Source organism: Leptospira montravelensis (assembly GCF_004770045.1).
GTDB classification, from domain to species: domain Bacteria; phylum Spirochaetota; class Leptospiria; order Leptospirales; family Leptospiraceae; genus Leptospira_A; species Leptospira_A montravelensis.
Genome location: NZ_RQFO01000004.1, coordinates 400,324 through 631,009 on the forward strand (window position 1 = coordinate 400,324; position 230,686 = coordinate 631,009).

The 230,686-nt window shown below is 38.2% G+C and carries 223 protein-coding genes and 3 tRNA genes (2 of these 226 running past the window's edge); 76 read left to right on the forward strand and 150 right to left on the reverse strand.

Going from position 1 to position 230,686, the window contains the following annotated elements:
• A protein-coding gene (locus tag EHQ31_RS02780; protein ID WP_135569367.1) for a 6-bladed beta-propeller crosses the window boundary here: on the reverse strand, nt 1-361 show its 5' portion. It extends 1,673 nt beyond the left edge of the window; only the first 361 of its 2,034 coding nucleotides appear in the window; its start codon is at nt 359-361; its stop codon lies off the left edge, out of view.
• A 128-nt stretch (nt 362-489) separates the two neighbouring features.
• Here EHQ31_RS02780 and EHQ31_RS02785 point away from each other — a divergent pair, with 128 nt between their 5' ends.
• Nucleotides 490-2,079, forward strand: a complete 1,590-nt coding sequence (locus EHQ31_RS02785; protein ID WP_135569369.1) for a peptide chain release factor 3 — start codon at nt 490-492, stop codon at nt 2,077-2,079.
• 1 nt (nt 2,080) lies between these two features.
• On the opposite strand, the gene EHQ31_RS02790 is transcribed toward EHQ31_RS02785, so the two are convergent.
• Genes EHQ31_RS02790 through EHQ31_RS02805 form a run of 4 tightly spaced genes read right to left on the reverse strand, consistent with a single transcriptional unit; the run spans nt 2,081 to nt 7,961 of the window.
• Nucleotides 2,081-3,994 (reverse strand): PP2C family protein-serine/threonine phosphatase, encoded by a 1,914-nt coding sequence (locus EHQ31_RS02790; protein ID WP_135569371.1) that lies wholly within the window; start codon nt 3,992-3,994, stop codon nt 2,081-2,083.
• A 3-nt stretch (nt 3,995-3,997) separates the two neighbouring features.
• On the reverse strand, nt 3,998-4,942 hold the full coding sequence (locus EHQ31_RS02795) for an LBF_2017 N-terminal domain-containing protein (protein WP_135569373.1): 945 nt from the start codon (nt 4,940-4,942) through the stop codon (nt 3,998-4,000).
• Complete coding sequence (locus tag EHQ31_RS02800) at nt 4,939-5,835, reverse strand: FecR family protein (RefSeq protein ID WP_135569375.1); 897 nt, start codon at nt 5,833-5,835, stop codon at nt 4,939-4,941. Before EHQ31_RS02800 ends, EHQ31_RS02795 begins: the two co-directional genes overlap by 4 nt.
• A 23-nt stretch (nt 5,836-5,858) precedes the next feature.
• On the reverse strand, nt 5,859-7,961 hold the full coding sequence (locus EHQ31_RS02805) for a (Fe-S)-binding protein (protein WP_135569377.1): 2,103 nt from the start codon (nt 7,959-7,961) through the stop codon (nt 5,859-5,861).
• 123 nt (nt 7,962-8,084) lie between these two features.
• Here EHQ31_RS02805 and mqnC point away from each other — a divergent pair, with 123 nt between their 5' ends.
• Nucleotides 8,085-9,194, forward strand: coding sequence for a cyclic dehypoxanthinyl futalosine synthase (gene mqnC / locus EHQ31_RS02810; RefSeq protein WP_135569379.1), 1,110 nt, complete (start codon nt 8,085-8,087; stop codon nt 9,192-9,194).
• A 121-nt stretch (nt 9,195-9,315) separates the two neighbouring features.
• On the opposite strand, the gene EHQ31_RS02815 is transcribed toward mqnC, so the two are convergent.
• From EHQ31_RS02815 to EHQ31_RS02825, 3 genes are all read right to left on the reverse strand, one after another.
• Nucleotides 9,316-10,464 carry a GGDEF domain-containing protein gene (locus EHQ31_RS02815; RefSeq protein ID WP_244247241.1) on the reverse strand — a complete coding sequence of 383 codons (1,149 nt, stop codon included), beginning with the start codon at nt 10,462-10,464 and terminating at the stop codon, nt 9,316-9,318.
• Between the two features lie 100 nt (nt 10,465-10,564).
• Nucleotides 10,565-11,383: a GerMN domain-containing protein gene (locus tag EHQ31_RS02820; RefSeq protein ID WP_135569383.1), complete on the reverse strand. Its 819-nt coding sequence runs from the start codon at nt 11,381-11,383 to the stop codon at nt 10,565-10,567.
• Between the two features lie 34 nt (nt 11,384-11,417).
• Entirely contained in the window at nt 11,418-12,062 is a 645-nt protein-coding gene (locus EHQ31_RS02825; protein WP_244247242.1) for an HAD family hydrolase, read from the reverse strand.
• Nucleotides 12,063-12,144: 82 nt separating this feature from the next.
• Between EHQ31_RS02825 and EHQ31_RS02830 the strand changes: the two genes are divergently transcribed.
• From EHQ31_RS02830 to EHQ31_RS02840, 3 genes are read left to right on the forward strand one after another with little or no spacing between them, the layout of a single operon-like run.
• The gene (locus tag EHQ31_RS02830) at nt 12,145-13,350 is read left to right on the forward strand and encodes a KamA family radical SAM protein (protein ID WP_135569387.1); all 1,206 of its coding nucleotides are present in this window, start codon (nt 12,145-12,147) and stop codon (nt 13,348-13,350) included.
• A complete protein-coding gene (locus EHQ31_RS02835; protein WP_135569389.1) occupies nt 13,347-14,342 on the forward strand; it encodes a D-alanine--D-alanine ligase family protein in 996 nt (331 codons plus the stop codon). Before EHQ31_RS02830 ends, EHQ31_RS02835 begins: the two co-directional genes overlap by 4 nt.
• Nucleotides 14,339-15,016, forward strand: a complete 678-nt coding sequence (locus tag EHQ31_RS02840) for an iron-containing redox enzyme family protein (protein WP_135569391.1) — start codon at nt 14,339-14,341, stop codon at nt 15,014-15,016. Before EHQ31_RS02835 ends, EHQ31_RS02840 begins: the two co-directional genes overlap by 4 nt.
• On the opposite strand, the gene EHQ31_RS02845 is transcribed toward EHQ31_RS02840, so the two are convergent.
• From EHQ31_RS02845 to bfr, 4 genes are read right to left on the reverse strand one after another with little or no spacing between them, the layout of a single operon-like run.
• Entirely contained in the window at nt 15,003-15,356 is a 354-nt protein-coding gene (locus EHQ31_RS02845; protein WP_135569393.1) for a DCC1-like thiol-disulfide oxidoreductase family protein, read from the reverse strand. The genes EHQ31_RS02840 and EHQ31_RS02845 overlap by 14 nt on opposite strands.
• 10 nt (nt 15,357-15,366) lie before the next feature.
• Nucleotides 15,367-16,512, reverse strand: coding sequence for an acetylglutamate kinase (locus tag EHQ31_RS02850; protein WP_135569395.1), 1,146 nt, complete (start codon nt 16,510-16,512; stop codon nt 15,367-15,369).
• Nucleotides 16,509-17,657: a THUMP domain-containing class I SAM-dependent RNA methyltransferase gene (locus tag EHQ31_RS02855; RefSeq protein WP_420844105.1), complete on the reverse strand. Its 1,149-nt coding sequence runs from the start codon at nt 17,655-17,657 to the stop codon at nt 16,509-16,511. The genes EHQ31_RS02850 and EHQ31_RS02855 overlap by 4 nt, the downstream gene beginning before the upstream one ends.
• On the reverse strand, nt 17,639-18,115 hold the full coding sequence (gene bfr / locus EHQ31_RS02860) for a bacterioferritin (protein WP_135569399.1): 477 nt from the start codon (nt 18,113-18,115) through the stop codon (nt 17,639-17,641). Before bfr ends, EHQ31_RS02855 begins: the two co-directional genes overlap by 19 nt.
• 78 nt (nt 18,116-18,193) lie before the next feature.
• Here bfr and EHQ31_RS02865 point away from each other — a divergent pair, with 78 nt between their 5' ends.
• The 4 genes from EHQ31_RS02865 to EHQ31_RS02880 are packed head-to-tail and all read left to right on the forward strand — an operon-like array spanning nt 18,194 to nt 22,164.
• Nucleotides 18,194-19,294, forward strand: a complete 1,101-nt coding sequence (locus EHQ31_RS02865; protein ID WP_135569401.1) for a thiolase family protein — start codon at nt 18,194-18,196, stop codon at nt 19,292-19,294.
• Entirely contained in the window at nt 19,294-20,355 is a 1,062-nt protein-coding gene (gene waaF / locus EHQ31_RS02870) for a lipopolysaccharide heptosyltransferase II (RefSeq protein ID WP_135569403.1), read from the forward strand. Before EHQ31_RS02865 ends, waaF begins: the two co-directional genes overlap by 1 nt.
• Nucleotides 20,352-21,671: an aminopeptidase P N-terminal domain-containing protein gene (locus EHQ31_RS02875; RefSeq protein ID WP_135569405.1), complete on the forward strand. Its 1,320-nt coding sequence runs from the start codon at nt 20,352-20,354 to the stop codon at nt 21,669-21,671. The genes waaF and EHQ31_RS02875 overlap by 4 nt, the downstream gene beginning before the upstream one ends.
• Nucleotides 21,672-21,705: 34 nt before the next feature.
• Nucleotides 21,706-22,164 carry a MarR family winged helix-turn-helix transcriptional regulator gene (locus tag EHQ31_RS02880; RefSeq protein WP_135569407.1) on the forward strand — a complete coding sequence of 153 codons (459 nt, stop codon included), beginning with the start codon at nt 21,706-21,708 and terminating at the stop codon, nt 22,162-22,164.
• A gap of 23 nt (nt 22,165-22,187) precedes the next feature.
• Here the strand turns inward: EHQ31_RS02880 and EHQ31_RS02885 are convergent, their stop codons facing one another.
• The 3 genes from EHQ31_RS02885 to EHQ31_RS02895 all read right to left on the reverse strand — a co-directional run bounded on the left by EHQ31_RS02885 (nt 22,188) and on the right by EHQ31_RS02895 (nt 25,758).
• Nucleotides 22,188-22,946 (reverse strand): enoyl-CoA hydratase/isomerase family protein, encoded by a 759-nt coding sequence (locus EHQ31_RS02885; protein WP_135569409.1) that lies wholly within the window; start codon nt 22,944-22,946, stop codon nt 22,188-22,190.
• Between the two features lie 74 nt (nt 22,947-23,020).
• Complete coding sequence (locus EHQ31_RS02890; RefSeq protein ID WP_135569411.1) at nt 23,021-24,199, reverse strand: M20 metallopeptidase family protein; 1,179 nt, start codon at nt 24,197-24,199, stop codon at nt 23,021-23,023.
• Nucleotides 24,196-25,758 carry a TolC family protein gene (locus tag EHQ31_RS02895; protein ID WP_135569413.1) on the reverse strand — a complete coding sequence of 521 codons (1,563 nt, stop codon included), beginning with the start codon at nt 25,756-25,758 and terminating at the stop codon, nt 24,196-24,198. Before EHQ31_RS02895 ends, EHQ31_RS02890 begins: the two co-directional genes overlap by 4 nt.
• 241 nt (nt 25,759-25,999) lie before the next feature.
• On the opposite strand from EHQ31_RS02895, the gene EHQ31_RS02900 reads away from it, so the two are divergent.
• Nucleotides 26,000-28,069 (forward strand): thioredoxin domain-containing protein, encoded by a 2,070-nt coding sequence (locus EHQ31_RS02900; RefSeq protein ID WP_135569414.1) that lies wholly within the window; start codon nt 26,000-26,002, stop codon nt 28,067-28,069.
• Here EHQ31_RS02900 and rsfS read toward each other — a convergent pair.
• The 10 genes from rsfS to rplU form a co-directional block, all read right to left on the reverse strand.
• A complete protein-coding gene (gene rsfS / locus EHQ31_RS02905; RefSeq protein WP_135569416.1) occupies nt 28,056-28,421 on the reverse strand; it encodes a ribosome silencing factor in 366 nt (121 codons plus the stop codon). The genes EHQ31_RS02900 and rsfS overlap by 14 nt on opposite strands.
• A 1-nt stretch (nt 28,422) precedes the next feature.
• Nucleotides 28,423-29,580 carry a LytR C-terminal domain-containing protein gene (locus EHQ31_RS02910; RefSeq protein WP_135569418.1) on the reverse strand — a complete coding sequence of 386 codons (1,158 nt, stop codon included), beginning with the start codon at nt 29,578-29,580 and terminating at the stop codon, nt 28,423-28,425.
• Entirely contained in the window at nt 29,570-30,193 is a 624-nt protein-coding gene (gene yqeK, locus EHQ31_RS02915; protein WP_135569420.1) for a bis(5'-nucleosyl)-tetraphosphatase (symmetrical) YqeK, read from the reverse strand. The genes EHQ31_RS02910 and yqeK overlap by 11 nt, the downstream gene beginning before the upstream one ends.
• Nucleotides 30,190-30,801, reverse strand: coding sequence for a nicotinate-nicotinamide nucleotide adenylyltransferase (locus tag EHQ31_RS02920; protein ID WP_135569422.1), 612 nt, complete (start codon nt 30,799-30,801; stop codon nt 30,190-30,192). The genes yqeK and EHQ31_RS02920 overlap by 4 nt, the downstream gene beginning before the upstream one ends.
• A 2-nt stretch (nt 30,802-30,803) precedes the next feature.
• Nucleotides 30,804-32,069: a glutamate-5-semialdehyde dehydrogenase gene (locus EHQ31_RS02925; protein WP_135569424.1), complete on the reverse strand. Its 1,266-nt coding sequence runs from the start codon at nt 32,067-32,069 to the stop codon at nt 30,804-30,806.
• Nucleotides 32,070-32,072: 3 nt separating this feature from the next.
• Nucleotides 32,073-32,939 carry a glutamate 5-kinase gene (proB, locus tag EHQ31_RS02930; protein ID WP_135569426.1) on the reverse strand — a complete coding sequence of 289 codons (867 nt, stop codon included), beginning with the start codon at nt 32,937-32,939 and terminating at the stop codon, nt 32,073-32,075.
• Nucleotides 32,926-33,951, reverse strand: coding sequence for a GTPase ObgE (gene obgE / locus EHQ31_RS02935; RefSeq protein WP_135569428.1), 1,026 nt, complete (start codon nt 33,949-33,951; stop codon nt 32,926-32,928). The genes proB and obgE overlap by 14 nt, the downstream gene beginning before the upstream one ends.
• Nucleotides 33,952-34,030: 79 nt before the next feature.
• Nucleotides 34,031-34,288 (reverse strand): 50S ribosomal protein L27, encoded by a 258-nt coding sequence (gene rpmA / locus EHQ31_RS02940; RefSeq protein ID WP_135569430.1) that lies wholly within the window; start codon nt 34,286-34,288, stop codon nt 34,031-34,033.
• 3 nt (nt 34,289-34,291) lie between these two features.
• Nucleotides 34,292-34,621, reverse strand: a complete 330-nt coding sequence (locus EHQ31_RS02945; protein ID WP_135569432.1) for a ribosomal-processing cysteine protease Prp — start codon at nt 34,619-34,621, stop codon at nt 34,292-34,294.
• A complete protein-coding gene (gene rplU, locus EHQ31_RS02950) occupies nt 34,622-34,930 on the reverse strand; it encodes a 50S ribosomal protein L21 (RefSeq protein WP_135569434.1) in 309 nt (102 codons plus the stop codon).
• A gap of 118 nt (nt 34,931-35,048) precedes the next feature.
• Here rplU and typA point away from each other — a divergent pair, with 118 nt between their 5' ends.
• Nucleotides 35,049-36,857, forward strand: coding sequence for a translational GTPase TypA (typA, locus tag EHQ31_RS02955; protein ID WP_135570921.1), 1,809 nt, complete (start codon nt 35,049-35,051; stop codon nt 36,855-36,857).
• Between the two features lie 113 nt (nt 36,858-36,970).
• Here the strand turns inward: typA and EHQ31_RS02960 are convergent, their stop codons facing one another.
• Together EHQ31_RS02960 and EHQ31_RS02965 are read right to left on the reverse strand one after the other, a co-directional pair.
• The gene (locus EHQ31_RS02960; protein ID WP_135569436.1) at nt 36,971-38,419 is read right to left on the reverse strand and encodes a DUF748 domain-containing protein; all 1,449 of its coding nucleotides are present in this window, start codon (nt 38,417-38,419) and stop codon (nt 36,971-36,973) included.
• 82 nt (nt 38,420-38,501) lie between these two features.
• On the reverse strand, nt 38,502-38,930 hold the full coding sequence (locus EHQ31_RS02965) for a hypothetical protein (RefSeq protein ID WP_135569438.1): 429 nt from the start codon (nt 38,928-38,930) through the stop codon (nt 38,502-38,504).
• Nucleotides 38,931-38,977: 47 nt separating this feature from the next.
• Here EHQ31_RS02965 and EHQ31_RS02970 point away from each other — a divergent pair, with 47 nt between their 5' ends.
• The 4 genes from EHQ31_RS02970 (at nt 38,978) to EHQ31_RS02985 (ending at nt 44,088) form a co-directional block, all read left to right on the forward strand.
• Entirely contained in the window at nt 38,978-39,985 is a 1,008-nt protein-coding gene (locus tag EHQ31_RS02970; protein WP_135569440.1) for a hypothetical protein, read from the forward strand.
• Between the two features lie 171 nt (nt 39,986-40,156).
• Nucleotides 40,157-41,977, forward strand: coding sequence for a GAF domain-containing SpoIIE family protein phosphatase (locus EHQ31_RS02975; protein ID WP_135569442.1), 1,821 nt, complete (start codon nt 40,157-40,159; stop codon nt 41,975-41,977).
• Nucleotides 41,978-41,986: 9 nt separating this feature from the next.
• Nucleotides 41,987-43,411, forward strand: coding sequence for an ammonium transporter (locus EHQ31_RS02980; protein ID WP_135569444.1), 1,425 nt, complete (start codon nt 41,987-41,989; stop codon nt 43,409-43,411).
• Nucleotides 43,412-43,449: 38 nt separating this feature from the next.
• Complete coding sequence (locus tag EHQ31_RS02985; protein WP_135569446.1) at nt 43,450-44,088, forward strand: LIC11874 family lipoprotein; 639 nt, start codon at nt 43,450-43,452, stop codon at nt 44,086-44,088.
• Here the strand turns inward: EHQ31_RS02985 and EHQ31_RS02990 are convergent.
• A complete protein-coding gene (locus EHQ31_RS02990) occupies nt 44,085-44,831 on the reverse strand; it encodes a menaquinone biosynthetic enzyme MqnA/MqnD family protein (protein ID WP_135582921.1) in 747 nt (248 codons plus the stop codon). The genes EHQ31_RS02985 and EHQ31_RS02990 overlap by 4 nt on opposite strands.
• Nucleotides 44,832-44,902: 71 nt before the next feature.
• On the opposite strand from EHQ31_RS02990, the gene EHQ31_RS02995 reads away from it, so the two are divergent.
• Nucleotides 44,903-45,760 carry a CheR family methyltransferase gene (locus EHQ31_RS02995; protein ID WP_135569450.1) on the forward strand — a complete coding sequence of 286 codons (858 nt, stop codon included), beginning with the start codon at nt 44,903-44,905 and terminating at the stop codon, nt 45,758-45,760.
• A gap of 5 nt (nt 45,761-45,765) precedes the next feature.
• Here the strand turns inward: EHQ31_RS02995 and EHQ31_RS03000 are convergent, their stop codons facing one another.
• Nucleotides 45,766-46,278, reverse strand: a complete 513-nt coding sequence (locus tag EHQ31_RS03000) for an HIT family protein (protein ID WP_135569452.1) — start codon at nt 46,276-46,278, stop codon at nt 45,766-45,768.
• A 72-nt stretch (nt 46,279-46,350) separates the two neighbouring features.
• Between EHQ31_RS03000 and rsmH the strand changes: the two genes are divergently transcribed.
• From rsmH to murC, 7 genes are read left to right on the forward strand one after another with little or no spacing between them, the layout of a single operon-like run.
• Nucleotides 46,351-47,295: a 16S rRNA (cytosine(1402)-N(4))-methyltransferase RsmH gene (gene rsmH, locus EHQ31_RS03005; protein ID WP_135569454.1), complete on the forward strand. Its 945-nt coding sequence runs from the start codon at nt 46,351-46,353 to the stop codon at nt 47,293-47,295.
• Nucleotides 47,283-47,639, forward strand: coding sequence for a hypothetical protein (locus EHQ31_RS03010; protein ID WP_135569456.1), 357 nt, complete (start codon nt 47,283-47,285; stop codon nt 47,637-47,639). The genes rsmH and EHQ31_RS03010 overlap by 13 nt, the downstream gene beginning before the upstream one ends.
• Complete coding sequence (locus EHQ31_RS03015) at nt 47,636-49,162, forward strand: UDP-N-acetylmuramoyl-L-alanyl-D-glutamate--2,6-diaminopimelate ligase (RefSeq protein WP_135569458.1); 1,527 nt, start codon at nt 47,636-47,638, stop codon at nt 49,160-49,162. The genes EHQ31_RS03010 and EHQ31_RS03015 overlap by 4 nt, the downstream gene beginning before the upstream one ends.
• Before the next feature lie 10 nt (nt 49,163-49,172).
• Nucleotides 49,173-50,285 (forward strand): phospho-N-acetylmuramoyl-pentapeptide-transferase, encoded by a 1,113-nt coding sequence (gene mraY / locus EHQ31_RS03020; protein WP_135569460.1) that lies wholly within the window; start codon nt 49,173-49,175, stop codon nt 50,283-50,285.
• Nucleotides 50,286-50,307: 22 nt separating this feature from the next.
• On the forward strand, nt 50,308-51,456 hold the full coding sequence (locus EHQ31_RS03025; protein WP_135569462.1) for an FtsW/RodA/SpoVE family cell cycle protein: 1,149 nt from the start codon (nt 50,308-50,310) through the stop codon (nt 51,454-51,456).
• Nucleotides 51,453-52,529, forward strand: coding sequence for a UDP-N-acetylglucosamine--N-acetylmuramyl-(pentapeptide) pyrophosphoryl-undecaprenol N-acetylglucosamine transferase (locus EHQ31_RS03030; protein ID WP_135569464.1), 1,077 nt, complete (start codon nt 51,453-51,455; stop codon nt 52,527-52,529). The genes EHQ31_RS03025 and EHQ31_RS03030 overlap by 4 nt, the downstream gene beginning before the upstream one ends.
• Before the next feature lie 21 nt (nt 52,530-52,550).
• On the forward strand, nt 52,551-53,972 hold the full coding sequence (gene murC, locus EHQ31_RS03035) for a UDP-N-acetylmuramate--L-alanine ligase (RefSeq protein ID WP_135569466.1): 1,422 nt from the start codon (nt 52,551-52,553) through the stop codon (nt 53,970-53,972).
• Here murC and EHQ31_RS03040 read toward each other — a convergent pair whose 3' ends face one another.
• Genes EHQ31_RS03040 through EHQ31_RS03050 form a run of 3 tightly spaced genes read right to left on the reverse strand, consistent with a single transcriptional unit; the run spans nt 53,973 to nt 56,994 of the window.
• Nucleotides 53,973-55,103 (reverse strand): 5-(carboxyamino)imidazole ribonucleotide synthase, encoded by a 1,131-nt coding sequence (locus EHQ31_RS03040; protein WP_135569468.1) that lies wholly within the window; start codon nt 55,101-55,103, stop codon nt 53,973-53,975.
• The gene (purE, locus tag EHQ31_RS03045) at nt 55,087-55,584 is read right to left on the reverse strand and encodes a 5-(carboxyamino)imidazole ribonucleotide mutase (RefSeq protein ID WP_135569470.1); all 498 of its coding nucleotides are present in this window, start codon (nt 55,582-55,584) and stop codon (nt 55,087-55,089) included. The genes EHQ31_RS03040 and purE overlap by 17 nt, the downstream gene beginning before the upstream one ends.
• Nucleotides 55,585-55,614: 30 nt before the next feature.
• Nucleotides 55,615-56,994: a UDP-N-acetylmuramoyl-tripeptide--D-alanyl-D-alanine ligase gene (locus EHQ31_RS03050; protein ID WP_135569472.1), complete on the reverse strand. Its 1,380-nt coding sequence runs from the start codon at nt 56,992-56,994 to the stop codon at nt 55,615-55,617.
• A gap of 51 nt (nt 56,995-57,045) precedes the next feature.
• Here EHQ31_RS03050 and EHQ31_RS03055 point away from each other — a divergent pair, with 51 nt between their 5' ends.
• The 3 genes from EHQ31_RS03055 to EHQ31_RS03065 are packed head-to-tail and all read left to right on the forward strand — an operon-like array spanning nt 57,046 to nt 60,296.
• Nucleotides 57,046-58,086, forward strand: coding sequence for a Gfo/Idh/MocA family protein (locus EHQ31_RS03055; RefSeq protein WP_135569474.1), 1,041 nt, complete (start codon nt 57,046-57,048; stop codon nt 58,084-58,086).
• Nucleotides 58,083-59,717 (forward strand): ABC1 kinase family protein, encoded by a 1,635-nt coding sequence (locus tag EHQ31_RS03060; RefSeq protein WP_135569476.1) that lies wholly within the window; start codon nt 58,083-58,085, stop codon nt 59,715-59,717. Before EHQ31_RS03055 ends, EHQ31_RS03060 begins: the two co-directional genes overlap by 4 nt.
• A gap of 18 nt (nt 59,718-59,735) precedes the next feature.
• Nucleotides 59,736-60,296, forward strand: coding sequence for a lipoprotein signal peptidase (locus tag EHQ31_RS03065; protein ID WP_135569478.1), 561 nt, complete (start codon nt 59,736-59,738; stop codon nt 60,294-60,296).
• Between the two features lie 65 nt (nt 60,297-60,361).
• Here EHQ31_RS03065 and EHQ31_RS03070 read toward each other — a convergent pair whose 3' ends face one another.
• Nucleotides 60,362-61,072 carry a carbon-nitrogen hydrolase family protein gene (locus EHQ31_RS03070; RefSeq protein WP_135569480.1) on the reverse strand — a complete coding sequence of 237 codons (711 nt, stop codon included), beginning with the start codon at nt 61,070-61,072 and terminating at the stop codon, nt 60,362-60,364.
• Nucleotides 61,072-63,000 (reverse strand): hypothetical protein, encoded by a 1,929-nt coding sequence (locus EHQ31_RS03075; protein ID WP_135569482.1) that lies wholly within the window; start codon nt 62,998-63,000, stop codon nt 61,072-61,074. The genes EHQ31_RS03070 and EHQ31_RS03075 overlap by 1 nt, the downstream gene beginning before the upstream one ends.
• 113 nt (nt 63,001-63,113) lie before the next feature.
• Between EHQ31_RS03075 and EHQ31_RS03080 the strand changes: the two genes are divergently transcribed.
• From EHQ31_RS03080 to EHQ31_RS03090, 3 genes are all read left to right on the forward strand, one after another.
• Nucleotides 63,114-63,902, forward strand: a complete 789-nt coding sequence (locus tag EHQ31_RS03080; protein ID WP_135569484.1) for an AAA family ATPase — start codon at nt 63,114-63,116, stop codon at nt 63,900-63,902.
• A gap of 1 nt (nt 63,903) precedes the next feature.
• Nucleotides 63,904-65,106 carry a VWA domain-containing protein gene (locus tag EHQ31_RS03085; protein WP_135569486.1) on the forward strand — a complete coding sequence of 401 codons (1,203 nt, stop codon included), beginning with the start codon at nt 63,904-63,906 and terminating at the stop codon, nt 65,104-65,106.
• A gap of 61 nt (nt 65,107-65,167) precedes the next feature.
• Nucleotides 65,168-66,514, forward strand: coding sequence for a PrsW family intramembrane metalloprotease (locus EHQ31_RS03090; protein ID WP_135569488.1), 1,347 nt, complete (start codon nt 65,168-65,170; stop codon nt 66,512-66,514).
• 5 nt (nt 66,515-66,519) lie between these two features.
• Here EHQ31_RS03090 and EHQ31_RS03095 read toward each other — a convergent pair whose 3' ends face one another.
• The gene (locus tag EHQ31_RS03095; RefSeq protein WP_409996892.1) at nt 66,520-67,584 is read right to left on the reverse strand and encodes an LB_137 family protein; all 1,065 of its coding nucleotides are present in this window, start codon (nt 67,582-67,584) and stop codon (nt 66,520-66,522) included.
• 63 nt (nt 67,585-67,647) lie between these two features.
• Between EHQ31_RS03095 and EHQ31_RS03100 the strand changes: the two genes are divergently transcribed.
• Both EHQ31_RS03100 and EHQ31_RS03105 read left to right on the forward strand, forming a co-directional pair.
• Nucleotides 67,648-69,165 carry a PP2C family protein-serine/threonine phosphatase gene (locus tag EHQ31_RS03100; RefSeq protein ID WP_135569490.1) on the forward strand — a complete coding sequence of 506 codons (1,518 nt, stop codon included), beginning with the start codon at nt 67,648-67,650 and terminating at the stop codon, nt 69,163-69,165.
• Nucleotides 69,162-70,712, forward strand: coding sequence for a tetratricopeptide repeat protein (locus EHQ31_RS03105; RefSeq protein WP_135569492.1), 1,551 nt, complete (start codon nt 69,162-69,164; stop codon nt 70,710-70,712). Before EHQ31_RS03100 ends, EHQ31_RS03105 begins: the two co-directional genes overlap by 4 nt.
• A gap of 15 nt (nt 70,713-70,727) precedes the next feature.
• Here the strand turns inward: EHQ31_RS03105 and EHQ31_RS03110 are convergent, their stop codons facing one another.
• Nucleotides 70,728-71,051, reverse strand: coding sequence for an STAS domain-containing protein (locus EHQ31_RS03110; RefSeq protein WP_135569493.1), 324 nt, complete (start codon nt 71,049-71,051; stop codon nt 70,728-70,730).
• 109 nt (nt 71,052-71,160) lie between these two features.
• The gene (locus tag EHQ31_RS03115; protein ID WP_135569495.1) at nt 71,161-71,340 is read right to left on the reverse strand and encodes a hypothetical protein; all 180 of its coding nucleotides are present in this window, start codon (nt 71,338-71,340) and stop codon (nt 71,161-71,163) included.
• Nucleotides 71,341-71,447: 107 nt separating this feature from the next.
• On the opposite strand from EHQ31_RS03115, the gene EHQ31_RS03120 reads away from it, so the two are divergent.
• Both EHQ31_RS03120 and EHQ31_RS03125 read left to right on the forward strand, forming a co-directional pair.
• The gene (locus tag EHQ31_RS03120; RefSeq protein ID WP_135569498.1) at nt 71,448-73,559 is read left to right on the forward strand and encodes an EAL domain-containing protein; all 2,112 of its coding nucleotides are present in this window, start codon (nt 71,448-71,450) and stop codon (nt 73,557-73,559) included.
• On the forward strand, nt 73,556-74,332 hold the full coding sequence (locus EHQ31_RS03125) for a M48 family metallopeptidase (RefSeq protein ID WP_135569499.1): 777 nt from the start codon (nt 73,556-73,558) through the stop codon (nt 74,330-74,332). Before EHQ31_RS03120 ends, EHQ31_RS03125 begins: the two co-directional genes overlap by 4 nt.
• An 8-nt stretch (nt 74,333-74,340) precedes the next feature.
• Here the strand turns inward: EHQ31_RS03125 and EHQ31_RS03130 are convergent, their stop codons facing one another.
• Nucleotides 74,341-74,886: an MORN repeat-containing protein gene (locus EHQ31_RS03130; RefSeq protein WP_135569501.1), complete on the reverse strand. Its 546-nt coding sequence runs from the start codon at nt 74,884-74,886 to the stop codon at nt 74,341-74,343.
• Nucleotides 74,887-74,933: 47 nt separating this feature from the next.
• Entirely contained in the window at nt 74,934-76,928 is a 1,995-nt protein-coding gene (locus EHQ31_RS03135; RefSeq protein WP_135569503.1) for an ATP-dependent helicase, read from the reverse strand.
• Between the two features lie 79 nt (nt 76,929-77,007).
• On the opposite strand from EHQ31_RS03135, the gene EHQ31_RS03140 reads away from it, so the two are divergent.
• On the forward strand, nt 77,008-78,099 hold the full coding sequence (locus EHQ31_RS03140) for a response regulator (protein ID WP_135569505.1): 1,092 nt from the start codon (nt 77,008-77,010) through the stop codon (nt 78,097-78,099).
• Nucleotides 78,100-78,105: 6 nt separating this feature from the next.
• Here EHQ31_RS03140 and EHQ31_RS03145 read toward each other — a convergent pair whose 3' ends face one another.
• Nucleotides 78,106-78,456 carry a hypothetical protein gene (locus EHQ31_RS03145; protein ID WP_135569507.1) on the reverse strand — a complete coding sequence of 117 codons (351 nt, stop codon included), beginning with the start codon at nt 78,454-78,456 and terminating at the stop codon, nt 78,106-78,108.
• A gap of 224 nt (nt 78,457-78,680) precedes the next feature.
• Between EHQ31_RS03145 and EHQ31_RS03150 the strand changes: the two genes are divergently transcribed.
• The 6 genes from EHQ31_RS03150 to EHQ31_RS03175 are packed head-to-tail and all read left to right on the forward strand — an operon-like array spanning nt 78,681 to nt 87,258.
• Nucleotides 78,681-81,587: an LPS-assembly protein LptD gene (locus EHQ31_RS03150; RefSeq protein ID WP_135570925.1), complete on the forward strand. Its 2,907-nt coding sequence runs from the start codon at nt 78,681-78,683 to the stop codon at nt 81,585-81,587.
• Between the two features lie 11 nt (nt 81,588-81,598).
• Entirely contained in the window at nt 81,599-82,999 is a 1,401-nt protein-coding gene (locus EHQ31_RS03155; RefSeq protein ID WP_135569510.1) for an undecaprenyl-phosphate glucose phosphotransferase, read from the forward strand.
• 9 nt (nt 83,000-83,008) lie between these two features.
• On the forward strand, nt 83,009-83,293 hold the full coding sequence (gene gatC / locus EHQ31_RS03160; RefSeq protein WP_135569512.1) for an Asp-tRNA(Asn)/Glu-tRNA(Gln) amidotransferase subunit GatC: 285 nt from the start codon (nt 83,009-83,011) through the stop codon (nt 83,291-83,293).
• Nucleotides 83,290-84,756 carry an Asp-tRNA(Asn)/Glu-tRNA(Gln) amidotransferase subunit GatA gene (gatA, locus tag EHQ31_RS03165; RefSeq protein WP_135569514.1) on the forward strand — a complete coding sequence of 489 codons (1,467 nt, stop codon included), beginning with the start codon at nt 83,290-83,292 and terminating at the stop codon, nt 84,754-84,756. Before gatC ends, gatA begins: the two co-directional genes overlap by 4 nt.
• A gap of 1 nt (nt 84,757) precedes the next feature.
• Entirely contained in the window at nt 84,758-85,525 is a 768-nt protein-coding gene (hisF, locus tag EHQ31_RS03170; protein ID WP_135569516.1) for an imidazole glycerol phosphate synthase subunit HisF, read from the forward strand.
• Complete coding sequence (locus tag EHQ31_RS03175; protein ID WP_135569518.1) at nt 85,522-87,258, forward strand: sodium:solute symporter family protein; 1,737 nt, start codon at nt 85,522-85,524, stop codon at nt 87,256-87,258. Before hisF ends, EHQ31_RS03175 begins: the two co-directional genes overlap by 4 nt.
• Nucleotides 87,259-87,267: 9 nt before the next feature.
• Here the strand turns inward: EHQ31_RS03175 and EHQ31_RS03180 are convergent, their stop codons facing one another.
• The 5 genes from EHQ31_RS03180 to folD are packed head-to-tail and all read right to left on the reverse strand — an operon-like array spanning nt 87,268 to nt 92,394.
• The gene (locus EHQ31_RS03180; RefSeq protein WP_135569520.1) at nt 87,268-88,371 is read right to left on the reverse strand and encodes a lipase family alpha/beta hydrolase; all 1,104 of its coding nucleotides are present in this window, start codon (nt 88,369-88,371) and stop codon (nt 87,268-87,270) included.
• Nucleotides 88,358-89,131 carry a 23S rRNA (guanosine(2251)-2'-O)-methyltransferase RlmB gene (rlmB, locus tag EHQ31_RS03185; RefSeq protein WP_135569522.1) on the reverse strand — a complete coding sequence of 258 codons (774 nt, stop codon included), beginning with the start codon at nt 89,129-89,131 and terminating at the stop codon, nt 88,358-88,360. The genes EHQ31_RS03180 and rlmB overlap by 14 nt, the downstream gene beginning before the upstream one ends.
• The gene (gene cysS / locus EHQ31_RS03190; RefSeq protein WP_135569524.1) at nt 89,113-90,570 is read right to left on the reverse strand and encodes a cysteine--tRNA ligase; all 1,458 of its coding nucleotides are present in this window, start codon (nt 90,568-90,570) and stop codon (nt 89,113-89,115) included. Before cysS ends, rlmB begins: the two co-directional genes overlap by 19 nt.
• Nucleotides 90,567-91,535, reverse strand: coding sequence for an acetylxylan esterase (locus EHQ31_RS03195; RefSeq protein ID WP_135569526.1), 969 nt, complete (start codon nt 91,533-91,535; stop codon nt 90,567-90,569). The genes cysS and EHQ31_RS03195 overlap by 4 nt, the downstream gene beginning before the upstream one ends.
• The gene (gene folD, locus EHQ31_RS03200; protein ID WP_135569528.1) at nt 91,519-92,394 is read right to left on the reverse strand and encodes a bifunctional methylenetetrahydrofolate dehydrogenase/methenyltetrahydrofolate cyclohydrolase FolD; all 876 of its coding nucleotides are present in this window, start codon (nt 92,392-92,394) and stop codon (nt 91,519-91,521) included. Before folD ends, EHQ31_RS03195 begins: the two co-directional genes overlap by 17 nt.
• 55 nt (nt 92,395-92,449) lie before the next feature.
• On the opposite strand from folD, the gene asnS reads away from it, so the two are divergent.
• Together asnS and EHQ31_RS03210 are read left to right on the forward strand one after the other, a co-directional pair.
• Nucleotides 92,450-93,751: an asparagine--tRNA ligase gene (gene asnS / locus EHQ31_RS03205; RefSeq protein WP_135569530.1), complete on the forward strand. Its 1,302-nt coding sequence runs from the start codon at nt 92,450-92,452 to the stop codon at nt 93,749-93,751.
• A gap of 59 nt (nt 93,752-93,810) precedes the next feature.
• A complete protein-coding gene (locus EHQ31_RS03210) occupies nt 93,811-94,614 on the forward strand; it encodes a hypothetical protein (protein ID WP_135569532.1) in 804 nt (267 codons plus the stop codon).
• Here EHQ31_RS03210 and EHQ31_RS03215 read toward each other — a convergent pair.
• The 6 genes from EHQ31_RS03215 to EHQ31_RS03240 form a co-directional block, all read right to left on the reverse strand.
• Complete coding sequence (locus tag EHQ31_RS03215) at nt 94,577-95,434, reverse strand: hypothetical protein (protein WP_135569534.1); 858 nt, start codon at nt 95,432-95,434, stop codon at nt 94,577-94,579. The two genes, EHQ31_RS03210 and EHQ31_RS03215, sit on opposite strands and share 38 nt — an antisense overlap.
• Nucleotides 95,435-95,436: 2 nt before the next feature.
• Nucleotides 95,437-97,425, reverse strand: a complete 1,989-nt coding sequence (locus EHQ31_RS03220) for an ATP-dependent DNA helicase (protein WP_135569535.1) — start codon at nt 97,423-97,425, stop codon at nt 95,437-95,439.
• A gap of 116 nt (nt 97,426-97,541) precedes the next feature.
• On the reverse strand, nt 97,542-99,128 hold the full coding sequence (locus EHQ31_RS03225) for a sodium-dependent transporter (protein WP_135569537.1): 1,587 nt from the start codon (nt 99,126-99,128) through the stop codon (nt 97,542-97,544).
• A 99-nt stretch (nt 99,129-99,227) separates the two neighbouring features.
• The gene (locus EHQ31_RS03230; protein WP_015678327.1) at nt 99,228-99,623 is read right to left on the reverse strand and encodes a helix-turn-helix domain-containing protein; all 396 of its coding nucleotides are present in this window, start codon (nt 99,621-99,623) and stop codon (nt 99,228-99,230) included.
• Between the two features lie 108 nt (nt 99,624-99,731).
• On the reverse strand, nt 99,732-101,249 hold the full coding sequence (locus EHQ31_RS03235; RefSeq protein ID WP_135569539.1) for an LIC12015 family putative lipoprotein: 1,518 nt from the start codon (nt 101,247-101,249) through the stop codon (nt 99,732-99,734).
• Between the two features lie 29 nt (nt 101,250-101,278).
• Nucleotides 101,279-101,578 (reverse strand): hypothetical protein, encoded by a 300-nt coding sequence (locus EHQ31_RS03240; RefSeq protein ID WP_135569541.1) that lies wholly within the window; start codon nt 101,576-101,578, stop codon nt 101,279-101,281.
• A 73-nt stretch (nt 101,579-101,651) separates the two neighbouring features.
• On the opposite strand from EHQ31_RS03240, the gene EHQ31_RS03245 reads away from it, so the two are divergent.
• Together EHQ31_RS03245 and EHQ31_RS03250 are read left to right on the forward strand one after the other, a co-directional pair.
• Nucleotides 101,652-102,008, forward strand: coding sequence for an STAS domain-containing protein (locus EHQ31_RS03245; protein WP_100742913.1), 357 nt, complete (start codon nt 101,652-101,654; stop codon nt 102,006-102,008).
• A 3-nt stretch (nt 102,009-102,011) separates the two neighbouring features.
• Nucleotides 102,012-102,761 (forward strand): diacylglycerol/polyprenol kinase family protein, encoded by a 750-nt coding sequence (locus EHQ31_RS03250; protein WP_135569543.1) that lies wholly within the window; start codon nt 102,012-102,014, stop codon nt 102,759-102,761.
• Nucleotides 102,762-102,767: 6 nt separating this feature from the next.
• On the opposite strand, the gene EHQ31_RS03255 is transcribed toward EHQ31_RS03250, so the two are convergent.
• From EHQ31_RS03255 to eno, 8 genes are read right to left on the reverse strand one after another with little or no spacing between them, the layout of a single operon-like run.
• Entirely contained in the window at nt 102,768-103,451 is a 684-nt protein-coding gene (locus EHQ31_RS03255; protein WP_244247245.1) for a hypothetical protein, read from the reverse strand.
• On the reverse strand, nt 103,426-103,959 hold the full coding sequence (locus EHQ31_RS03260) for a DUF4416 family protein (protein WP_135569545.1): 534 nt from the start codon (nt 103,957-103,959) through the stop codon (nt 103,426-103,428). The genes EHQ31_RS03255 and EHQ31_RS03260 overlap by 26 nt, the downstream gene beginning before the upstream one ends.
• 3 nt (nt 103,960-103,962) lie before the next feature.
• Nucleotides 103,963-105,342, reverse strand: a complete 1,380-nt coding sequence (locus EHQ31_RS03265; RefSeq protein ID WP_135569547.1) for a TldD/PmbA family protein — start codon at nt 105,340-105,342, stop codon at nt 103,963-103,965.
• The gene (locus EHQ31_RS03270; RefSeq protein ID WP_135569549.1) at nt 105,342-106,727 is read right to left on the reverse strand and encodes a TldD/PmbA family protein; all 1,386 of its coding nucleotides are present in this window, start codon (nt 106,725-106,727) and stop codon (nt 105,342-105,344) included. Before EHQ31_RS03270 ends, EHQ31_RS03265 begins: the two co-directional genes overlap by 1 nt.
• A 34-nt stretch (nt 106,728-106,761) precedes the next feature.
• On the reverse strand, nt 106,762-107,775 hold the full coding sequence (locus tag EHQ31_RS03275) for a YheT family hydrolase (protein ID WP_135569551.1): 1,014 nt from the start codon (nt 107,773-107,775) through the stop codon (nt 106,762-106,764).
• A complete protein-coding gene (locus tag EHQ31_RS03280) occupies nt 107,762-108,370 on the reverse strand; it encodes a ClpP family protease (protein ID WP_100742907.1) in 609 nt (202 codons plus the stop codon). The genes EHQ31_RS03275 and EHQ31_RS03280 overlap by 14 nt, the downstream gene beginning before the upstream one ends.
• Nucleotide 108,371: 1 nt before the next feature.
• Complete coding sequence (locus EHQ31_RS03285; RefSeq protein ID WP_135569552.1) at nt 108,372-108,839, reverse strand: FtsB family cell division protein; 468 nt, start codon at nt 108,837-108,839, stop codon at nt 108,372-108,374.
• Nucleotide 108,840: 1 nt separating this feature from the next.
• Nucleotides 108,841-110,142, reverse strand: a complete 1,302-nt coding sequence (eno, locus tag EHQ31_RS03290; protein ID WP_135569555.1) for a phosphopyruvate hydratase — start codon at nt 110,140-110,142, stop codon at nt 108,841-108,843.
• Between the two features lie 122 nt (nt 110,143-110,264).
• On the opposite strand from eno, the gene lepA reads away from it, so the two are divergent.
• The 3 genes from lepA (at nt 110,265) to EHQ31_RS03305 (ending at nt 114,300) form a co-directional block, all read left to right on the forward strand.
• Nucleotides 110,265-112,070 carry a translation elongation factor 4 gene (lepA, locus tag EHQ31_RS03295; protein WP_135569557.1) on the forward strand — a complete coding sequence of 602 codons (1,806 nt, stop codon included), beginning with the start codon at nt 110,265-110,267 and terminating at the stop codon, nt 112,068-112,070.
• Nucleotides 112,071-112,174: 104 nt separating this feature from the next.
• Complete coding sequence (locus EHQ31_RS03300) at nt 112,175-113,350, forward strand: hypothetical protein (protein ID WP_135569559.1); 1,176 nt, start codon at nt 112,175-112,177, stop codon at nt 113,348-113,350.
• Nucleotides 113,347-114,300: a glycosyltransferase family 2 protein gene (locus EHQ31_RS03305; RefSeq protein ID WP_135569560.1), complete on the forward strand. Its 954-nt coding sequence runs from the start codon at nt 113,347-113,349 to the stop codon at nt 114,298-114,300. The genes EHQ31_RS03300 and EHQ31_RS03305 overlap by 4 nt, the downstream gene beginning before the upstream one ends.
• Before the next feature lie 316 nt (nt 114,301-114,616).
• Here the strand turns inward: EHQ31_RS03305 and EHQ31_RS03310 are convergent, their stop codons facing one another.
• Genes EHQ31_RS03310 through EHQ31_RS03320 form a run of 3 tightly spaced genes read right to left on the reverse strand, consistent with a single transcriptional unit; the run spans nt 114,617 to nt 117,990 of the window.
• Entirely contained in the window at nt 114,617-115,348 is a 732-nt protein-coding gene (locus EHQ31_RS03310) for a succinate dehydrogenase/fumarate reductase iron-sulfur subunit (protein ID WP_135569562.1), read from the reverse strand.
• 8 nt (nt 115,349-115,356) lie between these two features.
• Nucleotides 115,357-117,282 carry a fumarate reductase/succinate dehydrogenase flavoprotein subunit gene (locus EHQ31_RS03315; RefSeq protein WP_135569564.1) on the reverse strand — a complete coding sequence of 642 codons (1,926 nt, stop codon included), beginning with the start codon at nt 117,280-117,282 and terminating at the stop codon, nt 115,357-115,359.
• An 18-nt stretch (nt 117,283-117,300) separates the two neighbouring features.
• The gene (locus EHQ31_RS03320; protein ID WP_135569566.1) at nt 117,301-117,990 is read right to left on the reverse strand and encodes a succinate dehydrogenase cytochrome b subunit; all 690 of its coding nucleotides are present in this window, start codon (nt 117,988-117,990) and stop codon (nt 117,301-117,303) included.
• 185 nt (nt 117,991-118,175) lie between these two features.
• Here EHQ31_RS03320 and EHQ31_RS03325 point away from each other — a divergent pair, with 185 nt between their 5' ends.
• Nucleotides 118,176-118,682: a hypothetical protein gene (locus tag EHQ31_RS03325; protein WP_135569568.1), complete on the forward strand. Its 507-nt coding sequence runs from the start codon at nt 118,176-118,178 to the stop codon at nt 118,680-118,682.
• 109 nt (nt 118,683-118,791) lie between these two features.
• Nucleotides 118,792-120,969, forward strand: a complete 2,178-nt coding sequence (locus EHQ31_RS03330) for a SulP family inorganic anion transporter (RefSeq protein WP_135569569.1) — start codon at nt 118,792-118,794, stop codon at nt 120,967-120,969.
• A gap of 100 nt (nt 120,970-121,069) precedes the next feature.
• Here EHQ31_RS03330 and EHQ31_RS03335 read toward each other — a convergent pair whose 3' ends face one another.
• Nucleotides 121,070-121,453: a DoxX family protein gene (locus EHQ31_RS03335; protein ID WP_135570929.1), complete on the reverse strand. Its 384-nt coding sequence runs from the start codon at nt 121,451-121,453 to the stop codon at nt 121,070-121,072.
• A 214-nt stretch (nt 121,454-121,667) separates the two neighbouring features.
• Here EHQ31_RS03335 and EHQ31_RS03340 point away from each other — a divergent pair, with 214 nt between their 5' ends.
• A complete protein-coding gene (locus EHQ31_RS03340) occupies nt 121,668-122,258 on the forward strand; it encodes a hypothetical protein (RefSeq protein ID WP_135570932.1) in 591 nt (196 codons plus the stop codon).
• A 548-nt stretch (nt 122,259-122,806) separates the two neighbouring features.
• On the opposite strand, the gene EHQ31_RS03350 is transcribed toward EHQ31_RS03340, so the two are convergent.
• The 3 genes from EHQ31_RS03350 to EHQ31_RS03360 are packed head-to-tail and all read right to left on the reverse strand — an operon-like array spanning nt 122,807 to nt 124,222.
• Nucleotides 122,807-123,412 (reverse strand): SRPBCC family protein, encoded by a 606-nt coding sequence (locus EHQ31_RS03350; RefSeq protein WP_135569571.1) that lies wholly within the window; start codon nt 123,410-123,412, stop codon nt 122,807-122,809.
• Nucleotides 123,413-123,423: 11 nt separating this feature from the next.
• Nucleotides 123,424-123,906 (reverse strand): SRPBCC family protein, encoded by a 483-nt coding sequence (locus EHQ31_RS03355; RefSeq protein WP_135569573.1) that lies wholly within the window; start codon nt 123,904-123,906, stop codon nt 123,424-123,426.
• Nucleotides 123,893-124,222, reverse strand: a complete 330-nt coding sequence (locus tag EHQ31_RS03360) for an ArsR/SmtB family transcription factor (RefSeq protein WP_135569575.1) — start codon at nt 124,220-124,222, stop codon at nt 123,893-123,895. The genes EHQ31_RS03355 and EHQ31_RS03360 overlap by 14 nt, the downstream gene beginning before the upstream one ends.
• Before the next feature lie 369 nt (nt 124,223-124,591).
• Between EHQ31_RS03360 and EHQ31_RS03365 the strand changes: the two genes are divergently transcribed.
• On the forward strand, nt 124,592-126,058 hold the full coding sequence (locus EHQ31_RS03365; protein WP_135569577.1) for a flavin-containing monooxygenase: 1,467 nt from the start codon (nt 124,592-124,594) through the stop codon (nt 126,056-126,058).
• Between the two features lie 142 nt (nt 126,059-126,200).
• Here the strand turns inward: EHQ31_RS03365 and EHQ31_RS03370 are convergent, their stop codons facing one another.
• Together EHQ31_RS03370 and EHQ31_RS03375 are read right to left on the reverse strand one after the other, a co-directional pair.
• Nucleotides 126,201-126,842: a L,D-transpeptidase family protein gene (locus tag EHQ31_RS03370; RefSeq protein ID WP_244247246.1), complete on the reverse strand. Its 642-nt coding sequence runs from the start codon at nt 126,840-126,842 to the stop codon at nt 126,201-126,203.
• Nucleotides 126,843-126,959: 117 nt separating this feature from the next.
• Nucleotides 126,960-127,032: transfer RNA gene (locus tag EHQ31_RS03375), tRNA-Asn, on the reverse strand.
• Between the two features lie 220 nt (nt 127,033-127,252).
• On the opposite strand from EHQ31_RS03375, the gene EHQ31_RS03380 reads away from it, so the two are divergent.
• Together EHQ31_RS03380 and EHQ31_RS03385 are read left to right on the forward strand one after the other, a co-directional pair.
• Entirely contained in the window at nt 127,253-130,867 is a 3,615-nt protein-coding gene (locus EHQ31_RS03380) for a vitamin B12-dependent ribonucleotide reductase (RefSeq protein ID WP_135569581.1), read from the forward strand.
• Between the two features lie 177 nt (nt 130,868-131,044).
• Entirely contained in the window at nt 131,045-131,965 is a 921-nt protein-coding gene (locus EHQ31_RS03385; protein WP_135569583.1) for a hypothetical protein, read from the forward strand.
• Between the two features lie 55 nt (nt 131,966-132,020).
• Here EHQ31_RS03385 and gspN read toward each other — a convergent pair whose 3' ends face one another.
• From gspN to EHQ31_RS03455, 14 genes are read right to left on the reverse strand one after another with little or no spacing between them, the layout of a single operon-like run.
• Complete coding sequence (gspN, locus tag EHQ31_RS03390) at nt 132,021-132,983, reverse strand: type II secretion system protein GspN (RefSeq protein WP_135569585.1); 963 nt, start codon at nt 132,981-132,983, stop codon at nt 132,021-132,023.
• Nucleotide 132,984: 1 nt separating this feature from the next.
• Nucleotides 132,985-133,509, reverse strand: a complete 525-nt coding sequence (locus EHQ31_RS03395; protein ID WP_135569587.1) for a hypothetical protein — start codon at nt 133,507-133,509, stop codon at nt 132,985-132,987.
• The gene (locus tag EHQ31_RS03400; RefSeq protein ID WP_135569589.1) at nt 133,509-135,131 is read right to left on the reverse strand and encodes a cell division protein FtsA; all 1,623 of its coding nucleotides are present in this window, start codon (nt 135,129-135,131) and stop codon (nt 133,509-133,511) included. Before EHQ31_RS03400 ends, EHQ31_RS03395 begins: the two co-directional genes overlap by 1 nt.
• A gap of 2 nt (nt 135,132-135,133) precedes the next feature.
• Nucleotides 135,134-136,234 carry a type II secretion system minor pseudopilin gene (locus EHQ31_RS03405; RefSeq protein ID WP_261636242.1) on the reverse strand — a complete coding sequence of 367 codons (1,101 nt, stop codon included), beginning with the start codon at nt 136,232-136,234 and terminating at the stop codon, nt 135,134-135,136.
• Nucleotides 136,197-136,841, reverse strand: coding sequence for a type II secretion system protein GspJ (locus EHQ31_RS03410; protein WP_135569593.1), 645 nt, complete (start codon nt 136,839-136,841; stop codon nt 136,197-136,199). Before EHQ31_RS03410 ends, EHQ31_RS03405 begins: the two co-directional genes overlap by 38 nt.
• On the reverse strand, nt 136,841-137,368 hold the full coding sequence (locus EHQ31_RS03415) for a prepilin-type N-terminal cleavage/methylation domain-containing protein (protein WP_135569595.1): 528 nt from the start codon (nt 137,366-137,368) through the stop codon (nt 136,841-136,843). Before EHQ31_RS03415 ends, EHQ31_RS03410 begins: the two co-directional genes overlap by 1 nt.
• On the reverse strand, nt 137,346-137,978 hold the full coding sequence (locus EHQ31_RS03420) for a type II secretion system protein (protein WP_409996893.1): 633 nt from the start codon (nt 137,976-137,978) through the stop codon (nt 137,346-137,348). The genes EHQ31_RS03415 and EHQ31_RS03420 overlap by 23 nt, the downstream gene beginning before the upstream one ends.
• Nucleotides 137,953-138,414: a type II secretion system protein GspG gene (locus EHQ31_RS03425; protein ID WP_135569597.1), complete on the reverse strand. Its 462-nt coding sequence runs from the start codon at nt 138,412-138,414 to the stop codon at nt 137,953-137,955. The genes EHQ31_RS03420 and EHQ31_RS03425 overlap by 26 nt, the downstream gene beginning before the upstream one ends.
• Nucleotides 138,415-138,419: 5 nt before the next feature.
• Nucleotides 138,420-139,646 carry a type II secretion system F family protein gene (locus EHQ31_RS03430; protein ID WP_135569599.1) on the reverse strand — a complete coding sequence of 409 codons (1,227 nt, stop codon included), beginning with the start codon at nt 139,644-139,646 and terminating at the stop codon, nt 138,420-138,422.
• Nucleotides 139,647-139,651: 5 nt separating this feature from the next.
• The gene (gene gspE / locus EHQ31_RS03435; protein ID WP_135569601.1) at nt 139,652-141,328 is read right to left on the reverse strand and encodes a type II secretion system ATPase GspE; all 1,677 of its coding nucleotides are present in this window, start codon (nt 141,326-141,328) and stop codon (nt 139,652-139,654) included.
• Nucleotides 141,325-143,094, reverse strand: a complete 1,770-nt coding sequence (gene gspD / locus EHQ31_RS03440) for a type II secretion system secretin GspD (RefSeq protein WP_135569603.1) — start codon at nt 143,092-143,094, stop codon at nt 141,325-141,327. The genes gspE and gspD overlap by 4 nt, the downstream gene beginning before the upstream one ends.
• 1 nt (nt 143,095) lies before the next feature.
• Entirely contained in the window at nt 143,096-144,007 is a 912-nt protein-coding gene (locus EHQ31_RS03445; protein ID WP_135569605.1) for a general secretion pathway protein GspC, read from the reverse strand.
• Between the two features lie 29 nt (nt 144,008-144,036).
• Nucleotides 144,037-145,035 (reverse strand): peptidoglycan DD-metalloendopeptidase family protein, encoded by a 999-nt coding sequence (locus tag EHQ31_RS03450; RefSeq protein ID WP_135570938.1) that lies wholly within the window; start codon nt 145,033-145,035, stop codon nt 144,037-144,039.
• Nucleotides 145,036-145,054: 19 nt separating this feature from the next.
• Entirely contained in the window at nt 145,055-145,423 is a 369-nt protein-coding gene (locus tag EHQ31_RS03455) for a type II secretion system-associated lipoprotein (RefSeq protein ID WP_135570936.1), read from the reverse strand.
• Between the two features lie 120 nt (nt 145,424-145,543).
• On the opposite strand from EHQ31_RS03455, the gene EHQ31_RS03460 reads away from it, so the two are divergent.
• Nucleotides 145,544-146,989: an ATP-binding protein gene (locus tag EHQ31_RS03460; protein ID WP_135569607.1), complete on the forward strand. Its 1,446-nt coding sequence runs from the start codon at nt 145,544-145,546 to the stop codon at nt 146,987-146,989.
• On the opposite strand, the gene EHQ31_RS03465 is transcribed toward EHQ31_RS03460, so the two are convergent.
• From EHQ31_RS03465 to rfaE1, 28 genes are all read right to left on the reverse strand, one after another.
• Entirely contained in the window at nt 146,990-147,190 is a 201-nt protein-coding gene (locus tag EHQ31_RS03465) for a hypothetical protein (RefSeq protein ID WP_135569609.1), read from the reverse strand.
• 104 nt (nt 147,191-147,294) lie between these two features.
• Entirely contained in the window at nt 147,295-147,642 is a 348-nt protein-coding gene (locus EHQ31_RS03470) for a YraN family protein (RefSeq protein ID WP_135569611.1), read from the reverse strand.
• Between the two features lie 26 nt (nt 147,643-147,668).
• On the reverse strand, nt 147,669-148,856 hold the full coding sequence (locus tag EHQ31_RS03475; RefSeq protein WP_135569613.1) for a cyclic di-GMP phosphodiesterase: 1,188 nt from the start codon (nt 148,854-148,856) through the stop codon (nt 147,669-147,671).
• Nucleotides 148,857-148,890: 34 nt separating this feature from the next.
• Entirely contained in the window at nt 148,891-149,151 is a 261-nt protein-coding gene (locus EHQ31_RS03480) for an EscU/YscU/HrcU family type III secretion system export apparatus switch protein (protein WP_135569615.1), read from the reverse strand.
• Complete coding sequence (locus EHQ31_RS03485) at nt 149,148-149,810, reverse strand: hypothetical protein (protein ID WP_135569616.1); 663 nt, start codon at nt 149,808-149,810, stop codon at nt 149,148-149,150. The genes EHQ31_RS03480 and EHQ31_RS03485 overlap by 4 nt, the downstream gene beginning before the upstream one ends.
• On the reverse strand, nt 149,791-150,441 hold the full coding sequence (locus EHQ31_RS03490) for a ribonuclease HII (protein ID WP_244247249.1): 651 nt from the start codon (nt 150,439-150,441) through the stop codon (nt 149,791-149,793). Before EHQ31_RS03490 ends, EHQ31_RS03485 begins: the two co-directional genes overlap by 20 nt.
• A gap of 113 nt (nt 150,442-150,554) precedes the next feature.
• A complete protein-coding gene (gene rplS, locus EHQ31_RS03495; RefSeq protein WP_167481627.1) occupies nt 150,555-150,992 on the reverse strand; it encodes a 50S ribosomal protein L19 in 438 nt (145 codons plus the stop codon).
• Between the two features lie 8 nt (nt 150,993-151,000).
• Nucleotides 151,001-151,654 (reverse strand): tRNA (guanosine(37)-N1)-methyltransferase TrmD, encoded by a 654-nt coding sequence (gene trmD / locus EHQ31_RS03500; protein WP_135569621.1) that lies wholly within the window; start codon nt 151,652-151,654, stop codon nt 151,001-151,003.
• Nucleotides 151,644-152,180: a ribosome maturation factor RimM gene (gene rimM / locus EHQ31_RS03505; RefSeq protein WP_135569623.1), complete on the reverse strand. Its 537-nt coding sequence runs from the start codon at nt 152,178-152,180 to the stop codon at nt 151,644-151,646. Before rimM ends, trmD begins: the two co-directional genes overlap by 11 nt.
• The gene (locus EHQ31_RS03510) at nt 152,170-152,400 is read right to left on the reverse strand and encodes a KH domain-containing protein (protein ID WP_002974362.1); all 231 of its coding nucleotides are present in this window, start codon (nt 152,398-152,400) and stop codon (nt 152,170-152,172) included. Before EHQ31_RS03510 ends, rimM begins: the two co-directional genes overlap by 11 nt.
• Before the next feature lie 7 nt (nt 152,401-152,407).
• A complete protein-coding gene (rpsP, locus tag EHQ31_RS03515) occupies nt 152,408-152,665 on the reverse strand; it encodes a 30S ribosomal protein S16 (RefSeq protein ID WP_002973959.1) in 258 nt (85 codons plus the stop codon).
• A 47-nt stretch (nt 152,666-152,712) separates the two neighbouring features.
• Nucleotides 152,713-153,375 (reverse strand): ribulose-phosphate 3-epimerase, encoded by a 663-nt coding sequence (gene rpe, locus EHQ31_RS03520; protein ID WP_135569625.1) that lies wholly within the window; start codon nt 153,373-153,375, stop codon nt 152,713-152,715.
• A 1-nt stretch (nt 153,376) separates the two neighbouring features.
• Nucleotides 153,377-154,396, reverse strand: coding sequence for a PASTA domain-containing protein (locus EHQ31_RS03525; RefSeq protein WP_135569627.1), 1,020 nt, complete (start codon nt 154,394-154,396; stop codon nt 153,377-153,379).
• The gene (fmt, locus tag EHQ31_RS03530; RefSeq protein ID WP_135570940.1) at nt 154,393-155,361 is read right to left on the reverse strand and encodes a methionyl-tRNA formyltransferase; all 969 of its coding nucleotides are present in this window, start codon (nt 155,359-155,361) and stop codon (nt 154,393-154,395) included. The genes EHQ31_RS03525 and fmt overlap by 4 nt, the downstream gene beginning before the upstream one ends.
• Nucleotides 155,362-155,372: 11 nt before the next feature.
• The gene (gene priA / locus EHQ31_RS03535; RefSeq protein ID WP_135569629.1) at nt 155,373-157,325 is read right to left on the reverse strand and encodes a replication restart helicase PriA; all 1,953 of its coding nucleotides are present in this window, start codon (nt 157,323-157,325) and stop codon (nt 155,373-155,375) included.
• A gap of 1 nt (nt 157,326) precedes the next feature.
• The gene (locus tag EHQ31_RS03540) at nt 157,327-158,145 is read right to left on the reverse strand and encodes a hypothetical protein (protein ID WP_135569631.1); all 819 of its coding nucleotides are present in this window, start codon (nt 158,143-158,145) and stop codon (nt 157,327-157,329) included.
• A 1-nt stretch (nt 158,146) separates the two neighbouring features.
• A complete protein-coding gene (locus EHQ31_RS03545) occupies nt 158,147-159,499 on the reverse strand; it encodes a sigma-54-dependent transcriptional regulator (RefSeq protein WP_135569633.1) in 1,353 nt (450 codons plus the stop codon).
• Nucleotides 159,499-161,322: an LIC_11548 family sensor histidine kinase gene (locus tag EHQ31_RS03550; RefSeq protein WP_135569635.1), complete on the reverse strand. Its 1,824-nt coding sequence runs from the start codon at nt 161,320-161,322 to the stop codon at nt 159,499-159,501. The genes EHQ31_RS03545 and EHQ31_RS03550 overlap by 1 nt, the downstream gene beginning before the upstream one ends.
• Nucleotides 161,312-161,587 carry an HPr family phosphocarrier protein gene (locus tag EHQ31_RS03555; RefSeq protein ID WP_135569636.1) on the reverse strand — a complete coding sequence of 92 codons (276 nt, stop codon included), beginning with the start codon at nt 161,585-161,587 and terminating at the stop codon, nt 161,312-161,314. Before EHQ31_RS03555 ends, EHQ31_RS03550 begins: the two co-directional genes overlap by 11 nt.
• The gene (hprK, locus tag EHQ31_RS03560) at nt 161,562-162,530 is read right to left on the reverse strand and encodes an HPr(Ser) kinase/phosphatase (protein WP_135569638.1); all 969 of its coding nucleotides are present in this window, start codon (nt 162,528-162,530) and stop codon (nt 161,562-161,564) included. The genes EHQ31_RS03555 and hprK overlap by 26 nt, the downstream gene beginning before the upstream one ends.
• Before the next feature lie 4 nt (nt 162,531-162,534).
• Entirely contained in the window at nt 162,535-163,956 is a 1,422-nt protein-coding gene (gene rpoN / locus EHQ31_RS03565; protein WP_135569640.1) for an RNA polymerase factor sigma-54, read from the reverse strand.
• Nucleotides 163,957-164,664, reverse strand: a complete 708-nt coding sequence (gene lptB, locus EHQ31_RS03570; protein WP_100717123.1) for an LPS export ABC transporter ATP-binding protein — start codon at nt 164,662-164,664, stop codon at nt 163,957-163,959.
• Nucleotides 164,665-164,713: 49 nt separating this feature from the next.
• Entirely contained in the window at nt 164,714-166,051 is a 1,338-nt protein-coding gene (locus tag EHQ31_RS03575; protein ID WP_135569642.1) for an LptA/OstA family protein, read from the reverse strand.
• Nucleotides 166,048-166,593, reverse strand: coding sequence for an LPS export ABC transporter periplasmic protein LptC (lptC, locus tag EHQ31_RS03580; RefSeq protein WP_135569644.1), 546 nt, complete (start codon nt 166,591-166,593; stop codon nt 166,048-166,050). Before lptC ends, EHQ31_RS03575 begins: the two co-directional genes overlap by 4 nt.
• Nucleotides 166,594-166,603: 10 nt before the next feature.
• Complete coding sequence (gene kdsA / locus EHQ31_RS03585) at nt 166,604-167,449, reverse strand: 3-deoxy-8-phosphooctulonate synthase (protein ID WP_135569646.1); 846 nt, start codon at nt 167,447-167,449, stop codon at nt 166,604-166,606.
• A gap of 1 nt (nt 167,450) precedes the next feature.
• Complete coding sequence (locus EHQ31_RS03590; RefSeq protein WP_135569648.1) at nt 167,451-169,073, reverse strand: CTP synthase; 1,623 nt, start codon at nt 169,071-169,073, stop codon at nt 167,451-167,453.
• A gap of 63 nt (nt 169,074-169,136) precedes the next feature.
• Nucleotides 169,137-169,625 (reverse strand): D-glycero-beta-D-manno-heptose 1-phosphate adenylyltransferase, encoded by a 489-nt coding sequence (gene rfaE2, locus EHQ31_RS03595; protein ID WP_135569650.1) that lies wholly within the window; start codon nt 169,623-169,625, stop codon nt 169,137-169,139.
• The gene (gene rfaE1 / locus EHQ31_RS03600; RefSeq protein WP_135570942.1) at nt 169,622-170,638 is read right to left on the reverse strand and encodes a D-glycero-beta-D-manno-heptose-7-phosphate kinase; all 1,017 of its coding nucleotides are present in this window, start codon (nt 170,636-170,638) and stop codon (nt 169,622-169,624) included. The genes rfaE2 and rfaE1 overlap by 4 nt, the downstream gene beginning before the upstream one ends.
• A 114-nt stretch (nt 170,639-170,752) precedes the next feature.
• Here rfaE1 and EHQ31_RS03605 point away from each other — a divergent pair, with 114 nt between their 5' ends.
• Nucleotides 170,753-171,304: an LON peptidase substrate-binding domain-containing protein gene (locus EHQ31_RS03605; RefSeq protein ID WP_244247251.1), complete on the forward strand. Its 552-nt coding sequence runs from the start codon at nt 170,753-170,755 to the stop codon at nt 171,302-171,304.
• Here EHQ31_RS03605 and EHQ31_RS03610 read toward each other — a convergent pair.
• The 3 genes from EHQ31_RS03610 to EHQ31_RS03620 all read right to left on the reverse strand — a co-directional run bounded on the left by EHQ31_RS03610 (nt 171,288) and on the right by EHQ31_RS03620 (nt 174,641).
• Nucleotides 171,288-171,959 carry an LIC11631 family protein gene (locus EHQ31_RS03610; RefSeq protein WP_135569654.1) on the reverse strand — a complete coding sequence of 224 codons (672 nt, stop codon included), beginning with the start codon at nt 171,957-171,959 and terminating at the stop codon, nt 171,288-171,290. The genes EHQ31_RS03605 and EHQ31_RS03610 overlap by 17 nt on opposite strands.
• A gap of 78 nt (nt 171,960-172,037) precedes the next feature.
• Nucleotides 172,038-173,972: an AMP-dependent synthetase/ligase gene (locus EHQ31_RS03615; RefSeq protein WP_135569656.1), complete on the reverse strand. Its 1,935-nt coding sequence runs from the start codon at nt 173,970-173,972 to the stop codon at nt 172,038-172,040.
• A gap of 135 nt (nt 173,973-174,107) precedes the next feature.
• A complete protein-coding gene (locus EHQ31_RS03620; protein WP_135569658.1) occupies nt 174,108-174,641 on the reverse strand; it encodes a TlpA family protein disulfide reductase in 534 nt (177 codons plus the stop codon).
• A 77-nt stretch (nt 174,642-174,718) separates the two neighbouring features.
• Between EHQ31_RS03620 and EHQ31_RS03625 the strand changes: the two genes are divergently transcribed.
• Nucleotides 174,719-175,027 (forward strand): hypothetical protein, encoded by a 309-nt coding sequence (locus EHQ31_RS03625; protein WP_135570944.1) that lies wholly within the window; start codon nt 174,719-174,721, stop codon nt 175,025-175,027.
• On the opposite strand, the gene EHQ31_RS03630 is transcribed toward EHQ31_RS03625, so the two are convergent.
• From EHQ31_RS03630 to recN, 8 genes are all read right to left on the reverse strand, one after another.
• Nucleotides 175,010-176,149: a glycosyltransferase family 4 protein gene (locus EHQ31_RS03630; protein ID WP_135569660.1), complete on the reverse strand. Its 1,140-nt coding sequence runs from the start codon at nt 176,147-176,149 to the stop codon at nt 175,010-175,012. The two genes, EHQ31_RS03625 and EHQ31_RS03630, sit on opposite strands and share 18 nt — an antisense overlap.
• Nucleotides 176,143-177,012 carry a 3'(2'),5'-bisphosphate nucleotidase CysQ gene (locus EHQ31_RS03635; RefSeq protein ID WP_135569662.1) on the reverse strand — a complete coding sequence of 290 codons (870 nt, stop codon included), beginning with the start codon at nt 177,010-177,012 and terminating at the stop codon, nt 176,143-176,145. The genes EHQ31_RS03630 and EHQ31_RS03635 overlap by 7 nt, the downstream gene beginning before the upstream one ends.
• Nucleotides 177,013-177,031: 19 nt before the next feature.
• Nucleotides 177,032-177,460: an LIC11625 family surface-exposed protein gene (locus EHQ31_RS03640; protein WP_135569664.1), complete on the reverse strand. Its 429-nt coding sequence runs from the start codon at nt 177,458-177,460 to the stop codon at nt 177,032-177,034.
• Nucleotides 177,461-177,478: 18 nt separating this feature from the next.
• Entirely contained in the window at nt 177,479-179,662 is a 2,184-nt protein-coding gene (locus EHQ31_RS03645; RefSeq protein WP_135569665.1) for an ATP-dependent helicase, read from the reverse strand.
• Entirely contained in the window at nt 179,663-182,539 is a 2,877-nt protein-coding gene (locus EHQ31_RS03650; RefSeq protein ID WP_135569667.1) for a BamA/OMP85 family outer membrane protein, read from the reverse strand.
• Nucleotides 182,540-182,543: 4 nt separating this feature from the next.
• The gene (locus EHQ31_RS03655; protein WP_135569669.1) at nt 182,544-182,975 is read right to left on the reverse strand and encodes an ExbD/TolR family protein; all 432 of its coding nucleotides are present in this window, start codon (nt 182,973-182,975) and stop codon (nt 182,544-182,546) included.
• 5 nt (nt 182,976-182,980) lie between these two features.
• Nucleotides 182,981-183,595 carry a MotA/TolQ/ExbB proton channel family protein gene (locus EHQ31_RS03660; RefSeq protein ID WP_135569670.1) on the reverse strand — a complete coding sequence of 205 codons (615 nt, stop codon included), beginning with the start codon at nt 183,593-183,595 and terminating at the stop codon, nt 182,981-182,983.
• Nucleotides 183,596-183,670: 75 nt separating this feature from the next.
• Nucleotides 183,671-185,380, reverse strand: a complete 1,710-nt coding sequence (recN, locus tag EHQ31_RS03665) for a DNA repair protein RecN (protein WP_135569672.1) — start codon at nt 185,378-185,380, stop codon at nt 183,671-183,673.
• Between the two features lie 129 nt (nt 185,381-185,509).
• Between recN and EHQ31_RS03670 the strand changes: the two genes are divergently transcribed.
• Nucleotides 185,510-187,216, forward strand: coding sequence for a patatin-like phospholipase family protein (locus tag EHQ31_RS03670; RefSeq protein ID WP_135569674.1), 1,707 nt, complete (start codon nt 185,510-185,512; stop codon nt 187,214-187,216).
• On the opposite strand, the gene EHQ31_RS03675 is transcribed toward EHQ31_RS03670, so the two are convergent.
• The 10 genes from EHQ31_RS03675 to EHQ31_RS03720 form a co-directional block, all read right to left on the reverse strand.
• The gene (locus EHQ31_RS03675; protein WP_135569676.1) at nt 187,213-188,214 is read right to left on the reverse strand and encodes a PLP-dependent cysteine synthase family protein; all 1,002 of its coding nucleotides are present in this window, start codon (nt 188,212-188,214) and stop codon (nt 187,213-187,215) included. The two genes, EHQ31_RS03670 and EHQ31_RS03675, sit on opposite strands and share 4 nt — an antisense overlap.
• Complete coding sequence (locus EHQ31_RS03680; RefSeq protein WP_135569678.1) at nt 188,215-188,592, reverse strand: FKBP-type peptidyl-prolyl cis-trans isomerase; 378 nt, start codon at nt 188,590-188,592, stop codon at nt 188,215-188,217. It lies immediately after the preceding gene.
• A 7-nt stretch (nt 188,593-188,599) separates the two neighbouring features.
• Nucleotides 188,600-189,226: a 3-isopropylmalate dehydratase small subunit gene (leuD, locus tag EHQ31_RS03685; RefSeq protein ID WP_135569680.1), complete on the reverse strand. Its 627-nt coding sequence runs from the start codon at nt 189,224-189,226 to the stop codon at nt 188,600-188,602.
• A gap of 1 nt (nt 189,227) precedes the next feature.
• Entirely contained in the window at nt 189,228-190,622 is a 1,395-nt protein-coding gene (gene leuC, locus EHQ31_RS03690; RefSeq protein WP_135569682.1) for a 3-isopropylmalate dehydratase large subunit, read from the reverse strand.
• 77 nt (nt 190,623-190,699) lie between these two features.
• Nucleotides 190,700-191,506, reverse strand: coding sequence for a hypothetical protein (locus EHQ31_RS03695; RefSeq protein ID WP_420844099.1), 807 nt, complete (start codon nt 191,504-191,506; stop codon nt 190,700-190,702).
• A 13-nt stretch (nt 191,507-191,519) separates the two neighbouring features.
• A complete protein-coding gene (locus EHQ31_RS03700; protein WP_135569686.1) occupies nt 191,520-192,980 on the reverse strand; it encodes an FHA domain-containing protein in 1,461 nt (486 codons plus the stop codon).
• Nucleotides 192,940-193,695, reverse strand: coding sequence for an ATP-binding cassette domain-containing protein (locus tag EHQ31_RS03705; protein ID WP_135569688.1), 756 nt, complete (start codon nt 193,693-193,695; stop codon nt 192,940-192,942). Before EHQ31_RS03705 ends, EHQ31_RS03700 begins: the two co-directional genes overlap by 41 nt.
• Nucleotides 193,682-194,269, reverse strand: a complete 588-nt coding sequence (locus EHQ31_RS03710) for a D-sedoheptulose 7-phosphate isomerase (RefSeq protein WP_135569690.1) — start codon at nt 194,267-194,269, stop codon at nt 193,682-193,684. Before EHQ31_RS03710 ends, EHQ31_RS03705 begins: the two co-directional genes overlap by 14 nt.
• Complete coding sequence (locus EHQ31_RS03715) at nt 194,259-195,032, reverse strand: LBBP_01157 family protein (RefSeq protein WP_135569692.1); 774 nt, start codon at nt 195,030-195,032, stop codon at nt 194,259-194,261. The genes EHQ31_RS03710 and EHQ31_RS03715 overlap by 11 nt, the downstream gene beginning before the upstream one ends.
• Nucleotides 195,019-195,840, reverse strand: a complete 822-nt coding sequence (locus EHQ31_RS03720) for a glycosyltransferase family 2 protein (RefSeq protein WP_135569694.1) — start codon at nt 195,838-195,840, stop codon at nt 195,019-195,021. Before EHQ31_RS03720 ends, EHQ31_RS03715 begins: the two co-directional genes overlap by 14 nt.
• A gap of 30 nt (nt 195,841-195,870) precedes the next feature.
• Here EHQ31_RS03720 and EHQ31_RS03725 point away from each other — a divergent pair, with 30 nt between their 5' ends.
• Entirely contained in the window at nt 195,871-197,781 is a 1,911-nt protein-coding gene (locus tag EHQ31_RS03725; RefSeq protein ID WP_135569696.1) for an O-antigen ligase family protein, read from the forward strand.
• 410 nt (nt 197,782-198,191) lie between these two features.
• Here EHQ31_RS03725 and EHQ31_RS03730 read toward each other — a convergent pair.
• Both EHQ31_RS03730 and EHQ31_RS03735 read right to left on the reverse strand, forming a co-directional pair.
• Nucleotides 198,192-198,275: transfer RNA gene (locus EHQ31_RS03730), tRNA-Leu, on the reverse strand.
• 14 nt (nt 198,276-198,289) lie between these two features.
• Nucleotides 198,290-198,360 (reverse strand) — tRNA-Cys (locus EHQ31_RS03735).
• Nucleotides 198,361-198,492: 132 nt separating this feature from the next.
• On the opposite strand from EHQ31_RS03735, the gene EHQ31_RS03740 reads away from it, so the two are divergent.
• On the forward strand, nt 198,493-198,897 hold the full coding sequence (locus EHQ31_RS03740) for an LIMLP_04285 family protein (protein WP_135569697.1): 405 nt from the start codon (nt 198,493-198,495) through the stop codon (nt 198,895-198,897).
• Between the two features lie 37 nt (nt 198,898-198,934).
• Here the strand turns inward: EHQ31_RS03740 and guaA are convergent, their stop codons facing one another.
• On the reverse strand, nt 198,935-200,734 hold the full coding sequence (gene guaA / locus EHQ31_RS03745) for a glutamine-hydrolyzing GMP synthase (RefSeq protein ID WP_135569700.1): 1,800 nt from the start codon (nt 200,732-200,734) through the stop codon (nt 198,935-198,937).
• A gap of 42 nt (nt 200,735-200,776) precedes the next feature.
• Here guaA and queF point away from each other — a divergent pair, with 42 nt between their 5' ends.
• From queF to EHQ31_RS03760, 3 genes are read left to right on the forward strand one after another with little or no spacing between them, the layout of a single operon-like run.
• On the forward strand, nt 200,777-201,178 hold the full coding sequence (queF, locus tag EHQ31_RS03750) for a preQ(1) synthase (RefSeq protein ID WP_135569702.1): 402 nt from the start codon (nt 200,777-200,779) through the stop codon (nt 201,176-201,178).
• Complete coding sequence (locus tag EHQ31_RS03755) at nt 201,179-201,433, forward strand: SemiSWEET transporter (protein WP_135569704.1); 255 nt, start codon at nt 201,179-201,181, stop codon at nt 201,431-201,433.
• A complete protein-coding gene (locus tag EHQ31_RS03760) occupies nt 201,430-201,648 on the forward strand; it encodes a ferredoxin (protein ID WP_135569705.1) in 219 nt (72 codons plus the stop codon). Before EHQ31_RS03755 ends, EHQ31_RS03760 begins: the two co-directional genes overlap by 4 nt.
• A gap of 8 nt (nt 201,649-201,656) precedes the next feature.
• On the opposite strand, the gene EHQ31_RS03765 is transcribed toward EHQ31_RS03760, so the two are convergent.
• A complete protein-coding gene (locus EHQ31_RS03765; RefSeq protein WP_135569707.1) occupies nt 201,657-202,541 on the reverse strand; it encodes a LysR family transcriptional regulator in 885 nt (294 codons plus the stop codon).
• 137 nt (nt 202,542-202,678) lie between these two features.
• On the opposite strand from EHQ31_RS03765, the gene EHQ31_RS03770 reads away from it, so the two are divergent.
• Nucleotides 202,679-203,347 carry a type 1 glutamine amidotransferase domain-containing protein gene (locus tag EHQ31_RS03770; RefSeq protein WP_135569709.1) on the forward strand — a complete coding sequence of 223 codons (669 nt, stop codon included), beginning with the start codon at nt 202,679-202,681 and terminating at the stop codon, nt 203,345-203,347.
• 47 nt (nt 203,348-203,394) lie between these two features.
• On the opposite strand, the gene EHQ31_RS03775 is transcribed toward EHQ31_RS03770, so the two are convergent.
• From EHQ31_RS03775 to EHQ31_RS03805, 7 genes are read right to left on the reverse strand one after another with little or no spacing between them, the layout of a single operon-like run.
• On the reverse strand, nt 203,395-204,945 hold the full coding sequence (locus tag EHQ31_RS03775; protein WP_244247254.1) for an alkaline phosphatase family protein: 1,551 nt from the start codon (nt 204,943-204,945) through the stop codon (nt 203,395-203,397).
• 20 nt (nt 204,946-204,965) lie between these two features.
• Nucleotides 204,966-205,991: a flagellar motor switch protein FliM gene (gene fliM / locus EHQ31_RS03780; protein WP_002974265.1), complete on the reverse strand. Its 1,026-nt coding sequence runs from the start codon at nt 205,989-205,991 to the stop codon at nt 204,966-204,968.
• Nucleotides 205,988-206,974 (reverse strand): hypothetical protein, encoded by a 987-nt coding sequence (locus EHQ31_RS03785; RefSeq protein ID WP_135569711.1) that lies wholly within the window; start codon nt 206,972-206,974, stop codon nt 205,988-205,990. Before EHQ31_RS03785 ends, fliM begins: the two co-directional genes overlap by 4 nt.
• A gap of 60 nt (nt 206,975-207,034) precedes the next feature.
• The gene (locus tag EHQ31_RS03790; protein WP_135569713.1) at nt 207,035-207,634 is read right to left on the reverse strand and encodes a hypothetical protein; all 600 of its coding nucleotides are present in this window, start codon (nt 207,632-207,634) and stop codon (nt 207,035-207,037) included.
• A complete protein-coding gene (locus tag EHQ31_RS03795; protein WP_135569715.1) occupies nt 207,631-208,512 on the reverse strand; it encodes a peptidylprolyl isomerase in 882 nt (293 codons plus the stop codon). Before EHQ31_RS03795 ends, EHQ31_RS03790 begins: the two co-directional genes overlap by 4 nt.
• A gap of 2 nt (nt 208,513-208,514) precedes the next feature.
• The gene (gene argH / locus EHQ31_RS03800) at nt 208,515-209,945 is read right to left on the reverse strand and encodes an argininosuccinate lyase (protein ID WP_135569717.1); all 1,431 of its coding nucleotides are present in this window, start codon (nt 209,943-209,945) and stop codon (nt 208,515-208,517) included.
• Nucleotides 209,942-210,370 carry a heme-binding domain-containing protein gene (locus EHQ31_RS03805; RefSeq protein WP_135569719.1) on the reverse strand — a complete coding sequence of 143 codons (429 nt, stop codon included), beginning with the start codon at nt 210,368-210,370 and terminating at the stop codon, nt 209,942-209,944. The genes argH and EHQ31_RS03805 overlap by 4 nt, the downstream gene beginning before the upstream one ends.
• A 92-nt stretch (nt 210,371-210,462) precedes the next feature.
• On the opposite strand from EHQ31_RS03805, the gene EHQ31_RS03810 reads away from it, so the two are divergent.
• The 3 genes from EHQ31_RS03810 (at nt 210,463) to EHQ31_RS03820 (ending at nt 212,852) form a co-directional block, all read left to right on the forward strand.
• Nucleotides 210,463-210,918, forward strand: a complete 456-nt coding sequence (locus EHQ31_RS03810; RefSeq protein ID WP_135569721.1) for an NfeD family protein — start codon at nt 210,463-210,465, stop codon at nt 210,916-210,918.
• A gap of 91 nt (nt 210,919-211,009) precedes the next feature.
• Nucleotides 211,010-211,930, forward strand: a complete 921-nt coding sequence (locus EHQ31_RS03815; RefSeq protein WP_135569723.1) for an SPFH domain-containing protein — start codon at nt 211,010-211,012, stop codon at nt 211,928-211,930.
• Nucleotide 211,931: 1 nt separating this feature from the next.
• Nucleotides 211,932-212,852: an SPFH domain-containing protein gene (locus EHQ31_RS03820; RefSeq protein ID WP_135569725.1), complete on the forward strand. Its 921-nt coding sequence runs from the start codon at nt 211,932-211,934 to the stop codon at nt 212,850-212,852.
• Between the two features lie 33 nt (nt 212,853-212,885).
• Here EHQ31_RS03820 and EHQ31_RS03825 read toward each other — a convergent pair whose 3' ends face one another.
• The 3 genes from EHQ31_RS03825 to fliN all read right to left on the reverse strand — a co-directional run bounded on the left by EHQ31_RS03825 (nt 212,886) and on the right by fliN (nt 214,552).
• Nucleotides 212,886-213,362 (reverse strand): RNHCP domain-containing protein, encoded by a 477-nt coding sequence (locus EHQ31_RS03825; RefSeq protein ID WP_135569727.1) that lies wholly within the window; start codon nt 213,360-213,362, stop codon nt 212,886-212,888.
• A gap of 189 nt (nt 213,363-213,551) precedes the next feature.
• The gene (locus EHQ31_RS03830) at nt 213,552-214,004 is read right to left on the reverse strand and encodes a GNAT family N-acetyltransferase (protein WP_135569729.1); all 453 of its coding nucleotides are present in this window, start codon (nt 214,002-214,004) and stop codon (nt 213,552-213,554) included.
• Nucleotides 214,005-214,036: 32 nt separating this feature from the next.
• A complete protein-coding gene (fliN, locus tag EHQ31_RS03835; protein ID WP_135569731.1) occupies nt 214,037-214,552 on the reverse strand; it encodes a flagellar motor switch protein FliN in 516 nt (171 codons plus the stop codon).
• Nucleotides 214,553-214,638: 86 nt separating this feature from the next.
• Here fliN and EHQ31_RS03840 point away from each other — a divergent pair, with 86 nt between their 5' ends.
• The 4 genes from EHQ31_RS03840 to EHQ31_RS03855 all read left to right on the forward strand — a co-directional run bounded on the left by EHQ31_RS03840 (nt 214,639) and on the right by EHQ31_RS03855 (nt 218,056).
• Nucleotides 214,639-215,889, forward strand: a complete 1,251-nt coding sequence (locus EHQ31_RS03840) for an AAA family ATPase (RefSeq protein ID WP_208652731.1) — start codon at nt 214,639-214,641, stop codon at nt 215,887-215,889.
• 121 nt (nt 215,890-216,010) lie between these two features.
• Complete coding sequence (gene fcpB, locus EHQ31_RS03845; protein ID WP_135569733.1) at nt 216,011-216,844, forward strand: flagellar-coiling protein FcpB; 834 nt, start codon at nt 216,011-216,013, stop codon at nt 216,842-216,844.
• 84 nt (nt 216,845-216,928) lie between these two features.
• Nucleotides 216,929-217,330, forward strand: a complete 402-nt coding sequence (locus tag EHQ31_RS03850; RefSeq protein ID WP_244247256.1) for a hypothetical protein — start codon at nt 216,929-216,931, stop codon at nt 217,328-217,330.
• A gap of 3 nt (nt 217,331-217,333) precedes the next feature.
• Nucleotides 217,334-218,056 (forward strand): RsmE family RNA methyltransferase, encoded by a 723-nt coding sequence (locus tag EHQ31_RS03855; protein ID WP_135569737.1) that lies wholly within the window; start codon nt 217,334-217,336, stop codon nt 218,054-218,056.
• Here the strand turns inward: EHQ31_RS03855 and EHQ31_RS03860 are convergent.
• Nucleotides 218,046-219,641: a hypothetical protein gene (locus EHQ31_RS03860; protein ID WP_135569739.1), complete on the reverse strand. Its 1,596-nt coding sequence runs from the start codon at nt 219,639-219,641 to the stop codon at nt 218,046-218,048. The two genes, EHQ31_RS03855 and EHQ31_RS03860, sit on opposite strands and share 11 nt — an antisense overlap.
• 156 nt (nt 219,642-219,797) lie before the next feature.
• On the opposite strand from EHQ31_RS03860, the gene EHQ31_RS03865 reads away from it, so the two are divergent.
• Genes EHQ31_RS03865 through metW form a run of 3 tightly spaced genes read left to right on the forward strand, consistent with a single transcriptional unit; the run spans nt 219,798 to nt 222,861 of the window.
• Complete coding sequence (locus EHQ31_RS03865; RefSeq protein ID WP_135569741.1) at nt 219,798-221,102, forward strand: O-acetylhomoserine aminocarboxypropyltransferase/cysteine synthase family protein; 1,305 nt, start codon at nt 219,798-219,800, stop codon at nt 221,100-221,102.
• Nucleotides 221,103-221,110: 8 nt separating this feature from the next.
• On the forward strand, nt 221,111-222,247 hold the full coding sequence (gene metX / locus EHQ31_RS03870) for a homoserine O-acetyltransferase MetX (protein WP_135569743.1): 1,137 nt from the start codon (nt 221,111-221,113) through the stop codon (nt 222,245-222,247).
• The gene (gene metW / locus EHQ31_RS03875) at nt 222,244-222,861 is read left to right on the forward strand and encodes a methionine biosynthesis protein MetW (protein WP_135569745.1); all 618 of its coding nucleotides are present in this window, start codon (nt 222,244-222,246) and stop codon (nt 222,859-222,861) included. The genes metX and metW overlap by 4 nt, the downstream gene beginning before the upstream one ends.
• 75 nt (nt 222,862-222,936) lie before the next feature.
• Here metW and EHQ31_RS03880 read toward each other — a convergent pair whose 3' ends face one another.
• The 4 genes from EHQ31_RS03880 to EHQ31_RS03895 form a co-directional block, all read right to left on the reverse strand.
• Nucleotides 222,937-223,899 carry an Lcl domain-containing protein gene (locus tag EHQ31_RS03880; RefSeq protein WP_244247257.1) on the reverse strand — a complete coding sequence of 321 codons (963 nt, stop codon included), beginning with the start codon at nt 223,897-223,899 and terminating at the stop codon, nt 222,937-222,939.
• 416 nt (nt 223,900-224,315) lie between these two features.
• Nucleotides 224,316-225,548 carry a threonine ammonia-lyase gene (gene ilvA / locus EHQ31_RS03885; RefSeq protein ID WP_135570950.1) on the reverse strand — a complete coding sequence of 411 codons (1,233 nt, stop codon included), beginning with the start codon at nt 225,546-225,548 and terminating at the stop codon, nt 224,316-224,318.
• A gap of 101 nt (nt 225,549-225,649) precedes the next feature.
• Nucleotides 225,650-226,600: an ankyrin repeat domain-containing protein gene (locus tag EHQ31_RS03890; protein ID WP_135569749.1), complete on the reverse strand. Its 951-nt coding sequence runs from the start codon at nt 226,598-226,600 to the stop codon at nt 225,650-225,652.
• 182 nt (nt 226,601-226,782) lie between these two features.
• Nucleotides 226,783-227,631: a flagellin N-terminal helical domain-containing protein gene (locus EHQ31_RS03895; protein ID WP_135569751.1), complete on the reverse strand. Its 849-nt coding sequence runs from the start codon at nt 227,629-227,631 to the stop codon at nt 226,783-226,785.
• A 240-nt stretch (nt 227,632-227,871) separates the two neighbouring features.
• Here EHQ31_RS03895 and ispH point away from each other — a divergent pair, with 240 nt between their 5' ends.
• The 3 genes in view from ispH to EHQ31_RS03910 are tightly spaced (at most 48 nt apart) and all read left to right on the forward strand, a layout consistent with a single transcriptional unit that may run on beyond the window.
• Nucleotides 227,872-228,819, forward strand: a complete 948-nt coding sequence (ispH, locus tag EHQ31_RS03900) for a 4-hydroxy-3-methylbut-2-enyl diphosphate reductase (protein WP_135569753.1) — start codon at nt 227,872-227,874, stop codon at nt 228,817-228,819.
• Between the two features lies 1 nt (nt 228,820).
• Nucleotides 228,821-230,443, forward strand: coding sequence for a sensor histidine kinase (locus EHQ31_RS03905; RefSeq protein ID WP_135569755.1), 1,623 nt, complete (start codon nt 228,821-228,823; stop codon nt 230,441-230,443).
• Between the two features lie 48 nt (nt 230,444-230,491).
• Nucleotides 230,492-230,686, forward strand: partial view of a response regulator gene (locus EHQ31_RS03910; RefSeq protein WP_135569757.1) — the start only. The gene runs 1,113 nt beyond the window's last position; 195 of the gene's 1,308 nt are visible here — the first part of the coding sequence; its start codon is at nt 230,492-230,494; its stop codon lies beyond the right edge, outside the window.

Below are 230,686 nucleotides of genomic sequence, written 5' to 3' on the forward strand. Positions count from 1 at the left end.
TTTCTTTATCTGTGACTCCCCCAGCAATTGCCAATCGGAGTGCTTCAATTTTATTTACAATCAAAAGATCATTTTTTGCTTTGGTCGCAAGAATTTCTAATTCATCTAATGCTTCTTCCCATTCACCTAACAAATAATAATTGTTGGCAAGTTCTAACCTGGCTAGATGAAAATCCTTTTTTAAATTAACTGCCTTTTGGAATCGTTCTTTTGCAGCTGAGTATTCTCTCGCATTTTTGTAGGTAAGACCGCGTTTAAATTCTTCCTTGGCATTTTCTTCCCCTAGTGAAAAATTAGGGAAGTCCAGAGGGAAAATTTGTGTACTTACCAATAGAAAGAAAAATGATAATAACTTTCTCAAAGACAGTCCCTCTAACCCCAATCTAATGGGACATAATCTATTAGTCAACCCCTTCCTAAGGAATCGGAAAGGAGATTCCTCTTTATTCTCGACAGAATCTCAAATTTAGACAGAATGGAACTCAAGTTATGTCTCCCGAACTGATTGAACGAGAAGTCCGCCGCCGAAAAACCTTTGCCATCATCGCTCACCCCGATGCGGGAAAAACCACCCTGACAGAAAAGTTACTTCTTTACGGAGGTGCTATCCAACTTGCCGGTGCCGTTAAGGCCAAAAAAGAAGGAAAGTCTGCCACCTCCGACTGGATGGCGATGGAAAAAGAGAGGGGAATTTCTATCACTTCGGCAGCACTCCAGTTCGAATATAAAAACAGCATTTTAAATCTTTTAGATACTCCTGGTCACGAAGATTTTTCGGAGGACACTTACCGAACCCTGATGGCTGCAGATACGGCAGTTATGGTGTTAGATGCCGGTAAAGGGGTCGAACCCCAAACCATTAAACTTTTCCGCGTTTGTCGTGACCGTGGAATTCCTATCATTACTTTCATCAATAAAATGGATCGTCCGACTAAGGACCTTTATGCGCTTCTCGATGAAATTGAGAAGGTTCTTGGAATTAAAGCTGTGCCAGATGTTTGGCCACTCGGAACAGGATTCGATTTTAAAGGTGTTTATGATCTAAGAGACCAACAATTATTCCTTTTTGATCGTACTCCTGGGGGAAAACAAAAAGCGGTTTTTCGTATGGCGGGACCGAACGATCCGAGTTTGGATGAACAGTTCGATTCGGAAATTGTGACTGCGTTTCGGGAACAAATCGATTTGGTGGAAAATGGAATCGGTAAAGTAGATAAAAATATGTTTCTATTAGGGAAAGAAACACCCGTTTACTTTGGTTCGGCGGTAAATAATTTTGGGATTGAACTTTTTTTAAATAAATTTTTAGAATTAGCGCCAGGACCTGATCATATCCCACTTCGCGATGGAAATTATTTAGATCCTATTAATGCTCCTTTTAGTGCCTTTGTATTTAAAGTCCAAGCTAATATGAACAAGGCACATCGAGATAGGATTGCCTTTTTACGAATTTGTTCTGGAGTGTTTGAACGCGGGTTAAACGTAAATCATAACCGTTTAGATAAACCCGTCAAACTTTCTTCCAGTTTCGCCTTTTTTGGCCAAGATAGAAATACCGTGGATCTTGCTTATCCTGGTGATATTATCGGACTTGTAAATCCAGGAACCTATAAAATTGGAGATGTTTTATCAACAGGAAATACACCACCGCTTCGTCCTCTACCTAGTTTTGCACCTGAACTTTTTGCCACTATTTCTTGTAAGGATACCTTACAATTAAAATCCTTTAAAAAAGGTTTAGACCAATTGGCGGAAGAAGGAATTTTACATCTTTTCACCTCACGAACTATAGGTGGTGGTGTTCCTATCATTGGTGCTATGGGAAAACTCCAGTTCGAAGTATTCCAACGTAGACTCAAAGATGAATATGGTGCAGACACTTCTATTCATATTTTACCTTATGGAATATCTAGGTGGGTTAAAAAGGAAGATAGGTCGAAAATCCCTTCAAATGCAAATTTGGTGGAGGATTTATTTGGCAATATGGCACTTCTTTTTGACACCGAATGGGATATGAATTATTTTCATAAAAACAATGAAGGAATTGAACTCTTAGACAATCCTCCGTTGGAAGATTGAACTAAATTACTTCAATCCCAATCCAGGTGATATCATCTAGGAAAGGGATTCCTTCAGAATATGACCTAATTTTTAGCTCTAACTCTTGTTTGATGAGGGACATATGGTTTGATTTCATAGAGGAAAAAAAATCTAAAAGTTCTTTTTCCCAGAGTTTCTCATTTTTTGAGTTTTCGACATCTTTTAATCCATCTGTAAAAAGATAAAATCGGTCGCTTTTTTTCAATGGAAATTCCAAAACTTTAGGTTCTATGTTAGGAAGCATTCCAAACATAGGATTTAATTTTTCAGGACAATGGACCTGGTTTTCCGTATAATATAACATTCCCGGATGACCTGCATTCCCATACAATACTGTATTTCGATTAAAATCAAATAGTAGAAATAAGAAAGGGACAAACGCATAAGGATCTGGAAAATTAGTGGAAACGCCTTCATTCATTTTTTTAAGTATTTGTTTTGGATCAGATTCTGTTTTCACAATTTGATGAAAAAGCACTCTTAAAACAGTCATCATCATCGCGGCTTTTACTCCATGCCCGATCACATCGCCAAGTGCAAAGATAGAACGGTTATTTCCCAAATCAATATAATCGTAATAATCACCTCCGACTTGGATCAGTGGTTTATATAAAACTTCATAGTCTATATTAGGCAAAATGATGATTCGATTGGGTAGGTACTTCTTTTGTAAATCTTTGGCATATTCCATTTCCTTTTCGAATTCTAAACGTTTTTTGGTTACGTTTTGAATTAGAACAAGCGCACCACTAGCAAATCGGTATCTTTGCTCCAAAAACCAAAGTTGGTAAGTAAACTCGAGTAAATAAATAGATCCATCCGCGGAATAAAACTCAGATTCCTCCTTTCTAAGTTTGGTTTGATCAAACTTTAAATTGGACTCATCTTGTAAAAACAAACTTACTTCTTTTTCAACCCATTCTTTAACAGATAATTGGTCTCGAAAAAGATTAGTGACTAATAGTTTGGTTTCGATTTCTAAGTTTTCTAAAAGAATTTTTCCTTTTGAGTCATATAGGATGGCTGCATGAGGAAATTCTTGTAAAAGTAGTTTTAATTTTTGTTTTGATTCAATTTCTCGTAAGGAGATGGCAATCGAAAATACAAAGGATAAAAATAGTAAAGAAATTAAAGTTCCAACATTCTTTTTTAATGATTGTTTGATAGGAACCAAAACAAGATCTTTGGGGCTAACAATAAATAATTGAATGGGAAGTCCATACATCGGATAACTAGCTACAAAATAATCCATCTCCTCTTTTTTTGTTTCTCGAAGTGATGGTAGGTTGGAATGAGTTTGCAAAGAGGATTTTACATCTGATAACCAAAATTCTGATACTAAAAAATCATCCTCTATAAAACCAGAAATGCCGAAATTTCCTTGGTCCCCGAGGAGAAAAAGTCCTTCGTTCGGATCACTATAGGGTGAATCGAGTAATGCATCTTCTAAAAAACCAGCTGAATGAATAGATAAATTTTTACCATCTAAGACTAATAAATATGATTTTTTTTCCGAACCCAAATTACATTGAATTAACGTAATTTCTAATAAATGAGAATAATCTGACGGTTTTGGAGCACAATGATTCATGATCTCCGGAAGTTCACTGAGTGGGACAATGCCAATGGTTTTCCTTTCGGTTATATCTTTGTTTATTTGTTCTCTAATTTGATTTTCTAAATCAATGGCAAGGAGTTGGATTCGGATGAGTTGGAATCTTTGATTCCAGTCCAAAGCTTCTTTATACTGCGAGTAGATCATCGAAGAGACGAGAATAAAATATGGAATTATTAAAAAAGCGATGATAGAAAGGAATAATTTAAGAAATGATTTTGTTTTGATTACATAAAGAAAGTGATCAAATAAATCCCGAACTCTATTGCCAGAATACACTAGTTAGTTTTCCTTAGGAAAACGTTTGATTTGTATTTTTTTAGGAACTTCTTCGTTTCCTAATTTGTCTGTAGCTGATATTTCTAAATCCAAATCTTCCGAACAAGACTGAACTATGTTTTTCCAAGAATTTTTGTTATCCCAAAGATACCAATCGGATGGCGGATTTTTACCACAAATGGTACGAAACCGAATTACATCGAGGCCCGAACCTGCATCTTGGGATTGGAGTTCTAAATTTGTATTCGGACCGACAAAAAAGGAACTTGATTTCCTGTAGAGAGGTAATTGCCAATGAAATTCCGTGTTAGGTGGAGTTAAATCAACACTAAAATCCCATACTTGTATTGAATCAGAAACTCCAAGTTCATTAGTTACTTGGTATTCAAGTTTATAATCTCCATCCTTTGTAAAAGAAAGTTCTGGTTCTCTTGTGACAAACCAAGGTCCACCATTCAAACGATAACGAATGGTGGTTTTCATTGGATGATTTAAGATCGGTTTTACTTGGATTTTATTTTCTGTTAAATAAAAATGATTGGTTCCTTCTTTGTTTAGAATGGGAACCAATACATCAGATGTGACTTGTTTTCGGGCAATAATTTTGTTTGGTTCTTTAGGTTTTGATTTCCCAAAGGAGCTAACAGAGTAAAGATCCGTCCAGAATCCACGTACCTGGCGTTTGGCTACGGCTCGAATGCGAAAATATTCATATCCATTCGGAATAAATAGTTGGATTTTTCCTGGATTAGATAGAACACGAAATGGAATTTCTAAATCGAAGTTAGGTGCTTTCCATAATTCAATTTCATATTGAATGATATCGTCTCTCTCTGGCTCTAAAGTAAACTTGATGGTCTTTGATTCAGAAAAAATAGGAAAAAAGAATCCTACGTTTATAAGTAGGAATAAAAATACAAAGATCCGAAATCGAATTAAAAAATTCATTCTTCTTTTGGTTCGGGTGGTTCAGGTAAACTGAATGGTTTCAAAGGAGGTTTTCCTTTTTCTACAAAGGTGGCAAAGCCAGCTGGAACATTGACAGTAATATTTTGTGCCGTCACAGCCACAAGTCCTTCGTAACAGCTGAGAGTGGTGTTACCAGAAGAATCCACTTCGGTGAGAAAATCCGTTCCCTTTACTTCGGATACTGCAGAATCAGTTTTTAAAAGAAACATCCGTTGGTTCGTGGATGGTTTTTTTTGTATGATGGAACGTATCCTTCCTTTTCTAAGATAAAGTTCGTCTGGTTCCGAATCCGATTTTCCTTTTTCCATAATCACATGACTATTCTCTGTAACCTCAAATCGAGATCCTGATAGTAAAAGGAATTGTGCTTCTGAATCTTTAAAGGTTCTTACTTCATCTTTGGCATATAGACCTTCACCAATTGTTGCTCCCGCCCAGTCGGCACTTTTTTGCGAAACTTTCAAAACTTCCGTTTTTCCTGAATACCTTTGTAGATCCGCTAGTGGTTTTTTTCCCAAACTTGCAGGGATCCATAATTTCATTCCAGGTATGATAAGATTCGGATTATCAATTTGATTGGATTTGAGTAGTTCCTTCCACTTCCTTGGATCATCTAAATAGGTTTTCGAAATGATACTGAGTGTTTGTCCTTTTTCTACAATGATAGTAATTCCATCACCTTCCGGTGGATGAATGACCTTTTTGGATTCAGCAGATAAGGAATTAGAAAATAATAGCTGTATGATTAATAGAAATAAAAGAAAGGAGGTATATGGAAATTTTCGAAACTTACATATAAAAAAGGCGGAAGTTTCCCTCCACCTTTTCCAATTAAAAACTAAATTGGTCTTTAGGGAATTATGAAGTTTCATTTTTCCCAAAGACCTAGATGTTGTTAGTCGATGTTCTCAGCTACTAACTCTGCAATGTCTTTCACTTTTACAGAATCAATTTTTTCAGCAGCTTTCACACCATCTGTAATCATTGTGATACAGAATGGACAAGCAGTGGCAATGGTAGTAGCACCTGTATCAAGAAGTTGTCCTGTACGTTTGCTATTGACACGCATACTTTCTGGATTGGATTCATCCACGTGTTCTTCCATCCAGTATTGCGCTCCACCGGCTCCACAACAAAGTCCTTTGGAGTGATGGTCTACTGCTTCCTCAATTTTCCCACCGGATACTTTTTTCACAACATCACGAGGGTTGTCGTAATTGTTGTTATAACGACCGATGTAACAAGAGTCGTGGTAAGTATATTTTCCAGTTTTAGCATCATCTGCCACTTTCACATCAATTTTACCGTCTTTTGATAGTTGGTTGATATACTCGGAGTGGTGGATGACTTCGAAGTTACCACCAAATTGAGGGTATTCGTTTTTGATAGTATTGTAACAATGTGGACAAGCCGTTACAATTTTTTTAATACCGTATCCGTTGATGGTGTCTACGTTGGTTTGTGCTAATGTTTGGTAAAGATATTCGTTACCACCTCGGCGTGCCGAGTCTCCAGAACATCCTTCTTCGGTTCCTAGTATTCCAAAGTTCACATCCGCTTTTTGCATGATTTTAACAAAGTCACGAGAGATCTTTTTGTTTCTTTCATCAAAAGCACCTGCACAACCTACCCAATAGAGTACATCCACATTTTTGTCTTCTGCTTCTGAAAGGACTTTTACATTGAGTCCCTCAGCCCAGTCAGCTCTTGTATGAGCGCCAACACCCCAAGGATTGGAGTTATTTTCCATGTTTGTGAATGCTTTTTGAAGTTCTGGGCTCATTTTAGATTCGGCAAGAACTAAGTGACGGCGCATTTCAATAATAGCATTTACTTGGTTATTTCCCACTGGGCAAGCTTCGACGCACGCATAACAAGTTGTACATCCCCAAAGTGCTTCTTCACTCAGGCCTTCGTGTGAGTTGATGACTCCCGTTTCTAATGCCGCAACTGCTTCCGCTGCTTCTTCTGGAGTTTTCCCAGCACGAGCTGCTGCTACTTCTGGCATTTTCTCTAACATTTGGTGTTTGAGTTCTACAATGATGGCTTTTGGATTTAGAACTTTTCCAGTTCTGTTGGCAGGACATTCTACCTGGCAACGGCCACATTCAATGCAAGACATACCGTCAAGTAAGTTTGGCCAAGGGAAATCTTCTACACGGTTTGATCCCCAAACTGCATTTTCATCATCTAAATTGAGTTTAGAAAGTTGGCCTTTAGGAGTGTCAGTTGCAAGGAAGTAGTTAAAAGGTGCAAAAATTAAGTGAGCATGTTTAGATGTAGGAACATACAACATAAACGAGAATACAGTGATGATATGGCCCCACCACATGATTTGGAAAACGATATCGGCAGAAGAGTTTGCAACACCGATAGATTCCCAAACGGAACCGATGGCTCCATCAATAAGACCTGCATGAGTGAAGTAAGTAGCCGCAACGGTTTTAGCACCATTCCCAAGTAAGGTGGTAACCATAAGTGTGGCAATCATGCTGATCACGATCGCAGAGGCTGGAGAGTGAACATCAAGACCTTTGGCCTTTTTGATCCAACGTCTCCAAGCAAAGAATCCAAGACCGGTTAAAACCAGGATAGAAACATAGTTTACTGCTTGTTCATAAATATGGTTTGCCGCTTCTCCGAAAAGAAAATCTGGAAGAGCAAATTTGTAAGGATCGTCCATTACATAGCCAAATACACCAGCAACCATTTGGCTTGTGGTATGGATGGTATACACAAGAAATCCGTAGAATACAAATGCGTGCATGATACCGCGCACTGGTTCTCGGAAATTTTTCTTTTGTAGGACAACGTTTATTAAAAAACTTTTTAAACGAAATCCAATATTTAGGTTCTTTTTCGCATCTTCATTGAAGAAAGCAGGACGACCATTGAAGATGAGTCCGAGCCTGTAAAGGATGGCGCGTACAAAGACAATGTTTGCCACGACGAAAAATGCTGTGAATAATAGGTGAAAGAGTATTCTTCCGATATCCATTTATGTTTATGCCCTTAAGGTGTTTGGTATTTCCTAGGATTTGTATAGAAAAATGAATGTCCAGGAAAATTCGGTTTTTACAGGGATCTGTCAGCAGATTTCCTGTCCAAGTAGGTAGAGATCATGAATTTAGCCTCTTTTTCCCTAAGCCCAAATGACCCTGCAGATGCCGTTCTTTTGAATGCCGTAGAAGGTAAACGTATCTCTCCTGCAGAGGCCCTCATCCTCTACAAAACAGGTGATTTCCTTAAAATCCAAATGGTGGCCAGGTTTCTCCGCGAAAAGGTCAGACCGCACACCCAAGCTAGTTATACCATGTTTCGAGTGGTGAATTACACCAATTATTGTAATGTCGAATGCAGTTTTTGTTCCTTTATGGATGAAATTGGAAATGGAAAAGGGTACGTCCTCTCCAAAGAAGAGATCTTGCAAAAAATGGATTACGCTGTGGAAGAAGGAGCCGACCAAATGTTCCTTCAAGGTGGTGTGTATCCGAATCTCCCCTTTGATTATTATTTAGATGTAATTCGCACTGTAAAAACAAAATACCCCAACATGCATATCCGAGCCTTTTCTCCTGTGGAAGTGATCAATTTAGAAACCATTACAGGAAAACCTCTCCGTGAAGTATTATTAATCTTAAAAGAAGCAGGTCTTGATTCGGTTCCGGGTGCCGGTGCAGAAATTTTGACAGAAAGAATGCGTCAAATTATCTCACCTAAAAAGGCTACCGTATCCGAATGGGTTAGGGCGATGGAAACCTGCCACGAAGTGGGACTTCTTGGATCTGCCAATGTTGTTTTTGGCTCAGAAGAAACAGAAGAAGAAGTGATTGAACACTTACGAGTGGTTCGTGACCTGCAAGATCGTACAGGTGGATTTTTATCCTTTATTCCTTGGACCTTCCAACCACAAACCAAACGGTTTAAAGTAAGGCCAGTTCCTACACATGAGTATTTGAAGGTTCTTGGAATCTGTCGTATCTTTTTAGATAATATCAAACATATTGAAACATCAGTTATGGTGCTTGGAAAAGGAGTCGGGCAACTGGCACTTTATTCCGGGGCTGATGATATCTCCTCGGTTGTCATTGAAGAAAATGTACTTCGTTCTTTTGGATTAAAAACAGAAAAGGAAGCCAGAAAGTTTTTGAAAGAAGGGGGATTTCAACCCATCCGAAGGAACTTACTTTATGAAGAAAATTACGATGGCAATCGAGTCGGTGCGGAATAAAAAAAAAGACGGGCTTTCACCCATCTTTGGAAGTTTTACACCTTATCCGTTTTGGACATAAACTGAGAATCAGTCTCAATTTCAACAATAAGGACCTTATCCAAACTTGTCGATCTTTTTTTTAAGATTCGATGAGGGTGATTCGATTTCTTCCTTCATTTTTTGAGGTATAGAGCGCTGTATCAATTTTATGGTAAAGTTCGTCAAAACTCGGATCATCTTCCGGTCGGAAAAGCGTGGCCCCAATCGAAACAGTTAAGGTAAGCGATTCCCCCGGTTGGTTGTGGATGGGAATTTGCAAACGTTCCAATTTTTCTCGAATCGACTCGGCAAGCACCTGTAATCCCTCTTTATCGATAGGAGAGACTAATAAACAAAACTCATCCCCCCCAATTCGAGCAGCAATGTCTGTAATTCTTGTTCTGGATTTTACCGTTTTGGCAAAGGCTTGGATGGCAAGGTCACCTTGTTTGTGACCATACTTGTCATTGATTGCTTTGAGTCGGTCCAAATCTAAAATCACAAGTCCAATAATAAAACCTTCTCGGTTGGATCTTTTTTTATAGAGATCAAACTGCTCGAGCAGATGACGTCTGTTAAATAGTTCTGTCATCGAATCCACTCGCGAGAGGTCTTCGATTTTTTGGTTGATCCGAAGTAATTTTCCTACAGTGATACGTAACCTTGCCTTTACTCTATATTCTTCAAATCTCCAGTAGTTGATAAGGAGGTTAGCCACAAATCCAAAGGCAAGTAAAAAGGATACAATGAGTACGTCTTGGTAAAAAACAAAACGATCAAAACCTTGGATACGCGAAAAGTTTAAATGTAAGGGAATGAATACTGCAATATAAAGAGTGGATAGAAGTAATATCCGAAACGGCTCGATCCAAAGAAGAATCGATGCACTGGCGATCACAATCGCAGAACCAAACAGGTAATATGCGTGGTTTGGTTTATCATACACCATCATCGGTATATAAAGTAAAATTAATCCAATGAGAACAAGGCTTGTGATTCCATAGATATGTTTTTGGTATAATTTGACTCTTTTTCTACCAAAGAGATACACAAAGAAACAAATGGCAAGGGATGAGATTCGAAAAAAAGCAATCCAGAAACTAGCTTCCTTGGTTCGGACAAGGGAATCGACAAACAGAAGAGAGATGATGGAAGTAAAGGCCGTCATCACACTAAAAATCTGTAAAGAAGAGCCTATATCGGAAATATTGGTGGCGGTGAAACTAGGATGGTAGGTTCGTAAAAACATTTTACGAAAAACAAAGAAATATCTTTTAAATGTATGCCTACGCATATGGAGCCAGAGCTAAAGTTACAGAAAATCTAAGATCTGTAAACCATTTCATGGATCAAAAAATGATTACCTTTCTTTGGGTTTTGGCTAGAACTTCTGGCATGGTCAAACCATCACTTCCTAAAGTTCGAATCCTTTCCCCATTAGAATATAGTACCACTCCTTTGATTCCAAAATTTCCAATCATGGTAAAGGCAATTTGGTCTAGTCTGTCTTTTAAGATCTCCATACTCCCTCCATAACCAATATCTTCCGAAATGGAAAGGTGAAGGATTCCGTTTTCCAATCGATAATTTGGCTCCATACGGATTTTTTTTGACAAGGCCGAAAGAACCCCTTTTCCTTTTTCTTCTGGATTGGGACCTTTGGTTAACTCTTGGAATAAAAAGGCAATGGGGTCGCCGCCCTGAAATTCCCTAGATAGTTTGACTAGTTGGGACTGACTATTCTTTCCTGTTCCATAAAATTTTAGGAAATATACGGATAAGTAACCTGCATCCGCTTGCAGGCGTTTGCCGGCACCTGGAAAACGATCCTCTGGAAGAGTGATTTCTGGAATGGTATCATCGATTAGTTTTGAATGGGGTTTTTGTTTTGGGTCTGCATCGGGGAAGGTTTGGGTCAATACTTCTTCTTCCCAGTTTAAATCCTCTTCCCAAGTTTCTTTAGAAAAGGGATCGGATGGTTCTGCAAATTTGGATTTTTCAAGTGACTTTCCAAGATTGCGAAAGCCTTGTTTGGGAAGGAAATTTCCTGTGGCTTTGGGATCAAATCCCATTGATTTTTCGATAAGAACCAGTACAAGAAAGATCCCGCCAATTAAATAGCGTAATGATTTCCATTTGTCTTCTTGGATTTGGGGGTGTACCGCCACAGTATCAATGTCGGAAAAGCTGTGAGTTTCGAATTTAAAAAAATTCTTTTAAAGTGGGTAAATCGTTAAATTTCCAATCAAAATCAGGTATTTCGCCGGGAAGGCCATGTCCGTAAGTGCAAAAGCCAAAAGGGCATCCATTTTCTCTTGCTGCTTCCCAATCACTATGTCTGTCCCCAATCATGGCAATGGAACTAGGTTCTAAATTGTATTTGCGAACATACTCTGCGAGGATTTCTCCCTTAGTATGAATGGTGTCTTGGTTGATGACTACGATAGGTTCAAAGTATTGTAAAACGCCTGCGGTATCCAAAACGGTTTCTATATAAGCTTTTCTTCCGTTGGAGGCACAAGTGATGGTGTATCCCTTTTCTTTGAGATAATGGATGGTAGATCCAACACCTGCATAAAAATCCCCACCACCGCTACGGATCGAGTCACAGAGAAGGTCTAGAACCCTTCCCGAAATTTGGTCCCTTTCGGGTTCAGGAAGCTCCGGCAAAAGGTTTTTAAAGATGGTGCGGACTGGTTTTCCAATTTCATTCATAATCTGGTCGTGACTGGGTAAGGACGTGATTTTTCCCGTCTTTTGCGCAAACTCTTCGATTGCCTGCACATACGTCTTAAAGATTATGGATTCTGAGGAAAATAAGGTCCCATCGACATCGAAGGCGACCATGCGGATTTCCCCCAGGCGGTTTTCTTGCATTACCACCAGAAAAGAATTTGGCGGTCTCTTGGCAAGTAAGGAATTGGAAGTTATGCTCGTGCAAAGCAGTTTATCAGATGTTCTAAAGGCACGCGAAGAGTTGTATTCCCGGACAAATTGGACGGATCCTACCTCGCAGTTACAAAATCGAGTGAAAGGTGAAGAACTTTCTCGGTATTTTGTTCTCTCGGAATCTGAAATCATAGGAATTAAAGAAACCATTCGTTTGCATGTTTCTACCACCCCATATTATCTATCTTTGTCTAGTCCAGACGATCCCAATTGCCCGATACGAAAAATGATTGTCCCTAGATCGGAAGAAGCAGTTCTCTCTTCGGAAGAAAGTGCCGATCCTTTGGATGAAGAACGACTAAGTCCTGTTCGTGGACTGACCCATATGTATCCCAATCGGGTGCTTTTATTTTCTAACCATTCTTGTAGTGTGTATTGCCGTCATTGTATGCGTGGTCGAAAGGTATCCTCGAGTGAAGAAAGAATGGAAAAAGGGGATTTGGAAAAGGCATTCGATTACATACGTAACCATCCAGAAATTGAAGATGTAGTCATTAGCGGTGGAGACCCTTTAAACTTAGCAGATGTTAGACTTGAGTGGATCCTTTCGGAATTAAATTCCATCCCTCATGTAAAAATTTGTAGATTGGGAACAAGAAATCCAGTCACTTTGCCATTTCGCATCACAGAGTCTTTATGCAAAATCATAGAAACTTATAATAACGACAAACTTTCCATATTTTGTAATACCCAGTTCAACCATCCCAAAGAATGCACAAAAGAATCGAAAGAAGCTATCCTTCGTTTATTAAAAGCAGGAGTTTCTGTGGGCAACCAGTCCGTTCTTTTAAAAGGCATCAATGATGAAGAAGAAACTATGCTTACTCTTCATAAAAAACTGCTAGAGATGCGGGTTCGTGCTTATTATCTATATGATCCAGAACTCATTCCAGGTTCCAGAGGATTTCGAACTCCACTGGCTCGTGGAATTGAAATTGTAGAATATATGAGGGGAAAAATTGGAGGGATGGGGATTCCGCAATTTGTAAACGACCTTCCTGGTGGAGGTGGAAAAATCACCATTGCACCTAACTGGTATTTGGGGTACAATCCAAAAACGCGTCAACACGTATTTCGATCGGCAGTCACCAAAAAAATCCATTTATCTTTTGAACCAATTGATTCCAATAAAGAATCTTATTATCCTGTTTTGAGTGAAAAAGAGTTGGAGACACTTGGATTATGAAAGGTACGGTTATCCTTGCTTGCGATATTTATGATCCAAACACACCTGAACTTTCTCAGGAATGGGAATCCGAAGAGACCATCCAAAAAATGGAAACTACCATCCAGGCATTGGGTTATGAAGTAGCTGTTTTATCAAATCCTACAGAGATCACTTCTGTTCTCTGTAACATTCCCATAGGAGACAGAAGCCGTTGGATCGTTTGGAATCTTGTGGAAGGATACCATTCGCCAAATAGAGAAGCCTACATACCAGCGTTATGCGAATATTTGGCAGTTCCTCATACTGGAAGTTCCGCTTCCGTCCAAACCCTCACCTTAGATAAATATAAAACCAAACTATTATTGAAATCCTTTGGAATTCCTACTGCTGATTTTTGGCTTGTGAAAGATAAAAATCATACTCCGCCGGAGAACTTTCCTTTATTTGTAAAACCAAATGGAGAAGGATCTAGTATTGGAATTGGAGAAGAAAACCTGATCCAAACAACATCAGATTGGGAAAAACGAATACCAACTCTTCTTAAAAAATACAATCACCTCCTTGTTGAACCTTACCTTTCAGGAAGGGAGCTTACGATCGGTGTAATCGGAAACAAAGGGAGTTACATGGCCACGGTCCCTGCCTTTGTTGATTATCCTGGATTCGTTTATAGTGATCTTGTAAAATCCAAGGAAAGTTTTGTGGAATCCTTAGACTTTTTAGTATCAAAAGAACTATCAAACTCTCTCCAAACTTATGCATTACAAATTGCAAATGTCTTAGAAAGTTCAGGTTACATTCGTATTGATTTTAAATTGGAAAATGATCTCCCTTATCTATTGGAAGTGAATGCAACACCAGGCTTTTCCTCTGTGTATTCCACATTACCTTTGTTATGGGAAAAAAACGGGAAGTCTTACCCTGAACTCCTAAACCACTGTTTGGAATTGGGGTTTTTAGAATACCAACATCATCATCGTTACAAGTACGCAAAGGATAGAAACCTATGAATATCGTTGAAACTTTAAAAAAGGATGTAGAAACTCATCCTGTCCTCAGGTCGCAGTGGTTATTAGAACGAAATGTCTCTATGAGTTTTAATGACTTAATTTTATGGTTAAGCCAAGAATACTTCGTGTCCATCGGATTTGTGGATTGGTTTCTATTAGTTGCCGCAAAAACGAGAGACCAAAATGCAAAGATAGTTCTTGTGGAGAATATTTGGGGAGAACTCGGTGAAGGTAAAATTGCCGACACTCATGTATCCATCTTAATTGAATTTTTAACAAAATTAAACTTTGATTTTGCAAACCATCAGTTATTGCCAGAAACAAAAACTTATTTAGATAAGATGGAATCTATTATAGAGAAAGGATTTTTTTATGGACTGGGGGCATTGGGACCTGCAAACGAATACTTATTAAAACTAGAATATTCACAGATTTCAGCTGCATATAAAAAACTTAAAACCGAAATGACTTTGCCGGAAGGTAAATTTTTTCAAGTGAATTTGGATGCAGATGAAGGCCATAGCCAACGAATGTTTGAACTCATTGAAGAAACAGCAAAAACCGAGGAATCTAAAAAACAGGTGATAGAAGGTAATTTACTGGCTTTAGTCGCTCGGGAAGATTTTTACACGGGACTTTCCCGGTTGGACAAAGAACGGCTTACGAAAGTTTAATTCTATATCGTTTTAAAAAATACATAATTCCCATTCCCAAAAATGGGACGAGGGGCAAGTACAATAAAAAACTAAAGTATTTGTATATGTCCATTTTCCAGATGAGTTGTCTGACTGCAAAAAATCCTGGATAACGTATCCCTGATTCAATGAGCTGGACCTCTCCGGCACACAAATCTCTACTTAGTTGTTTGTGAATCGACTGCAGCTCACTGTCAGTCAGTTTATGAAAAGAAACGATAGTTATCTGGTCTTTTGTTTTTTCGCGAATGGATTTAGCAAGGCGGGTGCAAAACCCACAGTTCCCATCGTATACTAATACTGCATTTTGTGATTGCATATGGTTGGTTTTATTTTGGAAAAAAATCTTCGGGTTGTGACTTTAAGGTTTGGATGGTAGCGGGAATGAGTGATTGGTTAAGACCCAACCAATAATAATACCAACTTTCATCCTTTTCGATTCCTTGTGCGATAGACATATACCATTTGTTGATATTATTGTCTGGTTTACTGCGCCAAAATAGTGGTCTACAATGTTCTAAAATTTGGTCCCAAATATCGCGACCCACACCGGCTCCTCTTGCAACTCCATTGACAGCAAACTTTGAAAGTAAAAATCCATGCTCTGTTTTTTGCAACCATGCGCAGGCTCTGTAGGACTCTTCTAAAAATAATACATCAAATTTAGTATTGTAAAATTCTGGTTTTAAAGGTTTACCAAAAGATTCTTCAATGAGTTGGAAAACTCTTGGCATATCCACATCCTCTGTGGAATGACAAACTCTAATTTTATTTTTTCGCTTAACAAGTGTTCCACTTCCTTTCACTGTGAAAAGTTCAGTCAGTAGGGTAAAGGGGGAAGTGAGGACAATGCTGAATTTTGGATCTTCGATTTTTGACAATAGGTCTTCAGAAAGTTGGAAAAAATCCTCCTGTGACCTAGAAAGTGTCACCCCTTCCGGAAGAGATAAATGGAAATCTCTTTGTAAGATAGATTTCACCTTACCAGAGTTAGGCTCTTTTAGGGGTCCATCGATGGAAACATAAATAACCTTTGAAGAATGGAGGATGGAGCGACATCTGTCAATGAGTGCAGAAAGTTTTTCAGATTCATCCTCCCAGAGTAAAATGGGTATTTTTTTCTGAGCAATGATCCTTGAGACTTCTTCTTTGAGTGGAAGGTTACGATCTACGACTTGGTAGGAAAAACCAAGGCTTTTTTCTCCATCGATATTGGTTTGTTCGAGTGGGAAAAAAACTTTCAAATATTGAAAACTATCAACTTCCAGTATGACAAAAGGAAAAAGATCCAGTTGGTAAAGAAGTTTAAGGTCAGAAAATAAGGCTTCGGAACTATCAAAAATAGTTTCTGTGTCGGCATATAGGATGGCAAAGGATTCAGGAGAAAGAGATTGGAATTCCTTTAAGAAAAGAAGACCATCTCTTGGATCTCTTGTGATTTCAAAGACTCTGCTGAGTACGTCTTTGGAATTCATTTCCCCCCTCTGATTTCGTAATCCACAATTTTTGCTTTGAGGTTTGCATGTTTTAAACTTAAATGTGCATTTTCTTTCAGACCAAATTTTCCGAGAAGGGAAAAGTCGCCTGAAAGGACTGTAAACTTCCAACCACCAAATTCATTTTTGATGACCTTTCCAAATTGAAAGTACATCTCTTTTAAATCTTCCATTGGTTTTCCAATCCGTTCTCCATAAGGAGGGTTGGTGATCACATGGCCTTCTTTTCCGAAATTGTTTTTTAACTCCAAACAATTTCCCACTTCAAAGGAAACAAAGTCTTCCACTCCGGCTTCATAAGCATTTTCTTTTGCGATACGAACAGCTTCTGGATCAATATCAAATCCAAAAAGATGAGGTTTGGTTGGTTTTTCTTTTTTCCTTTCAGAAAATACATAAGTAGGAAAAAGAATTTGGAATACGGGAGATTCAGCAAATAGAAACCGATTGATCTCTCCATACAAACGTTCCCGAAGCGCCGCTTCAATGAGGATAGTTCCTGATCCGCACATAGGATCTACTAATGTATTTCCTTCTTTCCATCCAGATATTTCTAACATGGCTTGCGCAATGGGTTCTCTAACTGGGGCATTTCCTGCAAAAAGTCTGTACCCACGTCTTCCCACGGGATCTCCTGAAAGAGAAAGTTCAATGCTAAACTTGTCAGTATGGGAACGAACCACGATGGTGATATCTGCCATTCGTTTTTCAATTTCAGGAAGCGGAATTTTTTTACTTCGCAGGCGATCGAGAACTGCATCTTTGGTTCGATGCATTGTAAATTCTGAGTTTTTTAATTTGTCTTTGGTTTCTGCATCAATTCGAAAACTTACATCTGGGCCAATGTATTTTTCCCAAGGTAATTCGCAGGTTTTGGCATAAAACTCATCGTAGGTTTCTGCATTTTCATGTAGCAACTGTAAGTTGATGCGAGAAGCAAATTTGGTTTGAATGGCAAATTGAATCACATCTTCTTTTTTTCCTGAGAAAAAAACTCCACCTCGGTTGGAACTGTTAATTTTGAGATGGTGTGATTTTAATTCGGACTCCAAAAGCGAAGAAAGACCTTCTCCGCAAATGGCATGGTAAGTGGGGTGAGTAGGTTTTATTCCGAATCTCCTAATTTTTGGGCCAAGTAGTTAGGAAGAGAGATAGAATCAATGATGGATTTTTGTGTTTCAATCCAATCGATATGTTCTTCTTCGGAAACTAAGATTTTTTCCAAAAGTTCACGAGTCCCATTGTCTTTTGCAGCCACACAGATATCGATTCCTCGGTTGAGACGTTCGACTGCATTGTATTCTAGTTGTAAATCATGGTCCAACATTTCTGGAACTGTTTGGCCAACATTGATTTTTAGATATTTTTGCAGGTCGGGAATGCCATCGAAAAAAAGAATTCTTTCGATGATTTCGTCTGCATGTTTCATTTCTTCAATGGATTCTTTTCTGAGGTATTCTGCAAGTTCCAAATATCCCCAGTTTTTACAGAGTTTTGCATGAATAAAATACTGATTGATGGCTGTGAGTTCAGCCGCTAGAACTTCCGCTAAAATGTCGATTACTTCTTTTTTTCCCTTCATATGGGTAGCCTCATTTTCTCTCTTCAAATGGAAAGATAATTGGTTTTCATAGAATAGGCAAGCCTAAACTATATTCTAATGAAGAAAGTTTACATTCACAATCCATCATTGAGTGTATTCGGAAAACACAAAGGATCACAACTAAATTTGTCCTTTGCAACCGCAAAACAATCTGTACATGAGTTTCAATCTCACAAAATCCAATTCATCATCTACGCTAGTTTTTCACCTGATTCTTATAATAAAGAATACCATTTATCTGCTAAACTCCCTGGGTTACTGGGAATTCGAGATGTATATTCCATAAGGATGGAAACTGCTTCTTCTTCGGGAGCATCAGCTTTCCAATTGGGAGTGAATTTAATTCAAAGTGGAAGGTTTGATCATGGACTTGTTGTGGCAACGGAACTAATGAGCCAACTCAACCGAGAAGAAAGTAATCTTTTGTTAGGTTCTGTTTTATCGGATTCCCAAAGAGCACTTGGAATGTCTATGGCCCAAGGTGGAGCTATGATCACTCGGAAGTATTTAAATGACTATGGATACAAAGAAGAAGATCTTTTTGCCATTTCAAAAAAATTACACGATAACGGACTTAAAAATCCCAAAGCCCATATCAAAAAGAATTTAACTTTGGAAGAATATCAAAACCAAACAATGATATCTAGTCCCTTGGGATTGTATGATATCTCACCACTTTCTGATGGGTCGGCTGCCCTCATTCTTTCCAAAAATCCAAGTTCCATTTCTGTGAAAGGAATGGGATATGGAACTGCGCCTTTCCTTACTTCCGCAGATCCCAGTTTTCTTGCCAATTGCCTAGCTTTTGAAAAGGCCTATTCCGAAGCAGGTGTTCGCCCAGAGGATATCGATTTTGCGGAATTACATGATGCTTTCACTCCCTTTGAACTAGTAGGCGCAGAAGATGCTGGCTTTTTCAAACGAGGGGAGGCATTATTCCAAGTAAAAGCAGGCCTTACTCATCCTAAGGGAAAAATTCCTATCAATTCGTCTGGTGGACTCAAATCAAGAGGCCATCCCGTGGGTGCTTCGGGCCTGGCACAAATTGTCGAACTTTGCCGCTTCTTTGAGGAATGGCCGGAAAAGCGGTTGGCAGTAGCACAAAGTATAGGTGGACTTGCTACAAACAACTTTGTGTCGATATTAGAAAGAACCTGATGCCCGAAAAAATACTGATCATCCAAACTGCCTTTTTAGGTGACCTGATCCTATCCACTTCGTTTTTCCATGCGGTCAAAACGGAACACCCAGGGGCGGAAATCCATGTACTTGTGAATGCGGGGACAGAATCTGTATTAGATAATAATCCAGATATAACAAAGGTTTGGTCACTCGACAAAAAGCGGATCAAAAAAAATCCATTTGCCTTTTTACATTTTGCTGGTTTGCTCAAGAAAGAATCATTTAACAAAGTGTATTCGGCACATTTTTCTTTTCGCTCGAGTTTGTTATCTTATCTTACAAGAGCTCCCATACGTATTGGATATAAAGAATCTGGTTTTTCTTTTTTGCATACAAAAACAGTGCAAAGACCAAAACAAGGTCCACATGAAGTAGAAAAACTTTTTTCTCTTTTATTTGAGGAATATGATTTTCCAAAAGGAAGAGAAAGACGCCCTTATTTATTTCCAGGCCAACTAGAGGAAGAATCCTTTTCTAAAACCAAAAAGGATATTTTAAACAATGAGGAGGGATACATTCTTGTGGCTCCATCTTCCCTTTGGGAAACCAAACGTATGCCAGAAGAAAAATTTGTAAGTGTCATTACCCAAATTCTTCGCAAACGAAAAGAAACAGTTATCTTAATTGGAAGCAAAGCAGATTTAGAAATTGAAAACACTATCTTTCGATTGATGAAAACAGAACCATTACAACTTCGGGAACGGAGCCGGTTGCTTTCTCTTGTGGGGAAAACCAACTTAAAAGAATTGATGGTTTGGATTCAAAATGCCAAAGCCATTATTTCCAATGACTCGAGTCCTATCCATTTTGCTTCTGCCTTTAATACTCCTACTGTGATGCTTTATGGAGCAACCATACCTGCGTTTGGTTATGGAAGCCTTTCGGACCAACATAAAATTATGGAAGTACAAGGTCTTAATTGCAGGCCTTGCGGAATTCATGGCGGAAGAATCTGTCCGGAAGGACATTTTCGTTGTATGATGGATCAAAACCCTGTTCGCATTTTTGAAGCCCTAGAGGAAATCATTAAAGTATGAAATTACCAAATAAAAAAACAAAAGAATACAACTCTAAATTATATCGAAGTCGGCTCACAAACATTCAGAAAAAGTTGAAAAAAGGGGAAATTTTTATCCTTTTTGCGGCAAACCATAAAATCAGAAATCGTGATGTAGAGTATAAGTTTCGACAAAATTCAGACTTCTATTACCTAACAGGAATTACAGAAGAAGATTCTATTTTAGTGATCACAAAAGACATTACAGGAATGTTCTGTTTACCCAAAGATAAAGAAAAAGAAATTTGGACAGGTATTAGGCTCGGAAAAGAAAAAATCAAATCCATGTTAGGTTTAGATTTTACTTATGACTTAACCGATTGGGAAAAAGAAAAACCTGCCATCTTAATTGGGAATCATACTTTGTATTATTTTTTTGGTGAAAATCCAGACCGTGACCGGGAACTAATCTCTGAATGTCGTAATCTTTCGGAGAGAGCAAGGGAAGGAAAATTTGGACCACACCGCATCGAACATCCCAATTTTTTACACGAAGAAAGGCTCACTAAATCCAAAGAAGAAATTTCACTCTTAAAAAATGCAGCAGAAATCACAAAACTGGGCCATATGCGCATTATGCGAGAAAGTAAACCAGGAATGTATGAATATGAATTGGAAGCTTTACTCGATCATGAATATTTAAAATACGGATCGATTGGCGGTGGTTATGGGCATATTGTTGCCTCTGGAAAAAATGCCTGTATCCTTCATTATGTGAGTAATGACGATATTTTAAAAGAAGGGGATTTGGTACTCGTGGATTCGGGTGCTGAATGGAATTATTATACAGCGGATGTCACACGTGTTTTTCCAGTGGGCAAAAAATTCACGGAAGCGCAAAAAACAATATATGAAATTGTTTTGTATGCACAGAAGAATGCGATACGTAATTCCATCTCAGGTATCGCTTTTAATGAAATACATGAAAAAACCGTTAGGTTCCTCAGCGATTGTCTACGAGAAATGGGTTTTTTAAAAGGCAGTTTAGAAGAAATTATCGAGAAGGGAACTTACCGTAAATTTTATATGCACCTAACAGGCCATTACTTAGGAATGGATGTACATGATGTAGGAAGATATTTTTTAGAAGGAAAGTCTAGACCACTTAAAGATGGTCAGGTGGTGACTGTCGAACCAGGACTCTATTTTGACCCTACGGATGATTCGGTACCGAAAGAATTTAGAGGAATCGGAATTCGTATTGAAGATGATATTCTGATACAAGGTAAAAATCCAGTGAATTTAACGGAATCAATCCCGAAAGAAATTTCGGAAATTGAGGCTCTCAAAGCTTAATGATTTTATTTTTTTTTAATTTAGTATCAATTTCATGAGTCGAGAACTTCCCAAACGATTTCGTTCGGTTAGGTATTTTGATCGAATTAGTTCGGAAATTGCAGAGATTGTACGTTTTGAAATGGAAAAATTGGGTTATCCCGGACTCACTACTTCTCATTTTGAAATACTAACTTTTCTTTTGCGAAGTACAGTTCCTATCAATATGACTCAAATTGCAAAAACCATAGAAAAAACAAAACCTACTTGTACGGTTCTCGTAAACAGATTGGTGAAAGAAGGCCTTGTAGAAAGAAATCCCTCTCCAAGTGATGGAAGGGAGTGGGCTCTCCTCTTGTCAAAGGATGGGAAAAAAATACGAAAGAAAATTGTGACCATTTCTGCCAAACTTCTTTCGTTACAAACTTGGGGAATCACAAAAGAAAACGAGGATATTCTGTATCCTATCCTCGAAGTCATTTATAAACACATTAGAAATAAAAAGGAATATTAAAGGATTCTTATTTTTTATTTACCTTAGGATGTGAATACAGGCCTTCTCACTTGCACCGAAGCAGAAATTCCTTCCTGTGCATCTTTGGATTGGATACTTTGGATCGTTGCTTCAATATCTGTTTCAATCAGGGCTAAAATGTTTTTTTGAACATTCAGAATTCCTAATTTTGTATCCTTCATGGCAGACAAAGAATTTTTCTTTAATTTGGTTTGGAGTGATTTAGACTTTTTCTTTAGATCTTCCTCTGTTCCCGTTATTTCTTCAAACAAACTTGGCATCTCTTTTGCTTTAAAAGCATCACCTAAAAGCACATGGCGTTTTGCTGCATCATATCCCACGGCTTCCCCAAGAAGAGCATAAATAAAGGATGGAACTTGAATTCCAATTTTTACTTCAGGTAATCCAAATCGGATGTCTTCTGTTGCATAACGGTAATCACAAACAAGTGCTAACATTGCGCCATAACCCAATGCGTGACCTGATATCTCAGCAATAGTTGGGACAGGTAGAGTGAAAAGACTTTTTAAGTTGTCATAAAACAAATTTAAGAAGGGTGCTAAATCTTTAGATAGATCCATCGTACTAACCGTAGTCAGATCTAAGCCCAAGGAAAAACTTCCAGCCGTTTCACTTTTTAAAACAATGGCTTTGGAATTGGAATCTTTTGCTGTTTGTATCGCTTTTTTTAATTCCAAAAACGATTCGTTAGAAAAACTGTTCTTGTCGTTAATACCCAATCGGATAAAACCGATTCCGTCTATTTGTTCAAATGAAATCATATAAATCCTCTAAAAATGGTTAGATGTCTAACTAATAGGCTTGGGCTTAAAACCGGCAAGATTTATTTTATTTGTTAGGAATTTAAAAGGTAGGTTCTAATTACTTCTTTCATAACAGAAAGACCAATGGGGAGGGCATCTTCATCGAAATCAAAAAAAGAACTATGATGAGAATGAATAAATCCTTTAGCTTCGTTCCGAGAACCAATAAAAAAATAACATCCAGGGCGCTCCATAAGAAAGGCAGAAAAATCTTCTCCTCCCATAGTCCTTGTGTTTTCTTCTGTGAGGCAATTTTCTCCGAGAACATTTTTTGCCGCAGATCTGACTATCTCAGCCATTGCCGGGTCATTAATAGTAGGTTTGTCAATTCGACTGTATTCAAATTCAACTCTGGCTCCAAATCCAGCCGCGACTTGGTTTACAAGAGATTCCATTCGTTTGGGAATCATTTCATAAACCGATTTGGAATAGGTACGAACAGTCCCGTGCAAAGTTGCGGTTTCGGGAATGACGTTAAATGCATTTCCGGAGTGAAAGGAACCTACAGTTACGACACAGGGTTCTAGAGGATCAACGTTTCGGGAAACTAAGGTTTGTAAGGCAGTGACTAAATGGGAACCTACCACGATGGGATCAACCGTGTGTTGGGGGATGGCACCGTGTCCAGAAGTCCCTTTCACAGTAATTTTGAATTCGTCTACGGATGCCATCATCGTTCCGTTGACGACACCGACTTTCCCTAGATCAATATGGTTCCAAACATGAAGGGCAAAAACAGAATCCACTTTATAACGTTCAAGAATTCCAGAGGCAATCATTCTATCAGCCCCGGATCCACCTTCTTCGGCAGGTTGAAAACAAAGTAGAACTCTACCTTTGGGAACAAATTCAGAAAAGGCTGTTTTTAGTTCCGAAGAAAGTGCCATAAGTATGCTTGTATGTCCATCATGGCCACAGGCATGCATTTTCCCTGGATTTTTACTTTTGTATTCGTGGTGATTTTCTTCGTGGATAGGGAGAGCATCCATATCAGCACGTACAAGAACAGTTTTTCCTGGAATTCCAGAATCAAATAATGCCACAAGGCCTGTTTCTGCAATTCCGGATTCCACTTGGAAACCTAAAGATTCTAAATGTTCCTTCACAAAAGAGGCAGTTTCTTTTTCTTCATATTTGAGTTCTGGAAACTGATGGAAAGTACGTCTATAACGAACCATTTCCTCTTTTCTATGCGAAGGATAAACTTTCATAATTTATCGGATTCTTGTTTGGCCCTTTTTTCAACTTCATCTAAAATAGAATACAAATCGAGCCCATACTTTTCAAAAAGAGAATTTTTTGCGAGTTCATATCTAACTAAATTTATATTAAAGTTGATCTTTGCCTGTGTTACAGCAAGTTCTGCATTTGCCAAACTATCAAGAGCGTTTTTTACGTTAACGGCTGTATAACGACCTTGGCGAAAACGTTCCATAAGACCATTATAAAAAATCTCTGTTTCTTTTCTTGTTTTGATTAAATCTTTGAGTAAAGCATGGCTTGCAATTAATGCTTCATACCGAATGTCAATTTCTTGCGTTATCTCTTGTTCCAAATTTTGGATTTTTAGCTCATTCACTTTTAAATTCGTTTCTGCATCACGGATTCCAGCCTTGATACCTAAATCCCAAAGAGGATAAGACATTTTTAACTCAGCCAAAATTTGTGGGTAATTCAAGGAAGTGATTCCTCGTTGCCTTGCTATAAAGTTCTCTTGTGGGGAGAGAAAATTTTGACCGATGGAACTATAGGTAAAACTTGCGAGTAGTGAAGGATCATCTTCCGCAAGTGCAGTATTGAGGGCTAATTTCGCAATTTCTCTTTCTCTTTTTAAGATAAGATAATCAGTTCTACGAGAAAGTGCATATTCTTTGTCAGCCTTTAGATCGATTCCTGTTGGCAAGGTTTCACTTAGATCAGTAACCCCTTCAATCGACGAACCAGTATCCACATTTAAAATTCGGACTAAATTTCTTTCGGCTTCGATTCGATCTACTTTTGCTTTTTCTAATAATGACTGTGTTCTTAGATAGGCCTGGTTCCATTGGTTCACTTCAAAACCTTCAGATAATCCAAGTCCTGCTTTACGAAGAGTCAGACGACGGATCTCTTCCGTATTTTTTGCAACCTTTTCGTATGTACCTATTTGCGAATCGACAATAGTGAGAGACCAATAGTCGATAAGGATTTTTACAACAAGCTGAGTTAGGATACCAATATAATTTTCACGGACAAGTAAGGTTTGATTTTTTAGAAGTTTTTCCTTATCTTCTTCGTTTTTTCCAAACCCGTATTTCAGTAATTCCTGCGAAAGAGTTACTGAAAGTGCGCCCGTATACATAGGAGGAGCTGCCAATAAACTTCCAAAAGCTGCCGTTTGCGCATTGGGATTTTCAAAAGCGTTTACGTCATACCGAATTGTACTGATTTCAGATTTGAAATAGGTACCTGTTTTGAACTGTTTTTCAATACCGGCTGAGATTTTATCCTGGGAACGAACGGTTCCCGCAAAGATGTTGTTTCTGTTATCTGGAAAAAGTTGTTTGGCTGATTGGATACTGGCTAAAGCTTTCCAAGTATACTTGGATTCATTTTTCCATTCTGGACTATCTGCCTTTACAATTTCTAATTTTGCGTTTTGGACAATGGTGTTATTCTCAATCACTTGTTCGATGGCTTGAGAAATGGTGAGTCGCAGTTTTTTTGGTCCGTTTCCATTTTCAAGGAATTCCGGAACTGTATTGCCATTTTCCCACTGGGAAAGCTGCATCCTTTTCACATCCTCTTCAAAGTCAGATTCCGCAAAAACTGGGAAACTAAGTAGACTTAAAGATATTAACCAACTGGTCAACTTTCGAGAATTTATGAAAAAACCTGGGGTTGTCAAAATATTATGATTCAATGGAAACTTCTTAAACCCCTTACACAGACAAGATGAAAAAATCAATGTTGTCAATCAACCTAAAATGTAAAAAGCTACGTAGAGAAACCATAGTTTCTGGGAGTGCATTGTGGCAAATATGTCGAAAAAACCGAATCGTTTGGTTCATGAAAAAAGTCCTTACCTGTTACAACATGCACACAATCCCGTAGATTGGTTTCCTTGGGGGACAGAAGCTTTCGAAAAAGCCCAAAAAGAAGATAAAATCATCCTTTTGTCCATCGGATATTCAACCTGCCACTGGTGCCATGTGATGGAGCGGGAATCGTTTGAAGACGATTCTACTGCGGAGGTTTTAAATCGTGATTTCGTATGCATAAAGTTAGACAGGGAAGAAAGACCTGACATTGATAAAATTTATATGGATGCACTCCATGCGATGGGAACCCAAGGCGGATGGCCACTGAATATGTTTCTCACTCCCTCGAAGGAACCAATTCTTGGGGGAACCTATTTTCCTCCAGAAAATCGTTACGGCAAAAGGAGTTTTAAAGAGGTTCTTAGGTTGGTTTCCGAGGCATGGAAGAACCAAAGAGAAGAACTCGTCACTGCCGCAGGTGATTTGACTCAGTATTTACGAGAAAATGAATCAAGATCAAATGAAGGAATAGTTCCGGGCAAAGAAATCATCGAAAAAAACTTTGAACGTTACCTTCAAGTGTACGATAAAGAATATTTTGGCTTCAAAACTAATTCAGTGAATAAGTTTCCTCCTAGTATGGCTCTTAGTTTTCTTACTGATTTCTATTTATTAAAAAAAGAACCGCGCGCTCTTGAGATGGCTTTTAACACTGCTTACGCAATGAAGTCTGGTGGAATTTATGACCAAGTAGGTGGAGGAATCTGCCGTTATGCGACAGACCATGAATGGTTAGTTCCACATTTTGAAAAAATGTTATATGACAACTCTCTTTTTGTGGAAGCACTTTCTTTATTGTATAAGGCCACAGAAGAATCCTTCTTTTTAGATATAATCCGTGAAATTGCCAAATACATTAGAAGGGACATGACTTTAGAATCCGGTGGGATTGCTAGTGCAGAAGATGCAGATTCAGAAGGTGAAGAAGGTAAGTTTTACCTCTGGGGTTATTCCGAGTTTAATCAAATCGTTTCGAAAGAGGTAATCCAAGGGTTTTGGAATGTCACAGAAGAAGGAAACTTTGAACACCGAAACATCTTAAATATTTACTTTAAAGGCAAAAATCCATACACGGAGGGAATCCAATGGACTACTGATTTTTTTAACCTTTTAGAGAAAGCTAAAGAGAAATTATTAACAGAGCGCACAAAAAGGATACGTCCTTTGCGAGATGACAAAATTTTAACCTCATGGAACTGCCTATGGATCAGAGCACTTTTGAGTGCTTACGAAGTGTCAGGAGATTTAGAATACCTAAATGATGCCAAAAAGATATATTTGTTTATAACCAAGGAACTACTGGGAAATGACGGCTCGATTTTAAGAAGATTTCGAGAAGGCGAAGCAAAATATTTTGGCACACTTCCTGATTATGCCGAATTTATATGGGTTTCTTTTAAACTATTTCAGTTAGATGAAGATAGAACAGCCTATGAAAATGGAAAAAAATCATTAGAATATTTAATTTCCAATTTTGAATCTAAGGTTGGACCTTTTTTCGAATCTTTTCACGGCAATGAAGATTTGATTGTGCGCACGATCGAAGGTTACGATGGTGTTGAACCTTCGGGGAACTCTACCATCTTACATTTGTTCTATCTTTTAAATTCCTGGGGTTTTAAAAAATGGGATCTACAAAAAAAAGCAGATTCAATTTTTGCATATTTTCTTCCGGAACTAACACAAAATTCTTTAAGTTATCCATCAATGATTTCAGCATTCCAAAAATTCCAATACCCATCCAAAGAAGTTCTAGTGGTTTATAAAAACAAAGACCCTAAAGAAATTCGAATGATTAAAAATAAATTATCCATGATAAAAGATCCTAACCTAGTTTGGTTAGTGATTGAAGAATCTAGGGCAAAGGAATTATCACAAGAACTGGAACTCTTAAGTGGAAGAGGTGCAGGTTCTGGTATTTTATATTATGTTTGTCGCAATTTTTCTTGTGAATTACCTAAAGACAACTGGGAAGAAACACTCACTCTTATACAACAATAGGAGTGGCGTCTCCCCAAAGACGATCCAATGAATAATAGGTTCGCATTTCGTCAGTCATGATATGTACACAAATTTCACCGTAATCCAAAAGTATCCAACCTGTCGCATCTTTCGGAAGATCGGCAAGGTTTTGTCTTTTGACGGCGAGTTTTAATGGTTTCATGTATTTATCAATATCTTTAGCACAAGATCTACCTTGTGTTTCCGTTTTGACTGTTGCTAATACAAAAATAGATAAATAACTATGAACATCTTTTAGATCCAAAAACTGTATATTTTCACATTTTTTGTCAATTAACGTCTGTTTAATTTTCTTTAGATGATCTAATGTTTCGGCACTGATATTTGGCATTTTAATCCTTAGAATTTTGAAAATCTTCTCCGAGGATCACAGTTGCATCCAGTCCCAAATCTTTTCTAAGAGCGAAGTAAACTCTTCGTCCTTGGAAAGTATCTGAGATAAGATCGGTGTACTGCGTATTTCCGGAGCGGTTTAAGATGATACTGGATTTAAAACTAGAATCCCAAGCATTGTCAACGGAGAGAACTTTCAGACCCTTATCATTCAGGAGCACCTTACCGTATCTGGCAAGTCCATTTTTAGCAGTTCCATTGAGTACTTCGATCCTTGCTCGTTCCCCCTCACTAAAAGATAGAGAGCGAAGTTCGCTTGCAAATTTATGAAAGGCAACTTTTACCGTTTCTTCATTGGCTTTTAATACCTCATCTTTGTATTTTGGACGACCCATTGGTTCTCCCGGAACTTCGGAAACGCCAAAATGAATTTTTTCTTTTTTTAGAAATTCAATCAAAGTCTCCCATTCTTTTAGAGATAGGTTTGTCGACATTTGAGAATGGAGATAAGCAACTCGTTGTTTACCTAGTAAGTCTTTTTTTTCATGAATGGCTTCAAGCACTGTCAACAATACTGTTTCTTGTATCTCCAAACGACGAATATAAGAAATCATTGATTCATCTGCAAGAGAACTCATCCAATCAAATGTATCTTCTCCATCAAGAATATAAGTTTGTTTGTTCCTTGCGTAATTTTTTGTGATGTGAAGTGATTTTGGTTCAAAAAACAGATTCAATCCACCAAGCAAATTAATCCAATTTTGAAATTGTTCTTTGGTCCAAACGATTTTAAATGGAATATTGGAATCTAGAGTATCTTCTAAAACAGATTCTACATAGGATGGTGCCGAACTTCCTTTTTCTTTGAGAGATTTATCTCCATCATCAAAACTGGTTTTAGGATTTACAAAGAAGAGGGCTGCCTTTTTTTCATTCGGATAAAATTCCGCATACAGAGAAAAAAGATATTCATCCTTATCTCCTATTACTGAAAAAAGAACAGGAAGGCGTTTACTTTGAGAAAATTTTTGATCTAACGAAAATCCAGCCTTGGAGCGAAATACTAAAAACAGTAGAGCAATCAAAAAGCAAGATCCTGCGGCAATAAGAAGAGTTTTAGCAGGGATTTGTTGTTTTTTAGGTTCTTCACGTAACATCGAATTGGTTTTCCTTAATTTGAATTGCGGATTGATTATACATATAGAAAGTATTAGGATGAATGACTTCTTTTTTTTCCATAAGAAAGGAAATGGTTTGAAAGGCTTTCATAAAAACACCGTAACTTAGGTTTTCCTTTGTTTTCGAAACCCATAAGGATAGTTCTGGATTGCGAAACGCAAAATCGGAACCTAAAAAATCCGAAGCATAAACTATCTTATCCAAAAGAGTTGGAGATTCGTTTCCTAATGTATGGGAAGAGATTGCTTTTGCCACTTCGGGATCAGAAAAACCGTATTCTTTTTGTAACCAGAAAGGAGCAGAATAAGCGTGTAGTGCCTGGCTAGGAATCCCTGTTTCATCGAAAAAAAACTCACGAAAAAGTCCTAAATGAATTTCCTGTTTTTTCTGTTTGGTGATGTCATGGCAAAGTGCAGCTAAGTAGGCTTTTTTTGGATTGGGATATCCAAAGTCAATTGCAAGTTCTTCTGCATAATTTGCCACACGTAGTATATGTTGGTATCTTGTTTCCGTGACATGTTTTGGCACTTCTTCCTTAAAAAATAAAATCCAATCTTCGGTAGCTGCATGAAAATCGGGAATTTGATTCATGGGGAACTCAAATCACCCTTAGAGAGCAAAAACTTACGCATTAGTTCTCTCGTTTTCGGCAAAAGAATATCACCTGCCTTATTTTGAAAATTGATTTCCCGAATCTCTGTACTACTCACAGGCAAAATGGGATTGGAGAGAATACGAACCTTGGCCTTAGGAAAAAAATGGGGAATCGGAATTTCATTGGGATAAGCCGTTTCTCTTCTTACCACAATGATCTCTTTTACAATGTTTAAAATTTCTTTATAAAATTTCCACCTATCAAAATGAATTAAATTATCCTCTCCCAATACTAGAGAAAGTTCGGAATTTGGATGAAGGGAACTTAGTGCCATTAAACTATCAATCGTATAACTAATATTTGCCTTTTTTATTTCTTCGTCCCAAAGAATTACATTTTTTGAAAGAAACGTTTCAAATTCCGAAAGACAAAGTTCCCAAATCTCAGTGGCACTAAATTCTTTTCCGCCTTGTTTAAACGGAGAAACAAAATTAGGGCAAATATAAAGAAGAGCGTTTGGATAAAACTGGGATATGGTTTTTATCACATGTCTGTGTCCAATGTGAGGGGGATTGAAACTTCCTCCAAAAAAAAGAACTTCCATTTTTAAACGCGGACTTGTCCACTTCCTGTTACATACGTTGTCGTAGTTGTTAGGTGGATGAGTCCCATCGGACCTCGCACATGGAGTTTGCCTGTAGAAATACCTACCTCAGCCCCAAGCCCATACTCGCCACCATCATGAAACCTTGTCGAACAATTCACAAAAATGGCAGCACTATCCAGTTCCTTCTGAAAGGTTTGAATTTCGGTAATATCTTCGGACAATATACATTCCGTATGACCAGAACTATACTTTCGAATGTTTTCCATCGCTTCTGAAAGTGAATTTACTATTTTTACGCTGAGCCTAGTATCTAAAAACTCTGTATAAAAATCATCTTCTGACGCCGGTTTGGCGGATGGAAAAACTTTTGTAACGGATGCATCTCCGAGAATTTGCACTCCATTTGATTCTAAAGATTCCAATAAATTTTTGATATTTGGATAATCTTTATGAATGAGTAGGTTTTCCAAAGCATTACAAACTCCAGGACGTTGTACTTTGGAATTTACAAGAATAGGAAGGACAATGTTTGGATTTGCATGGTTTGATAAGTATAAATTGGTAACACCTTTGTCATGTTTGATGACAGGGATTTTACTATTCTCTGAGACAAAACGAATGAGGGCTTCGCCACCACGAGGAACAATCACATCAATTAAATCATCCAATTGAAAGAAGGGAACCATCGCTTCTCGATTTGTATTTTCAACAAAGGTAACCACATCTTTTGTCACACCTGGCAATTTTTTTTCTTCGATCGCTTGGTGGAATAAAGAAGAAAGGATTAAATTAGAATGAAAGGCTTCCGAACCACCTCGTAAGATACAAGCATTCCCGGATTTAAATGATAAAGAAGCAATATCAATGATCACGTTGGGTCTGGATTCAAAAATTGTCATCACAACACCAATGGGAACACGTTTTGTGAGAAGTTCGAGTCCATTGGGAAGGATGGTTCCTCTTACCACTTCGCCTACTGGATCAGGCAAATTACGAATTTCTTCTATACTCTTAGCCATATTTTTAATTCGTTTGGAATCAAGTAGAAGGCGGTCCATCATGGCAGAAGATAAACCTTTCTCCTGTCCATTTTTCATATCGATTTTATTTTTTTCGATAATAGCTGATTCATTTTCTAATAGAAGTTCTTCTACGCGTTTGAGAACAGAATTTTTCTCTAAAGTGGTTAAACCTTTTAAGCCTCTACTAGCTAACTTGGCTTTGGTGGCTAATGATTTTGCATAGTTTGTGTTTTCGTCTGCCATAGTTTACTCCGTCTGAAAGGAAAAAAAATGAGATTGGATTTCGGAGGCATTAGGAACCCGGTGGTCAAAGGATAAATTGGCAACCAATGTTCCAAAGTTTTCTGTTTCAAAAAACTGAGAAATGGCGTGTTTTTTTTCCCCATTGACGATCCCAGTTTTAATACCATAAGGTAACAAAAGTTTGGCTGCATTGATTTTAGTGAACATTCCGCCAGTGCCTGGACCGGAAGGACCTGTGGCAAGAGTTTCTGTTTCTTTTGTGATTTCCGTAAACAAATCGATTTTTTCCTTACCATTTAAAAAACCATCGACTCCTGTGAGAATGAGAAGTAGGTCAGCTCCTACAATCGAGGCAACAATGGCAGAAAGAATATCATTATCTCCCAAATTGAGTTCTTCGGTGGAGACAGAATCATTTTCATTGACTATGGGTAAAATGCCCCAATCTAGAAGTTGGCGAAAGGTTTGTTTGAGATTGGTAAAACTATTATCTTCGTTTAAATCTTTGCGACCAAAAAGAATTTGGGCGATAGGTATATTGACCCGGCTAAAAAAACTTTCATATAGATTGAGAAGTTTGTTTTGGCCCATCGCCGCAAAGGCTTGTTTTTCTGCGAGACTCGTTTTCCCTTTGGGTAATGATACGGTTCCCATTTGATCCACTAGAAGTTTTTTACCTTGGGCTATGGCCCCGGAGGAAACAAGGATTACTTCTTTACCTTGTTCACGGAGTGTTCGGATGTCTCCTACAAGATCATATAAAAAATCATTAATTTTGGATTCTTCACCGGAAACACGCGCACTTCCGATCTTCACCACAATGAGTTTTGCTTTTTGAATGGAGTCTAAAAATTCCTTACGTGTTTTCATAAACTAGTTTTGCTTTTTCAGGAAAGAATACCTTATCAATTCTTTCGAGTAGGTATTCTAAATTGGATTCTCTGTCGGCAGAAATACAAATGATTTCCCCTAAATGTGAATAGTTTTTTTGGATCTCTTCTGTGAAACTAGGATCATTGTCCCATATATCCATTTTATTGATAACAATGAGAAATTTTTTGGTTAGAAGTGACTGGTTATAATTTCCAAGTTCACTTCGTAACATTTCTAATTCTTCTTCGAGTTGTAAATTCCCACCATCAAATAAAAATAAAATCCCTTGTACACGTTCAATGTGTTTTAGAAAACTGATCCCAAGGCCTACACCTTTGGAAGCACCTTCAATGATTCCGGGAATGTCAGCTACTGTATAACGAAACAAATCTTCGTGTCTATGCACCACACCAAGGTTAGGGGATAGGGTAGTGAAGGCATATCCGGCAATTTTTGGATGGGCATGAGTAATTTTGGCAAGTAAGGTCGACTTACCAGCATTAGGTAATCCAACAATTCCAATATCAGCAAGTAACTTTAATTCTAAGATTAGAGAAAGTTCACCACCTTCTTCGCCGGGTTGGCTATAACGAGGTGCTTGTTGGACTGAGGTTTTAAAAAAGGTATTCCCTTTGCCACCCCGACCTCCCTTGGCAATGGTAAAACTTTCGCCGTCAGCATTGAAATCATAGACAAGTTCCATCGTGACCGCGTCAATGATTTGGGTTCCCACAGGAACTTTTAGGATTAAGTCTTCTCCATTTTTTCCATTTCGGTTTTGACCAAGGCCTGGTCCTCCGTCTTCTGCGGCATACATCCGATCGGGGAGATAATTTTCCAAGGTCATCATTCGACCTTCAGCTAGAAAAATGACATCACCACCTTTGCCACCGTCACCACCATCAGGTCCTCCAAATTCGACAAATTTCTCTTTATGGAAATGGACAGAACCTGCCCCTCCGTGTCCGGCTCGAATTTGAATGGGTACTTCGTCGATAAATCCGCTCATAATTTCCTTTGGTCAAAAAAAAACCCGTTATAGGGAGATCCTAAAACGGGTTTTGTCCTCTCTCATTTGTAAGAGAGGCTTATACTTTCGGGTAAACGGAGATTTGTTGTCTTTCTCTAGTTACATGTTCGAAAGTCACAACACCGTCAACAAGTGCGTAAAGAGTATGGTCACGACCAATTCCTACGTTTTTTCCTGGTTTGTATTCAGTTCCTCTTTGGCGAACAATAATGTTCCCAGCAATGGCTAGTTGGCCACCGTAAACTTTTACACCAAGTCTTTTCGATACCGAATCACGACCGTTCTTTGTGGATCCACCACCTTTCTTTGTAGCCATTGTTTACCCCTTTATTATTTCGTCGTGGATGGAAATCGCTTCGGAATGAGAGTGTTCTAAAGATTTTAATCCAAACTCAACCATGGAAAGTAGGCTTTGGTAGCCATCTCTTTGGGTCGGTTTTACTAAAAACCTCAAGTATCCGTCTCGTTTTTCTTCCGTTTCCAAACTGTCTTGTGATGCCAAATAGGAGTGAGCACTCTGAACCAGAGTGGAGACTCCTGCACACAAAAGATTTTCGCCTCTCGAACCTAAGTCCTTGGGAGAATGTCCTTCCAGTTGGATTCCTGCGATTTTCCCTCCTAAATCTTTTAAAATTTTACTATAAATCAATTAACCGCTGATAGAAACTACTTGGAGTTTTTGGAGTTGTTGTCTATGACCCCAAGACTTCTTGTAGTTTTTTCTCTTTTTGTATTTGAATCCGTGGATTTTTTCACCCTTACAGTCTTCTAATACTTTCAAAGTCACTTTGGCGCCAGACAATGCTGGGGAACCAATGTTCACTTTGTTGTTATCGGAAAGGAGTAGGACTTTCGTTTCTACTGTGCTTCCAACCGAGTTTCCTGTTTTTTCTGCGACGAATACCTGGTCAGGAGACACTTTAAATTGTTTGGCTCCAAGTTCAATGATGGCGAACATATAACTATCCTAATCTCTTTCTCGAATGTAGTTCTTACCAGGATTTCTGATGGGCACCTCTTGTCAAACTGAAATCCCCATTTACAGCCTAACTGGATTAGAATTTCTGGTAAAAACAATGGAAATTCGCAACATCGCCATCATCGCACACGTCGACCACGGTAAGACGACACTAACAGATTGTATCCTTCGCCATACGGGCGCCGTAACCGCAAAAGAAGACCGAGAAAGAATCATGGATTCCAACACTTTGGAACAGGAAAAAGGGATTACCATCCTTGCCAAGAACACTTCGGTAAAATACAAAGGCACTCGCATTAATATCGTAGACACTCCAGGTCACGCGGACTTCGGAGGAGAAGTAGAACGAGTTCTGTCCATGACAGACTGTACACTTTTACTAGTGGATGCATTCGACGGTCCCATGCCACAAACTCGTTTTGTGCTTGGAAAATCACTCCAACTTGGTCACAAACCCATTGTTGTTGTGAACAAAGTGGACCGGGAAGGAGCAAGACCAGGATTTTCAGTAGACAAAGTATTTGATTTGTTTAGTGACCTTGGTGCCACCGAAGAACAGTTAGACTTTCCTATCATTTATGCATCTGCAAAACAAGGTTGGGCAGTAAACCAACTGTCAGAAGTTCCCGGTTCTAACATTGAACCACTTCTGGATAAAGTTTTGGAACATGTGGCTGCCGTTAAAAACGAAAGTGATAAAGCCCTCCAATTCCAAGTCACAGCACTCGATTACAATGAATACGTTGGTCGTATTGCCATTGGTAAAATCTACCAGGGAACCATGAGAAAAGGTGCGGATGTAACACTCGCAAAAACTAATGGAACCACTGCTAATTATAAAATCACAAAACTTTATGGTTACGAAGGACTCACTCGTTACGAAATCGACGAAGCGGGATCTGGAGATATCGTAGCTATGGCTGGGATTCCAGATGTGTTCATCGGGGATACAGTTTGTGATATGGGAAATCCGCTTCCTCTTCCTGCCATCCAAGTAGAAGAACCAACAGTTTCCATGTTCTTTATGGTCAATAACTCTCCGTTTGCTGGTAAAGAAGGTAAGTTTGTTACTACACGTAATTTACGCGAACGTTTGGACCGCGAACTAGAAACTAACGTAGCACTTCGTTTGGAAGAAACAGAAGACAAAGATCGTTTTAAAATTTTAGGACGTGGGGAACTCCACTTATCCATCCTCATTGAAAACATGAGACGGGAAGGATACGAACTCCAAGTATCTCGTCCAGAAGTAATCATCAAACAAAACGAACTGGGTGAAAAAATCGAACCTTATGAAACCCTCGTGATGGATCTTCCTGACCAGTATTCTGGTGCTTGTATCCAAGAATTGAACCGCCGTAAAGGTGAGTTAACAGGTATGGATGCTCATACTTCTGGAATCACGCGAGTGGAATACACCATTCCTACAAGAGGTCTTATTGGATTTAGAGGGCATTTTATTTCTGAAACTCGTGGGGAAGGGGTTATGTCTAGCCGCTTCTTACGTTTTGATAAATACAAAGGCGAAATTCCTGGTCGTAAAAACGGAGCTCTGATTTCTATGGACTCTGGGGAATCCACTGCGTATGCATTATGGAAAGTGCAAGAACGTGGGGATCTTTTCATTGAACCACAAGTAGCGGTTTATCCTGGTATGATCCTTGGTATGAATAGTAGGGATACGGATTTAGAAGTAAACCCAGTGCGTGAGAAAAAACTCACAAACGTTCGTGCTTCTGGATCAGATGAAGCCATTCGTCTCGTTCCACCAAAGAAACTCACTTTGGAACAATCCATTGAATTTTTAGATGATGATGAACTTTTGGAAGTGACTCCACAAAGTTTGCGTCTTCGTAAAAAAGTTTTGGATGCGAGCATGAGAAAAAGATCTGGTGGCGGAAGATAAGTAGAATTTAAAACTCTAACTGATTTTTAAAACCAGACAAAAAAGGGACTAATGATTTAGTCCCTTTTTTTATACATTGAGAAAAGTGAAGGAACGTTGAACGTTTCTTTATATCAAAATCCCAATCCTTTGAGTGCATCTCCTGCACCTGGTAATTTTTTTAAGGCTTCACTAGCTTTCCCTTTGATGACTTCTTTCACAGCGCCACCAATTAAATCGGTTAAGGATCCAAGCCCTACACCTAATTCTACATTGGGATTACGAATATCTCCATAAGTGCGGAAGGGAATAAACAACCGGTCCTCTTTCACTAAGTTTCCAACAATTTTATTTCGTATGGCCTTGGGATCTCCTTGGCCTTTGGTTGCTTGTTTGATTTTTTCATCCACAGAAGCTAAAGACTTTTTGGATTCATCTTCATCATATAACATTCCCATTTTCATTTCATGGTAATTGGTTGTGGTGATGATATAGGATCCTTTGGTGATTTGTAAGTCGTAGTTTTTCGTTGGGAAGGTTGGTTCGTCGAGGAAGGTAACTTTACCGTTGCTATATTCCACTTGGAAGGATACGTCTTTTTTTAGTTCCGCTTTTTCTTTTAGTTTATCTAGTTTTAATCCTGCTTGGCTCATGGCTGGCAATTCACCGGCAATGGCATCAAAAGCCGCAAATCCAGAGAGAAAAGAATCTTCTTTCATGGTAACTTCATAAATCACTTTAGGATTCACTAGACCTGTTTTGACGACAAAAGGTGTGACTTTTCCTTCGGTTTCAAGTAAAAACTTGGCAGCTTCTTTTTTGTTTCGTCCTATGATTGTAACATCGGCATCAAAATTCACATTCACATTGTTATGCGAATTAAGATCACTTCCATCAATATCAATGTCTTTTAATTCTAAATCCAATTTTTGAATTTGAATCTGTTGGCCGGTTTTTCTCATATTCACTTGGATGTTTCCATCTTGAATCCCAACAAGACCCATTTTAATAGCAATCGGAATGTCTTTGATAGAAAATGGACCTGATGGCGGGGCACTCGCTTTTTCTTTTGCCTCTTCTTCCTCTGCTGCTTTTTTCTCCGCTAGAGCTTCTGGTGATAGGGCAGGATTTTTTTCACCATCCACAATTTTTGGTGTTTTGAAAAGGGAAGTTAAATTGTTCCCACCATCCTCGTTCATGGTTAGAGAAATTTCTGGATTTTTTAGAACAATTTTATTTACCTTTAAGGTTTTGGTCAGAAGGGCTAAGAAGGAAATTTTAACATCAGCCTTACCCAATTCGATAAGCCCTTTTGGTTTGGATTTTCTTTCGTCGAGCGGAGTGCCTTTGTTTGCCACTTCATCTCTCGGAGCAATTACAATCCCTTGAATTTCAATTCCCGATAGAACATTAAAAAGGTTGATATTAACAGATTCGACATGGGCCCTTACATTGATGGAAGACTCAATTTGTTTTACCAAAAAGCTTGGAGTAATGAAACTCCCAGCAAAAACTAACGCGATGATTACGATAAGCAGAATGAAGCCTACAATAGCACCAATTCCGTAACCTATTTTTTTCATATTTTCTCCTAACTTCGACACGAAAGAGTGGACTTGAGGTTAAGACAAATTTGGTATCTGTAAAGTAAAAAAGGGAAAGAATTTAATTCAAAAACCGAACCGAGCTGATGATATTGGTTAGTTGTTGGAAAAGTTCATCTCCCACTTCTTCATCAGAATTGTAGGTAACCAGAAGCATTCTTGTATGATTGGCCACCATATACACCATCCACACTCGATCTTCTTTTAAAAATTCACAGGCACGAATAGAAGAACCTTCGTTATTCTCAAAAACAGCAACATTTTCTGCATCGTAATCAATTTCATGTATTTTTAAATAGTTTTCCAACTCGTAGTCTACGTTAAAATCTTCCTGTTTCGATTCGAAGGCATAAACCTGTAGGGCTCCTCCGCCATTTGGATGGAAAAAAGCAGGAATTTCTTCGACTACCATATGTTCCCAGGTAGCCGGGAAAAGAAAAGAATACCAACCTTGTGGGGAACGAAATTGTTTGTACATAGGTTTTGTCATTGGAAATCCCTTTTCTTTCCAATAAATCTTTGCAGTAATGGCAGTAAATGATTTTCAAAAGAAAATGGTATTTCCCAGTCATTGGCCTTTTCCTTTCCACCAGTTTTTGCGGAAGTCTTTTGGCACAAGTTTCTGGTTATGAATCCGCTTACCCCTCTGCTTATTTACTTGGACTTTCTTCCAGTGGAGTTGTCTCTTCCCATTCCTTGGGTAGTATTTACGGAAACACTGCTTTTTTAAGTAATCAATCGAAACATATTTTAGACGGTGGAGTAAGCAGTAGTTATGCGAATCCAAAATTTTCGCCTCTTTATCTTTCTGGAGCTGCTTATTATTCTTATTCAGATTCATTAGGTTTTGGATTTCGAGGCAAACCAGTTTTTCTAAGATCCTTTCCTTCGGACGAACGTTTTTCTAATTATGCTTTCCAAGGTTTCCTTAATTGGAAGTGGAATGAGAATCTCTCTTTTGGTCTGCAGTTAGGACCTGGAGTTTCAGGAAGAATCGGTGGATATAGTTCTTATTCTTGGAATGTTTCTGCATCCGCGGCGTTTCAATATGGAGACTTTCGATTCGGTGTAATTTTAGAATCTCCAGGGACTTACCGCTTTGATAAATATTTAAAAACGGAAAAACTGAAAGAAAGGTTACCGGAACGTTTGTTAGTTGGTTTTGGTTATAAAATCAATGATTGGCTAGATTTACAGGTGGAAGGAAATCGTACCTTTTTTGAAAGATCTCATATTTCTATGAATGGAAAGGATCAATCTTTTCAATATCCAATACATACGATGTATGCAGGTAACATAGGTTTAGCGATTGGTAAAATAGAATCTTTCCAAATCATTACAGGTTTAGGAAAAGAGTTTCGTGCGGAAAATTCCCTACGCGGTTTTTATACGGCATCACTTGGATTGGCAGGTTCGATTTTTCCAAAAGAATGGGGGGAAGGGTATTTATTTGCTCTCTCCATTCAAAAATCAGGAATCAGTGTGCCCACAAGAGACGGAGCCGAGACACGAATCGCCTTTCAAATCCAAGCCCAGTTTCAATGAAGAACACCATTTGCTTAAATTATAGGCAAATTGGATGGTTTCCATAAATGATTCTTACCCCTTACGCTGAACTTAGATACAGAATGTAGAGAAATATAGGATAATCTGACTTCTTTAGGCGAGATGCACTGTCGGTACGATACTTGCATCTAAATCAGAAAGGTATCCTATATGGTTGATTTCAAAGTTTCCAAACGAATGCTCGTCAACTTCCGCGGACAAAACAAAGTCGTGGGAGGATTGACAGATAAAGATAAAATTGCGATCCTTCTCTACATTTCCAAAGAATTTGCCAATTTAGATAGAGAAGACCAACTTTTCTCCAAGGTCATCCTGATTTGTCAGGAAATTTTTGAGTCGGACAATACAACACTTCGACTTTGGGATGGGGAGTATTTAGTTCCCGTCAAGTTTGTCAAAGAAACAGAACCCCCGCGTAGAAATTTAAAATTGGGCGAAGGATATTCAGGAACTGTTTTTGAAACCAAAGAACCAATTCTTGTAAACGATCTTTCTCGTTCGGCGCATTACTTCGATGAGGGGGAAACCACAAAATCTGTGATGTGTGTTCCGATTATGCAAAAAGAGGAAATCCTCGGAACCCTCGCCGTTGAAAGTGAACGTGAAAATTTTTATATTATTGATGACTTAGAAATTTTAGAAGCACTCACTTCCCAGTTGGCACTCGCTCTTTATGGAGTTAGGCTAATTGAAGGACTTGTCACAGCAAGGGCAAGAGAAGCCGCCATTTTAAACCAGTTAGAATGGGATTTAAAAATGGGTCGTAACGTTCAAAGTCAAATTCTACCTCAGGACCTCAGTGCTTGGAACGGAATTTATTTTGCAAGTCATTACGAACCTATGGCAGAGGTAAGTGGAGACTTAGTTGATATTGTAAGACAAGGTCATTCCTTAACCGCCATTAACATTGATGTGTCGGGGCATGGAATTCCAGCTGCCTTAGTTACTATGGCCATCCACCACCAGTTCCGTAGGTCTGTGATGGCAGGACTAGGCCTGACTGAGATTATGGAAGAACTTGGTGAAAAACTGAGAGAACAACTTCCGGAATCTACCTATTTCACCGCATTTATGGTTCGAATCTTTAGTGATTATACCTTTGGTTATGTGAATGCTGGCCACCAACGAATGTTACACTATAAAGCTGCTGATGATACTTTCATTCAGTATGATACCAAAGGTGTTCCACTTGGCATTCTTCCTGTCCGAAAAATTGATTACGAAGAAAAACAAGGAAAACTAGAACCTGGTGATTTTTTACTCTTAATTTCAGATGGATTTAGTGAACAAAGAAACCATTTAAAAGATGAAGTGGGAGTGGACCGAATCCTTACATGGTTACAAGACGAAAGAGAACGCCTAGTTATGGAAGGAAGAGGAAAAGTTGATCTTAAAAAATTATCAAGTGCCTTTGTGGAACGTTTTAGAGCCTACCAAGGAGATGTTCCGAATGGTGATGATTTAAGTTTTTTATTCCTATATTGTGGGGATTCGATTCCGGAAGCTTCGCATTACATACAAATGGCGAAACAATCCAATTCCAAAATGAAAATGGAAGAAGCTTATGCCCAAGCCCTAAAGGCATTCAGTATTGATTCTTCTTTAAAAGAAATTTTAGTCTTTTTGGGAAAAATGTACTATCGAGATGGAAAATACAATGAAGCCATACGGTACTTAGAAGAGTATTTAAGAACCTCAGGGGACAATACGGCGGCTTCTCATTTTATGATGGGACGGGCTTATTACAAGGCTGGAATGATTTCTGAAGCAAAACGAGCGTTAAAGATGGCTTTATCAAGCGATCATAGTTTTGCCAAAGCAAGTATACTACTTGCACAATGTTATTTGAAAGAAAATGCGAAACCAAAAGCAATCAAAGTGTTGCAACAAGGCGTAAAAAACACACCTCAAAGTTTGGAATTAAAAACCTCACTGTTAAGGTTAGAATCACACTCGCAAAAAGTCGGTTAAGGAAAGTTTATGAAAAAGATTGGAATATTATTTAGTTTAACGATCCTTCTTTTTGGCTCTGTTATTGGAGCCGAAGAAGTAACAAATGATGCAGAGAGTTTAGAGACTCTAGCAAAAGAAATGGCAAGTATCAAAACTTCATTAGCGGAAACAAAACTTGCTTTAGAAACAACGAAACAAGAAGCCAACTGGGTATGGACTTGTATTGCAGCCTTTCTAGTGTTTTTTATGCAAGCAGGTTTTGCTTATGTGGAAGCAGGATTCACTAGAGCAAAGAATGCGGTGAACATTCTTATGAAAAACTTTTCTGATTTAACGGTGGGTGCAATTGCTTATTGGGTCATCGGTTTTTCTATTATGTTTGGTCCGCAATTACTTACCGGCTTTGGAGTGGGTGTCCCATCTTTTGCGGAAAGTCTCATCAATACCGAAGATGGAAATATGGATCCTTCCAAATACACATTCTTTATCTTCCAAATTGTTTTTGCCGCAACAGCTGCCACGATTGTTTCGGGAGCGATGGCAGAGAGAACTAAATTTTCAGCCTATTTAGTTTTCTCTATTATCATTACCGCTTTTATTTATCCAATTTTTGGATCCTTTGCTTGGGGAAGCCTTCTCGGAATCTCTACAGGGTTTTTAGAATCTTTGGGTCTCGGTGGAGGTGAAGGAGTGGGTTTTCATGATTTTGCTGGTTCCACTGTCGTTCACAGCATTGGCGCTTGGGCAGGACTTGCAGGTGCCATTGTTGTCGGTCCTCGTATGGGAAAATTTCAAACCGATGGCAGGGTCTATCCTATCCTTGGTCATAATATGTCAATGGCAGCGCTAGGTGTTTTTATCCTTTGGTTCGGCTGGTTTGGATTTAACCCTGGTTCAACTACCTCTATTGAAGGGGGAAGTTTTGCAAGGATTGCCGTTGTCACTCATATGGCAGCTTGTGCAGGGGCAATTGCAGCAATGATTCTTACTTGGTTATTATTTAAAAAACCAGAAATAGGATTAACTTTAAACGGAGGACTGGCAGGTCTTGTGGCCATCACCGCCCCTTGTGATGTAGTGACCATCACAGGTGCAGTTTGTATTGGCGCCGTGGCAGGAATCCTTGTCATTGTTTCCGTTCTCTTTTTAGATAAAATCAAAATTGACGATCCCGTGGGAGCCGTTTCTGTGCATGGAGTCTGCGGTGCTTGGGGAACCCTTGCCGTAGGTCTTTTTAGCGTAGATACTGGACTTTTTTCAGGAGCTGGATTTGCTCAGTTTGCAGCCCAAGCCATTGGGGTTGCCACAGCATTTCTTTGGGCCTTTCCAACCAGTTTTGCCGCATTCTATATCATTAAAAAAACCATTGGCCTACGTGTTTCCGAAGAAGAGGAATTGTTAGGTTTGGATATTTTAGAACACGGAAACGAGGCATATCCCGTTTCTAAATAGTCCTTGACCCTAGGTATTCTTTATGGGATGCCTAGGGTGTGTTCCGTTTTCCTTTATTACTCGTTATATTTTTCGTAGGTTGTTTTGAATACGAGGAGACAATCCTTTTTCGCAAATTAAGTTCTGGTACAGTTGAGATATCTTATACTGTTCCTCTAAAAAAAGATTCCTACGACTCGCTCATTAAATTTTTACCAACTTCTAAAGAAGAAATCATTTCTTCTGTCAAAAAAAAGTCGAATAACAGCTTACAGGTGAGAGACTTTACCTTTCGTGAATTAGAAAAATCAGAAACAACAGATTTGTATTTCAAACGAAAAGGGAAGGTTTCTTACAAACTTGATTTTGAAGATCCTTTACATTTAGAGGGAGTTTTAATTGGAACTTTTTCGATCAAATCTAAACCCAGATCCTTAACTGTGAAAAGAGATTTTCCTAATTTAACAGACAACGCCATTTTAGATACGAGTGTGGGAGAGAAAAAAATTATTTCTGAAACTTCCAGGCTTCTTAGGGAGGGACGTATCCAATTTAAAGTTTTATTTCCAAAAGATTCTGAATGTAGTTCTAACCGAGGTTTTATTGGACTTGGAAATTTAACTTACCAAATTCCTTTACCTGAAACTTTGGAAAACCCTGAATCAAAAACCTGGGAATATAAAATTCGGTTTTTTTAAACCAGATTTAATTCTTTTGCGGTTTTAATAAACAAATCAAAACCATCTAAATTTTTCTGTTCTGGGATAAAATGTAACTCTTGTTTTAGATATCTGTCGGTAATGGCAATCGGTAGTCTTTTTTCTTCTTTGATGATGGAATCTAACTCTTTTAGTCCAAACTCCAAAGCTGTTAAAAACAGACGATCGTCCCAAACCTTACCTTTAGGAAAGGCCCAAAAGGCAAAACAGAAATACAAACCTGTTGACTGGTTCCACCACTCTGCAAGATCCACCACTTGGTATCCAGGAACCGGAGTCTGTAATAAAGCATGGTCACCAAATAAAAGATGAGAACCTTTTCCTTCATCCATCATTTGGTAAATTTCCTTGGCGGGGGTGGGAATCACTTCTACCAGTTTCCCGAACTCTCTATACAGTAGGCATTGTAATAGAGCGACACTTGACCGAGATCCTTTGTCTGTATATACCACTTTGGGTAGTCCAAGTTCTGATTCATGTCTAAAAAAGAGAACTGACCTCACCACATCTCTGGCACAAACTCCTACTATTTTTGTGAAATCTAAACTTTCCCGATTCCTCTCACATTCCACTGAGGAAACTAGGGCACAGTCAAGCTCTCCACGTTTTAGGAGTTCGATAAGGACACTAGGATTCTCATAAATGGGTGTATATCCGGAAGTTCTCTCAAAATAGAGGGTGAGGGGGCGGGCATTCAGGTGTTTTACGATGCCAATTTTCATTATCTAATTACTCTTCTAAAAAACAACTTGTCAGAACGGAAAAAGAGTGTCGAATCACTTACGAGGGCAAATTGGACTTTCGAACATCTTTAAACACAATCGGTGATACCGAATTTGAATTCATTAAAAATTTAGTGTACAAACAAGCTGGGATTTTTTTAGCACCACATAAAAAAATCATGGTCCAGTCCCGACTCAATGCTAGGCTTCGCACTTTAGGAATCTCTAGTTTTGAAAACTATGTAGCCAAGTTGAAATTGGATCCAAAGTTTGCGTCCGATGAAATGCAGGAACTTATCAATCGCATAACAACTAATAAAACAGATTTTTTCCGCGAAAACCATCACTTTGAATTTTTAAAAAACCAATACTTCCCAGCCTTAGAGCAAGCAGCCGCAAATGGTGGCTCAAAATCCCTTCGTATCTGGTGTTCTGCCTCATCCACGGGAGAAGAGCCTTATTCGATTGCGATTACGGTTTATGATTACTTTCATACAAAGCCAGGTTGGAATTGCAAAATTTACGCCTCGGACATTGATACCCAAGTCATTACAACTGCCAAAAAAGGCTTGTATCGGGACGATCGTTTGGAGCCTGTTTCGGATGCTATGAAAGCTAAACATTTCACGAAATCAATGGAAAAAGACCATGTATTTTATGAAGCGAAACCTCATTTAAAAGCGTTAATCGACTTTAAACAAATCAATCTTTTACACTTTCCTTTTCCCATCTCAGAAAAATTGGATTTAATCTTTTGTCGAAACGTTGTTATCTATTTTGATAAACCAACGCAAAAAACATTGTTTCAAAATTTCGAAGCCAGTTTGAAACCAAAAGGGTATTTAATCCTCGGGCACTCAGAAACAATGTTTGGAATTTCGGATAGTTTTAAATTCTTAGGACACACGATTTACCAAAAGAAAGACTAAAAATTTTAGTCTTCTTTGGCCCAAAGTTGTTTGAGGTCATCCCACATTTGATAAGGTTCATAGATGACAATCCTTGTATTGGAAAGTACATCTAAAAATCCAGCTTCATTGGGAAATCTAGGCACAATGTGTTCATGGATGTGGGGGATAGATCCTCCACTATTTTTTCCAAGATTATAACCGATATTGAATCCTTGGACTTTCCACTGTTTCTCTAAGATCCTCATTGTTTTTTGTGTGAGTTTATGGATATCCAGAGCCTCTTCTTCGGTTAGCTCCAAGTAATGAATGATATGTCGTTTGGGAAAGATAATGATATGGCCAGGATTGTATGGGAAGAGATTGACTGAAACTATGGAGAGTTCTGTCTCTGCAATGGTCAAATTTGGTACAATTTCGTTTTTGTCCCGAACCCCGCAGAGAATGCAGTCTACATTGGGTCTATCCCCTTTGGCATAACCCAATTTTCCTATGCTGAACAGGTTTTTTCTAAGAGAATGTTCTTCATAGGAACTCATTTGTACTTTCAATCTCCCCAAAGGATTAAAGGATTGCAAGGATTTTGACAAGTATACAGTAAGAAAGTAACAGTGTCAGAATCTCCCCATATCCCAGTACTTCCTAGAGAAGTGATCGAATTACTCCAAAAAACGGAAAACACCGAACCCCTATGGTTTCTAGATGGAACTGCCGGAGAAGGTGGACACTCCAAACTCATTTTACAAACCTTTCCCAAGGCAAACCTCATCCTGATCGATCGTGACTCCGTTATGTTAGAGCGGGCAAAAAACGAAATCATTTCTGTCATCGGATCTCTGGACCGAGTACACCCTTTTCAAATGAATTTTTCTGAAGTGGATCAGGAACTATTGGATTCGGTTGGCTGCCCTGGACTTGATGGTGCCCTTGTTGATTTAGGAGTTTCTTTATTTCACTTCCTCCATTCGGGCAGAGGATTTACTTTTAAAAATGATGAACCATTGGATATGAGGTTAGAACCACAAGTCGGAAGAAAAACTGCTGCCGACGTGATTAATTATAGCACAGTTCTTCATTTAAAAAAAGTGTTTTGGGAATACGGAGAGGAACGTTGGGCCCTAAAAGTTGCAAATAACATAGTCCAGGCGAGGCATAAAAAAAAATTCGAAACTAATACCGATTTAGTAAAACTGGTTGAGGCATCCATTCCCAGAAAGTTTTGGCCCAAAGAATCACATCCTGCGACGAGAATTTTCCAAGCCTTACGAATTGAGGTGAATGAAGAACTATTACATGCAGAAAAAGGAATTCGAGCGCTTGCTGATTTGTTAAAAGTCGGAGGGGTACTTTCGTGTATTTCTTTTCATTCCCTAGAAGATAGAATTGTAAAATGGACTTTTCGAGACCTAAAGGCAACCGACCATTTTGAAATCCTAACCAAAAAACCTATCTTACCAACAGATTCAGAAATACGAGAAAACAGAGCCTCTCGGTCGGCAAAATTAAGAGGGATCCAAAAGATAAATCCGATATTAAATAAGAGATGGGAAAGGTGAAAGAAAAATTCAAAAACATACCAGAACTGGTAATCGGTTTTTTCTCACCGTTAAAACCTTTGTTGGTTCTATTTCCTTTTTTTATCTTTTTTTATTCAATGGTTTGGCAAGGGCTCACAAAAGCTAGACTCACAAGACAGATTCATGAAAGAACTTCCACCAAAGAAGAACTCAAACGTAAAAACGATGAACTAAAAATCGGAATCGTTACTTATACCTCCGCAGAAAGAATAGAAACTCTCTACCGTAGGACTTACCAATTTTTACCCATAAGTTTGGGCAATCGTACAGTTACTATAGAACTCCCTCCTATCCCAGAAAAGGGTACGAAAGAAAAAGAATGAAACTATCAGAAATTTTAAAACGAATTCCCGATGTAAAACTCATCAGTGGGGAAGGTTCCTTGGAAGTTGATTATATTTGGGGAGATAGTCGCAAACTAAAACCCAATGATCTTTTTGTTCTTCCAGAAGAGACAAATGAAAAACAAGAACTATTTCTGAAGATGGCAATAAAACATGGATCCAAGGTTGTCCTTGTTTCTAAACGTCATTTAAAATTAAAAGGTTTGGAATTATTTTCTGCCATTCTGGAATCAGAAGATTCGGTAGGAGAAGCACACGGTAAAATCGCTTGTTTACTTGCAGGAAATCCTGCCAAAAAAATGAAACTTGTGGCAATCACAGGTACCAACGGAAAAACTTCGTTAACTTTTATTCTTTTCCACCTAGCAAGAAAAGTGGGAAAAAAAGCTGCTCTTATTGGAACAGTACAAATTCAAATCATGGACCGGGTATTGGAATCAGGATACACAACACCTGATGCTTCTTCTCTCAACTTATTACTCAAACAAATGTTAGAAGAAGGAATTGAATATGTATTTATGGAAATGAGTAGCCACGGTTTAAAACTGGGTAGAGTGGCTGGCCTTGAGATCACTTGTGCGGGATTTACGAACCTGACACAAGACCATTTAGATTTTCATCCAAATATGGAAGATTACTTTGAAAGTAAATTTAAAATCTTTCAACTCCTAGAACAATCCTCTGTTAAAAATAAATTTGGGCTTGTTGCCGGTGATGTTTCCTACGGGGATAAAATGGTAAAACGCATTGCCGAGGCAAACTTAAAATCGCCCATTTATATTTTGGGAAAATCAGGCGAGTTTAATTATACAAATACTAAACTTTCCCTATTAGGAAGCGAATATCGGTTCCATAAAAAAGCAAAGAACCTTCCTTTTATTGAAGTGCGGAGTATCAAAACAAATTTACTCGGCAATTTTAATGTTTTTAATACCTCTTTTGCGTTATCCATTGCTTATGAATTGGGTTTTCCTTGGGAAGAAGTGATTTCTTGTTTGGAAACAATCCCGACAGTACCTGGTCGCTTTCATGTGGTATCTTTTCCCGATAGGACTAGGATTGCCGTTGTGGACTATGCTCATACACCCGATGCTTTGGAAAATATCTTAAAGAGTTGCGTGGAAATTGCTCCCAAACAAATCATTTGTTTATTTGGTTGTGGGGGAGACAGAGACCGTACGAAACGTCCACAAATGGCAAGGATTGCCGAAACCTTTGCCGATTTTGTCATTCTAACCTCAGACAATCCAAGGACAGAAGAACCTGAATCCATTTTAAATGAAATTGAATCTGGATTTTCTCGTGGCTTTCAAAGGTATGAAAAAATCACAGATAGAAGGAAGGCCATCCAAAGAGCGGTAGGATTACTGGAACGAGATGGAATTTTGGTAGTTGCTGGCAAAGGCCATGAAACTTACCAAATCATAGGAAAAGAAAAAACAAAATTTGTGGATTTTGAAGAGATAGAGAATTCTTTTCAAAATTTAGGACTGAGTCGATAGGGGAAATAGAATGTTCCAGTGGATTTATGAATCGTTTGGAAACGATTATGGTTTCCTAAGAGTTTTTAGTTATGTGACTCTCCGCGCAATGATGGCGGGGCTTACTTCTATGTTCATCACCTTCCTTTTTGGAAAGGCTTTGATATCGTTTCTTCTATCTTTGAAGTTTCGCGAATCTGTTCGTAACGATGGGCCACAGTCCCATGCAGCGAAATCAGGAACACCAACGATGGGGGGACTTATCATGATACTTTCCCTAACCGTCTCCACTCTGTTATGGGGGAACTTATCCAATTTAAATGTTTTATTACTATTAGTTTCTGCCATTTTATTTGCGGGTCTCGGGTTTACAGATGATTATATGAAATCTGTGAAAAAAATCAAAGGAGGGATGAGGGCAAGGACTAAATTTGTTGTAACCATCTTCTTTGCTGTTTCGATCACCACACTCTATTTTTATTTTACTGGAAAAGCAAATACAGTTCCAACCAAAGGAACAATATTTACAATTACTGATTTGTTCCTTCCCTTTGTAAAAGGTCCTGTCTGGAATTTGGGATTTTTTGCAGTTCCATTTGCGATTATCGTATTAATCGGAAGTTCTCATGCGGTGAACTTAACCGATGGTCTGGATGGACTGGCATCAGGAACTGTTGTGATTGCCACCGCTACCTTTGCACTCATTTCCTATGTTTCAGGAACACCATCTGCGGCAAACTATTTGCACATTCCCTATTTACCTGGTTCCCATGAATATGCCGTATTTCTTGCGGGACTTTCGGGAGCCTTACTTGGATTTTTATGGTTCAATTGCCATCCAGCACAAGTGTTTATGGGAGATACAGGCTCTTTGTTTTTAGGATCTACTCTTGGTCTTGTTGCCATTATGTTAAAAAAAGAGATTTTACTTGTGATTCTAGGTGGTATCTTTGTGGCAGAAGCTGTAAGTGTCATTTTACAAGTAGGTTCCTTTAAATTAACGGGAAAACGTATTTTTAAAATGGCACCACTTCACCATCATTTTGAATTGTCAGGTTGGTCAGAAGAAAAAGTAGTGATTCGTTTTTGGATTATTGGAATTATACTTGCGATCATCACCTTATCCACACTAAAAATCCAATAGTCGACTCGATCCAAATAGACTTATGGAATTGATCCGAAATGTAAAAAACCTATTTCAATTTGGCAGTTCCCGATTTGACGGACCTGTTTTGTATGGAGTTTTTTTATTATTTGGAATGGGCATTGTCATTGTGTACAGTGCCTCTGTTATTCCCGCCGAACGTGAGTTTTCTGATCCAAATTACTATTTAAACAAACAATTGTTATGGGGATTTGTTGGAATTATTTGTTTTTTGGTGTTTAGCCAAATACCTTATCAATTTTTAGTAAGATGGTCTTTTCTATTTTCAGTCATTAGTTTGTTATTACTCATTTCAGTATTTATTCCTGGTCTCGGAAAGTCAGTAGGTACTAGTTATGGTAGGAGTTTTAACCGTTGGATTCAGATAGGTGGATTTCAAATTCAACCTTCCGAATTTTCAAAAATCAGTATTTTACTTTTTTCTTCCTATTTTTTTTATAATTTTGATTTTAAAAAAGTAAAATGGGACAGAAAAAAAGTTGTATCGATTGGACTTATTTTTGCTACCTTAGTCCTTATTGTCATTGAACCTGCGTTTGGTACGACAATTGAACTACTTCTCGTTCTATTTTTCTTTGTATTACTTGCTGGATTTCCGATGAAGAGGTTGTTTATATTAGGTGCCTCTGTATTGCCTCTCCTCATCGTACTTGTGACTCAAGTGGGTTACAGGAAAAAACGTTTGGAGATATGGTTAGATCCATATAAATTTCGGTTTGATGAAGGCCACCAATTAGTCACTAGTTTTCGAGCTTTTTTTGATGGCGGTAGTTTTGGACGACCAGTGGGTTCAGGTTATGCTCACCGTTATTTAGCTTATAGCCATACGGATTTTGTGATGGCTTCTTATGTAGAAGACTTTGGTTTTTTAGGTTTTTTAATATTTCTTTTGGTGGTTCTATTTCTTTTTGTAAGAGTTTATTTTCTTCTCCAACGTTTAAAAGACAAACTTGGATTTTTTTTAGGAGCAGGAATCTTAATTCTTTTTGGTTTCCAAACAATTTTGAATTTATTTGTTGTAACAGGAATCGTACCCGTAACAGGAATTTCCTTACCGTTTTTAAGTTATGGAGGCTCCTCTCTCATTACAATTTTTATCCTATTCGGAATTCTTGCCAACATCACGAGTAAAGAGAATTTGGTATTATGAATGGATCTGTTTTAATTGCAGCTGGTGGAACTGGCGGACATATTTCTCCCGGAGTGGCACTTGCCGAAGTTTTGGCAGAAAAAAAATCATCTTTCGGATTTGATGAGGTGTATTTGCATTCTTTGATTCGAAACAATGACAATCCTGATCTTTTAAATCCACCTTGTCCCGTAATTTGGCATAATATACCGCAGTTAGGTGGATTTCGCACATTTATATATCCTATTTTATTTATAATTCCGTTTATTAAGTCCATACTCCTTTTTCAAAAATTAAATGTAAAAGCAGTCATTGGAATGGGAGGCTATTCTAGTCTTCCATCCATTTTGTATGCAGTCCTATTTCGAAAAAAATTATACTTATGTGAACAAAACTGTGTTCCTGGAAAAATCACTCGCATCTTTTCAAGGTTTGCTGAAAAAATTGCTCTTAGTTTCCCTTTAGCTGATGGTTATTCCATTTCAGGAAAAACGATAGGCAATCCAATTCGTAGACGAGTCATTCCAGAACAATTAAACATAAGACAAAATGAAAACTTACATGAAGGAAAAAAGAATACAGTAAACGTTCTTGTTCTTGGAGGATCTCAAGGCGCAAGGCAACTCAATCAAATGATACTGAAAGCAATGGAGAATCCAGATATAGCTAACAAGTATAAGTTTCGATTGTTAACAGGAACTTCCCTGTATGAAGAAACAAAACGTAAGTCAGTAGGAAATGCAGAAATTATATCATACGCAAACGATATGAAACCCAATTATGAATGGGCAAACATCGTAGTGGCTAGATCTGGTGCGGGTGTCCTTGCTGAATGTTTGGTTTATGGTTTACCAATGATACTCATACCTTATCCTTATGCGGCAGACAATCATCAAAAAGAAAACGCAAACTTTGTCGAATCACAAGGTGCCGCCGAAACTATCCATTCCACTTCAGAAGATCCAACAAAACTGGTTCAAATTTTACTAAGATGGAAAGACCATTCTGAAATTCTCAAAGAGATTGGTCATAAGTCCTTATCATTATCCAATGTAAATGCAGCATATCAAACCGCTTCGTATTTTTTCCATTAAAGAGTTTGAAGTTCTAAAACAATGAAAGGACCTATTTTATTTTTGGGCATTGGTGGAAGTGGGATGTCAAGTCTTGCTCATATGGCTTTAGATCTAAAACTACCAGTGATTGGTTATGATCAAAAAAATTCAAGTATTACAGAATATCTAAAAGAACGTGGGGCTTTGATACAAAACAATATATCTTCAATTCCTTTAGATGGAATTGAAATGGTTGTTTATAGTTCTGCCATAAATGATAAACACAAACAAGTGTTTGATGAAATTAAAAGTAAAAATATTCCGCTAAAACACAGATCGGAATTTATGCATATTTTGGTATCGAATCAGAAATCGATTTCTGTGGCTGGCAGTCACGGCAAAACGTCAACAACTACAATGGTTTCTCAAATTCTCACAGAAGTTGGAATGGATCCAACCATTATGATTGGAGGAGACACAAGCCTTTTGGACAAAAGAGGTGGGAAAATGGGAGGAGGGAAATTTGCAGTTTATGAATCGGATGAATCCGATGGTACTTTTTTAAAACACAAAGCCTCTATTCGTTTATTAACAAATATTGATAATGATCACTTAGATTACTATAAAACCAGAGAAAAACTGGAAGATGCCTTCCTTGAATATATTTCCTTCGAAACAGAGGGAGATGTGGTATTGTTTGCCAGTGACCCAGGAATTAAAGAAGTCCTACAGCATAAAACAAATCAAATACATCCATCTTCGCAATTTCGACTTTACCTTTGTTTAGAAGAGAAAGATACAAAATCTGATTGGTATCAAAATTTAGAAACAAAACTGGGGAAAAATTTAGTTCCAGTGATTTACCAAATCAAAGAAGAGATTCTGAATTTTTCCTTTTTGGAATTTAAAAACGTAAACTTACAATTACCATATCCCGGTGTTCATTATCTAACCAATGGCCTTGTTGCTTTAGTGGGAACTTATGCGGCAGGAGTGACTCTCAAAATTTCCACTGAAATTCTCTTTCGTTATATAGGTGTGAAACGAAGGCAAGAGGTGTTAGGACATTGGAACGGAGTGACAGTCATGGATGATTATGGACACCATCCCACAGAAATTACGATGGTCATTCGGTCTTTAAAAAATAAAGTAAAATCAAAAGGAAAACTTGTTGTACTTTTCCAACCACACCGGTATACACGCACTCAATTGTTATTAAAAGAACTAGCAGAGTCACTTTCACTTGCGGACAGTTTACTCATCCTTCCCATTTATTCTGCCGGCGAATCTCCGATCTCTGGGATCAGTCACGAATCTTTTTTACCATTTCTGAATCAGAAAAATACAGAATTATTAAAGGGAGATATGTTTTTGGATCTATTGGTGATCAAAAACAAATTACAAGAGGGAGATATGTTCCTATGTTTAGGAGCGGGAAATGTAAGAGATTGGGGACTTCAGCTATTAGAAAATCAATCTTAATTACAGATCATGGAAAAGGGGATTTACCTCTTCTAAATTTCCTTTAAAATTCATATGCCCCATTTTTCTTCCTAATTTGGCTTCCTTTTTTCCATAAAGATGAAGTTGGTATCTATCATCCTTTAGTAGTGTTCTTGCGATCGCCAAACTTTCTTTATATTCATTTCCTAAAATATTTTTCATAAGAGTTGGTTTTGGTCTAACATCTGTTGGGGGTTGATTTCCGGTAATTGCAGAAACGTGTAAGTGAAATTGAGAAAAACTTTGACAGTCTTGTGTAAAATGACCTGTATTGTGTGGTCTCGGTGCAAACTCATTGAGATACATATGGTTTTCTTTCAGAAAAAATTCCACACCTATAGTTCCAACATAATCCAAAGATTCGGCAAGTTTTGATGCCATTTCAGTGGCTTCTAAATTTAATCCAACAGGAATTCTCGCAGGAAAAATTGATAAATCTAAAATATGATTTTTATGTTCGTTTTCAACAGCGCCATAACATACAATTTCCCCATTTTGGAAACGAGTGAGAATGATACTGATTTCTTTTTGAAAAGGAATTACTTCTTCAATTAAGTATTCTTCTTTCCCTGTGGGAAATGCCTTTTCTAAAAAGTCTTTGTATTCTCCCTCATCTTTCACTTTGACCTGACCTTTTCCATCATATCCAAAACGAAGAGTTTTTATGATCCAAGGATAGGGAATAGAAGTTTCCAATTGGGAAGATTCTTTGGTTAAATGAAAAAAATCAGCAGTTCGAAAACCTAACTTACGAAAATGAGTTTTTTCTAAAAAACGGTCTTGGGCAATGACAAGGGCTTTTGGTGGCGGAAAAATCTGAATATGTTTTTTTTCCGATTCTAAAAATTCTAAAGTTGATTTTGGAATATTCTCAAATTCAAAACTCAATACATCAATTTTAGATAGAAAGGTTTTCACACTAGATAAGTCTTCGTAATAGGCAACAGTTGCAGTGGCACCTGCTCTTTCACAAGGGGAATCTTTCTCCGGAGAATAACAATAAAATTCAAAACCTAGAGGTAGGGCCTCTAAACACATCATTTGTCCTAGTTGGCCAGAACCTAAAACACCAATTTTTAGATTTAGATTTTCTTTAGATGAGTTGGTCATTTTTTGAAAGGGCTAGTTTACGGTTTTTTTCCGCATAAGTTGCCAATTGATCGTGAAGTGAATTATCTAATAAGGAAAGAATACGGACAGCAAGTAATCCTGCGTTTGCTGCACCACTTGTTCCTATGGCTAAGGTTCCGACAGGAACACCTTTTGGCATTTGTACAATAGAAAGTAAACTATCCATTCCATTGAGAGCTTTCGATTGTATAGGAACACCTAACACAGGTAAAGTGGTTAAAGAAGCAGTCATTCCTGGTAAATGAGCCGCACCACCAGCTCCAGCGATAATAACACCAAAGCCATTCTGTTTTGCCGATTTTGCAAATTCCACCATTCGTTCTGGGGAACGATGAGCCGAAACAATTTCTTTTTCAAAAGGAATTCCAAACTCAGTCAAAATATCACAGGCTTCTTTCATAGTTTCCCAATCAGAATGTGAACCCATGATTACGGCTACTTTGGGTAGATTTGTAGGCATACGTGTAATCTAGGAAAAGCCAGTTCTGTATCAACCCTTAAATGTTTCTAAGCCTAGAACTATTCTTTCCATTTTCATCGACCGAGAACCTTTTACGAGTAAAACCGAATTCTTAGGAATTGTTGTTTTTATAAATTGAATGAGGTCCTCCGCGTCGTTAAAACATCGAGCCCCTGGGACTTGTTTTACCATAGGTTTTGTTTCTTCACCAAACCCAAGTAAGATACCTTTACCTATTCTTTGTATTTCTTTACCTATTTCTTCATGGTAGTATTTTGAAAATTTTCCTAGTTCCTTCATGGATCCGAGGATCCATACAATGTTCCGATTCCCAGCAATTTGTTCTGCGGCTCCAATACTAGAAAACATAGATTCAGGATTTGCATTATAACAATCGTCAATGATCGTATAATATCCCTGATTGATGTTCAATCGTTTGTCTGGACTTTTGTAATTTTGAACTGTTTTAGCGATATGATCATTAGAAATTCCAAAATGAATTCCAACAGCCATCATTCCACGAACATTACTGAGAAGTTTTGAACCTGGAAGTTTCCATAGAATTTCTTTTCCTTTCCAATCCAGTCGAAATCCATTGGATTCTATTTTACTAACCTTTAAAATAGGATTCTTTTTATGGTTCCAAACTTCTAAGTTTATATTTTGTTTTTTGGTTCTAATTTTAACCCGATTCAAAAAATCCAAATCATCAGGGACAAATAAAACGGAATTGGTTTCCATTCCGCAAATAATATCGATTTTTTCTTCCGCAATCGCTTCCCGGCTTTTTAAATTTTCAATATGAGCAGAACCAATATTAGTAATTAAAGCATGTGTAGGTCTTGCGATGAGAGAAAGACGAGAGATTTCACCCCTGTGGTTCATACCCAATTCACAAATGGCCACTCGAGTTTTTTCATTAATACGAAACAAGGTAAAGGGAAGTCCAATTTCATTATTGTAATTTTTTTCCGTAACTACCAAACTATCCTTTTTTAAAAAACCAAAAAGACCACCTAACAAATCTTTAGTTGTGGTTTTCCCTGATGAGCCAGTGACCGCAAGGACAATTGGGTTAAACCTATCTCTATGAAAACGGGCAAGAACACCTAGCGCCTTCAAACTATCGGATACGATAATCGCCTTGGTTAAGTCTTCTTTTGAGAGTTGTTTTAGAATGGGATGATTTTTTTCACAAAGAAATGCTATGGTACCTTTACTCAAAGCATCGGGAATAAATTCGTGACCATCTCTTGTTCCACGTAAAGGAACAAACAAAGACCCAGGTTTAGTCTCCACAGAAGAGGTTGTGATCCAACGAAAGGATGGGTTTTCTGTCCGGTCCCAATGGGGGTCTTTGGAAAACAAACTTAGAATAGTTGACAAGGAATATTCAAATGGTGCGATCATAGCTTCTACGCCAGTTTCTTTCAGAAAGAAAGATTTGGAAGAAAAAGATAAATGAAACGATCCAAAATCAAAACCATCCTGATCGGTCTTGGGCGGATTGGATCCAGTTTAGAAACAGACCCATTTCGTAAAAAACCATGTACTCATATGGGTGTCCTCCAGTCCGATTGGGGAAAGGAAAAATTTGAATTCATTTTAGGTTTGGACAGCGATCAAAAAAAATGTGAATCTTTCCAGAGTTTTTGGAAAACCCAGGCAGAGAGAGTGGACTGCGATCCTAAAAAAGTCAAATTCCCTAAGTCCGTCCAATTGGCAGTCATTTCCACTCCCAGTGTTTTTCATGAAGAATGGGCCACCCATTGTATCATCGAGGGAATTCCCAATTTACTCATCGAAAAACCAGTCGCCCTTTCTGAATCGGGAGCCAAAAGGATTCAAAAACTAGCCAGTCAGCACAATACAAGAATTTGGATCAACCATGAAAGGCGTTACCATCCTAGTTATTTGTTTGTCAAAGACCAACTAACAAAAGGTAATTTCGGAAACCTAAAATCCATTCGTGCATCTGTATTTACCTCAGCAAAAAACCCAGGGTTAGCCTTTTCCAAACTAGGAGGAGGACCTTTACTCCATGATGGAACCCATGCTGTAGACCTACTGCATTGGCTCATCGGCAAACCCAAGTTAATGGAAGCAAAATTAGAACGCCCCAAAAAAGGTGCAATAGAATCAAGGGCTGTGGCGTGGTTTCGATCCAAAACAGGTGTGGATGTATTTTTAGATGTCAGTGGCGATAGGAAATATTTTCAATTTGAGTTAGATTTACATACCGACTCACATAGAATCATTTGTTCCAATGACGGATTTCAATTTTTCCAATCGGAGTCTTCAAAATTATACAAAGGATTTCAAAGTTTATCACCTTACGAACCACCTGGTTTTCCAAATCCAAAAACGGCAAATGCGTTCCTAGGAATTTATGAGGAAATCTCTCAGGTGATTATGGGGAAAAAACAAACGATGGAAGGCACTCTATCAGACAATATTGAGATTCTAAACATGATAGAATCTATTTATAGGCGAAAAAAATGAACTCTAAACAAAACAGGTCTGTATCTATTTATTTTTTTGTAATTTTTTCTTGGTTTGAGTATCTTATTCTAACAAAAATTAAACGAAAATTTAAAAGTGAAACCAATTATGAATCTTCGAGAATAAAATTTCTAAAAAGAAAAGGGAAGGAAACTAAAAATTTATTTTTCCAGTTAGGTGGCGTATATATTAAAATTGGTCAATTTTTAAGCAATTTATTCCATGTTTTACCGGAGGAATTTTTATGGGAATTACAAGACCTACAAGACAAAATTCCACCAAGAGAATTTGAAGAAATAAACAAACGTTGGATCACTGATTATGGAAAACCAATGATCGAAATTTTTTCAAATTTGGATCAAGTAGCTTATGCGAGTGCCTCCACCGCGCAGGTTCATATTGGCTATTATAACGACAAAAAAGTAGCAATCAAAACCTTATACCCAGGAATTGAAGAAGATGCAATCCGGGACTTAAAAACCATCTCAAGGGTGATTTGGATCATTGACCGTTTTGTCTTCAAAATTTCTGCCAAAGAAGTAAATGAACAATTGCATTCAATGATTCGTGCAGAACTTGATCTACGTAGTGAACTTAAAAACTTAAAATACACCAAACAATTGTTTGCTTTAGAAAAAGATTTTTATTTCCCAAATCCTATTGATGAACTTTGTAACAAACACACACTCGTCACAGAATTTGTAGAAGGAAAGAAAATTTACGAATTAATCACTTTAGAAACTCATACAAAAAAAAATCCTCATTTAGAAAAATTGGTCCGAGCCTATATCCTAATGATATTCGAATATAGGTTTTTCCATGCAGACCCACATCCCGGAAATTTAATCTTTATGGAAACGGGAGAACTTTGTTTTATTGATTTTGGAGCCGTCCAGTCTATCTCTGAAGAAGAAACTCGCATTTTAGAAAGAATTCTAATTGGTGCTATGCGAAAAGATTATCATCTAATCACCGAATCATTATTTGAATTAGGTGCCGTTACGGAAACTTTATCAAAAGAAGAACTTATCCAAATTGTAAAATATTCACTCGAAAAACTAAATCGAATTCTGGAATCGACTGATCATTTCCGAAATATAGGACTCGATACACTTAGGCCCAAAGAAGACCTGCGTTTTCTAAAGGAAATCCAAGTAAGTTTAAAACGACTCTTATCCAGCTTAAAACTCCCTCCCAATTTTCTTAGCCTCCACCGCGTACTTGCCCTGTTACTTGGAAACTCATCTTATTTGGATCCAACACGTTCTATGATCGATTATGCAGAAAAACCTTTTTCCCAAATTGTTTTAAAAGGAAGTTCCTTAAAAAAACTTTGGAAAGATGAAGGGGAAGAATTTATCACAAGTCTTTTCTCTTTACCGAAAGAGTTAAATGAGTTTTTATACAAATGGAATCGGGGAGAGTTCCAAACCCCAGATTCTTCCAGAAAAGAGGAGTTAAGGCTAAAAGAAATATTTACCTTTGGAGCTCTTGGTTCGATATTTTTCTTTTTCGGAATGTATTATTCGGAAAAATTCTGGAAAGAACCAAGCATATTATTTTACATACTATCAGGACTTAGTTTTTGGTCTTTGGCCAAATCGAGTCTAAGTTATTGGAAACAAAAATAAACGGACCCTCTCTAATTTATGAATCTACCTAAAACACCATTTTTTTCGGTCTTTAAACCTGGATATCTTGCCTTTGTCGCATTTGGACTTTTTTTAGATTTATCATCCAAATATATCATTATTACAAAAATGTTAGCTCACGAAAGTATCCCTGTGTTAGGTGATTTTTTCCGATTGTCCTTAACTTTTAATACCGGATTTGTCTTTGGTTTGTTCCAAGACAATGCACTTCCTTCTTTATTTGCTACTGGATTTGCCATCGTATTTTTGATTTTTTACCGCTGGCAAAATGCCGATTTAGGCAATGCTTGGGGATGGAATTTTGTAATGGCTGGAGCTTTTGGAAACTTTTTAGATAAATTTTTTGTAAAAATTCCCGGTGTTGGATTTCGCTTTGGATTCACCCCGGAAAAACCAGGAATCGAATTTATAGGTGTGGTGGATTTTTTAGATTTTGAATGGCCCGATTTTTTACTCTTCGACCGCTGGCCTGCCTTCAACGTAGCAGATTCTTGTGTTTCTATTGGAATCGTAATTTTACTTTTAACAATGGACTGGAAAGAGTTAGATAAAAAATAAGTTCAGCGAATTAAAGATTTATAGGGATCAAATTCCAAAACTTGATCCCTATTCAAATTTCTTTTTTATAATAGGTAACTTCTCATCACATTCACTGACAAAGTTTTTAATACATCTTTGTCTTCTTCAATTTTTCCCACTTTCCAATTGATTCCTGAAGGAGAAGCATAAAGACTTCTAGCTGGTTTTCCATCAGAGGATCCACAAACACGAATTAAATGAACTGCTTTTTCTTTTGCCAATGCGGCAAAATAAATAAGATCTTCTTCATAAGAACGCTTTTCATCTGTATGAGATAAATAAAAAACAATTTCTATATCTTCTTTTTTAAATTCATCCCAAATGGATGCATTTTCTAAATCTTCACCAACAAGGAGTCCAAAACGAAGGCCTCCCATAATAAAAATGGATTCCGTTTTCCCTGGTAACACACCAGGCTCTTTGGCAGAAGAAGGGGACTTTTTTTCATAAAAATCAACTAAAACCAAAGATTGAAGAATGGGTAAGGCACAAACTAAATTACCTTCTTCGTTTTTTCTATAATGGCTTCCGCCAAGAATCACTCCGGAAAAAGATTCAGAAATTTCTAATAAATGATCTTGGTATTCCTTCTCATGTTTGGATGCATTTTCAGGTGATTCACTTTGGAAAAAGTGGGGGAAACCTTCGGGTAAAATTAAAAAGTGAGCTTTTGTTTGTTGGATTTTGGAAATTTCTTCATTACTAATTCGTTTATGTAAGTTCTTTTGGTAGATTGCGATTTTGATGACTGCCATTAAAAAGGATTCCCACTTGGTAATATGTCATCATCTAAAGGTTCGTCCGAATTGTCATTTTCTTCATTGGCTAAGTCAGAAGTAGATTCCTCAGCTGTATCTTTGGAATTCAAAGTAGCAGTTGCTTTTGTTTGTGGATTGGTTGGTTCAATTCCTTCCTTATCCAAATCGGCAAATTCCGTTTGACTGGACTCCGCATTTGTATTTCCTAAATCTACCCCAAAAGAGGCCTTCATTTGTTCTGGTGTGAGTTCGACAAGCCCACCAAATAAATCGCCAGTGTCCAAACGATCATATAATGCCATCAAATAACAATAAGCTTCCATGATACATTGTTTTACCGCTTTTTTATTCAAACGTTTGCGGGACTCCATTGAATCCAAAGTTAATACGTCATTCATATTGGCGACGATTTCCTTTTTACTTTTCATGTCCTTAATTAAGACAAGAAGAGAATCCCTTGATTTTAAACTAAATTCTTTAATCGCCATCCGCACAGTTCTGGATTGACCTGTGCGCTTTTGTTCAATTCCTGTTAACTTTTTCGAAGCTTCAATATAGTTTGCACCGGGATTTGCTTTATGTTTTTCTAATTCTCTAATGATATCGTTATATATTCTAAATTGATCGATGATGGTTCTTGTTCCTTCATAGATATCCAGCATCTTTTGACGGTAATCAACTTTAACACCATTGATCGATCCTGGTTTGATATCTATTTTTTTTGTGGTCATTACAAAGGAGTATTCATCATCAAATTCATAAAAATAAAACAGAGCAAGTAAGGCTTTATCTGAATCAGATATATGACCAAATTCATTTTTTGGATCAAATTTTTTGCGAAGTTTGGGAATAGAATACATTTGCATCAAACGCATTCCATAAGCTTGTTCCTTAGATAAAGGAACTTCTTCCTCTTTTTTATCCTCATCCTTTGATTCTTCTTCTTTCTTTTGATCCCTAGTTTCCACTTCTTTTCCACCAGGAACATTTTCTCCAGACTTCCTTTGTCCAGGTCTATCTTCTGGCAAAATTCCAAGAAGATTTTCCATATAACGTGAAATCAATGGAATATTTTTATTCTCAGCGCGTAATACTACGAGATAGAGACGATCAAAAAAACCATCAAAAAGTGTATCAATCTCTTGTGTCACTTTTCGTTTTTTGTTGGCATAAATGAGAGAAGGTTTCCCTTCTAATTTTTGTAATTCATCAAAAGCTTGGACAAAAGATTTTTTCAAAGTTTCTTGGTAAGGATAAAGAATGTACATCCTTTTAAAAAGTGCGTAAATAGGACCTTTCACTCTTTCTATAGCCACAGGAGATTCTGGTGCAACCATTATCGGATCAGTAATATCTGTTAATTCTGGACCATTATAAAGTTTTTGTCCCATTGCAAGTAGTTCAACGAGGAGGGGGTTGATTTTATCTAATGCTTTACTCAGTTGTGGGGAATATTGTTGGTTGGCTAAAAGCTCATTCCCACTATATTGAAGTTCAATTAATGCTTGTTTGGCTCTTATACTAAAATCATGCATAAATTTGGGAGTGAGGTCACTCGATCCAAATGGGGTCACACGAGCGAGCCAACATTTAAGTTTGATTCCAAACCTTGCCGAAAAACTACTTATTTCTTTTTCATATTGGGCTTTCGAATCAGCTTGCGACCTTGAATTCGATGAATCTGAAGATTTGTTTTGGTTTCCCCCACGGCCTCCCGACCGGCTATCCTCGCCACCACGAGAGACAGTGCTTGTGCGCACTTTAGGTTCAGGGCGATTCCTTTTTGTCTCGTCTTCTTTCTGTGGTTGTTTCTCTTTTATGATTTCCCCACCGGCACTGACAAACTTGTTGAACATATCCTTTCTTGCAGAATCATCCAGTTTCCCAACACCAATTGCCCGTTTCGTATTATCAAAATCGCCCATAATTTTACTATCGTTCCAATTCCTCAATATGGGAATTCAATTTCTTACAAAAAGCAATTTTTAGTGGATTCCCCTGATTTTCGGAAAAGATTGGAGTCCAAAAGGTAGATATTATGGCTGATTACATCCTTTCTGAAGATCTGAAAGAAGCGGTCCAAGTGGCAGAAATTACAAAACGACCACTCCTCCTCAAAGGAGAGCCGGGGACAGGAAAAACCCTTCTTGCGAGTTTCCTTGCAGAAACCAAAAACCTCCCACTCTACAGATGGCATATCAAATCTACAAGTTTGGCAAAAGAAGGTTTGTATTTTTATGATGCAGTCTCAAGGCTGAATGACTCCCGGTTTCCAGAAGAAGAAGCCATGTTAAGAGTTAGGGAAGTTAAAAATTATATTCGACTGGGGGCTCTGGGAGAAGCGTTTTCACAAACCAACAAAACTGTTGTACTAATCGACGAAATTGATAAAGCCGACATTGAATTTCCAAACGACCTACTTCTAGAATTGGACAAAATGGAATTTTTCATTCCAGAAACCAAAGAACATATCGTAGCAAAAGAAAGACCGATTGTAATCATTACTTCAAATAACGAAAAGGAACTTCCTGATGCCTTTCTAAGGAGATGCATTTTTCATTACATTGAATTTCCTAAACGAGAAGCAATGAAAGAAATAATCAAAGCTCATTACCCCTCCATACAAACAGAATTTATGGAAAAAGCCCTAGCTATGTTTTATTCGATTCGAAAGATTGAAAGTCTCCGCAAAAAACCTTCTACAAGTGAACTACTAGATTGGATCCAAGTTCTTCTTGTTTCTTCAGAAAATTTAGAAACTAACAAAATTCCTTTTGCAGGAACCTTATTTAAATCGGAAGAAGACTACCGAGTTTATTTGAACTAATATGTTTTTGGATTTTTTTTATAATCTACGAGGGGAGTCGGTTCCTTGTTCCACAGGCGAATTGATTGCCTTTCTTGAAAGTTTAAGGAAACTCACTGATCCTTCTGGCTATATGAGCCTAGACCAACTGTACAGGGTAGGTCGACTTAACTTTGCCAAAGATTTAAAATTTTATGATAGTTATGATCTTGCCTTCTCCAAAACCTTTGGAACCTGGAAAGAACAAAGAATTCAGTTTCGCGACATTCTTTTCGAGTGGTTAGAAGAAAATATTCCCAAACATTTAAGTGATTCCGAAAAACTAAATGCACCTAACATGAGCATGGAAGAGGTTATTGAGGAATTAAAAAAAAGATTAGCGGAACAAAAAGAACGCCATGATGGCGGAAGCAAATGGGTAGGAACATCGGGAACCTCACCTTTTGGTAATTCAGGTTTTAATCCGAATGGGATCTCCATTGGAGGCAATACAGAAGGAGAGGGAAGCCGTTCTGGTGTTAGTCTATGGAACGAAAGAAAATACAAAGCGTACCGCGAAGATGAAATTTTAGATACTAGATCCATCCAACTTGCTTTAAAAGAACTTAGATTTCTTAAAAAAGAAGGAAGAAGGGAACTCCATGTAGATAAAACCATTGATAGGACTTGTGAAAATGGAGGCGAAATAGAGCTCGTAGAAGAAAGAGAACGTAAAAATTCACTTCGTCTTGTACTCATTATGGATATTGGGGGAAGTATGACACCTCATTCCGACCGTGTGAGTAAACTATTTAGTGCCAGTCGTGGACTTTACCATTTCAAAGAAGTTCACAATTATTTTTTTCACAATATCTTTCATGAATATATATATTCAAATCATGAATTCCAAACCCGCATTTCGCTCAAACAATTTGAAGAAAAGTTTCGGAAAAACACAAAACTGATTTTTGTTGGAGATGCATATATGGCACCTTACGAGCTCATGGGAACACCTTACAATCCTTATGCGTATCATAGTTCCAGTTCTGAAGAAAAACAACGTAAGGCAAAAAGTGGACTGGAATCGTTAAAAGAATTAGTTGGATATTTCCCCGAATCAGTTTGGCTCAATCCCGAACCCAAACGATTTTGGGGAGCCCCCACAATTGAAGCGATTGAAGATGTGGTGCCAATGTTTCCATTAACCATTGAAGGTTTACGTAAGGCTGTAAAAAGGTTAATATAATTCAAATTTCTCTTTCATTTCTCATTGATTTTAGATGGTTTTTTGCCGTTAATCATACCAAATGATCACTCAAATTTCTATTCCTAGCTTGGTCATTTTACTCATTAACTTTCTGACTTTAGGATTTTATTATTCCTTTTATCGATTTCATTTTTATCGATTTACAGAATCATTTTTACAATATACGGCGCTTGCGTTTTCTATTTTTAGTGCGGGCATTGCTATAGGTTTGCAAGCTTTTCTTTTGGTTTGGATTCCATTTACTAGCCCTTTTTGGAATGCATTCATTCATTCTGCCCTTATCGAAGAGTTTGCAAAACTACTTGGAATTTACCTTTTTTTTAGAAAAAACCAGGATGAATTTACGGTTACCGATGGTATTTTTTATGGATTAGTGTTAGGCGGTGGTTTTGGCCTAGTAGAAAACATTTTATACTATATCAACACGGGCCTTTGGTCGCAAGTCCTTCGGTCGATCACTGCATTACCAATCCATATGATGAATGGCGGACTCATTGGAGCGTATCTAATGATGTTTTTATTTCACAAAAATCCAGTTTTTAAATGGGGAAAGATACTTTTTGGTTTTGTCATTTGTGTTGGCATACATGGTTTATACAATCTTTCCTTATTACAAGATATCAATTTACTTTTCATTCTTCCCATTTGTATACTTTCTCTATTCTTTTTATTGGAACTAACCATTGCAAAATCTAGAATCCTTGTTCCAGGACATATTCTGAAAGTAATGAATATGAGTATGGAAGAATATGAAATCCTAAGCCGGCACAACAGACACGAAGGATGGATTCAAAATATTCAAAAACATATATCTACTTCTGGGATTAAACTATTACAATATCCTAATATGAGACATTCCATTCTTACTGCTTTCTTTTTTGTTCCAGGTATTCTTTCTATTTACCTACTATTTAATTCACCAGATTGGATCTCTCATAAGTTTCCTGATTTAGCACTTCAAGATTATTTTGCCTTGTTTGTATTGTATCCAATGATCCTATCTTTGATGTTTTTCTTTGCAGGGATTATCAATCCTTACTTTTTTAGAGATAGAATGCTTGAAGTTCCCCTCTTTAGTTCGGTGGATTTACATACAAAAAATGATGAAGAAAATTCAGCAATTTTCCATATACAAGCAAATATGTTTTATTTACCAACTTCACAGATGTTTCAGGAAAATACAAAAGTCAAATTTGATCTTTGGCTTGGATTACAGTGTTTTGTAGGACTATCTGGTACTATACTTTGGTGTAAAGAAAATGAGGAAGGAAATTGTGGCGCAATGTGTCAATTAGACAAAATCCCTTATTCATTTTTGATAAAATGGCATTTTTTAAGATTCAAACAAAACTTTAAAAACTTATTTCTAAGAAAATCAATAGTTTAATATACTTAAAAACGAGATTCGAAACTAAAACCGTAAAACAAACTTTCGTTTGGTTTTTGAAAAGATTGGCTCATAACACCTAACCGAGATATATTAGGTTTCAAATCTAAAATAGGTCTTAAATATACTCCATTTGCGTTTTCTTTTTTTGTTTCCATATTTCCCAAATAAAAACTATCTATCAAACTATAGGATATTATAGCAGTGAATACTGCAGAATAGATAACAAACCTTTGTCTATGAAAATCATAGTTATTTGTACTGAGAGTATTTGCAAAAATAAAAACCCTTCCATCACCGGATGGAATATACTCTATATCTTTGTTAATAGCATTTACCGATGCATTGTATTCATATAACATTCCAAGCCCAGAAAGTAATGCTCCTCCAAAAACAAAGGCAGCTTTACCATAACGTTTTTCTGTGATGGGCGCATAACCTGGAATGACCTTGGGGGTTTCTTCTTTGATCACTTTAACAATCACTGATTTATTTTGGATCTCAAAAGAATTAAAATCCAATGGATCAAACGATTCTAAAGTTTTGGTTTCAGTCTCAATTGTAATTTTTCCACGTTCTAAAGTTTTAAAAATTCCAAATATTTCTTTGTCTCCAAAAATCCATTTTCCTCGCACACCAGTTTCAATATAACGTTCCATTGGAAGTCCAGAATCAGCATTTACTTTTAGAGTTGAGATCTTTTTCACTGGAACAGTCTCAAGTTCCAAAGGACTACTTTTTTTAGAAAAACTAGCAGATGTTTTTGTTAGTTTGGTGAGAATTAAATCGCAGTCTTCTACACCGAATGTTTTGTAGTCGGCACAAGCGGGAAGGCCATCATAACCGACATCTATACCCAAAACATCAGTATTTAAGAATTTATAACGTTTGCCTTGGTCTTGCCACTCCACATGGCTGGCCGTAACATTCACCACTTTTCCATTCAGTACTTCCCCTGATTTTAGCCGGATCTTATCCGCAAAAAGGGCGGTATCACTAATGACTATAAAACAAGTGAAAAGGGTGGCCCAAAAACGGGTAGAGAAGGATATGTTGCTGCCTAAAACCAATGGAAAATCTCAATTTTGTGATAGATTTCTATCACTTAATTATCGACAATACAAGTAATTGCCGTGAACAAAAGCAAAATCAAAACGACGAATTCCCTACGCTTTAAGATTGGACTCTTTTATTCCCTTCTTGCCTTGCTCAATATCATCTTTTTTACTGTGATGATTTTTGAAAACCAATCCGATTTGCTTCTTAAAAATTTTCAATTTCAGTCAGAAAATCTGGCAAACACAATCCTTGCAGACATTCAAACCATTGGATTGACTGGAGCTAGGGATGAAAACTTTGAAGTCTTTCGAAAAACGCTCAAACTGTATGAAATAAACAAATTCACGATTTTTGATTCTAATGGCAAAACCGTGTTATCCGAACCTGAATTGGGCCCGGACAAAAAAGTCATCACAGAATCAGTCTTAAAAAAAACAAAAGAAGTATCTTCTGATAAAGAAGGCAATTTATTCAAAGCAAGATATAGTTTGGATTTAAACGAATCTGATTTTACTGTTGATTTTTTATTACCGATACGTCTTTCCAATAACGAAGAAGTTTTTTTATACACTCATTTTAATATCTCATCCATCCAGGATCGACTAAAACAGCTTTATATCCAAGTTGGATATGCTGTCCTCTGGGGAGTTGTGTTTCATATTATTTTTGCAATCCTTGTTTATCGAGCTATCTTCAAAAGAGTTGGATCTTTAGAAATTGCTTCAAAAGACATGGCTACTGGGAATTTAAAATCCAGGGTGAATTGGGAATTTAAGAGTAATGATGAGTTGGATAGTTTAGGTAAGTCATTTAACTTAATGGCAGAAGAAATACAAAACAAAGTAACAACAATTACTCGTCTCAACGATGAAATCAACCAAGAACTGCAGATTGGAAAAGAAGTACAAGAGTTGTTTTTGCCTTCCGTAAAAAAGTTTAAAAAGTTTAATATTGGAAAATTATACAGACCTATGAGAGAAGTCTCCGGAGATTTATACCAATACTTCCAATTCCCTGATAATAATTTTTATGGATTTTTTTTGGCGGATGCTTCCGGTCACGGAGTTTCTGCAGCTCTTGTAACGGTTGTTATGGCAATGTCACTTCAATCTATTATGAAAGAAAATCATTCTGCCATCCAAGCAATCAACCAACTGGGTGAGGTGATTGCCAATCGTCTTCAAGCGTCTTTTTTTGCAACAGGTGTATTTGTTGTTTTTGAAGAGCCTGGGGTGGTAAAATTTGTTAATGCTGGACACAATGCACCTTTTATTGTCCGTCCTTCCACAAAAGAAATTACCTATGTAGATAGTTCTGGCCCACCTTTGGGAATGGGTGATGATATCCAATATTCTTTGGAGTCTTTTCCAGTCCTTCCTGGTGATAAAATTGTATTATATACAGATGGTGTTGTAGAAACACCTATCAAGGAAGGGGGTCTTTTTGGATTAGAAAGATTTACGGAAGTAGTCCTAAACAATGTACATTTGTCTAACTCAGAAATTGTAGAAAAGGCAATGGCCTTACTCGAAGAAAAACATGAGGAATACAAGGATGATGTAACAATGATTGTCCTTGATGTACCGGAATGAAAAAGTTTTTCTTTTTCTCATTGTTTTTTATACTATTTTTCTTTTTTGCTTTGGCCTCTGAATCCATTGTAAGTGTAAAATTACAGGAACTACGATTTGGAATCCTTAGGGACCAATTGATGAATTACGAGCTTTCCTCTCAAACTTTAAGAGAAAGATTGAAACAAATGTTCCTATCCAAAGACGATTATATGTCTGAGGTAAAAGTCAATATTCTGGAATCAGGAATTATGAACTCAGAAACAGAAGGTTTGGACCTCAAAATGAGTTTACGAGATCGTTTTGGTCTTTATGTCATTAATTCTGTACGTTTTTTAAATTTTAAACCAGCTTTAGAGTTAGAAGAACAACAAAAAACAATCATCCGATTACAATTTGCTTTCTATATGGAAAGAACAAGAAAGTATCCAATCGCTTCCAAAAAATACCAGGAGTTAGAAGATTCCATTACCTCTTCTTTATCAGATGAAATGGCTTTCACACTCCTACATCATGGTTATTGTTTGGTGATGATGGGAGAAAGGGAAAAAGCTTTTCTTAAACTTTCAAAGGCAATCGATTTATTTCCAGGTACTCATTACGCAGAAAATGCAAGCCTTCTAATTAGCTTTTTGGAAGAAGGTGAAAAGAAAAAAGAAGATCTTAAAAACAAAAAAAAGACTCCCGATGAATTAGCATACTCGTTATTCCAAAGTGGGGATTACGAAGAAACTTTAAAAACACTAGAATCGCTTCCCGTTCTAACCAAAGACCAATCGTATATCAAAGCAAGATCAATGGAAGAATTGGGTAAAACATCCAATGCTGTAAAAGAATACATTCAACTTGTTAAACAGAAAGAAAACAAAGAAGTAGCAATTCGTGCCAACAGAAGGTTACTCCTTATTGGAAATTTTTACCAAGAAAACAAATCTCTCGTTGCATTTTCTAAAGAAGAGGCAACAAAACTCGGAGACACAAAGGCTTATGAAAATATTGAAGAGGGAAAAAGTTTAGTTCTAAAACCAGTAATTATAGAAAAGCTTCTGAAAACAGAAACAGCATCTAACCTTAGTAATGAAGAAACAAAAGAACTCAATCAAATCAAAGAAGACATTCGTGAATCATTAGAAGATTCTAAGTTAGAAACTACAAAACTAGCAGCTGTTGTTTCGGAAGAAAAAATTCCTCTCGTTTTGGAAACAGAGCAACTTGCGATAAAATCGGTCGAACCTCCTCCACTAGTTGTCAAAAAACAAGTCCCGCAAGTTCCCATCCAATTAAAGGTAAAGTTGCGAGATGGGCGAGAAGTGGTTTGTGAAGAAGTGAAGATTGAAGGAAATCTTGCTATCTTACAGTTGGGATCCTTTGGACTCAACCTTCCGTATGATTTGGTGGTTTCTGTACAAGTTTCAAGTGATAGAGGAGTTCCCGTTAAGATCGTAACCGATTCAGGAACAAAAGCCGAATCTTCCCGTTGGATTCAAAACAGTTCTGGAGATTGGACAAATCCAAAATCTTCCGTTTCTCCCATTGTCAGGGGAGAAGTGAAGTTCTTTCGGCTCTAGAAACTAAGAGAAATTTTAAGGAAGTTCCGATTCTCCAGCAAGGATAGTGAAGAATTTGTCCAAACTGGACAATTTCAAAATTACCATAACATCCTGGCTGACATTGAGTAGAAAAAACTGACCTTCTTCTGACTTTAGTTTCTTTTGTAGATTCGCAAGCAAAGCAATTCCTGAAGAATCCAATAGTTTGATATTCACCATATCAATTGCTACTGATTCCGCCCCGTCATCGATGATTTTATGGAGTTCTTTTTTAAGTGCGGGTGCAGAGTAAATATCGAGGGAACCCTCTAGAGTAACAACTGTATGATTTTTAACTTGTTTTGTTGTGAAATTCATTGAACTTCCTACTGGCACGTATACTATCTGTTTACTTGCCAAATTTGTAAAGAATTTTTGTGGAAACTTGTTGCATTGCGCTTTGAAACCATTTTGACTAGAAAAAACCCTAGGTTTGTAGCCTTTTTAAAACCAAAGTGATTGCTTGGTTGAATCCATCATAACCACCTTTGTCATAATCATTCAGTTCTTTATAATCCAAATCACTCATATCTAATAGTAATTTTCTAAGTTCATGCTCTAAATAATCTTTTCTGATATAAGTAGTTTCAAATGTTTTCGGATGCACTTTCCATATCGGACGAAAATTACGCGAATTTTCGGATCATTTTTAGGTTGAGATTTTAAGAAAAATACGAATCATTAATGCTGAGATAGCCAACTTCGGCAAACAAAATGGGCAGTCCAATCAGCGTTCTAATACTAGAAAACGATTCTAACAGTGTATTTGATTTAGTGAGGGAAATGAAGGCAAATGGCCTGAGTCCTCTTTACCGAGTGGTTGAGTCATACCCTTCCTGGGAAACTACCGTCCACGAAGAAGATTGGGATGCCATCATTTGCAGCACACGGGAACCGTTTCACTCAGAGATACCAATATACTTACAGTATCTTAACGATAAAAAAATTGACATCCCGGTCATACTGTTAAGTGACCCGGAAGATTTTGCAAAAAACTTGAGTTATATGAAATCGGGAGTCAATGACCTCATTGATCGCAAAAACCTACTTCGCCTAACGGAAGTTCTAGAAAGGGAAAGGAGAGAGCTGGTATACAGAAAAGAAAAAAATACAACAGAAATCTTTTTATACCAATCTTTAAAAGAAATCCAACTTCAGAAATTTGCATTGGACCAAGCAAATATTGTGTCCATTACAGATGCAAATGGCATCATCACTTACGTAAATGATGCCTTTACTAAAGCCACTGGATATACAACTTCTGAACTTATTGGTCAAAACCACCGAATCCTAAAATCAGCAGATAAAACCAAAGAAGATTGGGCAAAAATTTGGGAAACCATCCAAAGAGGAAAAGTTTGGCGCGGAGAAATTCGAAATTTAAAAAAAGACGGTGGTGACTATTGGGCAGATACAACGATTGTTCCTTTTACACGCCAAGATGGATCCATATTTCAATATATAGCAATTCATCATGACATTTCCGATAGAAAGCTTGCCGAACAACAGTTAACCCATGATGCATTCTATGATAATTTAACAGGACTTCCTAATAGAGCTTTGTTTCTTGCTCGCATTGAACAAAAAATTTTCGCCTACAATGCAAAAAACACAGGTTATCCAATTTTATTTTGTATCAATATAGATAACTTCAAAAGAATTAATCATTCACTTGGAAATGAAGCTGGAGATCAAATCTTAGTTATTTTTTCCGAACGACTAAAACAATTTTCTGACAACGATGCTATTATCACGAGACTAGGTGCAGATAATTTTTCGATTTTACTCACGCATCTTTTGGCCATTGATGAAGGTATTAGTTATGCCATGAGACTACTCGAAAGATTAGGAGATCCTATTCCACTTGGTGGATACGAAATATATTTAACTGCATCTTGCGGAATCTCAGCCTTTGGACTTGGTGGAAAGGATGCCGATGTACTTTTACGAAATGCAGAAATTGCTATGTTTCATGCCAAATCTCAAAAAGTAGGAACGGTATCTGTATTCAACCAAGCCATGCAGGAGAAAATCCATTTCCAATTAGAAATTCAAAATGATTTAAAAAAAGCCCTAACTCATAATGAAATCTTTGTTTTTTACCAACCTATTTTAGATTTAAAGGAGAATAGAATAGGACATTGGGAGGCGTTGGTTCGATGGCGACACCCCCAAAGAGGGATGGTTTCCCCAGCGGAATTTATCCCTCTGGCTGAAGATTCAGGTTTAATTGTTCCAATCACAAAATTTGTATTAGAACAAGCAGCAAATGTCATTGAAGAAGTGCAAATCAAACAAGGTCTACCCATCTCCATTGCGGTTAATTTAAGTCCTCAAGTGTTTTTTGATCAGAATATTTTTCATTGGATTGTGGATCTACACAATCGAAGAGGAATTCCATACACCTCTCTACAAGTGGAAATCACCGAAAGTTTAGCGATGAAAAATCTTTCCGAAACTGTTCCCATTCTTTCCAATCTCATTGATATTGGAGTTAAAGTTGCCTTGGATGATTTCGGAACGGGTTTCTCATCACTATCTTATTTAGAAAAACTACCGTTATCAATTGTCAAAATTGATAAATCTTTCCTCAGTAATGTGGAGGAAGGATCTAAAGAAAGTTTTTTATTAATTTCTATTATCAATATGGCACATGACCTTGGTTATTCGGTAGTAGCGGAAGGAGTGGAAGAGTTGGAACAATTAGAACTCCTCAGGTCCTATGAATGCGATAAAATACAAGGTTATTGGTTATCCAAACCCATTGGAAGCGAAGAAGTGATCCCTTTTATAAAACAATTCTATTCAAACCAGGAAAAAAAATGATTCGAAATTTAATTTTTCTTTTAGTAATTTCTTTTCTCTTTCACTGTAGCACATCCCCCACAGGAAGAAAACAAATCATCCTTGTAAAAGATGCAGAAATGAACGAAATGGGAATTTCAGCTTTTTCAGATATGAAATCAAAAACTCCAATTGATACGGGTCTTACAGCTAACCAATATGTCAATTGTATTGTTTCAGCAGAGTTGGCAGTTACTACAGATACAACAGGGGTAAATTCCTGGGAAGTTGTCGTATTTAGAGATAACACTCCCAACGCCTTTGCTTTGCCAGGTGGAAAAATTGGAGTTTACACGGGAATGTTTTCTGTAGCGAAAAACAAAGACCAACTAGCAGCCGTTATAGGACATGAAATTGGCCATGTAATAGCACGTCATGGTAACGAACGAATGTCTCAAAACCAATTAGCTGGCGGATCTGTAAAGATTTTAGAAAGCCTGGGAAAACCAACGGTTGCAGGAGCCTTGGGACTCGGTGCCAAATTTGGTGTTTTACTACCATTCTCCAGGGAACATGAATCAGAAGCTGATATCATCGGATTAGAACTTATGGCAAAATCAGGATTTGATCCTAGGCAAAGTGTTGAACTCTGGAAAAATATGAGTGCACTTGGTGGAAGTAAAACCAATGAATTACTGTCAACGCATCCTTCAGACGCCACTAGAATGAAAAATTTGAATGCAGCTATGCCAAATGCTTTGGTTTTATGGGAAAAGGCAAAGGCAGAAGGAAAACGTCCCAACTGCCAATTGTAACGTGAAACTTATTCGCAGAGAAGTTTTCTGCCAGCGATTTTACAATTTCTGGCTTTCCCGTCATCGGTGAGAACTCCTATTCCTTCCTGACCATCAGATGTAAAATCACCAGATACGGATTTACCATCTTTGAAACTATAAGTTCCTTTTCCGTTGATTTGTCCGTTTTGAAACTCTCCCACATACTTGTCCCCATTTTTGAAATTATATTCACCGGGACCTTGTTTTTTATCTTCTATGTAAGTACCATTAAATTTTTCACCGTCAGAGTAGAGGAAACTTCCTTGTCCTTCTCGTAGGTCATTTTTAAAAGATCCTGTGTAAATATCACCATTGTCATAAACATATTTACCAACTCCATTTACGCAGTTACCTTCGATACATCCAACTTTTTTCCCACCTTTTTCTGGATCTTCCAAATTTGCAGATCTTGAATTTGTTTTAGAATCTTGGCTTGAAGGATCAGAAACATCTTTTGTATCTTGCGAAGCACAAGTTATCAACAGCGCCAAAAGAAAAACTCCACAAACCAAATTATAAAATGATAATTTCATACATCCCCCAAAGATTAAACCCATATTAGAAGGTAATTTTATAGAAATCAATTCAAAAAGTATCTTTGGATGTCCTGAAATCTGTCGTTTTCTACACTAGCTTTTGGTTCTTCTATATGTTTCGCAGTTGTATCAGGAATAAGATTTTCCACCAAATTATCTAGGTTCGGTAAATCGGTCAAGAATCGGCTGATGGTGGTTAATCGGTTCTTATCAGAGAAAACAGGAGATGTTAAAAATAAACCATGTTTGGCACGAGTGATGGCAACATAAAATAACCGCCGTTCCTCTTCCAGTTCTTGGATTGTTCTCACCCTCGCATTTGGCAAACTACCTTCTACAACTTGCATAACGTAAACGTATTTCCACTCTAAGCCTTTGGCGGAATGGATTGTCGATAAGGTTAAATATTCATCTTCAATTGAATCTATCTGACTGGTGTCTTTTTTTTCTGTCGGATCAAGTGTTAAATTCGCAAGATATTCAGAAAGGTTAGGACTAGAATTTGTCAAAATCTTTAAAGATTCTAAATCTTGTTTTCTTTTATCAAAATCATCATACTCTTGCTCTAAAATAGGGAAGTAATACGATAACACATTTTCAACAATGACCTTACTTTTTTCGAAGTTATAAGATTGAGATTGTATAAGTTGCACCAAGTTTTGAAAAGAAGACTTGGCGCCGTCTGGGATACCTAAATAAAAGCCAGAAGACTGACTTATTTCCTCCCATACAAAATTATGATTTTCTAAATTTTTATAGAGAACGTGCGCATATTTTTTCCCAATGTTTTTTTCTAAAAGCAATACTCGGTTCCAGGAAAGAATATCTTTTGGATTATCAATGATACGAAGGTAGGCTATCAAATCCTTTACGTGAGCTAAATCTAAGAAACGTTTTCCTCCATACTTACGAAATGGAATTTGTTTAACACCTAACTTTACTTCCAAAAGGTTAGAAATATATCCTGCTCTAAATAATACTGCAATTTCTGACAGAGGAATGTTATTTTCATACATTTCTAAAATCTTTTCGGCAATCCACTCAGCTTCTTCATCCGCAGATTCTAATTTAATATGTTTTGGTTTTTCATGAAAATTCTTCCGATACGAAATCAAATTTTTTTTGTAGTTTTCCTTACTTTGGTTTAGAATGGCATTTGCCAAATCTAAAATGGGTTGGCCACTTCGGTAATTTTCTGTTAGATGGATCGTTTTTGTATTTGGAAATATTTTTGGAAAATCCAACATATTATTAACATTGGCGCCTCGAAACCCATAAATACATTGCGCATCATCTCCAACAACAATGATATTTTGGTGTTTACTTGCCAACAAACAAGCAATATGTGCTTGGATACGATTTGTATCTTGGTATTCGTCTACTAATATATATTTATATTGTGTTCCGACACGTTCACGGATCGATTCCTCTTCCATTAAAATTTTTCTAGTGAAATCTAATAAATCATCAAAATCTAATGAATTATGTTTGAGTTTTAGTTCTACAAATTTTGATTTTATTTCTTGAATTTCCTTTGTAATCCCAAGAAACATTGGATATTCTTTTTGAAGCACTTTTTCCAATGAAATTTGTAAGTTAAATCCCATAGAGAATATTTCAGCGAGGGTTTCTTTTTTTGGAAACCGGACTTTAGATTGTTTGGATACAACTTGGTCTCTCGCCATTCCCACAAGGCTTGTCGCATCATCTTCGTCTAAAATGGTGAAATTGGAATTGAGGGAAACAGCTAGGGAATATTTCCGTAGGAATTGGTGGCAAAAGGAATGAAAGGTCCCACCTTGGACAGACATCATCCTAGAATCTAGTTTTTTTGTAGCGCGGTTTAACATCTCTTTGGCAGCCCGCCTCGTGAAAGTTAAAAGTAGAAGCGAACTAGGATCAAATCCGTTCTGAACGAGAGATGCCAATTTATTGACAAGAGTGTTAGTTTTCCCAGTACCCGCTCCAGCAACCACAAGGATCGGGCCTTCTGGTGATAAAATCACTGACTTTTGAGCTTTGTTTAAATCCTCATCCACAATACAGAGATTTGTTGTATGGATTCTGTTGACAAACTCTAATTATTGTATTTGATAGATGAAACCGGTTTAAAATAATATGACAGCAATTGTGGGTACAGATAAAGAAACAGATGTTAAAAGAATCCTCGTAGTTGAGGATGAAAGAATCATTGCTATCAATATTTGTTCCACATTGAAACAATATGGATACAATGCCACATATGTTTCCGATGCCAATGATGCCATTGAACATATTGAAAACGAACACTTTGATTTAGTTCTCATGGATATTATGCTCAATGGTCCAATGGATGGGATTGAAATTGCTGCCATCATTAAAAAAACCAAAGAAATTCCCGTAATTTATCTGACTGCCTATTCGGACGAGGCAACTATCAACCGTGCGAAGGCAACTGAACCATTCGGTTACTTAATCAAACCATTTAACAGCCGTGATTTGTATATTTCTGTCGAAATGGCAATTTATAAATCGCAAGTGCAAAAACACATTCGTAATGTGGAAAGTAGGCTTGCGGAAAATCAAAAATGGGAAACCATTGCACTTGTTGCTTCTGGAATTTCTCACGAAATTAACAATCCACTCACTTCCATTATCAATTTAGCTGATTTAATATCCTTAGAAGCTAAAAAATTGGGAAATCCTTCCTTGGGAGAAAAAGCTTCAAAAATTGCCGAAGAATCAGAAAGAATCGCAAAAATTATTAAAAACCTGGTTTCTTATTCGCAATCCACTTCCTCACAATGGAACTATTCCAACTTAGGAACTATTTTAAACGATACTCGTTCTTTCCTTCATCAATATTTTTTGAAGGAAGGAATCCAATGCGAAATCGAATTGGGTGATGTCCCACTCGCTTATTGCCAACCGCAAAAAATCAAACAAGTCCTCCTCAATCTCATGCAAGATGCGAGAGTCAGGGTCAATACAAGGGAAGATACGATAGGTAGAAAAATTACCATCAGTTTAAAACAAATGGAAGAAGATGGTTCGAGCCACATTCTTGTTCAAATTAAAGACAACGGAGAAGAGGATTTAATGAAGGGAATTTCTCAAATGAATTCTTTGGAAGTGACAAAAAGTATTGTTACCGAACATAAAGGAAAAATGTACAGGGACGATGAATCGTCTTCCTGGTTTTTTACTCTTCCGATCATAAAACCATTATAACAATTGTTAGCGTTTTCCAATCACTAATGACTTTGCTAATTGCGGAGGTTCTTCTAACAATTTAAAGAATAATTCGATTCGACTGGAATGTAACATCCAGTTGTCTTCTAAAAACAATCCCGCCAAAAAAAAATTAAAATCCTTATAATATAAAAACGATGTTTGTGGATTTTTGGTGAAATCTAAAAGAATTGCTAGGGCTAGCCGATTAGCGCTCTCGTCAGGGCCAAATCCTTCCGTGGGTATTTGAATGGTCGGTTCAGGGACTACGAAACAATGCTCCGTGATTCCCTCGCGCACTTTGAGATTATACCGCAAAGTACCAGGAATACGTTCTCCAGAGTAGGTTTTTGCCATTGAAAACTCCCGGATGCCCAAGGATTGAGCCATTTGATTATGTCCATTACATGAATGGTCTTGCAACCTCTTTTTCCGGTAAAATACAAGATTCCCAAGGGAAATTCTGCCTGGTTTTCCATTGATTTTTTCGACAGGTGTAAAACTGTCGTTCTATACTTTCGAAGCCCACTGTGCAAAAATCCATTCGTTTTCTTATATTATTTTATGGTTTTCTCTTCGGAATGGAAATTCTGGCGCAGGACATCAATAGCCTAAAACTTATATTTCCAGACCAGTCTGGTGCCCCAAAAAACACCCAAGAAGAAGAAAGAAAACAAACTACAGCGCAAGTACAACGTGGTCTTGTCAGAAAATCTGTGGATTCCATGACAGACAGAGAAGTTGAGGACAACCTAAGAAATCTCGGACTCAATCCATCGGGAACAATCTATACTAAAAGAGAAAGATTGAGAGAAGCCCTCGTTCCTGAAGAAGAACAGGCGTTAACTCCAGAAGCACTCCTCGGTTCACAAACCAAAAAAGGTCCGCCCATCCAAATCCAAAACGCAGCAGAAGGACAACTTTTAAACATCGATAAAACAAAAGGTGGTGTTCTTGTGCTTCGCGGCAAGGTTCGATTAAAAATTCGTTCCGGAGAACTGGTTGCGGACTCTGTGTCCATCGATGCCAGCCGCCAAGAGATCTATGCAGAAGGTGGAGTGGAATACAAAGACGGAACGGCCAAAGTAAATGGCGACCGTATGATTTATGACTTAAAAATCAACCAAGGTGTTGTTTATAATTCTAAATTAAGTATGTTTCCCTCTTACTTCATTGGACAAAAAATCAAACGTTTGGATGAAAAACGTTATCTCTTGGAGATGGGATACTTTACTGCTTGTAATGCGGAACTTCCACACGAGTCTTTCCAAGCCAAAAAAATTATAATACACGATGATAAGTCCGTTGTTGCCTACCGAGTTTCATATAAGGTTGGGGGAACAACTATGTTTTGGCTTCCCGTTTTATACAATTCCGAATCAGGAAACGGAGTCACAACGCAAGTTGGAAAAAATAACACTCAAGGTTGGTTCTGGCAAAACTCATACCAATGGTCTGATTCCTATCCAAATAGTATTTTCCTAGCTAACGGATATAAGTTTCGTTTTGACATGTATGAAAAAACAGGACAAGCCGCACAGTTAGAAATGTGGAAAGTTTCACCTATTTTAAATTACAATATCAATCTCGGTTATGCAAATTATAAAAATAATACCATCACTCCAGTATATGAGGACAGATTTCAAAATAATGGTATAGGTAACGTTGCCGTCACAAATAACGTAGACCGCGGAGAAATGTTTCCGAACACTGGATTACCATATCGTAATACAGGCGTTAACTATGACCCTTGGTGGAAAACAGACTTGCGATTAAACGCTAAGTTTAACGACTTTTCACGCGATTACACAAGAAACGTTCAAGTACAATACGAAAACTACAGCAATCGTCAATTTGACTATGAATTTGGAAACAGGTATCAACCTTCCAACTCTCTCCAATCTTTATATTCCTATAGGGATGTTCGTTTTGGTCTTATCCGAAACTTATTAAATTGGAACTTAAATTACACGGAAAACCGTGGAGATTTGAGTGTTGGAATTGCAATGAGTAGAACTCTCGTTTATCAAATTCAAGCCAACCAATATTTTGCTGCGCAAGACACTCTGCCTGCTGTGACGATCAGAAATTCTAGTAATATAGGTTTGGTTCCTGGAACGAGTAGTCCAATTTATTGGGATTTGTTCTTTCAAACCAATATCAATAGAATTTATGGGTCTCCACAACAAAGAACGAACCCAACCACTGGTGTTGTAGATCCGAGAAGTCAATACAATGACTTTGTTTTACGTTCTCAGACAAACGTAATTGGTGAAACTGGACTTCGGTCTCCCATTTCAATGGGTGCTTATATTTCGTTCACACCTTCAGTTTATATGGGTGCTACCAAACAAACAGTGGAATTCCCTGGATCCGGAAATGATTTAAATAGCCCCGACCGCGATATTAACAAAGCATATGCGACACTCTTAAAACAACAGTCTTACCAATATGTTAGGCAGTCACATACGGTTCGCATGGGTATTCCTGAAATTTTCTTATCGACTACTTACCGTCGTTTGGATGCGGATAAAGCAGAAGCAAAGGACCCGATCCTTGGAAATTTACGTCAACATGAAGCAGAAGTATCATTAGAAAGTTATGCACTCAATGATTGGGATGTTTCTGTTAGAACCATAAGAGATTTACGTCAATTTTCAAGTTCCTATAATCCAGGTCTGACCAATATGCAACGTTGGTATTATACTGTAGTAAGAGTAGGTGGATTTTTTGATTTTGTAGATGGATTTACAACCCGAAGGCCCAGTCTTTTAGAAAGAAAAAGAAATTTTTATTCAGGTATATTTATCAATAATGATTATGTACACCACACTCCTCAAAACAGGTCTTTATCAAATAACCTTACACTTTCCTATAAAATGGGAGGATTTTCTTGGCCAATCATTCGTGCTTTTAGAAGTTTAGAAATTGGATCAACATGGTATCATGTTTATAAAGATACCTATTTAGATAGTTACAGATTTTTCTTTAAAACTGATGTAAAAGTTACAAGATATTCAGGAGTAGAACTAGAACTTGATTCTCGTGTAACAGAACCTTGGCGACTTACAGCTTTAGCTCAAGGTCAGTTTTATGCAATGAATACTAGTCCCGAATTGTATACATCGCAAACAGGAACCAATTACGACCAAACAACAATTTGGGAAGATTTAGCATCGGGCACAGGTGCTAAAGGCCAAAACGAAAGGCAAAAAACAGTATTTAATATAAATCGTTTTATGATGACCTTAAAACTAGACCTTCACAATTGGGAATACCGTTTGGGTTATAGTATGAATTTGCGGGCACTTCCCGGAGGTCTAACAATGAACAACCAGTTAACTTTTTACGACCAATCCGTATACTTTTCTGTTAACTTAACTAATTTCAGTTTTGGAGATTCCGCATCTGCTCAAGCAACAAGAGTCAGATTGTATAGGTTTAGGAAACGTCCACTTGATGGAACCTCAACAGACTTAACCGATTAAGAGAATTATAAATGTTAAAAGAAAGAAGCCAATCCTTCAAACTCCTATTCCTTGTAACAGACTTCTTTATAGCTCTAACAAGTTTTGTTTGTGCTTATATATTTCGTTATTATTTTTTACCAGACTCTGCATTTCAAATTCAGACAATTGATCCGATCAATTATATAATTCTTGGAATCGTACTTGGTTTTTCACAAGTAATATCATTTTTATCAATCGATTTATATCATCCAAGAAGAGGATTATCTTTTTCCGATGAATTGTTTGCGATTATCACTGGAGTAATTTTAAACCTCCTTGTGGTATTATCTCTTTTGTTTTTCTTTCGCGGTGAAAGTTTTTCAAGATTGGTCATCGGTTACTTTGCTATCTGCACAGTCATCCTTACTTCGTTTTCACATTATATTTTAAGATCCTTTATGCAATACTTACGAAGCAGAGGTTTCAATTTAAAATCTGTTTTAGTAATAGGTACAGGAAAATCGGCGATTAATTTTTCAGAAACAATTCAGAAACATTCTATTTATGGTTATACAGTAAAAGGTTTTGTAGCTGGGAAAAAAAACCTTTCTCCAAAAAAGCTTAAAACTGTCACAAACACAGTAAACCTAGAATCTTTTGTTAAAGATAATAATTTAGATTTAATTGTTTATGCATTATCACATGAAGAAGGGGATTCGCTAAAAGAAGTCATTGATATTGCTGACTTTTATGGTATCGACCTAAAAGTCATTCCTAGTTACGAAGAAATTGTCACAGCCAAAGGAAGAGTCGAAGTTTTAGATGGAATCCCTATCATCTCCATTAGGAATATTCCGTTAAGGCTCGGATATAACTTGGTTTTAAAAAGAATTTTTGATATTCTATTCTCCTTATTTTTTATTATTTTATTTAGCCCATTTTATCTAATCATTGCGTTACTTGTAAAGTTCACAAGCAGAGGCCCAATTTTTTACAAACAAGAAAGAGTGGGACTTGATAATAAAGTTTTTGGAATGCTCAAATTCAGATCCATGATTGTACAAACCAAAGAAAAATCGGATACACTTTGGACAGTTAAAGACGACCCTCGGGTCACAGTCGTTGGTTCTGTTTTACGAAAACTTTCTTTGGATGAAACTCCTCAGTTTTTTAATGTTTTATTAGGCGATATGTCAGTTGTAGGTCCAAGGCCAGAACGACCCTTTTATGTAGAAAAATTTAGAAATGAACACCAACAGTATATGAGACGTCATGCTGCAAAAGCAGGGATTACAGGTTGGGCTCAAGTACAAGGATTTCGCGGCGATACTTCAATAGAAAAACGTATCGAAGCAGATATCTTTTATATTGAGAACTGGTCATTACTTCTCGATATAAAAATAATATTATTAACACCACTAAAAGCAATCATTGATAGGAACGCATACTGAGGAAACATTATGGATGAACAAGAATTAAAAAACATTGCCAACTTGGCAAAACTTAACATTGACGATGCGGAAGTTTCCTCAATGTTAAATGACTTTTCTCGGATTGTACAATATGTAGATGAAATCAAAAACCTAGATACTTCCGCTGTAGGTGATGATGAAATCTATGAACAAATTTTTTATGAATTACGAAAGGATTTTGCTGAAAATGGCTTAAAGAGAGATGATTTAGCAAAAATTGCCCCATCTTATGAAAATGGATACATTGTAGTTCCAAAGGTAATTGAAACATGAAAGATTTAATTTATTTAACTTATTCCGAAATTAAAACAAAACTAAACGATGGCTCTTTAAAGTCAAAAGACTTGGTTTCTGCTTACATCAGTCGAATTGAAGTTACTGATTCAAAAGTAAAAGCCTTCCTCGAATTTAATAAAGAAAATATCTTAAAACAAGCTGAGGAAAGTGACAATAGAAGAAAATCGGGAAAGTTACTTTCTGAATTTGATGGAATTCCTATTGGAATCAAAGATAATATCTGTATTACAGGTGAGATCACATCTTGTTCTTCAAAAATCCTAGAAAACTTTCGCTCTCCCTATGATGCCACAGTCATTCAAAAACTAAAAGCAAAGGGTTTTGTTTTGTTTCCACGTCTCAATATGGATGAATTCGCGATGGGTTCTTCCACAGAAAATAGTGCCTTTCAAACTACAAGAAATCCATTTGATACCAATCGCATCCCGGGTGGATCTAGCGGAGGTTCGGCGGCGGCTGTGGCTGCTTCCATGTTACCAGTGTCTCTTGGTTCCGATACAGGTGGATCGATTAGACAGCCGGCTGCCCTTTGCGGAATTTGGGGGTTAAAACCTACCTATGGCAGAGTTTCTAGATACGGACTGATCGCTTATGCATCGAGCCTTGACCAAATTGGTCCTTTTTCGAATGATTTACAAGGAATCGCAGACCTTATGGAAATTCTCTCAGGTCTCGACCACAAAGATCAAACAACTGCTAAGGTAAACTCTTTCGAAGCCAACACTGTTTCCTCCATAGATTGGAAAGGCAAACGAATTGGTGTGATGAAGTCAGAAGAGTTTAGTTTCTCACCAGAAGTAAACAAACGTTATGCGGAGATATTAAAAGATATAGAAACAAAGGGGGCGACTCTCGTTCCTCTCGATTTTTCGCTTTTAAAATTTGCAATTCCTGTTTATTATTTAATCGCAACAGCAGAATGTTCCTCAAATTTAAGCCGATTTGATGGGATCCGTTATGGACTACGTAAGGAAGGGGCAGGTAAATTAGAAGATTTATACTCAGAATCTAGAACCCAAGGTTTTGGTGCTGAAGTCAAACGTCGTATTTTACTTGGTACTTTTTCACTGAGTTCTGGTTATTACGATGCATATTATGGCAAAGCTCAAAAAGCAAGGGTTCTTATTCGTAAACAATATGCGGAGTTTTTTAAATCTGTAGATATTATTTTTCAACCAACCTCGCCTACAACTGCATTTAAGGTTGGAGAAAAAACCAAAGATCCAATTCAAATGTATCAAGCAGATATTCTAACTACTTCTGTCAACTTAGCGGGAGTTCCAGCGATTAGTTGTCCTGCAGGCCTTGATTCCAATGGCCTTCCTATTGGATTACAAATTACATCACACCATTTTGATGAATCAAAACTATTGAGTTTCGCTAAATCAGTATCGGAACTAGAAATGTGTAAGTTGGCACTTCCTACAGAGATCACCTAACATGGATGAGCTAACCAAAAGAGTCATTCCTTGTCTGGATATCAAAGGGGGAAGGGTTGTAAAAGGTATACAATTTGTAAATCTTGTTGATGCCGGTGATCCAGTATCCTGTGCAGTTGCTTACGAAGAAAACAAAGCTGATGAACTTTGTTTTTTGGATATTACTGCTTCCTCTGACAAACGCGACATTCTCCTACACTTAGTAGAACAAGTGGCGAATAGACTTTTTATTCCTTTCACTGTCGGTGGAGGGATTCGAACCATTGATGATGTAAAAGCGGTTTTAAATAAGGGAGCCGACAAAGTTTCTATCAATACAAGTGCTTTTCAGAATCCAAAACTACTCAAGGATTCCAGTGAAATTTATGGATCTCAATGTATTGTCTGCGCCATCGATGTAAAATTTCATCCTGAACGTAAACGTTACGAAGTGTATCTCAATGGAGGTCGACTTGAAACAGGTAGGGAAGCACTGGATTGGGGAAGGGAAGCCTTTGAAATGGGAGCAGGAGAAATTCTTCTTACTTCAATGGATAAAGATGGAACCAAAGATGGATTTGATATCACTCTTATGAAATCTTTCACCTCCAATCTTTCCATCCCAATTATTGCCTCTGGTGGAGCTGGAAATCCTGAACATATGGCTGAGGTCATCCTTAGAGGTGGAGCCGATGCCGTTCTTGCCGCATCAATTTTTCACTTTGGTGAATTTTCAATACAAGAAACGAAACAAACAATGAAAGAGATGGGAATCAAAGTGAGATTATGATTCCTTTCCATTTTCTAGATTTTATTTTTTTTCTTTTTCCATTCTTTGTAATCGTCTTCCTTTTATTTCGTTTTCGCTCCAAACAAAGTTCAACTAAAGAATACTTCCAGGCAGAAGGTAGTTTGTCTTGGTTTGTGGCAGGCACAGCAATGGTTGCAACAACTTTTGCCGCGGACACACCACTTGCTGTAACAGAAATTATACGAAGCCAAGGAATCGCAGGAAATTGGATTTGGTGGTATATGGCAGTGGGTGGATTTGTTACTGTCTTTTTCTTTTCAAAATTATGGAAAAGGTCTGGTGCATCTACTGATTTAGAACTTATAAGACTTCGATATAGCGGCAAGGAAGCTGAATTTTTAAGAGGATTCAAAGCCTTTGTGATTGGTTTTTTACTCAATCTGGTGATTCTCGGTTGGGTCAATTTAGCCATGTTAAAAATCATTCCAGTATTTTTTCCCAATGTAACTGGCTCTCACATTCTTATTTACTTACTGCTATTTGGTGTTTTTTATACCTCAATCGCTGGACTTCGCGGGATATCCTATATTGATGTTTTCCAATTTTTTTTAGCATGGATTGGATGTATACTTTTTGCGTATTTCGCAATAAACTTACCCTCCGTCGGTGGATTAGAAGGTTTAAAACAAAAACTTAATGCAGACAAAATTTTATTTTTTCCGAATGGATCTTCAGGAACTCTTCCTTGGGATCATTTTTTAATACTCCTAACAGTCCTTTGGTGGTCCAGTTGGTATCCAGGTTCGGAACCTGGAGGAGGGGGGTACATTGCCCAAAGAATCCTTGCCACAAAAAATGAAAATGCTGCACTAAAGGGTTCTCTTTGGTTTGTAGTAGCTCATTATTTTGTAAGACCTTGGCCCTGGATATTAGTGGCTCTTGTTTCCATTGTACTTTATCCTAATCTTTCTGAAATCGAAAGTGGAAAAGGTTTTCTGATGGTTTTACAAGAGGGAATGCCAAGTGGAATGATGGGACTTATGCTAAGTGCTTTTCTTGCTGCCTATTTATCAACACTGGCAACACATTTGAATTGGGGAGCATCTTATCTGGTCAATGACCTTATAAAACCAATAACAAAAGTTGATAAACCTGATTCTTATTATCTTAAAATATCTTATGGAATACAAATCTTAACAGCCGTTTGTTCCTTTTTACTTGCTGTTTATGGAATGGAAACGATCAAAGGGGCCTGGGTATTTTTGTTAGAAGCCTCTTCTGGAATAGGTTTTATCTTAATTGCACGTTGGTTTTTTTGGCGTATTTCTGCATGGACAGAAATATTGGCCTTTATTCTTTCCCCTATTTTGTACTTAGTTTTTTCAGTTTACTTAAAGACAATTTTTCCCTATTCTATTTTCTATACTGCCCTCACTTCTAGCACCATTCTAATACTATCTACCTATGTTTTACCCACAACGAATCGAGATGTTTTGATTCGGTTCTATGAAACAACAAAACCTCCATATTACTTCTGGAAAGGTATATTTCAAAATGATAACGAACCAAAACAAATCATATATCCCAATCGGCTGATTGTTTCTTTTTTGGGGACAGTGTCAGGTCTTAGTTTTGTGTTCGGCGGTTTATATTCGATCCAATGTTTATTATGGAAAGAAGGAGAAATTTTAATTGGCTTTCCTTTGTTTCTTTTTGGATTATTGGGATTGTATTTTTCAATCCAATCGTTACAGGAAAAAACTACAGAATAATTTTGGTGGTTAATAAGGAGAATTTCTAATTTCGGAAATCACCAACATAAAAAGGTTCTGGCTTTTCGAATCATCAACGTTTTTAGTTTGGAAGGCCATCATCGAATGGTCGCAGTCTGCTACATTGATTTGTTTATAAGATAAATTCCCAAGCCTTGCACTATTAATCGGAACAATTCCATCAGAATCTGTAAAACCAGCATTACTGAGTATATTACAGCCTGCGTTGTAATATACAGTTTCCCCGTCATCGCAACCACTCATCACACCGGCAAAACTCACGAACCTTCCATTTAGACCCGAACTTGAATAAGATTGATTCAGTGCATCAAGAACTTGGTTGGCTGCACCAGACAAAGTTGGTTGTCCTTGCCCTTGATTTGTATAACTGAGCTCTGAACCACCTTGCGTTCCAACAAGATAACTACCTAACTCATTTAAAAATGGATTACTATTTAAAAAACTGGGGGTAGCAAACGGAGAGCCGAACTGGGGACTTGCTAGTGTGACTACCAAACGAACAAAAGGTAGAAAACCATTTTCTGGGGCTAAGGCAACGCGAGTCACAAGGCCACCCATTGAATGTGCCACAATATAAACTTGGTCTGAATCCGAAAACTGGGAACGGAGTGTACTGTGAAACTGCCTACCATTCACTAAAATGCTATTGGAAGTCCGATAGGTATAAAGATAAAGGTCATACTCACTTTTGGCAGATTCCCTTCCTTCTTGGAAATGGATCATTCCATTAGAAAAAGTATTTTTTATATTCTGGATTTTTTTCTCATCATTCGTTACAGGATCTGAATCCCTTTCTGCAGGATTCCAACCATGTATGAATACGATTTTTTTTTTGCCTGTTTTTGTGAAAATATCTGAAGTTACAAATTGTGAATCTGATAAGTTCCTAGAAAATCCAGGTACAAATCCAAAAAGTTTTTGGTTTGGATTTGGCATAAGTCCAAGCAGAGCAAGAAGTAATAACTCGTAGTTTTTCTTCTTTTCGGAAGCAAATTCCTTACGATAAAAATCATAAATACAAGATTGGAATACAAACATTCCAATGAGGAAAAATACAAAAGCTGATAGAGTTTTTCGCCTAACGCGAAACATTTTGAACCCTGTCCAAAGTGATTCCACATGCTACAACAACGTTTAAAGAAGTAACAGATCCAAATAACGGAATTCTTGCTACATAATCAGCTTCTTCTAAAAGCAAACGTTTCACACCTTCGCCTTCATTTCCCATAATCACTGCCATCTGTGAGGCATCTGGCAAAGTTTCCCAAATGGATTCTTCTCCTTCTTCATCTGTTGCAAGAATCCAATATTCGTTTTTTTTCAAAAACTCCATTCCATGCATCAAATTGGCGACACGATAGATTTGTAAATGATGGACGGCACCCGCCGATACTTTTTCCACAACAGGAGTAATAGGGGATGTATCACGATCTGACATTAACACATGTTTTACGCCCATACATTCAGCAGTTCGTAAAATATTCCCCAAATTACCTGGATCTTGAATCCGATCTAAAATCAATATCGGACCCGCACCTGCCTCAACGTTCTGTTTAAAATGTTCAAACCCAAGTGAAGAAAAAGCCTTTTGTTTGGTTCGTATAATCACATATCCTTGGTGATTTTTATCAGAGGCAATTCGATCTAGTTCACGAGTGGAAGTTGTTGTAAATTTGACAGAATTTGGAATATAACCACGAATTCTTTGTTTTTCTTCATTTCCTAATGAATCTTTGATAATGACTTCGCGAATGGTTTTAATTCCCCGTTCTGGTGCCATTTGATCCAAAGATTCTAAAAACTCAAAAAAATTACGTTTACCGAAAAGTATTTCTACGGGGCTTTTTTCCATGTGGTCTTTCCTTCTTTTGTATCAGCGAGAAGGATTCCTTTTTCTTCCAACTCTTTACGAATTCTATCGGCAGTAGAAAAATCTTTGTTTTGTTTTGCAGTTTTTCGAAGTTCAATTTGTTCCAGAATCCATTCTTCGGATATTCCCTCTAAGGATTGAACTTGTTTTTCAAACTGAAATACTGCAAAAAGTTCATTCATTGTATAAAACAATTGAACTGTCTCATTTAAATACTTTGTATCAACGTTAGAACCATGTGAATCCAAATATTGGTTCACAATTCGTACTAATTCAAATACAGAAGCAAGGGCTTTTGGAACATTTAAATCATCTGCCAATGAATTCATAAATTCCGAATTAATATTTTGTAAATCTAAAGCAGTATAATGGAACTCTTCATAATGTTTTGGAACTAATTCCCATAGATTTCCCACTTCTAAAACACGATAAATCGTATTTTGAATTCTATCCATTGCTATCTTTGATTCTTCTAGTTTGTTTAGTGAAAAATTCAACTTACTTCTGTAATGTGCAGAAATCAAATGGTAACGAATTGAATTTGGGTCGTATCCTTTTTCTAAAATATCACGTAAGGTGTAAAAATTTCCCTTACTTTTTGACATTTTCTCGCCATCAACTAATAGATGTTCGCAGTGCAGCCATGTTCCTACAAATTCTTCATTGGGATATGCTCCAATACTTTGAGCTGCTTCATTTTCATGATGGGGGAAAAGTAGGTCAATGCCACCCGTATGAATGTCTACACCAGAACCATAAACCTTTCGAATCATCGCCGAACACTCTAAATGCCAACCAGGTCTTCCATTTCCGATCCGAGTATGCCAACACTTTTCTTCTTCACTCTTTTGATTTTTCCAAAGAACAAAATCTCTTACATCATCTTTTTCGTATTCATCGGCATCATATCGAACACCTGCCTTCATTCCGGAAACATCAATTTTAGAAAGTTCACCATACCTACTAAATTTCTGAATTGAAAAATACAAGTTACCATCTTTTTCATAGACAAGTCCATTGGAACTTAATGTTTCCACAAGACCCACCATAGCATCAATGGATTCAGTAGCTTTCGGGTAATGTTCTAATTTTTGCACATGTAGGGTTTCTAAATCTTTAAAGAAGGCTTCAGTCCAAGGTTTAGTAAATTCTTCTACACTGATTTTTCTTTTAATTGATTCATTGATAATTTTGTCATCAATGTCAGTGATATTCATAGATTGGTTGAGTTTATACCCACCGAGTAGAAGTGAACGACGAAGAATATCTACAAACAAAAAGGAACGAATATTTCCAATATGGGCAAAATTATATACAGTTGGTCCACAGGAATAAATACTCACATGTTGAGGATCCTTGGGCAAAAATGGTTCTTTTTTTCCCGATTTAGAATTCTGGAATACAAAGGGAATGAATTTCATAAGGCAAAAATTTCTTTCACAAATTCCAAGTTGGCTTGGGGTTGTTTGTCTTTTCCTGCTTCATTTCCTTCAGTGGGATACAATTGCATACGTTTATCACAATTCATATGATTGAACAATGCAAATGTTGATTTAGGATGTGAGATCACATCTTCCATCCCGCATGAAAAGAGTGCCGGAATTTTAATTTTTTTTGCAAAGTTTAGTGCATCAAAATATGCTAATTCTTTTTTATAGTCAATTTTTTTAGTGGCTCTTTTTTCTAAAAAAGGAGTAAGCTCTCTCACCCAAGGATTTCCTTTTAATGAAATCTGGTCTTTGTCTATATAACAAAAGGAAGGTGTTTCTAAAATGAGTCCCTTGATTCTATCCGAATAAGCGGCTCCAAAAACTGACAAAGCCGAACCTATGGACTTACCATGTAAGATAATTTGATCTCCATCAATTCCATCAGTTAAACGTAAAAATTCAATGGTTCGTATCACATCTAAATAAAGTTTACGCATGTAAAATTCTTCTTTTTGGTCCAAACCATGTGCAAAGTAATTAGGAGTCCAACCTATTGGTGCTTTTCCAGTAACTGGATCAATCGGAGCATGAATCATTTCTTCGCCATGACCTCGTAAGGTGAGGTGAAGTTGGGCAACTCCCAAATCTGAATATCCTTTTTGGATTTCTTCGGGAAGAGCCAAATAATCATGAAAATAAACTACAACAGGTCGATTTCCCCTTTTTCGAGGAATAGCCAATTTACCATGTAATACATGATTGCCGATACCTTGAAAACTCACATCATTTAGTGATTCCCAAATAAACGAACCTTTCAATACAGTTTTATAACTCGCATTAATCGGAACTTTTTTTAACTCAGAAATCCCCACTTTCCAAAAACTATCTAAATCCGAAGGAGGATCTAGTTTCGGAACTGTTTGGAAACATTCATCAAAACTAACGGTTTGAGGCATGGGAATCCAACTTAGGTGAAAACTGGTTTAAAAAACTATACATAGTTTGTAAGAGAAGAACTGATATTGTCATTGGACCCACACCACCAGGAACAGGTGTATAATAAGAGGCTATATCTTTGGCTTTGGAGATTTCAATATCGCCTACATTTCCAACATTATAACCAGCATCTAAAACCACAGCCCCATCCTTAATCCAATTTGCTTTTATGAACTCAGGTTTTCCAACAGCGCCTACCACTATGTCCGCTTGTTTCACAAGCTCTGGTAGGTTTTTAGTTTTAGAATGACACAATGTAACAGTAGCATTTAAATTTGTGAGCATGATTGCCATTGGTTTTCCAAGAATTGGCGATCTACCAACAACAACTGCATGTTTACCTGTGACATCAATTCCATATTCCTGAAGAAGTAATACCATTCCGTACGGAGTGCACGGATAATATGCTTCACTATTCATAGATAGTTTTCCAAAGGAAATGGTAGTCACACCATCTACATCTTTTTCTAGTGCGATTTCATCAAAACACAAACGCTCATCAATTTGGTGAGGAACTGGATGTTGTAAAAGAATTCCATTGACCGAATTATCTGCGTTCAATTTTCTTATTTCAGCTAACAACTCTTCAGTGGTTGTTTCTTCTTTCATCCGAACATATCGTGAACCCATTCCCACTTTTTCACATGCCTTCACCTTCATGTTCACATAAGTTTCTGATGCAGGGTTATCCCCAACAAGGATGGTAGCAAGAGTGGGGACTCCCTTACCTTCGGATTTAGCTTTTGCTAGTGTTTCTGTGATTCGATTTCGAATTTTTTCGGAAATCGCTTTACCGTCTAATAGGATGCTAGATTTCATTCTGTAAGTTCAAAATTTCAGAGAAAATTGAACTGGCAAACAGAAAAAACCATCCATGATTCCAAGTTTAGATCCATCAAAATCCGATTCACATCCGACTTCCACTCACAGTTTCCAAGGTTGGGTCCAAGGACTCCGAGGCAATAACCATGTCCAATTCCTCCAACTCCGCACCCAAGGAAAAATCTTCCAAGTGGTGGCAGAAAAGGAATTTTTAGGTGAAGATACCTTCAAACAAGTAAAAGGCCTTCCGCAAGAAACATCCCTTGTGGTAGAGGGTATTTTGCAAGAGAATGCCAAGGCACCAGGCGGAAAGGAATTGTTTTTACACTCGCTTACGATTGTCGGTGAGTCAGACCAATACCCAATCACTCCCAAAGAACATGGACCTGATTTTTTACACAATCATAGGCATTTATGGTTACGTTCCAAACGCCAACTTGCCATCCAAAGAGTGCGCTCCGAATTGTCCTTTGCCATCCGCGAATTCTTTCGTAATGACAGCTATACCCTTATCGACACACCCATTCTCACGGGTTCCATCGGCGAATCAGCCGGAACTCTTTTTTCCACGGCGTATTTTGATTTAGGGCAAGCGTATTTGGCCCAAACAGGGCAACTGTATTTGGAAACAGCTGCCTTTGCTCACTCCAAAGTTTATTGTTTTGGACCTACCTTTCGTGCCGAAAAAAGCAAAACAAGAAGGCACTTAACGGAGTTTTGGATGCTCGAAGCAGAAACCGCCTTCCTAAACCAAGAGGCAAATATGCACTTACAAGAACGATTCGTAAAAACAGTTCTGCGGACCACTATCGAACGAACCTTAGAGGATCTAAAGGTTTTAGAAAGGGATCCAGCGCCACTTTTAGAACAACTGAACCGAACTTTCCCACGAGTAGATTACGGGGAGGCCATCCAAATTTTACAAACCGCTGGAGAAGAGATCACTTGGGGGGAAGACATCAACTCGGACAGAGAACAAATTCTCACCGCGCATTTTGGCACAGCACTCTTCATCCAAAATTTTCCCAGGGCCATCAAAGCCTTTTATATGAAACAAAATCCAAATGACCCCAAAACGGTCCTTTCAGCTGATCTCATAGCTCCCGATGGCATTGGAGAGATCATCGGTGGGTCAGAAAGGGAAGAGTCTTACGAAAAAATCGTAGAAAGGTTGAAAGAAGAAGGGTTACCTCCAGAGGATTATTCATGGTATTTGGACCTTCGAAAATATGGCTCCGTACCTCATTCTGGTTTTGGTATGGGCCTAGAACGAGTGATTGCATGGGTTTGTGGTTTATCCCATATTCGAGAATGTATCCCTTTTCCAAGGATGATTTACAGGCTAACTCCCTAATTTTTCTTAAAGGAAAATTTGCACATAAACCGATCTTTTTATAGAAAGAGAGGAACCTTATGGCACAACAAGCAACCCAAGTTTTAAACACATCCATCGAAAATGAAGCTTGGGATCTTTATGAGGTAGGATCAAACGAAGATGTCGTAGTTCTTGCAAAACGTCATCCTGAGAACTTTTATATCCAACATCTTGGTTATTTAGCACTATATGAATTAACAGGAAGAGTGACCATTGCAGCTCCCAAAGGGATCTCAAGCCTAGCCCCTCTAGTGGATGCGATCCAGAACTTTGAGTTGGGAAAAACAGTAGAGGCAAGTAATAGCTTAAATCTATATTTTAAAACGCAAACCAATCCTCTCTGTTTTCCGATCATCCAAACCGCAATAAAAATCTACTTTAGGGCCGAAGCATACGAAGAAGCAAAAACGATTATCACCCGTTTTAAAAAACAGTGGAATGATAACTCTTTTGTTAAGGAAGAACTCATTTGCACTTATTATCTAAAAAGATATGATGAAGTGATCAAAGTTTTTCGTGACAATATGAAATTGTTAAACGATTCCGACATTCATAAACTTGTAGGTATGGCTCTTCTCTTTTTAGATCGTCATAAAGAAGCAAATTTAATTTTTGAAAACATTCCAAACAAATTAAATCTACCAAGTTTTGATGAAAAAAGAAAGATGTATGATTCTGTTTACAAAAAGATTGCTGAACTAGAAGCAAAAACAAGTTCACTAAACCACAAAGATTTAGAAGATATGGGTTTTGCTTATCTGTTTCATGGAGATTATGTAAAAGCAGAAAAGATGTTTTTATCTCTTACTGAGAAACTAAAATCAAAACTCTGCAACGTGTAAGGTTTTTTCTCGATTCGGGGTGGCTAAGAAATTTGGCCGCCTCATCTGTTGGAATCACCAAATCAGTCTGATTTTTTCCAGCAATTCCAAGAGCCAATACGAAGTATGGATTTTTTCCTACTTTCGCTTCAACTCCTTTCCCTATTTGGTCTTCCTTATAAACAATATATCCTGTTTCAATGGCGTAGGCTTCTTTCACATATAACGGCGTATAAATATCAAGTCCGCGATCGGTTTGGATTTTTGGATAAAGTGCTTTTTTTAGATTCAGATGACGAGCATCTACAATTAGTCCCGAAAACTCGACAGATACTACTTCTTCACTAAACTCAGGTACAGACTCTGATCCATATTCAACAGGGATATGAGATAGAATTCCATCCTTACCTTTCAAAGGCAAACTTGCTTTGGCTTCTAATACATTTTTTACAAATTGAAAATCGTATTCTTCTTTTTCAGAACCAATATAAGAATTCAAACGTAACCTAACTTGTGGATTTACTTGTGTATATTCATAAACTGTATAGTCTGCATTAAAAAATATTGATTCCAACCTTTGACTCAAACGGACTTTAAGTTTTTCTTTTGCTTTTTTCCTAGCAAGGGAATGTGCTTTGCCTTGGCTTGTAGCAGTATTTTTTCCTGAGAATTCAGGATCTTCTTCATCAAAAACGATCTTTGGTATGGTCTCTTTCACAGACGAAGCGATAAAAAGATCGGTCCAATTGACAACGGAAGAATAGATATCTTTTTCTTGAATGGGTTTTGAACCCAGGGATACACTAAAGAATAAAATCAATAGAATATAGATTCGTTTCATAATTAAGACTTCGGCAAAAGTTGGAATTTTCTTTCCAATTCATTAAATTCCGTAATGAGAGGAACGCCTTTTGGTAAACTTTGCAACACGTTTTTCCCATACGATTTTGTATGCACCCTTGGATCAAGAATGCTCACCATTCCCGTATCTGACTGCGAACGAATCAGGCGACCAAAACCTTGACGTAAAAGTAAACAGGTTTTAGGCACTTGCATTTCCCAAAAAGGACTTTTTCCTTTTTTTTCCATATCTTCCATTTTAGCTTGTAACACGGGCTCTGTCGGAACCTGGAAGGGAAGTTTTGTTACAATCACGTTTCTAAGTTTATCACCCTTTATGTCTACACCTTGCCAAAAACTTGAGACACCAAAAAGAACACTTTTATCATTAGCAAGAAACTCCCGTTTGGCGGCTATTGGGCCCATTTCCGTTTGAGAAAAAATTGGATAGGGCACTTGGTTTCTTAATTCTTCGTAAAGTTCTGTTAAAAGTTTATTGGATGTAAATAGTACAAATGCATCGCCTTCCGAAAGTTTTAAAAGCCTTGCGATCCAATAGGATAAATCCGATTTATTTTTACGAGGATCTTGGACAGGATCTGCCACTTGTTTGGGGACAAAAAGAAGCGAATGAGTGTTATATGCAAATGGGGAAGCCAAAGTTTTTGTTTTTACTTCAGTAATACCAACTTCTTTTAAAAAATACTGAAAATTCCCGGCAGTCGGAGATAGAGTTGCCGAGGTCATCACAACAGAATCCATATTGGGAAATAATGTATTGGCTAAAATTTCATCCGTATTTTTCGGTTGGGAAAATAAATAATAAAATGGATCTTTTGCCGAATGCGGCGGAGGTTCAATCCAAAAAACTAAATTAGGATTGGTTTTTAAACGAAAGTCATTTAGAAACGAGGAGGCTTTTTTTAGGTTCCCAGAAACCATCTCAAGTCCAAGTGCCATTTCCTTTTCTTCCATATCTTCGCTGTCTTTTTTATATTTAGAAAGTAAACTTTCTAACTGCGAAGCTAAATCTCCCAAAGTATCTTCTAAGGCTCCATTATCCAATTTGATTCGTTCTGTATGACGAGTCGAAAACTGGTTGAATTGTAAAGGAATGGCAGAAAGTAACATTCGAAAAAAATCATTCGCATAACCAATAGAAGCTTCTACCGATTTCATTATTTTTTCGCTGTTTTTGAGTTTTAAAACAAGGCCGGTTCTTTTTTCAGGAAAATAAAGATAATGGAGGAGGTTCATTAAAAGATCATAACGAATCTCTGAACCAAAAGCACGTCCCACAATCTCTGGAAAAGCATGGGCTTCATCAATGACAAGTTGCGAAAAGGGTGGGAGGATTTTAAAATCACCAGCTAAATGGCTTGCTAATAGATGATGGTTTACGATTAAAATATTAGCCTTTTTCCATTTTTCCTTTTCTAAAAAATAATAGGATGAACTAAAGTTCGGACAGTTTCTCCCCAAACAGTTGTCAGATTCTCTTGCGACAGAACCCCAAAAGGAATTGGATAAAAATCCATCATATTCTGCACGAATCCCTGCTGTAGTTTGTTTTTCCCAATTCACAAAGTATTGGATCGATGATTCCATTTCAGGGCCGAAATCACCACGTTCCATCACACGGCCATACTTACGTTTGCAAAGATAATTATTCGCACCAAGAGCCACCATTGCATTGACGGGAACCCCAAGTGCTTCAGATACCAGAGGGATGTCTTTGTACAATAATTGGTCTTGTAAGGATTTAGTTTCTGTGGAAACAACCACTGTACATTCATTTTCTAAAGAAAATAAGGCGCTGGGAATTAAATAAGCAAGGGACTTTCCAACACCTGTACCCGCTTCAATGGCCCAATGGGAACCTGTATTAAAGGCAGATTCAATGGACGTAGACATATCCATTTGTTCTTTCCTAACTTCATAATCCTTCCAAAGTTTTGGAAGTTGTTTTGTGAAAACCGTTTGAACGTCCAATCGTTAATGCCTATTGCGAAAAAGAAGAACAATACAAACAACTGTCAAACTAATCACAGAAACTAATGAGACAGTCATTATGAGCATCCCTTGCCAATTGAGTTCCCCAGGTGAAATCATAGGACAACCTTTTCCTTTTTTTCACCAAGGGCTTTGGCTACCAAAAAATAAATAAAACCATAAATCAATATAAGACCTATAACAACAGAACGAGCCACAATCGCTTTTGTTTTGGCATCTTCCACATTTTCACCTTTATTTTCAGCAAGTAAACCCATCACTTCAGGATTCATTTTATCTAAATATTCAGGTAAGTTCATATAACAAAAAGATACGAAGATAAATAACAGAAACCAAGGCGTTATGTATTTTAAAACAAATTTTATCGATTTAGGGAAGGGGATGAGACTTCCCTCATTGGCATCCTTTACCCCTCTTTCAACTCCAATTTTAAAAACAAATATAAAGATTTGTATGGAAGCCAAAATATAAATCATAATGGTTCCTATGTAAAAATCCGCGATATCAAGAGCTGCAAAATCTTTATTAAAATAAATAATAGGAAGGCACAATGCAAAGGTAAATAGAAACAACAATAAGGAAGATTTTCTCCTACCTATACGAAAACCTTCTTCTAAAAAAAGAATTCCAGGTTGTAACATAGTTACTGAAGAGGTAATCGCTGCCAAAAAAAGAACTAGAAACCACAAACCGCCAAAAAAATTTCCACCAGGCATCATTCCAAATACAGAGGGAAGAGCGATAAAACCCATTCCAAAGGTCCCAAAAGATGTAGCTTGCATTCCTAAAAACAAAAAAGCAACAGGGATGGTGATCATGCCACCAAACACAACTTCTGCGAATTCATTTAAAGAAGCAGAAGACAAACTCGATAAAACAACATCATCCTTTCTCTTTAAAAAACTAGAAAACACAAGGGCAATCCCAAACCCCGTCGACAAAGAAAAGAAAATTTGGCCGGCAGCACTGATCCATACCTTTGGTTGGGTTAGTTTAGACCAATCAGGGTTCCACATAACTGCAAGACCCGATTCAATTCCAGGTATCGTCAAAACACGTATTAGGATGATTGTTGCACAAATTCCCATCAGTGGCATGGCAATTTTGGCAAAGGCTTCGAGCCCTTTGGAGAGTCCTCGGTAAACTAGTAAAAAATTAAACAAAACACAAAAGAGAAAAAAAACGATAATGGGTGATTGAAAACTGGTTCCATTTGCTTCAGCGCCCGTTAGGTGCAAAAAAAATGCGGAAGATTGGTTTGTCATTTCCTCTTGGGTCGAACCAGAAAGTGACATTTGTCCTGTTAAAAAATAATAAGCATATGCCAAACACCAAGATTCAATGAATACATAATAAACATAAATCATCACAGGAATCATCACACCGATGGTTCCTGAAAGTTTTAGTGGGAATCCTTTTAAGTATTCGCGAAAGATAAATGGGGTGCTGTGTCCATGTTTGCCGCCCATCCGACCCATAGTCCATTCGGCTAAACAAACGGGAATTCCTAGAATTAGAAAACTGATGATATAGGGAACCATAAAGGCACCACCACCATTTTGAGCAGCTTGTCCAGGGAATCGTAAAAAATTACCGAGGCCAATCGCACCACTGGCTACAGCCAATATCAAACCGATACGACTGGCCCAACCATCGTGGTTTTCCACTTGTCTCTCTTTCATCAGGGACTATTGAATGTATTAGGAATTATGTGACAAAATCTTTTTGTAGAAGATTGAGAAAAAGCAAGGTTTTAACACCTTGCTTTGGTGATTTTCAAATTAGCCGAGAAATAACTCGTTTTTTTCCATTTTTAGAACTTTAGAAACCAGATTCTTAAAATCTTCAGGTGGTTCTAAAAGCCCAAGTTCTACTTTTGACAAAAACGGAGTGGAAACCTTCAATTTCTTTGCGAAATCGTATTGTTTAATACCTAACTCACGTCGAACTGCCCAAAGTTTGTTTTTCAATCCATTGGAAAACTCAGGGTAGATGTCTTCCACAGCGCTTTCGTTGAAAAGTTTATCAACAGAGGTCTTGAGATACTTGGCACAAGATGACTTAAATTTTTCAGTCGGATCTTGGGCTCCAGTTTCAATTTTGGACAGGTAACTTGGAGAAACTCCCAGCGCCCTTGCCATATCGTACTGTTTGATACCTCTCTTCTTGCGAAGCATGTAAATGTGATTGTTCATTTATCCCCCCTAACAGTCAAAATATGTCAAATATGGCAAAATTCAATAAAAAAATTTTGCCATATTGTAAATCTTGAAAGGAGTATTTCCTTATAATGTAACTTCTTTTAGACGATCAGCCGCGATCACTAAATTATAAGTAGTTTTTAATCCAGAAACTTTTTGTTCAATAAATGAATTCCTTTGCGCCCCTTCCATCTCTGATTTAATTCTTTCGCGAACTGCACCATAGGGCTTTGGAATACGGTTCTGTGGGTTTTTAGGGTCTGGATCCGCATAAGCATACATTTTTCCTGCTTCATAGGCATCTTTCATTTGTGCTTCTGTCACGGTCACAGGAATGGCTTTGATTTCATCTTGTAGCGATTTTAACGCCAAAGAAACCTTCATTTTATCCATTTGCATCAAATATCCAATTTCTGATCCCACATCTTGCACTCGGTCCGAAGTCTCTGCAATTTTTCCTTGAAGGATGGTCGATTGGAACAAATTGAGCATGTCCCAAGTTTTGGATTTTTCATCTTTATATTCTTGTTTTAGAACATTAGGAATGGCTTCAAATTCTGCGCTCAGGTCTTTCCATGTATAATTTTTTCCCTCTCTGTTTGAGTATAGAGAATAATCAGGAGTAAAGATTTTTGGATCGATATCATTTGGACCTGTAAAACGGGGAAGGTTCGCCACAGTGATTCCACTTTCTTCAGTAATCTTTTTTAGTTCTTTTTGATATAAACCTTGTTCATACTCTTTCATTGTATGAGAAGCAAACTGGCTTGCTTTGTCTGCCGATTCACCTTCTGTAAAATAAGCAACGGATGCCTTGGTTTCTGGATCTTCATGAGTTTTTCCGTATTCAGTAGCTTCCTTTTTGAATTCATCAAAAATAGATGTGAAGTATTTTCTAAGTCTTTCTGGATGCACTTTTTCTGTTCCAGTGGAACGAACTACATAAGCAATCCTTCCTTCTCCTGCTTTCGCATAAGAAATAAAAGTTCCTTTTTTAGCCTTTTTCACTTCTGCTAAAATATCTTCCAATGGTGTTTCTGCACAGTTTGTACAAAAAGGTTCTAATTTTCCAGCAATTGGTCTTCTTGTGATATCATCTGTCACTTTAGAAATCTCTTCCGCAATTTCCTTATCCGACAGAGAATTCAGTTTGTTTGCCAAATCTTCCGCTTTTTTAAGATTTGTAGCTTCATCTTCTCCACGAACAAGCGCTAACTGAAGATTCACAAATTCTAATGGTTTTTCTTTTAAACCATTTTTAACGTATTCACGCATATAAACGTTTAGTTTCAAAAATTGGTTCACAAGTGATTCAATTTTTTGAACATCTGCTTCCGCAACTTTTTTGGAAGCAATCGCATCTTTGAGTAGGATTTTCTCTAAAGCGATACTCTCTAAAATTTTTGCTTGGATATCGGCACTAATAGGTTGCGGTTCAGTATTGCCTCGTTTCGAAGCCTCAATCACAAAGTTCATTTCTTTGCGAGTTACAGTGCCACCATCGAATGTCGCCAGGATTTCAGAATCCTTCGAGCAATTCAAAATTGGTAAGAGTATCAAACCGAGTGAAACACCCAGAGTGAGATATTTTTTTAGATTCATTGGATTTCCTTGTCTATTTTCAGTATTGTTTAGTATTTACGAATGGGTTTTTCCGGTTTTTTAAGTTCCGGAGTGGGAATAGGCGTGGGAGTTTTGCTTTCAGAAGTGACTGTTGTTTTTTTGGCAACCGGCTGGCTACTCGAAACATTCAATTTGAGGATTTCCGATTTTTGGTCCTCTAACTTATTCATCTCCGATAAAAACGTTTCTTTGAGGATGGGAGAATATTCCCGGTCAGAAGCGAGGCGGTCCGTCAATTTTTTCAGTTCCACGACGTCCCGATCCAGTTCTTCTAGTTTTTTGTATAAATGGGCAACAGTTACCTTCAAACACCACTCCTTCCAAAAGTTTTATTTACTTGCAATAGAGTGCAAGAATGAAATAAGAAAAATAGCAATTTTTATGAGCCTAGACGACTTAGTAGTTTCCACGGAAAAAATAGACACAGTGTATGTGACCAAATTGCAGGGGAACTTAAATAACTTCACTTCTGAGAAATGTATCAAATCAGTGCTTAATTCCTTAAAACATGGATCCGTCATTTTAGATTTAGAGGAGTTGAATATGGTGACCACTCAAGGAATCATTGCTTTCAAAACTCTAAGCGAAGAAGCATTTCTTCACAAACACAAAATCATCTTAATCAATCTTCCGTTAAGTGTTAGACAAGCATTTTTAATGGCGGGTGTTCGTAATTTATTTCCCATAGCAAACAATGAAGAGGCAGCATTTAAAATGGCCTCAAGACCCAGTAGGTAAACCGTGAATTCAGGATTTAATTTTTTTCGTAAAATTTGGCATGTGCTCGGACTCATCATCCCCGTGACTTTGTTTTTTGATCCCTTTAAGGACGCCTTCGGACTTGTTTTTGCCACTCGGGCAATTTTGGTGACAGCACTTGGAATCTTACTGATTAGTTTGTTAATCTTAGAATTTGTTCGGCTGAACCATTCTGGCTTTGAAAACTTCTTTTATAAATACTTTGGGTTCTTAATGAAAGAATCGGAAAGAAAAAGATTCAATGGTACCGTTCCTTATTTTTTTGCCAACTTCCTTGTTGTTTTGTTTTTTCCGGCGGAAATTGCCATACTTGCGATTTTGTTTTTGGTAATAGGGGACCCGTTTGCGGCCTTTGTTGGAAGTAAGTATGGGAAACACCGATTTTATAATGGGAAGTCGCTCGAAGGAATCATTGGGTTTTTAGTTCCCGCTTTTTTATTTTCCATCCTTGCACTCTTTCTCATTACCAAATCCCAACCAGGGAGTTTCCTTGCAATCTTGGACAACCAAGAAGTCATTCTTTGGACACCCATCTACCTAGTTTTCATTTCTGTAATTTCTGCTTGTGTGACGGAATTTTTTGCAAACACAACAGCCAAAGGACTTGTGGATGATAACCTTCTCATCCCAATTGTGGGGGCGGTGGTTTTATCGGTATTGTCTTTACTCTATTTGGATTATACACCTATGGATTTTTTCTTCGATCCTAAGGCCTTATACATTCAAAAATAGATTTATTTATTTCCAGCGTAGTTCGACAACTCTTTGTTTGGTGATTTGCTCCATTTCTGGAACCATCACCGTATATTCTAAAGAGATAGATCCGAGATCCTCCAGTCGAAAAGGGGACTTATCGATTCCTTTATGACGGAACTCTTCTTTCAATAGTGCGCCTAAATAATGAAACGAAACCACAATATTGTTTTGAAATAAATTCCCCTCCATCCGTTCCGAAGAATTACCATACTTTAAATAGGCTACATATCCCGAACGAAAGGCCTCTTTGCCTAACCCATTGTAAGGTTTGGAAAGCACCAACCGAAACCCAGGTGTTTCCCTCGCGGTAAAATATAAAAAATTTCCAAAATCTTCGTAACTAGGATTTTCTTTTTTAAATAATTTATGATCCAGATACACCACATCATTTTCTGTTTTAGGTTCTGTACAATCTAAAGGTTCATTAAAATTATCGCAAAATTGAAACTTATTAGTGGCTACACGGTCACAACTTAAAATCAGGAAAGAGAAAATTACGAAGAAAAAATGCAAAAAGAAAGATAGATTCGTCACTTTCTTAGTAAGTAAAATACCAAAAATACTAGTAACAGATTGGGTCTGACCGATTTGAATCATTCGTTTTTTGGTATTGGTAAAAATTTGAGAATCTGGTTTTGTATCAAGATTTGAATTTATTGAACTCATAGGATTCTCTTAAGGTGTTAAAAAAATAACTCACTTCTCTTTCTCGGAAGTAGTTTTGTGCCGATTCAGCCACTACGAGTTGGCTTCTGGAAAAAAAATAAATAGTTTCTCCGTAAACACCTTGGAACAAATACGTACGGTGAAAATCATCCTTTGATTTCGCTATTACAATGTTATGCGAAGTGACGTAACCGGGGATAAGAAGCACACTCTGGTCTTTTTTTTGTAGAAGTGATTGAAATTCCAAACACTCTTTCTTTTTTTCTACCAGTTCTTCTCTATGAATTCTTTGTTTGAATGAAAGAACTTTTGTAAACCTTCCCGGATAAGCAAATTCTTTTTCAGTTTCATCAGGTGTCCATTTAGGAAGTAAAACAGATTCATAGAGAATTTTAGAAAACCGTTTTTCCGCCATTGCCTTTAGCTCAAAAAGAATTCCTTCCTCTTGGTAGGAAAGAATGACAAAAAACGAAGCTCCCGATGGTCTTTCTAAAATCTCTTGTGGCATGGTTTACTCTTCGGTAACCCCTGTAATGGTAAATCCATCTAGTAACATATACGGAACAAAAGACGATTCTCCCAAAAGTTCTCCTTCTTTGGAGATGGCTTCGATTTGGTTCAATGTATCAAAGGCATTTCCCACAATTTGTACCTCTCTGACCGGGATTTTTTCTCCATTTTCTAAAAGGTATCCGCCTTTGATCACTCCCGAAAAATCACCCGAAGCTCCATCTTTGGTCCCCGAAATTCTGTTCACAAATAGAGTTTTTCCAGGGAGTTTAAAAAATTCATCTTTAGCGGAAGCGCCTGGGGCAATTTGTAATTGTTTGGGGCCACAACCAGGAAGGCTTTGGGCACCACCGGTGGCAGATCCATTGGATTTTTTAAGACCGGCTTTTTTAGCTTCATAGGTATTATAAAAATAGGTATCTAAAACCCCCGCTGTCAGCACTGATTTTTTGGAAGTAGGTAGGCCTTCGCGGTCAAACCCAGTGGAGCCCATAAAACTATTGTTTGTTGGATCATCCCAAATGGACAGAAGAGGGGAGGCGACTTTTTCACCTAACTTTCCTGCCATTTTCGATTTGCCTTTCCGTAGGCTAGTCCCATTTAAAGACCCAATAAAAAGACCAAGAAAAAAGGAATACACAGCTTCGGGAGGAAGTAAAACTTTCCCTTGAAATCCGGAGATGGGTTTGGCATAAAGTGCCCCCATACATTTGTCTCCAAAATTCATAAAAGCCTTTTTCCATAGAGTTTGAAATTGTCCCTTATCAAACCCGCTTGCAGAATCATAATCAAAACTTCCGACGAGGTCCCCGTCCACACCCATTCCCATCACAGAGGCTGATAGTTCCGCTCCAAGTTCATGGGCCATCACACCTTTGGAAGAAACAATGAGTTTATAACCTTTGCTAAGCGAAAAATCTCCCGAGTCAATATTGACCTTGGGGTAAAGATCATTTCTCCAACCTAGAGCCTCTTTGGCAGAATTTACCAAATCTTCAATTCCCATTGTATCTAAAGAAGGATCATATTGGTTGAAATGGTTTTGGATGGATTCTGGTTCCGGTAGGCCCAAATCAAAATCCGGAGTGGATTGGCTTTTTGCCAAACTATAGGCTTCCTCAATGGACTCGTAAAGACTAGGGATATGATTGGAAATGATAAAACCTTGGTTTCCCTCAGTGATCACACGAATCCCAAACATATTTTCTTCGGTTGCCGTGCAGTTGTTTAGGTCATTTTTTTCTAAACTCACATCTTCCGAATAACCGTAACTAGAATAAATTTCTACTTGGTCGATTCCATTGGTTTTTGCTTTTTTGACTAAATTAGAAAGTAAATCTTTTTGGTCGTTCAAACGTTTTTCAATCGAAGTACGATCCATTACTTACCACCTAACAATACTTTTGTGCGAACATACGGGCCACCGGCATCTACTTTGGCTGGTTGTCCTTTTCCACAATGCCCCGAACCCAAATCCCATTTGAATTCTTTAGAAACCATATCTACATTTTGTAATACATCAAAGGCAAGACCAGACACAGTCACACCTTTCAAAAGTTCTGTGATTTTTCCATTTTGGATGCGGTAGGCTTTTTGAACGGCAAACATAAATTCACCCGTCGCATCCGCTTGGCCATTTTTGGCACCATCCAAATAGAATCCGTCTTTGGTGTTTGCGATCATCTCATCCAAACTCGATTCGCCTGGCACAAGAAATGTATTTCGCATACGAATTAGTGGAACATCACCATACTCCCAAGCCCTTGCCGAACCCGTAGGTGCCACACCAAATCGTTCTGCAGTTTCTCGGTTGTGGAGGTAAGAGGATAAAATTCCATTTTTAATGATGACAGTGTTTGTAGGAATCACTCCTTCATCATCCACAGGAATGGAACCACCGGCTCCTTCGTAATATTCAGAATATCCTGAGTCGCATAAAGTAACTAAGTCGGAACCAACCCTATGTCCAATTTTTCCTTGGGCCACAGATCCGGATAAAACAAAGTCTGCCTCGACAGTATGACCAATGGCTTCGTGGACAAGGAGACCCACAATCGAGGGGGATAAAATCACAGTGGAAAGTCCACCATCGGGTAATGAACTTGAGAGTAAATCCACAGCAGTTTTACAAGCTTCATCAGAAATTTCTGTAGGAGACTGGGAACGAAAAAGACAATCCCAACCACCTGTCACTCCGATCGAATGAGAACCCGACTCCATCTTTCCATCTTCTTTGGCTACAGCGGAGACTCGAAATTCGGGCCTTACCATACTAAAAAAACTGTCGGCTCCATCTGTAGTCACAATGGCTTTCTCTTCATAAATTTCAGAATACCCACAACCCACGGATTGGAGTTTTGCGGATTGTTTGGCTGCCGCATTTTGAATGTCGAGGACGAGTTTTAATTTTTCTTCTACAGTGCGGTTACGAAAGTCCTCAATTCCTTTTCCGATAAAATCACCCACTGCAAAATTGGCCTTTGGCAAATGGGGAATTTTATCTTTTCGCAAAGCAGAAGATAGGCGAGCGGCTTTTTTGGCTACCTGGATGGCATTTTGGATGGAGGATTTGGAGATTTCGCTTGTGGAAGCAAAACCCCAAGTTCCCGCTTCTAAAACACGAACACCCACACCGGTTCTTTTGCGTAAGGCAGTGGATTCCACTCTGCCTCTTTCTGCATGAAAGGAACGACTTTCTTTATGATGGTATCTTAGTTCCACAAATCCGGACTCTTCGGCCAAACATTCTTTTAATAGGTTCCGCATAAGTACCTGCCTTATATTTTAATGATTATGATGATTACGATTTGATTTGAGAATCAAAAAAATCTAGAAGGATACGAGGAAGCCATCTTCCTTCTGGATTGTCTGGTGAGGGATCACTGATAAAACCTACATGTCCTCCTTTTTCCGTAAGAACGGTTTGTAATAGAGGGAAAGACTTCCATCGAATTTCATGCCAGACTTCGGATGGAACTACTGGATCATCTTCCGCATGCACAATTAGGCCAGGAACTTTGATTCCTCCTAAGTATTTGACACTGGAACAAATATTATAGTATTCCAATACATTCGCATAACCAGAAATAGGTGCCGTAAAATAATCATCAAAATCAAAAAAGGATTTACTGCGCAAAACTCTCTCTTTTACTTTATCCGAAATTTCATAAACCCCAGAAGTTACCTTTTCTTTCATGGTATCCAAAAAATGATCCCGGTAAAAATTACCAGCGCGGGAATCAATAAAGTCACAACTTCTTTTTAAATCCAAAGGAGGGGATGTGGCCGAAAAGGCTTTTGAATAATGTTCCCTTTTTTCTCCAAAAAATTTGATCACCATATTGGCGGACAATGAAAATCCAGAAACAAATATGGATCTGGAAAAATGTTTATAAATGTATTTTAAGACAACATCCAAGTCTTCCGATTGGCCGGCATTATAAGGTTTTTTGGCAATCCCAAGTCCACGACCACAGTTGCGCAAATTCATTCGAATTACCCCATAACCACGGTTTAGCGCTTCTTTGCCTACGCTGACCATATAATGAGATTCCGAACTTCCTTCCATTCCATGAATGAGAAGTAAATAATGGCCGTTCCACTTGGAGGCATTTTTTCGAACTTGGGAGAGAGGGGGATTGTGTTCTAACCAAAGAAGATCCCCAGACCCATCGTTTGTGGGAATGAGGATACTCTCGGAATAATACTCATCCTCAAGAGAATTGTCTGGAGGAAAGAGTACGTTGTAGACAGTTTGTAAATGCCTACCTTCTAAAAATCGTCTGGGTTTGAATTCTCTGTTAGACGACGTCAATTGTGTTTACGATCTTATCTACAATCCCGTAAGCTAGTGCTTGGTCGGCATCCATATAATAATCGCGATCAGTGTCTTCCACCAATTGTTCGTAGGTTTTGCCACAAGCCTCAGCTAACATTTGATTGAGTTTTTCTTTAGTTTTGACAATGTCTTGCGCATGGATGAGTAAATCCGTAGCAGGAGCTTGGATTTGTCCTCCAATCGAAGGTTGGTGGATCATCACTCGACCGTTAGGCCAGATGTAACGATTCCCTTTTTTTCCTCCAATGAGAAGGATAGAACCCATAGATGCGGCCATTCCCATACATACTGTATGCACTGGCGAGGAAATCATCTGCATGGTGTCATAAACGACTAGTCCAGAGGTGACAACACCACCGGGGCTATTGATATAAAACGTAATTGGTTTTCCAGGATCTACCATTTCCAAATACATAAGTTTGGCTGTGAGTTCCTTTGAGGATTCGTCAGTGACAGGACCCCAGAGAAAGATTTTCCGTTTTTCCAGGAATTTCTTACCCATGTTTTTGTCGCTAATGAGATCTTGGATGGTTTCGGTGATTTCTTTTTCTGGTGTTTCTTCTTCTGGCATATTAATTCAGTCTTTTGTGATTAGACATAGGTTGCAAGCGTTTCAGCTTGAAGTAAACGCCTAGAATCAGGAAAACACTGAAAGAAATAAAAAAGAAACGTAATAAAAAGAGGGGTGGTTCTTTCCATTCCCCACTGAGTCCCGCGGTGCGAAATGTCGCAGCAGGAATCACCTTTGGTTTTTCTGGTGATTGAGAGATTGATTCTTCAAATTTCAATACATGTGCCGTTTCAGAAAGTAGGTAGTACTTCCTTGCTTCCTGTTCCAAGGCATAAACATCATTTTTTAGTCGGCGTTCTTTTTCTTCCAACCCTTGGTTTTCGACCACAAGCCTCTCTACTTCCGCATTGAGATTTTGTAACTCTTTCTCTAGGCGCATACGTTCAGCTATCCCCGACTCGGACAAAAGTCCGAGGTAGAGACCAGCACAAATATACGTTACGAGTAGGGAAGCTTTGGTTGGTGTCATATTACCTTAGGTTGTAAAAAGTATTTACTCCGCTATAAGTGGCATTTTTACCGAGTTCTTCTTCGATTCGAAGGAGTTCATTGTATTTTGCAATTCGATCCGTTCTGCTGAGGGATCCTGTTTTGATTTGGCCGGAATTGGTTGCCACGGCGATATGGGAGATGGTAGCATCTTCTGTTTCCCCAGACCTGTGAGACACAACAGCAGTGTACTGAGCTTTTTTTGCCATTTCAATGGCACTGAGGGTTTCTGTGAGAGTTCCAATTTGGTTCACTTTGATGAGAATGGAGTTACCAATCCCTTTTTCGATCCCTTGTGCGAGTTTTTTGATATTGGTTACGAACAAATCATCCCCCACAAGTTGGATCTTTTTCCCCAGTTTATCAGAAAGTTTTTTCCAGCCTGTCCAATCGTTTTCATCCAGACCGTCTTCCATAGTAATGATCGGATACTTGGACACTAAATTTGAGTAGTATTCTACGAGTTCCTCTGCCGTCTTTTCTGGTTTTTTCTCTGCTTTGAGTATATACTTCTTTTTTTTCTCATCGTAGAACTCAGAAGCTGCGCAGTCCAAACCAATTTTAATATCCAAGTCCGGTTTGTATCCAGCCTTTTCAATGGCAGTGAGAATCACCTCAATGGCTTCACTATTACTTGTTAGGTTTGGTGCAAATCCACCTTCGTCACCCACAGCAGTATTCAGACCTTTTCCTTTCAGAACGGACTTCAAACTATGAAACACTTCGGCACCCATACGAAGGGCTTCTCGAAAGTTGGGAGCAGAGACTGGTAGAATCATAAATTCTTGAAAGTCGATGTTATTGTCTGCATGAGCACCGCCATTGATGATATTCATCATAGGCACAGGAAGTTCACGAGCAAAAGTTCCACCGATATAACGGTAAAGGGGAAGGCCAGTATGAACAGCCGCTGCCTTTGCCACAGCCATAGAAACTCCAAGAAGTGCATTAGCACCTAATTTAGATTTGTTGGCAGTTCCATCCAGAGAGATCATAGTTCCATCAATGAGTAATTGGTTTGTTGCCGAAAGGCCTAAGATGGATTTAGAGATTTTAGAATTTACATTTTCTACGGCTTTTAGTACACCTTTTCCGGAGTATCTTTTTTTATCACCGTCACGAAGTTCGACTGCTTCGTGTTCACCAGTTGACGCACCAGAGGGAACCGCCGCACGACCAAAGGAACCGTCTTCTAGAGTGACATCCACTTCAACAGTTGGATTTCCTCTGGAATCCATGATTTCTCGGGCTTTGACGGAACGAATGCTATCTTTTTGGGACATCGGGAATTGTTTCTCCTAAGGGATAATTTCCTCCCAGTCTTAGGAATTTTAAGCCTCTGACAATAAACTTTTTCGACAAAGAGCCTAGTTCCAGGAAAATGACTTAAAAAGAAGAGGGAACCGTGAACGAACGCCAAAAATTCACCCGCAATTTTTCCATTATTGCCCATGTCGACCACGGAAAGTCCACTCTGGCGGATCGTTTGCTTGAGATTGGTCTTGTCACCGACCAACGGACAAAAAAAGACCAAATCCTCGATTCTATGGACATCGAAAGAGAACGTGGAATCACGATTAAAGCGAACAATGCGTCCTTTGATTATCATGCCAAAGATGGAAACATATACCACCTGAATTTAATTGATACCCCGGGCCACGTAGACTTTACGTACGAAGTGTCTCGTTCCCTTGCAGCATGTGAAGGGGTTTTACTCATCGTAGATGCAAGCCAAGGGGTGGAAGCTCAAACTTTGGCCAATTTATATTTAGCGATGGATCTTGATCTTCGCATAATTCCCGTTATCAATAAAATTGATCTTCCTTCTGCCGACATTGACAAATGTAAACTCATGATCGAAGAATCATTGGGGCTCAATCCAGAGGAAGCTATTCCGATTTCTGCAAAAACGGGACTAAACGTTCAGGACGTTTTAGAAGCAATATGTTATTTATTACCTCCTCCTGTTGGAGATGTAGATGCTCCTCTCAAAGCATTAATTTATGATTCCTTCTTTGACACCTATATGGGTGTGGTTGCCAAAGTTCGTTTGTATGATGGAAAACTTCGCAAAGGTGAAATGATCCATATGATGAACATTGGGCGTCAATTTACGGTTACAGAAGTGGGAATCAATAGACTTTCTATGGTAGCTTGCGAAGAACTCCAAGCAGGTGATGTAGGTTATGTGGTCGCTGGGATGAAAAAGATGGGAGATGCCAAAACCGGAGATACCATAACACATGCCAATAGACAAACCGCCGAAGATGTGAAAGGGTTTAAGGATGCAAAACCTATGGTATTTGCAGGACTTTTCCCCATCAACGGGGAAGACTTTGATGCCCTTGTGGATGCAATCGAAAAACTAAAGTTAAATGACTCGGCTCTTACTTTTGAAAGGGAAAATTCGGCAGCCTTAGGATTTGGATTTCGGGTAGGGTATCTTGGTCTCCTTCATATGGAAATTGTTCAGGAAAGGTTGGAGCGTGAATTTAATTTAGCCCTGATCACAACGGCTCCCTCGGTAAAATTTCGAATCACAACAACCAAAGACGATGTGATCGAAGTGGATAACCCAAGTAAATGGCCAGATCCTATTTTGATTGGAAAGTCGGAAGAACCTTTTGTCAAAGCAACCATTATTGCACCCGAATCATACGTCGGAAATATCATGTCACTTGTGATCGAAAAACGAGGGATCCATATGGATACAGTTTATCTTTCGAAAGACAAACTCCAACTTACATACGAACTTCCGTTAGCTGAGCTTATTTTTGAGTTTTATGACAAACTCAAATCTTATACCAAAGGATATGCTTCCTTGGATTACGAAGAAGTGGGTTATAGAGATTCAAAACTCGTTCGTATGGATATCCTTGTGAATGGGGAACCGGTGGATGCACTCTCTTCCATAGTTCACAAATCCAAAGCCGAGGAAAGGGGTAGGGTTATCATTGAAAAATTAAAAGACCTCATCCCTCGCCACCAATTTATGATCCCGCTCCAAGCAGCCATTGGCTCCAAAGTGGTAGCCCGGGAAAGTATTTCCGCCCTTCGTAAGAACGTAACAGCAAAGTGTTATGGTGGGGACATTTCCCGTAAGAAAAAACTTCTAGAGAAACAAAAAGAAGGAAAAAAACGAATGAAACAAATTGGAAATGTGGAAATCCCACAGGAAGCCTTCCTTTCCATTTTAAAAACTGGGGACTAGAACTCAACATTGTGCCAAGATTTCTTTTGGCACAAATTGAGACCGGGTTTGCGGGGTCGCCACTGGCAAAGTACATGAATCCAAAAAAACAAGGTTAATACAAAATGAATCTTGTTCCTTCTAGCATTACTGGTCGTTCCCAATTTTTCCCCACACTCCCAGTCCGCATTTCAGAGATCCCTTTTGACGCATTCGATTTTATACATAAAGAAACGAAGTTTACCACAGAACCGCACTCTACGCCCTCCCTTCCGACTCTTTATTTCATACGGGATGACTTACTTCCCCTTGGTTTTGGAACGAAGTGGAGAAAGACGCAAGGGATCCTCCAATATTTACAAAAGAATCAAATCCCAAAAGTGCTCCTATGGGGTTCCATTCATGGAAACTATTTGGCAAGTTTTTCAACCATTCTCCGTAAGAATGGATTCACTGTGGATACCATTGCTTATACAAGAGATCCACATTTAAGATCTTATAACGAAAGATTGGTTCGAGGGCATTCTCATACTTTGGTCTGTTATGCGAACCGAATGTTAGCCTTTAATGATTGGCTGGCAAAAGAAAGAAGTTATCAGGGATTCTCTTTACCTGAATTTGGAATCCACTTAGGACAAAACCTTGGACTCCGTTCTTTCTGGCAGGAACTGGAGAAAAAAATCTTTCAGTCTCAAGGTACCACTCCAGATAAGAAGGATCCAAAACCACTTACCAAGCAAAAAATCAATGCCATCCTACGAATGGAAATTGGATCTGGCGCCACCTTCCTTTCTGCATTTGATTATTTTTATGAATCTTCCATTTCCGTACAAGGAGTGATGGTAGGCGAAAAGAAAGAAACTTGGCTCACAAAGTCTGAAGATTTACAAAAACAGTTGGGACTAAAAACAATCCTCATCCCGACAGAACAAATATTGGATATCCCAAAAGAAACAAATCCATCCCTAGTCCAAAGGCATTTAGGAAACACTACTAGTAAAATTCAAACTAACCTTTCCTTTGGGAAACAAATGAAGTCCCAAAAACCGTGGATTTTCGATTTTTATCGAAATACAAATATCCTCTTAGAACCGATTTATAGTGGAATGACGGTTAAACCCTTACTGCGGGAAATATACGAGATGCAGATAACTTCCCCAAATCCCTTGCCAACTCCTTTAAAATCATTGGCTTCCAATAAAAATCCAAACATTACCATAAAACCTGTTCCCATTTTTTACCTACACCAAGGGGGCCAAATCCAACATCTAGATTTGATTTTGGAAAAGGATCCGAAATGATTCCTTTCGATAGACCGCTTGTATCCATCATCCTTCCCACGTTTAACCGAAAGAGAATTGTGGACAGAGCGGTACAATCTGTAATTAGCCAAACCTATCCAAACTGGGAACTCCATATTGTGGATGATGGATCCACTGATGATACTTGGAGGGATCTACTTTCTAAACTACCTCGGTGGAAAGGGGAACTATCTTCTTTTGGTAGAAACAAAAAATCCATCCAAGTCCACCAAACAGAACATAGGGGAGTGAGCGGAGCCAGAAACTTTGGAGTGGAGAGGGCAGAGGGTGATTGGATTGCCTTTTTAGATTCGGATGACGAGTGGTATCCAGAAAAGCTATCTAAACAAATGGAATTTCATAAAACGCATCCAGAATTGTTCTTTTCCCAAACGAGAGAGGTCTGGAACAAAAAAGGAAATTTAATGGAACCCAAAGGTAAATACCAGAAACGTTTCGGTATGTTTTTAAAAGAATCCTTGGAACTCTGTATGGTGACCTCTTCCAGTTTTTTGGCCTATAATCCAACTTTCAATGAGATCGGACAATTTCGCACCGAACTACCTGTATGTGAAGATTATGATTTATGGAATCGAATTCTTTTGGCGGGGTATTCCATAGGCCTAATCGAGGAAAACTTAATGGTTCGTTATGGTGGCCATGAGGATCAACTTTCCAACCAGTATATAGCTCTTGAAAGATTTCGTTTGTATTCGCTACTGCTTACAAAAGAGGAATTTCGAAAAAATGGAAAATGGGATTTGTTAGCACTACAGACAAGGTCTCTTTTCCAAAACGCAATCAAGTCTAGGTTGGATACCATCCTCCAAGGTCGGATCAAACGCGGGAAAGATATAAATTGGATAGAACGTTTGAATGATGATTTTCTATCGGAAAAACCAATTTCCCAATTGGAATTATCGGCTTTGTTAGTTGACTCTCAGTTTTAATCTAAAGAAAGTCGAGATCTATATTCCTATCCTTGTATTTTCTACGATTAACCCTTTTTAATTTTTAAGTTGTCCATTAGATTCTGTTATAAGGATTCAAAAGCTGAATCCAGAGAAGGAAGTAAAAGCAAAGTACATCATAAAACTCTATGCTAAAAAATTTGAATGGAAAAAAAATTTGAGAGTTAAGAAAAAGCCCCTATTAAACAAAAAAACCCGACTGTTTCCAATCGGGTTATTGCCTAGTTGTCACATAAACCAATGATTTTGTGACAATCCATATAACAGAGACCACACTCTCTAATACCTACTGGCTTTAGGAGGAAATATACTCTCTGTTAAGTCTAGTGATGAAGTTTACCGAAATTTCCTTAGGGCAAGCTGCTTCACATTCGTATTGGTTTGTACAATTTCCAAATCCTTCTTTATCCATTGCACTTACCATTTTACGAACCCGTTCTTTCTTTTCGACCACACCTTGTGGAAGGAGGGCTAAGTGAGAAACTTTTGCAGAAACAAACAACATTGCCGATGCATTTTTACATGCAGCCACACATGCCCCGCATCCAATACAAGTTGCTGCATCCATAGCAAGGTCAGCATCTACTTTTGGAATAGGGAGTGCATTTCCATCGGGAGCTCCACCAGTATTGATGGAGACATATCCACCAGCTTGTATGATCCGATCAAAAGCAGAACGATCCACAATTAAATCTTTTGCCACAGGGAAAGCTTTGGCTCGCCAAGGTTCAATATAAACTGTGTCTCCATCTTTGAACTTACGCATATGCAATTGGCAAGTGGTAGTTCCTTTTTCTGGACCATGCGGAACGCCGTTGATCACCATAGAACAAGACCCACAAATTCCCTCGCGGCAGTCATGGTCAAAGGCAATTGGATCATCACCTTTTTTGATTAAGCCATCATTAACAACATCCAACATCTCAAGAAAAGACATATGTTCGCTGATATTGTTTGCTTCATAACTCACCATGCGACCTTTATCGTTTTTATCTTTTTGTCGCCAAACTTTAAGGTGTAACTTCATAGTATCCATTATTTGTAGCTCCTTACGGCTAAGTGGATGTTTTCATACTCGAGTTTTTCGCGGTGTTCTTCTGGAGCTTTTCCTTCACCCTTATATTCCCAAGCAGTTACGTGACAGAATTTTTCATCATTACGTTTTGCTTCGCCATCTTCTGTTTGGTGTTCCTCACGGAAGTGACCGCCGCAAGATTCTTCACGTTTGAGTGCATCTAAACACATTAACTCGCCAAACTCTAAGAAGTCGGCTACGCGGCCTGCTTTTTCCAACTCTTGGTTGAGTTCCGAACCAGAACCAGAGACTTTTACGTTTTTCCAGAATTCTTCACGGAGTTCAGGGATTCTTTGGAGTGCGTCTTTTAGGCCTTTTTCGTTACGAGCCATTCCACACTGATCCCACATGATTTTACCGAGTGCTCTATGGAAATCGTCTGGAGTTTTTTTACCGTTGATCGCTAACATTTTATTTGTCAACTCACGAACACGGGCTTCTGCTTCTTTAAACTCAGGTCTGTCAGTGGAGATGTTTTTATGACCTTCTTTGGCAAAATAATCACCAATAGTATAAGGAATCACAAAGTATCCATCCGCCAATCCTTGCATCAGAGCAGATGCTCCAAGTCGGTTCGCACCATGGTCAGAAAAGTTTGCTTCTCCGAGAACGTGAAGACCAGGTATATTGGACATCAGGTTGTAATCCACCCATAGTCCACCCATCGTATAGTGAACCGCAGGATAAATACGCATTGGCACTTTGTATGGGTTTTCTCCCGTAATGCGTTCATACATTTGAAAGAGGTTGTCGTAGCGGTCAGCGACTACTGGTTCCCCCAATCGTTTGATGGAATCAGAAAAATCTAGGTAAACACCAAGTCGTTTGTCACCAACTTTTGGACCCACACCGAGACCATTGTCACAAGCTTCTTTTGCAGAACGGGAAGAAATGTCCCGAGGAGCTAAGTTTCCATAAGATGGGTATTTTCTTTCGAGGTAATAATCTCTTTCGTCTTCTGGAATTTCATGAGGAGCACGAAGGTCATCTTTTTTCTTAGGAACCCAAACCCGTCCGTCGTTACGGAGAGATTCAGACATAAGAGTCAGTTTGGATTGGTAATCACCAGCTTGAGGGATACAAGTAGGGTGGATTTGCGTATAACATGGGTTTGCAAAACCTGCACCTTTTTTGTAAGCTCGGTAAGTAGCAGTAACATTCGAACCTTTAGCGTTGGTAGAAAGGTAAAATACGTTTCCGTATCCACCGGATGCTAAAATCACAACATCACCTGCATGTGATGAAATCTCACCTGTTACTAGATCACGAACCACGATTCCTTTGGCATGACCGTCTACTAAAACGAGTTCCAACATTTCAGTTCTTGGAAACATTTTGACAGCGCCACGAGAGATTTGTTTTTCTAGAGCCGAGTAGGCACCAAGTAACAACTGTTGGCCAGTTTGTCCTTTTGCGTAAAAAGTACGGGACACTTGCGCTCCACCAAATGAACGGTTGGAAAGCGTTCCACCATACTCACGAGCAAAAGGGACCCCTTGTGCCACACACTGGTCGATGATATTTGTGGATTCTTGCGCTAAACGATATACGTTTGCTTCTCTTGCACGGAAATCCCCACCTTTGACTGTGTCATAGAACAATCTGTAGACGGAGTCACCGTCATTTTGGTAGTTCTTAGCCGCATTGATCCCACCTTGGGCAGCAATGGAGTGAGCTCGTCTTGGACTGTCTTGAAAACAAAAAACAGAAACTTGGTATCCAAGTTCTGAAAGTGTGGCAGCCGCAGAAGCTCCGGCGAGACCAGTTCCCACGATGATGACTTTGTATTTACGTTTGTTAGCTGGGTTTACAAGTTTGATATCTTGTTTGTGTTTGTCCCATTTTTGTTCCAATGGGCCCGATGGAATTTTTGCATCTAATTTCATAACTTCTCCTAAAAACCCTTAACGAACATACCCGAGTAAAATCGAGATCGGCATGGAACAATTTCCCAGGAAAATAATTAGTCCCAGTCCTGTTGATAGTTTCTGAATCGTCGGATTATGTTTTGGTGCGAGGATTCCCAAAGTCTGTAACATTGATCCCAGTGCATGGGAAAAATGAAGAGCTAGGAAAACCATAAAAACGATATAAGTTCCTGAAATCATTGGATCTTGAAATCCAAGAATCACCATTGCATAAACATCATGTACTACATCACCGTTTTTTAGGATGTATTCAAAACTATAATGTTCTGGATTCGTAATTCCTAAGGTAAAATGTGCAAGGTGATACACAAGAAACGTGAGTAAAAGGAGTCCACTATAGGCCATTGTACGAGAAGCTACAGAAGCTTGGATGGTAGATCCTTTTGCATAAGATACGGGCCTTGCGCTCGAGTTCTCAATTTTTAGTAGGATGGCTGTGCATACGTGTCCAAAAAAGGCCACAATGAGTCCAATCCTTGCAACCCATAACAGGGGACCTAAATCCTTGAGAAACTTTGCGTAGGTGTTTAATTTTTCTGGTCCTTGGAAAACTTGAAGGTTTCCGACCATGTGAAGGATCACGAACCCAAACCAGATAAATCCGGTAATGGCCATAATGATCTTCTTTCCAATTGAGGACCGAAAGAAGTCTAGACTCAACGTCATTGAAGAGCTCCTGATAGTGTATAGGTGTAAATTTTTCTATTACGTCCAGGTTTAGACAGAATCCACTTCTCGTAAATTCATAAATCAAATTGGCATATAACTTAGGATTTTGAGTTTGTTTCTCAATAGAAACAGACGGGAAAAGGGGTTGAGTCTGAAACTTTCCAAGCCATGATAGCTAAATCTTGCATAAAAAGCGATATTGGGACTTACGAAGAAAGAATGGATGGAGTCGGATTCCGATTTTAGTTCTTTTTTGGTTCTCCTTTGGACTTTGTTCCGAATCTAGAGGGATTTTTCCTGAAAACCGTAAGGCTTATTTACGAGAAGTTGGGTTGCCAATCCTTGTGTCCATACGTCCCCGTCATAAAATTCAAACAAAAGAATTACAACTTTTTATCAAAACTGAAAACCTAACAAATACTAGTATTTCGAAGTTCCAAATTTTATTTTTTGCTTTGGATGACAAAAAACAGATTTTGGTTCCAGAAGATAAAAAAACGCCTGAATTAATTTGTTCGATCGAAAAACAAATTTTACCGAATGTAACTCTCAAATGCCTTGTAGGACCGTATGTTTATACAAGTCTTTGGTCTTCGATCCACATCCAATCGATTTCGTTTACAACAGAAGATAAGGTTCGCCATGTCATCAGTGAGTCGGATTTAGATGATGTGACTGTTTGGTTTTAAAATTCGTATTTTTCTTTCGATTACTATAAAAGTAATCAGTAAAACAATGTGAACTTTTTCCATTCCAGTTGACAGTTCCTTACTTTGATTTTAGGATCACCAAACATTTATGTTTACCAATATAAAACAAGATATTCCCTCTGGCCTTGTGGTCTTTTTAGTCGCTCTTCCGCTTTGTTTGGGAGTAGCCTTAGCCAGCGGCGCTCCTTTGTTATCAGGTGTGATCTCAGGTGTGATTGGAGGTATCATTGTAGGAATTCTAAGCCATTCGAATACAAGTGTAAGTGGACCTGCGGCTGGACTCGTAACATTAGTGTTAGCAGCGATTGCTAGTTTAGGAGATTATTCCACTTTTCTTCTAGCCGTTTTTCTAGCTGGCCTCATTCAAATTTTCATTGGATTTTTGAAAGGAGGGTTTATCGCAAATTATATACCTTCCAACGTAATCCAAGGTTTACTTGCCTCCATCGGAATCATCTTAATTTTAAAACAAATCCCCCATGCCGTAGGATTTGATGTAGATCCTGAAGAAGACTTTATCTTTTTCCAGAAAGATGGAGAGAATACTTTTTCTGAACTTTTCAATATTATGAAATACTTTTCATGGGGAGCCGTAATCATCGCTTTTTCATCTTTGGCATTGATGATTGGATACGACAAAACTAAATGGAAACCATTAAAGTATTTACCTTCACCAGTCATAGTAATCCTCCTTGGAGTATTATTGAATAAAATCTTCCAAATCCTTTATCCAGGATTATATCTTTCGGAAAAACATTTAGTCACCATTCCTAATATTAAAAACTGGGAATCGGTATTTTTCTTTCCTAATTTTTCTGCCATAACTGAAACAAAAGTCTGGTATTTTGCCTTTACCATTGCAGCTTTTGCCACACTCGAAACCTTACTCAATTTAGATGCGGTGGAAAGAATTGATCCACATAAACGATTAGCTTCACCAAACAGAGAGCTTGTGGCGCAAGGAGTAGGGAATTCGCTTTCTGGACTCATCGGAGGACTTCCGATTACATCAGTGATTGTTCGAAGTTCGGTCAATATTTATGCAGGTGCACAATCAAAGTTTTCTACGATCTTTCATGGAATTCTACTTTCTATAAGTGTCGTATTTTTCGAATCCTTTTTAAACTTAATTCCTTTGTCTTCTTTAGCGGTTATATTAATCGTAACAGGTTTTAAACTTACAAACTTAAATCTTTATCAATCGATTTACAAAAAAGGGTTTTATCAATTTCTTCCGTTTATTGCCACAATCATTGCTATTATTTTTACAGACCTTTTAACTGGTGTCCTCATTGGACTATCCATCAGCTTTATCTTTATTTTAAAAAACAACTATAAGAATCCATTTTTAGTGGAAACAGAAACCTTAAATATTGGCGAAACGGTACGAATTGAACTTCCTAACCAAGTTTCCTTTTTAAATAAGGCATCTATAAAAGATACCCTTTGGGCATTGCCAGAAAACTCTAAATTGATAGTGGATGCATCAAATTGTAATTTCATTGATCATGATATCTTAGAAGTGTTAGAAGAATTTAAATCCGTTGTATCTGTTGAAAAGAAAATCCAACTCAATTTAATTGGATTAAAAGATTCCTATGAACTTAGCGATCAAGTGCAGTTTGTCAACATTCTAGATAAAGAAGCACAACAAAAACTAACTCCTGATGAAATATTAGATTTTTTAAAACGTGGTAACGAAAGATTTGTTAAAGGAAAATGGTCTGAAAAATATTTTAAACACCAAGTTAATGCAACAGCTTTTGGACAAAATCCCATTGCAGTCGTTTTATCCTGTATTGATTCAAGAACCAGTCCCGAGATAATCTTTGATGCGGGACTCGGAGATATCATATCCATTCGAATTGCCGGAAATATTGTGAACGAGGAAATTCTAGGAAGTTTGGAGTTATCTTGTGACAAAATTGGTACAAAGTTAATTGTAGTTCTTGGGCATTCCAATTGCGGTGCGGTATCCAGTGCTTTGTATTCCCTACGTGAAGGTAATATCGCAAGTATCACAAACAAAATCCAAAAAGCAATCGATGAATCAGAAAAAATCATCCATCCCATTCAGAAACAAAATGAACATATTTTTAATCACGTAGTAAAGGCGAATGTAAAAAATTCAATTACGGAGATCTTAACAAATAGTTCCTATTTATCAGAAAAAGTAAATACAAAAGAAATTAAAATAGTTTCAGGATTTTATGATACCTCATCGGGAGAGGTTCAATTTTTCGAAAATATTGAATCACAACCTTAAATTAGTCAGTTTGAATAATACAAATTGGAATGAGGTAATATGTATGTATCCAAGACAACGATGGATTTTATTACACGTTGTCTTGCGAAGTTAAAAAAGATTATTTGTAAACTGGCACAAACAATGGTTTATAAGCGTTACGATTCACATAAGCAATAAAAATATTGGCAACTACCACAAAAATTCCCACCGGAATTCCATCAGGGGCTATCATTAGATGCACAAGAAAGATATTTACAACGATAGGTGCAATGACGATGGAAGCGAGAGGTACAAATCTACCCGACAAAAACGCAATTGCACAAACAAGTTCTGTTACTTTGATCAGAGTCATTAAATAACCTGAAGCTTTGATACCATCGTTAAATATCTTTAAATCTCCTGTTGTCTCAGGTTGCTGAACTAAGTTAAAGAGAATGACGACAGAAGAAAATAGGAATAATGCACCAAGCAAAACCCTGACAATTAAATAAGCAATTTTCATACCATTTTCCTTTAAATCTTTTGATTTCCAAACGAATGACTCTTTAAAAATCAAACGTATTCTCCGAATTCTAAACAAAACTAAAAGAAAGTCACTATGTTTTCAAAGGATTCTAAACTGCAAAAACCAAATTTCGACCAGATTCGCAGGCTTTTTCTCCTCTAACTTGCAATAAACTCTCTGTTTGGTGGAATTAATGTGTAGGTCTCAAGCTATGAAAATTGGATTTCGATTTGCCTCTATTTTGGTCTTCCTTTTGGTTCATTGTGTGGTTCCTTCCAATACTGATTCGAATTCACAGAACGAGAAAAAAGAGAAATCATTACGGCTCCAATATGCTGAGGAACTAGAAACCAAAGTTTTAAAAGTTGGTCCGTCTCAAGAAATCTCAATCGGACTATTTGCTCTCCAATCGCTTTCAAGCTCAAGTTCGCGTTATTTTAGCGTAAGTTCTTTATCACCCCTTAAATTGAACGATCCTCTCGAACCAGGGGCCATTGTTTTGCGGAAGGTCCAAGTGGACCGGTCTCTAGAATTTGAAGAAGGAACTACTAGATTTCGACAGGCAACATTTGCTTCCATTGTGGAATTTCTAGTGGTAGGCCCATCAGGGGAACAACAACGCATACTTGGCCATTCCGAACAAATAACCTCAAATACCATTCCGTTCAGCTCCGATGATACCGAATCAAAAGAAAAAATTGCATCTAGTATCCAATCTGCGATTGAAGAAGGTTTGAGAAAAATCGTATCCTTAAACGATTTTCCTTCTATCTTCAAGAGTCAAAATATGTTTCAAAGATAAGAATCTTTTAGTTTTCCGCTTTAGTAGCCAAGGCGAGTTGCAAACACTTCGCCCATGTGAGTGATCTATAGTGTTACTAATGTGCCTTTCTATACAAAAAAACCCCACACCTAATGCGACATAATACTAATTATGGGAAGTTCATATTGCTTCATAATAGATAGTATTTGAAATCAAAGTAAGGCTTCAAAAGTGAAAGTATTCGAATGAAATGATTTTGAAGCCTGTATTTATTTTCCCTTAAAAATGAGTATGCGGTGATTATCAAAATCACCTACCGATCGTAAAGACGCCATATGGATTATAAAGCGTTCTGGCAGTTGAGGTAATTCCAACAACACCGGTCTGCCCATCGTCATTTGATTCATTGTTTGTAAAATCACTTTGACCCAAAACTAAATCTGCTGGTGACCGTTAGTCGTGGGGATTGTATTCCAAATCAAAACACGATGGTGACCTTCATCAAACAACGAATAGTTTTCCGTTGGCTGTGAAAACTCACTCGCTTGAAGACAAATCAGTGTTGGAACAGGCTCAAGCAAACCTATTTATTTCCCTTCTAATAAAATAGAACCTAGTTTGTCAAAGGAATCGGACCAACCAATCTGCATTACTTGTTTCAAACTTTGAAACGTTTGCCTTTCTGCATCGGAAGCAATTCCAAAAACTTCCCAACGAACCACAACTTTTGTTCTATTGGATCCATCAGGATAAAACCTAACGGTAGTTAATAGTTTATCGGGATAGGACTGCGAAAAGGGTGCTTTGATTAAATTTCCTGATTTGTCCGAAAAATTTTGAATGTATACAATTAGATCACTGGAATTGATGATTTTGTAATGTAGAGTGCCAAACTTTGTTTTCCCATCGGCAGTAGTCATCGACCATAAAGAAGTTCCTCCTTCTTTTACGTCTGCCTTAATAAAATTCATGGAAGCACCTTTAGGCCCCAACCATCTCATAAATCGATTGGGATTTACCCAAGCTTCAAAAACCAAGTTCGGCTTTGCTTTAAAGGTTCGATTGATAACAAAAACGTTAGGATCTACCGAATCTTTAGAAATCGAATCATCGGTGACCTTTAGGGACTGGCATCCACTTAAAATTAATGTGCAGAGATTAAGAATCAACTTAATTGAAAGATTGGTTTTCATGGAAATGTCCCCTACTTTATTTTCTCCAAATATTTCGCTAGATTTCCGACATGTTGTTTTCCACCTTCAATGGCTCCATATTTCTCATTGACTCTTTCTAACTCTTGTTTGCTGGAAAAAATCTGCTCCATAATGAGATTTGTTCCTTCACCAGCTGCTTCAAAAATGATCCTGGATTGGAAATTTACATCTTCATCACCTTCGCCATCGCCCAAATGTTGATACAATATGAAATGAGGTTTGCTAATCTCGATAAATTGAATTTTGTTTTGATAATCATGTCCATCGGGCCCATGCATAATAAAATCCCAAATCCCACCATTAGAAAAATCCAAACTTTTGATTGTTAATGTAAATCCATCAGGACCCCACCATTCCATTAAATGTTCAGGCTTCGACCAAACTTCAAAAAGAAGATCCACTGGAACATCGAAATATTTTTTATATGTAACCTTGTTTTCTTCAACGACTGTTTCTAAATTATTTTTTATCATTTGCTCTCTCCATTTTTAATTTCATTACATATCGATCCAATTTATCTAAACGTTTCACCCAGAGGTTCTTGATTTCCAAAATCCAATCTTCCATTTCCTTCATTCCTTCCTGGTTCAAACTATAGATACGTTTTTGTGCGTCCTTTTTCATAAGAAGGACATTTGCCTCTTTTAGTACTTTTAAATGTTGGGAAATGGCAGGAGGGCTGATTAGAAAATTTTGGCAAATTTCAGAAGAAGTCAGTTCTCCATTTTTTGCCACAAGTCTTATAATATCTCTTCTTGTATCATCTGCTAAAGCTACAAAAGCATTCATAAGTCCATTATTTAAACAATGCCTTAATTAAGTCAAACCTTAATTAATAAACAAAACGCATCGTTTTTTATATCGGTATTCATTCCTTTATTGTACAAAGATGCAGATCTACTTTGACTAAAACACTATACAATCAGTTAGTTTAACATTTGTTTGCTTGTAATTTCTGAACAAAGACAATATTTGTTCAATTTTTGTTTTCTAGAATCACTATGATTCTAAATCTAAAAATCCTTTTTCCTTTTTTATCACACATATGTTTTTTTTATTGCAAACAAATCCCAAAGCGATGTCATTCTCTCTCAGTTGCGAATTTCGGAACAATGTTCTCATAAGAAAGTTCGAACAAATTACGAAATGAGGAAACAAATGACAGCACCCATACTGAGAAATCCATCTGTTGTGGTTATCGGTGCCGGTATGACCGGAATCCTACTTGCCATTGAATTAGAAAAAGCAGGGATCACAGACATTACCATCTTAGAGAAAAAAAGTGACCTTGGTGGGACTTGGAGAGAAAACACATATCCGGGAGTTGCTTGTGATATCCCAGCACATATGTACACTTATAGTTTCGAACCCAATCCAGAGTGGAGCCATAGGTTTGCTCACGGAGACGAAATCCAAGCTTATTTTAAACGAGTCAGTGATAAATACAAAGTTACCCCAAAAATCCATTTTAATGAAGCGGTTTCCGAAGCTTCCTATAACAAAGGTAAGTGGACAACAAAAACGAATCAGGGAAAAACTTACGTATCCGATTTTCTAATTTCGGCGACGGGAATTTTACACCACCCTGCCCGCCCTAACATTCAAGGACTCGATACTTTCCAAGGGAAATGTTTTCACACAGCTGAATGGAACCATTCAGTGGATCTAAAAGGAAAAAGAATTGGGATCATTGGCACAGGTTCCACCGCAGCTCAAGTCATTCCCGAAATCATGAAACTGGGGAAAAAAGTTTCAGTTTTCCAAAGAACTCCTCAGTGGATTGTCCGTGTCCCTGACACCAATTACACGGAAAAAGACAAAGAACGTTGGAGAAAAGACAGTAACATTCTAAAACGATTTCATAAATGGTATACGTTTGCTGTAGAACAAACTTTTTCCAAAGCGGTGATTGGTAAGAAAATTCCACATTTGCTTATGAGTTTTCTTTGTAAAAGGAATCTAAAAAATTCTGTTAAGGATCCAGTTTTACGTGCCAAACTAACACCTGATTATCGAGTCGGTTGTAAACGAGTAATCGTAAACTCCACTTTTTATGATGCCATCCAAAAACCTAATGCTGATTTGGTAACAGATGGGATCGAAAAAATTACAGAGAAAGGTGTGGTGACTAAAGATGGGAAACTCCATGAACTTGATGTTTTGATTCTTGCCACTGGATTTCATCCATTTAATTTCATGCGCCCAATGAACCTAACAGGAAAAAATGGAATCTCCATCGAAACTGTTTGGGGGAAAAAAGTGCAAGCTTATAGATCACTTTTTATTCCGCATTTCCCCAATTTTGTCTTGATGTTAGGACCAAATACTCCTATTGGAAATTTTTCCGTGATTGCGATGAGTGAAGTGCAAACCAAATACGTTTTGAAAGTCATAAATGATTGGAGAAATAAGAAATTTGACGAAATTGAAACTACAGAAGTGGCACTTAAAAATTTTGCAGCCTATCTCAAAGCTGGTATGAAAAATACTGTTTGGCTCGGTGGTTGTCAAAGTTGGTATTTAGATCCAGATGGTGATCCTGCGATGTGGCCTTACACTTGGAGTCGTTGGGAAAAGGAAATGAAAACTCCAAATTACAATGACTTTGAAATGAAATCTTTCTAACTTTTTTAAAATCCTAAACAACATTTTTTGCCGGTATTATCTATTTTGATGCCGGCTTTTTTTTTAAAAAGTAGGACTCGCTCTCCGTTCCAATTTTTACTTTTGCAAAGGTTTTCCACTTCAATCAGTGGCAAAGTTAAATTTATTCCAAAGAAAGAATCAATATACTTGGATTTTTATTACCGTCTAACTTCAATACAATGGTTTCTAGGATTTCCTTAGAGATTCCGATACAACCTGATGTGGGTTTGTCCTCATTCCACGGATGTAAAAAAATCATACTTCCTAAACCGGGTATTGCTGGCTTAGTATTATGCTCTATAACTATCAATAGATCATAAATACTAGAGTTCCAAAGAGCCACGGCTCCTTTCTCTTTGTGTGTTATGAGTTGGTTATAATTTTTGGAAGAGGAAGAATCATTCCAATGGTGGTATTTTTTAATTTCAGTGTATTCTAAATTTTGAATTTCTCTTTTTTGTTTGCCAAGGATTCTTTTTAAAGGAAAAATTCCAGCGGGAGTGTTTCCGTCCCCTTCCCTTTTATCCTCACCTCTTGTGAGTCCACTTTTACCAAGGTGCACCGGTATTTTTTCAAGGACGGGTGCCCATTCGCCCTCAGTGAGTGCGTAAAAATCTAAATATCCGGTGGTCTCACCTGGTTTTGCAGTAATGAAAAGGATCTGTTCTGAGTTCAGGTGTGGAGAATCTACCAGCGAATTTTCTGCACTAGAAAGAGGTATGAGAGAAAAAAAATAGAGAAAACTAAAAAGAACAGTGATCAAACCTGTTTGATTAGACTGAAATTGCTTGGATTTTAGGGAGAAACCTAGAAACTGGAACCAGGTTGGTTGGGATTTCGGAGAGTCGATGGATGTAAATCTCTGGGATGATTCGGACTGCTCCCCCTGCTGGGCTCGAACCAGCGACCCAATGATTAACAGTCATTTGCTCTACCGACTGAGCTAAAGGGGAATCTCGAATCTGTGACCATACTACGTAGGAAGGCCGCTAGGTCAACGAAAAAAAACTTTCAGACCTAACAGAAATTTTGAAAAAATTCTAAGAATCGAGGGAAGGTTAAAAGAAAAAATGGATGTTTCCAACCAAAGATAGCTTCATTGTGACATAATCCTCTCCGCTCCTGGTAGAGGAAAAAATAGAAATTGTATATGTTGTTGTAGATGGGGTCTGCATGAAAATTGAGAGGCATTTTACCAAAGGGAATACGGGTCTTTACCCGAATTTAACTTGGGTCCGTAAGGATTCTAAAATTACGAATACTGACGGGTCAGTTGTATTTGAGGCCAACGGAGTGGAAGTTCCGGATTTTTGGTCGCAGGTAGCAACAGATATCCTCGCGCAGAAATACTTTCGAAGAAAAGGTGTTCCCAAATATTTAAAGAAGGTAGCGGAAAAGGGAATTCCTGAATGGTTGCAACGTTCTGTTCCTGATGATGAAAAACTTTCCGCTCTCAATCCAGAAGACAGATTTGTAGGAGAATCAGACTCTAAACAAGTTTTCCACCGCCTTGCTGGCTGTTGGACGTATTGGGGTTATAAACACGGTTATTTTACGGATGAAGACAGTGCTCGTGTTTTCTATGAAGAAGTTATTTTTATGCTCGCAAGCCAAATGGCGGCACCTAATTCCCCACAGTGGTTCAATACAGGACTCCACTGGGCGTATGGAATTGATGGGAAATCACAAGGGCATTACTATGTGGATCCTAAATCGGGAAAACTTGTAAGATCAGCCTCTTCTTACGAACACCCACAACCCCATGCCTGTTTCATCCAATCTGTGGATGACGATTTAGTCAACGAAGGTGGAATCATGGACCTTTGGGTTCGTGAAGCTCGTCTTTTCAAATACGGATCTGGTACAGGAACCAACTTTTCTAATTTACGTGCTGCCAACGAATCTCTTTCAGGTGGTGGAAAAAGTTCAGGGCTTATGTCTTTCCTTAAAATTGGGGACAGAGCTGCGGGAGCCATCAAATCAGGAGGAACCACTCGTCGTGCTGCGAAGATGGTTTGTCTTGATATGGATCATCCAGACATCGAAGAGTTCATTGATTGGAAAGTACAAGAAGAGAAAAAAGTGGCCTCCCTTGTTACGGGTTCCATTCTCAATAACCGTCTGCTCAATGATATTATGAATGCTTGTTCTTCCGCCAAACAAACACTTGGTGAAGAAACCTATGACCCAACTGCCAATGTAGATCTCAAAAAAGCGATCCAAAAGGCAAGAAAGGCATTTGTTCCAGACAACTACATCAAACGAGTCATCGACCTTTCCAAACAAGGTTACAAAGACTTACTATTTGAAGAATTAACCACTGACTGGCAATCCGAAGCTTATAACACGGTTTCTGGACAAAACTCCAATAACTCTGTGCGAATTACAAATGAGTTTATGGAAGCAGTGGAAAAAGACCTCCCCTTCCACCTTTACAATAGAACCGAAAAGGAAAAAGCAAAGGCCGCAAACAGAGAAGCAAAACCTTCTAAAACTTTACGTGCGCGTGATCTTTGGGAAAGAATTGCCAATGCTGCTTGGAACTCTGCAGATCCTGGAACGCAGTATCACAGCACAATCAACGAATGGCATACTTGCCCAGAAGATGGTGCGATCAATGCATCCAATCCATGTTCTGAGTATATGTTCCTCGACAACACAGCGTGTAACTTGGCTTCTGCGAACCTTGTTAAGTTCTTAAAAGAAGACGGAAGTTTTGATGTTGCGGGATACCGTTATTTAAACAAAATTTGGACCATCATCTTAGAAGTATCTGTCCTTATGGCGCAGTTCCCTTCCAAAGAAATTGCAGAACTCTCTTACAAGTTTAGAACTTTAGGACTGGGATATGCAAACCTTGGTTCTCTTCTGATGATCATGGGAATTCCTTATGATTCACAAGAAGCAATGGCAGTCACTGGTGCGATTTCTTCTATCATGCATATGACTTCTTACGCTACTTCAGCAGAGATGGCAAAAGAACTTGGACCGTTTGCTGGATACGAAAAAAACAAAAATCATATGCTCCGTGTGATTCGTAACCACAGACGTGCGGCTTACAATGCACCAAAAGAAGAATACGAAGGCCTGACCATCACTCCGGTAGGAATCAATCCGTCTTTTCTTCCTTCTTACTTACTCGAAGCAGCCAAAGAAGATTCCGACAGAGCCTTGGAACTTGGTGAATTGTATGGATACCGTAACGCACAGGTAACTGTGATTGCGCCGACTGGAACCATCGGTCTTGTGATGGACTGTGACACTACAGGAATCGAACCAGACTTTGCTCTCGTGAAATACAAAAAACTGGCTGGTGGTGGGTATTTTAAAATCATCAACCAATCCGTTCCGGCGGCTCTTAAAAAACTTGGTTATAGCCAAGCAGAACAAGATGCCATTGTGAACTACTGTAAAGGACATGCTACTTTTAACGGTGCTCCTGGTGTCAACACAGCTCGTTTGAAAGAAAAAGGTTTTACAGAAGATGTATTGGAAAAACTCGAAAAACAACTTCCATTTGTTTTTGATATCCAATTCGCTTTCAACAAATTCACATTAGGTGAAGATTTCCTTTCGAAAACTTTAGGAATTGACCCGGCAGTTTACAACTCTATGGGTTTTAATCTTTTGGAAACTCTTGGATTTTCTGCAGATGAAATTTCGCAAGCAAATGATTATGTTTGTGGAACCATGACTATCGAAAACGCACCTTTTATTAAAGAGAAGGACTTAGCAGTTTTTGATTGTGCAAACAAATGTGGAAAATACGGAAAACGTTTCTTATCTTATCAATCACATATCCGAATTATGGCTGCGGCACAACCATTCATTTCGGGTGCGATCTCCAAAACGATCAACCTTCCTGAGGAGGCAACCATCGAGGATGTGAAAAATGCATACCTCATGTCCTGGAAGGTAATGATCAAAGCTAACGCACTTTACCGTGACGGTTCTAAGCTTTCACAACCACTTAACTCCGTATTCCAATTGTTAAGTGCTGTGGGTGAGGAAGAGGAAGAACTCCAAACTTCTTCTGCTCCCAAAACGGTAACGGAAGTGGCGGAAAAACTTGTGTATAAATACATAGCGGAAAGAAGAAAACTTCCACATCGCCGTGCGGGTTATACACAAAAAGCAATGGTTGGTGGTCACAAAGTATATCTCCGCACAGGAGAATACGAAGATGGCCAACTCGGTGAAATCTTTATCGATATGCATAAAGAAGGAGCGGCTTTCCGTTCCCTTACGAATGCATTTGCGATTGCGGTTTCCCTTGGTTTACAACATGGAGTTCCGTTAGAAGAATTTGTAGAAGCTTTTACATTCTTCAAGTTTGAGCCAAACGGTATGGTTTCTGGCAACCCTCACATTAAGATGTCAACTTCTGTGATCGATTACATCTTTAGAGAACTTGCCATTACTTACCTGGGAAGATACGACTTGGCACAAGTATCTCCCGAAGACTTAAGAACAGATGAAGTAGGCAGAAAAGCAGATCCCGCAAAGGATCTCGTGGGAAAGCAGGAAAGTAGCGGACTCCGTGTTCCGCTACAAGTGGCACCTATCTCTATGAAATCTGTTTTGGAAGAAAAACCGGAAGTTGCGGCAGTCGCAGGCGGAACACCAACAGCAGCGCAATCGGCAGCGGCAACTCTCAAAATCATTGGAGAAGCAAGAACCAAAGGTTATACAGGAGATTCCTGTACAGAATGCGGTTCCTTTCAAATGGTTCGTAACGGCGCTTGCCTCAAGTGTATCTCTTGTGGGTCCACAACTGGCTGTTCGTAAAAACAAAACAAACACTACTAAACTCTAATCTTTAAGGTTAGAGTTTAGAATTAATTAGAAAAAAGATCTCTCGGAATCATCCTTGAGATCTTTTTTTATCTCTTAAATCAACTACAGTTCGCATTGAATTTCAGAAACCTGGATTTATGCGTAATGTGGCAATGAATTTCAAAAAATATGAATATTACTTACAATCCTTACGAAACAAGCAATACAAAGTTAAATTTTGAAGAAAACTACAATGTAAAAAGCATTCTACTTGAAGGCGAATGGAACAATGATGTTTCTGAATTTGTTTTAAAAAACAATATTCTAGGACTATTTTATAATTTTGTAAAAGGATCCAAAGCTACAAATTTTGATTTTTTAGAAAAATTAAGCCACTTTCAATTGCTAAATATAATCTCTACTCCTATTGATAACCTTGATAAAATAAAATATTTATCTGAACTTAAAGTCTTATCATTACAATGTCATATCAAAAAAAGGATAGATTTCTCAAATCTTCAAAAACTCGAAAAATGCTTTCTATACTGGAATAAAGGGGCAGATTCAATTTTCAAATGCAACAACATAAAAAATCTTTCTATTGATTCATTTAAATCCAAATATATACCTCAAAATTGGAGCAATGAAAAACTGATCCAATTGGAAATATATAGATCCGATTTAGTTGATTTAAAAAAAATCAAATTACTCAAAAACATTAGAAAACTATCTTTATATGATTGTAAGAAACTTTCTGATTTAGATGATTTAGAGTTATTCGAAAACTTAGAATGGCAAACTATTAATGGCTCAAAACAAATCAAGAACTTTACTGTAATATCTAAACTAAAAAAGTTGAAAGTATTGGATCTTTCTGATTCAGGAAATATTCCATCAATTGAATTTATACAGAATCTAATCAAATTACAAAGTTTTGCTTTTGCTGGTTCAAATACTTATATTGAAGATGGTGATCTTTTACCACTTACAAAACTAAAAAAACTTTCGATGTTAATGTTTACTCCTAAAAAAAATTATTCTCATAAATTATTAAAAAAATGGAATTGGGAAAATTTTGATTCACCAGAAGTTTTATTAGAGGAAAAATAGCAACAAGCCACACTACGCATAACAGCGACAGAGTCTACTCACTTCGCTTCGTAACTTAAGGAACTGGAGCTGGTTCAATCGAAGTATCTTCTGTTTTGGGTGTAGAGCCACCTAACTGATTTAAGTTGGGAAGATCCACTTTAGGAGAGGAAAAAGTTCCACGAATCGGAATACAAGTTTTGCCCCCTTCCTGCGGAAGTAATGCCACCATTCCTACTAAGTCCTGACGTTCTTGCGCAAATTTTTCTGTCAAAGTAAAACAAACTTTGAGATCCAATTGGGAAAAAGATAGAGTGTCTGAGAGACGAATCACACCTTGAAATTGAAATTTAGCAAGTGAAGATTCCAAACTTCCGCGTTCCAAAAGTAACTTCCCAGATCGAATTTTAAAAACAATGTTCGCCTTACGAATGTCAGTTCCTTTAAGACTACCTAAAAATGGAATCTCAGCTGATTCTTTGATTTTTCCACCAGAAAGATCAATTTCTCCTTCCCCATTCCATTTTGTGATTTTATCATCAATGGGCGAAAGACGAAGGGGAATGTCCAAGGTTTGGATACTCATTGCCCACTCACTCCCTTCAAAACTAAAATAACCTATATTGGCATCACCTTCTAATCTAGACTGTAGAAGTCCAAAAAGAGAAATACCTAAACTGATTTCCTCAGCTTTCACGGAAGTTCCTGAAGGAAAACTAGCAATAAAACTATCAAAAGATTTACGTCCTATTACAGGGAAATGGATCTCTTTCGCATCCAAAAAAATCCCTGTTTCTTTCCCTGTTTTGATGAGAACAGAACGAACAATTTCATTCAGTGGAAAAATAAATAAAGTAAATACTAGAAAAGAAATAAAGGCAATCCCTATCAAAGTTAACACTTGTTTGCGATTAACTTTGGAATGTTCTTCGTCACCATCCTCATCAAACAAATCATCTTCGTCTTCTAAAAGGATTTCTTGAATTTCGTTTTCTTCTTCGGAGAGGAAATCTTCTTCTAACTCTTCTTCTTTTAGCATATCATTTCCCTTTGGTCAACCGGCTATACGAAGAAACTTTTAGGTTCACATCGTAAATTTCTTTTTCAGCAAATGGTTTTCGAAAACTAAGTAAGTCAACCTTGGCTTGAATTTGTTTATTTTTTTCGATATCATAAACAAGTTTTATTACATCTTGTAATAGCACCGATCGAAACGAAACATCAATAGTGATTTTATTATAGTCCTTTTGGATAACATTACTTGTATCCTTCATGGTTTGAACTTTATCTTTGAGGTTGTATCGAACTAAAATTTGGTCCAGTTTCGAATACATCACACTCACATCTTCTTCACTTCCACCCGATTGTAATCCACGTAAATAATTATACTCACGAATGATGCGGTCAAGCTCAGTGGCTTGCGACCTAGTTTCAAAAATTTCTTCTGTAAGACTATTTCTTAAATCTGAAAAAAGTGTAATGATGGTGTAAATACCAAGCAGTGCTACAAAACTAACTAAACCTGTTACTAAAACACGTTCTCTATCATTCAAACGATCAAACATTATGGTTCATCCTTTGGAGTGACAACATCCATTTTGATTTTAAAGCTGACTTTGAATTTATTGACCCCAGTGATCAGTCTCTTGTTTTGAATCTGTATATTGGTAAATTTTTCCGACTTTTCTAGTGCCGATTGGATGGTACCAATTTCCCCAAACTCATTCACACGACCGTAGATCTGAATTTCCTTTTCCTCAAAATTAAACTGATCCAAAATGAAAGGCAAAACTTCTGGAGAAGGAAACTGTTCGGTGGCTTCATTCAAAACATCCAGAACACTTTCCTGGGAAAGAAACAAACGGTAAATTTCCGTTTTTTTACGTTCAGCTTTTAACTTTTTACTGGCCTCTGCTAGGGGATCGTCTTCTTCCCCTAGTTCCCCGCCAATTCCATTTTTGTATTTTTCTATTAACACTTTTTTGTTAGCGGATATTTTACGTTTATCTAAAATGATTCCGATGACAAAAACTCCAAATAGCAAAACCAAAGAGATACTAACAAGAATTAAGTGTGGCTTAAAAGCAGATAATTTAAATCTATTGGTATGAATTCTTTTAGCAAATCCGGTTTCTAAAAAATTGACGCGGTTACGAGATTCAAAGTGAGTTCCTGTGGCAACTGCCGTTACAAAACTTGAATCGGTAATTCCTAAAAATTCATATCTACCCGTTTTAATCCCAAGTTTTTCTTCCAAATAAGCGGTAAGGCCTGGGTATAAACTCGCTCCACCAGACAGAAGAATCAAACTAGGTCTTTCTGTTTCGGGAAGAGAAAAAATACTATTTTCAACTTCATGAATCAGTTGTTCAATTTTAGCCAAAATAAACTTTCGCAGAGATTTCCATTGCACCTGTGAAATATGAAATTTGGTTAGAAATTTTGTTTCTTCAACTTTGTCGTTATCCTCGAACAAAAAACCAATCGGAAGAGATTCCTTTATGAGTCGTGCATCCTCAAGTTCAATTTTCAGTAAATTAGCAATTTCTAAACTAACATCTTCTCCACCGATATAAATTTGACGTGTATGACGAAGTTTACCTTCGAACAATACATTAAGAATACTGTATTTGCCTCCAAGATCCAACTGCAATACAGTCTTATCAGAAACTAACAACGGATAACTTTTTGTTACCAGAGAAGACAAAGCAAACGAATCTAGTGATAAACAAGATAGAGAAAGATCACCTTTCGCAAATGGTTTTAATGCACGGAGAAGTTCCGAATGGTGTACATTAAAAGAAATCACATCTGAGTTTTCTTTACCCACTCTCCATGTTTTCCCAATTACCTCTAATTCTTCCATAGGATAAGGAACTAGATTTTCTACTTCAAAAGGTAAAACTTCCTGGATGGCTTTTTCTGACACCAAAGGGACGGTGAGATCGCGAACAAACAAATTATGAATACCTAAATTAAGTAGGAATCTGTTTTCTTCAGGGAAAAAACTTTGAATAAAACGGATGATATTGTATTCGAAGGGATCTCCTTCTGATTCATCAAGCTCCACAACGGGAAGGCTTTCTGTTCGGAGGATCACAACTTTTCCAAGTACCTTTTTAAAAAGGACACCTTTTAGAAACGTGGAACCATAATCGATAGCTAGGTATTGGTCAAATGATAACATAATTAATCTTCAGTGTAGTATAACATTTGGTTGTTGGTTAAGTCAAAAAGACCAGAAACCTTTCGAACCACTTTATCCTTTATAATCCCAACCCCTGTAATTTTATATACTTCGCCTTTGGTTTTGATACGCCCACCAGAGACTTCCGTTCCTTCTCCTGCCAGTTCCTTATACAGAGTTAAATCTCCGGTAGTTTTCACTTGGAATTCAGGTTCGGTCTCCAGATCTTTCAATTCTTTAATATAGCCTCCTTTCTGCAACTTGAGTTTCAAAATTTTCATAGCGGCTTGTTTGGTCATAAAGTCGGAAAGGGAGATGAGGACAAAATAGGGAGCCGTATTGATATTAATTCGGTCATCATAAGAATCACCTGCAGGCAAATAAGCTGTGATATTATTGGAGAGCACATAATCTTTATCGGAACGAAGGGCTCTTTCCTCCTCCGTCATAAAGTCTTTGGAGTTATTTTTATCATAATCCTTTGGCTTCAAACTCTCATAAACAATAGACCGGTCATATCCTTTCACACTGAGGAGTTCTGAAAGGGAATATAGGGGAGCATTTTTGATTTTTCTTGGTGGGGAAAGCCGACTGTAATAGTACTGCTCAGCTCCACCCCCCGTTTCTTGGTGGTTTTCATCGATCCAATCCAAAATCGGGAAAATCATTTCCCGTTTTAAACCAAATTGGTAAAAAAGTCTAGTGACCATCTCAATAGTTCTTTGGTTCGGTTGGTCGTCGTAAATTTTGACTAGCGAATTAATATTAATTTTACCATCTTCGGGACTCATTGTGTAATAAATCACACCACCCCCTAACGGAATCGGTGGGGGGTCCATCGCCAAACCTGATTGGTATAAAACTTCTTCTGGTATTTTTTTTAAGGCACCTACAGCACCCATAAACCCTGCTTTGGCGAGCATATGGGCTTTAAATCCATCCGCTTGGGACCTTGCCACACGGTATTCCGTTGCTGCATCTTCAAAAAATTTTGAAGCCGTAAACATTGAAGCAGTACCTATGGCCATCACAAGAAGATAGACCATAAATCCCCTTTTTATTTTTTTATTTGAAGAGAATGACTGGATGCGCAAGCGATTCATATTTAACAAAAACATTTCCCACAAGTGATATAATTTCAAATCGAACGAGCCTTGGAATTTTTTTCGTGGTCCTAGAATTCCAATCGTCTACCCATTTGTCTCCACGTTCCGAAAACTTCATCTGAAAACTTTTTACATTTTCAAGTAATACATGTTCAACACCACCTTGCGTAGGAAAGGTGTCGATCATCTCATCTTCCCTGCGAATCAAATAAGACAATCCTTCCATTTTTGGATTTGGCATTTTCCGCAAATAAAAAGACACCTCTCTGACTGACGCTTGCCCTTCTTCCTCCGAATTTGGATTCGATGTTGCAAATACTACCCGATCATTTCTTGATCCAGTCACACCATCTTGTTTACCTACAAATAAAATTCGTTTTTGGTTATCAATAAAGTAAGTACGGGCGATGGTTCCTCGAATATTTTCCATTGCGTAGAGTATGTCCTTTCTGTTGGCACCTTTATTCGAGGCTCCTTTTTTGGAGATTTTATTGGCCGTATAAAAAACAGAAAAAATTCCAGTAAAAATCACTGCCATAATCATTACTACGATAGAAATCTCCACCAAGGTGAAACCACGGCGATATTTCCTAACTACAAACATTAGTATTTTGTACTCCTGAATGTTTCGACACTATAGGTTTCTTTTTTATTTCCATCCATATAAAAGATGGAAACCTTAACTCTAAATACTTTAAGTACTCCCCCGGTCTCAAAACTCTTTTTCTGGCCTCTTTTTTTCATAAGATCACTGAAGCCTACATCTTTATCACCTAACATATCTTTAGGTGCTTTTTTCCGGAGTTCCTCTGCATTGGGTCCACCAGCAAGTTTGAGAAGATCCATTTCTTCTTCTTTAATTTCAGTTTCGAAGGTGTATCCAGGAAAGGCATCAATGGAACCACGAGTGGTATCGGTTTGCATAGTGGTGGAGGAATCCACTTGTGCCATTTTTATTTTGGCAAGGTGGACTGCATTTGCGAGTAGTACTGCTTTTTTCTGATAAGAAATTCCTTCCGCAATCAAAGAATAGGTATAAGTCATTACCATCGCAGCCATAGCCATTGCGATCGTAACTTCAAAGAGTGTGAATCCTGGTGACTTTAGTTTACTTAGACTGTGGTTTAGCATTGGAATCTACTTGTTCATCACGTTCGTCGAGACCATAAGAAACTTTCTGAATGGGAGTGGTTTCTGGTTCTGGAAAATATTCTGTTTTATGAATTTTAAATTTACCACCATACCGGTAAATTTGAATGGTTCTTTTGATTTCTGAATCCGATCCAACGTATAAAAATAAGTCGGTTGTGGTTCCTTGTGGAGTAAATACAATGTGAAGTTTTCCTTCCGATCTAGGTTTACCACCTATGTCCCTCACTTTCACAATTTTTGAATAAAAAGGAAGTGTGGATTTTTTCAAAATTGGTTCTTCTTCCAGTCCACCTTCCTCTCTCTTTAAAAGAAAAAACTGGTATTCCCTTGTTTCAAAATCGTATTTGAATAAGACAGCTTGGTTTGTTAACTGCGCTTTGTTGTATCCGAATTTAAAAGATTCTTGTAGTTTAACGGCAATATCTTCAGTCGATGGAATGATTAGGTTACGGAGTGTCCCACCAACGATCACCATGATAAGACCAAGAATGGAAATTACAACGGCAATCTCAATCAACGTGAGACCGTCGCGTAACTTCCGCTTGGTTTTCAGAGCCGAAATTTTATCGGAAAGCTGCCGGGTAATCATCCGGGGAAAGGATATTAAAATCTTTATTTTTTCCTTCTCCACCTTCTTTTTTGTCTTCACCTAAAGTAAGGATTTGAGGAACTGCTCCTTCAAATTTCAAAACATAAGGTGTTTTCCAGGGATCTTTTAAAACTGCTTTTTCACGAACGATTGGTTCGTAATCATCACCAATTTTATCATCATCTGGTTTTTCTATTAGAGCTTGCAAACCTTGTTCTTCGGTAGGATATTTATCATAAACTTCTAAATATCTCTCTAATGCGGTTTTTAAAACGGCACTATCATTTTTAAGCTTTAATTTTTTTTCCCCTTCTCCTCGGTTTCCAATACTCGAGTAAAGAATGGCCATAAGAGATCCCAAAATGAGCATTACTACGGTAATCTCAATTAGAGTTAATCCCTCACGAATCTTTCTGTGTTTCCCTTTAGTTTTCATAAACTCTACATCCCCTGGATTTCTTGAGTTAGTTTGTACATTGGCGTCATAATCGCCGCCATAATGGTAAAAATAATTCCACCCATTACAATGATCATCATTGGTTCTAATGATTGGGTCAAAGATTTTATTGCCGTATCCACCTCGGATTCATAGATTTCCGAAAGTTTATTCATCATTTCTGGAACTTTATCGGATGCTTCCCCTGCGCTGAGCATCCCAAGAACCATCTGCGAAAGAACTTGTGACCCTTGTAAAGAATCAGAAAGTTTACCACCTTCCTTAATTTTGATGATGGCAGAGGCAATTTCTTCCTTAAAAACAGTATGGCCCACGACATCCGATACGATATTCAAAGACACAATGAGTGGCACTCGGTTTAATAGAAGGATCGATAGGTTTCTTGCAAAGTTAGAAACCAAAATTTTTCTAAGTAAAGTTCCAATCACGGGTAACCTTAATAAAAATTTATCCCAAGTTTTTTTCCCTTCCCCAGAACTTTTCCATTTCATAAACCCGAGAAAACCGCCGGCAAGGACTCCTAAAATAAAAAACCAATAGTTGGTTAAAACATAAGATAAAAAAATTACACTTCTTGTGAGTAATGGTAGTTTCGCATCAAAAGATGCAAACAACTGTTCAATTTGTGGAATAACAACAACAAGTAGAAAGATGGATACACCAAGAGATAGTAAACCCATAATCATAGGATAAATCATGGCTACTTGGACTTTTGATTTTAATTCAGAAGATTTTTCTTCTAACTCAGCTAACCTGTGCAAGGTGTTTTCGTAATTTCCAGTGGATTCGCCAACAGAAATCAAACTGGGGTACTGGTCAGGAAAAACAGTTTTATGTTTTTTCATGGACTCGGAAAGGCTCATCCCTTCCGTTATGTCTGCCCGCATCTCAATCAAAACTTTTTTGAAATAGATATTTTCCACTTGGTCAATGATGGAGAGTAAACATTTATCTAGAGGAATTCCAGCACCAATGAGTGTCCCAAGTTGTTTGCAAAAAAGTCCTACTTCTTTTCTGGGAATTCTATACAATAACTTGGATAAAAATGGGAAAAGTTCTCTTTCTTCTTTTTCTCTATCTTCTTGAATTGACCTAACATAAAGACCTTTCGCCTTTAGCTTGTTACGCGCCGCTTGCAAATTTGGAGCGTCGATAATATTTTTTTCTTCTTTGCCTTTTTTATTGAATGCAACGTATGTAAAGAGTGGCATAAAAATTAGGAAACCCGAAGGACCTCTTCTGGAGTTGTGACACCTTCGATCACTTTGTACTTACCGTAATCCTGCAAAGTCGATAATCCATTTTTTACTGCAAGTTCTTTGATGCGGTTGGCATCGGCCCCTTGTAAAATGGCACGTTTGATTTCATCATTCATAGTGAGAAGTTCATACAATCCAGTTCGGCCCTTATATCCAGAATTTAGACAAGAAGGGCAACCCTTTCCCCTGTACAAAACACCATTTTTTAATTCTTTTCTTTGGATTCCAAGACCTGCTAGGTCTTTATCTGTTGGTTTGTAGGATGTTTTACAATCCTTACAAATGACCCGAACAAGCCTTTGGGCCATAAAACCTAACACAGAACTTGTGATAAGATATGGTTCAATCCCCATATCCACAAGCCTTGTGACAGCAGAAGAAGCATCATTGGTGTGGAGGGTGGAAAACACTAAGTGACCTGTAAGGGAAGCTTGGATGGCAATCCTTGCTGTTTCCTCATCACGGATCTCCCCCACCATCACTACATCCGGATCTTGACGAAGGATCGAACGTAAACCCGCAGCAAAAGTAAGCCCAATTTTTTCATTCATTTGCATCTGGGAAATTCCATCCATTTGGTATTCCACCGGATCTTCGCAAGTAATGATATTTCGTTCTTCGGTATTAATTTCAGAAAGTGCAGAATAGAGTGTGGTCGATTTACCAGAACCTGTGGGACCTGTTACCAAAATTATCCCATATGGTTTATAGATTAAACTTTTAAAATCATTTAGGATTTCTTTATTAAAACCCATAGTTTCAATGGAATACTTTTGGTCTGTTTTGTTTAGAATACGCATTACTATACGTTCTCCAAACTGACACGGGATAATAGAAACCCGAACATCCACATCCTTTCCAGCTAACCTAAGTTTAATCCGTCCATCTTGCGGCAAACGGTTTTCCGCAATATTTAAATTCGACATGATTTTGATACGAGTAGATATTCCCGCCAAATAAGACTTAGGTGGACTGAGAACTTTTTGTAAAACCCCATCCACACGATACCTGACCACAACAGATTTTTCAAATGGTTCCACGTGAATATCGGAAGCTCTTTCCGATACTGCTTGTGACAAAATCACGTTCACCATCTTAATGATGGGAGCTTCATTGGATAAATCTAATGCATCGGATTCAAAGGCATCAGAGAGATCTCCGAAACTTCCATCCATTTCATCCATCATCTCTTTGGCTTCGGCAGTAGTTTTGTCGAACTGAGAATGGATGATTCTCATAATTTCGTTTTCAGTAGCGAGAACGAATTGTATTTCGTACCCTTTTAAAAAGGATCTCATATCGTCCATTGGATGGAGATCCGTTGGATCGCAAGTGGCAACTACAACCTTTTTGCCTTTCACTGAAACTGGTACAATTTTAGAACGTTGGACAAGTTTTAGGGGAATTTTACCAAAAACTTCTTCACTAGCAACAAACTCAAGTTTATCGATAAACTCCATACGATGGAGTTTTGCAAGTGCTTTTAAAATATCAGTTTCGGAAGCGAGACCTTTTTTTTGGATGATATGAGTGATGGGAAGATTTGTTTTTTCCTGTTGTTTGGAAATATCTTCGAGATCCTTAATGGTAAGGATTCCATCTTCTAATAGGATTTGGCCTAAACTCTTTCTCATCGTAATTTCTTTTCTCGTTCGTCGACCATCCTTTCTTGTTCATTTTTCTTTTGGATGGTAATACGATCCGATTTATCACGGTCGTCTAGAATATGCGGCGTTAAAAATACCATTAAATTGGTTTTTCTGTTTTGATTGGTGGTTCTGCGAAATAGAGTTCCTAACAGAGGAATCTCCCCTAAAATCGGGATCTTTTGCACTTTCTTTTGTTTATCATTGGAAAGTAATCCTCCAATCACGATGGTTTGGATATTATCTACAACAATTGTAGTTTTAATATCTCGTTTGTTAAACGTTGGGTTTCCGCCCGTTGCTTCCGAAGAAATCCCAGCTACGTTTTTGATCTCTTGGTAAAGATCTAAAGTGATACGATTGTTTTTGTTTATATGGGGCGTGAATTTTAGTTTAATCCCAGTAGGGCGATATTCAAAATTTGCTACAGTCACTGCATTGTCACCACCGAGACCGGCATTACGGTTTTGAGTGCGCACGGGAACATCTTGACCCACATTGATTTCTGCTTCTTGGTTGTCCAAAGTCAAAATCTGTGGGGCTGACAATACGTTAAAATTTTCATTGGTCGAGTTTGCATTTAAAATACCAATTATTTGTTGTCCTCCGCGGCGAATGAATCCAAGAGAGAAACCAGACAAAGTATTTACGTTAGTTGGTCGACCGTTTTTATCAATCACTCCCCCTTGTGCCGCAAGGCCCGTGTTAAACTGTCCATACGCAAGTTCTTGGTAACGCCAATCGATACCAAAGTCGTTAAGGTCTGTGGAACTTAACTCGACAATCAGAACTTCCAGTAACACTTGTTTTCTGGGTGTATCCAGAATTTTTATAATTTTTTTAATTTCTTCCCATTCCTGGGGAGAAGCAGTGACAATCAGTGAGTTGGATTCTTTATGGGCCACTGCTTTGATTTTATCTTGTTTACCAGGAATTTTTTGCGCTTGCGCTACGGGCTGTTGTGGAGGTGGATTTGGTTTTCCATCTGGGCCAGGTTCTCCTGGTTGTCCACTTTGTGTAGGCGCCGTTGGTGCATCTGGCATATCTAATTTTACTAAAATGGCCGCCAACTTCTCTGCTTCATTGTATTCTAAAGTATAAATATGAATATCACCGGCGGATGAAATGGATCCAGGGCCATCCGCACGCACATCCAAGTTGTCAACCAACTTCAGTAATTTATTAATATCAGAGGTTGAACCTGAAAAAATAAGAGTATTTTGGTTTTTAGGAATGATGATATCTGTATCTGGAGATGTGACTCTTTTGAGAATGGGTTCGAGCTCAGCAGCATTCGAATATTCTAAAGGAACAATTTGTGTGATGGTTTTATTTAGTGAAACTTCTGATTCCGAAACCGGATCTTTACCAATCCTAACGATTGGTGATTTAGCCAGAGCATCCTTTATTTTTACAACTTTGATTAGATCATTTTCTTCGATGAGACCAAACCCTTGTGTTTCTAATACGGATTTCATAAACCCATAGGCATCATCGATTTTCACTCGTTTTTGCGAAATGATCGTAATCTTTTTACCTTTTACTGCATCATCAATCAGGATGTTTCTTTTAATAATAGCACTCATCCCCATTAAAAAATCTTTGAGTTCTGTATCTCTCCAATCTGCTGTAAAACTGGCGGGTTCTGGGGATGATGATTTGACCTTTTGTTTTCCTTTTTCTTGGGAAAAACCAGGTGTGACAAATACATAAAGGCAAATACTAAGTAATACTAAAGGAAGACGATTTCTCATTTTAATTCCGAATGATAAATTCATATGTGATTATTTTGCCTTGTCTCTCTAAATCCACTGTAATTTTCGGAGCTTGTTTGATCGAACCCCAAATTTCCAACATTTTCTCTGTTTCGTTGAGTGGCATTCCATTGACTCTTCTGATGATATCCCCTCCGCGTGCGCCGAGAGCATAAAAAACATGGTCTTTTGCCACCTGATAGATCTTGTAACCCTCGATCTTTCCGTCTACCAAATGTGGGCCAAACCTTGCATTTTTATAGATAGTATTCGGATCTTTCAGTTTGCGATTCACATCCTCACGGGAAAGAACTTTTTGCACCGTTTGGCTAGAAGGTCCTAAATTGGAAACAGCCGCTGCATCTTTAGGTCGAATACGTTCCTTAGCTTGTGCGGGAGTTTCACCAATATTGACACGAAGGCTAAGACCGCCTTTTTTAAGAACCACGTAATGTTGTTCGATGGCCTGGACTTTATATCCACCCACCATCTCACCCGTTCCATATTCTTCGGAATCATTACTTTGTTTTTCTCGGATGGTTACCCTTGCAAAGGACCAATGCCCAGACAGAGTCCCTGTGACAAGCATTTGGTCATCGTCACCATTGTCCTGAGCAATCTCTGGATCAAGGGGTGTACCATCTGCCCCACGTTTGGTGGCATCATTTGGATCATAAACTTGACCACGGATAAGATTTCCAGTAACAATGTCTTCGTAGGTACTTACTGCCAAAATGACTTCTTGGCGCATTTGTTTGGGTTTGGCTCCTGCGACACTAATCCCTGTTTCTGTAGAAAACAAAAGTAGCAAAACCAACTTTAAAAGATAGGCTAGAGAAAAGGAAAAAAGTAAAACCGCCGGAATCAATGTCAAAAATTGACTCGATTGGATTCTTTGAAGGATTAAATTCATGCTCCCCACAAACCGGAGGTTGGCTCCGATTACATTCCAGCTACTTCAGATTTAGGGAGCCTAGTGACTTGTTTTTCCGTGATGCTAAGAGCTGATTCGGGATTCATAATCTTCCCGTTTCGAAACACTTCAAAATGCAGATGTGCTCCTGTTGCTGTTCCTGTCCTTCCGACAAGGGCAACCACACGACCCATCTTCACCGTTTCCCCAACCTCAACTAAAATCTGAGAACAGTGGGCGTAAACCGTTTTATAACCATTTTTGTGTTGGATCGTAACGGAATTTCCATATCCCCCATTGCGTCCAGTAAATACAACTTCTCCATCTGCTGCCGAGAGAACCGGTGCTCCTACTTTTGCCGCAAGATCAAGACCTGTATGATATACACGATTGTATTTATTAAAAGGATCCACACGTCTTCCATAACGAGATGTCACACGACTTTGCGGAACAGGCATAATGAATATCTTTTTTAAAACGACTCTAGAAGAGGATGCATTTTTCACTTGGACAGGAACTTCCAAAACTTGGCCAATCTTCAACTGGTCACTAGTGAGTCCGTTATGTTTTTTAAGTTTTGCCAACTCAATAGAAAAGGAACGCGCAATCTTAGATAAATTGTCTTTCTTTTGGACCGCGTATTTTTTGATGATGATACCGGATTCATGGACGACAGTGTTACTCACTACAGGTGATACATCGATGTATTTGGGTAGGTCAAGAGATGCCAGTTCCACCTCTTCTTCTTCACCAGACGGGTTGACACCCATAGAAAAGAGTTTGTGAATTTCCGATTCTTGCGATTGGGAAGCAAAAAGACGAAACATAGCTGGTTCATTTCCCGGAATGGACTCATTGATTTCAGAATGAATTTTTTGGAATGGATTGGCAAAAAGTCCAGGTGTGGATAGGACCAAAAGGGAAATTATAACCAACCGAAGGATCTTCACAGATAAAATATCGGGAATTAGGGGGAGAAATCTTGAACCTGAAACAAAGAAAGAATGAAAACGAAATACTTGCGACAATTGGAGACTTCCCAAACCTTTATTTCTTTGTTTTTTTGACACTGGAATCGACCAGAGTGAATTTTTTAGATACCCACTCTTCTACATCTTCCAAGTCATACTGCTTTTTTTTCACATCATCATTGATGATATAGGCAGCTAATTTCCCCACAGAAGATTCTCTAGACTCTGCAATGGGATAAACCTTCAATTTCAAAAGAGAGGGTGTGGATTCGATGTAGATCTTTACCAATGTCCCTTTCTTCCAAACTTCTGATTCAGAGAATTTGATCTCTTCTTGTAAGGAATAGGTTTTTCCATCATAGTATTCATTGATTTCCCTTAATCTTTCCTTTTTAATCAACCTTTGGGAACAATGACTGAACACAAGGAGAAGGACGAGGGGAATTACACGAATGACACTACAATTCAAAGCAAACTCTGAGGAAAAGTCACCATGATGCCTCAAATATGAAAAGTCTTTTTTATTTTTTGGCCCAAAAGAGAAGAAACTTACCCTTATAGGATTGTGATCCCCAAACGCGCTGAAGTCGGCAGTCTGTTATACGAATGGAATGGAACCAAAGAAATACAGGTAGAAGTGGGAATCCGACGAGGTCTCCCGAATTTCCAAATTTTAGGTTGTGCCACTTCACTTACAAAAGAGTCCAGAGACCGCATCCGTTTGGCTTTAGAGGCATCAGGTTACCAGTTCCCACTAGAAACTATCATTATCAATTTAAAACCCACCCATATCCCCAAACGAATGGTCTGTTTGGATCTGGCCATTGCTGTGGGAATCTTAGAAGCAACAGAACAAATCCAAATCCCTCTGGGACGTATCTTTTTTTTAGGTGGGATTGGACTAGATGGGGCGGTTCTCGGAGGTCAGGAACTTCTCCCCTATCTCTGGCAAAACAGGGATAACAAAACCGTTTCCTTTTGTCTTCCCACCTCTTTACGAAAAGAAACTCTACCGGAAGGCCAATATTATTTTTTGGACCATCTGGAAGGCCTTAGGTTTCTAGGGCAGTCTTCCCCTCACAACCTAGAGGTTTCCACTCCCGTTTCTGAATCGAAAACTTGGGAAAAAGTTTTTTTGGACCCTTACCAAATGAAAACCTTTCAAGGATTACTATATGCCGTTCTTGGAAAACACCATAGCCTACTCCTCGGCAGTCCAGGTTCTGGAAAAACCATGTTGCATAGAATGCTCGAATCTTTACTTCCTCCCAAAGAATCTAGAGACCCAAATGACCAAGGGATCTGGACTGCCGCGGGAGATTTTGAAATTCCCAGTCGCAAACGTCCCTTTCGCTCCCCACACCATTCCGCAACAGAAGTAGGACTATTAGGTGGTGGCCTACCCTTCCAACCAGGTGAGATTTCCAAAGCTTATGGCGGTATCCTTTATTTAGATGAAGCCTTAGAATTTAAAGATCGAATATTAGAAAGTTTACGGATGCCTATGGAAGATTCCTATTTAGAAATTGTGCGGATGAACGAAAAAACAAAATTAAAAACAGATTTCACCTTAATGCTCTCCGCTAACCCCTGCCCTTGCGGAAACTACCACAGTCACCATACCTGCCACTGTTCATTACAAAAAATTCGTTTGTATCTACAAAAAATTAGCGGAGCTTTTTTAGATCGAATCACCATCTTTCAAACGTTATTTGAAACTTCGTTGGATCGTTGTATTCAATTAGAAGAATATAAAATGAAAAAGATTCTTCTGGAGCGTGTAACATTTCAAAAAACTAGAAACACTCCAGAGGATGAAGAAATCAAAATTCAAAAAATTTTGGATACTGAAAACCGAACCAAACAACTCTCCTTACGAAAGAAAAAACAAATCATTTCTCTTGCAAGGACCATTGCCGATTGGGATTTATCCTCCCGAACCAAGGAAGCACATATCTGGGAGGCTGTTGAATATTGTATAGGTTACCAGTGGATTTATAGCCTAGGATAATTACTTCGAAATAAAATGCGAAATCTCCATCGCAATTTTATTGATCGCATAATCCATATATGCTGGATCATCGATCTTTTTTTTGTAATTTTCGAATTTCTTCTGAACGGTTGAGGCCATTCCCCTTTTCCGGAGTAAAACCGGATCTGGACCAAATTCGTCGGTTTCTGCCAAATTCCCAAAAATACTAAATTGACTCATACGGTTACTTCCTTGTAACAATCAAACTCTCGTCCTTGAGAGCGTTTTCCCTTTAGGGATACAAAACCAATCGGCCCAGTACAAAAATCCCTTGATGAAGTATTTTAGAAGATTGACGAATAAAAACGAACTTCCTTTTTTTCAGTGATATGGATCAAATTAAATGAAGGTGTTAGGTGGTAAAAGGCAGGAACTTCTTTTAATAAATAGTAATATACCTTCCGCATTCTCATACGTTTTGTCTCATGAAAACATTCTAAAGGATGAAATCCACTACGTATGTCCCATGTTTTCACCTCTGAACAATGGAGTGAATCGTTCCAGAGGCTAATTATGTCTAGTTCCCCAAAAGATTTTCTGAAATTTCGAAAGAGGATGGTATGACCTAATGAATCCAAAAATTCTGCTGCCAAATCTTCACCCGACCTTCCCAGATCCGTTTTTTTCAGCATCTGCAACACACCAAATCCAAAAAGGATCAGTAAATCTGTGAAAAGGGAATTGCTTGTTGGATATAGAGATTTAGGTCTTTCATGAGATCCACAAATTCTAAATGTTTGAGGCGTTTGCCTTCAGCATCTTTTGTGACTCGAATGACGGGACGAAGCGGTTTGTCTTTATTGGATTCAATGACCATACCCAATCTTAGGTCAGAAAGAACCACACCGGACCCCACAGGAAACATAGAAAGTTTATTTAAAAATAACCTAACCATTTTTAAATCAAAACGGTTCACGTTTTCGCTAATCATAATCTTCATTGCTTCGTAAGGAAGGATGGCTTGTCTATATGGTCTTGGGTGGATCATGGCCGCAAATTGGTCACCGATCATAAACACTTTAGTGAGTTCCTCAATTTGGTTAGCAAGGATTCGCTGTGGATACCCTGAACCGTCCACTGCTTCATGGTGTTGGAGAGCAACTATGGCGAGTGAATTTTTTAATTTTAATTTTTGAGTGAGAATTTGGTAACCAGTCACCGGATGGCGTTTGATTGTTTTTAAATCTAATTCAGATAGGGTACCTTTTTTCTCTGATACTTCTTCTGGAACTGTTACCATTCCTATATCTGCAAAAAGAGAGGCCAATGCCAAATCAATTAGTTTAGGTCTTGAAAACTCTAAAAAGTTTCCAAGCATCACTGAAAAAAATGTCGCATAACAGATATGAGTGTATAAATAATAACCTGAATGTGCATGGGATAAAAGTAAAATGGGAATTTGAGAGTTTGCTTTTGTATGGTCGGCGATACGTTCCGCAATTTCTCTAAATTCCCTAATTTCCGTATAACGGCCCTCAGATGCAGAGCGGTAAGTTTTTTGGACTAAATCAAAACAATCTTTAAATACAGCGCTAAACTCAACCTTAGAAGTATTGGCTTTTTCCAATAGATATTTATAGCGAGTGGAGTTTTCATCGTCCTGATAAAAAGGTAAGTTGGTATCAAAGTAACCAGGCCCAGCACCAGCGGAAGTTTTATCCTGTCCATCGGCAGTTACCTTTTCTCCATCAGTTAAAACAAAGGTGATACCAAATTGGACCAAACGGTCTAAGTCTTGTTGTGTGATTGGTTGGTCGGCACCAACAAAAACAGTATCTTTATCCAAATAAATTGACTTATTGAACTTGGATCCAGGTTCTAAGTCACGTATGGAGATTTTCCGCATAATTGCGTAAATCCTAGTAAGAAGCGTAGAAACATCAATTGTTTTTCTTTTGTCTCTCTAAAACAAGGATTCGAAACACAGAAGCTACGGCTTCATACAATTCCCTGGGAATTTCTTTTCCATTAGGGAGATGATCTAAGGTTTGAATCATCACTTCATCTCGAATGACTAAAACTCCCGACTCACGAGCTAAACGAATCAAATTTTCAGCAAACCTACCCTCTGCCTTTGCCACAAGTTTCGGTGCCTCATGACGGGTCGGATCGTAGGCAAGTGCAGCCATCTTTTGATTCATCTATAATCTCCGTTAAAGGAGTCTTCATTCCAAGTTCCTATTTGCACTGATTGGATTTGGGGAAAGTCCCGAACAAGTCCAAATAAGGATTTGCGGAAACTCTCGCTTTCTAAGTAGGTCTCTGTTGTAATATGGACAAGGACCGGTTTTTCTTTTTCAGGATCATAATGAAACTGAATTCCCATAGCTCCTGTCCCTTGGGATTCCCAAAAGACATAGAGAACCAAACCTTTGTTTTTTGGTTCTACCACCATTTGTAAAAATTCCTTTGCCTCTGGATCCAAAAATGAAAGAAGATCGGTAAACCCAGTTTCCCCTAATAAATAATTCCATAGTGGTTTTAATTCAGAAACTTCAATAGTTTTAGATTCAGATTGGGCAGAGATCCATTGAGACCATCGAAAACGATTTTCCACTTTCCTTATATTGGTTTGCAGTTCCGGATCGGAACCTTTTGCCAGAAGAGAAATCATACGGTTTCCATCGTTTGTTTGCGTGGCATTCATTTTGGACTTCGGATAACTTCCTTCCAAAGGGAGTAACCATTGTCCGGATTTGTTGGTTTCTTTTGAGAAAAAGTGATCCTTACTCTGGTGGGTCAATTTTCCCAAAGAAAAAATTTGCGGGAGAGAATGGAAATTAGAAAAGAGAGGGCTCACTCCCTTCTCTTCGGAGAAATTTACAAAAACTCAACCTGTGGATCGGAGAAATTCCAAGTTTCAAAAGAGCCTCCCTATGTTCTTCGGTTCCGTATCCTTTGTGTTTGGCAAACCTATAACCTGGGTATTTTAAGTCCATTTTTTCCATATATTCATCTCTATAGGTTTTGGCAAGGATGGAGGCCGCAGAAATGGAAGGAATTAAATCATCTCCTTTGGGAAGAGAGAAATAACCTTCTATAGGTTTTGTAATTTTTAGTTTATAATTTCCATCAGCTAGGAGATAAGGCTTCGTATTTAACAATTTATCTTCATTGCGATTTGTCTCTTCATTGAAAGTAGAATTGGACAAATGTAATTTTTCATGCGCAGAAGTTTTGGATTCAAATGGTTGTGGGTTTGTCGGCAAACAGCGGTTCATCCCATAAAAGATGGCCTGGTTGATATTATACGTATCAATAAACTTGGCGCTAACAAAACTCACTCGGAAATAGGAAGCATTCTGAATGATTTCCTTTCTAAGTTCGATTCGTTTGGGTTCAGGAATTTTTTTAGAATCACGAAGCCCTTTAAGGATTTCGCCATTTTTGATTTTTTCTAAGGTTTGGAGGTCAAAGGAAACACAACCCACAGATACGGGGCCGGCAAGTGTACCTCGACCTGCTTCATCCAGAGAATAGCAGGTCAGGTGTGGGATTTGGAATTCGGGAAAGAACGGCCGAGTAACGACCGTTTCAAGAGAAATTATGCGCTAGGTGCTTCTGCAGCTTTTGCTTGTGCAAGAGCGGCTTTAGAAGCCTCATCCTGTCTCTTTTTGTCTTTGGCAACAATCGCTTGTCCGCCTTTTCTTTCTTTGATACGTCCTGCTTTTCCTTTTTTATCACGGAGATAGAAAAGTTTCGCACGACGAACCGATCCTTTACGAACGAGTTCAATCTTTGCAATTCTTGGGCTATGAAGTGGAAAAATTCTTTCCACTCCAATATCATAAGACACACGTCTTACAGTAAAGGTTTTACTTTGTGATTTGTTCGCAATGGAGATCACAATACCTTCGTAAACCTGAACACGTTCTTTTCCAGATTCAACGATTTTGTAGTGAACTTTTACAGTATCACCAATTTCGAAATTAAGTTCGTTCTTTGCTTCGCCTGCGAGTGCTGTTTCTAGAATCTGATTCATGGCTTCCTCTAAGAATGATTTCTTGTTTTGCGGTTTTTTTGCCGCCATTTCCGGATCTCTTCATGATGTCCACCGAGGAGCACATCAGGAACTGTCCAACCCATAAAATCATAGGGTTTTGTATATTGGGGGTATTCTAATTCTTCTGTTTCATTGTGCGATTCTTCGAGAAGGCTTTCTTCTTTTCCTAAAAATCCCGGAACAAACCGAGATAGGCAATCGGCAACAACGAGAGCAGCTAAATCCCCCGATGAAATAACATAGTTTCCAATGGCCACTTCCCTGTCAATTAAATGCTCCGTGACACGATGGTCGACCCCTTCGTAATACCCAGAAATCAAAGTGAAGGTCTCTGAAGATTCGAAAATCTCCCGAGCGAGAGTCTGGTTAAAAAGTTCCCCAGAGGGACTAAGGAGAATGACCTTACCTTTATTTTCTCCGAGGGATTCTAAGGCTCGGTAAATGGGACCCACTTGCAAAAGCATCCCCGGTCCCCCACCATAAATGGTATCATCAACCTTTTGGTGTTTGTTGTCAGCAAAGTCGCGAAGGTGGACAGTATTGATTTCCACAACCCCTTGTTTTACGGCTTTGCCTGGAATTCCTGTATCAAAGTAAGAGGTAATTTTTTCTGGGAAAAGAGTGATGAAATTAAACTTCAAACCACTGCTCCCAGTGAATGATTTCTAAGGTTTTGGATTCTAAATTCCAATCCCCCACAAACCGATTGAGAAAAGGGATAAGAATCGTTTCCCCTTCACCAGTGATTGGTTTTAGTTCTAAAATAGGATGCGCGGGGTTGTCTATGACTTGGGTCACAACATAATGCAGCGATTGGCTCGTTTCTTTGGAAATGGCAACCAATCCCACTAAATCTTCAGTGTAAATTTCGCCGTCAGTGGGTTTAGGTAAATCTTCCCTTTTCCATAACAAAGAAAATCCACGGTATTTGATGACAGTTTCTGGCGTTTCAAAACCCTTTAGTTTGACTAGGAAATGATTTCCATTGGGTTTGATTTCCTCAATTTGGATGGTAGATTGGTTTCCACGAGGGTCTTCGACATTACAGGTAAACGGTGGTTTGGCGGATAATAGGGTGTCACCTTCGGTGAAAACTTTGATGAACCCTTTGATTCCATGTGAGGATCCAATGACCCCCACTTTCACTAAACTTGGTTTAGTCGACAATTTCTAAAGTATAGTTTTTGCCTTGTTTGGTTCCGGCTGCTTGTAAAACAGTACGTAAAGATTTTGCAATCCTTCCGTTTTTTCCGATCACCTTACCTAGGTCTTTTGCTGCTACCCGAAGTTCGATCACTGTTTCTTCCTCTCCGGGGACTTGGTTGACAGCCACTTGTTCTGGTTGGTCAACGAGAGATGTAACGATATAACGAACTAAGGATTCCATGTATCAATTAACCTTTGAATTTTGACCAAACGTCGTCTTTTTTCAAAAGAGCAAGAACTGTATCAGTAGGTTGAGCACCTTTTTTTAACCAAGAAAGAGTTTTTTCTTCGTTGAAAGTTGCTTTTTTAACAGAAGAAGTAGATGGATGAAAATGTCCAATCGCTTCAATGAACTTTCCGTCACGTGGAGCACGGATGTCTGCTGCTACGATGCGATAGTGCGGGTCTGCTTTTGTTCCCGTTCTTTGTAATCTTAATTTAACCAAGGAAAAATACCCCTTTTATAGCGAGTTTTTTAAATTAGGACGATCTGTCAAGAGCGAGTTCTAGCACTTGCAGCGAGTTCTTTTAATTTTTTGCCCTGTGCATTCGGATCTCCCGTTTTATAGAGCCCAGAACCCACAACGGTAATGTCCACACCGAGTTTGGCAAGCTCCTCCATATTGGATTCGTTCACACCCCCATCCACTTCGAGTTCGATATTGTAGGGTTTCGTGAGTTTACGCACTGCCGCAATCTTTTCAAATCCGGATTTTACAAAGGACTGCCCGTAAAATCCAGGATCGACTGTCATGAGTAAAACAAGATCCAAATACGGAAGGATTTGGGAGATGGATTCCGGTGGAGTTTGGGGATTCAGAGACACACCCACTTTGATTCCTGCTTTTCGAATCTCTTCGGCAAGTCTTACAGAGAAGTTTGTGGTTTCAATATGGAAGGTAATACAATAAGGATTGAGGTCAAAGTATTTGGGAACGTGAAGTTCTGGGTTACTCACCATCAAATGTACATCGAGAGGGATTTGGGTATGGGATTTGACTTCTTTGGTAAAGGCTTCCCCAAAAGAGATTTGAGGGACAAAGTTTCCGTCCATCACATCAATGTGAATGAGGTCGATATTTTCCTGTTTGTAAGTCGGAAGCTCCGCTGAGAGTCCCGTAAGTTTTGCAGCAAGGATCGATGCTGAAATTTTCATATTAATAAGTTCCTTTTAATTTCCAAACCTTGGCAACACCGGTTTCTTTACCGAAAAGAGTCACCTTTACATTCCCGGCTCGATGGATGAGAAATCGAACTGGTTCATCTTCTTTTAGTTTTTGGTTGGTAAAAATTTCTTTTTCGATTTCTGTATCTTCCCCAGGTTTTGTATAACTGATTTTTGCTGAGTACAGATCATCATCATCCACTTCATATTCCAAAAATTCATAATCTTGAACAAAAGTTTCAGAAGGTTTCAAAAAGAAAGCACCCACTTCCGCACCGGTAGGTTTTAATTCAAAGGTAGAAGTAAGACCATGTTCTTCACGAAACTCTGGTTTGGTGGTTTCTTTAATTCGATAAGGGATTTTTTTTCTTTGTAAAAAATCAACTACAAAAGGAACGGGCGTTCCTACAAACTTTGTTGAATCCAAAGGTTCATTTACGGATTGGGTGGATTTTTTTTCAATATTTGGTTCTGTAACAAGAAGGTAAATTTTTTCGCCGGAATGAGTTTCTTTTCCGGGAGCTGGAATTTGGTCAATGATTGTGTCAGCAGGTTCATCACCCACAGCAGGCACATAGGTGATCCCACCAATTTGTAAAGGCACATACACTTCCCCCGATAATACTTTTTCTAGAATGGCTTTCGCACGTTTTAGGTCTTGTCCTTTGACATCAGGAATGGTCACCCGATCAAATCCAATATTCACTGTAAGATAAAGTTTGGATCCGGCTTCGACTTCCTTACCTGGATCAATGGATTGAGCCAGAATGATCCCATCTGTTTTTTCAGGGATTCTTTGGGTTTCTAAACGGACTTTGAGTTGGAGTCTTTGCAATTCGTTATGAACCTCAATGTAGTTTTTGCCAATCACATAAGGCATCATTACCTTTTGTTCTTCTTTGGTTCGAACCACGACCACAAGAAAGGCTGCCACAAAAAAAACAAGGAGTCCCAAACCAACAAATAAAACATAACCACTGTAAGGTAGGATTTTTAGAAACTTTTCTTTCACGTAAATGATTCTCCGGCTAAAACCCGCGCCCCATTAAAAAACTCAAATCCTTTCATGGGTTTTTTCCCTTCGGGTTGTAAGGTATCTATACCAAGCAGGTTTCCGTCTCCACAGAGACAGAAAAGCCTTTTTTTCTGGTATAGGAAAAAGGAACCCGGACTGAGGCCATCCGGAATGGGAATCGACTCACTTTCGGAATCCAAAAGAAAGGAAGAGATAAGAATCAGTTTTTTGCCTCGAAATTCGGTCACAGCCAAGGGATCGGGGTACAAGGCACGAATGCGGTTGTGGATGTTAATCGCAGGTTCCGACCAATGGATGGGACGGTCGTTTGCCGTGATTTTTTTGCAATGAGTGGCCTCATTGGCATTCTGCGGCTTCGAAGTCCAAGCGGTTCCCATAGATTCCAGTTCCCTGAAAAGCCGAATGAGCTCCTTTCCCCCTTCCTTCGTGATAGATTGTAAAAGAGAAGCTGTGGTTTCCGTTTCGTCCACCTTCCAAGATTTCTGGGAAATGATATCGCCTGAATCCACTTCCTTGGCTAAAAACTGAATCGTAAATCCTGAGTTTTCCTCTCCACTCAAAAGAAAACTTTGGACGGGAGAGGCACCCCGATACTTAGGTAATAAACTTCCGTGGAGATTGATGCTTCCAAATTTTGGATCTTGGAAGACATTCTCTGGAACAATCGATCCGTAGGCATACACAATATGAACGGGGGAAGCATAGGATAAAATTTGTTTTTGCGCCTCTTCATCGGTCCTTAGTTTTGGAGACTGGATGACAGGAATTCCCTTGGCAAGGGCCAGCTCCTTTACGGGTGTGGGTGTGATGATTTGTTTTCTTCCGACAGGTTTGTCAATGTTCGTCACAACAAAATCCACTTGGATTCCCGCATCCAGTAAGATAGAAAGTAATTCCTTGGAATGTTCTGGGGATCCAAAGTATCCGATTGAAAGTTTCATCATTTTTCCTATTAAACAAGTTCCAGAGGATCCAAATCATATTCAATATAACATTTGGAATCGACTTTAAATTTAGTTTTTGTTTCGCGTAAAAGATTTCGTAAAACGGTGATGGATTTTGATTTTAACAAGATATGGTATCTGAAGTTATTATCAATTTTATAAAAAGGACATTGGCTTGGCCCAAGAAGGGTAACAGATGCATCCATATTTTCTTTTAAAGTTTCCGCATAAACCACAGATTGTTTGTTGGCAACTTCCTCGTATTTAGACCGAAACACAAGTCTCGCCAAACGAGAAAAAGGTGGATAAAACAAATCTCTTCGAAATGTTAACTCCCATTCAAAAAAAGCAGGATAGTTTTGTTCCATCGCCATTTTCAGAACAGGATGTTCGGGATCATTGGATTGGATGAGGACTTCCCCTTTTTTTTCACCCCGACCAGCCCTTCCCGCCACTTGTGAAATGAGAGAATACGTTCTTTCGCTACTACGAAAGTCGGGAACCCCTAGTCCATGATTGGCATTTAGAATTCCCACAAGAGTCACATTCGCATAATCAAGGCCCTTCGCTATCATTTGAGTACCTGTCAGGATATCTAAATTTCCTTCTCCTAACTTTTCCAGAACATCGCGAGTCACTTCTTTATTTTTGGAACTGTCTTGGTCCAAACGTTCGATCCTTGCTTTTGGGAAATGGGATAACAAATACTCTTCTAATTTTTGAGTCCCTGCCCCAAACAAGTCCAACTCATCTCCATGAATTTGTTTTAAGTTACTAAAAGTTGATTTATACCCACAAAGGTGACAACGAACGGTTTTATCAGAGTGGTAACAAAGTGTGGCCGTACATTTTGGGCAATGAATGAATTCTTTTTTGGATGTAGAATAAATAAAAGGATTATACCCCCTCCGATTCAGAAGGATGATGGTTTGTTCTTCCTTTTTCAAACGGTCTGCGACTTTAAATTGTAAATCTCCAGAAAGAAGTTCACTATCCTCTTTTTTTTGTGTGATTTCTACAGTGGGAAGTGAGGCGTGAGGATTGGCTCTTTCTTTTAGTTCCGAATAACCAATTTGGCCTGCTTTTGCTAAGTAAAAAATTTCAAGGCTCGGTGTGGCAGAACCTAATAATAATTTACCGTTAGTTTTTAAAATTCTTTGTAAAGCAATTTGGCGGGCATGGTAACGAGGAGCTCCATGTTCCTTGTAAGATCCGTCATGTTCCTCATCTAAAATGATAAGTTCAATGTCGGACAATGGAGCAAACACGGCAGAACGAGTTCCGATACAAATCCGTTTTTTCCCCTCTTTTAAATCCAAATAGTTTTGGAATTTTTCTGAAGTTCTGAGATGGGAATTTAACACCGCCACTTGCCCTGGAAAAATCCTTTCAATCCTTGTGATGGTCGGGTAAGTGAGTGAAATTTCCGGAACAAGAAAAATAACGGATCCTTTGGGTTTAGAAAGAACCTCTGCCATCAGGTGTAAATACACCTCCGTTTTCCCACTTCCCGTAATCCCATATAACAAATGTGTGTTGGAATTTCGATTTAACCTTATTTCATCCAAAGCATTTTTTTGTGAAACATTTAAAGGATGTAATAGATCCAATTGGATATTTAAGGGACTTTGTTTTTCCTGTTTTCTTTTTTTTCCTTTCGGAACCATAAGAAACAGGGCTTCCCCAAGAGAGGATAAATAGTTTTCAGCCATCCACTCTGCCAAATCCAGTTGTTCTTCAGTAAGGACTGGTTCTAAATCAATTTGTTTTAAGATAGATAAAGTTTCATAATTAGGCTCATTCGAATGAACTTCGATGACAACCCCTTCCCATTCTTTTCCATTGAGCGGAACAAGTACACGAACTCCCCTTTGTAAACTTTCCATTGAATGTGGAACTTCATACGTTAAAGTTTTACTTTCCCAAGATAAATTGAGGGCAACTTCCGCAAATTGAATCATATTAGAGATATGGTTTCAATAGAGAAAGGTGGGAGATAAAACTATCTTCCAATTCCTGTTTCTCTTTTCCGTATTGGAAAAGGTTACTTTCCGAATCTGTTTTTTTAGCCTTTTCACCCAGGAAAACAAGGGCTTCAGGAGATCTGGTAGTGACAATTGGAATAGAAAGTCCAGACAAATCCCATTTCGTTTCTTTACCCAGAAATTCTTTTGCTTTCTCAGTACCAAACAACAATTTAGCGGAAGATCCTAAAATGACAATGAATTGAATTCCAAATTCTTCCACTGTTTCCTTTACATGAAATTTACAATTTTCGACTCTAGTTTGCCAATCGTTTTCCTTCGAATCTGAATTAGAAAAATTACAAGCAGGATATTCTTGGTAATAAAACTCTTCGAAAGAAAAACCAAACACTTTTTGAATAAGTTCACTCCAGCTGATTTCCGTTAGTTTATCTTTAAATATTTGGTTTGGTTTGGTTTTAGTAAATGGTTTTTCTTTAGGACCTGTTGCCCCAGAATAATGCAAAACAAGTATAGGTTTTCTGCCTTTATGAAGAAACTGACGTACCCCACTAAGTTTCCCTTGGCAGAGGGTACATGAGAAATTTACCAATTCTTTGTTTTTTCGTTGGTTTTCTTTCTGTAGTTTCTTTTGAATTTCTAAAGATTCGGGTACTTTCGATTTCCAGGGAAAAACAAAGTCGCTAGGATCTTGTTCCTCTTGAAATCGGTAAACAGATACCGACTTATTTTGAATTAAAAATTTAGTTTCTTTAAGAATGTCAGTAAAACGTTCTAAAATTGATTTTTGATCCATACTAACCTTCGTTTAACTGTTCCACAGAAATATTTAAAGAACGTAGTTTTCTATATAAATGAGTTCTTTCAATCCCTAATGCTTTGGAAGTCCTTGTCACATTCCCTTCGCAAATCTGTAAGGTTTTGATGATGTATTGGCGTTCGAATTCTTCTTTGGCATGTTTTAAATCCCCACGGGCCACCATTTCATTGGCTTTTTTAAAACCATGAAGGGCCTCCTTTACATCTTTGGCACGAATGGTTTCACCTGGAACAAGAATACTCAAACGTTCTAAAATATTCATTAGTTCTCTTACATTTCCTGGCCAAAAATGGGAAGTAAGTGCATCCAATCCTTCCCTATCAATGGTTTTAGGTGAAAGATGATTCTCCAAAATAGATTTTTTAAGATAATATTCTACAAGTAATGGGATGTCTTGGTTTCGATCTCGGAGCGGAGGTAATTCCAAAGGAATGACACTTAATGCATAATATAAATCTTCTCGAAACCTTCCTTCTCTAATGGCTTCCTCTACATTGGAATTTGTGGCTGCAATGATGCGCACATCAACGGGTATAGAATCATTCCCACCCACACGTTCTAATTTTTGTTCGAGAATTACTTTTAAAACTTTGGATTGGATAGAAAGAGGTAAATCACAAACCTCGTCTAAAAACAAAGTGCCATTATGTGCCGATTCCCATTTCCCAAGCCTGACTTCACTTTTAACGTTACTTCCAAGTAACTCAAAACCAAATAACTCCTGTTCTATTGTATCTTCCAAAACTGAAGCACAATTAAATTCAATATACGGTTCATTTTTTCTTTTAGAATTTTGATGGATGGACCTAGCTGTTAACTCTTTTCCCGTCCCATTTTCACCAAAAATAAAAACTCGAGCATTTGTTTGAGCTGCTTGATAAATGGCAAATTTAACTCTTTTGATTGATAACGATTCTCCTAAAATTTCATCAATTTCCAATTGGAACTCAGGAATTTCGTAATCTTTAGTTTTTGCCAAAGCCGATTCAATCGTTTGTATCACCTTTTCTATAGAGAGAGGTTTCTCAAGGAAATCAATTGCACCTTTTTTGGTAGCACTTACTGCCAGTTCAATGGTCCCATGTCCAGAAATCATTACAATGGGCAAACCAGGATATAGTTTTTTGCACTCATCTAAAATGGAAAGACCATCTTCCTTACCTACCCAGACATCCAACAGAACCAAAGATGGTCTGTCTTTTGCCAATGCTTTTAGTAAAGACTTTCCATTCGCAAAATCTTCCACGGTATAATCTTCATCTTCCAAAATTACGCGCAGAGATTTTCGAATTTCTTTTTCATCATCAAGTATATAAATTAATTTATGCATTATTGATTATCCAAAGGAAGTTCAATTCTAAATTTACATCCACCCAACTTGGAATCTTCGACGATGATATGTCCATGATGATCTATGATAGTTTTTTGAACTATCGCAAGCCCAATTCCCGAACCATGATTTTCCTTTGTAGAAAAATATGGTTCAAATACCTTTTCCTTCCATTCTTGTTTTAGGCCCGCACCAGAATCATCAATTTCAATAACAATGGATTTACGAAGTGCTTTCTTTTGTAATTTGGACATAACTCGAATTTTTTTTCGTTTTAAACTTAGGATGTCCATATCTTCTTTTAAATTTTCACCAGATTGAATGGCCTCTACTGCATTTTTAATCAGATTATTGATCACACCAAGAAACAGTCGTTTATCGAGAAAAACTTCAGGTAAATTAGCAGCTAATTTTAATTCAAATTCAATATCGGTGGTATCTTTAAATAATGCCACAGCTTCTTCTAATATTGGATTCAAATTTTGATTGATCAGAACGGGAACCGGCATCCGTGCAAATTCACTGAACTCTTTCACTAGATGTTCCAAAACTCTCACTTGTCCAATGATAGTTTCTGTAGAGTCGAAAATAACCGATTCTAAATTTACGGATTTTGGATTTTGGAATTTTCTTTGGATTCTTTGAGCTGATAATTGAATGGGAGTGAGGGGATTTTTAATTTCATGGGCCATTCTCTGGGCCACTTCTTTCCAAGCGGCAATCCTTTGCGTATGCATAAGTTCTTCCGATTTTGCTTTTAAATCACTGACCATTTGATTGAAACTATCAATGAGGATCCCCATCTCTCCCTCTTCGGTTTTTTCCAATCGAATATCAGATTCACCTAGTGAAACCTTTTTTGTCGCATTCGCCAAATCTATAATGGGTTTAGAAATTTTCCGTGCAAATAAAAATGAAAAGAGTATGGCAATTAGAAACATTGCGGCAGAAAAGCTAGCAATAGTAATGCGAACACTGAAAGGGATTTTTTCTTTCCAAAGACTCACCTTCTCATAAGTGGATGTTGCATTTACTATATTTTGTACATCTGCTTCCATACCCAAATGAATTCTTTGACCGACGTAAACTTCGAACGCGTCGTTTAATAGAAATTTACAAAGAATATAGGACCTATCTGCAAGATAAAGTCGACTCACAAAAATATCTTTATATTCTGAATCCAAAAATTCGAGTTTTTCAATATATCGAAATAGTCCCCTAGACTCGAATTTTAACTTTTTCGATTCTACATATCCCAAATAGTATTCGTTTTTTTCAAAAAGCCCATTCTCAACACCTTTTTGAAATACCGAATAACCATCGTTTTCTTTACCTTCTAACCTTGATCGAAGAATATTTACTTTTTTTAAAAACTCAGTTTCAATATCTTTTTCTTCATTTTGTATGATTAAATTAGCAGAACGAAGGGCATTCGATATATCTACTCTGTAAAAACCTTCAATGAGTCTTCCTGTAAGATTTGAAGACAAAATAAAAATTGGCAATGAAGGAACAAGTGCCACAAAAAGAAAAGCGAGCGTTAGGCGATAACGAATCGAACTTCTAATTTTACCCGTTTCTCTATTTCGACGATTCCTATAAACGTAACTTAATATAAGGGAAAGGATAAAAAATGGAATAAGAATGAATAAATAAGTATCTAATTTAGAAAAAAAAGAAATGTCTTCTTCCTTACGAAAAAAAACCAATTCAGAAAAGCCGACGGATATTCCTATGGTTAGAAAAAATATAAAAATATCACGTAAGTAATATCGATTTTCATCAGATAAACTAGGAAAAAATTTTAAGAGCTTATTTGGCATTTGTTTCGAAGTTTCTTTCAACCAAAGCTTCTAAAGCAAGAAGTGCCTCCTCTTCGCCTTTTCCATCTGCTTTTACAGAAAAAATTGTTCCTGGACCCAAAGCTAACATCATAAGGCCCATAATTGACTTTCCATTGACTTCAATATCATCTTTGACAACAAAAATTTCACAAGGAAAACTTGCTGCCATTTTGACAAACAAGGAAGCAGGCCTTGCATGAAGTCCACTACTGTCTTCTCTAATCTTTAATTGGATTTGTTTCAATTGTACTCTGTTGGATGTATGTATTTAGTTTATTTGAAAATTCTTTGGCACTATTTTTTCCCATTTTACGTAACCGTTGGTTCATAGCTGCCGTTTCTACAATGATAGGTATATTTCTTCCTGGTTTCACCGGGATCTCTATGTAAGGGACAGATACTCCAAGGATCTCTTCCATACTTTGTTCGATCCCTGTTCTTTCATATTCTCCCGCAGTTTGTTCTTCCCATTCTTTTAAATTAATAATGAGTTCAATGAGTTTATGATCTCTTACAGAACCTACACCAAACAAGTCTTTGATGTTTAAGATTCCAAGACCTCTAATTTCCATATGATGACGAAGTAAATCAGAACAAGAACCAATCAAATAACTTTCACTCAAACGGCGAATCTCTACCATATCATCGGCAACAAGTCTGTGACCCCGTTCAATGAGTTCCAATGCTGTTTCACTTTTTCCTACACCGGAACGTCCAGTGAGTAAAGTTCCAATACCAAATACTTCAATGAGTACTCCATGACGCATCGTTCGTGGTGCAAGAGCTCGGTCTAATATTTGAGAAATAAGTGTGATAAATCTATGTGTGGCAATTTCCGTTTTAAAGAGGGGAATTCCTTTTGATTTTGCTCTTTCTACAAACGGAATTTGCGGTTCATTTCCGTGGGTGTAGATGATACAATTCAAATGAAACTCAAAAAATTTATCAGTAATTTCCTGAAGTTTGTCTTCGGATAATGAGTTTAGGTAGGCCCACTCTCCTTTGCCTAAAATCTGAATCCTATCATTTGCGAAAAAGTCGAAAAATCCAGTCAGTGATAATCCTGGTCGATTGATTTCCGCATTGTTGATACGATTGGTGAGGCCCGCCTCCCCCGTTATCAAAATCAGTTGGAGATCTTCATGATCTTTTAAAATTGTATCAACAGTGATCCCAGGAACTGGCATTGGTTTACCCCTTTAGAGAACTGATCCGCTTTCTTTCATTCGAAGGTAGGATTCTTAAAACCTTTCTATACTTTGCAACTGTTCTACGAGCAATTTCAATTCCTTTTTTTTCCATCAGTTCAACGATGTCTTGGTCAGACAAAGGATTGTTTTCATCTTCTTCTTTCACCAAATTACGAATGATTTCATGAATTTTTTTGGAACTTTCTTTTCCGCCTTCCGCAGACCTAACGCCAGAAGAAAAAAACCATTTGAGTTCAAAAATCCCCCAAGTAGTTTGAATATATTTATTGGTTGTTATGCGAGATATTGTTGATTCATGTAGATTTAGTTTTTCTGCTACTTCTTTTAAAGTAAGCGGTTTGATAAACCCAATCCCACCACGAAAAAAATCTACTTGAAAATCAATGATACAACTTACAACTCTTTGTAAAGTTTGTCTTCTTTGTTGAATGGAACGGATGAGCCACTGGGCTGAACTAAATTTCGATTGAAAATACTCTTTTTCTTTAGGTGGGAGTTTATGATTTAAAAGTTCACGGTATTCTTCTTGGATAGTTAATTTAGGTAACCATTCATCATTAATGAATATATTAAACTCGTTTCCGACTTCTTTAACAACAACATCGGCAACAACATAATCAATTTTTCTACCTTGGTAGGTTGTGGCGGGATATGGCTCCAATTTTTTAATGAGCCTTGCCAAGGTAATTATTTCTTCTTCTGTAATTTTAAGGTTTTTAGCGATTTTTTTATAATCTACCTTCTCTAAGTCCGATAAAAATTCTCCAATCAATTGATGTAAAAGTGTATTATCGGGAAAAAGAATTTTTCCTTGGATGAGTAAGGTTTCTTGCATATCACGAGCGCCAATCCCAATGGGATCAAGTTCGTTGATTACCTGTAATACTCGCCTAACTTTAGATTCAGGATAACCCATTTCTTTTGAAACCAAACCTAAATCATCAGTAATAAATCCCTTATCATCAATCATACTAATGAGGACTTCCCCAATTTCAAATTCTAACTTGGTTAGTTTGATCATTCTCAACTGATTCAGTAGATGTTCTTCTAAGGTTTCCCCACGTGTGGAAGATTCTATGTATTTTTGGTTTCTATCACTTGCTTCCGTATCGTAAGAACGAGGACCTTCTAAGGAATAAGAATCTTGCCAATTGACATCGGTGCTTTTTTCGTGATTTAATTTTTCTAAACGTTTTACCTCATCGATAGAAAAAAGTTCAGGCATTTTCGTTTTTTCATCGGTACCCATTTCATCTAAGAGAGGATTTTCCAATAATTCATTTTGAATTTTATCAGAAAGTTCTAAAGTGGATAAAGACAAAAGTTCAATGGACTGACGTAAGTCCTGGGTCATCACTAATTTTTGCGTTTGGCGTTGTGAAAGTGAAGCCCCGAGTTTCATTTAGAGTTTAAAATCCTCACCCAAATAAATTCGTCTTGTTTCTGGATCGTTTATCAAATCATCAGCTGTTCCTGAAATCAAAATCCGTCCACTATACATGATGTAGGCTCTGTCAGTAATTTTTAAGGTTTCTCTTACGTTATGGTCAGTAATCAAAATTCCGAGTCCACGTTCCTTTAAGGATTGGATGACATTTTGAATGTCTTTAACTGCAATGGGGTCTACACCCGCAAATGGTTCATCCAAAAGTATAAAATCGGGATTTGTCACTAGTGCCCTTGCAATTTCGCAACGCCTTCTTTCTCCACCGGACAATGTGTACCCTTTTTGATTTGCCACTCGCATGATCTGTAACTCCAGAAGAAGTTCATCCCTACGACGAATGATTTCATCCCCAGGAAGGTTCATGGTTTCTAAAATGGCCTCTAAATTTTCGGCAACAGTAAGTTTACGAAAGATACTTGCTTCCTGTGCCAAATATCCTACACCCATTCTTGCCCGGATATGCATGGGAGCTTTTGTCAGATCTTCATTATCGATAAAGACATGGCCTTCATCAGGTGTGACAAAACCAACGCTCATATAAAAACTAGTGGTTTTACCTGCTCCATTAGGACCAAGGAGACCTACAATTTCGCCTTTTCTTATATAAAAACTAACACCATCGACTACTTTGCGTTTGTTATAAATTTTTACTAAATTTTCCATCCGGAATGTTTTTACATTCGGATCCATTTCCTTTTCTATTGTTTGCGGTTTACTTTTTTTCGCCATTCGGTATTACCTTGAGTCCATCTGTCAGATAGGCTCTATCCGATTTTGGAAAGAGAATGATTTTCCCTGCCGAAACCTTAGTACTGTCCTTAACTAAAGTTGGATTTCCTTCCAAAACCAATTCATCTTTTATTTCATAATAAGTTGCAAACTCGCCAGTTGCGGTTGCTGATTGGGTTTCCACCTGAACATCACCCCGAGCCACAGTTTCAAAACGTTCATCAAACCTTTCCAAAAAGACCGCTGTTAGTTGGCCCTTCTCACTCAGTTCTTTTTTATCTAAAAAAACGATACGTGGACTTTCTGTTAGATAAGAATAACCCTTATCTTTATCATAAGACAAAAGCCCACCCTCCATACGATATCCATTTTCTTTATCTAAATAACTTACATTCCCTGTAGCCTTGATATCTTTATTATTACGTCTACTTTCTAAGGTGTTAGCTCTAAACTCAGAAGTTTTTCTATACATAAAGGCATCACCATTCATTGAAGTTACAGTTTCTTTGCCTTTATTTTGATGAGTTAATGTTTTCCCAGTAAAGAGAGTGACTACACGTTCTTTAGTACTTGTATCTTTTTCTTTATCTTTTTTATTTTCATAAGAAACTTGGTAGATCGTTGCATCACCTTCTAGTTGGATACTTCCTTCTTTTACAAAGTAAGTTAAGGTTTGACCAATTAAAAAACGATTTTCTGAAAATAGAAATGGTTCACCTGATAAATCCATCCTATCGTCTTTTTCTGAAAAAACCGCATCCTCACCAAATACTTGAAATTCCTCTGAAGTAACCACAACCTTCCCGGCTAAATTTGTTTTGGCTTCTTCCAAATACCTAACAATGGATTCGCATTGGATCTTAACTACTTTGCCATCTTTTTTCTGCAAAAGAACCGGATGATTTTCAAGACTCACCGTTCCGGCCATTTTATTATAGATCCCTTTTGCTGCTGTTAAAGTTACTCCATTTTGAAAATCTTCTACAACCACTTGGCCTTTTAAATTTCCGACCAGGGCATCTTCCCCAATAATTTCAATTTCTCTGGCGCTGAGTTTTATACTTTTATGCATGATATAAGCACCTCCACCGAGAATAAAAACCTTCATGGGAATTCCGTTGATGGTTCTCTCTTCTTGGGTAAGGCTACTTCCACCCCACATCACTGGTATTTTATCTTTAGATTCTTTTTTTTTCTCAGGAGAAAAGATAGTTTCCTCTTTTTTCAATAGATCTTCTGACCCATATAACAAAGGGATAGGTGAAGGATTGGCATTCAGAAAAGAATAGGAAAAAATAAAAAGTATAATAAGTTTTTTCATGGTTTATCCTTTAGGGGATTACTTCCACCAACAGTTACCGCTTTTGGATGGATGATGGTAAACTTATTCAAACTTTTATCAGCTCTTAATCCTTTCCCGCGGATGGTGGTTCCATCAGAATAAACTAATACGTCTTCTTCCGAAGATAAGGTTTTTTCATCTAAATTATAAGTCAAAGATTCTGATTCGATGTATTTTCCATCGTTTGTTTTTAATTTTACTTTTCCGTTTAAAACCACTGTTTTTGTAGAATGATTGATTTCTCCGCGATCTCCTGTCATCGCAGAAGTCGCATTCCCTTTTTCAAACTGTTTAAACTCAAAACCATAAACGATTGTTTTATTTTCTTTTGGAAATATATAAGATTCAGCACCTTTCAGTTTCCATTCTAATTCCCCTGTTTCTTTATAAGAAGAACGAGAAAAATTACGCATAGAGATCATAGACCCTGATTCTTTTTCTAATTCAATGCGAAGGTATTCCTTATCTTTGCAATGAACCATTGCCAAAATGAATATAGGAATCAGCATCCTTCGCATCATAAAGGAAACTTCAGGCCTCTAAAAATTTGGTTTTAACTAATCGATCGAGTTCGAGTAGTTGTGTTAAAAGATTTTTAGCCTTTGCTAATGGGAATTGAGTGGTGGCATCAGAAAGTGCTTTTTCTGGATCAGGATGTACTTCCATAAAAAGTCCTTCCACACCGACAGAAACTGCTCCGCGCACCATATGAGGAATAAATTCACGAACCCCACCTGTAATGTTTCCGGCGGCTCCTGGAAGTTGTGCGGAGTGAGTTCCATCAAAAACAATCGGAATTCCATGTTTGTGCATCATGGGAATCCCACGTAGATCAAACACCAAGTTACCGTAACCGAAACTGGCTCCCCTTTCGGTTACCATATACTTTTCAGATCCAGACTCTTGGATTTTTGTTTTGATATGACGGGTGTCATCCGGTGCCATAAACTGGCCTTTTTTGACATTCACCCATTTTCCTGTTTCTGCGGCTTTTGCAATGAGATCAGTTTGGCGGCTTAGAAAAGCAGGGATTTGAAAAATATCAACTGTATCTTTTAAAGGATCGACTTGGATGGTTTCGTGAATGTCTGTAAGTACAGGAACATTGTATTTGTTTTTGATAAAATCTAGAAGTTTCCTTCCTTCTTCCAAACCAGGTCCTCTGTAGGAATTGATCGAAGAACGATTGGCTTTATCAAAGGAAGACTTAAAGATATAAACAATCCCTAAATCATCACAAATGGCTTTCATCTCTCCACAAACTCTGTCGAGTAAGTCTTTGTTTTCCATCACACAAGGTCCGGAAATTAAAAAGAAGGGATTTCGACCCCCGATTTTTTTACCGAAAAATTCTCTTTCTTCAATTAAATCGTACATCTTAATCCTCCGTTTTTTTAGCTAATTTGGATGCCGCACGTATAAACCCAGCAAAAAGTGGATGTGGGTCTGTCGGTTTAGATTGAAATTCAGGATGGAACTGCACACCAACAAACCAAGGGTGGTTGGGAACCTCAACTATCTCCGCCAAACTTCCATCTGGCGAAAATCCAGTAAGATTCATTCCTTTTTTCTCAAAATCATCTTTGAAACGCAAAGTGAATTCAAATCTATGTCTATGTCTTTCTGAAATTCTTTCAGACTTATATTCGGAATAAGCAAGGCTACTTTTTTTGACTACACAAGGATAAGCACCGAGTCGCATAGTACCACCCATACGTTCGATTTCTTTTTGTTCTTCAATCATAGAAATTACAGGATATTCTACATTGGGTTTAAACTCGGTTGAGTTTGCATCTTTATAACCAAGAACATTTCTTGCAAATTCAATCACAGCGCACTGCATCCCAAGACAAATTCCAAAAAATGGAATTTGTTTGGTTCTGGCATATTGAATGGCAGCAATTTTTCCTTCAATGCCACGTTCCCCAAATCCACCGGGAACCAAAACTCCATGAACACCTTTGAGAAGTTCTTTTATATTTTTTGTATCAATATCTTCTGGATTGATTTTAACAACTTTTACATCAACATCATTGGCAATCCCACCGTGTGCCAGAGATTCATAAACAGAACGATAGGCATCTTGTAGGGATATGTATTTTCCGATTAACGCAACTTTTACGGTCTTTTTTGTATTTCGAATCTTTTTGACCATATTTTCCCATTGGGAAAAATTTAGTTTACGGAGATCCATTCCAAGTGCATTTAAAACTACTTCATCCAATTTATCTTCCCTGTACATGAGAGGAATTTCATAAATCGAAGTATCAATATCAACAGCAGAGATTACATTTTGTTCTTTTACGTTACAAAAGAGAGAAATTTTATTTTTCATCTCTTTGGACATTGGTTTATTGATTCGGCAAATTAGAATGTCTGGTTGAATTCCAAGAGCAAGGAGTTCCTTCACTGAGTGTTGGGTTGGTTTTGTTTTTGCTTCCCCAGCCGCCGTAATCGTCGGAACAAGAGTTAAATGTAAAAATAAAACCTGACTTGCACCATGTTCATAACGCATTTGCCGAATGGCTTCAAGAAATGGTACCGACTCAATGTCACCAACCGTTCCCCCGATTTCCACAATGACAAAGTCAGTTTCTTGATCGCGTGTTAGGTTATAAATCCTATTTCGAATTTCATTGGTGATGTGAGGTACAACTTGTACGGTTCTTCCTAAATAATCACCTTTTCTTTCTCGTTCGATTACTGCATGGTAAATTTGACCTGTGGATACGGAATTTTTTCTGGAAAATTTGGATTTAGTAAATCTTTCGTAATATCCTAAATCTAAATCGGTTTCTGCTCCGTCTTCCGTTACATACACTTCCCCATGTTGGTACGGACTCATCGTACCTGGGTCAATGTTGATATAGGGATCCATTTTTTGTAAAGAGACGGTATAACCTCTTGCTTCTAACAAACAACCGAGAGCTGCCACGGTAACCCCTTTTCCTAAAGAAGAGGAAACGCCACCGGTAATAAAAATATATCTGGTCTTGGACAAAATGGACCTCAAAAAAGAATGTTTTTTACAGAGTGGTGGGATTTGGGTCCAAAATCAATACGTTTAGGAAGGAGATTTTGCTTTTTCTAAAATCTTGGTTGTGGATTTTCCTGAGACAAAAGGCAAAATTTGAATATCCGCTCCCATCTCTTTTAAAATTTGGTATTCCGGCAGGGTTTCTACTTGGTAGTCTCCCCCTTTGGAATGGACAGATGGTTTTACTTTTTTCAAAATTTCAAGTGGAGTATCTTCAACAAAGGGAGAAACAAAATCCACAGAAGAGAGTCCTGCAAGCACAAACATTCTGTCTTCACAAGAATTAATGGGTCTGGATTCTCCTTTTAGCCGCCTAACACTAACATCCTCATTGACACCAATCCAAAGTAAGTCTCCTAAATCACGAGCCTGCGCTAAGTAACTCACATGGCCTGGATGTAAAATATCAAAACAGCCATTGGTAAATACAATTCGTTTGCCTTCGAGTGACTTTCTTTTGGATTCAATTTGATCTATGGGAACAATTTTTGAATTTAATGTATCGTAAAAACTCATGCATTTACATCCAAATATCCAAGAGTTTGCAGGGCCTCTTCTATTTCTGTTTTTGTGACCGTAGCAGCACCTAACTTTCCTACAACGATTCCGGCACTTACATTGGAAATGAGAGCAGCATCAGCTATGGACATACCCGTTGCCACAAAGGCAGTGTACGTGGTAATGACAGTGTCCCCCGCACCGGTTACATCAAAAACTTCTTTGGCAACTGTGGGAATATGATAAAAGGAATCCGTTTTTCTTTCATAAATGGACATTCCTTTTTCTCCACGAGTGATCATCATGGCATCGGGTGTAAGTTTTTCTGAGATTTCCCGACAAGCAGATTCAATTTCAGAATCACTCAGAAGTTTTTTACCAAGTGCCTTCCCTGCTTCATGGTGGTTAGGAGTCATGATATGGATATTTTTGTATAAGAAAAAGTGGCTCACTTGCGGGTCTACTGTCACAATTTTATTTTTTTGATTACAAAGAGCAATGACTGACTGAATGAGAGAGGGGGTCAGATATCCTTTATCATAATCAGATAAAATGACAGCAGAACAATCCTTTAATTTAAGTTCCATTTGTTTGAGAACCGAACTTTCTTCCTCTTTTGAGAGAGGAACCACTTCCTCACGATCCACCCTACAGATCTGTTGGTGTGTGGCAATGATCCTAGTTTTTAAAATGGTAGGAAGGGTTTTGGATTTTAATAAAACTAAATCGTCTTTGGAAACTGAATTTTTGAGTAAAAGACCTTCTAAAGAATCCCCAGCTTTGTCCTCTCCAATCCGTCCAAACACCACACCAGAGACTCCGATTGCTGATAAATTCTGTACTACGTTTCCCGATCCACCTAAGGATTGTTTTTCGTTTCGGACCCAAACGACAGGCACAGGAGCTTCCGGGGAAATTCGTTCCACGGAACCAATCAAATATTCATCTAAAATCAAATCTCCAATCACAAGCACTTTGATTTTGCCTAAATCCTCAAAAGATTTACGAAGTGAAGTTTTCTTAATTTTCAACAAAGCCAGATCCTTGAATTGGTTTACAACTAAACAGAGAATCTAAAACCTTTCTCTGTGTCAACCTTCCCCTTACCTCTCTTTCCTCTACCAGATGTATTTCTGTTTCCGGGAATGTTTTTGCCTCTCCATATCTTTGAACCCAGATACCGGATGATGTTAGATTTTTGTATAGAAAACGGTGGAGAAATGGGAATGGCACCCTATCCCAAAAATTGGGTTGGGCCAGGTTTTCCCCCCATACCCGAAGTGGTGGGATATGGACATATCATCCAAAGAGAATCTTTACCAGATGGGAGATCCAATATTATTTTAGAAGGAATTGGAACCGCTGAAATTGTCAGTTTGAATTCCACAGAACCATTTTATATCGCTCAAATTGTTCGCAGGGAACACCAAAGGAATAAAAATGTTTCGGAAACGTTAAAAGAAAAAATTGAAGAGTTACTTGTTCTCACCAAACGAATCTTACTTGCCGAAGGTGCGGAGGAAGATTTAATTTTGAAAATGAATCAAATTTTGGTTCATCCTTATCCCGTCGATTTTATAGCCTCACTCATCTACTTTGATTTTAAAACCAAACAAACGATTTTGGAAACCACCCAATTAGAAACCAAGGCCGATCTTTTAAAGACGGTTTTACTTGGACTTAATTTGGGCGAATAGGTGATTTAGTTTTTAATTCTGCTACCAAAAACAAAAATTCAGGCATATCCGTTGGATTGTCTCGAAAGAACACGCGAGGGTTCGTTTCTTTAGAATTTAAATATAAATAACTAGAGTTTTCTTTGCGAATGTATGCACGTTCCAAGTAGTGATCGGTTTGTGAATATTGCAAAAAATCTTTCATCAAATCACTTATAGCAATATCACCTTCGCTTTGTTTGTTGGTAGCAGAAAAGAAAACTGAAGTAGTTTCTTTTTCCTGTTTTTCCCAGTGGAATTCACTGGACCAATGTCCTTTTCCACCAAACGATAGTGCAGGGATAGGTGAATCAGAAACTAAATTCGGAATAAATTCTTGAGATTCCCAAGGAACTCCTTTGCCTAAAAAATTCACCTTGGCTAAATAGGTTTTCCAAAATTTGGATAGTCCCTTTACTTGGAGTTTAGGTAAAGACAAACTCTCTCTTAAAAAACTTCTTAATGTTAAAAATCCTAAAAATCCCAAATGGACTTGGCTCACCGATTGGAAATCCCAAACTTCTTCTTGTTTTAACGGAGATAAAAACAAGGAATCCATCGCATAGAAGTCCTGGTGTTGGTAGGGGTAAAAAACGCCTGTAGATGAGGAAACTAAAGATCCGTCCGATCGATTCACAATTAGAATATCGACGGGTGAAGAAAAAGAGGAGAGTAAAAACCGCCTGTGAACCAGGCGGTTAGGAATTAAATTTACTTAATCAGCAGCATACAAAGCAGCAATTTTGTCTTTGTATTTTTCCGTGATCAAGTGGCGTTTCATTTTGAATAGGTTTGTCAATTCATCACCCACTTCAAACGGTTTGGTAATGAGAATGAATGGGGTCACTTGTTCAAAAGACTTAAATCCCGTTTTCGTATTGTTCAGAGCTTTGATTTCCTTTTTGTAGAAATCAAGAACCTTAGGATTTTCAATGAGTTTCTGTTTGTCAGTCTCTGAAATTCCATTTTCTTTGGCCCACTCTGTCAATTTATCAAAATCAGGAACCACAAGCGCACCTAAGTTCTTTTGGTCTTGACCAATCACCATCACTTGCGCAATGAAAGGAGATTCCGTAAGTTTGTCTTCAATTGGAACCGGCTCTACGTTTTCCCCACCAAGGAGAACCACTGTATCTTTGGCACGTCCCGTGATGGTTAGGGTCTTTTTGAAATTGAACATTCCAATATCTCCCGTATCCATCCAACCGTCTTTTAGAACTTTCGCAGTAGTTTCGGGGTTTTTGTAATACCCTTTCATCACTTGTGGTCCACGGATATGGATGACCCCACGAGCTCCGTATTTTCCAGAAATGAGTTTTTGGTTGGCATCAATATGAGTGAGCACCTTTCCTAAATCATCTCGGATTTGTAAGGACGTCTCAGGAGTGATGACCCCCACAGAACCTTGGACTAACTTTTTAAAAGTTCGAACAGAGATCACTGGTGAAGTTTCAGTCATTCCATACCCTTCGAGTACATTGATTCCAATGTCATTAAAGAAAGCATCCACATGTCTTTGGAGTGCTCCACCACCTGATACGGAAGCTTTTAGTTCTCCACCGGTTGCCTCACGGATTTTGGAAAGTACAACCAAATCCAAAAGAAAGTAAGGAATCGCAAGGACAATGGCAACTACCAAGTAGTAAAAACCTTTGAATAGAGAAACAATAGGATTTCTTCCTACATAATCCACTTGGTTTCCTTTTAAAAACCTCGTAGCCGCATTGAAGTGTTTGGAGAAAAAATAAGCCATATTGAACAAACCTCGGCGTAAAGCAGGAGTTTGTTTTGGATCATTGATTCTTGTATAAATTCCGTTATAAATACTTTCCCAAAGTCTTGGAGCAGACGCCATAAAAGTAGGTTTTGCCTTTTTCATGTCATCTCGCAAATCGCGTACGTTGGTATAGTATGTCGCACAACCTGCAGCAATCGCTAAGTATTCAAAAACTCGTTCGAATACGTGCCAAACAGGTAGGATAGACAACATCCTTTCATCTTGTTTGATTTCAATCATACTTCCTAAAATGGCAGATGTTTGGTGGATCATATTGCTGTGTTTCAACATAACACCTTTTGGCATCCCAGTGGTTCCAGAAGTATAAATGATTGTAAAGAGGTCGTCTGGAGCGATTGCTTTCATTCGCTCTTCTGCTTTTTTAGAACCTTTGGCGCGGAGTTCTTTTCCCTTTTCAATTAGATCATAAAGCTTTAATACACCAGTTGCAGTGGATTTTTTATCCATAACAATGAGAGTTTTAGCAAATTCTAATTGAGAGCGGTTCTTTTGAAATTTCTCGAGCATTTTATCGTTCTCAAGAAAAATCACTTTTGCTTCACAATGGTTTAGAATATAAGCAATTTCTGAATCAGTAATGTCGGTTCCACGAGGAACATCTGCTGCACCGGCCATGAGGATTCCATAATCGGAAACAATCCATTCCAATCGGTTATCGGCTAGCAAGGCGACATTTTCTTTTGCAGTTACACCCAAATCAATGAGAGCTTCTGCTAAGTTGATACCAAGATCATATACTTCTTTAAAAGTGACAGGTTGATAGGACTTAGATTCGTCTTTACTGACGAACGCGGGGCGGTTCCCAAATTTTTCAGCACTCTGCTGGAAGAGTTCGGGCAAATTGGCTGGCATTATTGTGACTCCTTTCTCTAAAGAAAACGTAAAAAGGTATCTTTAAGGGACTTTTTTAACGAACATGAGTCAAGACATTTTCAATCTTGTCATTGAAATCAAGGGAAAATCAAATTGTTGTTTCGCATTGCACAATTATGGCAGATCGGACGCAGCCCATACATGAGAACGAATGACAAGCCCCGAAAGGTCAGATTCAATCAGTCCATATTGCCGATACACAATCTTTCCGCTCCTGTCAAAGACAAGGAGGCAAGGAATTCCTTCGACATGATAAAAATCTGTTAATTTCCAGTCTTTATCCAGTAAGGTGGGGTAACTCATCTTCAATCGTTCCATATCTTTTTTGATTTTTTCAATGGGTTCCGATGTATCTGTGTTAACTCCTCGAAATACAAAATCCGTTTCCGAAACTGAAGACTTCCACTTGTTGATGGTGGGTACTGCTTTCGCACAAGGTTCACACCAGGTGGCCCAAAAATCCAAAACAAGGACCTTTCCCTTAAAAGTTTCCATCTTTTCCGAGGTGCCGTTCACAGTGGCCAGGGGTTCTGGATAAAAATCGTCAGGTTCACCTTGGGGTTTACAAAAAAGGAGAGAAAGGAGAAAGATCAGATAAAAACTGGATTTAGCGTGTCGCAAAGTTTTGGTTTTCCTATTTGAATTCATTAATTTATAATTACTTCTCCAATTTAGACGAATGGAATGATTACGTAAAGGGAAACTGGAAAGGAAAGGGAATTTCTATGATTCCTTCTACGATCCAACCATACGAATCAGGTGATGAAACAACCGTTATCTGGAAAGCAAATACAAAAGAAATTAAATCCCATTTTAAACGAGGGAAATCTGAATTTTCTCTAACATGGAATATAGAATCGGAAGTACTCTGTGACAGAATCAAACTATTGGCAAAAGATGCTGACTGGGAATGTGAAATCCAAGCTATGACAAAAGATAGATTTCATCTCCACGTCCTTCCAAAGTCCGACAAATCCAAAATTCTATATTCAGGTGTGGTCACAAAAAAAACGGGTTTATTCTCCTTCCTCTAAAACCTTTCTAAAAACTTCCTCTGTGATTTTGGCTGCGTTTTCCCATGTAAATTCAGAAATTGAAACTTCCTGTGGTTTAGGATTCTCAAAATGTTTTTTGATTGCCTCTGCCCAAAGTTTTGCATCCTCTTTTGTTTGAAATGGTAAATAGGTAACCTCTTGTTTTCCAATTTCACGGAAAGTAGGAATGTCAGAAACTACACAATTCAAACCGTGAAAGATTGCCTCCACCATTGGAATTCCAAATCCTTCGTATTTACTGGCAAAAGCAAATAAACCAGCTTTTTTATAAATATGTTGTAATTCGGAATCTGACACAGAATCTAAAATATGAATGTCCTTATATAAGGCACGTTCCTGTAATAGTTCCTCAATAAATTCAGAGGATTCCCAACCAATTTTCCCTACGATTACCCAAGGACGGTAATGATGCGGATCTAATTTGCGATATTCACGGAATACATCTAATAAAAATGGATAATTTTTTCTTGGTTCTATCGTAGAAACTGATAATAAAAAATCATTGCCTAAATCCTTCACACGATTAGAAGGTTTTGATTCCAATAGTTTTAACATTTCAGTTGGATTCACACCAGGATAAGATACTCCTGTTTGTTCAATTGGATATCCGAACTTACGGCACATATCATCACTCGTTTGTTTTGAGATAGAAAGAATGAAACTCGACCGCCTAACAGAATAACTTTGAAATAGTCTTTGTTGGACTTTAGCTATCCAACGCATAGTTTCCGGATATAAATACAAAACTAAATCGCAATATGTAAGAACTGCACGAAGTGCTTTTGGCAAAAACGGCGGTAATACTTGTTGAGAACCCCAGAATAAATCCAACCTATGACTAAATAAATAAAAAGGGATAAAAAAATTATAATACAATCCCCCCTTCCATTTTAAGAAACCACCACCGGATACCCAATTGACGTTAGGTAAATCTAAAACGGCTTTATGATCCTCGTGAATTGGTAAATGGGAAAATAAAAAGAAATCATATTCTTCTTTATGAGGAAATGCCTTTAAGGTTTCTGCAATGAGCCTGCCTACACCGGAAACACGAGTAGAAAGTGGCCTGGCATCAAGGCCAATTCGTTTGGTTCTTACCATCGTTCCTTTACCTTAAGTGACAATTGGTGGAAGTCAATTTTTGATTCCAAATATTTCACTGCCGATTTTTTTCCTGCAACCAAACCATACGAAAGTGTGTTCTGCTTATTGAAATGATATTCACTATCTTTTAATGGAAAACAAGTAAAATTCTCTTCATCCAGTAGAGCAATTCCGCCACAAATATCCCATTCATTCTTAGGTTTTAAAGAAACAATTAGGTCAATAAAACCTGCAGAAAGTAGTCCCAACTTATAGGCAATACTGCCCATAGAACGAATTTGAAAATCATCCTGCCAAAAGGAATCGGCAAATAATCCTTCTTTCATTTCTGATAAGGATACAAGTAAAACCGGCTTATTGGGGATGGGCATTGCTTCCTCTAACGGGTGCAATACGGATGAACTTTCCACAACTAAAGTTCTAAAATTTTCTTCAGTAGCAAAAGGAGATTGTAATTTGGCAAAAAAAGTATTTCGATTTTTAGAAAAAAACTCACCAGTTGCCGGATTAAAAATTACTCCCCAAATGGCTTCTCCATTTCGAACAAGACCTAAACTCAAGGCAAACTGGTCGTTCTTTTTTACAAACTCACGAGTACCATCAATAGGATCTAAAATCCAAACCCATTCTTTCTCTAATCGAATGGCTGAATCTGTTTTTTCTTCTGACAAAAAGCCATGACTCGGAAACCTGGCTGAGATTTTTTCAAAAAGAAATTCGCTAGCAAATAAATCAGCTTCTGTGACGGGATCGTTCCCACCTTTATCACGAATCTGAAAGTCCGATTTGTAAATGGAAAGAATGGTGTCTCCAACAGATAAAACCCACCGCCAAACTTCTCTGAAATCGTTTTCTTCCATTCCGTCCTAATTTATAATTCTAATTCTTTTTTTCTTCTTTATGAGCGTTGGAACCTAAATCCAAACCCTCAGGTTTTTCTAAGACAATTTCCTCAGAAGGAGAAGTAACGTAAGTTTCTGGGTCCACAGGGAATTGGTATTGGAAATAATAATTCTTATATTTTACAAAAAATGTGTTAGTGCCTTCGGGACGTTCTGTTTGTAAATCCTGAAATTTAAGATCTTTTAATTCTTTTTTTGGATTTACTAATCGTTTAGATAGGGTGCTACGAACAGAACTTACCATATTGGCTTCAAAATTCTTTTTTTTCTGTTCCTCGGTAAGTTTTGGATTCCTAAGATAATCTTCTAACTTAGTAAACTCTTCCGCCAAACCTGAGTTCTGCTGTGCGAATACAAAAGTTACAGGAAACAATACAATCATACTTAAAATCCAAAATCGTTTCATAGTCATTCCTCTTCTTGTTTATGAAATTATCTCTAATGGTGTATATGCCAATAAGAATTTTTTATCTAAATGAGCACCAAATCGAACTTCGACTTTTCGATTGTCCCCGGATCCAGAAATGGATAAAATTCGTCCTTCGCCGTATACTTTATGCCGAACCTTAGTTCCCAATTGGAAATCACCATCACCCACTTTTGCCTGAACAGATTCAAACTTCTCCTCAGATTTTTGAAACCTTTCCGCTCTTGGCGTAAATTCAGGCCTTCGCACTCCGTAACGATTTTCAGTAAATTCACCTTCGATGAATTCACTAGGTAACTCTTCTAAAAATTGTGAGGGCAGCCTAGCATCTACATCTCCAAATTTTCTGGTAAACCTGGAAAAACTAATCTCCAAATTTTTACGTGCCCTAGTGATTGCTACATAAGCCAACCTTCTCTCTTCTTCTAACCCATCGGGAGAATCAATCGATAGAAAATGAGGAAAGGTTCCCTCTTCCATTCCAGCCATAAAAACATGTTGGAATTCAAGTCCCTTAGCATTGTGTACTGTCATAAGGATCACATAATCTGGCAAATCTTTGGTATTGTCTTCACTTGTGATGAGAGAAATGTTTGCAAGGTATTCTTCCAGCGTGGCCTCTGGATTGTTTTCCTCAAATTCTTTAAGAGCATTTACAAATTCATTTAAATTGGAAAGTCTAGAAAAGGAATCTTCTGTTCCTTCATTTTCTAAAAATTCTCTATACCCTGAGTGTTCCAAAACTTCATAAGCAATCTCGGAAGGTGTTTTTTTACCAAGGTCTTCCATTGCCGAATCAAACATTCGATATAAAGAAGTCAGTTTTTGTATGGTGCCTTTTTTGATTCCGGGAACTTCTTTTCCTAAACATTCAAATAAAGATACACCTTCGTTTACAGAATGTGATAAGAGTCGGCTCACAGTCGTCTCACCAATACCACGTGGTGGTGAGTTAATGATTCGTAGGAGGGATGTAGAATCTACTGGATTGACTACCACTGACAGGTAAGCGATTAAATCTTTTACTTCTTTTCTGTCAAAAAATCGAAACCCACCAAAAATCTTATAGGGAATGGCTCTTTTTCTAAGTGCCTCTTCAAAGTATCTGGATTGGGAATTGGTTCTATAAAATACTGCAAAATTGGAATATTTTTGCCCTTTCCTAACTCCCAATTGGATTTTCTGAACAATCCCTTCTGCTTCTTCCATTTCATTTTGATAAGAAGTCAGTTTGATTTTATCTCCCATTGGATTTTCTGTCCTAAGGGTTTTATTGGTTCTTTGTTTATTATTAGAAATTAACGCGGCTGCAGTTTCTATGATAGTCTTAGTAGACCTATAATTTTCCTCTAATTTAACAACAACCGCGTCGGGGTAATCCTTTTTGAAATTTAGAATATTCGAAATATCTGCACCACGCCAAGAATATATGGATTGGTCGTCATCCCCAACAACACATAGATTTTTATGAAAAGAAGATAGTGATTGGACTAAATGGTATTGGATTTTATTAGTATCCTGGTATTCATCTACCATGATGTATTTCCATAGTCTTTGGTATTTTTCCAAAATTACAGGAAAATCACGAAATAGAATCACAGTTTTAAGAATCAGATCTCCAAAATCCAAAGCATTTCGTAAAGTTTTTCGTTTTTCATACTCTAAAAAAACGGAGGCAATTGTTTTTGTATAAGAATCATCTGCTTTTTTTTTAGCATACTCTTCGGCTGTTAAAAAGGAATCCTTTGCTTGAGAAAAAATATTAGCTAAACTGGAAGGACGAAATTCTTTCGTATCCATATCTTTGGATTTTAGAATTTCTTTGATAAGGGATTCTTGCATATCACTGTCATAAACAGTAAAATTATTTCCGAGCCCCAGGACCTTTCCTTCCCGTCTTAACAAATACAAACAAAGTGAGTGAAAAGTTCGGACAAAAGGTTCGCTATTTCCTTCAGATAACAAACTCCGACAGCGACTGCGCATTTCTTCAGCTGCTTTATTCGTAAATGTAACAGCCAGAATTTGGTTTGGATAGACCTTATGATTTAAGATTAAATTAGCAATCCGGTAAGTAATGACTCGAGTTTTTCCCGATCCCGCACCGGCAAGAATCAGTAATGGACCTTCTACCGATTCAACTGCTTTTTTCTGTTCTGAATTGAGTCCAACTAACTCCACTTAGAATCGCATATCCCCAATACCAAAAACAAATTGAAAACTATTATTGTCAGGATAAAGTCCAAAAGGTCTGTCCTCTACTCCCGTATAACGAATTCTCTGCGCAAAATATAAACGAAGCGGTAATACCGGTATTTGAATCCTAAGTCCAAAACCCCAAGAAAATCGAAAGTTCTGCATTGATAAGTTTTTACTAGATAGGACTAAATTTCCAGGATCATTCACCACGAGTGGTGATTCGGGAAGTTTTTGACCATATGAATTATAATTTTCATATAAATAGGTTTCCACTGGCTCCGAAACCCGCTGTGCACGTACGAGCGAATCATAGTTCTTAAAGAATTCTTTTCTTTCCCCTACGGCTCTGTTGATTTGTTCATACATAGCTCCACCGTCGAAGAATACTACAAACCAGAGTAAGGAAGGTTCGATCGGAAAACGAAGTTCCGAAGTGAAAAGTACTCGACTCGAAGCACCATCCTTCCATTCATCCGGATAGTATTTATCATCAAAAAACCAACCGCGAAGAGATTCGTATCCACCGAGGAACAAACGATCTTGCACCTGAATATAGGGAATTCTTTCTTTATCTTGTGCTTTGTATTTCGGTGTCCTTTCAAATGTGAAAACAGAAGAAGTCCTAAACTGTTGGACCACACGCCATCGCCTAAGAGCGTTTTTACGAATAAGTCCAAAAAACGTATAATCAAACCAAGTATGATAATATTCTAAAATTGGACTAAACTGGTCAAAGTGTGACTCTCCACCAAGAAATTGTCCTACGTTATCTACAGAAAAAATTAAATTGAAACCTTGGGTAGAGTTAAATACGTTATCCCGACTATCATAAGCGACACCATTGGTCAACTGTGACCGAAATTGCCAACCACGATCCACTTCCGCCAAAACTTGATCCGAAACCAGAGAGGTAGGCCTTGTCGATGCAAAAAAGGAAGGTGAATAACGATGAAAGTGTGTCCAGTTAATAAGAAAACGGTGCCCAAGACCAGCACTCACACCCACACCCGAACGTTCATAAGAGGCAACTTCTTTAATCCCTTGGTTGTTGTTTTCTGTAATGGAGGTAGCACCCACAAACAAAGTTCGAGAGGAGTAAAATGCAGAAAGTGTGAGTGACCAAGGTTTGTCCATAAACCAAGGTTCTGTCCAGGATATTTGTAAATATCTTCGGATAGGTCCAAACTCCACACGCCCATTGATCTGTTGGCCTGTTCCGTTTAGGTTATTTTCACCTAACTGAGTAAATATGGAAAAACCGGTAATCGTTCCGTAACCACCTCCCATTGAGACCGTACCTGTTGGTTGTTCCACAAGTTCTATAATCAAATTCATTTTGGTTTCGTCGGAACCTGGCCGCATATTAAAGTTTACTTCTTTAAAATAACCTAAGTTAAAAATACGTTCCCTTGATCTGTTTACAAGAGTGGAATTAAAGAGGTCTCCAGGTTTGAATAGAAGTTCCCGTCGAACCACTCTATCTTGGGTTTTTTTGTTTCCCTTGATAATGATGTTTTCAATAAAAGCTAAGTTATTTTCACGAATGGTAAAATCCACATGTATGAATTTTTTTCCTCTTAACTTTGGCTCTTCTTCATATATTCTTCTTAATTTAGCTACGTTTAAACGGCTATGTTCTTCATTACAATCAGCAATCGCATCAGAACTACTTCGTTTGTCACAATTTTCATATCGAGATAAGGAGCCGTCACTCAGCTCGATAACCTTCCTTCGAGGAATTACCTGAGCAAATAAATAACCTTTGGCCGAATACGCTTCGTTAATCGAAGCTCTATCTTTTTGAAATTTAGTTTCATCAAATACTTCTCCCACATCGGAAGGAGCAAATTCATATTGGTCTTCTAAATACTTGATGGGGTAAACCGGTGACCATTCTTCTTTCGGTGTGCCAACAGGGTTATTTTCTTTATTCAAAAATTGCGGCATCCCATTGGGCGCAATGGTCATATCATGACTTGTGGAATATCCGTTGTAGAAATATTGTTCACCTTCAATGATTTTAAAATTAACGATCACAACTCGTTTATCTTTTTTTTGCGGATTTTCCCATCGAATTTCCCAATTTGTTCCTTCATTGCTAAGCTCAGCATCCACATATCCCCTAGATTTTAAATAAGCGGCAATTTTTTGTTTGTCAGACTCAAAAGCAGATTCCTTAAATACTCCCGATTCAATAATACCACTTTCTTTTAAATCCATGATCCCTTGTAGATCATAAGTATCTATTTCGCTATTCCCGAAGATGTTAATTTTGCTGACAGGAATCTCTTCACCTTCATCGATAATAAATTTCACCTTAACAGTGTTAGTCTCTGGATTTACAGGTTCTGTCTCAAAACGAACATAGGCTAAGAAAAAACCTTCATCGCGGTATTTTTTTAAAATTACATCTTTTGAAAGTGTTACTTTTTTTGGAGTAATCACCTCGTTTTCTTTTAAGGGAATCTTATCTCGTAAGTCAGAAGGGAATACTTCATCGGCTCCTATAAAATCTATATCTTTTACGCGCGGTCTTTCTTTAACGACTACTAGGATTTTTACGCCCTCACCATCTGCCTCACCTTGGATATCAATATGATAAAAATATCCAGAAACAAATAATGCGCGCATATCTGCGTTTAAAATTCCCTGGGAAAGTTGAATTCCTGGACGCATGTCCATCAAATCTAAAATATCATCTGAGGAAGTATTGATATTTCCTTTAAACTCAATCTTAGTAATGACTTTATCTAAATATACAGTTCGATTCGACCAAAGGGATACCCACTCTGCCGAAACCAGTAACAGGAGAGATAAAAGAAAGAAACTTACAAATTTTATTTTTTTTCGAATATTCAAAGAATCACTTTGATGTGCCTTTTACCATTGCTAAGTTAAAGCGACTAACACCCGCAGCATTGACTGCATCGATTACCTTAACCACAACTTGGTAGGACGCACCACCATCTCCACGAATAATAACTTTGTTTTTTTTAGGATCTCTTTCCTTTTCAGGCCCAAGAAAACCATTGATCTTTTCAGTAAGTCCTTCTAAAGGAACCGCTTCCGAATTTTGATCTAAATATATTTTACCTTGTTTATCAACAGTGATCACAAGTTCGTCTTTTTGTTTTTCTTTAGCAACACTAGAGGAGCGAGGTAATTCCACTTTCAAAGCAGTGTTTTTCTCTAACGTTGCATTCATCAAAAAATAAATAACGATAAAGGAGATAACATCAATGAGAGGAGCAAGCTCAATATTATTAAATGATTTTTGCGATTTGCGAAATTTCATTTACTTTATTTATTTAGGTGTGGTAACACCAAATCAGTGACGTTTTCCATTTCCGTGATTCTTTCCTCTTTCATTCGAGAGAAAAGATTGTAAAAAATGTAAGCAGGAATTGCTATTCCAAGCCCCATAGCCGTGGTAATCAATGCTTCCGAAATACCAACTTCCGCACCCTGGGTTCCTGCTCCTTCTGCAAAAGAACGAACGATTCCAATCACCGTACCTAAAACTCCGAGTAACGGAGCGATGGTGGCAATGGTACCAAGGCCAGTTAGATATCTTTCCATTAAATAAATTTGGCGAAAGCCTTCTTGACGAATATCTTCCTCCCAAAACAGAACTCCGCGCCTTTTGAGGTCAAATGCCATACGAAGAAGAACTGCTGCGGGAGACTGAATGTCTTGTCCGAGTATATCTTTTGCCTCATCCCATTTTTGATCCCGAGCTAGTTCACGGACACGACGAAAATGATCCTGCGGAATGGCTTTCAGTCGGAAGTAATAAACAAGTCGTTCCACAATGATCGTAAAACCAACGATGGATACAAAGATGATTAAAATAGGAATGGTTTGCGGAGGAACCGAGGAAATGATTGAGTCTGATTTAGCGAAAGGAAAAAACATGAATGGGACCCCATTGAAGGATTACGAATAGAGTTTTCAGTATTCCCTTTTTCGCCAAATACTATTTTTACGACACTACCCCGCTTTTTTCATTAGTAAATCTGTCGCCGCTTTTAGAACCGCAGAAGTGACTTGTTTACCTCCAATCATACGTGCCAGTTCCCTTTTCCTTTCCTCAAAGTCAAGAAGTGAGGCATTCGACACAGTCCTACCACCTTCCTGACGTTTTTCGATTTTGATTTGGTGGTGGCCTGAGGCCGCTACTTGCTGCGTATGGGTGATGAGAAGGATTTGTGAATTTCTTGCTAGTTTTTTAAGCTTTGTTGCCATTGCCTCCGCTGCCTCACCTCCGAGTCCGGTATCCACCTCATCCAAAACTAACATTTGCGGTGAAGGCGCTTGTTTTCCAAGGACACTTCTTAGAGCAAGCATGACCCGTGATAACTCACCCCCTGATGCGACCTTTCGGAGTGGACGTGGTTTTTCACCTGGATTGGCGCTGAAGTAGAACTCGATTTGGTCTAGGCCAGAATCTGAAAGAAAATAGGACTTGGAACCTTCTTCTACCTCACCTTCCGGATTTTCTTCCCATCGGAGTACCACCTGGAGTTTGCCACCTTCCAATCCTAAATCTGCCATTTCTTTTTGGACATCTTCTTCAAACTGGGAAATCACATTTCTGCGTAACTTGGAAAGTTGAAATCCAAGTTCCTTCATTTCAGTTAAGCATTGGTCTTTTTTGATTTTTAAAAAATCTTCATCCCCTGCTTGTTCATTCCAACGTTCCAGTTCCGCTTTTTTTTCTTCTAAGAGAAGATTGATTTCTGTTAGGCTTACATTGTATTTTTTCTTTAGTTTTTTTATATCTTGAAGTCTGGACTGTACCATATCCAACCTTTCAGGACTAAAAAATAATTCTTCTTCTTCTTCTCTAATGACAGACTTCAGGGATTTCAATCTATCATATACCTCTTCCCATTCTTCCAACATTTCCTTTTTCTCAGGGATTAAAATGGATACTTTCTGAATGGCATGAATAAGGGTTGGAAATACTTTCAAAATGGAATTTTCTTTTTCTACTAACTCATCCAACACCAAACGATAGTTTTCTGCTAATTTTTCTCCATTGGCTAATAGAGATTCTTCGGAAGATAAACTTTCGTCCTCTCCTTCTTTGGGAGAAATAGATTCAATCTCTTCGATTTCATATTCAAGGATTTCTTTTCGTTTAAGCATAGTCCTTCTAGTTTCTTCAAAATCGTTGAGCTTTTGTTTCCAATGACGATATTGTTGTAAGGCAGATTTGAATTTGAATTTTAAAGATTCCAAATTACCATATCGATCTAAAAATTCTAACTGGTTCGATTTTTCTAATAGAAAGAGTTGTTCATTCTGGGAATGGATTTCTGCCATTGTTTTTCCAAGTTCTCGTAAATGAGTGGTTGATGCCAAACTCTCACCAATTTTGACCCTTGCTTTTCCATCTTTCATCAATTCTTTGGTGATGACTATTTCATCTCCCGTATAACGAAAGCCTTGTTCCATTAGATAGTCTTTGGTTAAGTTTTGTCCAGTAAGGGAAAGAACTGCCTGTAAAGAATACTTTTCCTTTCCTTGCCGAATATTGGCAGTCGAACAACGTCCTCCAAATAAAGAAGCCAATGCATCGAAAATTAAGGATTTTCCTGCACCGGATTCACCAGTGAAGACAGTCAGACCATCCGAAAGGGAAAGTTCTAAGGATTCAAAGAGTGCAAAATCTTTAATTTTCAAATGTGTGATCATATAGACTCCTGTTTACTATACAGGAGATTACTACTTAACATACAAGTAGTCAATGAAAATTTTTAGAAAAGTATAAAAAACGAAATTTCTCTCTCTTTCCTTTTTGAAACTCTGGTGGAAAAGGTCCTTATGAAAGATTTAGAAGGGAAAATTCACCTAGTTTCGAGCCTACCCCTATTCCGAAGTTTATCTAAAAAAGAAAAAGTTTGGGTGGCTGAGGCGGTGCATATAGTCGAATCCGAACGCGAGGAAGTCCTTTTCAGCGCGGGAGATGGAAACAGAAGTTTATATTTAATTTTATCTGGTGGGATTAAACTCTTTCTTCCCAAAAAAGGAGAAGGAAAACGCGAAGAGGAAGTACAATACCTTAAAAAAGGGGAGTATTTCGGAATCCAATCCTTACTCACAGGTGAAAAACATAGTCATACAGCAGTTACCGTTTCCGAATCTAGATTTTTAGTTTTATCACAATCCGGATTTCAAAAATTAATCCAAAAGATTCCTTATTTATCTGTCACCTTTTCTAAAATGTTAACCAAATCTCTTCGGGGAGAACTTTTGGGAGGAAGGGAATACTTTCGCAATTCCGTAGTTTGTTTGGTACATTCCGATCCTATGGCAAAAGTCAATTTAGCGAAAGATTTGGTAACTTCCATTGAAGAGGAATCAGGAAAAAAATCGATCATTCTTCACTTCGCCCAAAATGGACAAACTGAAAATCCTTATCTAAAGAATTATAAATTTAAAGATTCGGAACGCATCAAAGAAACGTTAGGAAAACAATATGCCAGTCATTCCTTTATTTTTTTAGAAGTATTTCCCGACACGGAAGAAGAACTAAAACGTCTGTTAATCGAAGAAGCCGACCATATTGAAAACTTTATCTCTAGCGACAATTCAATCAATTTATGTAACTCGATTACCAAGGAATCCAAAGAAAACGAAATTCTATACCATGAAACAAATATTAGAGATATCGTCGATCATGGGAAATGGGAGATTTACGTCAGACGAAAAGCACGAGAACTTTCTGGGGTTCAAATGGGAGTGGCCCTGGGAGGTGGTGCCGCTTTAGGTCTTGCCCAAGTCGGAATCATGAAAGTTATGGAGGAAGAAGGGATCATTCCCGATATGATTGCAGGAACGAGTATTGGAGCAATCATTGGTGCTTTTTGGGCTAGTGGCCTAGGTTATAAAGGGATCTTACCACTGCTTGGTGAAATTGATAGTATATTCAAAATGTTTAAACTTGTAGACCTATCTTTTCCAGGCCAAGGTCTTTTGCATGGAAAACATGTTAGGTCACTTCTCGAAAAATATTTGGGGGATTTATATTTTGAAGACCTACCTATCAAACTAAGACTCATTAGTTGTGATATTTCCACAAGACAAGAAATAGTCCTCTCCGAAGGAAAAGTTTTGGATGCCGTGATGTCGAGTATTTCGATCCCTGGAGTCTTTGTACCCCAACCCCAAGAAAATGGTAAAACCTATGTAGATGGTGGGATTGTGAACCCTCTTCCCGTTTCTGCTCTTACCCATGAAGGAATTCAAAAAATTATCGCCATCAATTCCATGCCCAGCTCCAAAGATGAGATGAAAACAAACAAACTATTAAATTTGAATGTTCTTGATATTATTGTAAATAGTTTGTATTCCCTGCAATATCGCATTGGAAAGTACAGTGCACAGGAAGCAGATGTGTATTTGAATCCAATTCTACCCAATTCCAATTGGTTTGAGTTTTGGCGGAGTGCTGAATTTATCCAATTAGGGGAAACTGTAGCAAAAAGTTCTTTGCAGGAAATCAAACAACTGTTTAGCGAAAAATCTTAATCCCGATCTGGGGATAAAATCACGATATTATAAGGATTTCTTTCGTTTCGTTCGGACTCTGGAATGGATTCCGAAAACCTAAGAGCACCAGTAATGACTGTTCCCGTGGTTAGGCCCGCAAAGATTCCTTCTTTTTCATAAAGGTCAGCTTGCAGGTGTAAGGCTTCATCCTTCGTCACATGAAAATAATGATCAATTAATTTTGGATCGTAAACCGCAGGAAGTTGGATTCTTTCTCTTTCTTTTGGATTGTCAGTTTTTCCATATTCCATAAAGGGCGAGTTTTGTTTTCCCGCAATTATGACTTTCACCCGGCGGTCTTGTGATTTTAAAAATCTTCCAATCCCAGTGATTGCTCCACCAGATCCCGGTGCTGAAATCACAGCGCCGACTTTACCCTGTAAGTCTCTCCAAATCTCAGGACCTGTCGTTTTGAAATGGAAATTGGGATTTGCCGGATTGGAAGCTTCATCAGGAATCCATCCACCCAACTTTTTCGCCTTATCTTCTGCAAGTTCAGAAAGACGACCCAAATCTGATTCATTGGTGACAGTGACTTCTGCCCCGTAACTGCGTAATAACTGAATGCGTTCTGGGGAGGTTTGGAGTGGAACCAAACAGAATACAGGATATCCTTTTACCTTTCCAATCCAAGTAAAACTAACCGAGGAAGATCCGGCACCAACAAGCACCACTGACATTCCTTTTTTTAATTTTCCTCTTTTTTCCGCATCCAAATACATTGCAAAAGCAGTTCTGTCTTTTGCAGACCCCGTTGGGTTTAAAAATTCTGCTTTGAGATAAAACTGAACTCCCGCATTTTCAGAACCGATTCGATTCAATCGGATGAGAGGGGTATTGCCAATCAGTTGCAAAACATTGTCTACAATGGGTTTGGCAACAGAAAGTTCTTTTCCAAAGATACCTTGTACATTGTTCAAAGCCTGAAGTAAGCTGTTGCCTAAGTCATCGATTCCTTTGGAAATTGGATCTATCATTTATTTTACTTTTATCAGTTCCACATCAAATACAAGTGTTGAGTTGGCAGGAATAGGACCAACTGCTCGTGCGCCGTATCCATATTGTGGTGGGATCGTAAGTTTTCGTTTTCCACCTTCTTTCATTCCCACGATGCCTCGTTCCCAACCTTGGATGACCTGTCCTTGGCCCAGTTGGAAACTAAAAGGTTCCCCTCGGTCAAGAGAAGAATCAAATACTTTTCCATTGGTTAACTTTCCGGTGTAATGAACCACAACCGTAGTTCCACGAATGGCCTCTCTCCCTAACCCCTGTTTGGTGTCCTGGATCAAAAGTTCATCAGCGAAAACACTGGTTGATACGAATAAAAATCCGAGTAAAATTGAAAACAGTTTCATACGGCGATTATACAGTCTTTGCATACAACCAGGGAACTTCTTTTTGGTTCTTTTCTTCAAATTTTTGAATAAAATCTGCTTTTTGGAGAGTAAGCCCAATATCATCCAAACCATTGAGTAAACAATGTTTACGAAATGCATCCACTTCAAATGGATATTTTTTCCCTTCTTCGGTAATGACCACTTGGTTTTCCAAATCGATTTCCAAGTTCGCCCCTGGTTTTTTATCAATGGCCTGGAAAATTTCTTCTACTTGGCTCTCCGATAAAACAATGGGTAACATTCCATTTTTAAAACAGTTATTATAAAAAATATCTGCATAGGAAGGAGAGATGATGGAACGGAATCCGTAATCTTCTAAGGCCCAAGGAGCATGTTCTCTAGAAGATCCGCATCCAAAGTTATCTCTTGTGACAAGGATATTGGCACCTTTGTATCTTTCAGCATTCAAAACAAATTCTGGATTCGGTTTTTTTCCCGCGTCATCCAAAAATCTCCAGTCGTGAAAGAGATGTTGACCAAACCCTGACCTCTCAATTTTACGAAGGAATTGTTTAGGAATGATTTGGTCAGTGTCAACGTTTGCCTTATCTAAAAGAGCCGCGATTCCTTTTAACTTTGTAAATGCTTTCATCTTATTTCCACTCCCGAATGTCTACAAAATGTCCTTCTACAGCCACAGCCGCAGCCATTGCAGGTCCGACTAAATGGGTGCGTCCACCTTTCCCCTGTCTTCCTTCAAAGTTTCTATTGGAAGTGGAGGCACAACGATCACCCGGAGAAAGTACATCGTCATTCATAGCAAGGCACATAGAACAACCTGGATTACGCCATTGGAATCCAGCTTCTAAAAAGATTTTATCTAGGCCTTCCTGTTCTGCTTGGCGTTTCACCCGACCAGAACCTGGTACAATGATGGCCTCTACCTCTTTACTTACTTTTTTCCCTTTGACTGTATTTGCTACCACACGAAGGTCTTCGATCCTTGAATTTGTACAAGAACCTATAAATACTTTATTCACTTTAACATCCGATAGTTTTTGACCCGGTTTTAAATCCATATAAGCAAGAGCGGACTCTGCCGATTTTTTTTGCACGGGATCTGTGAAATCAGAAGGACTTGGAACTACGTTTGTCACAGGAATGACTTGGCCAGGAGAAGTTCCCCAAGAAACCATAGGTGCAATTTCACTCGCATTGAGTACCACTGTTTTATCAAACTTAGCACCAGCATCAGTAGCATAAGCTTTCCATTTAGCAGCTGCTACATCAAATGCATCACCTTTCGGAGCAAAGTCTCTTCCTTTGATATAATTAATGGTAGTGTCATCGGGAGAAATGAGGCCGGCGCGAGCACCAGCTTCAATCGCCATATTACAAATGGTCATACGACCTTCCATACTGAGAGAACGAATGGCCTCTCCCGTAAATTCAATCACGTATCCTGTGGCCCCATCAGTTCCAATTTTACCAATGATGGCAAGGACAATGTCTTTTGCAGAAACAAGGGGAGATAATTTCCCATCCACACGAATCTCTAAAGTTTTTGGTTTCTTTTGGACAAGAGTTTGTGTAGCTAGAACATGTTCAACTTCTGAGGTTCCGATTCCAAAAGCAAGAGCTCCAAAAGCACCATGAGTTGCTGTATGGGAATCCCCACAAACAATGGTCATCCCTGGATGGGTGAGGCCTAGTTCCGGTGCCACCACGTGGACAATTCCATTGTCAGGGTGATTGATATCAAATAATGTAATTCCGTTTTCTTTACAATTGTCCATAAGAGTTTGCATCTGAAGGACAGAGATGGGATCTACAGATTTCCAATCCCGAGTTCTTGTGGAAACGTTGTGATCCATCGTAGCAAAAGTAGCGTCTGGTCTACGCACTTTTCTGTTTGTTAGTTTTAAACTTTCAAAGGCCTGTGGGCTTGTAACTTCATGGACTAGGTGTCTGTCGATGTAAATGAGGCAGGTCCCATCATCCTCGTGGACCAAATGGTCATTCCAAATCTTCTCAAACATGGTTTTCATAACTAGACTCCCCCACTTCCAGTCATAACTCGGACATGGGGTGGTATGTCCAGGGAATTTGAAAAAATAGATAAGTTCTAAGGGGTTTGGATGGTTGCCCCATCCACATAGGTTCCCGAAAGACCAGTGCAATGGGTGGCGGCAGTACCCCCACCTCCACCAGTCAAGGGAGCCGTATATACACTGATGATAAATCCTACACTGGACTGTGTGACTTTACAGGAACCAACAGCACTGGTTTCTGTACATTTGGATGTCTGTTTGGTTCCCGAAAGACAGCTAGTGAGAAACCCGTAATAATTTTGGCAAACTCCTGAACCCAAATCACAAGCAAACTTAAAAGTTTTTGTGGTTCCTCCGTTTAGAATGTCCGTTAAATCCGAATCAGAAATCGCTTGGACTGGTGTTCCATCGGTAAGAACAGTCAACGGATTCGTGTTTGGATCTTCCTTTTGGTATAGATAAATTAAATAACTACCCGATTTTGTAAAATTGATGATGGTAGCCGGTGAGTCTACCTTAGTATATTCCGTACCTTCTTTGGCTAAAACTGCTGAAGATAAATCCAAAGGACAACTGCTCGAAACATAAACGGTTACTTTCGCATAACGTGATAATACGACTCGAGTCGCAATTTGGGCTCCTGCAATTTGCATCACCGCATAATGAGTATCTCCCGAAAGGGCAAAGGAAACTGTTTTTGCAGACGTAGTAATACCCGTATAACCGGCTTTGATTTGAGTTCCAAGCCCTGCCACCGTACATCCATTTTCACCTGTTTCTTTGGCAAGTAGTAGTGAAGTTGTAGCATCGTTATTTGCTGTTTTTCCAGAACAAAATAGAGCAGAAAAAACAAAAAGGGAAACGATTATTGCGTTTAACATCCGAATCATATTTCTACCTGCCTCGAAACGAAAGGATCGTTTTTCCTATTTGAATTTCATCTAAATTATGAAGAACCTTAGGTCTTAGTAATTTTTTTCCGTTTAAGTATACCCCTGTTTCGGAGACACAATCAAACAATATATACTTTCCTTTTTTATTTTTTATCTTTGCATGAATCCCCGCTACATTTGGATCATCAAGCACCAAGTGGTTAGATTCCCAACTTCCAATTGTCACTTCATCAAACTGCAATACATACTGGATAGGCTCATGATTGAAATCTTTACGCATTAGGACCGCATACGAATAGGAAACACCCGGAAGTGATTCTTTCTCTGCTATGGCAACAGCGATTTCTCGATCACGCGCTGCCTTCTCCATTGTTTCCCCATACATCCTATCATAAACCTGGAGTTCTTCCTTCCTTTCCGAATATTCGGAATCGTTGTTTGGAACAGCAGTCAAACCTAGGCGAGGTTCTTCGTATCCACGTAAATAAAACAATGCCGCCAAACAAAGAAATATGAGAAAAAAACTAACAGGGAAAAAAAACAAGGGATCAGATAATTGCAGGTATAGTGTTTTAAAAAAAGAAAGTTCATATTGGAATTCCAGACGAATGCCCTGGTCACCCGTGGCAAATCCCCCAGAAACAAAGTTTGTTTTCCACCTAGAGAGTTTCCAAGGAGAAAGATAATTAAGTTCGTAATCTGCCTCACCCAAAGCACGTAGATATGAAAACAATTCGGAATAACTATTCGGTTTGGAAATTGGATAATGCCTTCCATTCGCATAACTAGCAAGTTTAGTTGCTTCCAAACTGCTGGGTGCAAGCACAATCAATTGTAAGTTCTTTTCCCGAATTCTTTTGGCAAGTTCCGGAATTTCAAATCGGTCTTGCCATTCAGGAGAAAAACTCACAATAACTAGAATATGGTCCTCGGTTGTCTGATTTTTCTTTATCCCCGAAAGGAAATTTTCCCAGTTTCGAATGGGGTAGTTAGGTGGAGGAACCTTAGGAAAAGGAAAGGAAACATCAAGAACATTTGAGCGGATACGTTCAAATGAATGTTTATTTTCATCTGACTGAATTTGTAACTGGGATGTCCCGCCACTTTGTTCGCTCACCTTCACCAGTTGGTTTGCTAATTGTATGAGCCAACGACGATCTTCTGCATTGGAATAACTTGGAATTGAAATATAAAGGTTTACTGGGTTTTTCACCTCAGTCTTTTGGAGGCGAAAGGAATCGGTTAGACGAGAATTAGTACCCATCTGCTCAGAAATGACAAAACCTTCGGGTTCCAATGAACGGTTGGAATGAAATCGAATTTTGATTTCTGGATAGTTTCTCGTATCGACAGAGCGAAGACTAAAACCCGATTCTGCGAATAGAACTGGGGGAACCAAAACTAAAAACAGAAACGTCCAGTTACTGAAAAAGTAGCGAAGCTTCCTTAAGTTGTTTTCCATATTCTGTTTTTGGCTCCAGGTTTTGGTTTAGAACCGAAATGGTTTCTACGACTTCCCCTTGTTTCATTATCGTAACTTGAGAGGCCAGACTTTCGACGATCCTTAACTCGTGTGTAATAAAAACAACTGTCATCCCCATTTTTGCAAGGTTTCGGACAGTTTCCAAGACAATTTTCTCCGAAAAGGCATCGAGTCCTGTCGTAGGTTCATCCAAAACCAAAATCTCAGGGGTCCGTAAAAAAGCTAAGGAAAGTAGAATTCGCTGCTTTTCGCCTCCTGACAAAGTCCTTGCATACGTTTTCCAATGGTTTCTAGGAATCGATAACTGGTCCCAAATCAAAAACAAAGATTCATAAGAGATACTTTCAAAACCCGATAATTTAAAAAAATCTTGGATTTGTGCTCTGATGGTGCGAAACGGATGGAAGGCTGAATTGGGATTTTGCGGAACCAGAAAGAGTTTGGTTCCCAGGTTTTTAGAACGAACATCGTTGCCAAGAACGGAAAATCTTTCGTAGAACAATTGGCAACCCTTAGGCAACATTCCAAACAAAGAGAATCCTAGAGTTGACTTTCCAGATCCAGATTCACCAATAATGCCGTGGATATACCCTCTTTGTATATCTAAAGAAATTCCCTTCCAAATCTTAAACCCATCCGTTGTTTCGATGGTAGCATTTTTGATTTGAATTGCATAGGGATCAGTCGAGGCCAAAGAGATCCTTTTCAATGATGCTACAAAGAATATGTCCAATCAGGATATGGCATTCTTGGATTCTTGCTGTAACCTTCGAAGGGACAATGATTTCTACATCCGCTTTGCCCTTTAGTTTTCCACCGTCACCACCCAAAAATAGGATTACCTTCATTCCAATCTTTCTAGCTTCTTCCACCGCCAAAATGATGTTTTGCGAATTTCCGGAAGTGGTAAGTCCTACAAAAACGTCTGATGGTTTTCCAAATGCTTGCACTTGTCTTTGAAATACATATTCGTAACCGTAATCGTTAGAACAAGCAGTGAGAACAGCTTGATCACTATTTAAGGCGAGTGCGGGAATTGCTTTTCTTTCGTTCCCTGATTTATAACGAACCACAAGTTCAGCTGCAATATGGGAAGCATCACAACTAGATCCTCCATTACCACAGAAATATAATAATCCATTTTGGTTTAAAGAATCCACAAGTAGTTTCCCCGCAGATTCAATGGAAGGCAAAAGAAATGGCAATAACTGTTGTTTAACGGCTATCGAATCCTCAATATGTGTTTGTATGAGTGATTTATGATCCATGATTATTTTCCTTTTCTCTTCTTTCTTTTATGGAATTGATTGTATTTCCAAATTCGACTAGTGCAGAACCAAACCCAAATAGGTTTTTTGCTTTCGTATAGGGATTATTCTCTGTCCCATTTCCTAAATTCAAATAAAACAGCTCATCCCTCACCAATCTTTTTTGTCTTTCTGTAGCCACAGATTCAAAAAACTCTCTACATTCTTCACCTATCGCAAGCATCACAAGAGCCATAGAATTTGGTTTCATTTGTAAGATAATTTGTTCTTTCCAAAACCGTTCCCAAGTAAGAACAACTCGCCAATCTTCCTTGGGTCCTTCGGCCTCTAAGAATAAATCGGTTTTAGGAACTGAAAATGCAGAGAGTAAACTATCCAGACGAGCCAGGTCTTTTGAGAGGTTTTGGTTTAATACACCCTCATCAACAAAAAGAACACCTGCCCACTTATCTTCCTTATTTTTATACAAATGGTTTCCTGTAACCAAAATCAATGAATAGTTTTCGCCTTCTGCTCGAAATAATTTATCGTTTGTTTTAGTTAGACGGAACTTAGGAGTTTCAATCACTACACCAGAACTCACTTGTTTTGTACGGAGTTTCTTTTTCCAATTATCAATGGCAACTGCCCATTCCATAGAAAATGTTTTTGATTCTTTTTTTCTTTTCGCTGGGTCTTGGTCTTCTGCCTTTCCCTTCGATCTAAAAATCTGAATGAACCAGGAGAATAAACCGGGTTTAGATGGTTTTTTATTTTTTGCCATACTCTTTTCTTATATTGGACGGACGAACAATCTGTTTACGATCCAGTTCATATAATTTTGCGTATTTTAGAAAGGTCGAAAACGAAGAGGCAATGGCAATCCAAAGCCCAGGAATTCCATCCAAAAACCCAAATTTAAAAATATATATTTCTAAAAATTTCCCGAATGGTTTAAAAAAAGTTTTAAAAAGAGAAAACCTTTCTCCTTTCGCATAACGAGTATAAGCAACGATGCTTGAGAACTGATTGATTGTTGTGATTTGATGACTAAAATCTGTAAAACTAAAATGGAGGATATCTCCCTTCATCACTTTTCCAACAGAACCTGGTTTTAGTTCGATAAAATCATGTGGGTTTTCTCCCACCCAAGTGGCCGAATTTTTTTGGAATAAACGATACCTACGAAGCGGATACCAACCGCTGTGTCGAATCCAACGTCCCAAATGATAGGTCAATCTCGCAATTTTATAACCCTCTGCCAAAATATTTTCTGACTCTAAAAAAGCTTCCATCGATTGGACCAAAGTTTGGTCTGCTCGTTCATCCGCATCTAAAGAAAGAATCCAATCATTGGAACAAAAACCTATGGCCTTATTTTTTTGTTCCACATGCCCAGGAAAAGGAGATTCAAAAAATTTAACCTTGGAAAAGGAGGTGGCAATTTCTTTTGTACGGTCTGTACTTAGGGAATCTAAAACAATAATTTCATCTGCGACCGTTTCGATGGAGCGTATACAGTCTCCAATATTTTTTTCTTCATTGAAGGTGATGATAGCCACCGACAATTTTCTTTTTCTCTTGCCATCCATACGAGTTAAAACCTATTCTTTTAACCAAATATGATTGGGAAACAAACATTTCATAAGATTTCTATTGTTTTTCTCTACCTTTTCTTTGTCCTTTCCCCGTTTTCAATTAGCCTTTCCCAAATTTTTGCCGGTGCCTCCCTTTTCTTTTTGTTTTTAGATTTCCTTTGGCAAAAAAATATTCCGAGGTCTGAATCCTTTTTCTTTTTTTGGATCCTTATTTATTTGGGTTTTTTAATTTATCCACTCTTCCATTTCGAATTTTCTTTTTGGAAACAAATCGTTTTAAAATCAGAATTTGGGGATGTATGGATGGGATTTTTATTATTACACCATGCAAACCTCTCTGAACAAGAAAAATCAAATTTAAAAAATGCAGTATTTCTAGGAGCCGTGTTTCTTCTTCTCTCAGGAACCATATCGCTTTTTTCCCCATATCGATTGGCTCCATTTGTGATGGATGGATTCCAATACGTCGAAGGCCGTCGTTTGCCCCACCAGTTGGGAAACCTTTTAGGTATTTTCCCTTTTTATTTACCGATTGGATTCCAAAGCACTCACCTAACATACGGAGGGATGTTAGCACTTTACCTTCCTTCACTCTTTTTAAAGACATACAGGAGCTTTCCCACATTTAAAAAGAATAACAGATCTAAGTTTCTATTTTTTTCCTTACTTATCTTCTCTTTTTTAGGACTCGTTTTACTTTTTCTCAATCAAAGTAGGTCCGTTTGGTTTGGGTTACTCTTTGGATTTTTCCTTTTATCTTTCCAAAAAAAAATATCTTTAAAAAAATATCTACCCTGGTTAGGAATTGGTCTCTTACTTGTATTGGTTCTTCTAACTCTATTTTATCACAACAACTGGTTATTCCAAAGAGCTATCGATGATTTATTCGCTAAACGTTCGTTAGAGAATCAAAGGATATGGATTCACAAAATGAATTTTGAAATTTTAAAAGATTCATTTTTATTGGGAATTGGTAGTGGAAATTACCCAAAAGAATTCATAACCCAAGCGATCCCTTTAGTAAAAGTTTTCCCGGAGTTATATTATGATTTGTCGATCACACCCAAATCCCATGCACATTTTGATTTTCTGCATTTTTGGATTTTAGGTGGGCTCACTTCCTCAATCGCTTATCTTTGTTTTTTGTATTGGATCACAAAAAAAATCTTACAAGTTAAAAAAAACAATCTTATATATTTAGGTTTTTTCAGTGTTATTTTTGCAGGTAGTTTCCAATGTTTTCTGTTAGATGACGAGGTATTACTTCCCTTTTTAGGACTTTTGATTTTACTTCCCTCAGCTCCTATGGGAATAAAAGAGAAAAAGAAAACTATACAAAAGGGACAAACCCAAGTGTATGGAATTCTCGTTTTTTGGATTTTTATTTCTAGTGCAGGGGCTTTTTATTTATCAAAAACTCCAGCCAAAGACCTTTTTTTTCATAGGGCTCGCACAGAACATAACTTCCCGATGGCCAAAGCTCAATCTGCTATCAATGCAAAAACGGCTGTGCCTATGCCGAACGGGACTAAAGAAATTTATTTTAAACTAGCTGGTTGTTTGGACCATGAAATGAATTTTGATACGATCCCCAAGGTTCGAGTTTCCCCGATTCAGTTTTTTATCCATTGGGAAGAAATTCCAGACGGTCATCTACCTGAAACACTCATCCTTGAAATCCGTAAGCGCGAAAGTTTTGACCAGGACAAAGAATATAAAGTGCAAGCAGAGAGAATTGTAAAAAAGGAGAGTTTTACCAACCTAAATCAAATTCAAATGATCCAAGTCCATCCGAATGAGTTTCTGGAATCTCTTGGAAAGGGGATTGAATTTGTTGATTTTGGATTTTTATTTTCATGGAAAGAGAAAAAACCTTTTCTACCGCGAATCGAAATTTCAGGGAATTGTGAATTAATAACGCGGGAAATGCGCTAAGTTGTTAAGAGTAAGAGATGTTGATTTTAGTTTTGTTTGATTGAGTGGGTTCGCGGGAATCGCTTCGATCTTCGGCCATCCTGGCCTTTCGATCTAAAGCCCGTCTTGCTCGCGACTTCGGACATACTGTCCACAGAAAAATGGCTTCACGCTCATCCACCCTTGGCCTTACGGCCAACTTCGCCTCCGGCTTCTATAAAGCCTGCGCGGGGTGTATCTAAGAGTAAGAGATGTTGATTGTTGTTTTGATTGATTGAGTGGGTTCGCGGGAATCGCTTCGATCTTCGGCCATCCTGGCCTTTCGATCTCAGCCCGTCTTGCTCGTCACCTCAGGCTTCCTGCCTTCGGAAAAAACGTATACGCTCCCTATGGGTCGCTACGTTTTTTTTGACTCGCAATCGTTCGATTCATACCTGGAGCGGGAATCGAACCCGCACGGGATTACTCCCACAGGATTTTAAGTCCTGTGTGTCTACCAATTCCACCATCCAGGCGAATTTTCAGTGATAGGCGTCGGCCGGATTCGAACCGGCGGTCAAGCTTTTGCAGAGCCATGCCTTACCACTTGGCCACGACGCCAATCGTGACTTTGGATAGGCTAAAATATGAAGGTCTGGTGTCAAATGGAAACTGAATTCACTTTTCATCGGATTGTAACATTTCACTCAAAAATCAAATTGCCTATCCAATTCTTAGGATTGGGCTGTAGATATGAACGTAAAGACCATACTATCCTTATTCATTCTTTTGATTTTATCGCATGTTACTTTTGCAGACACAGTCACTGTGAAGGCTACCAAAGAGGTTTTGGAAAACGTAAAAACATCTTCCCCAACTGCAAATTATGTTTTGGTGGAATCCAAAGACGGCACTAAACAAGCATATAAGAAAAATGCGGTAGATGTAGTTTCTCTTCCTGTGGTTTGGGAATCACAAAAGGAAGAAGAGAAACCTGGTTTTTTGGGTACCCTATTTTCATCCAAGGAAACACCGAATACAGAAGTAACAAAATTCGAAGAGCATAAAGAAAACCCAGAAAACCAAAGTTTTTTCAGAAAAAAACTACCTGAACTGGCTATGGGCGGAATGGCCCTACTCTGGCTCCTTTTGCCTTAAATCCAAACTAACGTTTAGGATTATAAAAACCTAAACGTTATTCCCACTCAATGGTTCCAGGCGGTTTATGGGTGAGATCATACAATACCAATGAAATATGAGGCGAAGCTAACAGTTCTTTGGTGATCTTATCCAATATCTTTCTGTCCATTGCATAAAAATTAGCGGTCATGGCTTCGGTGGATTCCACTGGCCGTAACACTACCCCATAGGAATTTGCACGTAAACCCACAGGAACTAAAACTACTGGCATTTGCCAGATAGATGTATGGATGGATTCTTCAAAAAGGATTCGGTTCACGATGGAATCAGCTTCCCGCAAAATATCCGAATGTTCTTTGTCTAAAGTCAGTTTGGTATAATAAAAACTACCGGAAAAAGTGGATATTCCAGGTGCAAAAACCACACGATTGATTTCTTTTTTGAAATTTGTGATCTCCACTGCACATTCGTCTAACTCATTCCAGTTGGTGGTAAAGTCATTTAACACGGCACAGTGGGCATAACTTCTTTGGTCGCCTTGGACCCCCACGGAAAGGATGGGTAAAATTCTCACTTCAGCTTTTTTTCCAGAAAGAGCCAAATCAGTAAAATTGATAGAAGGCGGTTTTGATTCTGGGCTTGCAATCATTCTTACCACAAGGCCTGGGCCCGGAAAAGGATGCCTTTCGATCCAACGTTCGGGAAGGCCAAGAAGTCTTCCCAGTTCTCTCACTTCATCTTTATACAAATCAGCGATTGGTTCGATGATTTTCCCTTCTTGGATGAGTTTTTCAATTTGAGGGACACGGTTGTGGTGGGTTTTGATTTTATGAGAGTGTTTGGTTCCCCCGGATTCGATGGTGTCTGGGTAAATGGTTCCTTGGCCAAGAAGCCAATGTTCTGAATCCAAACCAAGGGAATCGGTAGCTTTTCCTTGTGCTTCTAAAAATAAATCTCCCACGATACGGCGTTTTTTTTCAGGTTCAAATTCTGATTTTAGATGTTTGTAAAAAATTTCGCTTTCATCCCAAATGGTGAGGTCGAAGCCAACTTGGTGGAGGTTGTCCATAAGGTCCTTCACTTCATTTTTACGCATAAACCCTGTGTCGACAAGGAGTCCCTTCACCCGGTCTTTCCCAAGAGCTTTGGCAAGAAGTAAATAAGCTACGGAAGAATCCACTCCCCCAGACACGAGTAAAAACACATTTTTTCCTTGCGGGACTTTCTTTTGTAATTCAGAGATTTGTTCTTCTAGAAACTGTGAGATACTCCAACTGGAACCTGCATTACAAAGATTCACAAAGTTACGAAGTAAAACTTCCCCTTCTTCCGAGTGTGTGACTTCTGGATGGAATTGGATTCCAAATTGTTTTTTAGACTCATTAGAAACAAACGCATAACGACAATTATCGGAGGAAGCAACGATTTGAAATCCATCCGGCATTCGAACCACTTCATCTCCGTGGCTCATCCAAACTTTTGTTTTTGGAGAGAGTGATTGGGAAAGTAAAGAATTTGGATTTTGAATTTCTAAAATGGCTGGACCATATTCTTTAGAATTAGAAGAAACAACTTCACCACCGAGGGCCTTCATTAAAAGTTGGTGCCCGTAACAGATTCCGAGTATAGGAACAGAAATTTGGAAGAAACCATCTGGTAAAAGTGGAGCTCCCTTTTCATACACACTGCTTGGTCCACCGGAAAGTATGATTCCCGCATAAGATGCGTAAACAGAGAGAGGTTCTTCGTTGGATAGGATTTCCGTATAGGCTCCAAGCCTACGAATTCGGGAAGCGATGAGGTGAGCGTATTGACCGCCGAAATCGACGACTGCAATTTTTTTATCACTTTTCATGGGATGATTCCAAAATAATTTTGCAATTGTCGGGGTAAACAAATGTCGGAAAAAAAATCAGAATCTTCTTACGAGGACAAACAAGACCATATCCCGTCCTGGAAAACCCCAGAAATCGAATGGTTTGCCAATGTGTATGCCGGAAAAGAATACAATATTGAATTTACCATCCCGGAATTCACTGCGGTTTGCCCAAAAACCGGACTTCCCGACTTTGGAACCATATATATCGATTACATCCCCAGAGATCGCTGTGTGGAATTAAAATCCCTTAAAGAATATATGATGTCTTTTCGAAATATAGGAATTTTCCATGAAAACGTTGTGAACAAAATCCTGGAAGACTTTGTTTTGGCTGTAGATCCCCTATATGTAAAAGTGGTTGGTGATTACAATGTTCGTGGTGGAGTCAAAACTGTCGTAAAACGAGAGTACAAAGCCTAAATGGAAAATCTCATCGGCTACGTTGCCGCTTTTTTAACGACCGTGTCTTTTCTCCCACAAGTATTACGAGTGGTGATGACCAAACAAACCCGAGACATCAGTCGTAATATGTACATTATGTTTTTTATTGGTGTACTTTTGTGGTTTGTGTATGGAGTTTTAAAATCTGATTTGCCTATCATTCTCGCAAACGCAGTCACCATATTTTTTGTATCCATTATTTTATATTATAAACTGAGAGAGAACCTATCATGAGAAAAGCTTATGTAGACAAAGACAATTGTACTTCTTGTAACCAATGTGCAGATAATTTACCAAAATATTTTATGATGGATGAGGATGATGTTTCTCAAACACATATTTCAGGTGAATTCATCAACGATGCGATGATTCCAGATGAAGATGAAAAAAAGGTACAAAAGGAAATGGATGAATGCCCAGGCGAATGCATCCACTGGAAAAAACATTAACTAAACCTTTAACCATTCACCCAATGGTGAATGGTTCGAAATTTTTCTTCTAAAAAATCGATATCCTCTTCTCGACTAACCAAATACAGTTGGTTCTCAAAACCCTGGCAATCTTTATCATTTGTATACAATGAAGATTTTTTGCCCAAAAGGTACGTTGGCAAAACCGAAACACCGCTCCCAAGTTCCAATGCCGTCCGAATATCATGAAGATTCGGTAAAACAGAATACTCTTTTAATTTCGGACGAGATTCAAAGTTTACCTTCCAGAACCTACGAACAATTGCAAAGTCTTCGCTATACACAAACCAATGTTGGTTTTCCATCCAAGTTTTGATCATTTCATTTTTGGGTTTGGTTTGTCCACGAAAAGGGAAATTCTCTTTCGAACTGATGGATTTTGATGCCACAAATACAAATTTTTCCTTATATAATTCTTCTAACAAAATCCCAGGAACACTTAACTTTTGATTGGTGATGACTAAATCGATTTCCTTTTTTTCCAAAGAATCCAAAAGTACAGGTGGATGACCATAGATTACATGAAATTTTTCCCCCAATGCAGAAAGTTTTGGCAAAATTTTTTCTAAAAAAATCTCTTTGGCAGAACCAATCCGGAGTTTGCCTATTTTTTCTTTGGGTCGGATTGTCCCTTCCATACGTTCTAATTCTTCTATGGGACCTGCAATCTGCACATACAAACGTTTGGCGGCCTCAGTCGGAACTAAATCTCTAGAAGTGCGTCGAAACAAAACCTCTTTTCTATGCCTTTCCAGAGATTGTAAATGTAAGCTGAGTGCCGGTTGGGATAACCCAAGAATTTTCCCCGCTTTTGTTAAATTTCTCTCACGGTAGATAAGGTAAAAACTCTGGTACAATTCGATGGGATTCATCTTGATATAAAATTATTAATAACAAGGAATAAACACCATCATATTTTTAATAATAACTTTCTCTTGTCTAAAAAAACAGATAAGGAAATATTTTCTTTATAGAGCGATTCAATAAAAGGAATCAAAGAGAGGATCCAATGAAAAAAGTATTATTTGTATTAACAAGTCACGGTGAAAAAGGAAACGCAGGTTCCACCGGTTACCATTTGGGAGAAGTGTCTCACCCTTGGAAAGTTTTACACGACGCTGGTGTGGAAATGGATTTGGTAAGTCCGAAAGGGGGAGAACCTCCTGTGGATGGATTTGATTTGGAGGATGCCGCAAACAAAGAATTTTGGAACCATCCCGTATATAAAGAAAAACGAATCCATACCAAAACACCAAAAGAGATAAGTCCTAGCGATTATTCTGCGATCTACTTTGCCGGCGGACATGGAACCATGTGGGACTTTCCAGAGAACAAAGAACTCCAAGATTTGACTCGGACTATCTATGAATCAGGAGGGATTGTAGGCGCCGTTTGTCACGGACCATCGGCACTTGTCAATGTCACCCTGTCTGATGGATCAAAACTGATTGCTGGCAAACGAGTGAATGGGTTTTCCAATGAAGAAGAAGAGATTGTGAAACTGGAAGGTGTGGTTCCTTTTCTTTTGGAAAACAAACTGATTGCTTCGGGCGGAAAGTATTCCAAATCGGCACCTTGGATGAGCCATGTGGAAGTAGATACAAGGCTTGTGACAGGACAAAATCCACAGTCAGCAAAAGCAGTGGGAGAGGCGATCCTTGGTTCATTACATCAATAAGAATAACCTTATTGTCTGAATCGTTTCCAATCGATTCAGATTTTCGATCAGGGTTTTGTATGCGTAGGCAGACGAGGCCCTTTAGTTTTCTTTTCTTTTAAACCTAATATATCTTTAACGATTCCAAATACATCCTTTACGGATTCAAACTTGTGTTTTTTCCCCGTTGGGTCATAAACAAAACCAATGGTTTTCATCTCTGGGTTCGCATTCCAATACCCATGACCGTGGATCTTTGTTTGTGATTTGGTAAACAGTTCCCCTTTTCTCGTTCCACTAAAGAATAACGCCTGTTTTGTGTAAAAAAGCCCCAAAGCCTGCGGATGGATTCTCTTTTGAAGGAAACGTGTATCAATTTCCCCAGGAATTGGCTTTCCTAATTCACCTAAGGGCTCACCTGTAGAAGCAGAAGAAGAAATCCATTCAGATCCTGGACAAGATTTTAAAACTTCAGATACTATCAATTGGAGTTCTTCCTCTGTTGCTTGGAAACCGGAACCTGGCAAAAGGATGGATGTGCCACCAGAACTTTTAAAAGTTAAATTGTAGGTGCCAACCTCGTCATTGATATAACCTTTTTGTTTTAAAACTACATTCGGGGCACAAATTGAATCTGCAGAATGGAAGCCGTGGTCGGAAACAATTACGATCGCCGGTCCTTTGGGAGTAAAGGCTCCTACCGATTGCAAAAAAGAAAAGATGGACTTGTCTAGTTCCAAAAGCCGTGAAAGGGCTTTTTCTGATCCTGGGCCAAATCCGTGGTGGTTGGAATCCAAATCTGTAGTGTAAACAAACATAAGATCTGGATTTTTTTTCTGAAAGAGCCAAGTGGCTGTTTTTAATTTCACTTCATCTTTGGAAACATCGTTTAACGGAAATCCAACGGCAAGTTCTGCTTTTTTGTGAAGATCCTTGGTGGATAATACCCGAAGGAGTTTGTCATCTTCTGGGATTTTTTTTCGCCAGTATTGAGGAAGGTTCCAATCGATACCTGCCCCCACAGTGACAGGCCAAAATACGTTTGCAGTGGTTTTACGATTTTCTTTTGCCAAATCCCAAAGTGTAGGAACTAAGATGTCTTCTGCATACCACATCCATCCTCCCTCATTTTTTTCAAAAGGATCGGATAAGGTATTGTTATAGATTCCATGTTCACTTGGGTCTTTCCCCGTCACCATAGAGGTATGTGCCGGATACGTAACGGAAGGATTGACGGTTTCAATTTCAGAAACTCCGTATTTTAGAAAGAGTTCGCTTAAAAGCGGGAAATAAGAATGGTATTTGGGATCTGACCAGTAGTAAGCCGGAAATCCATCAATGGACAAAACAATGGTTTGGCGAATCTTAGAGATTTTCCCCTTCACTTTTCCCAATGTTTTAGTAGGTTTGGCTTCAATCGAAATACTTGAGAAATACAAACAAAGAATGGCTAGCGAAGTGACAAAACGAGTCAGTATTGGAAAAAGAATAGAAACTTTCAGGGAAATTCTCTTAACCGAAAATAATTTATACCTGTCATTCTTCCAAAAGAATGATTTGTAAAAATCAAACTTTCCCCATCTGGAAAAAAAAATCTGAAACGTTTGATTCTTTCGCATAAACTCCGTTTAGCGAAAAATCAGTATTCTTGTTCCGATCTCGTGGATCCGAGAAGTTCGTCTGGAATGTCCTCAATGCTATCTCCTATTTGGATGGCAAGACGGTTCCCTACTCGGCCTGGCGTGGCTTTGAACTTACTACGATCCCCTACCTTTACCATAAGGTCGGTTTTAATCGGTGTGTTTTCCAGTTTGATCACATCACCCACATGTAGATTCATGAGGTCATTCAAGGAAATATCTACACTTCCCACTTCGGAAATGAGAGGGATTTTGACCTGGTCGAGACGTTCTTGGATGACGGCTCGGTTTTCATCCACTTCCCCTTTACGAATTGAGGAATACCAGTACTGCGCTGAAAGTTTATTAATAATTGGTTCAATGGTGATGTAAGGAATACAAAGGTTTGTCATCCCTTCCACTTCTCCCACTTTCGTTTCGAGGGTAATCAATACCACCATGTCATTGGGAGGAACAACTTGAGCAAACTGCGGGTTTGTTTCAATGTTACCAAGTCTTGGACGTAGGTCAATTACCGTTGACCAAGACTCACGTAAGTTTCCAAGAATCCTTACAATGATCCCTTCCATTACCGATAACTCGATATCCGAAAGTTCTCGGTTGACCTTAGATGATTCCCCTTTACCACCAAACAGACGATCGATGATAGTGAAGGAAATCGAAGGGTCAATTTCTAAAATCGCAGACCCGCGAAGAGGGTCCATATTGATCACCGCAAGTGTGGTTGGGTTCGGGATGGAACGAATGAATTCTTCGTAAGTTAACTGGTCTACTGATGCCACGTGCACCACAACAAGGGCTCGTAACTGCGCAGAAAGTCCAGTGGTCGCCAAACGAGCAAAGGTCTCGTGCATCATCTGTAGTGTACGAATTTGGTCTTTTGAAAATTTATCCGGACGTTTGAAGTCGTAGATTTTGACTTTCTTCTGTTCCCCCACCGATGAATATTCATCCTCGGAAACTTCGCCCGAGGAGATGGCGTTTAACAGGGCATCAATTTCGTCTTGGGAAAGGATTTCCGTCATTTTTTTACCTTTACGAGTAAGTTTTTAATCTGCCAAAATCCAACACGGCTTCCTTCATCTTGTCGCAAGGTGTATATATATTCGTACCTTGTTTTGAACCGACCCATCATTCTTTCTACATAGACCTGGACTCTTGCATCTCTTTTGGAGGGATAGTCCACATTCATTACTTTAAAGTATTTTAAAACACCGGAGGGTGTCTCCGTCAAATACTCTTTAAAGTCCTCAATGATAGTTTCTCGTTCTCCTACCCCCGCTTCGGTATAAGCACTGCTGAAACGATCATAAGCTAAAATATATTCCGAAAAGTCGATCCACTTAAAATGGTATTCCCAATGTTTTTTCATCTCCGCACCGAGAAATAGGAAGATGGTTTCTTCCGGGGAAAGCCCACCATTCTCCGTAATTTGGCGAGTGACAGTTTCTTTTCTCTCGGCTTTTGGATTTTGAAAAAGAAAACCCACTGTATTCTGGGAACGAAGAAAAGCAGATTTATCTTCTGTATAATTTGGATAAAAGTATCCAGTTACATAAAACTTTTGGTCTGGTAAAAAACTATAATGTTCATCCAAATAAATGGTTTTGGAAAAGGATTCATTGCGATGAAGGCTTACTTCCTTATTTTCATCTCCCACTAAATTCACGATAGTGGTCCTACGTTTGAGGATGGGATCTGGAAATTCCGGATCTTCGATGGGAGTCAAAATCCGATCATTTTCATCCTTTACGATGATTTGAAAGGAGTATCTGTAATCAAAGGAAGGGAAAATGCGGACAACTTCCTTTCCTGTATTGGTGATGGTGAAGGTCAGCGGGACTCTTTCTCCGAATTGGTAACTTCTTTTTGTCAAAGAAAGACTGATTTTGGATTGGAGGGAGACAAAATTATCGATCCTCTCTCCGCGTGCATCTCGGTCTGGAAAGGCAACAAGGGATCTGACCAAAAGAATACCTAAAAGAATAAATGTTCGGAAAGACCGCATACACTTAAAGATTTCGGCAGGACTTGAGTTTTCCGAAAGAATTTTTAGGACATAAAATCCTTAACTTGTACCCATTTTGGCTTCTGCCAGAATGTAATCGGCAATCCGAATGAGCCTTGTCATGACAGAACTTAGTTTTTTGTATTGGTAGTAGTTTTCCCTCTGTTTGTCCAAATGGGGTTCTACAAGCGCCACAGTTTTGGAGGAAACTTTTAGGTTTTTGATCTCATTGTCTGTGACACCATAAAGGTTTGCCTCGGAAACAAATCGGTTGAGTTCCTTAACCAAACTCTCATCTGTTAAATCCTGAATTTCAAATACCTTCTCGATTTTTAAAATAAAGTCCGTTAAGGTCCGTTTGATCTTGGATTCTTCTTCGGTTGGTCGCCGTTTGGCTGTGACCTGGTTTAAGGATTCGTATCGTTCCAGGGCCGTTTCATACAGTTGGTTCATTTTGGACTTTTGGCCAAGAATGAAACTAATAAAACTAAGAAGACCCACAAAGGTATCGGGATAACGATTGATTCCCCCGATTTCATCCAGTGCGTTCGCAAACGCTTCTTCATTATGAGGAACTGTCATAATAAATTTTAACACTGGTTCTACGGAAGAACCAGATGTATATTTCTGTATGACTTCAATTCCTTCTAAGTAGTTCATTGGCGTTTGTCTATGATCACAACCTTACGAATGGTTGTCTGTAAATTTCCTTTTTCAATGATTCGGTCAAGAACATCGTACCCCGAAACCAAAAATCCAAATACAGTATGTAGTCCATCCAAATGGGGAGTATCCACTTGGTTGATAAAAAATTGTGATCCGTTGGTATTGGGACCAGCGTTAGCCATTGCCAATGACCCGCGTAGTGCTTTTTTACTTGGGAGGACTTCGTTATAACGATATCCCACTCGGTGTAATACTTCTAAAACAGGTAATTCCATTGCTTCTTGGTAAGCTTTTTCTACTTCGGTCCGTTTCTCTTCAAACTCGGCTCTGGATTGGATTTTAAATTCCGCAAGGACAGCTCTCTGCAATTGAGACTGGTATTGGGGAGCATCTTTGATTTTAAGTTTGTCTAAACCTAAAGCCTTGGCATTGATTTCATCTTCGGTTTGGTACCCCGGACCACCAGTTCCGTCACCTCTAGGACATCCGCCCTGCGCCATAAAGTTTTCGATGACACGGTGGAATTTTAGACCATCATAAAATGGTCGTCTTTCGGCACCTTTGTCAGTTTGAAATTCTTTTTCTCCTTGGGCCAAATCGATAAAATTCTGAACTGTTTTCGGTGCCGCTGTATCATAAAGTTCCAAAACTAAATCTCCAGCACTGGTATTGAATACCGCATAAATGGCAGGTTTCTCAGGCAGTTTGAGGGAAGTAACATCTTGTCGTTTGACTATGACCTTTGAAGGTGAATACGAAATTGGCTCGTAGGTGATCTTTTTAAATCTTTGGTCACTACATTGGATGGTTTGCGAAACAGACAAAAAGAGAATGGTGAAAAAAACGACTTTCTGGAACAACTTTGAATTCATATTTACTTTTTAACCTTAGATTCTATCGATTTTAGCTTTTTGGTCAATTCGTTTACTTTTGCCTTGGCCCGTTTGATTTGTTCTTTTTGACGAGGGAATGCCGTTCCTCCTATCACATCTTTTTTGTCACAAGATGTTTCGAGCGAAATGGCAGCCTCATATCCCGGATCGGTAAGCACCGCATGGATTTGTCCCCTTTCCCCACTAGGAATGTTAAATAAATCATAACCTTTTGCCGAACAATTTTTAACTAACTCACCTACAATTTCATGTGCGGTTCGGAATGGAATTCCCTTAGCACTGACAAGCCAATCGGCAAGGTCTGTGGCCGTAGAAAATCCAGAACGAAGGCTTTTTGTGGCATTTTCTGGAAATACTTGGATTCCCTTTACCATATCCCGAACACCTTCAATACTCAATTTGATTTGTTTGACTGTATCAAATAACGGGAGTTTGTCTTCCTGAAAATCCCTGTTATACGATAAGGGCGTTCCTTTTACCATCACAAGGAGGTGAGTTAAACTCCCGATCACTCGTCCTGCCTTTCCTCGAATGAGTTCTGCCACATCGGGGTTTTTCTTTTGCGGCATTATGGACGAACCTGTAGTTAGGTGGTCCGGGAGTTTAAAATAACTAAATTCTTGCGATGTATATAAAATAATTTCTTCACAAAATCGCGAAGCATGGATCATAAACTGTGAGGAAGCGAAAAGAAATTTAAAGATATGATCTCTTTGGCTCACAGCATCCATAGAGTTTTCCGAAATCCTAGAAAGAGATAAATCTTTTTTTAGAAAATCTCTGTCTGTGGAATAATTGACACCGGCAAGTGCACCAGATCCTAATACCAGTTCATCAGCCCTTTCGTAGGCATCTAAAAAATCTTCAAAGTCGCGAACATTGGCCCAAAAATGAGATAAAAAATAATGGGAGGCACGAATGGGTTGGGCGATTTGTAAATGGGTGTAACCAGGAATGATGGTTTTTGTATGGGCTTCTGCTTTCGTGACCCAGGCCACAAGTAAATCCAGAAGGTATACTAAAATAGACCCCACTTCTGATTTGATATACAATCGTACATCTTGAGAAACCTGATCATTGCGACTGCGGCCAGTATGCAATTTTTTTCCTAAATCACCCAAAAGTTCTGTTAGGCGAGATTCCACAGACATATGAATGTCTTCATTTTCGATTTTGAATTCAAATTTTCCGGAATCGATTTCCTTTTTGATTTGCCCAAGCCCTGTTTCAATTTTTCTTTGTTCTGATTCGGTAAGGATTCCAATTCGTTTCAACATTCGTGAATGAGAGATGGATCCTTCGATATCGTGAGCATACAGTTCTTTATCAAAACTGATCGATTCCCCAATGCGAATCATTAGCGAGGATGGAGGTGCATCAAATCGCCCCCCCCATAATTTTTTTTCTTTCATTCCGATTCCTCACTGAAACGGTCCGACCATTGTTTTAAAATTTCTTTATCTTTGTCAGATAACTTTGAGTTTGGATGTAACAAAAGATAGTCTTTGGGAGGCATCTCCCCTTCATCCACTTGTTCCCAAATTTCGTAGATTTTTTTGTTTTGTTTCTTTTCTGCAAGAAGTCCAAACTCTGAAAAATTCAATTCTTCTCTTCCTTCTTCCACATGGTGAGAAATAAGCAAAGAGGCAGGAAAAATATAAGAGTAAGCCGGCCAAACTGTTTCGTTTGAATGGCAGTCGTAACAACTTCGTTTTAAGATTTCTTTAATCTCTGTACTCGTTTGGATCTCCGATTTGACAGGAGGATTGGAACGATCGATTGGGAAAAATTGGAGGAGGAGAAAGACTCCTAGTAAAATAAGGAAAATTCGTTTCACACAAGACAGGTTCTATGTCTTCCTCCGAAATCAAAGTATTATTTTTCTTGCCTTATCTAGAATTCCATATTCCTTTTCTTTAGAGGTTCCCTTTGGATTTTATTTTTGTAAACTCACCGTATATCTGGATTTTCCTAGGAATTACATTATTGTTTTCTGAATTTCTCCTGCCGGGAACCTTTGTGATGTTTTTAGGAATTGGTGCCATATTTACAGGGATTTTGGCTCGTTTATTGCCTATCGAATTTTATACCCAAGTAATTGTTTGGGTCATTTCAAGTTTTGTGTCGATCCTCGTTGGCGGAACTGCCATAAAACGTTTTTTTAAATCTGAATCCTCTGTGGATCCATTTATCCAAGATGATTTTCTTAATCAAATTGTTCCTGTAGAAATTGATATCTTAGTAGACAGACATGGCGGAAAAATTCGATTCCAAGGAACCCTTTGGGATGCAGTTTCTAAAGATTCCAAAATTCCCAAAGGCAATTATGTGCGCATTCTATCTCGAGAAAATCTTACCTTCACTGTGGAACGTGTGGATTCCTAAGAAAGTATTCATTTTTTTTTCGGTCATAAATAAAAAAACCCTTTTCTCTTTTTCCTTACATTGTAGGCTCAAACGTCACAAAGGAGAAACTATGGGTGCTTCCGTCATTGTTGTATTTTTGATAGTTGTATATATCATCAAAAAAACAATCATCATTGTTCCAGAACAAAGTGTTTATGTTAAAGAAAGATTAGGAGTTTTGAACGGGGTTTTAAAATCGGGATTTTATTTTATGATTCCATTTGTAGACCAAATTCGTTACCGCCAAAACCTAAAAGAACAAACCATCGATATTGATCCACAAGTTTGTATCACTAGGGATAACGTATCCGTTGAAGTGGATGGAGTTTTGTATTTAAAAGTCATCGATGGCGAAAAAGCATCTTATGGAATCGATAACTTTATGTTGGCAACAACCCAACTTGCCCAAACCACTCTTCGCTCTGAAATCGGAAAATTAATTTTTGATAACCTACTTTCAGAACGAGATGAAATCAATGGCCGAGTGGTTTCCAATATTGATCGTGCTACCGATCCTTGGGGAATCAAAGTTACAAGATACGAAATTCGCAATATCACTCCGCCCAAACAAATTTTACTGGAGATGGAAAACCAAATGAAATCCGAAAGGGAAAGACGAGCCGAGATCACCATCTCCCAAGGAGAAAAGGAAGCTCGCGTGAATCATTCGGTTGGGGAAAGACAAGAATCAATCAACATTTCCGAAGGGGAAAAAATCAGATTGGTGAATGAAGCCGATGGACGTGCCCAAGAGATCACACTCATTTCCAATGCAACGGCAAAAGGTTTACAACTCATCTCGGAAGCCATTAGCAAAAAAGGTGGGAAGGAAGCTGTGAGTTTACAAATCACCCAAGAGTATTTGGATGCCCTTGGTCAAATTCTAAAAACATCGAAAACGACAGTGGTTCCAGAAACTTTAGCAAACATTGGTGGAGTGTTTGAAGGCCTTTCCAAAATCACCACAAAAATCCCACAGGTAGGAGAATAGTATGGAATTTGCATATTTAGGTTTTTGGTCGATCATTGCCATTTATTTGATTTATAAAATCTTTCGCTGCATTCGCATCATTCCGGCACAAGATGTATTAATTGTGGAACGATTGGGAAAATACTCTCGGAGTTTACGAGCAGGATTTCATATCCTCATTCCTTTTATTGATCGTGATGCTTATTACCATACTCTCAAAGAACAGTCCATCGATGTACAACCACAAATTTGTATCACGCATGACAACGTACAGGTGAAGGTAGATGGAGTGATTTATTTAAAAATCATTGATCCCGTTCGTGCTTCTTACGGAATCGAAGATTTCCAATTTGCAGCGATCCAACTCGCACAAACTACGATGCGTTCTGTCATCGGAACGATGGAACTAGACAAAACCATTGGTGAAAAAGATTTAATCAATTCTACGATTGTAGCAGCGATTGACCAAGCATCAGAACCTTGGGGAATCAAAGTCAATCGATATGAAATTTTGAATATTGTTCCACCGAAATCGGTTCTTGATGCCATGGAAAAAGAAAAGAAAGCACAGATCGCCAAACGTTCCCAGGTGCTTCTTTCTGAAGGGGAAAGAGATTCACGAATCAACCGCTCCCTCGGTTTTAAAGAAGAAGCGGTGAACAAATCGGAAGGGGAAAAACAAAGAAGGATCAACTCTGCCGAAGGTAAAGCCACTGAAATAGAAGCCCTAGCCGTAGCCACTGCCAAAGGGATTGAATCCATCGCAGGGGCTATCTCCGACCAAGGAGGAGCTTCGGCGATCAAACTCCAAATCACAAAAGCTTTTATCCACAACTTCCTCAATGTTGCCAAAGAGAATACGGAAATCCTCATCCCAGCGGATGTGATGAATTTACCAAACCTCATTGCCAACTTAACCGAAGGGAAAAAACCAAAAGCATAATAGGACACATTCCTAGAATACAGGAAATGTTGTTTAACATTTGTCATCCGGTGGGTCTTCCACCGGATTTTCTCTAAACAAACGAAAACTTGGTTTTGCCATTGCTTGCGCAGCAAGGGAAACAAGTAGGGCTTCATTGTCATCTGGCCCAATGCGATTGGCATGGATCACCCCACAACCTTTACAGCGATGTAAAATCACCCATTCCCCTTTTCTCACCCAAATGGAAATTGCTTCCATCTTACTTCCACAAATCGCAGCTCGGTCTCCAGGAGAATTGTCCAAATGTAAACTTGTCAAACAATTGGGACAATGGTTTCTCTGGTCAGTTCCAAAACCGGGAGGAAACACCATTTGTTTGCATTCCACACAGCGGAATTCCTCTATATCGGAACGAAACCTGTGAGATTTGATTTTTAGTTTTTGCAATGAAACGTCTTCGTCTTCATCATCAAAACGTTTTTTCTTTGAGAACTTTTGAAATTTAGATAGTTCGGATTCACGTACCATATCCAGTTTTTGCGGCAAAACAAAAAGAGGAAACCAAAACAGTGGATGAGAGGAATAGACCGCCTGTGCGAAGATAGCCGCCTCCTAATTGAATTTAGGCGGGGTATCCAAAACAAGTTCACCGTTTTGGCGGTCTACACAATGGCTAGAGTTAACATAAGATACAATTTGAAAGAGGAAGAATTGGTGTCAAGGAGAATCGGTTGTCAACTTTTTGCAAAGGAAATAACAATTCTGACCTTCTGGGTAATTGGGGATCATACCTACTTCTTTATAACCCAATTTTGTGTAAAATTTGGGGGCTTGGAACCCAAATGAATAACCAAATACCAAAGTGGCACCTAGAGTTTTGGCCTCTTCTTCGATTTGAATAAGCAATTTGGTTCCTAAATCCATTCCCCGCTTTTCTTCTGCGACCCATAAGAGTTGGAGGTTTAAACCTTTAAAAAATAAATAACAAAGGGACGCAGCAACAAGAGTTTTTCCCTCTTTGACAAGGATGGCAAAAAATTCTTTTTTTTCGAGGTTTGAATCACCTAACTTAGATATGCTGTATTCATGCAGTAGGTTCCAGAGTTCTGATTGTAAATCTTCGGATGGATTTGTGATCCGTTCCAATTGATATGGTGATTCAAAATTCATATATTATTGAGTAAAATTAAAATGAAATCAATTTATAAAAAGGCGGGGCCACCCAGTCTTTCCATTGGATCTACAATTTGAGTGATTTGTACCCCATAGTAATCATCTAAAATGATAAGTTTTCCTCGGCCAACTAGTTTGCCATTGGCTAAGATATCGAGTTCTTCCCCAATATTTTTATCTAACTCCACGACTGTTCCTTCCGTGAGTTGCAAAACATCTTTGATAAACATAGTTGTTCTTCCGAGTTCTATGGTTAACTGTAAGGTAACATCTAATAGTAAGTTGAGGTTTGCAGTATTATTGCCGGAACCAGATTGAGTTTTTGCACCCGATCTTGCCGGTGATGGAGTCGCACTGGGACCTAAGGCTGCCGCTATGTCTGCAAAAGAAGGACCATTATCATCTCCGCCGCCTCCGCCAACCAGGGCATCCAAATCATCAAGACCGCCGCCGCCTGAACCACCACCAGCAGGGGCATTGGCACCACCGCCAAATCCGCCGAGTAGCGCGTCTATGTCTTCTTGTGATAGTGAACCTTCACCCATATCTTTGCAACCTCTCCAATCTATTCGTCGGTGGAAATCAAATTCCTTCCTTGAAAAAAAAGGGAAAGTTCCGCATTTTGTTCCTTATGTCCAATTCCCAGTCCCATCCGGATTACTTTAAAGCAAAGGAACTCTTCGCTACTGAACTAAAAAATGCAAATTATCAGTTTGTTCAGGAAAAAGAGGAAACCCTATTTCGATTTCGGACAGAAAATGCAAGCAAAGACAAAATCCTAGACTGCATAGGAATTGTGAGAAATTATATCGAAAACTTTCGCATTTATAATTTTGAAGAAGGATATATCAGTATCCAAGCATTAAATGAAAACCTATTTGAACCCCAAAGGAACCTTTCCGGCAAATTTAGGATTCGGTTTTCTTTTAAATCAGATTTAAAGGTAGAATGTTCGAAACACGGAGATTTTTCTACCAAGGAAATACAAACCGTCCTCAATCTCTTTCAGTTTCTTAAAGCGGAAGGAGGAACCACAAAAGACCCAAGAGTCCTTCTCCACCAACTGGGAGCCGAAGTGTATGATCCCCATTTAGAAAAAGCGAAAGGAAATGAATTGGGATTTGATTCTATTTTTGGTTATGAGGGTGTAAAAGATCAAATTTTAGAAAGTTTGGTATTTCCGATTCTCAAACCAGAACCATTTTTAGAAATCACCAAACTCACACGTAATAAACCAAGTCCAAACCTACCTCGTGCTGTCCTCTTCGAAGGAGAACCGGGAGTGGGAAAAACCAGTATGGCAAAAATTGTTTCCCATCTTTGTGGGGTCCCAATGGTTTATGTACCCATCGAATCGATTTTAAGTAAATACTATGGCGAATCTTCCCAAAATTTGGCGATGGTTTTTGATGCTGCTGCTCTATTTCCGCAATGTATGCTTTTTTTGGATGAAATTGATTCCCTTGCCACATCCAGAGAGGATGGGTTATTTGAAGCGACAAGAAACTTACTGAGTGTTCTCCTCCGAAAACTAGATGGGTTTGCCGAACGAAGTGGTACGATTACGATTGGAGCCACCAACCGAAAACACGACCTTGATTCCGCACTTTTGTCCCGGTTTGATAGAAAAATCTATTTTCCTTTGCCAAATCAGGAGGAAAGGGCCCAAATTTTATTAGGATATGCCAAACAATTAAGCAAAAACGACCATAGGAAATTAGCAGAAGCCTTAGAAGGGGCTTCGGGCAGAAACTTAAAGGATTATTGCGACTATGTAGAACGGCGGTGGATCACGAAAAATTGGGAAAAAGGCGAAATTTTGCAGGCTCCAGAAATTTCCTTTTATTTAGAATCCCTCCCGGATTTTGGATGGAAACGCTAAAAAGTAATAGTTTCGGCTTCAATCTTCTAGGTGAAATACCGATAATTTTTACAGGATAATTGTTTACGACCATCGGTCGTTCCTTGGTATCCTCAATTTAACCTTTTAGGAAGATTCGGACATGAAAATAAAATTAATTCTCCCCATCCTTTTGCTCAACTTTGGGGTTTTCGCTCAAACTGGTAGCTCGGAAACAGGATCCACATCCGCTGGAATTGATCCCACTCAATCCGGTAAATCCATCTCTGAGACAGAAAAAGAACTGGATGATAATATTTCTGAAGTGAACAAACGTCTTCGTTTGCACACAGTTTTATTTAAGATGAAAGTAAGAACTCTCCCTCACCGCACTGTCCTTTACAAAGGAAAACCAAGTGCAGATGGAGAACGATGTGAAGCAGCAGACAAACAAGAAGCACAAGATAACACTTGTTTACATTTAGAAGTTTTTGACTTTGTTGGAAGTGAAGACGGAAGATCAGGAAAAAACCTTGGCGCTAAATTCAAAAAGATGGAACTATTTTTTGAAGGTGCGAACAATGCGGATCCAGATCCAAGAAAAGAACAACCTCGTAACCTTACAAAAGTAAGAACATATATTTACCAAAACAATTTTGTTTTAGAAGATAAAATCATTTCTGTGATTGCTGATGTTGCACCTAACGGAACACCTGCACATAATGAAAAAATTGAGCTTTTCTACCAACACGATGATTATCCTGTTTGGGGAACTCCAGAAACTCCTTCTGAAAAAGGTGTTGGTAAATACATTCTTGCAAATGTAGAGAATACAAAAACAAACCCAATTAGAAATAATTTCAAAAAACAATTCTATTTCAAGAATTTGGACTACTTCGACAAATTGTTTACAAAACTTTTCGATTATAACGATCGCGACTCTAATAAACACTACAAGAAAAACGTAGAAGCACTTAAGAGTTCTTTAAAATACTAAAACGAAGGTTCTTCATTGAATCTCGTTAAACAATGTCCGAATTGTTCCACGATGTTAAGGTTCCCTGCTACACAGGGAACCATTTTGGTACAATGCCCAGTTTGTTCTCATCGTTTTACGTATGTACCCGATTTGGAATCGACAGAGGATTTTCAAGATACCTCTGATTCAATCCCCTCTTTCCAATTCAAACCCTCGTTTCAAAGTTATAAAGAGTTAATCATCGATTTACTATATGCACCCATTGATTATTTTAAATCGAAACAAGGACCCCAAAAAAGAGAATTTCGAATCATTCCGATAGTCCTCATTGCCATATTGTTTTTGTATTTTTGGAAGTGGACTAGTTTACCGGAAACTCCAAAACCTGATTTAAAAGAAGAAAACCAGTGGGAATCTCCATTAATAGGACCGGATGAGGAATCAGTTCCTAACGATTCAATCGAAGAATCCCAACCAGAAACAAAACCTAATTTTGAGATTTAAACTTTGAATTGGATTCTTATTTATGAAGAGGAACTTGTTCAAAACCATTTTATACAACTATCGGATGAAAGACATACTCATATCCGAACCATATTAAAAAAGATAACAAATGACCAGATACAAGTTGTAATTCCAGGTTCAGGTAATTATATTTTTAAAATTCAATCTATATCGGAATCTTCTACCACTTTAGAAAAAGTAAATCCAATCCCTAATGTTTTAAAACCCCTCCTTATCCATACTTTCTTTTCTTTACCTAGGCCTCAAACGGGAAAAAAGATATTCCACCTAAGCGGAGCATACGGAGTGGATTCCATATATTTTTATGCTACTGAAACAAAAAACAAAGAGTTTTGGACTTCACCAGTTTACACGAAAGAATCAGCATCCTACTTAGAAACAGGTCTTAGCCAAACGGGAAATAGTCGGTTACCTTTTGTAATTCAAGAAAAGTCTTTTCTTTGGAAAAATTTTTTAAAGGACTGGAAGGGAAATGTTTTTGTTTTAGATAGAGAAGGTGAAAACTGCCAGTCGATATTTAAATCCAAAAATGGATTTTTGGAAACTAATCTGTATGTTTTTGGACCTGAATCTGGATGGAAACCAGACGACCTTTTATTTTTTCATGAAAACAATTTCCAAATCGTAAGTTTGGGAAAAATAAATCTTAGAACAGAATTTGCATACTCTGCCCTATTACACCATTTGTTTTCGATTAGAAACTAATTCCACCAGAGACTAAAAATCGAATTTCATCAATACTAACAAAAGATTTTTCACTGCTATCTAAATAGTATTTTCGGTAGTTTTGTAATCTTAAAACAATTGGACCGAAAGATTTAGAAATTTCGGCAGCAGCTTGTGTGTTATTGTCTAAATCAAAAGCCTTTCCTTGTGATTCATAACCTTTTTTTGTATAATAAAAAGACATTAAAAATGAGGATCCGAGCGGAATATAAGCTGCAGCGAACACACGTTTATTTCCTTTGAGACCATAATCCTCAACAGCAAATTCAAAACCTAAATGATAAAAATTGATATAAACCGTATGATAATAACCGGTTACTTTGGAATTGGACTGGTTTTCTAAATATTCATATTTAGGACGAAGGGGGGAAGAAACCGGAAATTTTTGAAATCTTTCCACTTCATAAAAACTATCAAAATACATTGGTGCATAGTTTGCAGTCATTTGGCGAAACTCTGGCTTTAGAATGATATTCAAATCTTTTGTACCTAGTCGGAATATACTTCCGTAGTGTGTCCCTTGGGCTCCATCCAAACCTTTGATTTTATTAAAATCTAAATACGGTGTGAATTCCACAAATGGTAGATTAAGAAGACGATATTCAATATCCATTCCTTCAATGGAGGCACGAGTCACTTGAGCTGTTTTGGGATTGTCCAAGTTTTTTTCGGTCACTGGGGATCCATTTGTATTATATGACATTTGAACAGGAGCTGCCCTGTCCCAAGCTTTTGTATAACCGATCGTCAAACGATTGTACCAAGGATCGTTGTCTACTAGTTCCATCCGTGAGTCTTTACTTATAGGACGAATTTCCTTTTTTCTGGCTTCTTCTGCTTTTTTGTTTTTTAATTCTTCGCTACCAGCTTCTTCCTCAACACTGAGTCGCCCTGATTCATCTAATACATTTCCTCTAAGATTCATTAAATAAACCAAATCCGATGATTTATCAAATAATGAAAATAAAGACCTACCAATTGCTAAAGGTTTTATATACACCCTTGCGGCATTCACTTCAAAGTTTACAACGGAATTAGCAAAGTATTGAACTCCAACATAATCAGTATTCAAATCAGCCATAACCCCAGGATTGTAAGCATCAAACCGTGAAGAACTTTGGTATTTGTTTACAATGGTTCCGTGACCAATATATCCATCCACCATCTTACCAGTGTAAGCTGAGTAAGTTACTTTTCCTGGAATTTGTTGGTTATAAGTACCATAAGATATATAATTTAATACTCTCGAGTAATCATTTTTACTGTTATAATCCATCTCTCGAATTTTGCCAGTTTTACTATCTAGCTGCAGCGGGTCTTTATCGACGGCCAAAACATTGATGGGAAGAGAAAAGGAATAACCAAAATTACTTCCGTGATTGTAGGTGAAATTCGGAGAAATGTATCCGTAATAATCTTTCTTAAAACTCGTACCACCCGCATCAAACTGTAAGGCAGAGGCGCGCCTAGATTCGGTTCCCGTCGGAACCCATACTTGTGCTTCCAGTACAAGTATGGGTAATAGGAAAAAGATTCCTAGACCTTGGATTAGCCGGTTTTTCATCACGATACACTCATTATCGTAAGGTTTTACCCTGAAAATAAGAAATAATCTCAAAACCAGGCCTCCAATAAAACAGATCAAGTTTCTATTTTATTGGATATTTTCTTGACGAATGAGAGAGTAGCCTCACAGTAGGTCAGACCATTGGGGGAATTTATGCCACGTAATTTTAAACCAGAAACCATCGCACTTCACGGGGGACAAGAACCGGACCCTACTACAACTTCAAGGGCAGTACCTTTGTACCAAACCACATCCTATGTGTTTAAAGACACGGATCATGCTGCAAGGCTTTTTGGTCTACAAGAGTTCGGAAATATCTATACACGTTTGATGAACCCAACCACTGACGTTTTAGAAAAACGCGTAGCGGCTTTGGAAGGTGGTGTTGCAGCTCTTGCGACGGCATCAGGGCAAAGTGCAGAAATGTTAGCTCTTTTAAACATAGTGGAAGCAGGCCAAGAAATCGTCGCCTCTTCTTCCTTATACGGCGGAACATACAACCTTCTACATTATACATTTCCAAAACTTGGTATCAAAGTTCACTTTGTTGATCAATCAGATCCAGAAAACTTTCGCAAAGCTTCTAACGATAAAACAAGGGCCTTTTATGCAGAAACTCTAGGAAATCCTAAGTTAGATACTCTCGACATTGCCGCAGTGAGTAAAGTGGCTAAAGAAGTGGGTGTTCCTCTTGTGATTGATAATACAATGCCATCTCCTTATTTAGTGAACCCGCTCAAACACGGTGCTGACATTGTAGTACACTCTCTCACTAAATTTTTAGGAGGTCACGGAACTTCTATTGGTGGAATCATCATCGATGGTGGAAGTTTCAATTGGGGAAATGGAAAATTTAAAAACTTTACTGAGCCAGATCCTTCTTACCACGGATTAAAATTTTGGGAAGTTTTTGGGAAGTTCGAACCCTTCGGTGGAGTCAATATCGCTTTTATTTTAAAAGCAAGAGTACAAGGTCTAAGAGACCTCGGTCCTGCAATTTCTCCATTCAACGCATGGCAAATTTTGCAAGGCGTAGAAACTCTACCACTCCGTATGGAACGCCATTCTGCTAATGCTTTAAAAGTAGCAGAATTCTTATCAAAACATCCAAAGGTGGAATGGGTCAACTATCCAGGCCTTCCTTCAAACAAAAACTACGACACGGCTAAAAAATACCATGAACGTGGACTTTTCGGTGCCATTGTTGGATTTGAAATCAAAGGTGGAGTGGAAAAAGCCAAAAAATTCATAGATGGATTGGAACTTTTCAGTTTACTCGCTAACATTGGTGATGCGAAGTCTCTTGCCATTCATCCAGCTTCCACAACGCACCAACAGTTGACAGGTCCTGAACAAATATCAGCAGGGGTCACTCCAGGATTTGTTCGATTGAGTGTTGGACTTGAAAACATCGATGACATTCTGGTAGACTTGGAAGAGGCATTAAAAAATATCTGATTAAGACTATGCCTACCTCCGAAAAGAACGAGTTTTCCCACGGATCCGTAGGTGTCGTATACACTCAGAGTATTCAATTTGACTCTTTAACTTTAGAGGGGGGTGAAACCATCACTCCTCTCGAAATCGCCTATGAAACTTATGGCACACTCAACGAAAAAAAGGACAATGCGATCCTTGTTTGTCACGCACTCTCCGGAGATGCACATGCTGCTGGATTCCATGAAGGTGACAAACGCCCAGGTTGGTGGGATTTTTATATCGGCCCAGGTAAAGCCTTTGATACCAATCGATATTTTATCATTTCTTCTAATGTAGTTGGAGGTTGTAAAGGTTCTAGCGGACCTTTGACAACTAATTCCAAAACAGGTAAACCTTTTCAATCCACCTTTCCCTTTGTCTCCATTGGAGATATGGTTAATGCTCAGGAAAAACTGATCAGTTATTTTGGAATTCATAAATTATTTGCTGTGGCAGGCGGATCAATGGGAGGAATGCAAGCCTTACAATGGTCAGTGGCATATCCTGATCGATTAAAAAATTGCATTGTGATGGCATCATCCTCCGAACACTCCGCCCAACAAATTGCTTTTAACGAAGTGGGAAGACAAGCCATCCTTTCAGATCCAAACTGGAACCAAGGATTGTACACTCAGGAAAATAGACCTTCCAAGGGACTGGCTCTTGCACGGATGATGGGACACATCACTTATCTTAGTGATGAAATGATGAGAGAGAAATTTGGACGTAAACCACCCAAAGGAAATATCCAATCCACTGATTTTGCTGTGGGAAGTTATTTGATTTACCAAGGGGAATCCTTTGTAGACCGTTTTGATGCAAACTCTTATATTTATGTAACGAAAGCCTTAGATCATTTTAGTCTAGGGACAGGAAAAGAACTAACCAAAGTTCTAGCGAAAGTTAGATGCCGATTCTTAGTAGTCGCCTATACATCAGACTGGCTTTATCCACCTTATCAATCGGAAGAAATAGTTAAGTCTCTGGAAGTAAATGCAGTACCTGTCAGTTTTGTGGAACTCAACAATCCGGCAGGACATGATAGTTTTTTATTACCAAGTGAACAACAAGATTCGATCCTCAGAGATTTTTTAAGTTCTACGGACGAAGGAGTTTTCCTTTGAACATTCACACAAACGAAGCCCTTGGTTTGGATTTAAAAAATAGACCAGATATTTCCTATATTGCGAATTTAATCAAACCTGGAGAAAGAGTTTTGGACTTGGGTTGTGGTTACGGCGAACTCATGTTAATTTTAAAAAACAAGGGAGTCCGTGTCCAGGGAATCGAAAAAGATGATAAATGTATCATCCAATGTGTTAAAAAAAGTTTATATGTTCATCATGGAGATATTGATGATGGATTAAAACATCATTTGGATCATAGTTTTGATTTTGTCATATTGAACCAGACCATTCAGCAGACTTTAAACCCTGGAGAGATTATTAAAGAATGTTTGCGTATTGGAAAACAAGTGATCATAGTTTTTCCAAATTTTTCCCATTGGCAAATTCGTGCATCCATCCTTCTCAGCGGAAAAACGCCTGTTACCGATCTTATGCCTTTCCATTGGTATGACACACCTAACTTACATTATTTATCAGGAAAAGACTTTGAGGATTTTTGTGAGTTTGAAAGGATTAAAGTTTTACATAGAGCTTTTTTTAATAGGACTAGGCAAATCAAACTTTTCCCTAACTTATTTGCTACTTTAGCTTTATTTGTAATAAGAGCTTAATTGAACGTAAATCTTTCTTATCTATAATTGAATTCCAAATACAAAAATAGGAAGTAATATCACCTTTCCGTAAACTTACAAATCAGAAACGCAACGAACAAAAGCATTCAAATCTTTATTCAAATAAGATTCATTGCCAGGGTCGAAATTTACGGTGATTCCTTGGACATCTCCCAAGCCAGGAAAAGTTTGTGGACCCCAATAATGGGCGGCTTGTGCATTGGGAAATAAAATAGGGTCGGCCGTAGCACCAGAATACTTGGTCGAATCGCCGACCGCAGAACATCCGTCCTCTCCTGTTATCACACCCGTGTTTGTGGCACTACAACGAATCACAGAAAACATTTCAGTATATAAAGGGAGTCTCCAGTTTTCTCTTTGGTATGCTTTTAAAGCACTGCGGCTTACACAGGACCGATACACATCCCCAACACTTACAAGTTGTGAATTGTTTCCACCATTGCAAGCATTAGGATTTGTTGTGGAATTATATCCATCTTTTGCCGTACAAAACTGCAGTGGTTCTGGGTTGCCGATGGAGCAGTCCCCTAAACCTTCACCGACAGTATTTCCCATTGGATTCCAAGAAGAACCATAGGTACAACGATCCCATAACAAAGTTTTCCCTGAAACTACAGTTTTAGCAAACGGGCAGGAAATTTGAACATTGATTAATTTGAATCCATCCCAATCCCCTCGGTCCCAAACAATACAATGCACGTTCGATGGTTGTGTTGGGATAGTCAGTTGTAAATATTTGGGAGAAGCATATACCAACATGGAAAAAAAACCATTACCATTCACTGTAGTATAACTTCCATCAGACGAAGAAAGAATGGTTAACGTGGTTTGGTTTAAACCTGTCACCTTTCCTTCTACTAAAAAAGTTCGCTGGTAGGCAATGATGTCATTTTCTAATAATCGATTTTCCCAATATTCTTTCGTAAATGGATCACCAGAATTTTGTTTCCAGTCGGGAAGACAGAAAAGATTTAACAGGAAAATCCCTAATACTAAGGCAACTTTGAACAGATGCAAGAAATTTCTTTCCACAGAATCGATGGTATAAATGCCATGTTTGAATACAATGAAAGTTTTTTGAAGAAAGCGGAATGGGTAAAACTAAGCTTTCTTTGTGAAAGGCTACAACGGTATAAGTTCCCCGCCCTGATTGAACTGGGAGGGGTTATCCACCCGCCACCCAATAACGCCTGTTTACCATGCAACCGGCAAAAAAGAAAATTCATTTTGTTTTGGATGTTTTTTTATTCACGAAAGTTCATAGTTATACAAAAGCCCGGCAATCACTCCGGGCTTTTAGCTGTACGACGATTATTCAATCAATATATGTATCGAACAGATCCTAAATTCCTTTAGGGAATTCCCACAAAAATCTAAAAAATTCCCAATGAAAATTGCAAAAAAACAACACCTAACCAGGATTAAATAAATAATTAAACCAGATATTCAAACAAATTCTCATCCTGATTGACTAAGGTGAAATTTAATTGATAAGCATCCATCCTTTGTAACAAAGATTGGAAATCATCTCTAGATTTTAGCTCAATTCCGATCAGAGCAGGACCAGATTCTTTATTATTTTTCTGAATGAATTCAAACCTAACTATATCATCATTGGGTCCAAGGATCTCGTTGACAAATTGCTTTAAAGCACCAGGTCTTTGGGCAAAACGAACAATGAAATAATGTTTTAGTCCCTCGTAAAGCAAAGACCTTTCTTTGATTTCCTGCATTCTATCTATGTCGTTGTTTCCACCGCTCAAAATACAAACTACTTTTTTTCCACGAATTTGATCTGCATACTGGTCCAAGGCAGAAATACTAAGAGCACCTGCAGGTTCCGCAACAATAGCATCTTCGTTGTATAATTTCAAAAGGGTGGAACAAACCTTCCCTTCTTTAACAAGTAACATATCAGAAAGCACACTTTTACAGATTGGAAATGTTAGATCCCCTACTTTTTTAACTGCCGCACCATCTACAAATTTATCAATTTTTTCAAGTAAAACCGGTTTTCCTTGTTTGAGTGCTTCCGTCATTGAGGGGGCACCGAATGGTTCTATTCCAATGATTTTAGTGTTTGGAGATTTTTCTTTAAAATAACTGCCAACACCGGCGCATAATCCACCACCACCAATGGGAACGAACAAAAAATCGATTTCAGATTCTTCCTCTAAAATTTCTTTTGCAACTGTGCCTTGCCCCTCCATAATCTTTTTATGATCAAATGGCGGAATAAATACCTTATCAGTATTTTTAGAATATTCTAATGCAGAAAATTGACATTCATCAAATGTATCGCCTACTAATTTGATTTCTATAAAATTGCCACCAAACATCCTTACTTGGTTAATTTTTTGTTTAGGAGTTACTTCTGGCATATAAATTACACCAAAAATTTGGAGCAATTTACAAGAGTGGGCAACACCTTGTGCATGGTTTCCAGCACTTGCGCAAACAACCCCCTTCTCTCTATCCGCCTGGGATAGACTTTGGATCATATTGTAAGCCCCTCTGATTTTATAGGATCGAACAACTTGTAAATCTTCCCGTTTGATAAACACCTGGGCGCCATACAATTCGGACAAACGAGAATGAAATTGTAACGGAGTATGATGGATGATGGGTTTTAGAATCTGGTAAGCAGAGTCAATCTCTAAGGTCATCAGTTCCAATTTCATAATTCATTCAAAACAAATTTTTTGATTTTATTTGATAATTCCATAAGTTAATTTACTTTGTGATAGGTGATATTCAATACCTATGACTATTGCAATATTTCCATGATATGATATGATAACTTCAATTTTGCAACATCATATGCAGTAAGGCCATTTTTGTTTTTGATATCCTTTTTGATTCCTTTTTGCAATAAATACTCTACCATTTGTTTGTTTTTGTTTTCAGCAGCCCAATGTAAGAGAGAATCCCCTTGGTTAGTAGTTTCATTAAAATTCCATTTTTTGAGAGAATCAATGTATTTTAATAATTCCAAGTCATTAAAAAAAACAGCATATGTAAGGGCAGTAAATCCTAGTTTGTCTCTATATTGAAAATCTACTTGTTTTTCTAATAAATAATCGAAGATCTCTTTATTCGCACGAACATTCAAGGCATGTTGAAAAAGATTCATTTCAGTTGTATCATTTTCATCATACAAAATGATTTTAGTATCTTTTTGAATGCTACCGTTTGTAAAAAGTTCCTTTAATTTATTTAAATTATTTCTTGAAATGGCTTGGAAAGCGAGTCTCGGTGCATAGGACTCCTCACGTGTTACATCATATATTTCAATTGAAGGTTGGTCATTTTTGTAAGAATATAAAATACTATACATAAACGATCCCTTTTTATCAGCAGTTGGAATTTCTAAAGAAACTTTTGAATTTAAATGAATCGTTGCTTTGGCAGTTGCACTCTCACCCGAAAATGATTGCGTTTTACTAGATTCACCTGTTGTTAAGTTAATACTCGCACTGATTTTACTTATGGTTCGACTAAAATAAAAAAACATCACCGCATTAGTTTTATCAATTTTTTCTATACATCCTGACAAAGTATTAGCGCCAGTCGAAACAAAAAAATCAGGCTCAATTACGATAAACTGACTAAATTTACATTTTGGATTTGGTTTTACATTTTGAAGGATTTGAAAATTTGCAACAGACTTGCAACTAACAAACAAAATAATTAAGGGAAAAATTAAAAGACGATTCATATAATAAATGGCTCAAAAATTTCAACTATGTCAAACGAAAAAGGGAAGCAGTAAAAGTTGTTTGATCGGGAAGACCAAATTAAAATAAGAAAAAGTGCGAGTTAGAAACAACAAAAAGAAAATCGAGAAACCAAAGACGGGGCCCCAACCACCCTGCCCGGCCTTTAGTTTCTCTTATCCTATTACTGGAGCAATCTCATCACTGACTGAGACTTCATGTTCGCTTGCGCAAGCATTGATGTAGCAGCCTGAGTTAAGATTTGGTATCTCGTGAAGCTGGTCATTTGTTCAGCCATGTCAGTATCACGGATACGAGACTCAGATGCTTGTGTGTTTTCATAAGCATTCATAAGTCCTTTCGCAGCATGCTCCATACGGTTGTAATAAGCACCAAGGTCAGCTCTTTGTTTAGAGATCACTCTTAGGGCATCATCACAAAGTCCGATCACGGAGTTTGCTTTACCTGCAGTCGAAAGAGAGATGAAAGTAAGAACCGTAGGGTTTCTTAATCCCAATGCCGCAGTGTTCATTGTTTCAATGTACACGCGCTCTCTTTGGTGCATGTTAGCTCCAATATGGAACCACATACTAGCAGTTGGGTTGAGACGAGCAAATGCTCCTGTAAGCAGTTTCATTTTGTTGAATTCTGCTTGAGAAGCAATACGATCGATCTCGTCCACTAGCTGTGAAACCTCGACTTGGATCTGTTGTCTATCTTCTTCCGAGTAGATACCGTTCGCAGCTTGCACCGCGAGTACACGAACACGTTGAACGATTTCGTGTGTTTCTTGAAGATATCCTTCCGCCGTTTGAATGAGGGACATACCATCTTCAGTATTCTGTTCTGCACGTCGAAGACCAGCAATCTGAGTTCTCATTTTCTCAGACACTGCAAGTCCAGATGCGTCATCTCCTGCTTTGTTAATACGCATACCAGAAGACAACTTTTCGAGATCTTTGCTCAGGTTCGCGTCGTTAGACTTCAAAGTTCTGTGTGCAAAGATCGCACTTACGTTGTGGTTGATAATCATCCGGGTTCCTCCTTGAATCCGTTCTCTCACCGCTCAAAGTTTTCACCTTGAACCCAAGAAATTGATGAATTTTCGAAATGGCCATCCTTGGCCCTTTCAAGATAAGGATCGGTCATTCCGGTAGGGAGGATAATAGGGAAAATCAAATAAATTTTGAATAAAAATAGAACTTCCCCTTTTCGAAAAAATGTCCTAGGAATTCTATGGAATTGGATTTAAAGAAAAGGCAGGCAGAATGCAGTGTTAGAGACAATTTATTTAGCAAACCCCCGTGGATTTTGTGCAGGAGTGAAATATGCCATCTCCTACGTAGAGACTGCTTTCCAAGAAAATCCAGAATCTCCACTTTATGTCCGAAAGGAAATTGTCCATAACCAAAGAGTTGTGGAAGAAATGAAGAAAAAAGGAATTCGTTTTATTGATGAACTGAGAGAAGTTCCAGATGGGGCCACTGTTGTTTTTTCCGCTCATGGAGTATCCCCAGAAGTTGTGAAAGAAGCTACTCAAAGAAAAATGAAAATTGGCGATGCCACCTGCCCTTTAGTCACTCGAGTTCACAAAAAAGCAAGAAACCTTAGAGACACACACCAGATCATTTATATTGGTCATAGGGGTCATGATGAAGCCATTGGGACAATGGGAGAGGCTCATATGTTTTTGGTAGAATCCCCTGAAGATGTAGAAAATTTAAAAGAAAAAATCCAAAAAGACAAACCACTCACCTATTTAATGCAAACTACACTTTCTGTGGCGGATACAAAAAACATTGTCAAAAAAATAGAAGAAGTATTCCCTTATGTAGAACATCCACAAAAGGACGATATCTGTTATGCGACAACAGAAAGACAGGAAGCTGTACAATCTATGTTAGAGTCAGTGGATGCGATGCTTGTCATTGGTGCGGAAAATTCCTCCAACTCGGTAAGGCTTTGTCAATTGGCAAAAAAAACAAGACCCGCCAGTTTCCAAATCTCTCGCAAAGAGGACGTAGATCCGAATCATATTAAAAAATCTGGAATTAAAATTCTAGGGATTACTGCCGGTGCCTCAAGTCCTCAAGTACTTGTAGATGAAATTGTTGGAGAAATATTAAAACATTTTCCAGATGCAAAGGTGTCCTTATTTCCAGAAAGTCGTGAAGATACGATGAGTTTCAAATTACCTAAAGAGTTACTAAAACAATACTAAGATGAACTTGGATCCTTGGTCATTATTCAAAGCCTCGATTGAAGGTAATGAGCTGGGTACTGCAATCATTGCAATCGATACATTAAAAAAGAACTTTGAATATCTGCTAAAAAATTCAAAATTTGAATCTTTACAATTAGACTTTAACATAAATATTTTTTTAAGAAATAAAATCAAAAATAATGATTTTTCGACGGAATTATTATATATTGATAATGGAGCAATTTTAGAAATTTCTTTTGGCAAATTCGTATTCCCAAATGGTGAACAAAATAAAGAATATTCGAAATTCTTTATTAAAGATATCACTACGAAACGTAGACAAGAAGAAGAAATTGCATGGCGATTACGATTTGAACTAGGAGTTGCTTCGTCTATTCAAATATTGATTCAACAACCTTCCGTTAAAGAAGGGTTACCAAGCGCTCTTTATCAATTGTTAAACTTTACTGAAATGGATTCTGTTTTTTTTCTAAAATATGAACCATTAGAAAATAAAGATAGGTTTAAACTTTGGGCAAATGAACGTAAAACAACTAAATATCCACTACTACCAATTCAATTCTACAATGAAGACTGGTATGATTTGGGACTTGGACGCTGGCTTCATAAGTTAAAAAGAGGAAGCACAATCCATTTAAACCCAAAAAAAGCATTTCGAAGAGAAAAATGGTTTTTCGAAGAAACGAAAGCAGACACAATCTTACTTATCCCAGTTCGATTCGAAAATAAATTTTTGGGCGTGATGGGATTTTTCAAATACAAACAGAATTCCCCTGTCGAACATGAAAATCTTTTGATTTACCAAACAGTGAGTCGGTGGATGGGACTTTTTGTACAACGAGATATGGACCTATCCGAATTGAATCGATATAAATCCACATTGGAATCCTTGGTTTTAGAAAGAACAGTAGCACTTACGAAAACAAAGGAGGAATTGGAACGTGCATATAAAGCAAAAACTGAATTTTTGGCACACATGAGTCATGAACTTAGAACTCCTTTGAATTCCATTATAGGTTTTTCGAAACTAATCCAGTTACCTGATACTGACGAAACGGGAAAAGAATACTTAAATTATATTTACACAGGTGGAACGAGACTTTTAAACATGATTAATGAAATCCTGAATTTGATGAAAATTGAATCGGGACAAATTAAGGTTCAATTAACAACGTTTAGACCAGAAGATATATGTCGCCAATCCTTAGAATTAATCCAACCGCAAGCGAATGCGAAAAAAATGGAGATCCGGTTTCGCCCACCATTAGAATCGAAACCAGTAACTTCTGATTCTGGAAAAATTCTCCAGATCTTACTAAATTTGCTGTCGAATGCAATAAAATATACAAATCATCCTTATATCGAACTGGATTGCGAATGGGTTGGAGATTCCCTAGAAATTTCTGTCCGAGATTTCGGCCCTGGAATTTCAGAGGAAGACCAAAATCGGATTTTCCATACCTTCACCCGGTTAAACGACGACGGAAATATAGAAGGAACAGGCCTTGGGCTCACGATTTCCCAAGGACTTGCCATTCGGCTCGGTGGTCATTTAGGACTCCAATCCCAATGGGGCCAAGGATCCGTTTTTAAACTCAAGTTACCTGAAATAATAAAATAAAGGAATTGAACCCTGTAGAATTCTCCTTTAAGATTTCCGATAATCTATATGGTGGAATCGAACTTAAATCCAAATATTCCCACAAAGGCAAAAGCCACAGAACACCCAAGGCGTCCGAAAGAACCAATTCTTATTATTGAAGATAAAAAGGAAAACCAGGTTCTTTTAGAGGCAATTTGCAAACGGATCGGTATGGAAACCGAAATTGCTTGCGATGGAAAAGTGGCCTTAGAGATGGCAGCC

Coding starts and splice junctions, on each gene's coding strand:
- EHQ31_RS02835 (WP_135569389.1), top strand. CDS start 13,347: ATGAAAGGTACGGTTATCCTTGCTTGCGATATTTATGATCCAAACACA.
- murC (WP_135569466.1), top strand. CDS start 52,551: ATGAAAGGACCTATTTTATTTTTGGGCATTGGTGGAAGTGGGATGTCA.
- EHQ31_RS02965 (WP_135569438.1), bottom strand. CDS start 38,930: ATGACAAAACCTATGTACAAACAATTTCGTTCCCCACAAGGTTGGTAT.
- rpmA (WP_135569430.1), bottom strand. CDS start 34,288: ATGGCTACAAAGAAAGGTGGTGGATCCACAAAGAACGGTCGTGATTCG.
- EHQ31_RS03155 (WP_135569510.1), top strand. CDS start 81,599: ATGTTAAAAGAAAGAAGCCAATCCTTCAAACTCCTATTCCTTGTAACA.
- waaF (WP_135569403.1), top strand. CDS start 19,294: ATGCCCGAAAAAATACTGATCATCCAAACTGCCTTTTTAGGTGACCTG.
- lptB (WP_100717123.1), bottom strand. CDS start 164,664: ATGGAAAATTTAGTAAAAATTTATAACAAACGCAAAGTAGTCGATGGT.
- EHQ31_RS03060 (WP_135569476.1), top strand. CDS start 58,083: ATGAACTCTAAACAAAACAGGTCTGTATCTATTTATTTTTTTGTAATT.
- EHQ31_RS02980 (WP_135569444.1), top strand. CDS start 41,987: ATGAAAAAGATTGGAATATTATTTAGTTTAACGATCCTTCTTTTTGGC.
- EHQ31_RS03065 (WP_135569478.1), top strand. CDS start 59,736: ATGAATCTACCTAAAACACCATTTTTTTCGGTCTTTAAACCTGGATAT.
- rlmB (WP_135569522.1), bottom strand. CDS start 89,131: ATGGAAAAAAGCCCCGTAGAAATACTTTTCGGTAAACGTAATTTTTTT.
- EHQ31_RS03795 (WP_135569715.1), bottom strand. CDS start 208,512: ATGAATTCAAAGTTGTTCCAGAAAGTCGTTTTTTTCACCATTCTCTTT.
- EHQ31_RS03050 (WP_135569472.1), bottom strand. CDS start 56,994: ATGATCGCACCATTTGAATATTCCTTGTCAACTATTCTAAGTTTGTTT.
- EHQ31_RS02890 (WP_135569411.1), bottom strand. CDS start 24,199: ATGAAAGTTTATCCTTCGCATAGAAAAGAGGAAATGGTTCGTTATAGA.
- EHQ31_RS03110 (WP_135569493.1), bottom strand. CDS start 71,051: ATGAATTTCACAACAAAACAAGTTAAAAATCATACAGTTGTTACTCTA.
- EHQ31_RS03245 (WP_100742913.1), top strand. CDS start 101,652: ATGAGCCTAGACGACTTAGTAGTTTCCACGGAAAAAATAGACACAGTG.
- EHQ31_RS03085 (WP_135569486.1), top strand. CDS start 63,904: ATGTTTTTGGATTTTTTTTATAATCTACGAGGGGAGTCGGTTCCTTGT.
- EHQ31_RS02845 (WP_135569393.1), bottom strand. CDS start 15,356: ATGCAATCACAAAATGCAGTATTAGTATACGATGGGAACTGTGGGTTT.
- EHQ31_RS03620 (WP_135569658.1), bottom strand. CDS start 174,641: ATGAATTCAAATAGGAAAACCAAAACTTTGCGACACGCTAAATCCAGT.
- EHQ31_RS03125 (WP_135569499.1), top strand. CDS start 73,556: ATGATTCGAAATTTAATTTTTCTTTTAGTAATTTCTTTTCTCTTTCAC.
- EHQ31_RS03820 (WP_135569725.1), top strand. CDS start 211,932: ATGGAATTTGCATATTTAGGTTTTTGGTCGATCATTGCCATTTATTTG.
- EHQ31_RS03305 (WP_135569560.1), top strand. CDS start 113,347: ATGATTCCTTTCGATAGACCGCTTGTATCCATCATCCTTCCCACGTTT.
- EHQ31_RS03380 (WP_135569581.1), top strand. CDS start 127,253: ATGAAAATTGAGAGGCATTTTACCAAAGGGAATACGGGTCTTTACCCG.
- EHQ31_RS03770 (WP_135569709.1), top strand. CDS start 202,679: ATGAAAAAAGTATTATTTGTATTAACAAGTCACGGTGAAAAAGGAAAC.
- EHQ31_RS03540 (WP_135569631.1), bottom strand. CDS start 158,145: ATGGATCAAAAATCAATTTTAGAACGTTTTACTGACATTCTTAAAGAA.
- EHQ31_RS02920 (WP_135569422.1), bottom strand. CDS start 30,801: ATGGAAGTTCTTTTTTTTGGAGGAAGTTTCAATCCCCCTCACATTGGA.
- folD (WP_135569528.1), bottom strand. CDS start 92,394: ATGAAATCTAGCATCCTATTAGACGGTAAAGCGATTTCCGAAAAAATT.
- EHQ31_RS03470 (WP_135569611.1), bottom strand. CDS start 147,642: ATGCTGAAAAAAACGGATCTGGGAAGGTCGGGTGAAGATTTGGCAGCA.
- EHQ31_RS03790 (WP_135569713.1), bottom strand. CDS start 207,634: ATGAACTACTTAGAAGGAATTGAAGTCATACAGAAATATACATCTGGT.
- EHQ31_RS03075 (WP_135569482.1), bottom strand. CDS start 63,000: ATGGGCGATTTTGATAATACGAAACGGGCAATTGGTGTTGGGAAACTG.
- EHQ31_RS03400 (WP_135569589.1), bottom strand. CDS start 135,131: ATGTTATCATTTGACCAATACCTAGCTATCGATTATGGTTCCACGTTT.
- EHQ31_RS03235 (WP_135569539.1), bottom strand. CDS start 101,249: ATGAATCTAAAAAAATATCTCACTCTGGGTGTTTCACTCGGTTTGATA.
- EHQ31_RS03625 (WP_135570944.1), top strand. CDS start 174,719: ATGATTCCTTCTACGATCCAACCATACGAATCAGGTGATGAAACAACC.
- EHQ31_RS03230 (WP_015678327.1), bottom strand. CDS start 99,623: ATGCTTCGCAAGAAGAGAGGTATCAAACAGTACGATATGGCAAGGGCG.
- EHQ31_RS03545 (WP_135569633.1), bottom strand. CDS start 159,499: ATGCATAAATTAATTTATATACTTGATGATGAAAAAGAAATTCGAAAA.
- EHQ31_RS02865 (WP_135569401.1), top strand. CDS start 18,194: ATGAAGAAAGTTTACATTCACAATCCATCATTGAGTGTATTCGGAAAA.
- EHQ31_RS03755 (WP_135569704.1), top strand. CDS start 201,179: ATGGAAAATCTCATCGGCTACGTTGCCGCTTTTTTAACGACCGTGTCT.
- EHQ31_RS03715 (WP_135569692.1), bottom strand. CDS start 195,032: ATGGCAAAAAATAAAAAACCATCTAAACCCGGTTTATTCTCCTGGTTC.
- EHQ31_RS02885 (WP_135569409.1), bottom strand. CDS start 22,946: ATGATTTCATTTGAACAAATAGACGGAATCGGTTTTATCCGATTGGGT.
- EHQ31_RS02970 (WP_135569440.1), top strand. CDS start 38,978: ATGATTTTCAAAAGAAAATGGTATTTCCCAGTCATTGGCCTTTTCCTT.
- EHQ31_RS03265 (WP_135569547.1), bottom strand. CDS start 105,342: ATGGATCGTACTTCGATTGAAAAACGTTTGAACGACCAAAAAGATTTA.
- EHQ31_RS03225 (WP_135569537.1), bottom strand. CDS start 99,128: ATGAAAGAGAGACAAGTGGAAAACCACGATGGTTGGGCCAGTCGTATC.
- purE (WP_135569470.1), bottom strand. CDS start 55,584: ATGCCTACAAATCTACCCAAAGTAGCCGTAATCATGGGTTCACATTCT.
- EHQ31_RS03385 (WP_135569583.1), top strand. CDS start 131,045: ATGAATATTACTTACAATCCTTACGAAACAAGCAATACAAAGTTAAAT.
- EHQ31_RS03330 (WP_135569569.1), top strand. CDS start 118,792: ATGTTTACCAATATAAAACAAGATATTCCCTCTGGCCTTGTGGTCTTT.
- EHQ31_RS03055 (WP_135569474.1), top strand. CDS start 57,046: ATGAAACGATCCAAAATCAAAACCATCCTGATCGGTCTTGGGCGGATT.
- guaA (WP_135569700.1), bottom strand. CDS start 200,734: ATGAAAAGTGATAAAAAAATTGCAGTCGTCGATTTCGGCGGTCAATAC.
- hisF (WP_135569516.1), top strand. CDS start 84,758: ATGGATGAGCTAACCAAAAGAGTCATTCCTTGTCTGGATATCAAAGGG.
- EHQ31_RS03270 (WP_135569549.1), bottom strand. CDS start 106,727: ATGCGGAACCTATTAAAAGAATGTTTGGCCGAAGAGTCCGGATTTGTG.
- rpoN (WP_135569640.1), bottom strand. CDS start 163,956: ATGAAACTCGGGGCTTCACTTTCACAACGCCAAACGCAAAAATTAGTG.
- EHQ31_RS03280 (WP_100742907.1), bottom strand. CDS start 108,370: ATGCCAGAAGAAGAAACACCAGAAAAAGAAATCACCGAAACCATCCAA.
- EHQ31_RS03150 (WP_135570925.1), top strand. CDS start 78,681: ATGGAAATTCTGGCGCAGGACATCAATAGCCTAAAACTTATATTTCCA.
- EHQ31_RS02910 (WP_135569418.1), bottom strand. CDS start 29,580: ATGTTACGTGAAGAACCTAAAAAACAACAAATCCCTGCTAAAACTCTT.
- yqeK (WP_135569420.1), bottom strand. CDS start 30,193: ATGAATCAAATTCCCGATTTTCATGCAGCTACCGAAGATTGGATTTTA.
- typA (WP_135570921.1), top strand. CDS start 35,049: ATGGAAATTCGCAACATCGCCATCATCGCACACGTCGACCACGGTAAG.
- EHQ31_RS03360 (WP_135569575.1), bottom strand. CDS start 124,222: ATGAATGCTTTTGTAGCTTTAGCAGATGATACAAGAAGAGATATTATA.
- EHQ31_RS03675 (WP_135569676.1), bottom strand. CDS start 188,214: ATGATAGATCCAATTTCCAAAGGAATCGATGACTTAGGCAACAGCTTA.
- obgE (WP_135569428.1), bottom strand. CDS start 33,951: ATGAGCGGATTTATCGACGAAGTACCCATTCAAATTCGAGCCGGACAC.
- EHQ31_RS03660 (WP_135569670.1), bottom strand. CDS start 183,595: ATGTTTTTTCCTTTCGCTAAATCAGACTCAATCATTTCCTCGGTTCCT.
- EHQ31_RS02785 (WP_135569369.1), top strand. CDS start 490: ATGTCTCCCGAACTGATTGAACGAGAAGTCCGCCGCCGAAAAACCTTT.
- gatC (WP_135569512.1), top strand. CDS start 83,009: ATGGATGAACAAGAATTAAAAAACATTGCCAACTTGGCAAAACTTAAC.
- EHQ31_RS03140 (WP_135569505.1), top strand. CDS start 77,008: ATGACAGCAATTGTGGGTACAGATAAAGAAACAGATGTTAAAAGAATC.
- EHQ31_RS03010 (WP_135569456.1), top strand. CDS start 47,283: ATGGGAAAGGTGAAAGAAAAATTCAAAAACATACCAGAACTGGTAATC.
- rplU (WP_135569434.1), bottom strand. CDS start 34,930: ATGTTCGCCATCATTGAACTTGGAGCCAAACAATTTAAAGTGTCTCCT.
- EHQ31_RS02825 (WP_244247242.1), bottom strand. CDS start 12,062: ATGGTCGCCTTCGATGTCGATGGGACCTTATTTTCCTCAGAATCCATA.
- EHQ31_RS03695 (WP_420844099.1), bottom strand. CDS start 191,506: ATGTTAAACGCAATAATCGTTTCCCTTTTTGTTTTTTCTGCTCTATTT.
- lptC (WP_135569644.1), bottom strand. CDS start 166,593: ATGATGCGAAGGATGCTGATTCCTATATTCATTTTGGCAATGGTTCAT.
- EHQ31_RS03760 (WP_135569705.1), top strand. CDS start 201,430: ATGAGAAAAGCTTATGTAGACAAAGACAATTGTACTTCTTGTAACCAA.
- EHQ31_RS03080 (WP_135569484.1), top strand. CDS start 63,114: ATGGCTGATTACATCCTTTCTGAAGATCTGAAAGAAGCGGTCCAAGTG.
- EHQ31_RS03025 (WP_135569462.1), top strand. CDS start 50,308: ATGGAATTGATCCGAAATGTAAAAAACCTATTTCAATTTGGCAGTTCC.
- rfaE2 (WP_135569650.1), bottom strand. CDS start 169,625: ATGAGTTTTTACGATACATTAAATTCAAAAATTGTTCCCATAGATCAA.
- fliM (WP_002974265.1), bottom strand. CDS start 205,991: ATGACGGAAATCCTTTCCCAAGACGAAATTGATGCCCTGTTAAACGCC.
- priA (WP_135569629.1), bottom strand. CDS start 157,325: ATGATTCAATTTGCGGAAGTTGCCCTCAATTTATCTTGGGAAAGTAAA.
- EHQ31_RS03320 (WP_135569566.1), bottom strand. CDS start 117,990: ATGACGTTGAGTCTAGACTTCTTTCGGTCCTCAATTGGAAAGAAGATC.
- EHQ31_RS03825 (WP_135569727.1), bottom strand. CDS start 213,362: ATGGTACGTGAATCCGAACTATCTAAATTTCAAAAGTTCTCAAAGAAA.
- EHQ31_RS03310 (WP_135569562.1), bottom strand. CDS start 115,348: ATGAAGTTACACCTTAAAGTTTGGCGACAAAAAGATAAAAACGATAAA.
- EHQ31_RS02880 (WP_135569407.1), top strand. CDS start 21,706: ATGAGTCGAGAACTTCCCAAACGATTTCGTTCGGTTAGGTATTTTGAT.
- EHQ31_RS02895 (WP_135569413.1), bottom strand. CDS start 25,758: ATGCAGCTTTCCCAGTGGGAAAATGGCAATACAGTTCCGGAATTCCTT.
- EHQ31_RS03700 (WP_135569686.1), bottom strand. CDS start 192,980: ATGGAAAACAACTTAAGGAAGCTTCGCTACTTTTTCAGTAACTGGACG.
- EHQ31_RS03430 (WP_135569599.1), bottom strand. CDS start 139,646: ATGCCACTCTTTACATACGTTGCATTCAATAAAAAAGGCAAAGAAGAA.
- EHQ31_RS02840 (WP_135569391.1), top strand. CDS start 14,339: ATGAATATCGTTGAAACTTTAAAAAAGGATGTAGAAACTCATCCTGTC.
- gatA (WP_135569514.1), top strand. CDS start 83,290: ATGAAAGATTTAATTTATTTAACTTATTCCGAAATTAAAACAAAACTA.
- rplS (WP_167481627.1), bottom strand. CDS start 150,992: ATGAATCAGATTCTAGAAACAGCACTCGCAGGCGAAGCAAAGAACGAA.
- EHQ31_RS03180 (WP_135569520.1), bottom strand. CDS start 88,371: ATGTTTCGCGTTAGGCGAAAAACTCTATCAGCTTTTGTATTTTTCCTC.
- ilvA (WP_135570950.1), bottom strand. CDS start 225,548: ATGACCTTAGAGATTGACTCTGCTTACCAGATTCTAAAACCCATCATC.
- EHQ31_RS03575 (WP_135569642.1), bottom strand. CDS start 166,051: ATGAAAAAACTTATTATACTTTTTATTTTTTCCTATTCTTTTCTGAAT.
- EHQ31_RS03340 (WP_135570932.1), top strand. CDS start 121,668: ATGAAAATTGGATTTCGATTTGCCTCTATTTTGGTCTTCCTTTTGGTT.
- EHQ31_RS02850 (WP_135569395.1), bottom strand. CDS start 16,512: ATGAATTCCAAAGACGTACTCAGCAGAGTCTTTGAAATCACAAGAGAT.
- EHQ31_RS03830 (WP_135569729.1), bottom strand. CDS start 214,004: ATGAATTTTGAATCACCATATCAATTGGAACGGATCACAAATCCATCC.
- EHQ31_RS03105 (WP_135569492.1), top strand. CDS start 69,162: ATGAAAAAGTTTTTCTTTTTCTCATTGTTTTTTATACTATTTTTCTTT.
- EHQ31_RS03355 (WP_135569573.1), bottom strand. CDS start 123,906: ATGATAAAAAATAATTTAGAAACAGTCGTTGAAGAAAACAAGGTTACA.
- EHQ31_RS03655 (WP_135569669.1), bottom strand. CDS start 182,975: ATGAAATTTCGCAAATCGCAAAAATCATTTAATAATATTGAGCTTGCT.
- EHQ31_RS03680 (WP_135569678.1), bottom strand. CDS start 188,592: ATGAAACTGTTTTCAATTTTACTCGGATTTTTATTCGTATCAACCAGT.
- EHQ31_RS03890 (WP_135569749.1), bottom strand. CDS start 226,600: ATGAATCGTCTTTTAATTTTTCCCTTAATTATTTTGTTTGTTAGTTGC.
- gspE (WP_135569601.1), bottom strand. CDS start 141,328: ATGAGAAAGAGTTTAGGCCAAATCCTATTAGAAGATGGAATCCTTACC.
- mraY (WP_135569460.1), top strand. CDS start 49,173: ATGTTCCAGTGGATTTATGAATCGTTTGGAAACGATTATGGTTTCCTA.
- rsfS (WP_135569416.1), bottom strand. CDS start 28,421: ATGCCAAATATCAGTGCCGAAACATTAGATCATCTAAAGAAAATTAAA.
- EHQ31_RS03860 (WP_135569739.1), bottom strand. CDS start 219,641: ATGAAAAACCGGCTAATCCAAGGTCTAGGAATCTTTTTCCTATTACCC.
- EHQ31_RS03710 (WP_135569690.1), bottom strand. CDS start 194,269: ATGGATCATAAATCACTCATACAAACACATATTGAGGATTCGATAGCC.
- EHQ31_RS03000 (WP_135569452.1), bottom strand. CDS start 46,278: ATGAGTTCCTATGAAGAACATTCTCTTAGAAAAAACCTGTTCAGCATA.
- leuC (WP_135569682.1), bottom strand. CDS start 190,622: ATGAAAACCATGTTTGAGAAGATTTGGAATGACCATTTGGTCCACGAG.
- EHQ31_RS03405 (WP_261636242.1), bottom strand. CDS start 136,234: ATGAATCGCTTGCGCATCCAGTCATTCTCTTCAAATAAAAAAATAAAA.
- bfr (WP_135569399.1), bottom strand. CDS start 18,115: ATGAAGGGAAAAAAAGAAGTAATCGACATTTTAGCGGAAGTTCTAGCG.
- EHQ31_RS03335 (WP_135570929.1), bottom strand. CDS start 121,453: ATGAAAATTGCTTATTTAATTGTCAGGGTTTTGCTTGGTGCATTATTC.
- EHQ31_RS03210 (WP_135569532.1), top strand. CDS start 93,811: ATGGCACAACAAGCAACCCAAGTTTTAAACACATCCATCGAAAATGAA.
- eno (WP_135569555.1), bottom strand. CDS start 110,142: ATGTCCCAAAAAGATAGCATTCGTTCCGTCAAAGCCCGAGAAATCATG.
- EHQ31_RS03070 (WP_135569480.1), bottom strand. CDS start 61,072: ATGGCAGTCATCAAAATCGCAATCTACCAAAAGAACTTACATAAACGA.
- EHQ31_RS02960 (WP_135569436.1), bottom strand. CDS start 38,419: ATGAAAAAAATAGGTTACGGAATTGGTGCTATTGTAGGCTTCATTCTG.
- EHQ31_RS02800 (WP_135569375.1), bottom strand. CDS start 5,835: ATGAAACTTCATAATTCCCTAAAGACCAATTTAGTTTTTAATTGGAAA.
- fmt (WP_135570940.1), bottom strand. CDS start 155,361: ATGAAACTTTCAATCGGATACTTTGGATCCCCAGAACATTCCAAGGAA.
- EHQ31_RS02830 (WP_135569387.1), top strand. CDS start 12,145: ATGCTCGTGCAAAGCAGTTTATCAGATGTTCTAAAGGCACGCGAAGAG.
- rpe (WP_135569625.1), bottom strand. CDS start 153,375: ATGAAAATTTCAGCATCGATCCTTGCTGCAAAACTTACGGGACTCTCA.
- EHQ31_RS03615 (WP_135569656.1), bottom strand. CDS start 173,972: ATGCCAGCCAATTTGCCCGAACTCTTCCAGCAGAGTGCTGAAAAATTT.
- EHQ31_RS03285 (WP_135569552.1), bottom strand. CDS start 108,839: ATGACACCAACCAAAGCTTCCCTACTCGTAACGTATATTTGTGCTGGT.
- EHQ31_RS02815 (WP_244247241.1), bottom strand. CDS start 10,464: ATGTTTTTACGAACCTACCATCCTAGTTTCACCGCCACCAATATTTCC.
- EHQ31_RS03905 (WP_135569755.1), top strand. CDS start 228,821: ATGAACTTGGATCCTTGGTCATTATTCAAAGCCTCGATTGAAGGTAAT.
- EHQ31_RS03145 (WP_135569507.1), bottom strand. CDS start 78,456: ATGGCAAAAACCTACTCTGGAGAACGTATTCCTGGTACTTTGCGGTAT.
- EHQ31_RS03030 (WP_135569464.1), top strand. CDS start 51,453: ATGAATGGATCTGTTTTAATTGCAGCTGGTGGAACTGGCGGACATATT.
- EHQ31_RS03815 (WP_135569723.1), top strand. CDS start 211,010: ATGGGTGCTTCCGTCATTGTTGTATTTTTGATAGTTGTATATATCATC.
- EHQ31_RS02975 (WP_135569442.1), top strand. CDS start 40,157: ATGGTTGATTTCAAAGTTTCCAAACGAATGCTCGTCAACTTCCGCGGA.
- EHQ31_RS03670 (WP_135569674.1), top strand. CDS start 185,510: ATGAAAGATTTAGAAGGGAAAATTCACCTAGTTTCGAGCCTACCCCTA.
- EHQ31_RS03425 (WP_135569597.1), bottom strand. CDS start 138,414: ATGAAAACTAAAGGGAAACACAGAAAGATTCGTGAGGGATTAACTCTA.
- EHQ31_RS03015 (WP_135569458.1), top strand. CDS start 47,636: ATGAAACTATCAGAAATTTTAAAACGAATTCCCGATGTAAAACTCATC.
- kdsA (WP_135569646.1), bottom strand. CDS start 167,449: ATGTACGATTTAATTGAAGAAAGAGAATTTTTCGGTAAAAAAATCGGG.
- EHQ31_RS03175 (WP_135569518.1), top strand. CDS start 85,522: ATGATTCCTTTCCATTTTCTAGATTTTATTTTTTTTCTTTTTCCATTC.
- EHQ31_RS03130 (WP_135569501.1), bottom strand. CDS start 74,886: ATGAAATTATCATTTTATAATTTGGTTTGTGGAGTTTTTCTTTTGGCG.
- EHQ31_RS03215 (WP_135569534.1), bottom strand. CDS start 95,434: ATGAAACGAATCTATATTCTATTGATTTTATTCTTTAGTGTATCCCTG.
- EHQ31_RS03480 (WP_135569615.1), bottom strand. CDS start 149,151: ATGAATCAAAAGATGGCTGCACTTGCCTACGATCCGACCCGTCATGAG.
- gspN (WP_135569585.1), bottom strand. CDS start 132,983: ATGCTAAAAGAAGAAGAGTTAGAAGAAGATTTCCTCTCCGAAGAAGAA.
- EHQ31_RS03395 (WP_135569587.1), bottom strand. CDS start 133,509: ATGTTTGATCGTTTGAATGATAGAGAACGTGTTTTAGTAACAGGTTTA.
- EHQ31_RS03785 (WP_135569711.1), bottom strand. CDS start 206,974: ATGCGGTCTTTCCGAACATTTATTCTTTTAGGTATTCTTTTGGTCAGA.
- EHQ31_RS03445 (WP_135569605.1), bottom strand. CDS start 144,007: ATGAATTTAATCCTTCAAAGAATCCAATCGAGTCAATTTTTGACATTG.
- EHQ31_RS03315 (WP_135569564.1), bottom strand. CDS start 117,282: ATGAAATTAGATGCAAAAATTCCATCGGGCCCATTGGAACAAAAATGG.
- EHQ31_RS02875 (WP_135569405.1), top strand. CDS start 20,352: ATGAAATTACCAAATAAAAAAACAAAAGAATACAACTCTAAATTATAT.
- EHQ31_RS03300 (WP_135569559.1), top strand. CDS start 112,175: ATGAATCTTGTTCCTTCTAGCATTACTGGTCGTTCCCAATTTTTCCCC.
- recN (WP_135569672.1), bottom strand. CDS start 185,380: ATGATCACACATTTGAAAATTAAAGATTTTGCACTCTTTGAATCCTTA.
- EHQ31_RS03195 (WP_135569526.1), bottom strand. CDS start 91,535: ATGCCTCAAACCGTTAGTTTTGATGAATGTTTCCAAACAGTTCCGAAA.
- metX (WP_135569743.1), top strand. CDS start 221,111: ATGCCTACCTCCGAAAAGAACGAGTTTTCCCACGGATCCGTAGGTGTC.
- EHQ31_RS03410 (WP_135569593.1), bottom strand. CDS start 136,841: ATGTTTGTAGTTAGGAAATATCGCCGTGGTTTCACCTTGGTGGAGATT.
- EHQ31_RS03415 (WP_135569595.1), bottom strand. CDS start 137,368: ATGCTAAACCACAGTCTAAGTAAACTAAAGTCACCAGGATTCACACTC.
- EHQ31_RS03365 (WP_135569577.1), top strand. CDS start 124,592: ATGACAGCACCCATACTGAGAAATCCATCTGTTGTGGTTATCGGTGCC.
- EHQ31_RS03630 (WP_135569660.1), bottom strand. CDS start 176,149: ATGGTAAGAACCAAACGAATTGGCCTTGATGCCAGGCCACTTTCTACT.
- queF (WP_135569702.1), top strand. CDS start 200,777: ATGTCGGAAAAAAAATCAGAATCTTCTTACGAGGACAAACAAGACCAT.
- fcpB (WP_135569733.1), top strand. CDS start 216,011: ATGAAAATAAAATTAATTCTCCCCATCCTTTTGCTCAACTTTGGGGTT.
- EHQ31_RS03350 (WP_135569571.1), bottom strand. CDS start 123,412: ATGAAAACCAATCTTTCAATTAAGTTGATTCTTAATCTCTGCACATTA.
- EHQ31_RS02795 (WP_135569373.1), bottom strand. CDS start 4,942: ATGAATTTTTTAATTCGATTTCGGATCTTTGTATTTTTATTCCTACTT.
- EHQ31_RS03605 (WP_244247251.1), top strand. CDS start 170,753: ATGTTTTTGCCTCTCCATATCTTTGAACCCAGATACCGGATGATGTTA.
- cysS (WP_135569524.1), bottom strand. CDS start 90,570: ATGAAATTCATTCCCTTTGTATTCCAGAATTCTAAATCGGGAAAAAAA.
- EHQ31_RS03640 (WP_135569664.1), bottom strand. CDS start 177,460: ATGAAACGATTTTGGATTTTAAGTATGATTGTATTGTTTCCTGTAACT.
- EHQ31_RS02925 (WP_135569424.1), bottom strand. CDS start 32,069: ATGGCAGACGAAAACACAAACTATGCAAAATCATTAGCCACCAAAGCC.
- EHQ31_RS03840 (WP_208652731.1), top strand. CDS start 214,639: ATGTCCAATTCCCAGTCCCATCCGGATTACTTTAAAGCAAAGGAACTC.
- EHQ31_RS03475 (WP_135569613.1), bottom strand. CDS start 148,856: ATGCGGAAAATCTCCATACGTGACTTAGAACCTGGATCCAAGTTCAAT.
- gspD (WP_135569603.1), bottom strand. CDS start 143,094: ATGAGAAATCGTCTTCCTTTAGTATTACTTAGTATTTGCCTTTATGTA.
- mqnC (WP_135569379.1), top strand. CDS start 8,085: ATGAATTTAGCCTCTTTTTCCCTAAGCCCAAATGACCCTGCAGATGCC.
- EHQ31_RS03895 (WP_135569751.1), bottom strand. CDS start 227,631: ATGATTATCAACCACAACGTAAGTGCGATCTTTGCACACAGAACTTTG.
- EHQ31_RS03865 (WP_135569741.1), top strand. CDS start 219,798: ATGCCACGTAATTTTAAACCAGAAACCATCGCACTTCACGGGGGACAA.
- EHQ31_RS03635 (WP_135569662.1), bottom strand. CDS start 177,012: ATGGAAGAAAACGATTTCAGAGAAGTTTGGCGGTGGGTTTTATCTGTT.
- EHQ31_RS03720 (WP_135569694.1), bottom strand. CDS start 195,840: ATGGATGGCAAGAGAAAAAGAAAATTGTCGGTGGCTATCATCACCTTC.
- hprK (WP_135569638.1), bottom strand. CDS start 162,530: ATGCCAGTTCCTGGGATCACTGTTGATACAATTTTAAAAGATCATGAA.
- argH (WP_135569717.1), bottom strand. CDS start 209,945: ATGAAAGAAAAAAAATTATGGGGGGGGCGATTTGATGCACCTCCATCC.
- proB (WP_135569426.1), bottom strand. CDS start 32,939: ATGAAAACACGTAAGGAATTTTTAGACTCCATTCAAAAAGCAAAACTC.
- EHQ31_RS03725 (WP_135569696.1), top strand. CDS start 195,871: ATGATTGGGAAACAAACATTTCATAAGATTTCTATTGTTTTTCTCTAC.
- EHQ31_RS03765 (WP_135569707.1), bottom strand. CDS start 202,541: ATGAATCCCATCGAATTGTACCAGAGTTTTTACCTTATCTACCGTGAG.
- EHQ31_RS03120 (WP_135569498.1), top strand. CDS start 71,448: ATGGGCAGTCCAATCAGCGTTCTAATACTAGAAAACGATTCTAACAGT.
- EHQ31_RS03510 (WP_002974362.1), bottom strand. CDS start 152,400: ATGGAATCCTTAGTTCGTTATATCGTTACATCTCTCGTTGACCAACCA.
- fliN (WP_135569731.1), bottom strand. CDS start 214,552: ATGGGTGAAGGTTCACTATCACAAGAAGACATAGACGCGCTACTCGGC.
- asnS (WP_135569530.1), top strand. CDS start 92,450: ATGATTCCAAGTTTAGATCCATCAAAATCCGATTCACATCCGACTTCC.
- EHQ31_RS03465 (WP_135569609.1), bottom strand. CDS start 147,190: ATGAGTCAATTTAGTATTTTTGGGAATTTGGCAGAAACCGACGAATTT.
- EHQ31_RS02805 (WP_135569377.1), bottom strand. CDS start 7,961: ATGGATATCGGAAGAATACTCTTTCACCTATTATTCACAGCATTTTTC.
- EHQ31_RS03420 (WP_409996893.1), bottom strand. CDS start 137,978: ATGATTACCCGGCAGCTTTCCGATAAAATTTCGGCTCTGAAAACCAAG.
- EHQ31_RS03255 (WP_244247245.1), bottom strand. CDS start 103,451: ATGAGTTCAATAAATTCAAATCTTGATACAAAACCAGATTCTCAAATT.
- EHQ31_RS03550 (WP_135569635.1), bottom strand. CDS start 161,322: ATGCCAAATAAGCTCTTAAAATTTTTTCCTAGTTTATCTGATGAAAAT.
- EHQ31_RS03740 (WP_135569697.1), top strand. CDS start 198,493: ATGAACGTAAAGACCATACTATCCTTATTCATTCTTTTGATTTTATCG.
- EHQ31_RS03040 (WP_135569468.1), bottom strand. CDS start 55,103: ATGACCAACTCATCTAAAGAAAATCTAAATCTAAAAATTGGTGTTTTA.
- EHQ31_RS03775 (WP_244247254.1), bottom strand. CDS start 204,945: ATGCGAAAGAATCAAACGTTTCAGATTTTTTTTTCCAGATGGGGAAAG.
- leuD (WP_135569680.1), bottom strand. CDS start 189,226: ATGAAAGCATTTACAAAGTTAAAAGGAATCGCGGCTCTTTTAGATAAG.
- EHQ31_RS03260 (WP_135569545.1), bottom strand. CDS start 103,959: ATGCCACAAGAGATTTTAGAAAGACCATCGGGAGCTTCGTTTTTTGTC.
- EHQ31_RS02990 (WP_135582921.1), bottom strand. CDS start 44,831: ATGAAAATTGGCATCGTAAAACACCTGAATGCCCGCCCCCTCACCCTC.
- EHQ31_RS03090 (WP_135569488.1), top strand. CDS start 65,168: ATGATCACTCAAATTTCTATTCCTAGCTTGGTCATTTTACTCATTAAC.